General features: G+C 34.9%; 250 protein-coding genes, 4 tRNA genes, 1 pseudogene and 1 CRISPR repeat array (2 of these 256 cut by a window edge). Of the genes and pseudogenes, 121 read left to right on the top strand and 134 right to left on the bottom strand.

Annotated features, from left to right (window positions below; translation table 11 throughout):
* Both gnd and HY04AAS1_RS06455 read right to left on the bottom strand, forming a co-directional pair.
* Positions 1 to 264: the beginning of a phosphogluconate dehydrogenase (NAD(+)-dependent, decarboxylating) gene (gene gnd, locus HY04AAS1_RS06460; RefSeq protein WP_012514322.1), read on the bottom strand. Its footprint begins 639 nt before the window's first position; the window shows 264 of its 903 coding nt (coding positions 1–264); the start codon lies at positions 262 to 264; its stop codon lies beyond the left edge, outside the window.
* 28 nt (positions 265 to 292) lie between these two features.
* Positions 293 to 634 (bottom strand): hypothetical protein, encoded by a 342-nt coding sequence (locus HY04AAS1_RS06455; protein WP_012514321.1) that lies wholly within the window; start codon positions 632 to 634, stop codon positions 293 to 295.
* Positions 635 to 748: 114 nt separating this feature from the next.
* Between HY04AAS1_RS06455 and HY04AAS1_RS06450 the strand changes: the two genes are divergently transcribed.
* Positions 749 to 2,245: an IS200/IS605 family accessory protein TnpB-related protein gene (locus HY04AAS1_RS06450; RefSeq protein ID WP_012514320.1), complete on the top strand. Its 1,497-nt coding sequence runs from the start codon at positions 749 to 751 to the stop codon at positions 2,243 to 2,245.
* A gap of 50 nt (positions 2,246 to 2,295) precedes the next feature.
* On the opposite strand, the gene HY04AAS1_RS06445 is transcribed toward HY04AAS1_RS06450, so the two are convergent.
* The 3 genes from HY04AAS1_RS06445 to HY04AAS1_RS06435 form a co-directional block, all read right to left on the bottom strand.
* Positions 2,296 to 5,415: a glycosyltransferase gene (locus tag HY04AAS1_RS06445; RefSeq protein ID WP_012514319.1), complete on the bottom strand. Its 3,120-nt coding sequence runs from the start codon at positions 5,413 to 5,415 to the stop codon at positions 2,296 to 2,298.
* Between the two features lie 48 nt (positions 5,416 to 5,463).
* Positions 5,464 to 5,937 (bottom strand): prepilin-type N-terminal cleavage/methylation domain-containing protein, encoded by a 474-nt coding sequence (locus HY04AAS1_RS06440; RefSeq protein ID WP_012514318.1) that lies wholly within the window; start codon positions 5,935 to 5,937, stop codon positions 5,464 to 5,466.
* Between the two features lie 421 nt (positions 5,938 to 6,358).
* Positions 6,359 to 6,446: transfer RNA gene (locus HY04AAS1_RS06435), tRNA-Ser, on the bottom strand.
* 132 nt (positions 6,447 to 6,578) lie between these two features.
* On the opposite strand from HY04AAS1_RS06435, the gene rpsB reads away from it, so the two are divergent.
* Genes rpsB through ribF form a run of 4 tightly spaced genes read left to right on the top strand, consistent with a single transcriptional unit; the run spans position 6,579 to position 9,829 of the window.
* Positions 6,579 to 7,394 carry a 30S ribosomal protein S2 gene (rpsB, locus tag HY04AAS1_RS06430; protein WP_012514317.1) on the top strand — a complete coding sequence of 272 codons (816 nt, stop codon included), beginning with the start codon at positions 6,579 to 6,581 and terminating at the stop codon, positions 7,392 to 7,394.
* Between the two features lie 14 nt (positions 7,395 to 7,408).
* Positions 7,409 to 8,230, top strand: a complete 822-nt coding sequence (gene tsf / locus HY04AAS1_RS06425; protein WP_012514316.1) for a translation elongation factor Ts — start codon at positions 7,409 to 7,411, stop codon at positions 8,228 to 8,230.
* Positions 8,227 to 8,946, top strand: coding sequence for a UMP kinase (pyrH, locus tag HY04AAS1_RS06420; protein WP_012514315.1), 720 nt, complete (start codon positions 8,227 to 8,229; stop codon positions 8,944 to 8,946). Before tsf ends, pyrH begins: the two co-directional genes overlap by 4 nt.
* Positions 8,939 to 9,829: a riboflavin biosynthesis protein RibF gene (gene ribF, locus HY04AAS1_RS06415; protein WP_012514314.1), complete on the top strand. Its 891-nt coding sequence runs from the start codon at positions 8,939 to 8,941 to the stop codon at positions 9,827 to 9,829. The genes pyrH and ribF overlap by 8 nt, the downstream gene beginning before the upstream one ends.
* Here the strand turns inward: ribF and HY04AAS1_RS06410 are convergent.
* The 5 genes from HY04AAS1_RS06410 to HY04AAS1_RS06390 form a co-directional block, all read right to left on the bottom strand.
* Positions 9,806 to 10,936 carry a hypothetical protein gene (locus tag HY04AAS1_RS06410; protein WP_012514313.1) on the bottom strand — a complete coding sequence of 377 codons (1,131 nt, stop codon included), beginning with the start codon at positions 10,934 to 10,936 and terminating at the stop codon, positions 9,806 to 9,808. The two genes, ribF and HY04AAS1_RS06410, sit on opposite strands and share 24 nt — an antisense overlap.
* Before the next feature lie 125 nt (positions 10,937 to 11,061).
* The gene (locus HY04AAS1_RS06405) at positions 11,062 to 12,879 is read right to left on the bottom strand and encodes a flagellin (protein WP_012514312.1); all 1,818 of its coding nucleotides are present in this window, start codon (positions 12,877 to 12,879) and stop codon (positions 11,062 to 11,064) included.
* A gap of 60 nt (positions 12,880 to 12,939) precedes the next feature.
* A complete protein-coding gene (locus HY04AAS1_RS06400; RefSeq protein WP_012514311.1) occupies positions 12,940 to 14,388 on the bottom strand; it encodes a menaquinone biosynthesis decarboxylase in 1,449 nt (482 codons plus the stop codon).
* A 22-nt stretch (positions 14,389 to 14,410) separates the two neighbouring features.
* A complete protein-coding gene (gene rimM / locus HY04AAS1_RS06395; protein WP_012514310.1) occupies positions 14,411 to 14,920 on the bottom strand; it encodes a ribosome maturation factor RimM in 510 nt (169 codons plus the stop codon).
* Positions 14,913 to 15,602 carry a response regulator transcription factor gene (locus HY04AAS1_RS06390; protein ID WP_012514309.1) on the bottom strand — a complete coding sequence of 230 codons (690 nt, stop codon included), beginning with the start codon at positions 15,600 to 15,602 and terminating at the stop codon, positions 14,913 to 14,915. Before HY04AAS1_RS06390 ends, rimM begins: the two co-directional genes overlap by 8 nt.
* A 91-nt stretch (positions 15,603 to 15,693) precedes the next feature.
* Between HY04AAS1_RS06390 and HY04AAS1_RS06385 the strand changes: the two genes are divergently transcribed.
* From HY04AAS1_RS06385 to recG, 5 genes are read left to right on the top strand one after another with little or no spacing between them, the layout of a single operon-like run.
* Positions 15,694 to 16,965: a succinate--CoA ligase subunit beta gene (locus HY04AAS1_RS06385; protein WP_012514308.1), complete on the top strand. Its 1,272-nt coding sequence runs from the start codon at positions 15,694 to 15,696 to the stop codon at positions 16,963 to 16,965.
* A 10-nt stretch (positions 16,966 to 16,975) separates the two neighbouring features.
* Positions 16,976 to 17,965, top strand: coding sequence for a succinyl-CoA synthetase subunit alpha (locus HY04AAS1_RS06380; RefSeq protein ID WP_012514307.1), 990 nt, complete (start codon positions 16,976 to 16,978; stop codon positions 17,963 to 17,965).
* 33 nt (positions 17,966 to 17,998) lie between these two features.
* The gene (locus HY04AAS1_RS06375) at positions 17,999 to 18,313 is read left to right on the top strand and encodes an SMR family transporter (RefSeq protein WP_012514306.1); all 315 of its coding nucleotides are present in this window, start codon (positions 17,999 to 18,001) and stop codon (positions 18,311 to 18,313) included.
* A 10-nt stretch (positions 18,314 to 18,323) separates the two neighbouring features.
* Positions 18,324 to 21,821 (top strand): translocation/assembly module TamB domain-containing protein, encoded by a 3,498-nt coding sequence (locus tag HY04AAS1_RS06370; protein WP_012514305.1) that lies wholly within the window; start codon positions 18,324 to 18,326, stop codon positions 21,819 to 21,821.
* Positions 21,821 to 24,214: an ATP-dependent DNA helicase RecG gene (gene recG, locus HY04AAS1_RS06365; protein ID WP_041308073.1), complete on the top strand. Its 2,394-nt coding sequence runs from the start codon at positions 21,821 to 21,823 to the stop codon at positions 24,212 to 24,214. Before HY04AAS1_RS06370 ends, recG begins: the two co-directional genes overlap by 1 nt.
* Here recG and HY04AAS1_RS06360 read toward each other — a convergent pair.
* The 13 genes from HY04AAS1_RS06360 to hfq (HY04AAS1_RS06300) all read right to left on the bottom strand — a co-directional run bounded on the left by HY04AAS1_RS06360 (position 24,201) and on the right by hfq (HY04AAS1_RS06300) (position 34,102).
* Positions 24,201 to 24,587, bottom strand: coding sequence for a thioredoxin family protein (locus HY04AAS1_RS06360; RefSeq protein ID WP_012514303.1), 387 nt, complete (start codon positions 24,585 to 24,587; stop codon positions 24,201 to 24,203). The two genes, recG and HY04AAS1_RS06360, sit on opposite strands and share 14 nt — an antisense overlap.
* Positions 24,587 to 26,107 carry a hypothetical protein gene (locus HY04AAS1_RS06355; protein WP_012514302.1) on the bottom strand — a complete coding sequence of 507 codons (1,521 nt, stop codon included), beginning with the start codon at positions 26,105 to 26,107 and terminating at the stop codon, positions 24,587 to 24,589. The genes HY04AAS1_RS06360 and HY04AAS1_RS06355 overlap by 1 nt, the downstream gene beginning before the upstream one ends.
* Positions 26,108 to 26,115: 8 nt before the next feature.
* The gene (gene leuB, locus HY04AAS1_RS06350; RefSeq protein WP_012514301.1) at positions 26,116 to 27,189 is read right to left on the bottom strand and encodes a 3-isopropylmalate dehydrogenase; all 1,074 of its coding nucleotides are present in this window, start codon (positions 27,187 to 27,189) and stop codon (positions 26,116 to 26,118) included.
* Between the two features lie 55 nt (positions 27,190 to 27,244).
* Positions 27,245 to 27,883, bottom strand: coding sequence for a phosphoribosylglycinamide formyltransferase (gene purN, locus HY04AAS1_RS06345; RefSeq protein WP_012514300.1), 639 nt, complete (start codon positions 27,881 to 27,883; stop codon positions 27,245 to 27,247).
* Positions 27,880 to 28,458: a phosphoribosylanthranilate isomerase gene (locus tag HY04AAS1_RS06340; RefSeq protein ID WP_012514299.1), complete on the bottom strand. Its 579-nt coding sequence runs from the start codon at positions 28,456 to 28,458 to the stop codon at positions 27,880 to 27,882. The genes purN and HY04AAS1_RS06340 overlap by 4 nt, the downstream gene beginning before the upstream one ends.
* A gap of 1 nt (position 28,459) precedes the next feature.
* On the bottom strand, positions 28,460 to 28,942 hold the full coding sequence (gene lspA, locus HY04AAS1_RS06335; protein WP_012514298.1) for a signal peptidase II: 483 nt from the start codon (positions 28,940 to 28,942) through the stop codon (positions 28,460 to 28,462).
* Positions 28,912 to 31,104: a phosphoribosylformylglycinamidine synthase subunit PurL gene (purL, locus tag HY04AAS1_RS06330; protein ID WP_012514297.1), complete on the bottom strand. Its 2,193-nt coding sequence runs from the start codon at positions 31,102 to 31,104 to the stop codon at positions 28,912 to 28,914. The genes lspA and purL overlap by 31 nt, the downstream gene beginning before the upstream one ends.
* A gap of 21 nt (positions 31,105 to 31,125) precedes the next feature.
* The gene (locus tag HY04AAS1_RS06325) at positions 31,126 to 31,335 is read right to left on the bottom strand and encodes a hypothetical protein (RefSeq protein ID WP_337954068.1); all 210 of its coding nucleotides are present in this window, start codon (positions 31,333 to 31,335) and stop codon (positions 31,126 to 31,128) included.
* Between the two features lie 55 nt (positions 31,336 to 31,390).
* The gene (locus HY04AAS1_RS06320) at positions 31,391 to 31,750 is read right to left on the bottom strand and encodes a hypothetical protein (RefSeq protein ID WP_012514295.1); all 360 of its coding nucleotides are present in this window, start codon (positions 31,748 to 31,750) and stop codon (positions 31,391 to 31,393) included.
* The gene (eno, locus tag HY04AAS1_RS06315; protein ID WP_012514294.1) at positions 31,713 to 32,990 is read right to left on the bottom strand and encodes a phosphopyruvate hydratase; all 1,278 of its coding nucleotides are present in this window, start codon (positions 32,988 to 32,990) and stop codon (positions 31,713 to 31,715) included. The genes HY04AAS1_RS06320 and eno overlap by 38 nt, the downstream gene beginning before the upstream one ends.
* A 23-nt stretch (positions 32,991 to 33,013) precedes the next feature.
* Positions 33,014 to 33,086 (bottom strand) — tRNA-Val (locus HY04AAS1_RS06310).
* A gap of 10 nt (positions 33,087 to 33,096) precedes the next feature.
* The gene (uppS, locus tag HY04AAS1_RS06305; protein WP_012514293.1) at positions 33,097 to 33,798 is read right to left on the bottom strand and encodes a polyprenyl diphosphate synthase; all 702 of its coding nucleotides are present in this window, start codon (positions 33,796 to 33,798) and stop codon (positions 33,097 to 33,099) included.
* A 40-nt stretch (positions 33,799 to 33,838) separates the two neighbouring features.
* A complete protein-coding gene (hfq, locus tag HY04AAS1_RS06300) occupies positions 33,839 to 34,102 on the bottom strand; it encodes an RNA chaperone Hfq (RefSeq protein ID WP_012514292.1) in 264 nt (87 codons plus the stop codon).
* An 82-nt stretch (positions 34,103 to 34,184) separates the two neighbouring features.
* Between hfq (HY04AAS1_RS06300) and frr the strand changes: the two genes are divergently transcribed.
* The 12 genes from frr to HY04AAS1_RS06245 all read left to right on the top strand — a co-directional run bounded on the left by frr (position 34,185) and on the right by HY04AAS1_RS06245 (position 45,199).
* On the top strand, positions 34,185 to 34,733 hold the full coding sequence (frr, locus tag HY04AAS1_RS06295; RefSeq protein WP_012514291.1) for a ribosome recycling factor: 549 nt from the start codon (positions 34,185 to 34,187) through the stop codon (positions 34,731 to 34,733).
* Positions 34,730 to 35,518, top strand: a complete 789-nt coding sequence (gene trpA / locus HY04AAS1_RS06290) for a tryptophan synthase subunit alpha (protein ID WP_012514290.1) — start codon at positions 34,730 to 34,732, stop codon at positions 35,516 to 35,518. Before frr ends, trpA begins: the two co-directional genes overlap by 4 nt.
* Complete coding sequence (locus HY04AAS1_RS06285; protein ID WP_012514289.1) at positions 35,515 to 36,183, top strand: response regulator transcription factor; 669 nt, start codon at positions 35,515 to 35,517, stop codon at positions 36,181 to 36,183. Before trpA ends, HY04AAS1_RS06285 begins: the two co-directional genes overlap by 4 nt.
* Positions 36,164 to 37,237, top strand: a complete 1,074-nt coding sequence (locus HY04AAS1_RS06280; protein WP_041308070.1) for a HAMP domain-containing sensor histidine kinase — start codon at positions 36,164 to 36,166, stop codon at positions 37,235 to 37,237. The genes HY04AAS1_RS06285 and HY04AAS1_RS06280 overlap by 20 nt, the downstream gene beginning before the upstream one ends.
* 26 nt (positions 37,238 to 37,263) lie before the next feature.
* Positions 37,264 to 38,961, top strand: a complete 1,698-nt coding sequence (uvrC, locus tag HY04AAS1_RS06275) for an excinuclease ABC subunit UvrC (protein WP_012514287.1) — start codon at positions 37,264 to 37,266, stop codon at positions 38,959 to 38,961.
* Between the two features lie 72 nt (positions 38,962 to 39,033).
* Positions 39,034 to 39,156, top strand: a complete 123-nt coding sequence (locus tag HY04AAS1_RS08550) for a hypothetical protein (RefSeq protein ID WP_012514286.1) — start codon at positions 39,034 to 39,036, stop codon at positions 39,154 to 39,156.
* Positions 39,149 to 40,081, top strand: a complete 933-nt coding sequence (locus tag HY04AAS1_RS06270; RefSeq protein ID WP_012514285.1) for a dihydroorotate dehydrogenase — start codon at positions 39,149 to 39,151, stop codon at positions 40,079 to 40,081. Before HY04AAS1_RS08550 ends, HY04AAS1_RS06270 begins: the two co-directional genes overlap by 8 nt.
* Entirely contained in the window at positions 40,078 to 40,854 is a 777-nt protein-coding gene (locus HY04AAS1_RS06265) for a polyprenyl synthetase family protein (RefSeq protein ID WP_012514284.1), read from the top strand. The genes HY04AAS1_RS06270 and HY04AAS1_RS06265 overlap by 4 nt, the downstream gene beginning before the upstream one ends.
* Positions 40,855 to 40,874: 20 nt before the next feature.
* The gene (locus HY04AAS1_RS06260) at positions 40,875 to 42,023 is read left to right on the top strand and encodes a hypothetical protein (protein WP_012514283.1); all 1,149 of its coding nucleotides are present in this window, start codon (positions 40,875 to 40,877) and stop codon (positions 42,021 to 42,023) included.
* A gap of 16 nt (positions 42,024 to 42,039) precedes the next feature.
* The gene (locus HY04AAS1_RS06255) at positions 42,040 to 42,384 is read left to right on the top strand and encodes a hypothetical protein (RefSeq protein ID WP_012514282.1); all 345 of its coding nucleotides are present in this window, start codon (positions 42,040 to 42,042) and stop codon (positions 42,382 to 42,384) included.
* A gap of 39 nt (positions 42,385 to 42,423) precedes the next feature.
* The gene (locus HY04AAS1_RS06250) at positions 42,424 to 43,782 is read left to right on the top strand and encodes a dihydrolipoyl dehydrogenase (RefSeq protein WP_012514281.1); all 1,359 of its coding nucleotides are present in this window, start codon (positions 42,424 to 42,426) and stop codon (positions 43,780 to 43,782) included.
* A 52-nt stretch (positions 43,783 to 43,834) separates the two neighbouring features.
* On the top strand, positions 43,835 to 45,199 hold the full coding sequence (locus tag HY04AAS1_RS06245) for a YchF/TatD family DNA exonuclease (RefSeq protein WP_012514280.1): 1,365 nt from the start codon (positions 43,835 to 43,837) through the stop codon (positions 45,197 to 45,199).
* Here HY04AAS1_RS06245 and HY04AAS1_RS06240 read toward each other — a convergent pair.
* The 14 genes from HY04AAS1_RS06240 to HY04AAS1_RS06175 form a co-directional block, all read right to left on the bottom strand.
* A complete protein-coding gene (locus HY04AAS1_RS06240; protein ID WP_012514279.1) occupies positions 45,191 to 46,234 on the bottom strand; it encodes a PHP domain-containing protein in 1,044 nt (347 codons plus the stop codon). The two genes, HY04AAS1_RS06245 and HY04AAS1_RS06240, sit on opposite strands and share 9 nt — an antisense overlap.
* A 15-nt stretch (positions 46,235 to 46,249) precedes the next feature.
* Positions 46,250 to 47,107 carry a hydroxymethylbilane synthase gene (gene hemC / locus HY04AAS1_RS06235; protein WP_012514278.1) on the bottom strand — a complete coding sequence of 286 codons (858 nt, stop codon included), beginning with the start codon at positions 47,105 to 47,107 and terminating at the stop codon, positions 46,250 to 46,252.
* Positions 47,097 to 47,513: a M67 family metallopeptidase gene (locus tag HY04AAS1_RS06230; RefSeq protein WP_012514277.1), complete on the bottom strand. Its 417-nt coding sequence runs from the start codon at positions 47,511 to 47,513 to the stop codon at positions 47,097 to 47,099. The genes hemC and HY04AAS1_RS06230 overlap by 11 nt, the downstream gene beginning before the upstream one ends.
* Positions 47,506 to 48,315 (bottom strand): prolipoprotein diacylglyceryl transferase, encoded by an 810-nt coding sequence (gene lgt / locus HY04AAS1_RS06225; RefSeq protein WP_012514276.1) that lies wholly within the window; start codon positions 48,313 to 48,315, stop codon positions 47,506 to 47,508. Before lgt ends, HY04AAS1_RS06230 begins: the two co-directional genes overlap by 8 nt.
* 45 nt (positions 48,316 to 48,360) lie before the next feature.
* Positions 48,361 to 49,440: a type II secretion system F family protein gene (locus HY04AAS1_RS06220; RefSeq protein WP_012514275.1), complete on the bottom strand. Its 1,080-nt coding sequence runs from the start codon at positions 49,438 to 49,440 to the stop codon at positions 48,361 to 48,363.
* Complete coding sequence (locus HY04AAS1_RS06215; protein WP_012514274.1) at positions 49,433 to 50,458, bottom strand: aldo/keto reductase; 1,026 nt, start codon at positions 50,456 to 50,458, stop codon at positions 49,433 to 49,435. The genes HY04AAS1_RS06220 and HY04AAS1_RS06215 overlap by 8 nt, the downstream gene beginning before the upstream one ends.
* Positions 50,459 to 50,465: 7 nt before the next feature.
* Positions 50,466 to 51,281 carry a hypothetical protein gene (locus HY04AAS1_RS06210; protein ID WP_012514273.1) on the bottom strand — a complete coding sequence of 272 codons (816 nt, stop codon included), beginning with the start codon at positions 51,279 to 51,281 and terminating at the stop codon, positions 50,466 to 50,468.
* Positions 51,274 to 52,386: a GTPase HflX gene (gene hflX, locus HY04AAS1_RS06205; protein WP_012514272.1), complete on the bottom strand. Its 1,113-nt coding sequence runs from the start codon at positions 52,384 to 52,386 to the stop codon at positions 51,274 to 51,276. Before hflX ends, HY04AAS1_RS06210 begins: the two co-directional genes overlap by 8 nt.
* Positions 52,383 to 52,592 carry an RNA chaperone Hfq gene (hfq, locus tag HY04AAS1_RS06200; RefSeq protein WP_012514271.1) on the bottom strand — a complete coding sequence of 70 codons (210 nt, stop codon included), beginning with the start codon at positions 52,590 to 52,592 and terminating at the stop codon, positions 52,383 to 52,385. Before hfq (HY04AAS1_RS06200) ends, hflX begins: the two co-directional genes overlap by 4 nt.
* A 2-nt stretch (positions 52,593 to 52,594) precedes the next feature.
* A complete protein-coding gene (gene ispG / locus HY04AAS1_RS06195; RefSeq protein WP_012514270.1) occupies positions 52,595 to 53,659 on the bottom strand; it encodes a flavodoxin-dependent (E)-4-hydroxy-3-methylbut-2-enyl-diphosphate synthase in 1,065 nt (354 codons plus the stop codon).
* 9 nt (positions 53,660 to 53,668) lie between these two features.
* On the bottom strand, positions 53,669 to 54,541 hold the full coding sequence (locus tag HY04AAS1_RS06190) for a hypothetical protein (protein WP_012514269.1): 873 nt from the start codon (positions 54,539 to 54,541) through the stop codon (positions 53,669 to 53,671).
* A 3-nt stretch (positions 54,542 to 54,544) separates the two neighbouring features.
* On the bottom strand, positions 54,545 to 55,504 hold the full coding sequence (locus HY04AAS1_RS06185) for a ribonucleotide-diphosphate reductase subunit beta (protein WP_012514268.1): 960 nt from the start codon (positions 55,502 to 55,504) through the stop codon (positions 54,545 to 54,547).
* An 85-nt stretch (positions 55,505 to 55,589) separates the two neighbouring features.
* Positions 55,590 to 56,603 (bottom strand): polysaccharide deacetylase family protein, encoded by a 1,014-nt coding sequence (locus HY04AAS1_RS06180; RefSeq protein WP_012514267.1) that lies wholly within the window; start codon positions 56,601 to 56,603, stop codon positions 55,590 to 55,592.
* Positions 56,594 to 57,694: a tRNA (guanine(26)-N(2))-dimethyltransferase gene (locus HY04AAS1_RS06175; protein WP_012514266.1), complete on the bottom strand. Its 1,101-nt coding sequence runs from the start codon at positions 57,692 to 57,694 to the stop codon at positions 56,594 to 56,596. The genes HY04AAS1_RS06180 and HY04AAS1_RS06175 overlap by 10 nt, the downstream gene beginning before the upstream one ends.
* A 96-nt stretch (positions 57,695 to 57,790) precedes the next feature.
* Between HY04AAS1_RS06175 and HY04AAS1_RS06170 the strand changes: the two genes are divergently transcribed.
* Entirely contained in the window at positions 57,791 to 58,456 is a 666-nt protein-coding gene (locus tag HY04AAS1_RS06170) for a Bax inhibitor-1/YccA family protein (RefSeq protein WP_012514265.1), read from the top strand.
* Positions 58,457 to 58,494: 38 nt separating this feature from the next.
* Here HY04AAS1_RS06170 and HY04AAS1_RS06165 read toward each other — a convergent pair whose 3' ends face one another.
* The 14 genes from HY04AAS1_RS06165 to HY04AAS1_RS06110 form a co-directional block, all read right to left on the bottom strand.
* Entirely contained in the window at positions 58,495 to 59,316 is an 822-nt protein-coding gene (locus HY04AAS1_RS06165; RefSeq protein ID WP_012514264.1) for a tetratricopeptide repeat protein, read from the bottom strand.
* A gap of 14 nt (positions 59,317 to 59,330) precedes the next feature.
* Complete coding sequence (locus HY04AAS1_RS06160) at positions 59,331 to 60,185, bottom strand: magnesium transporter (protein WP_012514263.1); 855 nt, start codon at positions 60,183 to 60,185, stop codon at positions 59,331 to 59,333.
* A gap of 8 nt (positions 60,186 to 60,193) precedes the next feature.
* Complete coding sequence (locus HY04AAS1_RS06155) at positions 60,194 to 61,516, bottom strand: caspase family protein (protein WP_012514262.1); 1,323 nt, start codon at positions 61,514 to 61,516, stop codon at positions 60,194 to 60,196.
* On the bottom strand, positions 61,513 to 62,202 hold the full coding sequence (locus HY04AAS1_RS06150; RefSeq protein ID WP_012514261.1) for a hypothetical protein: 690 nt from the start codon (positions 62,200 to 62,202) through the stop codon (positions 61,513 to 61,515). Before HY04AAS1_RS06150 ends, HY04AAS1_RS06155 begins: the two co-directional genes overlap by 4 nt.
* A 32-nt stretch (positions 62,203 to 62,234) precedes the next feature.
* Positions 62,235 to 63,068 (bottom strand): DUF4384 domain-containing protein, encoded by an 834-nt coding sequence (locus HY04AAS1_RS06145; protein ID WP_012514260.1) that lies wholly within the window; start codon positions 63,066 to 63,068, stop codon positions 62,235 to 62,237.
* A gap of 62 nt (positions 63,069 to 63,130) precedes the next feature.
* Positions 63,131 to 63,808, bottom strand: a complete 678-nt coding sequence (locus HY04AAS1_RS06140) for a hypothetical protein (protein ID WP_012514259.1) — start codon at positions 63,806 to 63,808, stop codon at positions 63,131 to 63,133.
* Between the two features lie 55 nt (positions 63,809 to 63,863).
* Positions 63,864 to 64,082, bottom strand: a complete 219-nt coding sequence (locus tag HY04AAS1_RS08445) for a hypothetical protein (protein ID WP_012514258.1) — start codon at positions 64,080 to 64,082, stop codon at positions 63,864 to 63,866.
* A 33-nt stretch (positions 64,083 to 64,115) separates the two neighbouring features.
* Positions 64,116 to 64,490 carry a hypothetical protein gene (locus HY04AAS1_RS06135; RefSeq protein WP_012514257.1) on the bottom strand — a complete coding sequence of 125 codons (375 nt, stop codon included), beginning with the start codon at positions 64,488 to 64,490 and terminating at the stop codon, positions 64,116 to 64,118.
* A 43-nt stretch (positions 64,491 to 64,533) separates the two neighbouring features.
* Positions 64,534 to 65,034 (bottom strand): M23 family metallopeptidase, encoded by a 501-nt coding sequence (locus HY04AAS1_RS06130; protein ID WP_337954067.1) that lies wholly within the window; start codon positions 65,032 to 65,034, stop codon positions 64,534 to 64,536.
* Positions 65,035 to 65,036: 2 nt separating this feature from the next.
* Positions 65,037 to 68,009, bottom strand: a complete 2,973-nt coding sequence (locus tag HY04AAS1_RS06125) for a valine--tRNA ligase (RefSeq protein ID WP_012514255.1) — start codon at positions 68,007 to 68,009, stop codon at positions 65,037 to 65,039.
* Between the two features lie 262 nt (positions 68,010 to 68,271).
* On the bottom strand, positions 68,272 to 69,717 hold the full coding sequence (gene merA / locus HY04AAS1_RS06120) for a mercury(II) reductase (protein WP_337954066.1): 1,446 nt from the start codon (positions 69,715 to 69,717) through the stop codon (positions 68,272 to 68,274).
* Positions 69,659 to 69,895, bottom strand: a complete 237-nt coding sequence (locus tag HY04AAS1_RS08545) for a cation transporter (RefSeq protein ID WP_012514253.1) — start codon at positions 69,893 to 69,895, stop codon at positions 69,659 to 69,661. The genes merA and HY04AAS1_RS08545 overlap by 59 nt, the downstream gene beginning before the upstream one ends.
* Before the next feature lie 13 nt (positions 69,896 to 69,908).
* Entirely contained in the window at positions 69,909 to 70,244 is a 336-nt protein-coding gene (locus tag HY04AAS1_RS06115) for a hypothetical protein (protein ID WP_012514252.1), read from the bottom strand.
* 1 nt (position 70,245) lies between these two features.
* A complete protein-coding gene (locus HY04AAS1_RS06110) occupies positions 70,246 to 70,539 on the bottom strand; it encodes a metal-sensitive transcriptional regulator (RefSeq protein ID WP_012514251.1) in 294 nt (97 codons plus the stop codon).
* 95 nt (positions 70,540 to 70,634) lie between these two features.
* On the opposite strand from HY04AAS1_RS06110, the gene HY04AAS1_RS06105 reads away from it, so the two are divergent.
* Positions 70,635 to 71,012: a hypothetical protein gene (locus tag HY04AAS1_RS06105; protein ID WP_012514250.1), complete on the top strand. Its 378-nt coding sequence runs from the start codon at positions 70,635 to 70,637 to the stop codon at positions 71,010 to 71,012.
* 6 nt (positions 71,013 to 71,018) lie between these two features.
* Here HY04AAS1_RS06105 and HY04AAS1_RS06100 read toward each other — a convergent pair whose 3' ends face one another.
* Positions 71,019 to 71,597 carry an L-threonylcarbamoyladenylate synthase gene (locus tag HY04AAS1_RS06100; RefSeq protein ID WP_012514249.1) on the bottom strand — a complete coding sequence of 193 codons (579 nt, stop codon included), beginning with the start codon at positions 71,595 to 71,597 and terminating at the stop codon, positions 71,019 to 71,021.
* A gap of 128 nt (positions 71,598 to 71,725) precedes the next feature.
* On the opposite strand from HY04AAS1_RS06100, the gene gltB reads away from it, so the two are divergent.
* The 24 genes from gltB to aroE all read left to right on the top strand — a co-directional run bounded on the left by gltB (position 71,726) and on the right by aroE (position 98,011).
* Positions 71,726 to 76,135, top strand: coding sequence for a glutamate synthase large subunit (gltB, locus tag HY04AAS1_RS06095; RefSeq protein ID WP_012514248.1), 4,410 nt, complete (start codon positions 71,726 to 71,728; stop codon positions 76,133 to 76,135).
* Entirely contained in the window at positions 76,117 to 77,304 is a 1,188-nt protein-coding gene (locus tag HY04AAS1_RS06090; RefSeq protein WP_012514247.1) for a sigma-54 DNA-binding domain-containing protein, read from the top strand. Before gltB ends, HY04AAS1_RS06090 begins: the two co-directional genes overlap by 19 nt.
* Positions 77,301 to 78,356, top strand: coding sequence for an aminopeptidase P family protein (locus HY04AAS1_RS06085; protein WP_012514246.1), 1,056 nt, complete (start codon positions 77,301 to 77,303; stop codon positions 78,354 to 78,356). The genes HY04AAS1_RS06090 and HY04AAS1_RS06085 overlap by 4 nt, the downstream gene beginning before the upstream one ends.
* Positions 78,357 to 78,400: 44 nt before the next feature.
* The gene (gene cimA / locus HY04AAS1_RS06080; RefSeq protein WP_012514245.1) at positions 78,401 to 79,975 is read left to right on the top strand and encodes a citramalate synthase; all 1,575 of its coding nucleotides are present in this window, start codon (positions 78,401 to 78,403) and stop codon (positions 79,973 to 79,975) included.
* Between the two features lie 52 nt (positions 79,976 to 80,027).
* Positions 80,028 to 81,782: a biosynthetic-type acetolactate synthase large subunit gene (ilvB, locus tag HY04AAS1_RS06075; protein ID WP_012514244.1), complete on the top strand. Its 1,755-nt coding sequence runs from the start codon at positions 80,028 to 80,030 to the stop codon at positions 81,780 to 81,782.
* 10 nt (positions 81,783 to 81,792) lie between these two features.
* Positions 81,793 to 82,344 carry an acetolactate synthase small subunit gene (ilvN, locus tag HY04AAS1_RS06070; RefSeq protein ID WP_012514243.1) on the top strand — a complete coding sequence of 184 codons (552 nt, stop codon included), beginning with the start codon at positions 81,793 to 81,795 and terminating at the stop codon, positions 82,342 to 82,344.
* Positions 82,345 to 82,369: 25 nt separating this feature from the next.
* Positions 82,370 to 83,581, top strand: a complete 1,212-nt coding sequence (locus HY04AAS1_RS06065) for an HDOD domain-containing protein (protein ID WP_337954065.1) — start codon at positions 82,370 to 82,372, stop codon at positions 83,579 to 83,581.
* Positions 83,581 to 84,624: a uroporphyrinogen decarboxylase gene (hemE, locus tag HY04AAS1_RS06060; protein WP_012514241.1), complete on the top strand. Its 1,044-nt coding sequence runs from the start codon at positions 83,581 to 83,583 to the stop codon at positions 84,622 to 84,624. The genes HY04AAS1_RS06065 and hemE overlap by 1 nt, the downstream gene beginning before the upstream one ends.
* On the top strand, positions 84,593 to 85,237 hold the full coding sequence (locus HY04AAS1_RS06055; protein WP_012514240.1) for a dienelactone hydrolase family protein: 645 nt from the start codon (positions 84,593 to 84,595) through the stop codon (positions 85,235 to 85,237). Before hemE ends, HY04AAS1_RS06055 begins: the two co-directional genes overlap by 32 nt.
* Positions 85,237 to 86,004, top strand: coding sequence for an indole-3-glycerol phosphate synthase TrpC (locus HY04AAS1_RS06050; protein ID WP_012514239.1), 768 nt, complete (start codon positions 85,237 to 85,239; stop codon positions 86,002 to 86,004). Before HY04AAS1_RS06055 ends, HY04AAS1_RS06050 begins: the two co-directional genes overlap by 1 nt.
* A complete protein-coding gene (sppA, locus tag HY04AAS1_RS06045) occupies positions 85,998 to 86,846 on the top strand; it encodes a signal peptide peptidase SppA (RefSeq protein ID WP_012514238.1) in 849 nt (282 codons plus the stop codon). The genes HY04AAS1_RS06050 and sppA overlap by 7 nt, the downstream gene beginning before the upstream one ends.
* 33 nt (positions 86,847 to 86,879) lie before the next feature.
* Positions 86,880 to 87,470 carry a nucleotide exchange factor GrpE gene (locus HY04AAS1_RS06040; protein ID WP_012514237.1) on the top strand — a complete coding sequence of 197 codons (591 nt, stop codon included), beginning with the start codon at positions 86,880 to 86,882 and terminating at the stop codon, positions 87,468 to 87,470.
* Entirely contained in the window at positions 87,467 to 87,997 is a 531-nt protein-coding gene (locus HY04AAS1_RS06035) for an NYN domain-containing protein (protein ID WP_012514236.1), read from the top strand. The genes HY04AAS1_RS06040 and HY04AAS1_RS06035 overlap by 4 nt, the downstream gene beginning before the upstream one ends.
* Positions 87,975 to 90,773, top strand: coding sequence for an excinuclease ABC subunit UvrA (uvrA, locus tag HY04AAS1_RS06030; protein ID WP_012514235.1), 2,799 nt, complete (start codon positions 87,975 to 87,977; stop codon positions 90,771 to 90,773). Before HY04AAS1_RS06035 ends, uvrA begins: the two co-directional genes overlap by 23 nt.
* A complete protein-coding gene (locus HY04AAS1_RS06025; RefSeq protein ID WP_012514234.1) occupies positions 90,774 to 91,442 on the top strand; it encodes a PilZ domain-containing protein in 669 nt (222 codons plus the stop codon).
* 17 nt (positions 91,443 to 91,459) lie between these two features.
* Positions 91,460 to 92,125: a PilZ domain-containing protein gene (locus tag HY04AAS1_RS06020; protein ID WP_012514233.1), complete on the top strand. Its 666-nt coding sequence runs from the start codon at positions 91,460 to 91,462 to the stop codon at positions 92,123 to 92,125.
* Between the two features lie 59 nt (positions 92,126 to 92,184).
* Positions 92,185 to 92,802, top strand: a complete 618-nt coding sequence (locus HY04AAS1_RS06015) for an NAD(P)/FAD-dependent oxidoreductase (RefSeq protein ID WP_012514232.1) — start codon at positions 92,185 to 92,187, stop codon at positions 92,800 to 92,802.
* Positions 92,803 to 92,863: 61 nt separating this feature from the next.
* The gene (locus HY04AAS1_RS06010) at positions 92,864 to 93,124 is read left to right on the top strand and encodes a hypothetical protein (protein WP_012514231.1); all 261 of its coding nucleotides are present in this window, start codon (positions 92,864 to 92,866) and stop codon (positions 93,122 to 93,124) included.
* Positions 93,121 to 94,374, top strand: a complete 1,254-nt coding sequence (gene purD, locus HY04AAS1_RS06005) for a phosphoribosylamine--glycine ligase (protein WP_012514230.1) — start codon at positions 93,121 to 93,123, stop codon at positions 94,372 to 94,374. The genes HY04AAS1_RS06010 and purD overlap by 4 nt, the downstream gene beginning before the upstream one ends.
* Positions 94,371 to 94,961 carry a phospholipase D family protein gene (locus HY04AAS1_RS06000; RefSeq protein ID WP_012514229.1) on the top strand — a complete coding sequence of 197 codons (591 nt, stop codon included), beginning with the start codon at positions 94,371 to 94,373 and terminating at the stop codon, positions 94,959 to 94,961. The genes purD and HY04AAS1_RS06000 overlap by 4 nt, the downstream gene beginning before the upstream one ends.
* Position 94,962: 1 nt before the next feature.
* Complete coding sequence (gene plsY, locus HY04AAS1_RS05995) at positions 94,963 to 95,553, top strand: glycerol-3-phosphate 1-O-acyltransferase PlsY (protein WP_012514228.1); 591 nt, start codon at positions 94,963 to 94,965, stop codon at positions 95,551 to 95,553.
* Positions 95,550 to 96,113: an RNA methyltransferase gene (locus HY04AAS1_RS05990; protein ID WP_012514227.1), complete on the top strand. Its 564-nt coding sequence runs from the start codon at positions 95,550 to 95,552 to the stop codon at positions 96,111 to 96,113. Before plsY ends, HY04AAS1_RS05990 begins: the two co-directional genes overlap by 4 nt.
* Complete coding sequence (gene mraY / locus HY04AAS1_RS05985; RefSeq protein ID WP_012514226.1) at positions 96,114 to 97,193, top strand: phospho-N-acetylmuramoyl-pentapeptide-transferase; 1,080 nt, start codon at positions 96,114 to 96,116, stop codon at positions 97,191 to 97,193.
* Positions 97,190 to 98,011 (top strand): shikimate dehydrogenase, encoded by an 822-nt coding sequence (gene aroE / locus HY04AAS1_RS05980; protein ID WP_012514225.1) that lies wholly within the window; start codon positions 97,190 to 97,192, stop codon positions 98,009 to 98,011. Before mraY ends, aroE begins: the two co-directional genes overlap by 4 nt.
* Here aroE and leuA read toward each other — a convergent pair.
* Positions 98,008 to 99,555 carry a 2-isopropylmalate synthase gene (gene leuA, locus HY04AAS1_RS05975; protein ID WP_012514224.1) on the bottom strand — a complete coding sequence of 516 codons (1,548 nt, stop codon included), beginning with the start codon at positions 99,553 to 99,555 and terminating at the stop codon, positions 98,008 to 98,010. The genes aroE and leuA overlap by 4 nt on opposite strands.
* A 99-nt stretch (positions 99,556 to 99,654) precedes the next feature.
* Positions 99,655 to 101,400: an ABC transporter substrate-binding protein gene (locus HY04AAS1_RS05970; protein ID WP_012514223.1), complete on the bottom strand. Its 1,746-nt coding sequence runs from the start codon at positions 101,398 to 101,400 to the stop codon at positions 99,655 to 99,657.
* A gap of 62 nt (positions 101,401 to 101,462) precedes the next feature.
* Here HY04AAS1_RS05970 and queF point away from each other — a divergent pair, with 62 nt between their 5' ends.
* The 4 genes from queF to HY04AAS1_RS05950 are packed head-to-tail and all read left to right on the top strand — an operon-like array spanning position 101,463 to position 104,010.
* Complete coding sequence (queF, locus tag HY04AAS1_RS05965) at positions 101,463 to 101,849, top strand: preQ(1) synthase (RefSeq protein WP_012514222.1); 387 nt, start codon at positions 101,463 to 101,465, stop codon at positions 101,847 to 101,849.
* Complete coding sequence (locus HY04AAS1_RS05960; RefSeq protein ID WP_012514221.1) at positions 101,850 to 102,818, top strand: hypothetical protein; 969 nt, start codon at positions 101,850 to 101,852, stop codon at positions 102,816 to 102,818.
* Complete coding sequence (locus HY04AAS1_RS05955) at positions 102,800 to 103,228, top strand: hypothetical protein (protein ID WP_012514220.1); 429 nt, start codon at positions 102,800 to 102,802, stop codon at positions 103,226 to 103,228. Before HY04AAS1_RS05960 ends, HY04AAS1_RS05955 begins: the two co-directional genes overlap by 19 nt.
* The gene (locus HY04AAS1_RS05950; RefSeq protein WP_012514219.1) at positions 103,225 to 104,010 is read left to right on the top strand and encodes a PDZ domain-containing protein; all 786 of its coding nucleotides are present in this window, start codon (positions 103,225 to 103,227) and stop codon (positions 104,008 to 104,010) included. The genes HY04AAS1_RS05955 and HY04AAS1_RS05950 overlap by 4 nt, the downstream gene beginning before the upstream one ends.
* Positions 104,011 to 104,053: 43 nt before the next feature.
* On the opposite strand, the pseudogene HY04AAS1_RS08585 reads toward HY04AAS1_RS05950, so the two are convergent.
* From HY04AAS1_RS08585 to HY04AAS1_RS05860, 19 genes and pseudogenes are all read right to left on the bottom strand, one after another.
* Positions 104,054 to 104,288: pseudogene (locus HY04AAS1_RS08585) on the bottom strand (type II toxin-antitoxin system HicA family toxin).
* Positions 104,285 to 104,494 carry a type II toxin-antitoxin system HicB family antitoxin gene (locus HY04AAS1_RS05945; RefSeq protein WP_012514218.1) on the bottom strand — a complete coding sequence of 70 codons (210 nt, stop codon included), beginning with the start codon at positions 104,492 to 104,494 and terminating at the stop codon, positions 104,285 to 104,287. The pseudogene HY04AAS1_RS08585 and the gene HY04AAS1_RS05945 overlap by 4 nt, the downstream one beginning before the upstream one ends.
* 259 nt (positions 104,495 to 104,753) lie before the next feature.
* Positions 104,754 to 104,960 (bottom strand): hypothetical protein, encoded by a 207-nt coding sequence (locus HY04AAS1_RS05940; RefSeq protein WP_012514217.1) that lies wholly within the window; start codon positions 104,958 to 104,960, stop codon positions 104,754 to 104,756.
* An 11-nt stretch (positions 104,961 to 104,971) separates the two neighbouring features.
* Entirely contained in the window at positions 104,972 to 106,657 is a 1,686-nt protein-coding gene (locus HY04AAS1_RS05935) for an IS200/IS605 family accessory protein TnpB-related protein (protein WP_012514216.1), read from the bottom strand.
* 98 nt (positions 106,658 to 106,755) lie between these two features.
* The gene (locus HY04AAS1_RS05930) at positions 106,756 to 107,313 is read right to left on the bottom strand and encodes a thiamine phosphate synthase (RefSeq protein WP_012514215.1); all 558 of its coding nucleotides are present in this window, start codon (positions 107,311 to 107,313) and stop codon (positions 106,756 to 106,758) included.
* Positions 107,314 to 107,315: 2 nt separating this feature from the next.
* Entirely contained in the window at positions 107,316 to 107,600 is a 285-nt protein-coding gene (locus HY04AAS1_RS05925) for a hypothetical protein (protein ID WP_012514214.1), read from the bottom strand.
* A 17-nt stretch (positions 107,601 to 107,617) separates the two neighbouring features.
* On the bottom strand, positions 107,618 to 110,368 hold the full coding sequence (locus tag HY04AAS1_RS05920; RefSeq protein ID WP_012514213.1) for a diguanylate cyclase: 2,751 nt from the start codon (positions 110,366 to 110,368) through the stop codon (positions 107,618 to 107,620).
* Positions 110,365 to 110,814 carry a phosphatidylglycerophosphatase A gene (locus tag HY04AAS1_RS05915; RefSeq protein ID WP_012514212.1) on the bottom strand — a complete coding sequence of 150 codons (450 nt, stop codon included), beginning with the start codon at positions 110,812 to 110,814 and terminating at the stop codon, positions 110,365 to 110,367. Before HY04AAS1_RS05915 ends, HY04AAS1_RS05920 begins: the two co-directional genes overlap by 4 nt.
* Positions 110,811 to 111,455: a hypothetical protein gene (locus HY04AAS1_RS05910; RefSeq protein WP_012514211.1), complete on the bottom strand. Its 645-nt coding sequence runs from the start codon at positions 111,453 to 111,455 to the stop codon at positions 110,811 to 110,813. Before HY04AAS1_RS05910 ends, HY04AAS1_RS05915 begins: the two co-directional genes overlap by 4 nt.
* Before the next feature lie 11 nt (positions 111,456 to 111,466).
* Positions 111,467 to 112,309, bottom strand: a complete 843-nt coding sequence (locus HY04AAS1_RS05905; protein WP_012514210.1) for an MqnA/MqnD/SBP family protein — start codon at positions 112,307 to 112,309, stop codon at positions 111,467 to 111,469.
* 84 nt (positions 112,310 to 112,393) lie between these two features.
* Positions 112,394 to 113,608, bottom strand: a complete 1,215-nt coding sequence (locus HY04AAS1_RS05900) for a (Fe-S)-binding protein (protein ID WP_012514209.1) — start codon at positions 113,606 to 113,608, stop codon at positions 112,394 to 112,396.
* A 66-nt stretch (positions 113,609 to 113,674) separates the two neighbouring features.
* Complete coding sequence (locus HY04AAS1_RS05895; RefSeq protein ID WP_012514208.1) at positions 113,675 to 114,091, bottom strand: hypothetical protein; 417 nt, start codon at positions 114,089 to 114,091, stop codon at positions 113,675 to 113,677.
* Complete coding sequence (dapF, locus tag HY04AAS1_RS05890) at positions 114,091 to 114,924, bottom strand: diaminopimelate epimerase (RefSeq protein WP_012514207.1); 834 nt, start codon at positions 114,922 to 114,924, stop codon at positions 114,091 to 114,093. Before dapF ends, HY04AAS1_RS05895 begins: the two co-directional genes overlap by 1 nt.
* 1 nt (position 114,925) lies before the next feature.
* On the bottom strand, positions 114,926 to 116,320 hold the full coding sequence (locus HY04AAS1_RS05885) for a Do family serine endopeptidase (protein WP_012514206.1): 1,395 nt from the start codon (positions 116,318 to 116,320) through the stop codon (positions 114,926 to 114,928).
* A 66-nt stretch (positions 116,321 to 116,386) separates the two neighbouring features.
* Entirely contained in the window at positions 116,387 to 116,980 is a 594-nt protein-coding gene (locus tag HY04AAS1_RS08540) for a c-type cytochrome (RefSeq protein WP_012514205.1), read from the bottom strand.
* Positions 116,981 to 117,092: 112 nt separating this feature from the next.
* On the bottom strand, positions 117,093 to 117,857 hold the full coding sequence (locus HY04AAS1_RS05875) for a patatin-like phospholipase family protein (protein WP_012514204.1): 765 nt from the start codon (positions 117,855 to 117,857) through the stop codon (positions 117,093 to 117,095).
* Positions 117,827 to 118,297: a 2-C-methyl-D-erythritol 2,4-cyclodiphosphate synthase gene (gene ispF / locus HY04AAS1_RS05870; protein ID WP_012514203.1), complete on the bottom strand. Its 471-nt coding sequence runs from the start codon at positions 118,295 to 118,297 to the stop codon at positions 117,827 to 117,829. Before ispF ends, HY04AAS1_RS05875 begins: the two co-directional genes overlap by 31 nt.
* A gap of 100 nt (positions 118,298 to 118,397) precedes the next feature.
* Positions 118,398 to 119,450, bottom strand: coding sequence for a L,D-transpeptidase (locus HY04AAS1_RS05865; RefSeq protein WP_012514202.1), 1,053 nt, complete (start codon positions 119,448 to 119,450; stop codon positions 118,398 to 118,400).
* 38 nt (positions 119,451 to 119,488) lie between these two features.
* Positions 119,489 to 120,121, bottom strand: coding sequence for a C40 family peptidase (locus HY04AAS1_RS05860; RefSeq protein WP_012514201.1), 633 nt, complete (start codon positions 120,119 to 120,121; stop codon positions 119,489 to 119,491).
* 99 nt (positions 120,122 to 120,220) lie between these two features.
* Here HY04AAS1_RS05860 and HY04AAS1_RS05855 point away from each other — a divergent pair, with 99 nt between their 5' ends.
* The 3 genes from HY04AAS1_RS05855 to HY04AAS1_RS05845 are packed head-to-tail and all read left to right on the top strand — an operon-like array spanning position 120,221 to position 124,011.
* Entirely contained in the window at positions 120,221 to 121,156 is a 936-nt protein-coding gene (locus tag HY04AAS1_RS05855; RefSeq protein ID WP_012514200.1) for an NAD(P)H-dependent glycerol-3-phosphate dehydrogenase, read from the top strand.
* Positions 121,149 to 122,657, top strand: a complete 1,509-nt coding sequence (locus HY04AAS1_RS05850; RefSeq protein WP_012514199.1) for a sigma 54-interacting transcriptional regulator — start codon at positions 121,149 to 121,151, stop codon at positions 122,655 to 122,657. The genes HY04AAS1_RS05855 and HY04AAS1_RS05850 overlap by 8 nt, the downstream gene beginning before the upstream one ends.
* Before the next feature lies 1 nt (position 122,658).
* Complete coding sequence (locus HY04AAS1_RS05845; RefSeq protein ID WP_012514198.1) at positions 122,659 to 124,011, top strand: hypothetical protein; 1,353 nt, start codon at positions 122,659 to 122,661, stop codon at positions 124,009 to 124,011.
* Here the strand turns inward: HY04AAS1_RS05845 and HY04AAS1_RS05840 are convergent.
* Genes HY04AAS1_RS05840 through glp form a run of 15 tightly spaced genes read right to left on the bottom strand, consistent with a single transcriptional unit; the run spans position 124,008 to position 137,894 of the window.
* Positions 124,008 to 125,279, bottom strand: a complete 1,272-nt coding sequence (locus tag HY04AAS1_RS05840; RefSeq protein WP_012514197.1) for an NAD(P)/FAD-dependent oxidoreductase — start codon at positions 125,277 to 125,279, stop codon at positions 124,008 to 124,010. The two genes, HY04AAS1_RS05845 and HY04AAS1_RS05840, sit on opposite strands and share 4 nt — an antisense overlap.
* On the bottom strand, positions 125,279 to 126,217 hold the full coding sequence (locus HY04AAS1_RS05835; RefSeq protein ID WP_012514196.1) for an NAD-dependent epimerase/dehydratase family protein: 939 nt from the start codon (positions 126,215 to 126,217) through the stop codon (positions 125,279 to 125,281). The genes HY04AAS1_RS05840 and HY04AAS1_RS05835 overlap by 1 nt, the downstream gene beginning before the upstream one ends.
* Positions 126,218 to 126,229: 12 nt before the next feature.
* The gene (locus HY04AAS1_RS05830) at positions 126,230 to 127,288 is read right to left on the bottom strand and encodes a mechanosensitive ion channel family protein (protein WP_012514195.1); all 1,059 of its coding nucleotides are present in this window, start codon (positions 127,286 to 127,288) and stop codon (positions 126,230 to 126,232) included.
* Position 127,289: 1 nt separating this feature from the next.
* Entirely contained in the window at positions 127,290 to 129,563 is a 2,274-nt protein-coding gene (locus HY04AAS1_RS05825; protein ID WP_012514194.1) for an endonuclease MutS2, read from the bottom strand.
* Between the two features lie 16 nt (positions 129,564 to 129,579).
* Complete coding sequence (locus HY04AAS1_RS05820; protein WP_012514193.1) at positions 129,580 to 130,257, bottom strand: response regulator transcription factor; 678 nt, start codon at positions 130,255 to 130,257, stop codon at positions 129,580 to 129,582.
* Positions 130,254 to 131,357, bottom strand: a complete 1,104-nt coding sequence (locus tag HY04AAS1_RS05815) for a hypothetical protein (protein ID WP_012514192.1) — start codon at positions 131,355 to 131,357, stop codon at positions 130,254 to 130,256. Before HY04AAS1_RS05815 ends, HY04AAS1_RS05820 begins: the two co-directional genes overlap by 4 nt.
* Positions 131,354 to 131,686 (bottom strand): ribosome silencing factor, encoded by a 333-nt coding sequence (gene rsfS, locus HY04AAS1_RS05810; protein ID WP_012514191.1) that lies wholly within the window; start codon positions 131,684 to 131,686, stop codon positions 131,354 to 131,356. The genes HY04AAS1_RS05815 and rsfS overlap by 4 nt, the downstream gene beginning before the upstream one ends.
* Positions 131,679 to 132,605 (bottom strand): outer membrane protein assembly factor BamD, encoded by a 927-nt coding sequence (gene bamD, locus HY04AAS1_RS05805; protein ID WP_012514190.1) that lies wholly within the window; start codon positions 132,603 to 132,605, stop codon positions 131,679 to 131,681. Before bamD ends, rsfS begins: the two co-directional genes overlap by 8 nt.
* Before the next feature lie 37 nt (positions 132,606 to 132,642).
* Entirely contained in the window at positions 132,643 to 132,957 is a 315-nt protein-coding gene (locus tag HY04AAS1_RS05800) for a nucleotidyltransferase domain-containing protein (RefSeq protein WP_012514189.1), read from the bottom strand.
* Positions 132,958 to 132,989: 32 nt separating this feature from the next.
* Positions 132,990 to 133,712 (bottom strand): class III extradiol ring-cleavage dioxygenase, encoded by a 723-nt coding sequence (locus HY04AAS1_RS05795; protein WP_012514188.1) that lies wholly within the window; start codon positions 133,710 to 133,712, stop codon positions 132,990 to 132,992.
* 8 nt (positions 133,713 to 133,720) lie between these two features.
* Positions 133,721 to 134,347 carry a methyltransferase domain-containing protein gene (locus HY04AAS1_RS05790; RefSeq protein ID WP_012514187.1) on the bottom strand — a complete coding sequence of 209 codons (627 nt, stop codon included), beginning with the start codon at positions 134,345 to 134,347 and terminating at the stop codon, positions 133,721 to 133,723.
* Positions 134,334 to 135,659 (bottom strand): protoporphyrinogen oxidase, encoded by a 1,326-nt coding sequence (gene hemG / locus HY04AAS1_RS05785; protein ID WP_012514186.1) that lies wholly within the window; start codon positions 135,657 to 135,659, stop codon positions 134,334 to 134,336. The genes HY04AAS1_RS05790 and hemG overlap by 14 nt, the downstream gene beginning before the upstream one ends.
* Complete coding sequence (locus HY04AAS1_RS05780; RefSeq protein ID WP_012514185.1) at positions 135,656 to 136,447, bottom strand: thiazole synthase; 792 nt, start codon at positions 136,445 to 136,447, stop codon at positions 135,656 to 135,658. The genes hemG and HY04AAS1_RS05780 overlap by 4 nt, the downstream gene beginning before the upstream one ends.
* Positions 136,448 to 136,654 (bottom strand): sulfur carrier protein ThiS, encoded by a 207-nt coding sequence (gene thiS / locus HY04AAS1_RS05775; protein WP_012514184.1) that lies wholly within the window; start codon positions 136,652 to 136,654, stop codon positions 136,448 to 136,450.
* A 22-nt stretch (positions 136,655 to 136,676) separates the two neighbouring features.
* Positions 136,677 to 137,894 (bottom strand): gephyrin-like molybdotransferase Glp, encoded by a 1,218-nt coding sequence (gene glp, locus HY04AAS1_RS05770; protein ID WP_012514183.1) that lies wholly within the window; start codon positions 137,892 to 137,894, stop codon positions 136,677 to 136,679.
* Positions 137,895 to 137,961: 67 nt separating this feature from the next.
* Between glp and lepB the strand changes: the two genes are divergently transcribed.
* The gene (gene lepB, locus HY04AAS1_RS05765; RefSeq protein WP_012514182.1) at positions 137,962 to 138,642 is read left to right on the top strand and encodes a signal peptidase I; all 681 of its coding nucleotides are present in this window, start codon (positions 137,962 to 137,964) and stop codon (positions 138,640 to 138,642) included.
* 2 nt (positions 138,643 to 138,644) lie between these two features.
* Positions 138,645 to 139,379, top strand: coding sequence for an ATP-binding protein (locus HY04AAS1_RS05760; RefSeq protein ID WP_012514181.1), 735 nt, complete (start codon positions 138,645 to 138,647; stop codon positions 139,377 to 139,379).
* Between the two features lie 104 nt (positions 139,380 to 139,483).
* Here HY04AAS1_RS05760 and HY04AAS1_RS05755 read toward each other — a convergent pair whose 3' ends face one another.
* Both HY04AAS1_RS05755 and purE read right to left on the bottom strand, forming a co-directional pair.
* The gene (locus tag HY04AAS1_RS05755) at positions 139,484 to 139,855 is read right to left on the bottom strand and encodes an STAS-like domain-containing protein (RefSeq protein ID WP_012514180.1); all 372 of its coding nucleotides are present in this window, start codon (positions 139,853 to 139,855) and stop codon (positions 139,484 to 139,486) included.
* Between the two features lie 284 nt (positions 139,856 to 140,139).
* Positions 140,140 to 140,604, bottom strand: a complete 465-nt coding sequence (purE, locus tag HY04AAS1_RS05750) for a 5-(carboxyamino)imidazole ribonucleotide mutase (RefSeq protein WP_041308058.1) — start codon at positions 140,602 to 140,604, stop codon at positions 140,140 to 140,142.
* 30 nt (positions 140,605 to 140,634) lie between these two features.
* On the opposite strand from purE, the gene hisC reads away from it, so the two are divergent.
* The 5 genes from hisC (at position 140,635) to HY04AAS1_RS05725 (ending at position 143,809) form a co-directional block, all read left to right on the top strand.
* Complete coding sequence (hisC, locus tag HY04AAS1_RS05745; protein ID WP_012514178.1) at positions 140,635 to 141,684, top strand: histidinol-phosphate transaminase; 1,050 nt, start codon at positions 140,635 to 140,637, stop codon at positions 141,682 to 141,684.
* The gene (locus HY04AAS1_RS05740; protein WP_012514177.1) at positions 141,681 to 142,016 is read left to right on the top strand and encodes a helix-turn-helix domain-containing protein; all 336 of its coding nucleotides are present in this window, start codon (positions 141,681 to 141,683) and stop codon (positions 142,014 to 142,016) included. Before hisC ends, HY04AAS1_RS05740 begins: the two co-directional genes overlap by 4 nt.
* Positions 142,017 to 142,131: 115 nt before the next feature.
* Positions 142,132 to 142,221: transfer RNA gene (locus HY04AAS1_RS05735), tRNA-Ser, on the top strand.
* A 55-nt stretch (positions 142,222 to 142,276) separates the two neighbouring features.
* Entirely contained in the window at positions 142,277 to 143,521 is a 1,245-nt protein-coding gene (locus HY04AAS1_RS05730; RefSeq protein WP_012514176.1) for an adenylosuccinate synthase, read from the top strand.
* Positions 143,522 to 143,608: 87 nt separating this feature from the next.
* Positions 143,609 to 143,809, top strand: coding sequence for a hypothetical protein (locus tag HY04AAS1_RS05725; protein WP_012514175.1), 201 nt, complete (start codon positions 143,609 to 143,611; stop codon positions 143,807 to 143,809).
* 229 nt (positions 143,810 to 144,038) lie between these two features.
* Here the strand turns inward: HY04AAS1_RS05725 and HY04AAS1_RS05720 are convergent, their stop codons facing one another.
* From HY04AAS1_RS05720 to rpsT, 4 genes are all read right to left on the bottom strand, one after another.
* Entirely contained in the window at positions 144,039 to 145,628 is a 1,590-nt protein-coding gene (locus HY04AAS1_RS05720; protein ID WP_012514174.1) for a proton-conducting transporter membrane subunit, read from the bottom strand.
* 347 nt (positions 145,629 to 145,975) lie between these two features.
* Complete coding sequence (purC, locus tag HY04AAS1_RS05715) at positions 145,976 to 146,677, bottom strand: phosphoribosylaminoimidazolesuccinocarboxamide synthase (protein WP_012514173.1); 702 nt, start codon at positions 146,675 to 146,677, stop codon at positions 145,976 to 145,978.
* Positions 146,674 to 147,255 carry a tetratricopeptide repeat protein gene (locus HY04AAS1_RS05710; RefSeq protein ID WP_012514172.1) on the bottom strand — a complete coding sequence of 194 codons (582 nt, stop codon included), beginning with the start codon at positions 147,253 to 147,255 and terminating at the stop codon, positions 146,674 to 146,676. Before HY04AAS1_RS05710 ends, purC begins: the two co-directional genes overlap by 4 nt.
* Positions 147,242 to 147,523, bottom strand: a complete 282-nt coding sequence (rpsT, locus tag HY04AAS1_RS05705) for a 30S ribosomal protein S20 (RefSeq protein ID WP_012514171.1) — start codon at positions 147,521 to 147,523, stop codon at positions 147,242 to 147,244. Before rpsT ends, HY04AAS1_RS05710 begins: the two co-directional genes overlap by 14 nt.
* Positions 147,524 to 147,821: 298 nt before the next feature.
* Here rpsT and HY04AAS1_RS05700 point away from each other — a divergent pair, with 298 nt between their 5' ends.
* On the top strand, positions 147,822 to 148,769 hold the full coding sequence (locus tag HY04AAS1_RS05700; RefSeq protein ID WP_041308055.1) for a flagellar biosynthesis/type III secretory pathway protein: 948 nt from the start codon (positions 147,822 to 147,824) through the stop codon (positions 148,767 to 148,769).
* 273 nt (positions 148,770 to 149,042) lie between these two features.
* Here HY04AAS1_RS05700 and HY04AAS1_RS05695 read toward each other — a convergent pair whose 3' ends face one another.
* The 17 genes from HY04AAS1_RS05695 to cysS form a co-directional block, all read right to left on the bottom strand.
* Positions 149,043 to 149,630 (bottom strand): hypothetical protein, encoded by a 588-nt coding sequence (locus HY04AAS1_RS05695; protein ID WP_012514169.1) that lies wholly within the window; start codon positions 149,628 to 149,630, stop codon positions 149,043 to 149,045.
* A gap of 112 nt (positions 149,631 to 149,742) precedes the next feature.
* Positions 149,743 to 150,774: a tetratricopeptide repeat protein gene (locus tag HY04AAS1_RS05690; protein WP_012514168.1), complete on the bottom strand. Its 1,032-nt coding sequence runs from the start codon at positions 150,772 to 150,774 to the stop codon at positions 149,743 to 149,745.
* Positions 150,775 to 150,820: 46 nt separating this feature from the next.
* Complete coding sequence (locus HY04AAS1_RS05685; RefSeq protein ID WP_012514167.1) at positions 150,821 to 151,297, bottom strand: hypothetical protein; 477 nt, start codon at positions 151,295 to 151,297, stop codon at positions 150,821 to 150,823.
* Positions 151,298 to 151,445: 148 nt separating this feature from the next.
* Positions 151,446 to 152,114, bottom strand: coding sequence for a tetratricopeptide repeat protein (locus HY04AAS1_RS05680; RefSeq protein WP_012514165.1), 669 nt, complete (start codon positions 152,112 to 152,114; stop codon positions 151,446 to 151,448).
* A gap of 625 nt (positions 152,115 to 152,739) precedes the next feature.
* Positions 152,740 to 153,684 (bottom strand): Rpn family recombination-promoting nuclease/putative transposase, encoded by a 945-nt coding sequence (locus HY04AAS1_RS05675; protein WP_012514163.1) that lies wholly within the window; start codon positions 153,682 to 153,684, stop codon positions 152,740 to 152,742.
* A gap of 110 nt (positions 153,685 to 153,794) precedes the next feature.
* Positions 153,795 to 155,750: a CRISPR direct-repeat array (repeat unit 30 nt; unit sequence GTTTCAATCCCCTATAGGTACAAACAAAAC).
* Between the two features lie 392 nt (positions 155,751 to 156,142).
* Entirely contained in the window at positions 156,143 to 157,807 is a 1,665-nt protein-coding gene (gene carB / locus HY04AAS1_RS05670) for a carbamoyl-phosphate synthase large subunit (protein WP_012514162.1), read from the bottom strand.
* Positions 157,808 to 157,877: 70 nt separating this feature from the next.
* On the bottom strand, positions 157,878 to 158,603 hold the full coding sequence (gene tatC, locus HY04AAS1_RS05665; protein ID WP_012514161.1) for a twin-arginine translocase subunit TatC: 726 nt from the start codon (positions 158,601 to 158,603) through the stop codon (positions 157,878 to 157,880).
* Positions 158,566 to 158,844: a twin-arginine translocase TatA/TatE family subunit gene (locus HY04AAS1_RS05660; protein ID WP_012514160.1), complete on the bottom strand. Its 279-nt coding sequence runs from the start codon at positions 158,842 to 158,844 to the stop codon at positions 158,566 to 158,568. The genes tatC and HY04AAS1_RS05660 overlap by 38 nt, the downstream gene beginning before the upstream one ends.
* Positions 158,835 to 159,671, bottom strand: coding sequence for an A24 family peptidase (locus HY04AAS1_RS05655; RefSeq protein WP_012514159.1), 837 nt, complete (start codon positions 159,669 to 159,671; stop codon positions 158,835 to 158,837). The genes HY04AAS1_RS05660 and HY04AAS1_RS05655 overlap by 10 nt, the downstream gene beginning before the upstream one ends.
* Positions 159,668 to 161,170: a protein translocase subunit SecD gene (gene secD / locus HY04AAS1_RS05650; RefSeq protein WP_012514158.1), complete on the bottom strand. Its 1,503-nt coding sequence runs from the start codon at positions 161,168 to 161,170 to the stop codon at positions 159,668 to 159,670. The genes HY04AAS1_RS05655 and secD overlap by 4 nt, the downstream gene beginning before the upstream one ends.
* Positions 161,171 to 161,172: 2 nt before the next feature.
* Entirely contained in the window at positions 161,173 to 161,775 is a 603-nt protein-coding gene (raiA, locus tag HY04AAS1_RS05645; RefSeq protein WP_012514157.1) for a ribosome-associated translation inhibitor RaiA, read from the bottom strand.
* A 3-nt stretch (positions 161,776 to 161,778) separates the two neighbouring features.
* Complete coding sequence (locus HY04AAS1_RS05640; protein ID WP_012514156.1) at positions 161,779 to 162,534, bottom strand: energy transducer TonB; 756 nt, start codon at positions 162,532 to 162,534, stop codon at positions 161,779 to 161,781.
* A 35-nt stretch (positions 162,535 to 162,569) separates the two neighbouring features.
* Entirely contained in the window at positions 162,570 to 163,343 is a 774-nt protein-coding gene (locus HY04AAS1_RS05635; protein WP_012514155.1) for an NUDIX domain-containing protein, read from the bottom strand.
* A gap of 1 nt (position 163,344) precedes the next feature.
* The gene (locus HY04AAS1_RS05630) at positions 163,345 to 163,764 is read right to left on the bottom strand and encodes a hypothetical protein (RefSeq protein ID WP_012514154.1); all 420 of its coding nucleotides are present in this window, start codon (positions 163,762 to 163,764) and stop codon (positions 163,345 to 163,347) included.
* Positions 163,761 to 164,984: a D-alanyl-D-alanine carboxypeptidase gene (locus HY04AAS1_RS05625; protein WP_012514153.1), complete on the bottom strand. Its 1,224-nt coding sequence runs from the start codon at positions 164,982 to 164,984 to the stop codon at positions 163,761 to 163,763. The genes HY04AAS1_RS05630 and HY04AAS1_RS05625 overlap by 4 nt, the downstream gene beginning before the upstream one ends.
* 21 nt (positions 164,985 to 165,005) lie before the next feature.
* Positions 165,006 to 165,806 (bottom strand): prolipoprotein diacylglyceryl transferase family protein, encoded by an 801-nt coding sequence (locus HY04AAS1_RS05620; RefSeq protein ID WP_012514152.1) that lies wholly within the window; start codon positions 165,804 to 165,806, stop codon positions 165,006 to 165,008.
* A complete protein-coding gene (cysS, locus tag HY04AAS1_RS05615) occupies positions 165,806 to 167,272 on the bottom strand; it encodes a cysteine--tRNA ligase (RefSeq protein ID WP_012514151.1) in 1,467 nt (488 codons plus the stop codon). The genes HY04AAS1_RS05620 and cysS overlap by 1 nt, the downstream gene beginning before the upstream one ends.
* 50 nt (positions 167,273 to 167,322) lie before the next feature.
* On the opposite strand from cysS, the gene HY04AAS1_RS05610 reads away from it, so the two are divergent.
* The 10 genes from HY04AAS1_RS05610 (at position 167,323) to HY04AAS1_RS05565 (ending at position 173,681) form a co-directional block, all read left to right on the top strand.
* Entirely contained in the window at positions 167,323 to 168,141 is an 819-nt protein-coding gene (locus tag HY04AAS1_RS05610) for a tetratricopeptide repeat protein (RefSeq protein WP_012514150.1), read from the top strand.
* Positions 168,138 to 168,848: a phosphatidate cytidylyltransferase gene (locus HY04AAS1_RS05605; protein ID WP_012514149.1), complete on the top strand. Its 711-nt coding sequence runs from the start codon at positions 168,138 to 168,140 to the stop codon at positions 168,846 to 168,848. The genes HY04AAS1_RS05610 and HY04AAS1_RS05605 overlap by 4 nt, the downstream gene beginning before the upstream one ends.
* Entirely contained in the window at positions 168,835 to 169,950 is a 1,116-nt protein-coding gene (locus HY04AAS1_RS05600) for an FtsW/RodA/SpoVE family cell cycle protein (protein ID WP_012514148.1), read from the top strand. The genes HY04AAS1_RS05605 and HY04AAS1_RS05600 overlap by 14 nt, the downstream gene beginning before the upstream one ends.
* Positions 169,951 to 170,072: 122 nt before the next feature.
* On the top strand, positions 170,073 to 170,309 hold the full coding sequence (locus tag HY04AAS1_RS05595) for a hypothetical protein (protein WP_012514147.1): 237 nt from the start codon (positions 170,073 to 170,075) through the stop codon (positions 170,307 to 170,309).
* On the top strand, positions 170,302 to 170,589 hold the full coding sequence (locus HY04AAS1_RS05590; protein ID WP_198002724.1) for a CZB domain-containing protein: 288 nt from the start codon (positions 170,302 to 170,304) through the stop codon (positions 170,587 to 170,589). Before HY04AAS1_RS05595 ends, HY04AAS1_RS05590 begins: the two co-directional genes overlap by 8 nt.
* 58 nt (positions 170,590 to 170,647) lie before the next feature.
* Positions 170,648 to 170,725, top strand: a tRNA-Glu gene (locus HY04AAS1_RS05585).
* A gap of 128 nt (positions 170,726 to 170,853) precedes the next feature.
* On the top strand, positions 170,854 to 172,215 hold the full coding sequence (gene thiC, locus HY04AAS1_RS05580) for a phosphomethylpyrimidine synthase ThiC (RefSeq protein ID WP_012514145.1): 1,362 nt from the start codon (positions 170,854 to 170,856) through the stop codon (positions 172,213 to 172,215).
* Positions 172,200 to 173,093, top strand: a complete 894-nt coding sequence (locus HY04AAS1_RS05575; protein WP_012514144.1) for a DUF1732 domain-containing protein — start codon at positions 172,200 to 172,202, stop codon at positions 173,091 to 173,093. The genes thiC and HY04AAS1_RS05575 overlap by 16 nt, the downstream gene beginning before the upstream one ends.
* A 10-nt stretch (positions 173,094 to 173,103) precedes the next feature.
* Complete coding sequence (locus HY04AAS1_RS05570; RefSeq protein ID WP_012514143.1) at positions 173,104 to 173,340, top strand: hypothetical protein; 237 nt, start codon at positions 173,104 to 173,106, stop codon at positions 173,338 to 173,340.
* Complete coding sequence (locus tag HY04AAS1_RS05565; RefSeq protein ID WP_012514142.1) at positions 173,340 to 173,681, top strand: 6-carboxytetrahydropterin synthase; 342 nt, start codon at positions 173,340 to 173,342, stop codon at positions 173,679 to 173,681. Before HY04AAS1_RS05570 ends, HY04AAS1_RS05565 begins: the two co-directional genes overlap by 1 nt.
* Here HY04AAS1_RS05565 and HY04AAS1_RS05560 read toward each other — a convergent pair whose 3' ends face one another.
* The 13 genes from HY04AAS1_RS05560 to dnaN form a co-directional block, all read right to left on the bottom strand.
* Positions 173,682 to 173,984, bottom strand: coding sequence for an MTH1187 family thiamine-binding protein (locus tag HY04AAS1_RS05560; protein WP_012514141.1), 303 nt, complete (start codon positions 173,982 to 173,984; stop codon positions 173,682 to 173,684).
* 72 nt (positions 173,985 to 174,056) lie between these two features.
* Entirely contained in the window at positions 174,057 to 175,382 is a 1,326-nt protein-coding gene (locus HY04AAS1_RS05555) for a hypothetical protein (RefSeq protein WP_012514140.1), read from the bottom strand.
* A gap of 7 nt (positions 175,383 to 175,389) precedes the next feature.
* Positions 175,390 to 176,439, bottom strand: a complete 1,050-nt coding sequence (locus tag HY04AAS1_RS05550; RefSeq protein WP_012514139.1) for a glycosyltransferase — start codon at positions 176,437 to 176,439, stop codon at positions 175,390 to 175,392.
* Entirely contained in the window at positions 176,420 to 176,833 is a 414-nt protein-coding gene (locus tag HY04AAS1_RS05545; RefSeq protein ID WP_012514138.1) for a protein-tyrosine-phosphatase, read from the bottom strand. Before HY04AAS1_RS05545 ends, HY04AAS1_RS05550 begins: the two co-directional genes overlap by 20 nt.
* 21 nt (positions 176,834 to 176,854) lie before the next feature.
* The gene (locus HY04AAS1_RS05540; RefSeq protein WP_012514137.1) at positions 176,855 to 177,313 is read right to left on the bottom strand and encodes an N-acetyltransferase; all 459 of its coding nucleotides are present in this window, start codon (positions 177,311 to 177,313) and stop codon (positions 176,855 to 176,857) included.
* A complete protein-coding gene (locus HY04AAS1_RS05535) occupies positions 177,289 to 177,630 on the bottom strand; it encodes a DUF488 family protein (RefSeq protein ID WP_012514136.1) in 342 nt (113 codons plus the stop codon). The genes HY04AAS1_RS05540 and HY04AAS1_RS05535 overlap by 25 nt, the downstream gene beginning before the upstream one ends.
* Positions 177,627 to 178,340: a dienelactone hydrolase family protein gene (locus HY04AAS1_RS05530; protein WP_012514135.1), complete on the bottom strand. Its 714-nt coding sequence runs from the start codon at positions 178,338 to 178,340 to the stop codon at positions 177,627 to 177,629. Before HY04AAS1_RS05530 ends, HY04AAS1_RS05535 begins: the two co-directional genes overlap by 4 nt.
* Positions 178,341 to 178,371: 31 nt before the next feature.
* Complete coding sequence (locus HY04AAS1_RS05525; protein WP_041308051.1) at positions 178,372 to 178,584, bottom strand: hypothetical protein; 213 nt, start codon at positions 178,582 to 178,584, stop codon at positions 178,372 to 178,374.
* A gap of 24 nt (positions 178,585 to 178,608) precedes the next feature.
* Positions 178,609 to 179,082: an NfeD family protein gene (locus HY04AAS1_RS05520; protein ID WP_012514134.1), complete on the bottom strand. Its 474-nt coding sequence runs from the start codon at positions 179,080 to 179,082 to the stop codon at positions 178,609 to 178,611.
* The gene (locus HY04AAS1_RS05515) at positions 179,079 to 179,927 is read right to left on the bottom strand and encodes an SPFH domain-containing protein (protein WP_012514133.1); all 849 of its coding nucleotides are present in this window, start codon (positions 179,925 to 179,927) and stop codon (positions 179,079 to 179,081) included. Before HY04AAS1_RS05515 ends, HY04AAS1_RS05520 begins: the two co-directional genes overlap by 4 nt.
* Before the next feature lie 67 nt (positions 179,928 to 179,994).
* A complete protein-coding gene (sbcD, locus tag HY04AAS1_RS05510) occupies positions 179,995 to 181,137 on the bottom strand; it encodes an exonuclease subunit SbcD (protein WP_012514132.1) in 1,143 nt (380 codons plus the stop codon).
* Complete coding sequence (locus tag HY04AAS1_RS05505) at positions 181,134 to 181,877, bottom strand: TIGR00730 family Rossman fold protein (RefSeq protein WP_012514131.1); 744 nt, start codon at positions 181,875 to 181,877, stop codon at positions 181,134 to 181,136. Before HY04AAS1_RS05505 ends, sbcD begins: the two co-directional genes overlap by 4 nt.
* A 24-nt stretch (positions 181,878 to 181,901) precedes the next feature.
* Entirely contained in the window at positions 181,902 to 183,098 is a 1,197-nt protein-coding gene (gene dnaN, locus HY04AAS1_RS05500; protein ID WP_012514130.1) for a DNA polymerase III subunit beta, read from the bottom strand.
* A gap of 75 nt (positions 183,099 to 183,173) precedes the next feature.
* Here dnaN and atpC point away from each other — a divergent pair, with 75 nt between their 5' ends.
* The 26 genes from atpC (at position 183,174) to HY04AAS1_RS05370 (ending at position 202,623) form a co-directional block, all read left to right on the top strand.
* Positions 183,174 to 183,584, top strand: coding sequence for an ATP synthase F1 subunit epsilon (gene atpC / locus HY04AAS1_RS05495; protein WP_012514129.1), 411 nt, complete (start codon positions 183,174 to 183,176; stop codon positions 183,582 to 183,584).
* Positions 183,585 to 183,595: 11 nt separating this feature from the next.
* Complete coding sequence (locus HY04AAS1_RS05490) at positions 183,596 to 184,144, top strand: DUF507 family protein (protein ID WP_012514128.1); 549 nt, start codon at positions 183,596 to 183,598, stop codon at positions 184,142 to 184,144.
* A 104-nt stretch (positions 184,145 to 184,248) separates the two neighbouring features.
* Positions 184,249 to 184,482 carry a sulfurtransferase TusA family protein gene (locus HY04AAS1_RS05485; protein WP_012514127.1) on the top strand — a complete coding sequence of 78 codons (234 nt, stop codon included), beginning with the start codon at positions 184,249 to 184,251 and terminating at the stop codon, positions 184,480 to 184,482.
* A gap of 10 nt (positions 184,483 to 184,492) precedes the next feature.
* Positions 184,493 to 185,026, top strand: coding sequence for a DsrE/DsrF/DrsH-like family protein (locus HY04AAS1_RS05480; protein ID WP_012514126.1), 534 nt, complete (start codon positions 184,493 to 184,495; stop codon positions 185,024 to 185,026).
* A 129-nt stretch (positions 185,027 to 185,155) separates the two neighbouring features.
* Positions 185,156 to 185,584 (top strand): DsrE family protein, encoded by a 429-nt coding sequence (locus HY04AAS1_RS05475; RefSeq protein ID WP_012514125.1) that lies wholly within the window; start codon positions 185,156 to 185,158, stop codon positions 185,582 to 185,584.
* A 13-nt stretch (positions 185,585 to 185,597) separates the two neighbouring features.
* Positions 185,598 to 186,320, top strand: a complete 723-nt coding sequence (locus tag HY04AAS1_RS05470) for a 4Fe-4S dicluster domain-containing protein (RefSeq protein ID WP_012514124.1) — start codon at positions 185,598 to 185,600, stop codon at positions 186,318 to 186,320.
* A 50-nt stretch (positions 186,321 to 186,370) separates the two neighbouring features.
* Complete coding sequence (locus HY04AAS1_RS05465) at positions 186,371 to 187,687, top strand: heterodisulfide reductase-related iron-sulfur binding cluster (RefSeq protein WP_012514123.1); 1,317 nt, start codon at positions 186,371 to 186,373, stop codon at positions 187,685 to 187,687.
* A 20-nt stretch (positions 187,688 to 187,707) separates the two neighbouring features.
* Entirely contained in the window at positions 187,708 to 188,766 is a 1,059-nt protein-coding gene (locus HY04AAS1_RS05460; protein WP_012514122.1) for an FAD-dependent oxidoreductase, read from the top strand.
* Positions 188,766 to 189,539, top strand: a complete 774-nt coding sequence (locus HY04AAS1_RS05455; RefSeq protein ID WP_012514121.1) for a hypothetical protein — start codon at positions 188,766 to 188,768, stop codon at positions 189,537 to 189,539. The genes HY04AAS1_RS05460 and HY04AAS1_RS05455 overlap by 1 nt, the downstream gene beginning before the upstream one ends.
* Positions 189,540 to 189,551: 12 nt before the next feature.
* Positions 189,552 to 190,313, top strand: a complete 762-nt coding sequence (locus HY04AAS1_RS05450; protein ID WP_012514120.1) for a 4Fe-4S dicluster domain-containing protein — start codon at positions 189,552 to 189,554, stop codon at positions 190,311 to 190,313.
* A gap of 12 nt (positions 190,314 to 190,325) precedes the next feature.
* Positions 190,326 to 191,288: a CoB--CoM heterodisulfide reductase iron-sulfur subunit B family protein gene (locus tag HY04AAS1_RS05445; RefSeq protein ID WP_012514119.1), complete on the top strand. Its 963-nt coding sequence runs from the start codon at positions 190,326 to 190,328 to the stop codon at positions 191,286 to 191,288.
* Between the two features lie 90 nt (positions 191,289 to 191,378).
* The gene (locus tag HY04AAS1_RS05440; RefSeq protein WP_343122200.1) at positions 191,379 to 191,825 is read left to right on the top strand and encodes a glycine cleavage system protein H; all 447 of its coding nucleotides are present in this window, start codon (positions 191,379 to 191,381) and stop codon (positions 191,823 to 191,825) included.
* Positions 191,822 to 192,082 carry a thioredoxin family protein gene (locus tag HY04AAS1_RS05435; RefSeq protein WP_012514117.1) on the top strand — a complete coding sequence of 87 codons (261 nt, stop codon included), beginning with the start codon at positions 191,822 to 191,824 and terminating at the stop codon, positions 192,080 to 192,082. Before HY04AAS1_RS05440 ends, HY04AAS1_RS05435 begins: the two co-directional genes overlap by 4 nt.
* Positions 192,079 to 192,480 (top strand): DsrE family protein, encoded by a 402-nt coding sequence (locus HY04AAS1_RS05430; protein WP_012514116.1) that lies wholly within the window; start codon positions 192,079 to 192,081, stop codon positions 192,478 to 192,480. The genes HY04AAS1_RS05435 and HY04AAS1_RS05430 overlap by 4 nt, the downstream gene beginning before the upstream one ends.
* 51 nt (positions 192,481 to 192,531) lie before the next feature.
* Positions 192,532 to 192,978 carry a glycine cleavage system protein H gene (locus HY04AAS1_RS05425; protein ID WP_012514115.1) on the top strand — a complete coding sequence of 149 codons (447 nt, stop codon included), beginning with the start codon at positions 192,532 to 192,534 and terminating at the stop codon, positions 192,976 to 192,978.
* A 70-nt stretch (positions 192,979 to 193,048) separates the two neighbouring features.
* Positions 193,049 to 193,396, top strand: a complete 348-nt coding sequence (locus HY04AAS1_RS05420; protein ID WP_012514114.1) for a DsrE family protein — start codon at positions 193,049 to 193,051, stop codon at positions 193,394 to 193,396.
* Positions 193,397 to 193,406: 10 nt separating this feature from the next.
* Positions 193,407 to 194,405, top strand: coding sequence for a radical SAM protein (locus tag HY04AAS1_RS05415; RefSeq protein WP_012514113.1), 999 nt, complete (start codon positions 193,407 to 193,409; stop codon positions 194,403 to 194,405).
* Complete coding sequence (locus tag HY04AAS1_RS05410) at positions 194,398 to 195,165, top strand: 2-polyprenylphenol hydroxylase (RefSeq protein WP_012514112.1); 768 nt, start codon at positions 194,398 to 194,400, stop codon at positions 195,163 to 195,165. Before HY04AAS1_RS05415 ends, HY04AAS1_RS05410 begins: the two co-directional genes overlap by 8 nt.
* Positions 195,166 to 195,168: 3 nt before the next feature.
* Positions 195,169 to 196,566 carry an NADPH-dependent glutamate synthase gene (gene gltA, locus HY04AAS1_RS05405; RefSeq protein WP_012514111.1) on the top strand — a complete coding sequence of 466 codons (1,398 nt, stop codon included), beginning with the start codon at positions 195,169 to 195,171 and terminating at the stop codon, positions 196,564 to 196,566.
* A 1-nt stretch (position 196,567) separates the two neighbouring features.
* Positions 196,568 to 196,996 carry a DUF4878 domain-containing protein gene (locus HY04AAS1_RS05400; protein WP_012514110.1) on the top strand — a complete coding sequence of 143 codons (429 nt, stop codon included), beginning with the start codon at positions 196,568 to 196,570 and terminating at the stop codon, positions 196,994 to 196,996.
* Between the two features lie 10 nt (positions 196,997 to 197,006).
* Positions 197,007 to 197,957: a glycosyltransferase family 9 protein gene (locus tag HY04AAS1_RS05395; protein ID WP_012514109.1), complete on the top strand. Its 951-nt coding sequence runs from the start codon at positions 197,007 to 197,009 to the stop codon at positions 197,955 to 197,957.
* A gap of 38 nt (positions 197,958 to 197,995) precedes the next feature.
* On the top strand, positions 197,996 to 198,781 hold the full coding sequence (locus tag HY04AAS1_RS05390; RefSeq protein ID WP_012514108.1) for a DsbC family protein: 786 nt from the start codon (positions 197,996 to 197,998) through the stop codon (positions 198,779 to 198,781).
* Between the two features lie 5 nt (positions 198,782 to 198,786).
* Positions 198,787 to 200,466, top strand: a complete 1,680-nt coding sequence (gene glgP / locus HY04AAS1_RS05385) for an alpha-glucan family phosphorylase (RefSeq protein WP_012514107.1) — start codon at positions 198,787 to 198,789, stop codon at positions 200,464 to 200,466.
* Positions 200,463 to 201,206 (top strand): tRNA pseudouridine(38-40) synthase TruA, encoded by a 744-nt coding sequence (truA, locus tag HY04AAS1_RS05380; protein WP_012514106.1) that lies wholly within the window; start codon positions 200,463 to 200,465, stop codon positions 201,204 to 201,206. Before glgP ends, truA begins: the two co-directional genes overlap by 4 nt.
* The gene (locus tag HY04AAS1_RS05375; RefSeq protein ID WP_012514105.1) at positions 201,206 to 202,009 is read left to right on the top strand and encodes a serine/threonine-protein kinase; all 804 of its coding nucleotides are present in this window, start codon (positions 201,206 to 201,208) and stop codon (positions 202,007 to 202,009) included. The genes truA and HY04AAS1_RS05375 overlap by 1 nt, the downstream gene beginning before the upstream one ends.
* Positions 202,006 to 202,623 carry a PP2C family serine/threonine-protein phosphatase gene (locus HY04AAS1_RS05370; RefSeq protein ID WP_012514104.1) on the top strand — a complete coding sequence of 206 codons (618 nt, stop codon included), beginning with the start codon at positions 202,006 to 202,008 and terminating at the stop codon, positions 202,621 to 202,623. Before HY04AAS1_RS05375 ends, HY04AAS1_RS05370 begins: the two co-directional genes overlap by 4 nt.
* Here the strand turns inward: HY04AAS1_RS05370 and dxs are convergent.
* Together dxs and HY04AAS1_RS05360 are read right to left on the bottom strand one after the other, a co-directional pair.
* Positions 202,609 to 204,492 (bottom strand): 1-deoxy-D-xylulose-5-phosphate synthase, encoded by a 1,884-nt coding sequence (dxs, locus tag HY04AAS1_RS05365; protein ID WP_012514103.1) that lies wholly within the window; start codon positions 204,490 to 204,492, stop codon positions 202,609 to 202,611. The two genes, HY04AAS1_RS05370 and dxs, sit on opposite strands and share 15 nt — an antisense overlap.
* Before the next feature lie 13 nt (positions 204,493 to 204,505).
* A complete protein-coding gene (locus HY04AAS1_RS05360; RefSeq protein ID WP_012514102.1) occupies positions 204,506 to 204,910 on the bottom strand; it encodes a hypothetical protein in 405 nt (134 codons plus the stop codon).
* A 170-nt stretch (positions 204,911 to 205,080) separates the two neighbouring features.
* Between HY04AAS1_RS05360 and HY04AAS1_RS05355 the strand changes: the two genes are divergently transcribed.
* The 6 genes from HY04AAS1_RS05355 to HY04AAS1_RS05330 all read left to right on the top strand — a co-directional run bounded on the left by HY04AAS1_RS05355 (position 205,081) and on the right by HY04AAS1_RS05330 (position 210,033).
* A complete protein-coding gene (locus tag HY04AAS1_RS05355) occupies positions 205,081 to 205,314 on the top strand; it encodes a ferredoxin oxidoreductase (protein WP_012514101.1) in 234 nt (77 codons plus the stop codon).
* 10 nt (positions 205,315 to 205,324) lie between these two features.
* Positions 205,325 to 205,645, top strand: coding sequence for a hypothetical protein (locus HY04AAS1_RS05350; RefSeq protein ID WP_012514100.1), 321 nt, complete (start codon positions 205,325 to 205,327; stop codon positions 205,643 to 205,645).
* Entirely contained in the window at positions 205,645 to 206,196 is a 552-nt protein-coding gene (locus HY04AAS1_RS05345; protein ID WP_012514099.1) for a DJ-1 family glyoxalase III, read from the top strand. Before HY04AAS1_RS05350 ends, HY04AAS1_RS05345 begins: the two co-directional genes overlap by 1 nt.
* A gap of 1 nt (position 206,197) precedes the next feature.
* A complete protein-coding gene (gene leuS / locus HY04AAS1_RS05340; protein WP_012514098.1) occupies positions 206,198 to 207,997 on the top strand; it encodes a leucine--tRNA ligase in 1,800 nt (599 codons plus the stop codon).
* Positions 207,998 to 208,093: 96 nt separating this feature from the next.
* Positions 208,094 to 209,491, top strand: coding sequence for a hypothetical protein (locus HY04AAS1_RS05335; RefSeq protein WP_012514097.1), 1,398 nt, complete (start codon positions 208,094 to 208,096; stop codon positions 209,489 to 209,491).
* A gap of 98 nt (positions 209,492 to 209,589) precedes the next feature.
* On the top strand, positions 209,590 to 210,033 hold the full coding sequence (locus tag HY04AAS1_RS05330) for an MGMT family protein (protein WP_012514096.1): 444 nt from the start codon (positions 209,590 to 209,592) through the stop codon (positions 210,031 to 210,033).
* Here the strand turns inward: HY04AAS1_RS05330 and rsmA are convergent.
* The 6 genes from rsmA to ispH form a co-directional block, all read right to left on the bottom strand.
* Positions 209,976 to 210,770: a 16S rRNA (adenine(1518)-N(6)/adenine(1519)-N(6))-dimethyltransferase RsmA gene (gene rsmA, locus HY04AAS1_RS05325; protein WP_337954064.1), complete on the bottom strand. Its 795-nt coding sequence runs from the start codon at positions 210,768 to 210,770 to the stop codon at positions 209,976 to 209,978. The two genes, HY04AAS1_RS05330 and rsmA, sit on opposite strands and share 58 nt — an antisense overlap.
* Positions 210,721 to 211,173 carry a hypothetical protein gene (locus HY04AAS1_RS05320; protein WP_012514094.1) on the bottom strand — a complete coding sequence of 151 codons (453 nt, stop codon included), beginning with the start codon at positions 211,171 to 211,173 and terminating at the stop codon, positions 210,721 to 210,723. The genes rsmA and HY04AAS1_RS05320 overlap by 50 nt, the downstream gene beginning before the upstream one ends.
* 58 nt (positions 211,174 to 211,231) lie before the next feature.
* Positions 211,232 to 211,501 (bottom strand): HU family DNA-binding protein, encoded by a 270-nt coding sequence (locus HY04AAS1_RS05315; protein ID WP_012514093.1) that lies wholly within the window; start codon positions 211,499 to 211,501, stop codon positions 211,232 to 211,234.
* A gap of 102 nt (positions 211,502 to 211,603) precedes the next feature.
* Positions 211,604 to 212,437: a carboxylating nicotinate-nucleotide diphosphorylase gene (nadC, locus tag HY04AAS1_RS05310; protein WP_012514092.1), complete on the bottom strand. Its 834-nt coding sequence runs from the start codon at positions 212,435 to 212,437 to the stop codon at positions 211,604 to 211,606.
* Positions 212,438 to 212,446: 9 nt separating this feature from the next.
* Positions 212,447 to 213,379, bottom strand: coding sequence for a c-type cytochrome biogenesis protein CcsB (gene ccsB, locus HY04AAS1_RS05305; RefSeq protein ID WP_012514091.1), 933 nt, complete (start codon positions 213,377 to 213,379; stop codon positions 212,447 to 212,449).
* Between the two features lie 31 nt (positions 213,380 to 213,410).
* Complete coding sequence (gene ispH / locus HY04AAS1_RS05300; protein ID WP_012514090.1) at positions 213,411 to 214,271, bottom strand: 4-hydroxy-3-methylbut-2-enyl diphosphate reductase; 861 nt, start codon at positions 214,269 to 214,271, stop codon at positions 213,411 to 213,413.
* Positions 214,272 to 214,427: 156 nt separating this feature from the next.
* Between ispH and HY04AAS1_RS05295 the strand changes: the two genes are divergently transcribed.
* From HY04AAS1_RS05295 to HY04AAS1_RS05225, 15 genes are all read left to right on the top strand, one after another.
* Positions 214,428 to 215,591: a TDT family transporter gene (locus HY04AAS1_RS05295; protein ID WP_012514089.1), complete on the top strand. Its 1,164-nt coding sequence runs from the start codon at positions 214,428 to 214,430 to the stop codon at positions 215,589 to 215,591.
* Positions 215,592 to 215,638: 47 nt separating this feature from the next.
* Positions 215,639 to 216,043 carry a 50S ribosomal protein L19 gene (rplS, locus tag HY04AAS1_RS05290; RefSeq protein ID WP_012514088.1) on the top strand — a complete coding sequence of 135 codons (405 nt, stop codon included), beginning with the start codon at positions 215,639 to 215,641 and terminating at the stop codon, positions 216,041 to 216,043.
* A complete protein-coding gene (locus HY04AAS1_RS05285) occupies positions 215,986 to 216,627 on the top strand; it encodes a ribonuclease HII (RefSeq protein WP_012514087.1) in 642 nt (213 codons plus the stop codon). The genes rplS and HY04AAS1_RS05285 overlap by 58 nt, the downstream gene beginning before the upstream one ends.
* Before the next feature lie 15 nt (positions 216,628 to 216,642).
* Positions 216,643 to 216,993 carry a 50S ribosomal protein L20 gene (rplT, locus tag HY04AAS1_RS05280; RefSeq protein ID WP_012514086.1) on the top strand — a complete coding sequence of 117 codons (351 nt, stop codon included), beginning with the start codon at positions 216,643 to 216,645 and terminating at the stop codon, positions 216,991 to 216,993.
* On the top strand, positions 216,983 to 218,005 hold the full coding sequence (pheS, locus tag HY04AAS1_RS05275) for a phenylalanine--tRNA ligase subunit alpha (RefSeq protein ID WP_012514085.1): 1,023 nt from the start codon (positions 216,983 to 216,985) through the stop codon (positions 218,003 to 218,005). Before rplT ends, pheS begins: the two co-directional genes overlap by 11 nt.
* A gap of 49 nt (positions 218,006 to 218,054) precedes the next feature.
* Positions 218,055 to 218,669 (top strand): SPOR domain-containing protein, encoded by a 615-nt coding sequence (locus tag HY04AAS1_RS05270; RefSeq protein ID WP_012514084.1) that lies wholly within the window; start codon positions 218,055 to 218,057, stop codon positions 218,667 to 218,669.
* Between the two features lie 23 nt (positions 218,670 to 218,692).
* The gene (locus tag HY04AAS1_RS05265; RefSeq protein WP_012514083.1) at positions 218,693 to 219,418 is read left to right on the top strand and encodes a sulfite exporter TauE/SafE family protein; all 726 of its coding nucleotides are present in this window, start codon (positions 218,693 to 218,695) and stop codon (positions 219,416 to 219,418) included.
* A gap of 67 nt (positions 219,419 to 219,485) precedes the next feature.
* Positions 219,486 to 219,824, top strand: a complete 339-nt coding sequence (locus tag HY04AAS1_RS05260) for a hypothetical protein (RefSeq protein ID WP_012514082.1) — start codon at positions 219,486 to 219,488, stop codon at positions 219,822 to 219,824.
* 30 nt (positions 219,825 to 219,854) lie between these two features.
* Complete coding sequence (locus tag HY04AAS1_RS05255) at positions 219,855 to 220,343, top strand: shikimate kinase (protein WP_012514081.1); 489 nt, start codon at positions 219,855 to 219,857, stop codon at positions 220,341 to 220,343.
* Positions 220,309 to 221,160, top strand: coding sequence for a 4-hydroxybenzoate octaprenyltransferase (locus HY04AAS1_RS05250; protein ID WP_012514080.1), 852 nt, complete (start codon positions 220,309 to 220,311; stop codon positions 221,158 to 221,160). The genes HY04AAS1_RS05255 and HY04AAS1_RS05250 overlap by 35 nt, the downstream gene beginning before the upstream one ends.
* Positions 221,148 to 221,705, top strand: a complete 558-nt coding sequence (locus tag HY04AAS1_RS05245; protein ID WP_012514079.1) for a class II aldolase/adducin family protein — start codon at positions 221,148 to 221,150, stop codon at positions 221,703 to 221,705. Before HY04AAS1_RS05250 ends, HY04AAS1_RS05245 begins: the two co-directional genes overlap by 13 nt.
* A 6-nt stretch (positions 221,706 to 221,711) precedes the next feature.
* Positions 221,712 to 222,521: an inositol monophosphatase family protein gene (locus HY04AAS1_RS05240; RefSeq protein ID WP_012514078.1), complete on the top strand. Its 810-nt coding sequence runs from the start codon at positions 221,712 to 221,714 to the stop codon at positions 222,519 to 222,521.
* Positions 222,499 to 223,380 (top strand): universal stress protein, encoded by an 882-nt coding sequence (locus HY04AAS1_RS05235; RefSeq protein ID WP_012514077.1) that lies wholly within the window; start codon positions 222,499 to 222,501, stop codon positions 223,378 to 223,380. The genes HY04AAS1_RS05240 and HY04AAS1_RS05235 overlap by 23 nt, the downstream gene beginning before the upstream one ends.
* 1 nt (position 223,381) lies before the next feature.
* A complete protein-coding gene (locus HY04AAS1_RS05230; RefSeq protein ID WP_012514076.1) occupies positions 223,382 to 225,028 on the top strand; it encodes a tetratricopeptide repeat protein in 1,647 nt (548 codons plus the stop codon).
* Between the two features lie 4 nt (positions 225,029 to 225,032).
* The gene (locus tag HY04AAS1_RS05225) at positions 225,033 to 225,746 is read left to right on the top strand and encodes a lytic transglycosylase domain-containing protein (RefSeq protein WP_012514075.1); all 714 of its coding nucleotides are present in this window, start codon (positions 225,033 to 225,035) and stop codon (positions 225,744 to 225,746) included.
* A 46-nt stretch (positions 225,747 to 225,792) separates the two neighbouring features.
* Here HY04AAS1_RS05225 and HY04AAS1_RS05220 read toward each other — a convergent pair whose 3' ends face one another.
* Together HY04AAS1_RS05220 and HY04AAS1_RS05215 are read right to left on the bottom strand one after the other, a co-directional pair.
* The gene (locus tag HY04AAS1_RS05220) at positions 225,793 to 226,221 is read right to left on the bottom strand and encodes a glycine zipper 2TM domain-containing protein (RefSeq protein ID WP_012514074.1); all 429 of its coding nucleotides are present in this window, start codon (positions 226,219 to 226,221) and stop codon (positions 225,793 to 225,795) included.
* Between the two features lie 146 nt (positions 226,222 to 226,367).
* A complete protein-coding gene (locus HY04AAS1_RS05215) occupies positions 226,368 to 226,643 on the bottom strand; it encodes a hypothetical protein (protein ID WP_012514073.1) in 276 nt (91 codons plus the stop codon).
* 132 nt (positions 226,644 to 226,775) lie between these two features.
* On the opposite strand from HY04AAS1_RS05215, the gene HY04AAS1_RS05210 reads away from it, so the two are divergent.
* On the top strand, positions 226,776 to 227,650 hold the 5' portion of the coding sequence (locus HY04AAS1_RS05210) for a TldD/PmbA family protein (protein WP_012514072.1). The gene runs 454 nt beyond the window's last position; only the first 875 of its 1,329 coding nucleotides appear in the window; the start codon lies at positions 226,776 to 226,778; the stop codon falls past the right edge of the window.

The raw sequence follows: 227,650 nt of genomic DNA, 5'->3' as shown, positions 1-227,650 counted from the left end.
ATCACCCTCTTTTAAATAAGGTAAAGCTTCGTTTATAACATCATCCACAGCACTTTGAGGGACCATTATCCATAAAACTCTTCTATCACCTTCAAAAGCCTCAAACATCTCTTTGTAAGTGCCAAAACACTTTACCCCATAAGAAGATGCCTCTTTTGTACAGTGCTGGTTTCTATCAAACCCAAAAACTTCATGTCCTTTTTCTTTTAACCTTCTTGAAAGGCCAATACCCATTCTCCCAAGCCCAGAAAACGCTATCTTCATAAAAACCTCCTAAATATACTTATAAAAACTACTTTATGTATAACTTTATAAGTATTAACATCATTGGAAGCAAAAGTCCTCCAAACAATACAAAGAAAAGTTTCTCCAATGTACTAATTCTATCTATTACAGTATCAATTCTATCTTCTACACGTTTAATTTCCACTCTTAAAGTATCTTCTATTCTTTTTGTTTCTGAATAAAATTCTCCTTTCGTTATCAATTCATTTGAAAGCTCTTGTTTTAATTGAGATTTAATAATATCTTTTTCTTGATTTACTAAAATTTCTATTGTGCTAACAATTTTTTTAGCTTTTTCCTTACCAACCTCTTCTTCTAAAAATTCATAAATTTCTAAAGGTAAAACCATAATAAGAATATAAAATTCTTCTTTACTTTGTCAATCTAAACTTAGGCTGTTATAAAAATCAATCTCTAATATGAATCAGAGATAAAAATCAACTTATATGTTATATTGATAACTATGTATATAACATTAAGATTCAAGCTTATTGAAAATAGTAAAGAAGACTTAGAGATATTGAAAAACCTAATGAAACTCCAATCATCAGCTGTTAGATATGCATATAACAGGATAAGAGAAGGCTATACAGATAAAGATATATACCATTTGATTAGAGAGAAATTTCCAAGTTTACCAACAAGGTATATACCTAGTGCAATAAATAAAGCAAAATCAATTAACAAAGAACATGAAACCATTGTATTTGGAAACAGAGAAATATTTGAAAAATTGTGCAAAAGCCATTTACAAGGAAAACAAAGAGAAAAACTAAAAGAACAATGGAGACAAAACAGGAAGTATAATCTAATTAGCATAGGAACTGCTAACAACACAGATAAAGGCAACAGACTATTACGTTTTGAAAAGAAAAATGATGAACTATATTTAAGAGTAAATATACAACCACGTAAATGGATATGGTTAAAAGTTAAAAGGCAAATAAGTAGTAAAAATGATAAATGGGCTGTATTTTTAGCTATGCTAAACGATTTATGGGAAAACAAAAGATACTTTCCTTATACAGTGGAGTTAAAAATAAGAGGAAACGATATATATGGCTATGTTACCTTTGACTTTCCAGTACCAAGTACATATATTACTAAGAATAACGGGGTCATAGGTATAGATACAAATGCAAGTCCTTTGCATTTAGCTTTAGCCGAAATAAGTAAGGATGGTAATTTAATAAGTTATGAAAGACATGAACTACATAACTTTTTATTATATGAGAAAGAAAGAAGAGAATATGAAGAATGGATATTAGCTCATAAAATCGTAAATACAGCTATAGAAAAGCAAAAGGCTATAGCTATAGAAAATCTAAACAAAGTTAATAAAGGCTATAGAGGAGACGGTAAGGCAAAGCTTAGGAAAAGACTAAGTAAGTGGAACTATAAATCTTTATTATCTAAAATAGAAGCTATAGCTCATCAAAAATGTGTTGAAATAATAAAGGTAAATCCTGCTTATACTTCTGTTATAGGAGCCTTAAAATATGCACCTATACTTAACATAGACAAAGATATTGCAGGAGCTTACGTTATTGCTAGAAGGGCTATGGGATTTAAAGAAAGGATACCTGTAAATTATAGGAAGCTATTAGAGGATAAAGAATACATAAACTATGCAATAGAAAAACTAAACAATAAAATACAAGAACTTAAAGAATCCATAAAACAAGAAAAGAATAAGTACAAACAAAAACCGTTAAAACAAGAATTGAGAAAAATAATAGGAGACATTAAATCTATACAAAGCTTTCAAAGCGAGCCAAGTTTCTGTAAGGGAGCCAATGGAAGGAATCTCGAACAGACTAACAAAGCTTGGCAAGTTTTGAGAGTAGCTCTTGTGATCCCGATCCTGGGGAAACCTTTTAATAGGGAGTACTCTTCCTTAAAGACTATACTAGTCTCAGGGAACGTGGAGAGGGTAGCAAGTAGGTTAGTTCCACATTAGGCTGGTGGGACGGACTCTACGTGAGTAGAGTAAATTTAGAACAGCCTTATCTAAACTATATTCTTTAGTATTTTTTTAAGTTCAAACTCTTCTATATTTTTTCTTATATAAGATACAATCTCTTTTGCCTCATCTTTGTTTTCTTTAAAATACCTTGCTTTTTCTACCATATCCTCTATTGAGAATCCACTTATGTACTCCCCATATTTCCCAAACATATCCTCTAATATTGGCTTATAATCTGTTATAAACATCGTTTTTTTGTTAAAAGCCTCAAAAAATCTTTTATTTAAGGTGTTTGATACAATATCGCTTAGACCAAGTATTATATTTTTTCCGTTGAATATATATTTTATATCTTTTGGATGCACTATTATAGGAAAATCTCTTGTTTTTGCAATAGTAGAAAGGGCCACTCTAAAGACCATCTCATCGTCAAACTCCAAAGTACCTATATGTTTAATGGTGCTATCGTTGTATTTACACGCATAAGCCCCCATATAGATATAATCGTAAAAATACTCCCTTATATCCTCTAATGCTATATCTTCTTTCAAAGCTTTTAAAGACGTCCTAAAGTTTGATAGCTTTTTAATAAAAAATTCTGTAATATTATTATCAGCATAGGTTTTATGAATGGAACATTCTGATAAAAATACAATATCAGATGAGTTATTATTTATATCTTTAGTATTATAATCCACAAAATACCCATAAAAATATCTTGCATCTAAAGATCTTTCTTTTAAAAAATCCACTATCCTCTCGTCGTTTGATATATAAACGGTTTTTAATGGGGAAAACTTACCAAATATATCGCTTAATTTATCTAATATATCTTCATTCTTATCTTTTTTATCTTTAAATTGATTTATAAGATCCTCATATGTGGTATCTTTATCTATAAAAACTATTTTAGAACCTATATAGTTTAAATATGATTTTTGTTTTAGGTTTTTAAAATCTGAAAAAACTATATCAATACCTATATTTGAAAGCGTTTGAAGAAGTATATCTTTCTTAGAGGCGTATTCAGTCTCAGGAACAAAAGCCGTATATATAGAAAATCCTAGTTCTTTAAATACGTTGTAAAAATCGTATAAATGTTCTTTTTCAAAGGATAAGAAAACCTTACCTTTATTTCCTTTATAAGCCTTCTCTTTATTTCTTAAATCGTATATGCTGTTTTTGTCTTGCCCCGAAGTAAAATGCGTTGTTAACGCTCTTAGCTCTACAATATCAAAATCAGAAGTTTTTGAGCTTTTGGTATAAAAACTGATTTCTTTATACTTATCTGAGATTAGATAATAATACTGCATCGAACTAAAAACATCAAGATGATGTCTTAGGTTTATATTATCGTTTATAACGGCTATTAAAAAAGCCCCTTGAAGGGAGTTTATGGAATTTCTTAAAAATGTGTTGTGAGCTAGTTGATTATCAAGGGAGTTTGATTTACCAAAAACACTTTCATACTCGTAGTAAGTAGCTGGTGTCTCGTAAACTTGGAAATTATCAAAATAATTTGATAATATAGATACAAGCTCATCTTTTGTATATTCATACACATTTTGCTTAATCACACCCAAATCAAAGATATCAAGACCTTTTTTAACGAAGTTATAAAGCCTATTTTTGTTGGCAAAAACAATGATGGCTTTTTTATTTTTTAAGCTTTTAAAATCTATATTTTTATAAAACCCATCTGTTATTATAATATTTAAAGCATTATCATCTATTGTTATATCTAAATCTTTTAAAACCTCTTCGTAAAGGGCTTTATCGTAGCCTTCTATCTTTACATTTTTATTTTTTCTTGCAAATTCTTGTATAAAATAAAATAAACTATGTCTATATTTATGAAAATAAAGATAAGCTCTTCCTATATAATCGTTTACAAGCTTGGTTTTATAATAATAGCTGTAAAGCTCTTCAAAATTATCAATTTTATCTTCTTTTTCTATATCGGCATTTTTTACAAGGTGTTCCAAAGATTTAAATGTTTCTAAAAGCTCAATTCTATCTATAAATTTAAAACAAGGGGAATAATCGTCGTCTTGTTTTTTTAGGTCTTTTAAAAGTTTTGCCTCGGGGCATGGTTCTGATAAAGCGTGTATCCTACAGGGACTTGAGCATTTTGTACCTACATATCTTGCATTTACTCCCTTTATATAAAATAGCTTGTAATCATAAACAGCCTCAAAAGAACCAGGCCCAAGCACAACAAGAGTAGGCACACCAAGAGCCACCCCTATGTGAGCTACCGATGTTTCAGCGCTTATTAAAATATCTAAAATACTTACATAATGAGAAAGATACTCTATATCTTTTACATAAGATGATACATCTACTATAAAAGGGTATTTTTCAAAATACTCTTTGGCAAGGTCTTTAGCTAAATCTGTATAGGCGCAAACTATAGTGTATTTATCTTTTGCATAGTTTAGTACGATATCCAAAACGTCTGGGGGTATCCTTCTATGGATAGAGCTTGCTTCGAAATGAAGCCCTAAAAGGGGTCTTCCAAGGGATATAAACCTTTTTATTTTATGTATACTTGTTTTAACCTCTGGATCATTAGAAAGTGTAATATCTGGTTTTTTATCCTTTTCATAAAAGCCAAATACTTTTTCATCAAAAAGTGAAGCCAAATAATCTGGCACAAATTGATTGTCAAAACCAACAGTAGCCACATGAGCTGTCAGATCAAATACATAATCAAACCTATCTAATACATCTATATCTATAGGGTTTGGCACAAGCTCATCTATAGTGTGCAAAGCATTTCTTACCTCGTATATGCCTGTCCCTTCGTCAACCCCCGAAGTAAAATGCGATCCCATCGCTCTATATGGATTATCTATTAAAAGCTTATTATCTTTTTTATGTTCATAGCCTATATATACATCTTTGTAAGCTCTTTTTATAGCTTTTAAAACAGGTAAAAAATGTATACTATCCCCAAGTGCAAAAGCTGTTATTATCAACAATTTCTTACCGCTGAGATCAACGCCTTTTTTATATATCTTAGATGGTGGTATTTTTATATTTGCATAAACTATATTTGGCTTATCTATATCAAGATAGGATATATAATATTTATCTTTTTCTAAACCACTATAATCATATTTTTTTATATTTTGTTTTACTAAAGATTTTGATATTTTCATCTATATATTATAAATCCCCCAAGAAGGGGGAGAAAAATAAGAAAATTGTTAAATTGATGTACAACCAGCACCATTAGTATTAGACGTACATATACCAGTACCTGTAGCTATACCTTTTACAACTACACAAGTACAAGCAGTGCTTGATATAGTAGGACAAGCTGCTGATATAGCAGGATCTATAGTGTTGCTTGCTCCAAGAGCAGCTGCTGCTGTACTTTGAGCTGTTACTTCATCAAGACATTGTCTTGCATCTGCTAAAGCAGCACCAGAAGCGGCATTATGCATATATTGAATGTACTGGGGTATTGCTATCGCTGCCAAGATAGCAATGATGGCTATAACCACCAAAAGCTCGATAAGGGTAAAACCAGAGCGGTAGCGTCCGCGTTTTACATATTGCGTGGCAGACTTGTCGTGAGTGGATTTAGATAAAGGCGCACCATCTTGATTAAGGACATCACCCTTACTTAGGCCTCTTTTTTTAGAGAGCTCTTCTCTCAACACAAACACATCTTTCATAACACACCTCCTTAAGGTTGATATTTTTAATTATAAAAAGATGTCAAGTAAAATTGTTAAAATATGATATATATTGTATTACAAATGTAATACAAAAATGAGGTAAGTTGTTAAAAACCATTTACATTTTTCTTGTATATATTTTTGCTATATAGGTAAAAATATTATGTCTATAAAATTTGTCTACAAAAATAACGCTCTTATATAGACATCGTTTTTGGCTTTTAGACAACGTATAAACACATATAAACATAAAATAGAAAATAAATTTAGCCAAAAAAATTATTGATAAATAAGGATTTTTCAAGGATTTAGACAAAATAGAAAGGTATTATTTATATTCTTATTCTTTAAATACTTAAAATATTTATATATACTAAAGGATAAAGAAAAATAGGGATGTCTATAAAAGTATCACATACGGAGAGGGAGGGATTCGAACCCTCGGTGGGCTTTAAACCCACAAGTGATTTCGAGTCACCCGCTTTCGACCACTCAGCCACCTCTCCTAGAAGATATTATACAAAGTTTTTGGGATTTTGATATAATAATAGATTAAACTGCACTCTAATCAAAAAGGGTCGTCAGGTAAAACTGACGCTTGGATTAGAGGAGGTTAAAAACCCTTTTGGAGGTATGTTATGTCAGTAAGTATGAAGGATCTTTTGGAAGCTGGTGTTCATTTTGGACACTCTAAGGGAAGATGGAACCCTAAGATGGCACCGTATTTGTATGGTGTAAGAAACAACATACACATCATAGACCTTGGAAAGACCGTTCTTTATTTGGAAGAGGCTTACAACTTTGTATCAGATGCTGTTTCTAAAGGTGCAGAGATGCTTTTTGTAGGCACAAAAAAACAAGCTAAAGATGTCGTTATGGAAGAAGCACAAAGATGTGAGTCTTTTTATGTAAACGAAAGATGGGTGGGTGGTCTTCTTACAAACTTTAAAACTGTTAGAAAAAGTATAGCCAAGCTCCGTCAGTTAGAACGTATGGAAAAAGAAGGAGTTTTTGAGGTTTTACCAAAAAAAGAAGTAGTAACCATGAAAAGAGAGATGCAAAGACTCCAAAAGCTTTACAAAGGCATCATAGATATGGATAGAATACCAGATATAATATGGGTAGTGGATACCAACAGAGAACATATAGCTGTAACAGAGGCAAGAAGGCTTGGTGTAAAAGTTGTTGCTATAGCAGATTCAAACTGCGATCCAGATGAAATAGATTATCTTATACCTGGAAACGATGACGCTATAAAATCTATTAAGCTTTTAACTTCAAGGATAGCCGATGCGGTTATAGATGGTAAGCAAAGAAGAGAAGCTTCTGCTGTTTCTGAAACATCAAAAAGAAAAGTGGTTGTGGTGGCTGAAGAGGAAAAAGAACTCTTTGAAAGAGCTATGGCTATGTCAGAAAAGTATGAAGATATAGACAAAGACAGTGTAGATTATTAATAGGAGGAGATTTTATGGCAGTTAGTTCTGAAAATGTAAAGCTTTTAAGAGAAATGACCGGCGCTGGGATGCTAGATTGTAAAAAAGCCCTTGAAGAGGCAAACGGCGATATAGACAAAGCCAAAGAGATACTTCGTATAAAAGGTTTGGCAAAAGCTGATAAAAAAGCCTCAAGAGAAACCAAAGAAGGTCTTATAGTGGCAAAATCAACACCTTCAAAAGGTGCAATGGTTGAGCTTGCCTGTGAAACAGATTTTGTGGCAAGAAACGGTTCTTTTAAAGAGCTTGCCAATAAAATCCTTGATTATGTATTGGAAAATGTAGGTGATACAAAAGGTGAATCAAGAGATAGTTCTATACTTCAAGGTAAAATAGACGGTATAACTATAGAAGAGCTTTTAAAAGAAGCTATAGCAAAAATAGGAGAAAACATACAACTAAAACGCTATTGTGTGGTAGAAGGACCAAACTTTTCATATATACATGGTGGTGGAAGAATAGGTGTATTGCTATCTTATGAAGGTGATAACCTTGATGTTGTAAAAGATGTTGCACTTCAAATAGCCGCTATGAGGCCAGAGTTTTTATCCCCTGAGACTGTGCCTCAAGATGTTATAGAAAGAGAAAAAGCCATATATATGGAACAAGCCAAAAAAGAGGGTAAACCTGAAAACATGCTTGAAAAGATAGCAGAAGGAAAGCTCAAAAAATTCTACGAAGAGAAAACGCTTTTACATCAGAAGTTTATAAAAGATGAGAAAAAGACTATTCAGGATTATACAAAAGCTAACAACGTAACTATAAAAGGCTTTTGCAGATTTGAAATAGGTACATGAAGTATAAAAGGGTATTGTTAAAGATATCAGGTGAAGCCTTGGCGGGAAGCCAAGGTTTTGGTATAGATAAAGATGTTATTTTAAGCTTTTCAAATGAAATAAAAGAAGCTTACGATCTTGGTATTCAGATAGCTATCGTAATAGGTGGTGGAAACATATTTAGAGGTCTAAAAGCTCAAGCAAGTGGTATGGATAGAGCCACCGCCGATTATATGGGGATGCTTGCCACCGTTATAAACGCTTTAGCCATGCAAGATACGTTAGAAAGAATACACAACATACCTACTAGGGTTTTATCGGCTATAGAGATGAGACAAGTGGCAGAACCTTACATAAGAAGAAGGGCTGTAAGACACCTTGAAAAAGGAAGAATTGTTATATTTGCCGCTGGCACTGGAAACCCGTTTTTTTCCACAGATACAGCCGCTGCTTTAAGGGCTGCCGAGATAAACGCCGATGTTTTTATGAAAGCCACAAAAGTAGACGGCATATACACAAAAGACCCAGCTATTTATAAAGATGCAGAGCTTATAAAAGAAATATCTTACATAGAGATTATAAGTAAAGACCTAAGGATTATGGACCATACGGCTATCACCCTTTGTAAAGACAACAACATACCTATGGTGGTATTTAATATATATCAAAAAGGGGCTTTGAAGCGTATTTTATCCGGGGAAAATATAGGTACAGTGGTAAAAAGTTATAATGCTTAAAAAGCCCATAGCTTTGGCTGTAGGTAACTTTGACGGCGTTCACCTGGGTCATCAGCATCTTTTAAATACTCTTGTTTCAAAAGCCAAAGAAAAAAACTTGGTACCCTCTGTTTTAATGTTTGATCCACATCCTTTGGAGGTGTTAGAAAAAGAATCCGCTCCTTGTATTATATATACCATAGAAGAAAGAAAAGAATATATATATAAACTTGGTGTTGAAAACATCTTTGTAATAAACTTCACTAAAGAATTTAGTAATATATCTGCAAGGGATTTTATAAAAGACTATGTTTATGAAAAGCTAAATACAAAGCTTTTGATAGTGGGATACGATTGGCGCTATGGAGCCAAAAGAGAAGGGGAGTTTGAACTTGCAAAAGAGATGGGAGAGATGTTTGGGTTTGAAGTAATACCCAGTGAACCTTACAAAGTGGATGGGCATATAGTAAGCAGTACTCTTATAAGAAGGCTTTTAAAAGAGGCAAAGTTTGAAGATGTTAAAAAATACCTTGGAAGAGAATATACTATTAAAAGACGTGTTGTAAGAGGAAAGGGTTTAGGCTCTAAAATAGGCTTTCCTACAGCAAACATATCAAACACGTCAAACATGTGTTTAAAAGAAGGTGTTTATGTTGTAAAAGTAAATGGATATCTTGGTGTGGCAAACTATGGCAAAAGACCCACTGTTGAATATACAAATCAAAATATACTAGAAGTGCATATTATAGATTTTAAAGGTAATTTAACTGATAATATTTTAAGTATAACGTTTTTAGGCTTTTTAAGAGAAGAAAAAAAGTTTAACTCCATAGAAGATCTAAAAGTCCAAATAAAAACTGATATAGAAACCGCTAAAAGTCTATTTTCTAATAAAAGCGTATAAACTATAAGCTGTTAAAAAAGCGTATAATATATCACCTACTGGTTTTAGATAATGATTGCTTTCAAATACTATAAACAAAAACAAACTAAAACCAAGAAAAGGTAAAAGATTTTTTACTACATTTTGATTTATCATGGCATCTATCGGTGGGGTGTTTTGCTCTCCTACTTTGTTGGCATAATACTTGTTCCACAATATCCTTGGCATGAAATGAAATATACCACCAAGCACCGTGATAAGACCAAATCCATATATCATAACATCCGCATGCAAAAACGGCTCTAACTTTGAAGATGCCACCAAAAGCCCAAAACTAACACCTAATAATAAAAATCCTAAACCTAAGAAAAAATATCTTAGTGTGTAAGGTATATTTTTAGGAAATTTTCTATTTTCTATAGTTTTGTATATCAAATAAACAAAAAATCCCAAAACTATGAACTCCAATATACCTGCAAAGTATATGAGTCTCAAATCAAATATATAAAAAGATGCTATAAGAATAGAGGCCGATATTTGGTGAACCCAAAATAGTTTGTTGGCAAGCCCCATATTCAAAGGCTCCATATATAAAAGCGGCACCAAAGCAAACTCTACACCTATAACTGCGTTAATCACAAATCCTATTGTAAAAGTATGTATAAGAAAAAATATGTTTATTTTATTAAAAGCAAAAAACAACATCTCTAAAGCGTTTATTGTAAGAAATATGAGACTGGCCGATAGAAACTTCGCAGTGATGCTGTTTGGTATTTTTAAAGCTGTTGATATATGTATTAGAAAAGTCAATATAAGTATTGTGTTTGATATACAAAAATATATATTTCCTAATATACCAAAATACCAAAGAAACATGATAAATCCGTTTAATACACTTAGACCAAGTGTTATAAACGATAGTTTTGGAAACTTTGGTTTTTTCATAAGAGAGTTTGGTATAAGTTGATACATAGCACCTATTATTACATTTAGGAAAAATCCGTATAAAGCGATTAAAAATACATTTATATTGTTTGTATTTGTAAAAGCTTTTAAAATCAGGTCTATTGTTAGCATTAAAATGCTTAATAAGAAAAATAGTGGTGAAGCCTCCGATATAAAAAACATATAACCTCCTTTCATGTGTTGCAAGTAAATATATATTTATTTAGGAGGTTAATGTATGATATATATTTGGTTATAATTTTTATTGTTTATAAACCCTCCCCAAAAGGGGAGGTATGTGATTGATATTATCTGAAGAGCGTGAGAAGTTGTTGTGGGACTGCGTTTGCTTGAGCTAACATTGCGAGGGCTGATTGTTGTAGTGTATTGTCGTTTTGATATTGGGTCATTGCTTGAGATACATTTAAGTCTCTTATAGCTGCTTCAGCGTTCAATGTGTTAGTTTGACCTGTTTGATCTCCGTTTGCAAGCGTTTGCATTTGTTGCATTACAGAACCTACTTGAGCTCTTATGGTATCAACATAGTTTATAGCGTTTTGGAGTATTATTTGAGCTTGGTTTGCACCTTGGGTGTTGGTGACGTTTATAGCCAATAGATCTTTTACAAAGTAGTTATAACCAGCTGTTTGGACACCGTTTACCGTTGTGGTGTTTGTGGAGCTATATCCGTTTATATAGCTGTTTGACACTTGTGTATTGAACACAAGGTTGTTTATAAGATTGTCGCTTGTACTTGCGCCTTGACCAAATGATGCAACTTGTAGGTTTGATGGGCTTGTAATCTGCAATGAACCCACAGATACTACAGCTCCATATGTAGCTGAAGCTGTACCGTCTAAGCTTGCAGGTGTTACAGCACCAAACTTTGCCAAGTTTAACCCGTATGTGGCTTGTTGTGAGCTTGATGCTCCAAGGGCGTTGTTTACGTTTACATTTATTTGGAATGTAGAACCGTCTGTGGTGTAAAGTTGTAAGTATTGACCTGTAGAGTCTGTGGTGGCGTACACACCAGTATTTGTAGCAACACCATTTATAGCAGATACTATATTTTGTAAGCTGTATGTTTGTCCACCTACTAGGTTTATAGTCTGAGATACAGTACCTACGTATTGACCGTTTGCAAGTTGTTCTGCTTGACCTGATGCGTTTGTAAGTGATGTAAAACCAACACCTACAGTGCTGCTTTGTTCTACTTGTCTTGATATTACTATACTTACTGTAGCAGAAGATGCTACTTGTATAGTACCGAAAGCTTCTGTACCTTGTAGTGTGTTGGAAGCTTGGGCTGTAACTGTACCGTTGAATACAGAGTTTATGTTGCCAGCTATTATATTTGCATCTAAGTATGCGTTTGTGGCTGAGGCGTATGCACTTGCTACAACTTCGTTACCGTTTATAAATAGCTGTTTGTTACCATCAAACAATACATCGGATGTTACTACTGTTTGTGAAGCAGTTGTATTGGCACCATCGTAAGTTGTGGCGCTTGCTGTGGTGCTTACATTTATGGGTCCGGAACCACTGTAGTAAGCCATTATATTTGCGGCGGTAGAACCGTTGTTTACATTGGTAAAATCTCCAGTTTGGGCTATAGCAGCACCCATTCTTTCTATGGATAGGTTGCCTATGGATATGTTTATATACTGACCAGCTTGACCACCAAATTGAATGGCTTGGTTTACAAAATTACCATTGAAAAGTGCTTTGCCGTTAAACGTGGTGGTGTTAACGATTTGTTTGATAGATTGTGCTAAAGCTGATATTTGGTTTTGTAAAGCACCAGCTGAGTTTATGTTGTTGGTGGAGTTACCAGCGTTAACGGCGTAAGTGTACATGGTGTTTAGAGTGTTGTAGATTTGAGATAGTTGTCCATCAGCCACTTGAGCCAAAGAATAGCCTTGCTGGGTATTTAAATAACCCTGTCCTAAAGCTGTACCCAACGTATGTAATTGGTCTGCTATAAATAGACCAGCTGGGTCATCTGCTGCACTCAATATCCTTAAACCTGTGGATATGTGAGTGATGTCGTTGGTAACATTTTGGTTTGCTTGTTGTAAAGCGTTGTTAGCTACAAGCGCACCGTAGTTAAAATTGATTGATAACATAACACACCTCCTAAAACTTGTTATTTAACATATCGGAGGTTTTTAAAGTTTTTTTAGCTTTTAAGATAAAAATCTTGATATGTTTTGCCATATGCTATCAACCTTTCTTTTTGTTTCATCGTCAGTTTTAGCCACCTCTGGCCATATCCTTGTATATCCTTCTTCTTTTAGTTTTTTTGTGGCATCTATTATAATCTTACCACCAAAGCCTACTTCGTTGGTAGAATGATCAAGTACATCTATGGGTCCTTTTGTGATGATTATATCCCTTAATGGGTCCGTGTTGTTGCCCCATATCCAAAGCACTTCGTCTATATCGTGCACGTTTACCCATTCATCAAAAACCACTATGTATTTTTCCAAAGACATTAGCCCAAGCCCAAGCAAAGCGTACGCTACTTTAAAAGCGTGCCCAGGATAGCGCTTTTTTATGGAAACAAAGCAAAAGTTGTGAAATACTCCACTTGCTGGAAGATGATAATCCACTACCTCTGGTAAGTTAAACTTAATAAGGGGTAAGAATATACGCTCTGTAGCATAGCCAAGGTATTTATCCTCTTGGGGTGGTGGTCCTACTATAGTGGATATATATATTGGATTATCTTTAGATAAAATGGCTGTGATGTGCATCGCTGGGTATTTATCTACCGGTGTGTAAAAGCCAGTATGATCTCCAAAAGGCCCTTCATCTATCAGTGGTTCTTCTGGGTCTACATAACCTTCTATTACAAAATCTGCGTATTTTGGATATTCTATATCAACGGTTTTACCTTTTACAAGCTCTGCAGGGTTTTCTCTTACCATACCTACAAACAAATACTCATCCACTTCTGGTGGAAGAGGTGCCGATGCGCTGTAAGTACAAACTGGATCTGCACCTATTGCTATAGCTACTGGTAATTTTTTACCAAGTCTTTTTGCCTTATGAAAGTGTGAGTTTCCGTCTTTGTGTATTTGCCAATGAAGAGCTACTTTTTTTTCTTCTAAAAGCTGTATACGGTACATCCCTACGTTTCTGATACCTGATTCTGGGTCTTTTGTGATAACCTGAGGAAGTGTTATATACCTTCCCCCATCTTTGGGCCAGCACTTTAAAACCGGTATATCAAATACACTTTCACTAAAGGTTTTATATGGGTTTTTAGATTCTACCTTTGGTAGTGCGTCGTTTAGTTTTTTTAATTCTGGGAGTTTTTTAAGCTTTTCTAAAAATGTATTTGGTATCTCTGGTCTTAATACTTTATAAAGCTTCCAGCCTATATCTTCAAGGTTTTCATAACCAAAGATGATTTTTAACCTTTTATAAGAACCAAAGGCATTTGTGAGAACAGGTACATTGTAGCCTTTTACGTTTGTAAAAAGTAGAGCTTTTGGGTCTTTTGTCTTACACATTCTATCTGTTATCTCTGTTATCTCATAATGAATGTCAATGGGGTCTTTTACCTTTATAAGCTCGCCTTCTTTTTCTAAGATATTTACCAACTCTTCTGTGGTTTTAATGCTTCGCATAAGTAAAATATATTTAGTTTTGTTAGCTTTTCAAATCTAAGATATAATCTTTGGAAAGTATTATTTGGTCTTTGTCTAGTTTTACCAAAAACGGTTCTTCCGCTGGTATTATATATTTACCAAAGTCTATTTCAAGATAGTCTTTGTTTGCATATTTAAATACGTTTGTCAGTCTTCCAAGCTCTTCGCCGCTATCTAACTTTACTTTTTTTCCAAAAAGCTCGAAAAGAAATACCGTGTCTTCTTTTCTTGGTAAATCTTTTGCACTTGCAAAGACTGTGGCGTTGCAGAAGCTTTTTGCCATCTCCACTGTGTCTATTCCTTTTATGTGGCATAGTATCTTGTTTTGGTGCTTTTTAAATGTTACGTTAAAAGCTTTAAACTCTTTAGTTTGTTTGTTTTGTAAATATATCTGTTTTAGGTTTTTAATATAAAAATCTATATCTTCCTCAAACTCAAAAACCACTTCCAAATCACCTTTTAATCCAAACGTTGATAAAAATCTTCCTATTGTTACCTTATCTTCACTCATCTTTTAGACTAAACTTGTAACCTACACCTCTTATCGTTCTTATATATTTACCAAAATCCCCAAGTTTATCCCTTAAATGTTTTATATGAACATCCACTGTTCTATCGTTTATGTCTGTGCCATATGACCATAGCATATTTATTATTTTATCCCTTGTCATTATTTTGTCTATATTTTCAAGTAGATATTTTAATATTCTAAATTCTGTTTTTGTAAGATTTATAGGTTTTCCATCCAAAGTTACTTCCATCTTATCTTCATCTAGTTCAAGATTTTCTACTTTTAACTTGTTTGTGGTAATTGTTTTTTTGTATCTGTTTAATACAGCCCTTATCCTTGCTATTAATTCTTTTGAAGAGAATGGTTTTGTGATGTAATCATCGGCCCCTGCATTAAAACCTTCTATCTTGTCTTCTTCTTCTGATTTTGCGGTAAGAAATATAATAGGTATATCTTTGTAGAGGATGTTTTGTCTTAGTATTTTTGCTATCCTTACTCCGTCGTAACCAGGAAGCATTATATCAAGTATTATTATATTTGGAATTGTTTGTTCCATTGTTTTGAAAAATTCGTTGCCGTTTGTAAAGTGTTTTACCTCAAACCCCTCGTTTTCTAAGTTGAAGGTAAGTATCTCAGCTAAATCAATATCATCTTCTACTACGTATACAACATCTTTATCCATATAAGTTATTATAACTTAAAAGCCTTAATTGTTTTTCCAATCATCAAATGTGATATAATATTAGTCAATTTCTAAAGGAGGCAAAAGTCTTATGAACCTCTATGAGTTTGAAGCTTACGATAAGATTTTTAAGAAGTACGGCGTACCTGTTTTAAATTATATGTATGCCGATCATATCAACGATGATTTAAAGGACTTTGCCAATAAACTTGGTGAGTCTGTGGTTAAGTCTCAAGTGCTTGTAGGGAAACGTGGCAAGGCAGGGGCTGTAAAACTTTGCAAAACACCGGAAGAGGCTATAGAAACTGCTAAAGCTCTTTTACAGTATCCAGTTTACGGCGAGATGCCAGTGGGTATTATAATTGCCGAAAAAGCCAAAATACTAAAAGAGTTGTATGCCTCTATCACATATTCTACAGAGACAAGGACTCCGGTGTTAGTGCTTAGCTTAGAAGGTGGTATGGATATAGAAGAAGTCCCACCAGAAAAGGTAAGAACCTTTAAGATAGATCCATTGGTAGGTTTATATCCTTACATGGTAAGAGAATACCTTATGGATATGGGATTTCCTAAGGAGTATATTGGAGTCTTAAGGGAGTTATCAGAAGTTATAGCAAACCTTTATAAGGCTTTTTGGGAAACAGAAGCAAAACTAATAGAGATAAACCCCCTTGCCATATGCGATGTAAATGGAAAGCAAAAGGTGTATGCCCTTGATGCTGTAGTAACTATAGATGATGATGCATCTATACCACCTACTAAGATATACGGTGTTAGAAGTGCTATGAAACGCCCACCTACCCAAAGAGAGATAGAAGCCTCTTTGATAGATAGAGACGATCATAGAGGCAAAGCCGGTTCTTATGTGGAAATGGATGGTGATATAGCCCTCATGACCTTTGGTGGTGGTGGTTCTACGGTTACCATAGAAACTTGCTACAACATAGGCCTAAAGCCTGCAAACTTTACAGATATAGGCGGAAATCCACCGGCTGAGAAGATGTACAAAATAACACATATCATTCTTTCAAAACCAGGTATAAAAGGTGTTTTGGTATGCGGTGGTACCTCAAACAACACTCGTATAGATGTGACGCTTGGTGAAGGCGTGGCAAACGCTATAAGAGATCTGAAAAAAGAAGGTAAACTTGATCCAAATTGGGTATGGGTAGTAAGAAGAAACGGTCCTGAAGCTGAAAAAGGTTTGAGGATGCTTTATGAGGCTTTTAAAGAGTGTGGTGTGAAAGGTGAGATTTACAATTCGTCTTTACCTCTTACTGAAGCACCTGTTAGATTGAAGTATCTCTTGGAGCATCAAGTAAAATCTATAAATGATAACGTTGCTGAAGATTTAGGAGTATAAGGAGCGTGTTATGAAAGGTACTGTTTACTTAAATGAAAATACAAGGTTTGTGGTGATAGGTATTACAGGAAGAGAAGCTTCCCAGGTGGTTACAGAGACAGAAGCTCTTTATCCTGGATTTATAAAAGCTGGTGTTACGCCTGGAAAAGGCGGCGCTAGTGTTGCCAACGTACCAGTTTATAATACTGTCAAAGAAGCCAAAACTCATCATCCTGAGATAAACGCAGGTCTTATATATGTGCCACCTGTATCTGTAAAAGACGCTGTCATTGAGCTTGTAAACAACGGTATAAAACTTATATATATTATCACTGAGCATGTACCAATAAGAGATACAGCTTACTTCTATAACTATGCCAAAGAAAGAGGTGTTATCATAGTAGGTCCTACTTCTCTTGGTGCCATAGTACCTTCTGTGCCTATGAGGGTTGGTGCTATTGGCGGTAAGGATCCTTCCATTGCCTATAAACCTGGTGGTCTTGTGATATTGTCAAAATCTGGTGGTCTTACTACCACCACCGCTGAGATGATGATGAGAAGAGGTTGGGGTGTTTATACCGCTATCGCTCTTGGAGGAGACGTAATATCTTGTACTACATTTGAAGATGTTATAAGAAATATACATAACGATCCGAATGTAAAAGCCATCGTTATCCAAGGCGAAGTTGGTGGTACTTACGAAGAAAACGCAGCTATGGCTATATTGGAACTTTATAAACAGGGTAAGTGGAAAAAGCCAGTGGCTGCTTTTGTGGCAGGAAGATTTCAAGAAAATTTGGAAGGCGTATCCTTTGGTCATGCCGGTGCTATAGTGGAAAGGGGTAAAGGCAAAGCTAGCACCAAGATAAAACTTTTTAACGAAGTGGGTAAAGAAACGGGTCTTGTTAAAGTGGCTGAATTTTATCACGATTTACCTACTTGTTTGGAAGAGCTTGGTGTTCCAAGAGACTTTGAAGATACCACCGGTGCTTCTGTGAAACCCCTTTACTCTACCATATAAAAAATATATCCCCTTCTTTTGGAGGGGGCTTTTATGATATACTGGTTAGCTCTTTTTTTAGCTCTTTTTCTTAATGCTTTTTCAAATATAGCTGTAAAAATAGGTGCTATTAAAAGCTCAAAACTTTTTATACTGGCTGGTCTCTTGGGTTTTGGTATTCAATTTTTGTTTTACGCTTTTGCTCTAAAAAAGATAAATCTAAGTATTGCCTATCCTATCATGGTGGGAAGTGGATTTGTGATTATAAGTTTATTTTCTTATTTCTATCTAAAAGAGCATATGAATATATACGATTTTGTTGGTATGGTTCTTATATTTGTTGGTGTTTTGCTTATAAGTGTAAGATAAAATATTTGTAATGAAGAAATTTTTAAGGGTTTTAGTGTTTGTTTTAGCGCTTTATTTTCTTGTTTTAAACCCGATTTATTTTATATATAAACATCATATAAGCTTTGGTTATAAAAATAGAAGTTTTTATATTAAAAATTTGGCTTTTAAAATAGATGGAAAAGATATAAAAATAAATAAAATTATATTTTACAGGCTGGGCTTAGGTATAAAAGGGCTTTCTTACAGTTCAAAGCCTTTGTTTTTTTATTTAAAAGATGGAGATTTATATCTTTATCGTAAGCATGTATATGCCGACGCCAACCAGTTAAACATCATTCTTGTGGCTCAGAACAATAAACCTTCTAACGTTCCAAATTTTAATCTAAGGCTTTACGAAAGATTTTATAAAATACTCCATGTAAATGTTAAAAATCTTTATATAGCTGGAGCGGATAGATTTTACAACAACGCTTTTGCACTTTTCATACCCCGAGTTAGCCTTGAAGACGGCATTCTTCATACAGAAGATTATGCTCGTTATGTTTATCTTAGCAAAAGCTCAAGACATGAGCTTTTTGTATATGTGCCAAAAGCATACTTAAAAGACGGTTATTTTGTGGCAAAGAATGTAAACGCCGTATCTTATTTATACGATTTTAACATAAACTTTTGGTGGGCTCATAGAATAGGTAAAGCAATAGCTTCTGGTTTTGTAATGCCTATAAAAACACCTGTTTTTGATACTTCCACTTTAAACGGCATTTTAAAAGCTATTATAAAAAACAAAGATATATATTTTAACTCACAGTTAAAACTTAGCTATATAAATATACCTTCGTTAAAACCTATAAAACCAGCTTCTTTTGATATAAAGGGATCTGTTTTAGATCAAGGCGATGTGTCTTTTGATGGTATCTTAAAAAGCCCTTTGGCAGAGCTTTATATAAATTATACGGATACACGCAACGATTTTAATATAAACATAAAAAATCTTCATTTAACCAACAAAGATATAGCTTCAAACATAAAATATTCTATAGATTTATACGCTGGTGGAAAGCTATTTTACAGCATAGACAACAAAATCCTAAACTTAGATTTAAAGCTTTCAAACGTAAGACTTTATAAATATACCTTTGGTATTGGGCTTTTAAAGGGAAAACTTGATTTTAAGAAAAAAGATGCTGGTAGTCTATACTACTCTTTGTATGGAAATCAAAGTGTAAAAGGTTATATAGCTTTTAATAACAAAAACATTTTTACAAAAGCAAACTTGGATAATTTTTATATCTCTTACAACAATGTAAACGCTTCTATAAGTGGCATTTTACAAGCAAATCTTTATCCTAAGTTTTTTGTAGAAGGATATTTAAACGCATCTTCTATAAAAGTCCCTTATGTAAATGTTAGCTCTTTACCTATAATGCTTTCTTATAAAGATAATATTTTTACACTTTCTAGTAATTCATCTTATATGAGTGCTTTATTTACTTATCAGAAAAATATTATAAATGGCTATATAAAACCAAAGCACCTTATGATTTACAAGTATATAAACGGTGCAATTTATACTATCGATTTAACAAATGGTATTATCGTGGTATCAAATAAGAACATATATATAAACAACGTAGGGTTTAGCGCTTCTAATTCAAAAAATCTTTACGCTTTTGGCAATATAAACGGTGCTGGAACTCTTAGAAATATCTCTGGAAACGTTGAGATATCAAATGCAAACTATAGATTTTTGAAAAATATAAAAGGAAATGTATATTTTTCTTATAAAAACAATATGCTCAATTTAAAACCTACACTAAAAGAGCAAAACTTTCTACTTACTTCAGATCTAAATATATCAAAGTCAATAAACTTCAATGCTAAGCTAATAGGTAAAAATAAGATTTTGCATGTGGATTTGGCTTTTAACGGTAGCATTGATAGTAAAGAGAACATAAACGCCGTTGGTTTTGCGGTTTATAAAGGCATAAAATTACCAATAAACTTTTACATAAAAAACACCAACGGTGTATATACTATGTATGGAAACGGTTTTAATATTAAGTATAAAAACCTTTATATAAATGTGGCAAGCGTAAGTGGAAGTTCTCAAAAAGACGGTAATATAGCATGGAAAACAAAGGGATTTAAGGTCTATCTTTACAACCAACCTATTTTGGAAACCTCAGCCATAAGTGGTATACTTGGTTTAAAACCTTTTTATTTAAAATCAAACCAAGCACATATAAATGGTCTTCTTAAGGGAAGTTTTTACTTTGGCTACGATAAGAAGTTTTATACAAGCTCAAACGGTGTTATAGATATAGATGATACTTTGGCCTTCATCAAATCAAAGCTTCCTTTCTTATTAGTTGGTAATATAAACTACGCTCTTAATATAGATGATAAAGATATAAACTTATATCTTAAAAGCCAAAAACCTGTTTTACTTCTTTCAAAATATCTATCTTTACCTTTGTACAGCGATATAAACCTTGATATAAAAACTTCTAAAGATGGTTATTTTACACCTGTTAATTTTGTGTTTTCATCTTCTGATGGTAAACATTCTATAGCTTTTAATATAACAACCTCTAACCATAACATTTATATAGGTTCTTCTTTAAAGAGATTACCAGTTTATTTATACTCAAAAAATGGCTATTATCAAGGATTTGTAGATGGATTTGTGGATACAAGTTATATTTTTAAAAATCTTTCTTCTTTTATAAATATAAAAGGACATCTTTACCCAAATGGACTTATTTATATCAAAAGCTTTTCCACTAGCCCTTCTTATGGAAGCTCTCCTAAACTTCCTAAAAATCTTTATATGGATATGGATATTCAGAGTTTGACACCAATTACTGTAATGTTGCCAGAAGGGAACATATATTCTAATATAGAAGGAAAAATCTTTGCAAGAAATGGAAATCTTGGTTATAATCTAAATTTGAAGGCTTCTGGTGGAGAGCTTACTTATTCAGATAAAATATTTTATGTGATGCATGGTGTGTTAAAACTAAAAGATACCAACAAGTATATAAACGTACTTTTGATGTCGCCCGGAGACTCTTACAACACATACATATCGTTGGTAGGAAATTTAGAAGACCCTGCTTTTGATATATACTCAAATCCTCCTATGCCAAAAAGCGAGCTTTTATCTTCTTTCATATTAAACAAATCCGGTATAGCAGCACTTCCTATCAATGCTATGGCTAGCAAACTAGCAAAATATTCACCTTCTGGTTTGGCGAGCAGTATATTTGGAACAAACGTAAACTTAAACGTGTATCCAAGTCAAAGTGCAAACGGTAGTTTAAATACAAATGTAGAAGTAAACAAAGACATATCAAAGAATATAAAGCTAAAAGCTCATATTAGCACAAGTCAAAACCCTCTTGATACTTATTATGGGGGTTCTATAAAACTAACTCCAAACACCTCAATAGAGTTACAGATGTATGGAAACGGCTCTTCGGAAAGTAATATAAGTTTTGAAAAACATTTTGATTTTGGTAGATGATGGAAGATTTAGAAAAGCCCATATCCCTTATAAAAGATTTACTTTCAAGCGATATTAAATTAGAAAGGGTAAAAGGTTTTGGAGCTTATATTAGCAACGCATTAAAACCATACATATCAGAAAGCCTTTATGAAAGTCTAAATATCATAGATGAGCTTTCAAAAGAAAAGAAAAGAGCCCTTTTAGAACAAATACTTCAAGAGTTAGAAGCTTTTGTAAGGCCAAACTATCAAACTACCACAACCCAAAAGCAAAACCTTAGAAGAATAAGGGATTTAAACATAAAAATAGAGGATATGGATTTTTTAAACAAAAACCAAAAGAAGATACTCCATGCAAGTGGTCTAAATACCCTAATAGATGTGCTTTGGTATTTTCCATACACCTACGAAAACAGGCTTGTATTAAAATCAATTTCCTCATTAGCTTTAGATAGTTATGGCACTGTTTTGGTGAAGATAGAAAATCTCATATACGACGAGAAAGAGAAATTTCCTTTTAGTATAATCGCAGCAGATGGTAAATCTAAGCTGGTTTTAAAGTTTAGAGCAAAAGATAAGTCTGTGATGGGCTGGTACCAGAAGGGACAAAATATAGTAGTCTATGGTATGCTGAAAGAGTTTAGGGGCCAAAAATACATGATACATCCAAAGATATTTAGTGAATCCTCAAAAGAAATAGATATCATAAAACCTGTTTATCCGTTGGAAAGATTTGAAGATCCTCAAAGCATATTGGCTTCCTCTTCTCAAAAAAGAAGAAAGCTTTTAGAATCTTCTATAAAATCAATATTAAACTACTACAAAGATTACTGGCAAAACTTACAAGATATATTACCAGAGGAATTTTTAAAAGACAACGATTTGATACCTCTTTCTACAGCTTTTAAGATAATACATGCTGAAGATTACTTTAAAGACTTCAGAAGTTTTGAGTCCATGCTATCAAAAGCCAAAAAACGGTTTTTGTATGAAGAGATATTTATATTTGAACTTGCTATGTTAAAAAGGCGCTCTTTGGTAAAATCTCTAAACGCCCCTTCTATAAACGCTGATCCAGAGAGTATAATAAAAGAGGTACAATCTCATATAAGCTTTCCTCTTACAAACGCACAAAAAAGAGCTATCACAGAAATAATAAACGATATGAGATCTACAAAACCAATGAGTAGACTACTTCAAGGGGATGTGGGAAGTGGTAAAACCCTTGTAGGTATTTCCAGTGCTTTGGCGGTACTAAAAGATGGTTTTCAAGCGGCGGTGATGGTGCCTACTGAGATATTGGCAAACCAGCATTATAAAAACTTTCATGATTTTTTCTCAAAGTTAGGTTATAGGGTTGGGCTTTTAACATCTTCAACATCAAAAACAGACATTCACAAACTTATATCCATAGGGGAGATAAATATAGTAATAGGTACCCATGCTTTGGTCCAAGAAAAAGTAAAGTTTAAAAATCTTGGTTTTGCCATAGTAGATGAGCAGCATCGCTTTGGCGTAGCTCAAAGACAAATATTGTTAGAAAAAAACAACAACCTCATGCCCCATATGCTTTATATGAGTGCTACTCCCATTCCTAGGACTATAGCTATGGGAATTTTTGGAGATTTAGATATCTCTGTTTTGGATGAAATGCCAGCCATGAGAAAGCCAGTAAAAACCTCTGTTTTATATTCAGACAATCAAAAGGATATGGCGTTTTTGATAGAGCATATTAAAAAGGAGCTATCAAACGGCAATAAAGTATACATAGTTTATCCTCTTATAGAAGAATCTGAAAAACTAGATTTAAAAGCTGCCCAAACCGAATACGAAAAATGGAAAAACATATTTAAAGATTACAAAGTGCTTCTTTTGCACGGTCGCATGAGCGACAAGGAAAAATCAAAGGTTATGGAAGAGTTTAAAGAAAGTGGGCATATATTGGTATCCACCACCGTTATAGAAGTAGGTATAGATGTAAAAGAGGCTAGCACCATCGTTATAGAGGATGCTTATAGGTTTGGTTTGTCTCAGCTTCATCAGTTAAGAGGAAGAGTAGGTAGAGGTGATAAAGAAGGCTATTGTTTTTTATTGGTAAACAGCTCTTTTGTCAAAAGCCAAAAACTCACAGAACAAAATGCCACATTGCAAAGATTACGTATTATGGTAAAAACAAGAAACGGTTTTGAAATATCCTTAGAAGATTTGAAACTAAGGGGGCCTGGTGATGTGCTTGGTCTTTCACAATCTGGTTATTTTGGTTTTAATTTTGCAAATTTAAAAAACGAAGAACATTTAAGATTGATGAGCACCATAAGAGAGGCTATTCCAAAGTACAAAAAGGGTATAAGCGAAGATCTTATGTGGTTTGTAAATAAAAAGTATATGGATGAGAAGGTTATTGTGGCTTAGAAAACATGTTTAGTATATCTTCTTTTTTCTTAACGCTTATAAAAGCGCTCACCACATTGCCTTTTTCTATTAAAACCGTAGCCGGAGTACCCATTATACCTAACTCTTGAACAAGTTTTGCCCCTTCTTTGCTATATACGTCTATCTTCTTAACTTTTATCTCTTTTATAGAGTCTATTATAGGAGCCATCACCTTGCAAGCGCCACAGTTCTCAGAATAAAAGTAAAGTATCAATTTTCTCTCGTTTTTAAACTCGTTTAGTGTGGTCCCTTTTAACTTTTTCATCTTGTATGTGGCCAAAAGTCTTAAGCTTATAATAAAAGCCAAAAACAAAATTAAAAATATGGCAATAAGTGTAATAATAGCGTTCATCAGAGCACCTTAAAACTTATTTTGTAAATGTCAGAGTTGTTTTGGATAGGTATTGTACCTACTTTTCCGGTAATAACAAATATACCATCTTTTGTAGATATTATGCCTTCTATAGCTTCTTCAAAAGAAGCACCTCTTAATTTTTTCATATACACAAGCTCGTTGTTTTTGCCACCTATATCAAGAGCGTAAAGATTGCCATAAGCGTACTTTGTAATGCCAAAAAACTTTTCTATGGAGCTTTCTTTGTTGGCACCGATTAAAAATACCGGTAAACCTTCTAACTTAGAAGGAGCGCCCTTTTCATAAAAAATATACTTCATCGTAGTATCATTTATAAAAGGTATATTTACATAAGCGTAACTTCCACCAAATACCGCTGACGATGAGTATAGTTCTGTATCGTTTTTAAATACCCTAAGCCTATGGGAGCTGTCTATGAATATGGTATCGCCTTTGTATAAAGAAGCCCCGTCTATTCTAAAACCAGCTGGCACATCTACATTCTGAACAGCTTTTACTTCACCATTTTCAAAAGCAAGCTGTTTTACAGCTCCAAACTTGCTATCGGCTGTGAAAGTCTGACCCCAGAAGGTTTTATGTGGATGTTTCTTATCTAAAATAGACATAAAGTAATGAATGTGTTTTGCAACTACTACAGGACTGTCTCCTACCATCTTTACTATAAAAGAAGACATATTTGATCCAGTAAACATATTTACAAGTATATAATCTTCTTTGCCCTGACCTATCCTTCCTACGCTCACAGAGATAGGATGTCCTGCCGGTAGACTCATATCTGCTATTTTTACTATATCATCTCTTAAAAGCTGATAGATTAAAAGGTTATCCCTTGTTAAAAGCACCAGATACTCTTTGCCGTTACCGTACAAATCCCCAACGTCCGCACTTAGCACCAAAGAACCCACAGACTTTATAAATTTTGATGTTACAAGAAGATGCAAGTCTCTAATGGATGCTTTTTTTATGATCACACCCTGAGATGATGCTTCATATATAGATTTTTTGATAAAACCACCTGGGACTCCGGAAAAGGCAATACCATAACCTTTTGGAAACTCTCTTATGGTAAGAGCACAGTTTTCACCAGATTTTACGTTTGGAAATATGGCAGCTATATCGTAGAGTTTTTCATCGGAACCTTTAAAACATATATCTGATGTGTCTATTTTGGCTATATCGCCTACGCTTGGTTTTTTACCAGAAATAATCTTACCTACTGCAAAATTATCATAGGCTTTTTCTACTTTTACTTTTGCAACTTCTTTATAGGAATAACCTAAAAACTGATGGCTAAGTGGATTTATAATACGTCCAGTTTGCTCTTTTATATCAAGCACCTCACCTACGTGTAGGTCTTTTCCTGCTATATATACTTCGTTATTTTTTACATTTATCACTTGATAGGTTTCTTTGTTAAGCTTTTGCAAGAAAGGATCTAAATTACCCCCGTATGAAATGCTACATAAAACAGCTAAACTTAGCAAAAACTTTTTCATAAACCCTCCTAAAGGTTTTCTATAACTTTCTTGGTCATTTCTTTTGTGTTTACCTTAATACCCTCTCCTCTATATATATCTTGGGTTCTATACCCTTGAGCCAATGCTTTGTCAACTGCATCTTCTATAGCTTTTGCCACATCGTCCATCTTAAAAGAATATTTAAACATCATTGCCACAGAAAGTATAGTGGCTATAGGATTTGCTATGCCTTTACCTGCTATATCAGGAGCAGAACCGTGTATTGGTTCGTAAAGAGCATATTTATCTCCTAACGATGCTGAAGGAAGCATACCAAGACTTCCTTGTATAACACCAGCTTCATCAGATAGTATATCTCCAAAGATGTTGCCAGTTACTATGGTATCAAAAGAATAAGGTCTATTTACAAGTTGCATAGCGCAGTTATCCACATAAAGATGCTCTAATTCTACATCCTGATAATTTCCGTGTTCTTCGTTTACTATATCTCTCCAAAGCCCAGAGACTTCCAAAACATTTGCTTTATCAACGCTGGTGAGTTTTTTTCTTCTTTGTCTTGCTATCTCAAAAGCTTTTTTTACCACCCTTCTTATTTCTGATTCTTTATAACCCATTGTGTTAAAGCCGTATCTTTCGCCGTTTTCAAGTGTTGTTATACCTCTTGGCTCTCCGTAATACACATCGGAAGAAAGTTCTCTTACCACCATCAAATCTGTGCCTTTTACCACGGATTCTTTTAAAGGTGAGCTTTCTATGAGAGCGTCAAAAACTTTGGCGGGTCTTAAGTTTGCATAAAGGTCTAAGGCTTTTCTTATGCCAAGAAGTCCTTTTTCTGGTTTTTTGTCTGTTGGCAGATCGTCCCACTTTGGCCCACCTACAGCCCCAAGCAGCACTGCATCCGATTCTTTGCATGTTTGCACAGTTTCTTCTGGAAGAGGATTGCCTGTTTTATCTATAGCTATACCACCTATTAGGCCTTCTTTTGTTTCATATTGGAAGTTATATTTTGAAGCTAAGCTATCTAGTACTTCTAAAGCACTATCCACAATCTCAGGACCTATACCATCACCTTTTAAAACAGCTATTTTTAATGTCTTCATGTTTTTATTTTAGCATATTTCTAAGCACAGCTTTAATATATTATTTTTATAGTGGCTAAATTTCTATCTCTAAACAAGGATTAAAAGGATAGCAGTTGTATTTTGCGTTTTTTACGTAGGCTTTTTTATCTTTTATAAACACCCTACCTTGTTCTATCCATTTTATTACTTGGGGTAATAGCTTATGTTCTAAGCTTAGGACTTTTTGTTCTAATATATATTCAGTGTCTTCTTGGTCTATGGGCGTAACCGCTTGGGCAATTATGCAACCAGCGTCTATATCCTCTGTTACAAAATGCACGGTGGTACCGCTAAACTTAACACCAGATTCTATAACTCTTTTGTGCACATCTATTCCTTTAAAAGCTGGTAGCAAAGAGGGGTGTATGTTTATTATCTTTTGTGGATAGGCTTTTATAAAGCCCTCAGAAAGAATAGCCATAAACCCCGCTAGTACGATAAAGTCTATGTTCTTTTCTTTTAAAAGCTTTAAAGCGTTTTCTTCAAACGCATATTTTGGCTTTGGCTCAAAATAAAATACATCTGTGTTGTAAGACTTTGCTATATCTATGGCTTTTGCGTTTTTGTTGTTTGATATGACGATAAACTCTGAGTTTAAAAACCCTTTGTTTTTGGCTTTTAGTATAGCTTCTAAATTTGATCCTCTTCCAGATACAAAAATTGCCATTTTCATAAAGCTTTAGCCCTTTTTATAAATTTTTCTAATTTATCAGGATTTTTTTTACCTGGTTTTTCTTCAACCCCAGAGGCCACATCAACAGCATAGGGTTTTATATCTTTTAAGTGTTGAACGTTTTCTTCGTTTAGACCCCCAGATACAAAAAAATCCCTTTTCAAAGTTTTTAATATGTTCCAATCAAAGCTTTTACCAGTGCCTCCATATTTATCTGATAACGTATCAAAAAGTATAAGATTTTCATCCCAGCATTTTTCTATATCTGGTAGTCTATCTTTCACTCTAAACACCTTTATAATCCTATTTGATATACTGTAAGTGCAATCCTCATCTCCATGAAGCTGGGCAAAATCAAAATAATTAAGAAGCTCTTTTACTGTGTTTAAAGGCTCATTCACTATTACTCCCACTGCTGGTATTTTTAAATGCTTTTTTATTTTAATAGCCTCTTCTAAATTTATGTATCTTTGGCTTTTAGGATATAGTATAAAACCTAAAAAATCAGCTCCAAGTTCTTGGGCTAAAAGGGCATCTTCTAAGTTTGTAATACCGCATATTTTTACCTTTGCCATATTACCCCTCACGCTCTTTTAAAGAAAGAAGTATAAGCCCTGCTATGGATAAACTCACAGCGCTATCTGCCACGTTAAAAGCTGGCCAGTAGTGGTTTCCTATATGGAAATACAAGAAATCTGTCACCTTCCCATAATACACCCTTTCAAACAAGTTTCCGAAAGCCCCACCTGAGAGCATACCCATTAGTATACTAATTTTTGTATCTTTGCTTTTAAAAGCATAAAAACCACTTACAAATATGGCTATCACCGGAAGGACTTCCAAAAGCAACACTCTAAGCATACCACCCAAACTAGATAGCATACCAAAAGCAATGCCCGTGTTATATATAAGCACTATTTTTAGTATAGGTAGTACATCTATGCTTTCGTTTGGTTTTAGTATACTTTTTATCTCTATTTTTGTTATCTCATCCAAGATAAATACCGTTAAAAATGTGATAAAGTATATTAAAAGAAATCCTTTAGGCTGTTTTTCCATATATATTTTACTGTTTCTAAATCACATCTTATAAGTTCTCTGCCGTTGTATTCTATGGTAAAAGATTTTTCTGATATGACGCTTCCTATGAGCATCCAATCGAGATTGGTTTCTTCCACTACACTCTTAAACTGTTCTTCTAAATCTTGGTCTACGCTTACTACTACCCTTGTGGGATTTTCTGCAAATAAAAACATCGTTGGTTCTTCGTCTACATAAAGGCTTATGTAGGCTCCCAAGCTTGTATCTACTAAACTTTCGAATATATTTACTATAAGACCGCCCATCGATACATCATGAGCTGATAGTATTAGGTCTTTTTGTATTAGGCTTATAAGAAGTTTAGATAAGAGTTTTTCTTTTTCAATATCTACTTTTGTAAGAGCACCTTTTACGCCACCAGTTAAAATTTTCTGCACAAGGGAACCGTTTAGAGTGTATTCTTGGTTTAAATTTCCTATAAGGAACAGACTAGAGGGTTTTTTAAACCCGTGATCCATGTGTTTATGTACATCTTCTAAAACTCCAACCCCCACTACCACAGGTGTTGGCATAATGTTTGTGATGGTGCTTCCTTCAACGGTTTCGTTGTATAAAGATACGTTACCGCTTATTACCGGGATGCCAAACTCTTTCATAGCGGATGCCATACCACTTACGCAAAACTCCATCTTTATTGCCACATCTTCTCTTTTTGGGTTTCCAAAGTTTAGACAATCGCTAAAAGCAAGGGCTTTGGCTCCTACGCAAGATAAGTTTCTAGCGCATTCTGCTATAGTCCATCTTGCCCCTTCGTAAGGGTCTGCTTCCATGTAGTAAGCGTTTCCATCAGCTTTTATGGCTATTCCCTGATCTGATTTTACGGCGGGTCTTAAAGGCCACTTTATCCTTAAAACTGCCGCATCACTTGAAGGTCCTATGACCGTGTTGGTGCCCACTTCAAAATCGTATTGAGTATATATATGCTCTTTTGAAGCTATGTTTGGATTTGATATTACCTTTAAAAATAACTCTTTTAGATCTGTTCTATCTGGCAAAAATTTTTCTTTGGATGGTGTAAATGTCTTAGAAGGTGCTATATAGCAACTTGGCACACCTTCTGTTACTATTTTATAGTCCAAAGATGCTACTTTCTCATTTTTAAAATATACGTTTACCGTGTTTGATGTGGTGGTTTCTCCCAACACACACCAAGAAAGGTGAAATTTGTTTGCTACGTTTATTAGCTCTTGTAAGTTTTCTTTTTCGGCTATAAGAAGCATTCTTTCTTGGCTTTCTGAAAGGAGTATTTCGTAAGCGTTCATATCTTTTTCCCTAAGCGGGACTTCATCTAAGTTTATATCAACACCCATATTTGATTTGTAAGCTACTTCAAAGCAAGCGCCAGCTATTCCCCCAGCTCCTAAATCTTGGATACCCACCACCAATTGGTTTTCTACCACATACATTATAGCTTCTAAAAGTTTTTTGCCGTAAAAAGGATCGCCTATTTGGACGTTGGAACGCTTTTTCAAAGCTTTTTCATCAAACTGAGAACTAGCCATCGTAGCTCCATGTATGCCGTCTCTTCCGGTGGATGAGCCTATGAGGAAAAGTATTTGACCTACTTTATTGGCTCTTGCTTTGTATATTCTATTTTTTGGCATTACGCCTATGCAAAAAGCATTTACAATAGGGTTTTTTTCGTAGCAGTTATCAAAAAATGTCTCACCACCAACGGTGGGTATACCTATACAGTTTCCATAGTGGCTTATGCCCTTTACTATCCCTTTGGTGATCCTTTTGGAGTTCTCTCCAAATCTAAGAGAGTCAAGTATCGCTATAGGCCTTGCACCCATAGACATTATATCTCTTATTATTCCCCCTACTCCTGTAGCAGCCCCGTTGAAGGGGTCTATAAAAGATGGATGATTGTGGCTTTCTATCTTAAAAGCAAGCCAAGCATCTTCTAATTCTATAACACCAGCGTTTTCGCCAGGCCCTTGAACCACATAAGGAGCTTCTGTTGGAAATTTCTTAAGAAGGGGTTTTGAGCTTTTATAAGAACAATGTTCAGACCATAAAACCCCAAATATACCGAGCTCTATATCATTTGGCTCTCTGCCTATGAGGGATTTTATAGTTTCATACTCTTGTTGTGTAAGTCCATGCAAATTATCCATTTTAAATATTTTAGCATAGGTTTAAATTAGGTTTGATAATAAATATGTTATACCTATAAAAGCCAAAGATAAAAGCGCAAACTTGAAAATGCTTATAAAGAACAAACTAAGCATAGTATAGCTCAAAATAGCTGGTTTTCTTAGGTGTATAGCGTCGTATTTGTGAGAGATATATATGATAGCCCATATGGTAGCAAAGTAGATTATTGTGTCTAAAATAATTGCGTACATAATACCTGATAGATTTATATGAAAAGGCAAAAATTCCAACAATTGATTGGATAAACTATTTTGAGGATTCATCTTTTGTATCGTCTTCTGGCTTTTTAAACCATAAGCTTTTTGGAAGTATTACAATTTTTTCGTTGGGCCTTTGCATCTGCATATACTCTGTGGCAAACTTTTTCATAAAGAAGTTGGGGTTTTCATCTATTTGCTGTTTTTTTGCATAAAGATACTGATATCTATCCTCTTCTTTTTTTAAAAGAGCTTCTATAGGGGCATTGGATTTTTCAAGGGCTATAAGTGAGAATATATTGGAAGAGCTTATAAAAATATTCCATATCGTATAAAATATAGCCAGCGAGAAAAATCCAAGCGTTATAAAGTTACTGTAAGAACGGCCAAAATTCTTCTTTTGACGCATACATAGCTCCGTAGCCAAGATACTCCTCTATTCTTAGAAGCTCGTTGTATTTGGCTATTCTTTCAGATCTTGATAAAGAACCTGTTTTTATCTGTCCTGCGTTTGTACCTACGGCCAAATGAGCTATAAAGGTATCTTCTGTTTCTCCGGACCTATGGGATATAATGGTGTTGTAGCCGTATTGTTTTGCTATGGCTATAGTTTCAAGGGTTTCTGTGAGAGTGCCTATTTGGTTTAGCTTTATAAGAATTGCGTTTGCCATGCCTTTACCTATGCCCTCTAAAAAGATTTTTGGGTTTGTAACAAACAAATCATCACCCACAAGCTGTACTCTATCGCTTAGTTCTTCTGTAAGTATTTGCCAACCTTCTTCGTCTTCTTCTGAAGCTGGGTCTTCTAACGATATTATCGGATAGTTTTCTAAAAGCTTTATACAAAAATCAAGAAGACCTTCTTTGTCATACTGATTGCCATCTATCGTATATATACCGTCTTTGTAAAACTCCGATGCTGCAAAATCAAGAGCTATAGCGATATCTTCTCCGGGTGTATATCCTGCTTTTTCTATGGCTTTTAGTATAAACTCTATAGCTTTTTCGGTGGATTCTAAGTTTGGTGCAAAACCACCTTCATCTCCTACACAGGTGGCAAAACCATTTTCTTTTAACAAGCTTTTAAGAGTGTGAAATGTCTCGGCTCCCATCCTAAGGGCATCAGAAAATGTCTCGGCTCCATAAGGCACTATCATAAACTCTTGTATACTAAGAGGGTTGTCTGCATGCACTCCGCCGTTTATTATGTTCATAAGAGGCACAGGTAACTTTTTTGCAAAAATACCCCCTAAATATGCAAAAAGAGGTATACCCAGTTCGTTGGCCATGGCTCTTGCTGTAGCCATGCTTACAGAGAGTATTGCGTTTGCTCCCAAATTTGATTTGTTGTCTGTGTCGTCTAGTTCTATAAGCGTTAAGTCTAACTCCGTTTGGCTAGAAGCATCAAGGCCTATGACGGCTTTTGCTATTTCATTGTTTACGTTTTCTACGGCTTTTAACACACCCTTTCCCATATACCTTTCATCTTTGTCCCTTAGCTCTAAAGCTTCTTTTGAACCGGTGGAAGCTCCGCTTGGTACTATAGCTATCCCGCTAGCTCCTGATTCTAATATAACTTCTGTTTCTACGGTAGGATTCCCCCTTGAATCTAGTACCTCTCTTGCTTTTACGTCTATTATTTTGCTCATGATTCCTCCTTTTTATCTATCAATAGGCACGAGGGGGATCGAACCCCTGACCTCAGGCGTGTCGAGCCTGCGCTCTCCCAACTGAGCTACGCGCCTTATTTTCTTATTATATCATATCTACTGGTTGCACTGCTCCAAAGCGTCTTTTTCTTTTAGAAAAATCCTCCACTATCATACAAAGATCTTCTGGTGTAAAGTCTGGCCAATATTTCTCGCAGAAGAAAATTTCAGCATAAGCTATATCCCAAAGCAAAAAGTTGGAGATTCTTTTTTCGTTGCCAGTTCTTATTAGAAGATCCACCGCCGGTAGAAAATGTGTGTCCAAAGCCTTTTTTATATCCTCTTGAGTTACTTGATTTTTTTGAGATAGCAGTTTGTTAAACGCTCTTGTGATATCGTCTAACCCACCGTAATCTACAGCCAGTGTAAGGGTTATAGCGTCGTTTTTTTCGCTTTTTTGTTCTATGCTATCCATGTATTGAAGAAGTTCTTCTGGTATTCTGTCTTTTCTTCCTATAAATTTCATCTTTATGCCGTTTTTTAATATGCTTTCTTCTTTTCTTATGAGGTATTCTTTGAAAAGCTTAAAAAGAACATCTATTTCCTCTTTTGGTCTTTTCCAGTTTTCTGTTGAAAAAGCAAAGAGCGTTATATAGCTAATTCCCAGCTCTTTGGCTTTTAATGTAACGGGTTCTACTGCATCAGCCCCAGCGTAGTGCCCATAAAACCTATTTTTACCTTTTTCTTGAGCCCATCTTCCGTTGCCATCCATTATTATGGCTATATGTTTTGGCACATTTAAGTCCATTAAATTAGTATAAACTAAAAAAGTGAAATCGAGATGAAATCTATATGTTGTAGTTTTCTTCTTCTTCTTCTATCTCGTTGAAGTTTAAGTCTATCCTTTCGGCAGGTATTATTGTAGTTATAGAGTGTTTGTACACGAGGGTTTGCTGTTTGCCGTCTTCTATGAGAATTGTATAAAGATCAAAAGATCTAACTTTCCCTTGTAACCTTACGCCGTTAAGAAGATATATAGACACTTTTACCTTAGACTTTCTTATTTGGTTTAGCATCAAATCTTGTAATCTTGCTGCGTTTTTGCTACCCATAGCTTTACCTCTCAAAGTTAATAATTTATTATTATATCAAAATTTCATAAAAATTATAGGCTTTTGATTTATAATAGATAATATGATAGAGGATATCTTAGAAGAAGCTGAAGAGAGCATGAAAAAGAGTATAAACCATTTTAAGAGTGAGTTGGCAGGTTTTAGGACAGGAAGAGCTTCTACATCGCTGGTGGAGGACATCAAGATAGAGTATTACGGCTCTAGAGTGCCTATTAAACAAGTGGGTAATGTAAGCGTGCCAGAGCCAAACCAAATACTCATTCAAGTGTGGGACCAAAACGCTATATCACCCATCGAAAAGGCTATAATGGAACAGCTTTCTTTAAACCCGGCAAGACAAGGAAACACCCTTCGCATTACGCTTCCACCCCTTACTCAAGAAAGGCGTAAAGAACTTGTGAAGCTTCTACACAAAACCACCGAAGAAGCAAAAGTGGCTATAAGAAATATAAGAAGAGATGCAAAAGAGATGATAGAGTCTTTAGAAGGTATATCTGAAGATGAGATAAAAAGAGCCCTCGATAAGCTTCAGAAAATCACAGACCATTATATAGATGAGATATCAAACCTATCCTCTTCAAAGGAGAAGGAGATTACGGAGTTAAAATGAATATATCAGAGGTTTTTGGGCTTTTAAAACAAAAAAATAAAATAGCATTGCTTTCTTACATGGTGGCTGGATACCCAGATTTGGAAACTTCTTACAAAGCCTTTGATATACTCTTAGAAAACGGCTCTGATATGATAGAGATAGGTTTTCCTTTTTCAGATCCTGTAGCAGATGGACCCACTATTCAAGAGGCTCACACTATAGCCCTTCGGAACGGTATAACCCATAAAGATATATTTGATCTTTCTAAAAGCTTAAAACAAAAACATCAAGATAAACCTTTTTTACTTATGACATACTTTAACCCTATATATAAGATGGGTCTTGATAAATTTTTTAAAGAGGCAAAAGAGTCTGGTATAGATGGTTTTATAATACCTGATTTACCAGCAGAAGAAGCTCAAGGTGTAAAAGATGCCTTAGAGCAAAGATCTCTTAGTCTTGTGATGCTTTTGGCTCCCACTTCTTTTAAAAACAACAGGATCCAAAGCGTTTGTAAGATGTCCACAGATTTTGTTTACATGGTATCTGTTACAGGTATTACAGGGGCGAGGGATATACTGCCCATAGAAAGCATAAAAGAATATACCACCAACTATAGAAAACATTGTCATAAGCCCATAGTTCTTGGTTTTGGTATATCAAGCAAGGAGCATATCGATAGTTTAAAGCCTTATGTGGATGGTGTGGTGGTGGGTAGTCATTTTGTTAAAAGCCTAAAAAAAGAAGGCTTGGAAGGGTTAAAAGAAGAAGCTAAAAAACTTTCTGAAGCCACTTATCTATGAAAGTCCTTGTGGTAGAAGACGATAAGACGCTTTTAGAGCTTTTGTGCAAAAAGTTAAAAGAAAACGGCTTTTTGTGTGAAGGTGCTGATAACGCTCAAGATGCTCTTTTGTATCTAAAAGCCGAAGAGTTTGATGTGATATGCCTTGATATCATGCTTGGAAAAGATAGCGGTATAAATCTATGTAAAGAAATAAGGGAGTTAAACAAAGAGGCTTCTATTATATTTATAAGTGCCATAGCAGATTTATCCACCAAAACAAAAGGTTTTGAGGAGTGCTTAGCGGACGATTATATCACAAAGCCCTTTAGTGTAGAAGAGCTTATCCTTCGTATTAAAGCTGTAATAAGAAGAAAGCACAACATAAAAGGAAGCGTTGTAAAGCTAAGAGAAAATGTCCTTTACGATATGGATAGAAAAGTTCTTATAGTAGATGGAGAAGAGAAAGAACTTACTAGAAAACTTGCCTGCATATTGGAAACTCTTATATTAAAAGCTGGAAAACTGGTATCTTATGAAATGCTTATGCAAAACTGTTGGGATATGGCGGAAGCTCCCAGTCAAGATTCTATTAGGACCCATCTTAAGCTTTTAAGAAAACTTTTAAAAGAAGAAAATAAGGACCTTATAAGAAACGTGCCAGGACTTGGCTACAGACTTGTTTAGAAATATTTTTATAAACGCCAGATTAAAGTTTGCACTTTTAAATTCTTTCATATTTATCTTTTTGATGGGATTTTTTTACTATATAACTTACAATTTATACGTTGGATACGCCGAGGAAATTATAAAGAACCGTTCTGAAGAACTTGCTAAGATAGCTCTTTTAAAAGCTGTAGAGCATAAGCGTTTTAGCCTACCACCTGGATTTAGTATACTCATAAAATCCCAAAACAAAGTTTATTACAGCGCAGATAACCTTGACAAAGACGACAAAAGAGCCATCAGGCTAAAGGATAGATTTGAATACAACGGCAAAATATACACCGTTTTCTTAAAAGCATCAGTGGAAGACATCGTTGAATCTGAAAAACGTATTATATTTTACGCAAGTTTGGTGTTTTTTGGGCTTACGATGGTGGTTTTTGGGATTTCTTACTGGTTTTCTGGGATTTTCTTAAAACCTATAGAAGATTACACCCAGAAGCTCGATATAGTCCTAAAAGGAAGCATGCACGCCATAAACACACCTCTTAGTATTTTAAAGCTTTCTGATATAAAAGATAAAAGGGCTAAAGAGGCCATATCTCGCATTGAAGATACCATAGGACGTGTGAAGTCTATTTTTATATCAAAACCAAGCCAAGAAACTCTTTTAAATATAAACGCCTTTGTAGAAGATGCGTTGGATGCCCTTGAAGATTCCTTAGAATCAAAAAACATCGCTGTAAATCTTGAAGAGAATACAACCCTTAAAGTATATGGAGACCCTGTGGATATTTCCATGATAATAGAAAACATCTTTGACAACGCTATAAAATACAACAAAGAAAATGGTTTTATAAACGTAAAAATATCCTCTTCTAAGCTTGTGGTGGAAAATCCAAGCGAGCCTATAAAAGATACTTCAAGGCTCTTTGAGCTTTTTTACAGAGAAGATGAGTCAAAAGAAGGTTTGGGTCTTGGGCTTTACATAGTAAAAACGTTGTGTGAGAGAAATGGTATATCTGTAAAAGCCAAATACGAAAACGGCATTTTTAGGATAGTGCTTGAATGGTAAAGTTTATATAACTATATTATAAGATTATGGATATCGTAGCGCTTATAGAAAAAGCCCCGGAAGAACCAGGTGTTTATATCTTTAAAAACCAAAAACATTATATTTATATAGGTAAAGCTATAAATATAAAAAAGAGATTGCTTCAGCATCTAAAAGAAAGAGAGCAATCTAAAAAAGAAGCTAATATATTTAATCATTCTAAGGAGCTTGAATGGATAGTAACAAGAAACGAATACGAAGCTCTTCTTTTGGAGATGGATCTTATAAGGACTCACAAGCCAAAATACAACGTGCTTTTAAAACATGGCAGTGGCTACCCTGTTATACTTCTTACCGATGATGAATATCCCACTGTTAAAATCACCAGAGACACTTCCGAGAAAGGAGAAGCTTTTGGACCGTTTTTAAATATAAACAAAGCTTTAAAGATAAAAAAGCTTATACATGCTACTTTTAGATTAAGAACTTGTGAGGAAATGCCAAAAAGACCTACCCCTTGTATGGATTATCATCTTGGGCTTTGTTCTGGTCCTTGCGCCAACCTAATATCCAAAGAAGACTACGCTATAAGTGTAAAATCTGCAAAAGCGTTTTTGTCTGGCAACGTAAAAGACGTGCTTCCTACTCTTTATGAAAAGATAGAGCAATACGCTTCAAATCTTGCTTTTGAAAAAGCGGCATTTTTAAGAGATCAGGTGCTTGTGCTTCAAAATATAGTGGATGGGCAAGGGGTGTTTTTATACGATATAGAAGAGGTTGATGTGTTTTATTTGGAGGGTTATAGTTTATGGCTTTTTATAATAAGAAACAAACGCCTTGTAGCTCATAAGGAGTTTCGTTTAAACAAAGAACTTATTATAAATTACGAAGAGATGCTTGGTACATATTATATGTCAAATATAGTACCCAAAAAAATTGTGGCAAACTTTGAGCTAACTGAAAATTTTAGGCTTTTTATAAAATCAAAACGAAAAGACGTAGCGTTTTCAAACAACATTCCAAAACCGCTTTTAAAGATAATAGAGAAAAACGTAGTTTTAAAACCAGACACCAAAGAGTTTGAAAGTGAGTTTTACAAGCTTTTTGGAAGAAAGGCCCCAAAATTGATAGAATGCTTTGATATAAGCCACTTTCAAGGTCAATATACCGTAGGCTCTATGGTGGTATGGGAAGATGGCAGTCTAAACAAATCAAAATATAGAAGGTATAGGATAAAAACCGTAGATTACATAGATGATTTTGCATCGTTAAAAGAAGTCCTATCAAGAAGGGCAAAAAGGATAGTATCAAAAGAGGACCAAACTCCTGACATGTGGCTTATAGATGGGGGTAAGGGTCAGCTTTCAATGGGTATTGAGGTAAAGGAAAAGTTTTTATTAAACATATACATTTGTTCTTTGGCCAAAAAAGAAGAAATCATTTATACAGAAGACGGGCTTGAAATCCCAATTAAAAACCACCAAGCTCTTTATAGGGTATTTGGGCTTTTAAGAGATGAAGCACACCGCTTTGCCATCACCTACAATAGAAACCTCCGTTCAAAAGAGTTTATAAAAGATACTCTTTCAAAGATAAAAGGCGTTGGCAAGGTAAAAAAAGAAATTATATATAGACATTTTGACAGCCTTTACGATTTTATAAAATCTGACGATGAAAAGCTTAAGAAACTTGGTATATCAAAATCCATAAAAGAAAGCGTGAAGAAAATACTGGGAGATATGTAGAAATGATGATGCTAATATATTTATTATAGTAGGTGAAATATTTATTTATTTTCTAAAAGCGTTGATATTGATATGTTTGTAAATATAGTTTTGAGAAGTTTAGATATTTTAGAGCTTGAAGATAAAAGCACAAAAACTACTTTAGACGTAATAATAGCAGCAGAGAAAAGTGCTAAAATAAATAAGAATGGATAAGTTAGGGATAGAGCTTTTTGGTATAAAGTTTAAAAACCCTGTATGGGTGGCTTCTGGGACTTTTGGATACGGTGTTGAAGGAGCCGATATATACGATATATCAAAACTGGGGGCAGTGGTAACAAAAGGACTTTCTTTAAGGCCAAGAGAAGGAAACCCAATGCCAAGGATTGCAGAAACCCCTTGCGGTATGCTAAACTCAATAGGACTTCAAAATCCTGGTGTTGAGGCTTTTATTAAAAAAATATATCCAGTTATAAAAGATATAGATACGCATTTTATAGCAAACGTATTTGGAGAAACCGAAGAAGAGTATATAGAGGTAATAAGGATTTTGGAAGATGTGCCAAAGATCTCTGCCTACGAGTTAAATGTATCCTGCCCAAACGTAAAAAAGGGTGGTGTGGTCTTTGGTCAAGACCCAGTAGTTTTAAGATCTTTGATAGAAAAGATAAAATCTTTTGCCAAAAAACCACTTCTTGTAAAGCTCTCTCCAAACGTGACAGATATCACAGAATTTGCAAAAATATGCATAGAGGCAAAAGCCGACGGGATTGTGCTTATAAATACGCTTATAGGCATGAAAATAGATATATACAACGAAAGGCCTTTCCTTGCCACAAAAACCGGTGGGCTTTCTGGTCCTGCCATACTTCCAATAGCCGTTAGGATGATATGGCAAACCTATGAAAAATACGGCAAGGCTATACCTATAATAGGCGTTGGTGGGATTAGTACATATGTAGACGCTTTAGAGCATATATTGGCAGGGGCTAGCGCTGTGCAAATTGGTACTGCAAACTTTTATAAGCCTTTGAGCCCTTTGGATGTGATAGAAGGTATAAAAAATCATTTGGATGCTAAAAACCTAAAACATTTCAAAGAACTAATTGGAAGAGCCCATAGGCTTGATATAAAGCAATGATTTTTGATGATTTAAGACCAAAGATAGAAAAAAGACTAAGAGAGCTTCTAACGCCTTTTGAGCCAAAGGTTTTGTACGATGCGATGGCTTATTATGTATTTCAAGAGGGTAAACGCATAAGACCCGTCTTGTGTGTAATAGGGGGTTATGCTTGTGATTTAGACGAAGAAGATGCTATAACCCTTGGGTGCGCTGTAGAGTTTATCCACAACTACTCCCTTATTCACGATGATATGCCAGAGCTTGACAACGACGATGAAAGAAGAGGCAAACCCACATGCCATAAGATATTTGGTCAAGATATCGCCCTTTTGGCAGGAGATGGTCTTCTTAGCTTAGCTTTTGATATATTATCAAACGAAAGCCTATATAAAAATCCCAAAAACCTCGCTAAGGTGGTAAACTATGTCTCTAAAAATGCAGGTATAGAGGGTATGGTAGCAGGTCAAGTGTATGATATAAAAGGTGAAAAGGATTTTCTCAAAGTGGCCTCTTTAAAAACCGCCGCCCTTATAAAAACCTCTTTGGTCATACCATCGATATTAAAAGGTGTAGATTTTTCTTTATACGAAAAGCTTGGACACAATATAGGCGTATTATTTCAACTAACCGATGATTATTACGATAAAGACGGGGCATACGTTGTTTTAGGTGAAAAACCTCTTTTAAAACTTATACAAGATTATAAAAATACCATTTTCACTCTCATAAACCAAACAAACGTATCTTCTCATCTTAAAGAGTATGTAGACTTTATAAGCTTTGGTATATAGAAAAATGAAGGGTTAGCAACGTGAAAAAGTTTAATTTATCAAAAGAGCTTTTATTAAACGGCATACTTATTGGAGCACTTTCTATTGGCTTAGCCTCTTGTGGCGGAGGAGGTGGAGGTAGTAGCTCATCAACACCTCTACCCTCTTCAATGGCAACATATATTTACGCTGGTACAGATTATTACAACGAGCCTATTATCACAGTTTATATAGATGGGTCTCCTGTTCAACTACTAGCTGATACTGGAGCTTCTGGTCTGATAGTTAATATCTCTGCTATCAATATCCCAAGTTCTGATCTTACATCTTATTCGTTTTCTGGGACGTTTGCTGATGGTTCTACTTACTCAGGGACTATGGCAAGCGCTACTGTGTGTCTAAATCCAAATATAACAAATACTTGTGTAGTGATGCCAATAGGTGTTAGTTTTTCAGGAAATGCCTTTCCTAGCTTTGGGGAAGCCCAAGGGGATTTTGGGTTAGACTCCTCGCTTAATATTATGGCTCTTGGCTCAAACTCTTCTGGTTCTTATCTTGCTGGACTTTCTTACCCTACTTATCTTGAAAGACAGTACGGCATAAACTCTTATACTATAAGTTTCTATCCTCTATCAAACACTTTTTATGCAAACGTTTCTCCAAATACACCGATAGGGCAGATAAGCTTTGGTGTGTACAATGGAAATAGTAGCACTCTTATACCTTATACAATAGATTATTCAGCAGGTTTGCCTTCCGCTACAGCTATATTTCCTTCTTATACTTCATCAAACCCTTCTTTTACAGCAGATGCTTCGTTCTTTGATACAGGTTCTAACTTAAACTTTTTAACCACAGAGGTCTTTACCACAGAAATACCCCGTTTTTCATCATCTGATGAAAACAACTGTTCTATATCTTCTCTTTTAAATGGCGGTTATAATATAAGCTACCAAATCCCCTATCAAAACACTAAGAATCTTTACAATACGGCTTTCACGACAGAGCCTTCTTCTTCAAATCTTTGTAATTTTAACCCTCCTAATCTGATGACAGGTCTGACGTTAGATAGTGGATCTTATCAAACCGTAGGTTATGAAGATTTTGGACTATCTGAGATGCTAAGACACACATACGTTTGGATATTGAACAATCAAGGTTTTGTACAAGATATATCTATCAATCCATAATTAAAGGAGGTGATGTATGTATATATTTATAGGTCAACCTTTACCAACTGAAGCAAATACTAAAATAGTAAATAAAGCTAATATATCTACTCCATATATGAAAATCCAAGGTAAAACATTTACATATTATGTAAAAACAGACCCCAACGGCAACGTTCAAGAGGTAATAGCAAAAGCCCAAAGAAACTTAGCCCCAGCATCTTACTTTATTCAAAATGTAAATGCATGTACTAAGAAGCTTCTTCTTAGAGTACCCCTTAGGATGGCAAAATGGGAATACGATTGTCCCCAGGGGACATTTGAATACACTACTTTTGGCGTGATAGGAAATCTTATAACAAAAGCAAAGATAATTAGATAAATTAACAAAAAATTTATATTTTAAGCATATAATAATATCATGATAGAAGTGGATGTGCTAACAATTGGTGCTGGCGGAGGGGCTTATCCTGGAGCTTTTAGGCTTGCTAAAGCAGGTTTTAGCGTATTAATGGTAGATAAAAAAGGGGTGATGAGTGGCAATTGTCTGGCCGAAGGCTGTGTACCTTCAAAGGCTATAAGGGAACAAATACATACTTACCTTAGGTTTAAGGCTTTTAGTAAAAAAGATATCGATATAGATTATAAAGATATAATAGCTAAAAAAGATGAGGTTCAAAATATAAGGTACAAACTCCACGAAGAAGAATTAAAGGCTTTTAAAAACTTAAAACTTATGAAAGGTGTAGCTCGTTTTAAAGATGAACACACCGTTGTGGTAGAGTCTGACAAAGGAGAGGAAACTATAAAAGCAAAATACATCATAATAGCCTCTGGGGCTGATGTGTTTGTTCCACCTATAAAAGGAAAAGAGTATGCTATAACAAGCACAGATATATATAAACTAAATCCAAACCTCACTTATATGCCTAAAGAGTTTGCTATAGTGGGTGGTGGATACATAGGATTAGAAACGGCCTTTTATTTTGCCAATTTGGGTTCTAACGTTTATATATTTGAAAAGCTTGATAGAGTTTTAGCTGGCATAGATAAATACGCTACTCAAACCCTTTTAAAATACCTTCCTAAAAACATAAAGATATTTACATCGGTGGAGGTCCAAGAGATAGGTTTAAAAGATAAGAAAAAAGTCGTTTATTACAAACAAGATGATACTGTAAAATCTATAGAAGTGGATGAAGTGCTTATGGCGGTGGGTAGAAAACCCATTATACCAGAGGGAGCGGATAAATTTTTGAAAATCTCAAAAGCTATAGAGGTAAATAGAGCTTGCCAGACAAATATACCTCATATATATGCCTCTGGTGATGTGAACGGTAAAATTCCTCTTTTTCATACAGCTACAAGACAATCTATCGTTTGTGCTTACAATATTATGGCAAACAATACACCAATTGATTACGCTGATTTTGAGAACGTTCCGTTTACCGTTTTTACCATACCAGCTATGGCTTTTGTAGGTATTACCAAAGAAAAGGCTGAAAGTCTAAATATGGATATAGTAGAAACGTCTTTTGATTTGAAAGAGGATTCAAGAGCCGAAATATACTCTGAAGAAGGTGAATTAAAGCTATTTTTCGATGCTAAAAGCTTAAAACTTGTAGGTGCATCTATAGTGGGCATAGATGCAGAGCAGTTGGTATCCCATCTTGGGCTTGCTATAAAACTTGGAGCCACCGCAAGAGATTTGGTAGAGTATCAAGATCAGCACCCTATGACTCAAGAGTGTATATCAAAAGCTGCAAGAAAACTATTTTGAAGATATTACAAACTTCATACCCTAATTTTATTTTGTATATAGCTTTTAGTATATGATAGATACGCATTGTCATTTAGATTTGTTGGAGAAAGAGCATTTTGAAGAGGCTATAAACGATGAGTCTTTGGAGTATCTTATAACTATAGGTTTTGATAAAAAAACCTGTGAAAACGCTATAAATATAGCTTCAAAATACGATAAGGTGTATTGTGCTGTGGGTTTTCACCCAAACGATGTAGCTGATATCACAGAAAAAGATATACTTTGGCTTGAAGATCTTGCCAAATCCAATAAAAAAGTAAAAGCTATAGGGGAGATAGGTTTAGATTACTATAGATCAAAAGATCTAAAGAATAAGCAGATAGAGTATTTTAATATTCAGCTTGAGCTTGCTAAAAAACTTGGTCTTCCGGTGGTGATACACTCAAGGGATGCAGAGGAAGATACTATAAAGGTGTTAGAATCTCATCAAAATATAGGTGGGGTGCTTCATTGTTTTAGTGGTTCTTTAGAGTTTATGAGAAAAGGTGTAGAGCTTGGGTTTTATATATCTTATTCAGGCAACATAACCTTTAAAAATGCCCAAAGCTTAAGGGAAGTGATATCCAAAACTCCTACTTATAGGCTTCTTATAGAAACAGATAGTCCTTGGTTAGCGCCGGTGCCTCATAGAGGTGAGAAAAATAAACCTTCTTTTATATGGCATACTGCCAAAGTGATGAGTGAACTTATACCAAACTCTAGCCTTGAAGATATAGATAGAACCACCAGCGCCAACGCTAAGCTTTGCTTTAACTTAGGTTTTGATAAAAACAAAGATACTATAACATATGTCATCAACAACAAGCTTTATATAAATCCCACAAACAAGTGTAACCTTCACTGTAGATTTTGTGAAAGGGAAAGAGATAGAAATTTTATGGTAAAAGGCTATTGGGTATGGACAAGAAGAGATCCTTCGGCTGATGATATAATAAGAGAGATCCCAAACCCAGAAGCTTATGATGAGATTGTATTTTGTGGCTACGGAGAACCAACCCTTAGGATGGATGTTGTAAAAAAAGTATCTTCTTATATAAAATCAAAATCCCCAAACACAAAGGTTAGAGTAGATACAAACGGTTTGTATTTGGCTTTTGGTAAAAAAGAAGATTTAGAAAATTTAAGAGGTTTAGTGGATACTTTTTCTATAAGCCTAAACGCCCCCGATGAAAACACCTACAACGAAGTCTGTAGACCCCCTTATAAAAATGCATTTTCTTTGCTTATAGAGTTTATAAAAACTGTCAAAGAGCTTGGTTTTGAAGTGATAACCACCGCCGTTACATACCCAGGCGTTGATATAGATGCCACAGAAAAACTTGCTTTAGAGCTTGGTACTAAGTTTAGAAAAAGAGAGTGGGAAGTCTTAGGGTAAGATAATATTTGATATTGCTATCGGTTTTACCCCAAAGTATAGGTTTTTTATATTAAACATATAAGAGTAAGCTATTACAAAAGATGGTTTTTTGGGCTTTTTAAAAGAAGCGTAACCTCCTAAAAATGCGCTTTTTGGTATACCTTCTTCGTAGAGTATGGAGAAACTGTTTTCATAAGGAAGATAAGCCAGGATGTGGTTTTCTTTTTCAAAGAAAAAAGAGGGTCTATCTACAAAAGATATAACGGTGTTTCCTTTTTTTATATTTTCTATTATATCTTTTTTCGTTTCTAACTTACTTTTAGAAAAAACAAAGTTTCTAAGCATGCCAAAAGACCATTTGTAAGATGGTATTAAAAGCCTAATACCCACTTCTCTTACATATATTTTTACATGATGATCAAGTCCACCTATTACAGGATTTTTCCAACTTTGCTCAAAGTATTTTTTTATATAAACCTCCGGTGTTAAAGCAGGTGCAAAAAACCTGTATATGCGCTTTTCTAAAAATATCTTTGGTATCAAAGATGCAACATATCTCCAAAGCATTTTGTATTTTGATGCTATGATGGCATCTCTAAGATCTATAAGCTCTACCACAAGATCTTCTTCCTTTGGAAGTCTCCATATGTATTTTTTCTTAAAAGGATGTGCTACTACCTTTAGATCTTCTACACTTATAAGGCTTCCCACTATACCTTTTTCGGTGGTGATCTTTTGTTCTTTACCCACTATGGTGTGATCGTTTTCAAAGCACTTGTAATGTGTGTTTTCATGATCTGTGATGATTGCATAATCTATGGCTTCTTCTTTTCTTGCAGTTTCTATATCTTCTGGTTTTCCCAAAGAATCGTAAGAAAACTCTGTATGTATATGAAACACAAAAGATTTTATGTAAAACTCCGGTGGGTCTATGGGCTTTCCTTTGGAAGGGTTTTTTAGGCTTTTAACAGGAAGTATAAAAAATAAAAGTTCCAATATGCCAAAGGCTATTATAAAAGCGTATATACATATTATTACAAAGATAATCCACACTTATAAAATTATACACTACAAAAGATTTTTTGCTAAGTCTTTTCCTAAGCCTATGGGGTCTTTGCCTTCTAATGTTAGTTCTCGGTAGTTTGTGCCGTCTTCGTTTGCTATAAAGCCTCTTATTTTTATAAGATCTTGTGCAAGAGTTGCATGCGCTCCCATTGGGATTTGACAGCTTCCTTCCACTGTTTCTAAAAATGATCTTTCTGCCAAAGCGCATATGTATGTAGGCTCGTGGTTTATTTGTTTTAAAATGTTTGATAGTTCTTTGTTTGAGGCTTTGTACTCAATAGCTACTATCCCTTGACCTACCGCTGGTATAAAATCAAGGTATGAGCTTATAACACCTTCAAAGCCAAGTCTTTTAAGACCAGCGCTTGCTAAGATAATAGCATCGTAAAGCCCATCTTCTAATTTTTTTAGCCTTGTGTCTACGTTTCCTCTTAAATCTTCTATAGTTAGATCTTTCCTTCTTTGTAAAAGCTGGACTTTTCTTCTTATAGAAGATGTGCCTATTTTTGCGTTTGGTGGAAGCTCATTTAGTGTTTTATAGCTTTTACTAACAAAAGCATCTTTTGGATCTTCTCGCTCTAAAAAAACATCCACCACAAGCCCTTGTGGTATAAAAGCTGGTACATCTTTTAAAGAATGAACGGCAAAATCTATCTCATCTTCCATAAGGGCGTTTTCTATCTCTTTTACAAAAAGCCCTTTGCCCCCTATCTTTGATAGAGGTGTGTCTAATATTTTATCCCCGGTGGTGGTGATAAGTACAAGCTCTATTTCTAAGCCTAAAGCCTCAAGCTTTGATTTTACAAAGTTTGCCTGCCAAAGGGCCAGTTTGCTTTTTCTTGTACCAAGCCTAAGCTTCAACGATTACTTTCTCCTCCACCATTTTTTTATCTAAAAGCTCAAAAGACCTAAAAGAAACGGCTCTTCCTTTTTGCACAGATACTATTATATAAGATAAGTATTCAAAAGCTCTTTCTTCATCGGTTTTTGAAGCCATGTCTGGATGATCTGGATGAGAGTGGTATATACCTACTATCTGCAATCCTTTTTCGTCGGCATAGGCTTCTGCCCTCATGTAATCTTTTGGGTTTATTTCGTATCTGTCGTTTTTTCTTTCTTTGTTGGCATTTTCTACTACTAAAAGCTCATAAACAACCCTTATACCATCTTCTTCTTTTCCTATCATAATACCGCAAGTCTCGTAAGGGTAATCTTTTTCAGCTTGAGATTTTATCTTTTCTAAAAGCTCTTTTTTTATCTTAAGCATGTTTTTCTTGGGGTTTTTTGTGTAATATAAGCCAAAGGACAACAGAGCCTATCATCATACCTATGCAAACGATTTGATTCCAGGTAAGTCCAATACCAGGTATTGGTGGTGTGACTCCTCTATAAAACTCCTCTATAAATCTAAAAAGACCAGCAAAGAAAAGATAAAATACAAACACCTCGCCGTCAAACTTTTTCCTATAAAAAAGCATTATAGCACCTGCAAATATGAAAAGGTTAAATACAAGATCCATAAGCTCTGTGGGATAAAGTGGTACATGTGGAGGTGCAATGGCCCCTTCTGGAAACACCATGTAAAAATATGGAAACTTTGACATAAAATGAACCCCAACGCTTAAATCACTAACCCCAGAAACTTCTTTACCATAACAACAGCCTGCCGATGTACAACCTATTCTTCCTATGGCTTGACCTATGGGAAGTGCTATAGCAGCTATATCAGCTACTTTAAAAGGTTCTAAATTGTAATATCTTATTATGGCAAGTATCGTGATAAGCCCACCTATAAGACCTCCAAACCAATCAAGACCCCCTTGCCATATTTCAAAGGGACTAAAAAAACTTGTCATCTGATTGTGATGCTCTATCACATAAGCAAGCCTTGCCCCAAGTATAGCTCCTATGATGCCAAATAAAAATATATTTTCTATTTTATGGGATTCTATACCTTCTTTTTTTGCAAAAAATATTGCCAAGAGGTATCCCACTATCATGGCAAGTGACGCCGTGACACCGTAGGTATAAACTTTTAATCCAAATAAATCAAACAATATAGGATGCATACAAATATTATAAACCTAACAAATGATTTTTGTATGAAAGAAAATTTAATGCACAGAAGAGGCTATATCTACTATAGGAAGCATAATAGAAAGCACCACAAGGCTAACCAAAATCCCTACAATTAAGGTTGCCATCGGCTCTAAGCTAGATACAAAAATGTTTATGGTTTTATCTAAAAGCTGTTCGTATATTTTATAAGAGGTTTTTAAAGCTTGTTTTAAATCACCTGTGTATTCGCCGTTTTTTATAACAGATAATACGCTTTTTTTAAATAAACCAGTTTTTAAAAGGGCTTGATGAAAGCTTACACCACTTCCTATATCTTGTTCTATGAGAGAAAGCTTTTGTTTTATAAAGTTGTTTTCAACGGTTTGGATAGAGACTCTTATAGAAATAGCTATTGAAGAGTTTGAGCCAAGCATAAGGCTCATAGCGTATAAAAACTTTGAAAGCTCAAGGTATGTTATAAGGCTTCCAAGTATTGGGATTTTAAGATAAAAACTATCTATTTTTTCTTTTGAAAAAAGCTTTTCTTTAAAGATAAACATTAAAAACAAAAGGGGGCTAGCATAGATCAAAAATACCACCATCTTTGCAAAATACATAAGAAATATAGTAATAAAAGGCAATTTGGCGTTAAAGCTCTTCAATACATCTTCTATACGGGGAATGACGTAGTTTACCGATATAAAAACCGCTAATATGCTAAAAAGAGTTACTATACTTGGGTATACGGCTTTTGATATAACTTTTGATTTGTAACTATCCATATTTTCTAAAAAATCTCCAACGGTTTTAAACACGTTTTCGAGGTTTTCAGAGGTCTCAGCAGCATATAGCATGTTTGATAGTATGGGGGGTAGTGGTTTTTTTGCAAAAGCTATATGAAGAGGTTTCCCCATTTCTATATCTTTTTTTATATTTTGATAAAGCTCTTTCAAAATGGGTTTATCTTGAAGGTCTATAGCTATATCAATGGCTGTGTATAGGTTTGCCCCAGCGTTTATAAGCTCGTAAATTTGCTTAAGGGAAAAAGCTATATCTTTTCTTGAAATAAGCTTTGTTTGTACATTTTTCTTAAAAGCCTCAATATCAAGTTTTAGGCTTAAATGTGCCTCAGGCATTCTTTTTATACATGCTGAACAAGTTTATATACTTTTCAAACTCCATAGGAGGTACGTTTTCTATTTCTAAATTTTCCTTAAGATGCTCTTTGTTTTTAGTGCCTACAAGCATCGTGCCTACACCGGGAGCACTTCTTACAAACTGCAAGGCTACGTGGATATCTTTTTCCAATTCAAAGTATTCTTTAAGCTCTTTGGGTATTCTTCCTATCACTTGTCCTTGATAGATAGAGGCGCTTGTATAAACATAAACACCAAGCTCTTTTGCAGCTTCTAATATTGTTTTATATTCGCTTCCTACTATTTGGTTTTTGACGGTAAAAGCTTCAGACATACCTATATTGTAAGGAAGCTGTATAAATCTAAAATGATGATCTTTTGAAATAGAAGAAGCTATATCTAAAATCTCTTTTAAATCAAGGTGCTGTTTGGAGGCTCTTGATATTCTAAAACCACTCCATGTAGCTACTCCGTAGTATTTTAGCTGTCCTTGAGATACTTTTTCTTCTAAAAGCTCAAAACAAGATTTTAGTGTGTTGTAAAACTCATCTTTGTTTTTGTAAAGAAGCTGTTCTTCTACGTTGTGTAAAAAGTATATATCTATATAGTTTGTGTTTAGGTTTTGTAGGCTTTTGTTAAAACACCAATCTATAAATTTTCTATCAAGATAATGCCAGTTTTGAGTTAGTTTCCTTTCGTCTATGATACCAGGATAAACAAATATATCGTAAAAGTAGTCCTTTGGGTCTATGCCGTTTTCTATATCGTAAGGTATGTATCCTCCTTTTGTAGATATTATAAGGTTTTCTCTTTTTATATCTTTTAGCACCCTTCCTATAGCTCTTTCGCTTTTCATGTATCTGTAGTTTATAGCGCTGTCTACTACGTTTATGCCTAGCTCATGGCCATATCTGATGGTTTCTTCGTAAGCCTTGTCGGTTTCTTGGTCAAGCTCTCCCAAATAAGTGCCTATGCCTATTTCTGATAGTTTAAACTCTAAAAATTCTTTGTATACCATTTGGTTATTATACCATTTTATTGAAAAATCCTTTTATTTTGTTTAAAAGCCTTGAAAACATACTGTCTTTCTTTTTATATCTGTTTGTATGTATTCTTGGAATCTCTTTTAATTTTTGTTTTTGCGGCTTTTTAAAGAATAAATCAAGCTGTTTTATAAAGTCTCTTAAATTTAAATCGTAGAAATTTTCTATACTGGATAGTTTATCAGAAGCGCTTTTGGCGTAGTCTTTTGCTCTATTTTGAATGTCCTTTTGATAAAACTCCATTGCAAAACAAGCGTCTATGAGAGCGTCGAAAAACTTTTTCTCGGTGGTGGAAAAGCTCCTTTCTCTTAACATGTTTGCATAGAGTATACATTCTTTAAAAAGCTGTTCGTTGTAAAGAAGTACAACGGTGGATACTTTCTTTTCGGATAAAGATCCATCACCAAAAGAGGATAGTTTGCTTACTATGTTCCAATATTTTGCTATAAGGTTTGAGATGTTGTTAAAATCTGGTTTGTAGATATGTGCTATGCTAACTTGTGCTTGTGCTATATCTTGGACTTTAAATATATCTTTTCCCTCGTAAATTTTATCATCCTCGTTTACGTAGAAGATGTCAAGCTCCATTATTATATCGCGCCAGTCACCTTTTATATGTTTATGGGGCTTTTCAGAGCATCTTATAAGGTCTAAGAGAGGAACTTCAAAGCTATTTTCTCTTCTTACAAGCTGGATATAGCAAAGCACCATAAGAAGCACTTCTTTTTTCGATAGATCATCAAGCACTTCTAAGAATATGCTATCCAAAGAACGCTGTTGAAACTCTAAGTTATGCATATATATAACCTAAGTCAAAATGAGCTTTATAGTATGATTTGATACGCTCCAATAGAACATCTATGTTCCAATCTTTTTCGCTGGATACCAAAACGTAAGGTTTTTCAAAGAAAAACTCTTTTTCAAAACCAACGATATATTCTTTGGAGCTTACCAATCTGTCGATTTTATTAAATACATATAAAATAGGTTTATCTTTAACGCCTATATCTTCCAAAATTTTGTTTACTACATCTATTTTCTTTAACCATCTATGATCTGATATATCTACTACAAAAACAAGTAAATCTGCAAGCGTTACCTCTTCTAAAGTAGTTTTGAAAGATTCCACCAACTCTGGTGGTAATCTATCTATAAAGCCTACGGTATCTGTTATAAATATTTTTTCTCCGTCTATAAAGCTTGTTCCTACTTTTGTATCAAGAGTGGCAAAAAGCATATCGCTTATAAAAACGTTTTTTTTGGTAAGGGCTTTCATCAACGATGATTTCCCGGCGTTTGTGTAGCCTACCAAAGCTACTTTTAAGTAGTTTGTTTTAAGTCTGTTCTTTCTTTGCTCTTTATGATGTTTTTTTATCTGTTCTATCTCTTCTTTTATTTTGTATATGCGTTTTTGTATGGCCCTTCTTTTTATTTCTATAAGTTGTTCACCGGGTCCTCTGGTGCCCATCTTACCGCTTTGTCTTGATAGTTTTGTGCCAACGCCGTAAAGTCTTGGTAGTTCGTAGGTGAGTTTGGCTAGTTCTATCTGAAGTTTTGCTTGTTGGGTTTTGGCTCTTGCCATGAAAATCTCAAAAACTACGTTTGCTCTGTCAAGGACACTCACTCCTAAAAAAGATTCTATATTTCTAACCTGAGATGGGCTTAAAAACTCGTCGAACACCACTGTATTTGAACCAGTGCCCTCCACAAGCTCTTTTATGAGGTTTAAGTATGAGCTTCCCACAAGCGTTGAAGCATCTGGAAAATCTCTTTTCTTTACAAGGTATCCTACGCTTTTACCACCTATAGCCTCAACCAAGCCTTCCAACTCTTCTAAGGATTCTAAAACTTGACTTCTCGTTTGATGTCTTAACTGTAAGGCTACAGATATGGCTTTTATCAATTTTCAGACGCCTCTTCTATAACTATTGTGCTTATTGCATGCTTGTAAATCAAGTTTGTGCCACTGTCGGATTTTAAAAGTACAGTGTATTTGTCCTGGTCAAGCACTTTACCTACCATTCTATTCCCCCTTGTTAGGTATATCACTACCTCGATGCCTTTTTCTTTGGCATCCTCCAAGATTTTGTCCTGTAAATTCTCTGTCATATTTATACCTCCTGATAGTATTTTTCTATTGTTTCTAAAAGCTCTGATACCATATTTTCTTCGGTAACTTTTTTTAAGATTTTACCATTTTTAAACAACAAAGCGCCCCCTTTCATACAAGCTAACCCCACATCTGCGTGGGAAGCCTCACCTATGGCGTTTACCGCACAACCCATTATTGCAACCTTTATAGATAAGTCTTTGTCTTTTAAAGCTTCTTGTACTTGTTTTACAACATTGGGTAAGTTTACTTCTATTCTACCGCACGTAGGACAAGAGACTATATCTATACCCTTTTTCTTTAACCCTAAACTTTTTAAAATTTCGTAAGCTACTTCTACTTCTTTTTCTGGCTCATCTGTTAGGGATACTCTTATGGTATCTCCTATACCTTTGTAAAGTAATATACCAAGCCCTACGGAAGATTTTACTATTCCTTGGGTACCCATTCCTGCCTCTGTTATACCTATATGTAGAGGTGTATCGGTTTTTTCTGCAAATATTTCGTTGGCTAAAGCATTTTGAATTACATCGGAACCTTTTATAGACACTTTAAAGTTGTAAAAGCCTAAAGACTCAAAAAATTCTGACCAGTTAAGGGCGCTTTCTGCAAGAGCTTCGGCGCTTGGATATCCATATTTTTCCAAAAGATGTTTTTCTAAAGAACCAGAGTTAACCCCAAGTCTTACGCAAATATTTCTTTTTTTTGCCTCTAGGACTATATCTCTCACTATTTCTTTTTTGTTTATATTGCCTGGGTTTATTCTGATGCCGTGGGCTCCAGCTTCCATAGATAAAAATGCCATGTAAGGCACAAAATGAATATCTGCTATTATAGGCACTTCAGAGTATTTTACTATCTCTTTGAGAGCCTCGGCATCTTCTTTGGCTGGTACCGCTACTCTTATGGCTTCACACCCAGCTTTTATAAGTCTATCTATTTGAGAAATAGTAGCTTCGATATCGTGAGTTTTCGTAGATGTCATGGACTGGACTACGATGGGATTATTTCCCCCTATTTTTAGAGTACCTAACGTAATTTCTCTAGTTTTACGTCTTTTTATCATGAAATTTTTCTAAGCTACTTCGTGATTTGCCCATACCAAAGTCTCGTGAGAAACTCTTTCCATATAAGAAAAGCTAAATATTCCAGCGACATATTCAAGGATTGATATCAGGTTTTCGTTGTAGAGATCTATATGGTTTGCAAACTCAACGTTAAGAACCATACTATAACCATCTTTTGGCAAACTCACTTGCAAAACATCGTTTTTATAATCTTTTTTTGTTTCGTAAGGCAATATGCTTTCAATTCTTTTGATGCTTATATCTACCAAATCAAATCGTTTTTTCAAAGCCTCAAGAAATTCATCCATGTTTTTTGACTCTAGGGCTTTTTCTAAGATAAACTTAGATTCTTGATGCTTTAGTTGATCTTTTTCCCAAGCATCAAGGTGTTTTAGCATATCTTTGTAAGCTATCCTAAGGTTTGATATTTTGTGATGCTCTTTCTTGAAAGCCGATATTATATCTGGGCACATTGAAGCTACCAACATGCCAAGCTGTAAACTAGCAAGGAACAGCATATAGGGTATATTTTGATGAGCTTTATATATATCAAAAGCCAAAGACTCAGCGGTTATCAAAAAAGAAACGTTAGACTGTCTTGGAGAGAAAAGCCCTATGCTTATGAGGGAAAGAGGGTATGTGTATATGCTGGAGAATGTAAAAAACCCTGCAAAGTATAAAACATCAAGGTATTTGTTTATGTAATGTCCTAACTTTAGTTTATAGTAAGATAGTATGGCTAAACTAAAGTATAAGAACGTAAGCGTTATGATGATTGCCCTTACGTGAAAAGATGGTATAAAAAACGCCGCTGCTACAGCACCTAAACTTACAAGCAATCTAGAGGTTACATATATGTTTGTAAGAAGATTTCTTATCATCTATTAGTAATCCACTTTTGCTTCAAAGAAGTTTGTAAGATCTGGCAAGTCTGTTTGAGTAGTTAGCCATTTCATGGGATTCTTCTGACCGTATATAGCATCAAAACCAAGAGAGCGCATCCTTCTATCCGCCAAATATTTTACATAGGATGTATAGGTTTCAAAAGAAAGTCCTATTATCTTTTCTGGCATAGCTACTCTTGCGTACTCAGTTTCTATATCCACAGCCTCTTCCATAAGAACTCTAAACTTGTCCTTGTAATCGTTTTTGTTTTTATCTTTTAAAAGCTCATTGAGAAGATAAATACCAAAAGCCAAATGTCTTGTCTCATCTTTTAATATCCATCTTACTAAAGCAGCTACATTTTTAAGCACGCCTCTTCTTCCAAAGGCAAGAGGTGTCACAAAACCGCTAAAGAAAAACAACCCTTCTAAAATTGCATAATATACAAATATATCCTCTATAAGGTTTTCCTCGGTAGGTTCTTCGCAAAGAGCCATCGCACGTTTAACTTCAAAATCAGCCTTTCTTTTTATTTCTTTGACGTTTTCATGCATTGCGTATACTTCGTGAGGTTTTAAATCAAGACCATCCATTATGTATCTAAACGTATCTATGTGTTTCATCTCTTCCATTAGCTGATATCCTAAAAACATCCTTGTTTCTGTGTTTCTTATGCGTTTTGAAATCTCTAGTATGTTTTGTCCAACCCAGCCTTCTGCTGAAGAGAAAAACCCAACTGTGTGGAGCATGTAATGACGTTCTATATCGTTTAGCTTTTCATAAAATTCGTGTTTATCGTTCGCAAGGTCGTATTCTTCTGGTATCCAGTAGTTGTTTTTGGCTTTTGTATAAAGGTTTAAAATCTCAGGATACACTACGGAATCTAGTTTATATGTATAGGATTGACAAACCTTACCGTCTTTCTTTATTACCTCATCTACCGCTGTATTATAGCTCATATATACCTCCAAATAAAATCATATACCATAAATATAGTATATCACAAAAGCTTGTCAATGATTTTGTGAGACCAAACAACGTCTTTTATTTGTTAAAATATCTGTACAAGTTTGTAGGATAATATATTATGTTTTTCAAAAATGTAAATATATCTTTTACCGCCGTTATACGGCCTATATCGTATCTATCTTGATGTGGATATACGGGTTTTTTCTTGGTACTAAAAGCCATATAAAAATACTTTGAAGCCTCTTCTTTTAAAATGTCTGACATATCGCCAAAAGGGTAGGCAAAAGAGATAACTTTTATACCAAGGGCTTTTTCTAAACCTTCTTTTGAGGTTTTTAGTTCATATCTCACCCTTTCTCTGTACTCATCTGTTGTTTCAAAAGAAAGTTTTAGGCTTTTAGTATAAATATCAAATAGATTTTTATCTTTATTTTTTTCTAAAAGCTCATAAACTGAGTTTGGTATAAAAGCTTTAGGATGAGATAAATCACTTTTTGAAGGGCATATGGGAAGGCCTTCTTTTAGTGGATTGTAAATAGAAGAAAGTGAATAGTGATAGTTTTTAGTATTGTATATGTCTATTGGTTTTTGGTCTATAAAGGTTTTTGTATGGGTGATCCCGTGAGAGCCCACATCAAACACATCAAGCATAGACCTTAGTTCTTCAAAGCTCAAAAAATCGTAAGATATACCTTTTTCAAAAAACTCTTTGTTGGCCTCACCAGCCCCTAAGGGTTTATAAAGGTCTTTCAGTGAGACTTTTCCCTCCCAATAATCAAAAAGGGTTGGTCTTTTTATATCTTCTTTTAAGAGCCTTGAATATATGGGAAATATGATAGCTCTTTTTTTGTATTTTTTAAGTATAGGATAAGCGTATATATAATTATCTACATAACCATCGTCAAAAGTTAGCACCACAGCTGGTTTTTTAGGTGTATAAAGCCCGTCTATATAGGCTTTTAGTTCTTCTAAACTAAGGACTTCGTAAAATCTATCCAAAATGTTTATATGCTTTTGAAATAAAGATAAATTAACATCGTAAGATTTTTTTGGAAATATCTTGTGATAGCAAAATACCATTACACCCATTTCTCAAAATACTCCTTTATATGCATAAAATCTAAATCTGTTTTAAACCCTTCTGGGCTAAAGTGTGTGGGTTTTGCATCTAAATCTTTTAATATTTGTTTTAACTTTGGCATCGTGCCTTTTCCAAATATATTTGCTTTGTAAAACCAAGGGTTTTTAATCTTAGATTCTTCTAAAATTGTTTTAAAAATCTTTATGGTATCCTTTGTAAAATATGTAAAGTCTTGTTCTTTCATAATATCTAAAAGCTCTTTGTCGTAAATATCTCCTATATAGATAGGACCAGTGTAATCAAAAAAATCATCACAAAGAGGGCAAAATTTTGGTAGATCAAGAACGCATGTGTAAGTATTTCTAAATTTACAACTATGACAATATCCTATGTATCCTATGTTTGCGGATATGTCTATGGCCTTTGATACACCTTTTAATTTTATAAAAAAAGCCCTTAAAAAGTGCCTATAACTAAAACCAAAAACAGGTTTTAAGACCACATCAAGCCTAAAAGAGGCTTCTATTACAGATTTTACAAGTATCCTCAATGCACTTTCGTGATAAAACTCACTATCAAGAGGTTTAGCGCTGTATCTTCTAAAAGCTTTAAACGGGTAAGATCCAGATAAAGATGCCGTATCTGTGGCAGTTATACCTATAAGACCACCGGTTTTTAAAGCGTTTATAGCGCTTTCTAAAAATCCTATAGGGCTTCCATAAGGGTCTATGTCTATATAATCAAAGTCTTTGTTTTCAAGCAAAAATATCCTCGCATCTTTATTGAAGTATTCTACGTTTTGATAACCTTCAAGATTTTTTTGAGCTAATTCTATGGCTTCTTTTTTAATATCGTTTAAAAAAGCTTTTTCTACTACGTTTGTTTCTTTTAAAAGCCTTAAAACCCTGACCCCAGAAGCGCTCATTGGATCAGCTATGAAAAGTTTTTTGGATTTTAGTGTAGAGTAAGCTTTTAAGATAAGCACCGTGAAATCTCTGTTGACAGCCATAAAAGGGTTGTAGAAAACCTCTACTTCTTTTGATAAAACCTCCGGAAGCTCTGGTATAAAAAACTCTACTGCCCCTTCTTTTACAAGCATATTACAATTATAAGAAAAAACTATAAGCTCTTGGCGTTTTTATAAGGTTTGATATATATCATATAATATTTGCTAACTTTTTTTATATTTAAAATTATGGAAAGGTTTAATAGTGTTACAACGAGGGATTACGGGTTACTTAGTAAAGTATATGGGCTTTTGGCTTTTTCTATAGCTTCGGCCGTAGTGGGAAGTGTGGTAGGGCTTTCTCATGTGGTAATGGTGGCAAGCCATTTTTGGTTGTTTGCTATACTTGAGTTTGTGCTTGTATTTGCCACATCCATAGTGGGTCAAAACAAAGATATGGCTTTGCCAGGTTTTATACTTCTAAACGTATTTACCTTCATTACAGGCTTTACGTTAGCTCCTATACTTTCTTTTGCTTTGGCAGTAAACCCTAATGCAATAGTCTATGCTTTGGTTACCACAGCAGCTACGTTTGTAGGTATGAGCTTAGTGCCTATACTTTTTAGGGTAAACGTGCTTGGCATGGGTGGATTTTTGTTTGCTGGTCTTATAGCTATAGTGGTGGCAAGCTTGCTCAATCTATTTTTTCATTCTGGTGTTGCAGCTCTTGTCATATCTATAGTCGCCACAGTGCTATTTAGCTTGTACGTAAGCTACGACACAGCTCGCATTTTAAGCATGGATCCAAACGCCCCGGCAGTGGCTTTGGCATTGGCTTTGTATCTTGATGTGCTTAATCTTTTTGTAAATATCTTATTCTTATTCTTAGAGTTTTCAGGCAATAGAAGAAATTGATATATTTAGTGTGAGCCTCCGACATAGGGGGCTTTAAATTAAACCAAGCAGTATTTTATAGTTATCTTGTATTTGTTGAGAAGCTCGCAGAAATCTTTTTTCTTACCTAATCTTAGGTTTTGTAGATCCGGGTCATGTGCTAGCTTGTTTGGATCGTTAAAACCATCCTTTAAAGCTTTCTTTAAAGCATCTAACGAGTAGTCTAGTTTTTTATCTCTTGAGTAAGCACAAGCTAAAACATACTCTAAATCCTTGTTTTCTCCAGCGTTTTTAAGCCCTTCTTTTGCTACATCTATAGCCTTATCGTAATCTTTCCTATTTATGTAAGCTGATGCTAGATCAATATAGGCTAAAGCACAGCTATTGTCATCTTTTATGGCTTGTTTAAATTGCTTTGAAGCATTTTTTAGATCTCCTGATGCGACAAGCTGTAAACCAAGGTTTATATCAGAGCTAGCTTGAACGTTGCAAGTCCCTGGTTTTTTGTTTTGGGTTTTTTGTGAAGAGGTTTTTTGCAAAGTTAATGTTGGTGATATATATACATCCCAATTGTTTGCTTTTGCTTCTTTATCTAAACCTGGCTTATAGAGCGCATTCACTTTACTAAGTCTTTCTTTCCACAGGCTCATATAATCAGCTCCTGTAATAGTACTTTGCCATGACAAGCTGTAAGCTTTCAAGTTTTTACCATCCCATATTTCTACTTGCAAATCTCCAGGCTTTGCATGCTTTGTGCTTATATATTGCTGAAGTAGATCATAAGCATTACCGCCTTCTAACAAAACAGTTTTTTTAGGGCCCCCACATGAAAACAAAGCCACAGATGCCAAAGCCAAAATAGCTATGGATTTTTTTCTCATATAACTTCCTCCTTTTAAGTTGAAGTTTCTTTGCAGATTTTTTGTATGAGCCTCTTATACTCAGAATCTCCTTGTTCATCTTCTTTAGCAGATTCACAATGGAGCTTGCTAGCGTACTTCCTCAAAGCTTTAACTTGTTGATCTATAGCCCATTTGTTTAACTCTGAAAACTCATAATATACGCCTTCAAAAGCAGCTGCTACAAGGGCTAAAACAAATGTTACTGCAAAAACTATAATCATCTCTTCGAGAGAATAAGCACCTATAGCCCTAACTCCAGAAACGAGAAGTACGACGATTATACCTCCTAAAAGCTCAATAACTCTTTTTCTTGTTGACATAACACGAGATCTGTCAAATTTGTTTAGTCTTCCCAACTCTTCTTCAAAAAAATAATCTCCAAGTACGTTACCTATGAGAAAAGAACCCACAAGTATTAAAAGTCCATAGAAAACAATTATGGGGTTAAACCCTCCGCCCTCACTAAAGCCTATAAATATTAATATGGCCATTTCTAACAATATAATCCCAAAAAACATTACCCTGGCACCTATAATAGCGCTTTTAGAATGGAATTTTCTCTTAAATAAATTATCTTTGATAGCTTCATTTATTATTGTTATATCGTCTTTTTCATAGCCACTACAATAATCATCTTTGATGGTCTGAATAAGCTTTTTCTTTTCTTCCTCGTTGTTGCAAAGCTCATCTGTTCTAGTCCTTATATGTTTTGCTATGGCTTCTTTTTCCAAATCATAAAGAACTCTAGGATTTTCAAATATATATTCTACGTCATACTCGGGTGATATATTTTCTATGTCTGCCCTTTTGCCAAACTTTAACTCTATTCCTTGTGGTTTTTGACTCATATATCCTCCTAAAGTCCAAAATCTGTAAGATTTTTATTTGATATAAAAAGTGGCGTCTGTGGTTTGTCACTTTCACCAGTTCCAATAGATCTACTTACTATATTTTTAGATACGTCTACTATCTTGTTGAACTCGGCATAGTAGGTTTTGTATAGATAATAGTTGTTTCTTGGAAGTCCTGTAAAATAGTAGTATGTAAATACTCCATGCTCTACGCAATCTGGATTTGATTTGTCGCTACAAAGCTCTTCAGTTTTAATGTTTATTCGGCTTTGTTGAGCATGTTGATCTCCAGAAGCCGATGTTAGTAAAATCATGGGATAAGGATCACGGCCTACCAAATTCTCAGCCACTAATTTCGTAGGAGCATATACATCGTTAGTTTTAGCATCTGGTATAACGCCTTTGAAAGAAGCACCGCTGTAACATATGTCTTCTATAGCTACAAGATTTATATTTTTCCCAGACTCTACTATCAATGGCAGGACATCTGTTGCTATGATAAGAGATTTATGTACTATATAACACATTTTTTGAGCAGATATTAGTGCATTTACTACCGTTATATCTCTATAGCCTTCATTGTTTATTTGCTGTGTATTTGTATAGTTACAGTTGTTGCTTTCGTAAGTGCTTATTACAGAGTCGTATAAAACAGAGCCCGTTTCTCCTGAAGGTGTTTTTGGTGAACCGTGGGTGGATGTATATATCACCAAAGTGGAGTTATTTGGCAAAGCGTTTATCGCGCTTCTTATGGCATTCTTTACGTTTTCATATGTGGCGTTTTTGTCAATAAGCTCTTCTACTCTAAAACCTTTTTTTCTTAACTCTTTAGCCACTAATCTAGCATCATTTTCTGGGCCAGGATACAATGTGTTTTGGGGTGGTAGTCCTTCAAATTTCCCCACTGCTATTACTATGGCAAATTTTTTAGACGTTGGATATAATGCTCTTTTATAGCTTATAATATTAGGACATTTGCTGTATTCATTTTTCATAGAATAAGCTACGCATTTTTCTAATGGCCTTTCTATTATGTTTGCATTTATTACGTTAAAAGCAGGATTCACATTTGATACGCCTGCTATAGACTCTGCTATGTAATAGGCTTCCTCAAAATCTTTGTAGGTTTTATAATCTCCTTTTAGGTCTATTTTTCCGTTGGAACCTACTTGTACATAAGCGCCTTTTCCAAAGCTTTGAAGTCCTATATCATGATAAACTGAGTTTATCTCATTTACATAATCATTCATGCTAGCTGCTCTTGAAAGCCCTACACTAAGGATTAACAAAGACAATATTTTAAAAATCCTTGATTTTATGTTAATCATTGCACAGTCCATCCCACCTCTTTTACATCTTCAATACCAGAGCTTACAGCCCTTACATATAATATATAATGGCCTGGGATAACACCATTGCACACAGGTATAGCAAATACATCTGCTACCCCTCCTTGAGGTAATGTTATTGTATCGTAAAAGCTTGATATAGGAAAGTTATTTCTGTACAAAGTAGCGTAGTAACTTACAAGGGCCACCTCGTGTTTTTTAGGTTTTAATATATCAAATCTAAATGTCAAAGGTATATACTGCCCTGGTCTAAAGGTGGGTATATACTGTCCTGGTCTAAAGGTTTTACCTTCTATTATGATATTTTCAAATCTGAAGTAAGGACTTTTATAATCGTAATTGATTTGTTTAGCTAAATCTTCGGGGGAAATCCTAAGCTTATATTGGTTTTTATAGTAAGAGTAAACACCTCCAGCTGCCATACCTGCTAAAGCTCCTAAGAGGGCTCCTTTGATTCTATTTTTTTTATATAATGAGAAACCTGCCAGAGCGCCCATTAGCCCTCCGCCAATTACAGCTTTAGCTGTGCTTTCGACCACAGAATTTTTAGGGCTATGTTCAAGCATGTAACTGCAGCTATCGTTGTTTATCGCAAAAGATATTTGGCTAAATACAGTGGATAAAAGCAAACTAAAATAACAAAATCTTAAAACGTTAGCTCTCATGATATTATCATAACCTTTTGCTGCTTAATAAATTATTTATGTATGAAGTTTAAAACTGCCGTTATTGGTTTTATATTGGCAGTATTTATCCTTGATACGTAGTATGTAGCCTCGCTATCATAAGAGCTGTATTGGGCGTTTGAGTTTGATAAAACTATATTTCTAGACATGTTTGGATCGTTGTATGCTACTACGGTAGAACCTACCTTGAGTCCATTTTGGGTGGGTTCACAGGAAGGCAAAGAGTTTAAGACAGTATAGCTTACTCTACCATAGCTATTGCTATTTGAAGTTAAAATTATGTTTCTTGAAGCTTCATCTCCATAATTCTGGTCAGAGGTTTGTCTGTATTTGCAAGGATATAGTTGAAATACTAGCTTTTCGTTTCCCCTTTCTCCAGTAAACTTAAAATATCCAGAGTGAGGAAGTTGAACTCTCATGAAAGCAGGTACAGCATATGTGCCTAAATAGCTAACGTCACCAGATGGATTTATATTGTATACTCTAACGTATCCTGGTGTGTTTGATTCAAACGATACTGCAAATTCATCGCCGTTTCTAAATCTATAAACTGAAGGATCAATAGGAAAAGCCGATCCGTTTCTACTTACTTTCATTACTTGCACAGATAAACCAGCCGGTATTGTTTCAGACGCTTTTTGATAATATACTTTGTGTTCTTTAGGTTGATAAGCATAAACCTTTTGCGTAATTTCAGTCTTCTTAGTTTCTTTATAAGTTACCTGAGCGCCTGCCGTGCTTAAGAAAAGAGCTCTTGCTTGAGATGCAAAGGCTTGAGAACCAATCCCCAGAGCTATTGTTGTCAATACAGAAATTACTAAACTATTCTTATAAATTTTTTTCATAGCCACCTCCTGGAAATATTCTAAACATAAATATTGCATATTTCAATGTTTTATATCATATCTTACGGCGATTGCACAGTTATAGCGCTGCTAAAAGATGTGCTCATGGTATCACCGTCTGGTAGGGTTACAGTTATATAAAAAGTATAAGGTATTGTAGAAGCTGTTTGATGCGTTGGTACTGTTATGGATGGATTAAAGGTCATATATTCTGATACCACAGCCGATACGCTTGTGCCAGATAAAGGTATGTTTTGAATTTGCATTAGGTATCCATTTGGAGTGTTGGTAATTTGGCAAGTAGATTGAGAGCAAGGTATGGTTGTGCTTCCTACTATTATACTACTGGGTACATAGTACAAAGAATAAACTGCTGTTGCTGGTGGTGGTAAATAAGTATAAAAGGTATTTCCTGTGGTAGAGCCATTTGAAGCGGTGTAATTTATGCCGATGTTTTGATTTAAATATCCATTTGTTAGTGTTTCAAGGCTTGTAGTAGAAGATACTATTATGGTAGTAGAAGATGCAGTAAAAGAGCTGTTTGTAATAGATGAATACGTGCTTGAAACTGTGAGAGTAGAAGGTAAATTTACTGAAAAGCCTGAAATAGTGCCGTTGGTATAATTTATACTACCGCTACAAGTTATATTTAAAGAGCTTGATAAACCATAGGCTTGGGGATAAAAACTTCCATTTCCGTTGTCTATGCAAAGGCCAGAAATGGTGTAAGAAGAAGGCATGGAAGAGCTGCTTGTGCTTGAAACCAAACTAGAAGAACTAACCAAATTGGTACCGCTATATGTATTCGTTACAGATAATGTTGTGATGTTTGCTGTTTGCTGTTTGCACTTGGTACGTGGCTATAAAACTTATCTGCACTGAATTAGGAGATATGTTTGGTGTTAAGGTTATATAACTGCTGTATGGTATAGTTGATGATTGTGTGGATATAAGAGGGAACGTGTTGCTTCCGTTAAGAGCGTTTTGATAAGGATTTGCGATGAGTCCAAGCATGCCATATTTGTAGATGGGAGAAAATGTAATAGATTATTGGATACCGCCGTTTAAAGGTAATATATTTGTGTTAAGGGGCACATTTGAACATTGACTACCTGGTATGGTAGGGTCGCCAAAACATATGGAAGAGGATGTGATGATAGCGTAAGTAGTTGAAAGTGTGGAGGTGTTGCCACTGTAATCAAGGGATACGTTTATATTCCAAGTATCTTGTGGTATAGCGATGCTTGGATTTGTGATTACAGAATATATCGGTGGATTGGCATATGCATTTGCGCTTAGGGTATAATACCCATTTTGAGTAAAGCCATTTCCTGATGACCCTCCTCCGCCACAGGACAAAACAAGGCTTGCACCGGTAAGAACACCCAGACCCAATAAATTTTTAGCATTTATAATCTTCATACATTTTTATTATAACACCGCTTATTTTTTAGCTTTTAAAAGCTTAAAACACCGGATTTACTATATCACCGTTTGTATTTCTGGTCTCATACAAAAGCTTACATACATTGTCTATAGGGTCTACACCCACTTCTCCGATGATGGCGCCTTTTTTAACGTAATCTCCTTTTGCTACAAAAACTTTACCAAGGTATGTATATACATCCACCAGGTTTTGAGGGGTTTTGATAAGGACTATGTAGTTGTAGGCTTTTAGGCTTTTGCCAGAGTATATAATCTGACCTGGTGATATTGCTTGTACCATAGATCCGCATTCTGTGTAAAAGTATACTTTGTTACCAACGTATACGGGTTTTGCATCCACTGGATATATTGATTCTACTTTTGGCTGTGGTGGTTTTTGGGGCTTTTTCTTAGGTATGATGTTTTGAATTGGTTTTGTGAGTTCCTCTAGTCTGTTGGGACCTGTACTTTTTACCTCTACTTGAGCGCAAGAGGTTATTAAAAGCCCAAAACCAAAAACTAATAAAAGCCTTTTTACCATATTCATATTTTACCAGATTTTAATATAGCTATAAGCTTTTGTACGTTTTCTTTTTCTTTATCTAATTTTTCTTTTGTGGTTTTTGCTTTTTCCACTTCTTCGGGCGGAGCTTTTTCTATAAAGTTTTTGTTTTGTAGTTTTGAGTTGTATATAGAAAGTTGCTTTTCTATATCCTTTAGCGTTTTCTCGTAATCTTTTAAAAGAGCATCTCTGTCGAAGTCTTTTTCTGGTATATATAGCATTATATCTTCAAAAGGTATCGATAGCATGTTGGTTTTATCCGTGGGTATTTCAAAGGAGCTTAATTTACAAAGGTTTGTTATGTGGGGTTTAAATTCTTCTAAAAACTCTTTTGAGTTTTGGCTTTCAAAATACATATCTATCTTTGATTCTATCTTAAAATCTGATTTTATCTTTCTTATAAAAGAAATCAATCTTTTTAGTCTTTCTATGGTTTCATAGCTTTTAATATCTATAGCTTCTTTATCAAAAGCTGGAAACTCTTTTAAAGATATATCTTTGTCGTTAAAGATGGTCTTGTCGTGTATGTAGCTTGTAATAAATGGCATAAAAGGGTGTAAAAGTCTTAGAGCTTTTGATAGGACGGTGTTTAGCACTGCCAAAGCGGTAAGTTTTTTCTTTTGGATTTGGTTGTTTATTTGTTCTATCTGTGACTTTTTTTCGTCTGTCATATCTTCTTTTATTTCTATGGGCTTTTCGTATATGCGGATTTTTGAAAACTCTATATACCAATCGCAAAATTCATTCCAGAAAAAGTTGTAGATACTTTGAGCAGCATGGGAAAACTGATAATGTTCAAGGTATTCGGTCACTTGTCCTATGGTAAGGTTTAGGGCGGTGATTATCCAATAATCTTCTTTTTCATACATATCCCCGTATATTATGTCTTGGAGAAAATTCTCAGGGGTGTTTGATATTACAAATTTGGCGGCGTTCCATATCTTGTTGGCAAAAAACTTACTTGCTTCAAACTTTTGTTCAGAAAGTTTTATATCCCTTACAGCAGAGCTTAAAGAAGCCAATGTAAACCTTAAGCTATCCGCTCCGTATTTTTCTATTACATCTATGGGGTCTATGACGTTTCCTTTGGTTTTTGACATCTTTTGGCCTTTTTCATCTCTTATAAGAGCATGTATGTAGACATCTTTGAAGGGTTCTTTGTCGTTTAGCATCTTGCTCATCATGATCATGCGAGCCACCCAGAAAAAGAGTATGTCAAAAGCCGTTACCAAAAGGCTATTTGGATAGCAAGCATCTAAATCGTGATTTGGCTCTGGCCAAGCAAAGACTCCAAAGGGCCATAAAGCGGATGAAAACCATGTATCAAGCACATCTTCTATCTGTTTTATGTTTGTAGAACCACAGTGTTTACATTTTAAGATCATCTCAAAACTTTTTATATCTTTGTAATATTTATATAAGTCTCTTCTGGTGGCCACGTATTGCCATATAGAAAACTCGTTTATGCCCGTAGAATAGTATTTTTTGTAAGCAAAACGTTTGTAAAAATCAAGGCTACTCATATGAGGGTGTACAAAATTCTTACCGTTTAAAACATCGTCTATTTCTTTTGGTGTAAAAACCTTTTTTATCTTACCATCTGCCAAAAGATTAAAAATAAGTTTATCTTGGACGTAGTTAAAATCTTCATCGGTATAGATAGATTCGTTTTTGCAATCCTCACATTCCCATACTGGTATTCTATGTCCCCACCATATTTGGCGCGATATGCACCAATCTTTTATATTCTCCATCCACTCGTTGTAGTTTTTCTCCCAGTTTGGTGGTATAAACCTCGTTTTTTGGCTTTTAGCAACCTCTAAAAACTCATCTTTTTTATCAGAGACTTTTAAAAACCACTGGGTGGATACCATGGGTTCTATAGTGGTTTTACATCTATAGCATTTTCCAACAGCATGGATGTGCTCTTCTTCTTTTTCTAAAAGCCCTAAACTCTTAAGCTCTTCTACTATTTTTTGCCTTGCTTCGTATCTGTCTAAACTTTCAAATCTACCGGCGTTTTTTGTAAGTTTTGCCTTTTCATCCATTATTTTTACTATGGGAAGGTTTTGTCTTAAACCTGCTTCGTAGTCGTTTGGATCGTGGGCTGGTGTGATCTTAACGGCCCCTGTACCAAACTCCATATCCACAAACTCATCTGCTATAACTGGTATTTCGGGGCTTACTTGGTTACCAGACATATCTTCTCTTTGCCAATCTACCAAAGGAAGTTTTAGTTTTTTACCTATAAGGTGTTTGTATCTTTCGTCGTTTGGATTTACAGCCACCGCCACGTCTCCAAGCATCGTTTCTGGTCTTGTAGTGGCTACAATTATATATTCGGTGCTATCTAATACTGGGTATTTTATGTAATAAAGTTTTCCTTTTTCTTCTTCATGTTCTACTTCCAAATCAGAAAGAGCCGTCAGATCTTTTGGACACCAGTTTATAATGTATGTGTCTTTTTTTATAAGGCCTTCTTCGTAGAGTTTTTTAAAAGCATGTCTTACGGCTCTTGAAAAGCCTTCGTCCATCGTAAAGCGTTCTCTTGACCAATCTACAGAAGCCCCTAATCTTTTTACTTGGTTTTTGATGTTGTCTCTTGATTTATAAACCCATTGCCATACTCTTTTTAAAAATTCTTCTCTTCCTATTTCAAGTCTTGATTTATTTTCTTTTGAAAGCTCTCTTTCCACCACAAACTGAGTGGCTATACCAGCATGATCAAATCCTGGCACCCATACTACATCGTAGCCTTGCATTCTTTTAAACCTTGCCATTATGTCTTGGATGGTGATGTTTAAAGCGTGTCCTATGTGAAGAGAACCAGTGACGTTTGGTGGTGGTATCACCATACTAAAAGCCTTTTTCGGGCTTTTAACAGTATATATATTTGACTTAATCCAGTTTTCCAAAACTTCTTGTTCAATATCTTTTGGTATATAATCCTTCATAAACTACTATTTTACCAAAAACTGTCTTTTTTATTTTTATAAATCGCCTCTTATGTGTATTTTCCCTCTTTTTAATTCTAAAAGTCCTTGTTTTTCTAATTCTTTTAAAAGCCTAGATTAGCAAACGCTTTTAGTTCCGCTGCCATGATAAGCTTTTTCATAAAGCTACCTCATATAGGTTGATGCTTTTAAGATAAACTTTAGAACTCTTTAGTTCAGTGATAAAATTACATAATATATATGATATATATCATAGGCAAATCTATTCAGCGCAACATGAAAGCTTAGATATGTCCTTTTTAAAGGATTGAGCGCAAAGTTTTATCGCTTCTGAGAGAGTAGGGTATACATCAATGCTTTGTATGATATCTTCTATAGTAAACCCATATTTTATTGACAATACAGCTTTATGTATTACCTCAGCTCCATGAGGGGCAAGTATATGGACCCCAATAATTTTTCTAGTATTTTTCTCTACTATCATCTTTATTAAACCTTCTGTTTGTAAGCTAAGAGCTGCTCTGGGTACTTTAGAAAGATCAAGTGTTCTGACCTCAACCTCTAATCCTTGCTTTCTAGCTTCTAACTCACCCATACCTACTCTAGCGACTTCTGGATACGTAAATATTGCATTTGGGACTGAAAGATAATCTGCTTTTTTCTTGTTTCCTAATAAGGCGTTTTCAGCTGCTATCCCTCCTTCCATAGCCGCTACTGTTACAAGCATCATCTTTCCAACACAATCTCCTGCCGCATAGATATTTTCGTTGGTAGTTTGCATAAATTCGTTAGCTTGTATAAAACCTCTTGTGCTTGTCATTACACTTGTTGCTTCTAAGCCTATATCTTTTGTATTTGGTTCTCTGCCCGTTGCTATTAGCAAATCTGTACCATGAATTGTTGTTTTGTTTTCTTCATGTTTTAGCTCCAGCGTTATTTGTCCATCTTCTTCCCATATGTTGGTAATCTCTGCATTTGTCAATATGCTAATACCCTCTTTTTCCAAAACCTCTTTAAGTTTAGTTCTTATCTCAGGCTCTTGCGCCATGGCTATTTCTTGAAAATATTCTACAATGGTTACTTTGCTGCCAAATCTAAGAAACGCTTGCCCTAGTTCAAGCCCTATGGCCCCTCCACCTATAATTATTAGGTGTTTAGGTAAATGGTCTATGTTAAATATGTTATCGCTGGTGTAGTATCTAACTTTTTCAATTCCTTTTATAGAAGGTATCAGCGGTTTTGAACCGGTAGCTATTATAGCTTTATAGAAGCTTACTTTATCTTCTCCCACCAAAGCCGTACCTTCATCCACAAACTTTCCCCTAAGATTTCTATATTCTATTTGTGGGTAGGCTTCCAAAACATTCCAATATTTTTCTTTCCTTAACTCTTTTAAAAGCTCTTCTTTCTTTTCTATAATATTTCTTATGTTTAAATTACCAGTTGCTAACTCAACCCCAGGAAATGGATTTCTATTTGGAGTATAAAATGTATTGGCAACTTCTATTAAATATTTAGAAGGTATGCAGCCTCTATTTAAGCACGTGCCTCCTATTATATTGTTTTCCGCGACCAAAACCCTAGCTCCTATATCAGAGGCTTTTATAGCAGCGGCAAATGCTGCAGAGCCACCACCCAATATAAATATATCATGCATATCTTTTTTTTGGAATAAAAACCTCAAAAGATGCAACTTCTTCAGCTCCATAACCTGCTTTTTTAACTGCTTCTATAAGGTTTGTTATTGAGGCGCGACCATCTATCTCTGCATAACCTTGAGGGAAATATACCTCTGCTTTCTTTACATTTTCTACGCTTTCTAGCGCTTTTTTTACAGTTTGAGCACAGTGCTCACATGTCATGCCGGTTATCTTTAGTCTAATCATAAACAACACCTCCTTAAAAATGCATTTTCCTAAACAGCGGATAGAATGTGACAAACACAAGAAATACAATAGATACCCACGTTGCATAGACGCTAAATTTATCAGCCCATGACTTCTCACAAGCACAGTCTATTTTTCTTTTCTTAAGATAAAGTCTATAAATAGAATAGGCAGCTCCAACATAACCAATTACGAGTAAATACCATCTATAGGGGTCAAAAACGTGAATAGAGCTTATAAGCGAAGAAGAGGTGCTAACGCCGATGGATAAAAGTATTGGAATAAAACAACAAAGGGACGCTGTGATTGCAGCAAACATACTTAATGCGCTTGAGACAAATTCTTTCATTTTAACAGCCTCCTTTTACCAAGTGTTTTATTGCTTTTATAAAGTTTTCGACAGCTTGCATGTCTCCAGCTTCTATGCTTGGTTTTACACAAGAGTTAAAATGTCCTTCGAGAAGTAAAATGGCTACGCTATTTAACGCTGATTTTGCAGCAGATAATTGAACAAGTATTTCGTTGCAATCCCTTTTTTCTTCTATCATTTTCTGAAGCCCTCTAACTTGACCCTCTATCTTTGAAAGTCTACTTAACAACTCTTGGCCTATCTCTTGAGACAAATATACTTTGCAGGTTTCCATACCTATACCTCCTATGGGTATAAAATGAAACTTTTTATAAATAGTGCCATGATATCTATCATATTATACAGGTAGATATTAATTATATTAAATATATGATGCAAGAGGCTGAAAATATGTCTTTGGAGCTTGATAAGGTTCTTATAAGCAGCGTGAGGAAGATGATTCAAGAGAAAGTAAATGAACTTAAAGATAAGGATCTTGATGAGGATGCTACAAGGGCAATAGATCATATAGAAAGGGTGGCAAGGTATACAGCAAAGCTTGAGGAGTTGGAAAAGAAGACAAAAAATAGCACATTTAACGGATATTTTACCAACGCCGAGATGGTTATAATGAATATTGTGGAAAATGTGTTGAAAGATTTAGAAAACATGGATAAACTTGATAGTATACATCTAAACTATCTAAAACTTTCCATATATGAAAGATTAAACGAAATAGCAGCTATAATAGAAAAATATTTAGATTAACGTTTTCTAGTACTTCTCTATAAGCTCTTTTACTTTATCTATAGACATGCCTTCTCTTACTATTTTTATGGTGTTTTGTTCTATTTCTACTATTGTTGAAGGTGGGCTTTCTATAAAACCGCTATCTATGTATAAGGATATTTCATCTTTGAAATAGCTTATAGCCTCTTCTATGGATTTTGCAGGAGGTTCTCCTTCTTTGTTGCAAGAGGGTGCTAAAATAGGTTTTTGAAGTTTGTCTAAAAGCTCTTTTATAAAACCCTTTTGCGGTATTCTAAAACCTAAGCTTTTGTCTTGGGCTTTTATTATGATACTAACACCTTCTAACTTAGATAACTCAAAAACTTTATCGTTTGGTTTAAATCCATACATTTCTAAAAAAGCTATATCTGGTAAAAGCCTAAGAAACGGTTTTTTTGAGGGTCTTCTTATTTTGTAAAGAAGCTCAAGAGCTTCTTCGTTGTCTAAAGCCAGTACTCCATAAATAGTATCTGTGGGAGAGCATATGGGCATGTTTTTGTTTAGTATATATACAGCGCTATCTATAACGCCTTCTTCGTTTATTTTTTTAACATCAAAAGCCATGAAGAGATACTAAAAAGTTTTTTAGGCTTTTTCAATGATAAAAGATAGTTTTAGTTTTGTGATTTTGTTTAGTACATTTTTTTTCAATAGAGTTATAATATTTGTCTACAATGTTTGGAGGTAAGCTAATGCAAGAAAAAGACTCTTGCGGTGTCGGTTTTATTTGCGATGTAAACGGTAAAAAATCCAATAAGATTGTAAAATATGGTATTGAAGCTGTCAAGAATCTAACTCATAGAGGAGCGGTTGGTGCTGATGGTAAAACCGGAGACGGTGCTGGCATACTAATACAAATACCTCATAAATTTTTCAAAAAAGAGATAGATAGGCTTGGTTTTGAGATATCTTCTATAGAAAACCTTGGAGTAGGTGTTTTATTTTTGAAAAACAACGATACATCAAAAGTAGAAGACATAGCCAAAAAAATGGGCTTTAAACTGATAGGTTTTAGAGATGTGCCCATAGATAAATCTGCCCTTGGTAAAAGTGCCCTTGAGACGATGCCTGTTATAAAACAAATACTTCTTGATTTGGAAGGCATAGAACACAAAGAGCTTGCTTTGTATTTTCTTCGTAAAAGCCTAAAAAAAGAGCTTAAAATATACATACCTTCTTTGTCTTCTAAAACGATGGTTTATAAAGGTATGTTTGTGGCTTATCAGATAGATCATTTTTACAAAGATTTGGAAGATGAAGATATAGAATCTTCCATATGCCTATTTCATCAAAGGTATTCTACAAACACGTTTCCAAACTGGAATCTGGCACAGCCTTTTAGATATTTAGCTCACAACGGCGAGATAAACACCATAAACGGCAATAGAAACTGGATGATGGCTATTCAATCTGAGCTTTACCATAAGCTTTTGGAAGACAACATAAAACTCATAAAACCTATAGTAGAGTATGATGAAAGTGATTCTGCTTCTTTGGATAAAGTTTTTGAGCTTTTAGTATTAACAGAGTACCCAGTAGAACACGCTATCAATATGCTAATACCACCTGCTTGGGAAAACGATGATACGCTAAAAGATGATATAAGGGCATTCTTTGAATACAAATCTTTACTTATGAAACCTTGGGATGGACCAGCTGCTATCGTATTTACAGACGGTGTGAAAGTAGGTGCTCACTTAGATAGAAATGGACTAAGACCCTCAAGATACATAATCACAAAAGACAACATAGTAATACTTGGTTCTGAAGTGGGCATGGTAAATATAGACCCCAAAGATATAAAAGAAAGCTCAAGACTTTCTCCTGGTGATACCATCCTCATAGATACTCATTCTAAAAGCCTAAAAACCACCCAAGAAATACTAGAAGGTATATCAAAGAAAAATCCATACAAAAAATGGATAGAAGAAAATCTGGTAAGGCTTGAGGATATCATAAAAGATAGAACATTAGAAGATGAGCATGTAGACAAAGATATACTTACACGCTTACAAGCTTATTTTGGATATACTACAGAAGAGCTTAAAAATCAAATAGACTACATGGCAAAGGAAGGTAAAGAATATACATTCTCAATGGGGGACGATACACCGCTACCTCCTTTAAACGAAAAGCCGGTGCTCATATTTAGATACTTTAAGCAAAGGTTTGCTCAAGTTACGAACCCTCCTGTAGATTCTATAAGAGAACGCTTTGTTATGAGCTTGAAGATGAATTTAGGGCATAAGAGAAACTTTCTCATAGAAACTCCGGAGCATGCCAGAAGATTTCAAATAGACTCTCCGGTGCTTTTGCCATATCACATAAAAGCCATAGAAAACCAGAAAAATTTTAAAGTAAAGCGCATATCCTTATGCTATCCAAAACATAGAAGCGATAATATACAGGCCCTTCAAGATTTAAAAGGTTTCGAAAGGGTTTCAGATATATTGATGGACGCTGTTTATGAAGGTATACCTATTGTAGACTTAAAAATAGGTTTAGAGGTTCTTGCTCATTTAGTAGAGCAAGCTGTAAAAGAAGGTGCAGATATAATAATTCTTTCCGATAAAGGTGTTGATGAAAAAAATGTAGCTATACCAAGTCTTTTGGGCGTTAGCGCATCTGTTAGACATCTTGCTAAGCTCGGTTTATCGCAAAAGGTAAGCTTTATAGTAGAAACCGCTGAAGTAAGAGATACACATTCTCTTGCATGTCTTATAGGATACGGAGCATCTGCGGTTTATCCATATCTTCTTTACGAAACCTTGTATCACACTTATCCTGAAAACTACGAACAGATGTTGAAAAATTATAAAAAAGCCCTTGAAGATGGTATTCTCAAGATAATGGCTAAGATGGGTATAGCTACTTTAAACTCTTATCAAGGGGCTGAGATATTTGACTCCGTATGTCTTAACAAGGATTTTGTGGATGAGTATTTTACGGGCACTCCCGTTACGTTAGAAGCGGATGGTATAGAGCAAATAGAAGAATCTATTATAAAAAGACATGATTTTGCTTTTAACAGCGAAAAACCAACCCTTGATTATGGGGGTGATTTGAAGTTTAGAAAAGGCGGTGTTTACCACGCTTGGTCTCCTCATGTGGTAAGAGCTCTTCATAAGTATTTGGAAACCCTTGATTATAAAGATTATCTTGAATTTTCTAAGATCGCCAACGAAGAGCATCCAACGTTTATACATCATCTTTTGGATTATAAAAAAGCTAAAAGCCCAATACCTATAGAAGAGGTAGAACCCGAAGAAGAGATACTAAAGCGTTTTGTTACAGGTGCTATGTCTTTGGGAGCGCTTTCTCCAGAAGCTCATGAAGTACTTGCAATGGCTACCAATATGCTTGGTATGAAATCAAACAGCGGTGAAGGTGGAGAAGACCCAGAAAGGTATTTTACCGAGAAAAACAGCGCTATAAAACAAGTGGCTTCTGGTAGGTTTGGCGTGACACCTACTTATCTTGCTTCTGCCACCGATATAGAGATAAAAATAGCACAAGGGGCAAAACCCGGTGAAGGTGGTCAACTTCCTGGTAAAAAGGTAAGTCCCTACATAGCTAAGATAAGATATGCCCAAGAAGGGATAACCCTCATATCACCACCACCTCATCACGATATATACTCTATAGAGGATTTGGCACAGCTTATAAACGATCTTAAAAAAACAAATCCAAAGGCTCGTATATCTGTAAAGCTTGTTAGTGAATCTGGCATTGGCACCATTGCCTCTGGTGTTGCAAAAGCTTATGCTGATATCGTACAAGTGAGTGGTACCGAAGGAGGTACTGGAGCATCTCCTCTTAGCTCTATAAAAAATGCTGGTAACTATTGGGAAATAGGTCTTTACGATACCGTAAAAACCCTTATGGAAAACGGTTTAAGGGATAGGGTTAGCGTAAGGGTAGATGGTGGTTTTAGAACTGGTAAGGATGTGATAATAGGTGCTTTGTTGGGTGCAGAAGAGTTTGGTTTTGGTACCGCTGCCATGATAGCAGAAGGCTGCGTGATGGCCCGTCAATGCCACCTAAACACATGTCCTACAGGTGTGACTACCCAAGATGCAAAGTTAAGAGCTAAGTTTAGTGGAACAAAAGAGGGAGTGGCTGCTTATTTTAGGGCTTTGGCTAAGGAAGTAAGAGAGATACTCTCATCTATGGGATATAGAAGTCTAAACGATATAATAGGTCGTCTTGAGCTTTTACAACCAAAAGAATCTCGTTTAAAATTAGATGTGTTTACAAAAGGCTATCCAAAAGATGCTCCAAGGTTTAGGACCTTTGAAAGAAACGACAACCCTGAAAAAACTTTAAACGATTTTATAGCCGAAGAATTAGAAGAATTTATTAAAAGCCAAACACCAGTTGAAAGGTATTACAAAATCACAAACATAGATAGAAGCGTAGGGGCTACCATAAGTTATTATACGGCTATTTATCATAGGGATAAGGGCTTGCCACCGACCACATTGAACCTTTATTTTGAAGGTGTTGCAGGTCAAAGTTTTGGAGCTTTTAACCACAAAGGTATAAACTTATTTTTAAAAGGTATGGCAAACGATTATGTAGGAAAGGGAATGCACGGGGGCATCATATCTATAAAGCCGTTTTATTATGCTGATAAACCTTTTGTTTTGGCTGGAAACACGATCCTTTACGGAGCCACCGGTGGTGAGCTTTACATAGCTGGGTCTGTGGGTGAACGTTTTGCCGTTAGAAACAGTGGTGCAAAAGCGGTGGTAGAAGGAGTGGGTCATCATGCACTTGAGTATATGACCGGCGGCGTTGTCGTAAATATAGGGAATTTTGGCTACAACGTAGGTGCTGGTATGACTGGCGGCATGGCCTATTTCTACGACAAAGAAGGGGTTTTGGAAAAGCATATAAACACATCTTACGTACTGGTGCAAGATATAACCGAAGAAGATATAGAGCTTATAAGGTCTATGCTTGAATCCCATGTAAAATATACAGATAGCCCTAAAGCTAAAGAGATATTAGAAGGTGGATTTGATGCTTTTAAAAAGATTATGCCGATAGAGCTTTGTGTGAGGTCAGAGAGTTCAGACGAATGTGTCCAGAAGGTATAAACCTAGATCAAAAGCTTGAAAATAAGATAGGTTTAAACCTATTTCTGGTACTAAGTCAAAATGTTGAACTTCTACAAGATACTGCAACAGATTTAGAGCAAGAGCTTAAAGTAGAAGAGGAGCTAAATCCTTTCTTAAAACTAAAAGTACTAAAACCGCCGAAAAAGTTTTTTATAAACAAAGAAGACTACACCCAAAATATAGCTTACTCTTACTCTTATAAGGAACATCTCATAAAGGCTATAAATGAAGAGCTAGAGGGCATAGAGAAAGAGATAGCCAAAGAAATAGTTTATTCTCTTGATAGTAGCGGTTTCATATCTCTTGAGACGTTAGAGGATATAAAAAATCATTTTGGCGTAGATTGGGATATCGTAGATGATGCCAGGGCTTTTGTGATGGAGATAGAGCCCATAGGGCACGGGGCTTTGAATCCTTTTGAGTACATGGAACTTCAGATAAGGACTTATTACAAAGACAAAAAAGAGTATATAAAATATTTAAAAGATTTAGAAGAAAGGAAAAAAATACCTAAAGAGGCTATGGAGTTTTTCTCGAGTCTCAAAAAAACGCCCATTCAGATAGATAAAACAAACCTTTTACCCTCTAAAGTGGATATTGTAATAGAAATAGATCAAGGGGAGATTTTATACGATATATTTGATAACTATGTAGAGATTTCTCAAGAAAATATAGAAGAAAGCTTAGAGGACAAGGAGCTTGAAAGATATTTAAAACAAAGGGCTAGAAGGTTTGTAGAGGCTATAAACTTAAGAAGGAAGTTTATGAAAGAGCTCACAAAGATTGTTGTAGAAAGACAGCAGGACTTTTTTTTAAAAGATAAACCTCTTAAAAGCTTGATGCTAAAAGATGTGGCAGGTGAGTTTGGTATTTCTATATCCACTGTGTCAAGGCTTGTAAATTCAAAGTATGTAAAAACGCCAAAAGGAGTGTTTAAGTTGAGGTCTTTTTTTGTAAGAGAGAGCGTATCCTCAAAAAGTCAAGAGGAGATACTAAACATGATAAAAAAACTTATTCAAAACGAAGAAACTGTATACACCGATAAAGATATAGAAGAGATTTTAAGAAATTACGGCATAAATATATCAAGGCGCACAGTGGCAAAGTATAGGGCAAAGCTTGGTATCGGGAGTTCTAGAAAAAGATGAAAGATATTTTAGAAAAGTTTTATGGGCTTTTAAAAGAAAAACATATAAATAGCTTTTTAGTAACCTACAAACCAAATGTTTTATACCTATCTAAGTTTAAATCTTCAAACGCTTATGTACTTTGCTTGGAAGGTGAATTTTTCTTTTTTACAGACTCAAGGTATGTACAAGGGGCTAAAGAAAAGATAAAACATATGGAAGTGATAAATATAGAGGGAGATTTTATAGAGTTTATCTCAAAGTTTTTAAAAGCCAAAAACATAGATTCTATACACATAGATAAATCCATTTCTTACGCTTTTTACGAAGAGCTTTCAAAATATCTAAACGTATCTTTTGAAAAAGACCCTACTTTTTTACTTAGAAAGGTAAAGTCAAAAGAAGAGATAAACACCATGAAAGAAGGTGTTAAAAAATCCGATGCTGTTTATAAAAGGCTTCTTGATTTTGTAAAACCTGGTATGAGCGAGAAAGAGATAAGAGATTTTATAATCTGTGAGTTTTTAAAAGAAAAAGCCCAAGAAGAGAGTTTTGATGCCATAGTGGCCAGCGGCAAAAACTCAGCTGTGCCTCATCATGAGACTTCTTTTGATGTTGTAGAAAAGGATAAGCCTCTTTTAGTGGATATGGGGCTTATGTGGGGCCATTATGCCACTGATTTTACAAGGACTTTTCACATAGGTAAGCCCTCAGATGAGTTTTTAAAAGTTTACAACATCGTAAAAGATGCTCATCTTTTTGCCATAGAAAAAGCTAAATCTGGTAATATTCTAAAAGATGTGGATTTGGCGGCAAGGGATTACATAGCATCAAAAGGATATGGGGATTATTTTACACATTCTACTGGGCACGGGGTTGGTCTTGAAATACATGAAGATCCAAGAGTTTACAAAACATCAGAGGATGTTATAGAAGAGGGATATGTATTTACCATAGAACCGGGTATATATTTACCAAACCACTTTGGTGTAAGGCTTGAAAACATTGTCTATATAGAAAATGGATATCCAAAGGTTATGTCTTCTATAAGCCTTGATTTGGTGGTTTTATGATTTATATTTTAAAATCTTGAAAACTAATATATATAATATATTTTATGGAGAAAGTTTACATTTACGATACGACGCTAAGAGATGGTTCACAATCGGAAGGGGTAAATTTTAGCATAGAAGATAAACTACTTATAACAAAACACTTAGATGATTTTGGTATAGATTATATAGAAGCTGGCTGGCCTGGTTCAAATCCAAAAGATACATTTTACTTTGAAAAGATTAAAAATGTATCTTTAAAACATGCCAAGATAGTGGCTTTTGGTTCTACAAGAAAAAAAGCTCTAACAGCCTCTTCAGATCCTCAAGTTTTATCGCTTTTAAAAGCTCAAACACCAGCTATTACCATATTTGGTAAATCTTGGGATTATCATGTACTAGATGCTATAAACACCACCTTAGAAGAAAATCTAAATATGATATACGATACTATATCTTTTTTGAAAAAAGAAGGAAAAGAAGTTATATTTGATGCGGAGCATTTTTTTGATGGTTTTAAATCAAATAAGGATTATGCTTTAAAAACGATAGAAGTAGCTTTTGATGCAGGGGCTGATTGGGTGGTGCTTTGCGATACCAACGGCGGTACGCTTCCTTTTGAAATGATAGAAATATTTAAAGAGGTGTTTGATAGGTTTAAAAATGCAAACATAGGTATACATGCTCACAACGATGCAGAGTGTGCAGTGGCCAGCTCTCTTATAGCTATAAAGATGGGCTGTAGACAAGTGCATGGGACTATAAACGGCATAGGTGAAAGAACAGGCAATGCAAACCTATGCTCTATAATACCAGCGCTTTCTTTAAAGATGGGATTTCAAACTGTGCCAGAGGAATCTTTGAGAAATCTCACAGAGCTTGCAAGGTTTGTATCAGAGGTATCAAACGTACCGCTTCCAAAAAATATGCCTTATGTTGGAGCAAGCGCTTTTGCTCATAAAGCTGGTGTGCATGCTTCAGCTGTTAGTAAAAAAACTGATATGTATGAGCATATAAGACCAGAGCTTGTGGGAAACGCACGTAAGATTACCATATCTGATATGGCTGGTAAAAGCAACATACTTTATAAACTAAAAGAGTTTGGTCTCAGTGTAGATGAAAACTCTCCGGATGTTATAAAGCTTGTGGAGCATATTAAAAACCTTGAAAAAGAAGGATATGTGTTTGAAGCTGCCGATGCCTCTTTAGAACTTCTTCTTAAAAAGCATTTTGGTATTGCAAAAGATTATTTTGAGTTAGATTTTTATAAAGTGGAAGTTTTTAGTAAAAATCACGAGGAGCTCTCAGAAGCTACCGTGAGGATAAAAATAGGAGATACTTACCAACATACCGCAGCTTTAGGAAATGGTCCTGTAAACGCGTTGGATAACGCCCTTAGAAAAGCTTTGATAGATATCTATCCGAACCTTGAGTCTTTAGAGCTAATAGATTATAAGGTTAGGATAGTAAATGAAACTGAAGGGACATCTGCAAAGGTTAGGGTGCTTATAGAATCCACTGATGGGGTCAGAACTTGGGGTACCGTAGGAGTCTCTTACAACGTTATAGATGCCTCTTGGAAAGCCCTGGTGGATAGTATTAGTTTTAAGCTTCTGAAAGATGAAGAAGAAAATTTATAGTTTTTTAAAAAAAGCGTATTATATTTAAGAAATATTGTTGGAGGTTTTGGCTATGGAAATGCGTAAAGGAGCCGATGTTGTTATTGAGACGCTTTTAAAAGAAGGCGTTGATGTTATATTTGGTATACCTGGTGGTGCAAATATGGAAATATACGATGCTTTATACAGGATAAATAAAATAAAACACATATTGGCAAGACATGAGCAAGGTGCTGGACATATGGCAGAAGGATATGCCAAAGCATCTGGAAAAGTAGGTGTAGCTTTAGCTACATCAGGGCCCGGTGCTACAAACCTTATAACTGCAATAGCGGATGCCTATATGGATTCTGTGCCAGTGGTATTTTTAACGGGCCAAGTACCTACGTTTTTGATAGGAAACGATGCTTTTCAAGAGGTGGATATAGTAGGGATGACAAGACCAGTAACAAAGCATAACTTCTTGGTAAAAAGAGTAGAAGATTTACCTCTTATTATAAGACAGGCTTTTTACATAGCAAAAACCGGAAGGCCTGGGCCTGTTTTGGTGGATATCCCAAAAGATATAACCCAAACTATGACAGACGTAGAGATACCTTCTGATGAAGAAGTTATAAACTCTTTGCCAGGTTATAAGCCTCACATAGAAGGAAATCCTCAGCAAATAAAAAGAGCTGCTCAACTCATATTAGAAGCCAAAAGACCAGTGCTTTACGTAGGTGGCGGGGCGGTAGCAGCAGAAGCGAACGCAGAAATCGCAGAACTTGCGGAGCTTATGAAAATACCAGTTACCACCACAAATATGGGTAAAGGAGCTTTCGACGAAAGGCATCCGCTTTCTTTAAGGATGCTAGGTATGCACGGCACATATTATGCCAACATGGCAGTTTACCACTCAGACCTTCTTATTGCTGTAGGCTCTCGCTTCGATGATAGGGTCACTGGTAAAGTGGATGAGTTTGCTCCGTTTGCCAAGATAATACATATAGACATAGACCCAGCCTCTATATCGAAGAATATTACTGTGGATGTACCTATAGTAGGTGATATAAGAAGCGTTTTGGTAAGACTTATAGAGGAGATTAAAGGTAAAAATTCTAAGATAGTGCACGAAGAAGAAAGAAAAACATGGCTTGAACAAATAGATGCTTGGAAAAAAGCTTACCCGTTGTCTTACAAGCCTTCTGATAAGGTTGTAAAACCACAGTTTCTCATAGAAACTATATACGATGTGACCGAGGGAAACGCTATAATTACTACAGGAGTAGGACAGCATCAAATGTGGAGCGCTATGTTTTATAAGTACTCTTTCCCAAGGCAGTTTATAAACTCTGGTGGACTTGGTACAATGGGCTTTGGTTTGCCAGCCGGTATAGGTGCAAAAGTTGCGAAGCCAGATAAGGATGTTTTTATAATAGATGGAGATGGTTCGTTTTTGATGACGATGCAGGAGCTTATAACTGCAGCTCACTACAACATACCTATAAAGGTAATAATATTAAATAACGCTTATTACGGCATGGTACGTCAATGGCAAGAACTTTTCTACAACAAAAGATACTCTGAAGTTGATTTGTCTTTCCAACCAGATTTTGGAAAACTCGCAGAAGCCTGCGGTGCTGTAGGCATGAGAACTGACAATCCGAAAGAGCTAAAAGATGTATTGTTAAAAGCAAAAAACGTAAACGATAAACCTGTGTTGGTGGAAGTGATAGTAGATAGAGAGGAAAACTGCTTACCTATGGTACCTGCCGGAAAAAGCTATAAGGATATGTTATTGTCCGATGGCAAGAATGTAGAAGCTGAAACAATGTATTTAGTAGGATAAAGGAGAAGAAATGGAGGCAATAAACGGAGGACCTAAAAGAGAGATTAAAAAGGGCGAGACCAGAAGGCACATCATAAGCATATTAGTAAACAATGAATTTGGGGTTTTGGCTCGCATAGCAACTTTGATTGCTGGTAAAGGCTATAATATAGAAAGCCTTAGCGTAGGCGAGACCTCGGAAGCAAATCTATCACGCATAACGATAGAGGTAAAAGGTGATGATATAGTTATAGACCAGATGATAAAGCAGCTAAGAAGATTGATAGATACGGTAAAGGTAAGGGATTTGACAGATATGCCGAGGGTTGAGAGGGAACTTATGCTTATAAAATTACATGCTCCTTCTCATAAAGAAAGAGACGAGATACTTAGGATAGCCCAGATTTTTAGAGGCAAAGTGGTGGATATTTCTCAGGACAGCATAATGATAGAGCTAACAGGAGATAGTGAAAAGATAAAAGCTTTTTTAAACTTAGTAAGACCTTTTGGTATAAAGGAGATGGCCACCACTGGAAAGATCACGTTAAAAAGAGAGTCTGTTTTAGAAGAAATACAAGATTAAAGCCGAATATATTATAATGTTATACATGTTGGCTACTAAATTAAAAAGAGAGTCTATTGTAAAGAGGGATTTTTCTACCTTTGGCTATAAGTTTTCTTTAGAAAGTGAAGATGAGTTTGTTCAAAACGATGCTGCTGTTATTCTTAGTTCTCTTATAGAGTTTGATTTTAGAAAGTTAACCCATGGATTTAGCACTTTTATAGACGTAGGAATAGATGTTGATTTTATATACAACGATTTCCTTCCACGCGTTGAGAAAGACATGAAGCTTGTTTGTATCCTTGACTATAGAAAACTTTCTTTTTCTTATACGTTAAGCTATATAGAAGATGTCTTTGAAAAATTAAGTGTAGAGAATATAAGCACATGTGTTTTCAATTTTAACCCTGGGGAATCAGAAATATCCGATAATATTTTAAAGAGAATATCTTTCATAATGGTGCCAGTATCGGTAAATCCAGAGGTTTATGCTCCTTATGTAAACATGGGTATTAGCCTCATATGTAAAGATATTAACTCTATGGAGGAAATGGACATAGCTTTAAAGAATGAACTATTTTCCTACTATATGGGTTATTATATAGAATCTCCTAAAAATTTAAATATAAACAGGATTGAAAAACCATCTTCTATGATAACGGAGCTCTTTATAAAGTTAAGAACACCAGAAGATTTAAAGGAGGCTATAGATATAATAAAAAGATCACCAGAGCTTACTTTTAGCATATTGAAATTTATAAACTCCGCTTTTTTTCCGATACCCTCAAGGGTTTCATCTGTGGAAGCGGCTGTGACTCTTCTTGGATTTAACAATTTAAAGAAATGGGTAAACTTGGTATTTTTGTCTTCTTCGGTGCCAAATCCAGCTAAAAATGTATATGTGGAAAAAGCTGTAGCTAGGGCCTATTTTATGGAAAAAGTTTGTAAGCTTATAGATAGCACAAAAGCACCCACAGCTTACATGGCGGGTATTTTATCTTTCATGGATGTGCTTTTGGGGAAAAGCTTTCAAGAGATATTTGAAGATATACCTGTTTCTCCGGATGTGGCGGAAGCCCTTATAGAAGGAAAGAGCATATTTGCAGAGCTTCTTGATTTGGTGAGAGCTTTTGAGTTTCAAGACAAAGAGAAGATAGATTTTTATGTGTCAAAATACAATTTAAATAAAGATAGGGTTGAGAGAATTTACTTAGAAGCCCTTTACGAGTACGATAGATTTATAGAAGCTATACGTTAATGAAAAATGATATTTTTCTTAAAAGCCTAAAAAAAGAGCCTATAGCAAGGTATCCGGTTTGGCTAATGCGTCAAGCGGGTAGATATTTACCAGAGTATAGAGCTATAAGGCAAAAATACAAAAGTTTTTTGGATTTTTGTAAAAATGTAGAAGATGCAGCTATTGTATCCCTTCAGCCGGTGGATATACTGGGTGTGGATGCTGTAATCATGTTCTCAGATATCCTTGTATTGTTAGAACCAATGGGTATAAAAGTCTCCTTTGAGGCTGGGGAAGGCCCTGTTTTGGACCACAATTTTGATTTTAAAAACCTAAAATCTCAGGGTATATCTGGTGATCTATCTTATGTTTTTGAGCTTTTAAAAGTATTAAAAGAAAAATCTCCGGTGCCTGTGATAGGTTTTTGCGGAGCGCCTTTTACGTTGGCCTCTTATGTGATAGAAAAAGAAAGCTCAAGGGATTTTACCAAAACAAAGGTATTTATGTATGAAAACCAAAAAGATTTTCACATCTTGATGGAAAAGCTATCAGAAGCTCTTGTAGAGTATATAGATCATCAAATTAAATCTGGGGCTGATGTAATCCAAATTTTTGATTCTTGGAGTATGAGTTTATCGAGATTTGCTTACAAAGAATACGTGTATGATTATAATGCTTTTATTATAAAATCTATAAAACAAAAACATCCCAACACCCCTATCATATACTTTTTTAGAGGTTCTTCTTCTCATATAGAGGATGCTGTTGATTTAGGCGCTGACGCTTTGAGCGTGGATTGGAGTGTTTGCATAAACGATGTCTGTAAACGCTATCCGGATTTGGTTTTCCAAGGCAATTTAGAACCTCAGATACTTTTGTTAGACAAAGAAAATATAAGAAAGCATGTGGAAGAATTTGTGATGTGCATACCAAGGGATACTGCTTTTGTGGTAAATCTAGGGCATGGTATAACCCCAGATGTATCTAAAGATAATGTAAAATATTTTGTAGAATGTGTGAAGGAGGTGTCTTATGGGAAAAGAAATCTCTTTAAAAAATGCTAAAGCTTATTTGTCTGGAGAAGGTAATAAAGCTATTATAGTCCTTCATGAATGGTGGGGACTTGTGCCACATATAAAAGATATAACAAATAGGTTTGCAAAAGAAGGTTTTTTAGCTATAGCCCCCGATCTTTACGATGGTAAAACCGCCGATAACCCAAACGATGCGGGAGCTCTCATGCAACATCTATTTTCAGATTTATCAAAAGCAGAAGATACAATGAAAGAAACGATAGATTATCTAAAATCCCAAGGGGCTAAAAAGATAGGTCTTACAGGTTTTTGCTGTGGTGGGACCCTGACATGGTATTTTGGCAAATACGCCGATGCTTTGGTGCCTTTTTATGCTCTTTATCAACTTGCTCCCATTGATTTTTCTTCTATAAAAGCACCTGTTTTAGCTATACACGCTGAGAAAGATGAGTTTGTGCCCCTTTCTGATGTAGAAAAAGCCAAAGAAGAGTGTAAGAAGCATGGTATAAAAGCTGAGTTTATCGTATATCCAGGTGTAAATCACGCTTTTCTAAACGATACAAGGCCAGAGGTTTACAACGAAAAAGCTGCAAAAGACGCCTGGGAAAAGGCTGTGAACTTTTTCAAAAAACATCTTAGCTGATGGGCTTTTTAGAAGAGATAGTAGAGTATAAAAAGAAAAGCTTAAACAAGTCCTATAGTTATTTTGATGAGCTTTTGGGCAGGATAAAAGAGGCAAAGCCTGTCTTGTCTTTAAAAGAGAGTATACTATCATCAAAAGCTATAAAAACCCCTATCATAGCCGAGATAAAACAAGCATCCCCTTCTATGGGTCGTATAAAAAATGTTGATATAAAAGATCAAGCTTACATATATCAAGAAGCTGGGGCTTGCGCTATATCGGTCCTTACAGAAGAGAAATTTTTCAATGGAAAACTTAGTTTTCTTGAAGATGTAAAAAGTGTTGTAAATATACCTGTTATGAGAAAGGATTTTATAATAGATCCTCTTCAAGTATATGAGGCAAGGGCTTATAAAGCCGATGCCATACTTCTTATAGCAAGGATTTTAGACAAATATCAGATTGAAGATATATCTTATGAGGCAAAAAAGCTTGGTTTAGAAATATTGATGGAAATTTTTGAAGAGCATGAGATAGAAAAGGTAAAAGAGTTTGAGATAATTGGCTTAAACAACAGAGATTTGGATACTCTTGATATAGATATCAACAAAAGCAAAGAGATGCTTCCTATTTTAAAAGATTATACAAAAGCTGTTTTGATAGCAGAAAGCGGGATATCTTCAAAAGAAGATATTGAGTTTTTAAAAGGATATGACGGATTTTTGGTGGGTACATCCATTATGAAAGAAGATGATCCAGCCAAAAAACTGAAGGAGCTTGTATGGTAAAAAGAGTGCTTATATTTTTAGGTGTTATATTTGTCTTTTCGCTTGTTTTTGCGTTTTTAAATAGAAGATCTCCAAATATAGCGATAATAAGAGTAAGAGGTGTTATCTTAAACCCACTTCCTATAGAAAAACAGATAGAAAAAGCCCAGAAAGACCCAAATATAAAAGCTCTTGTGCTAAGAGTGGATAGCCCGGGTGGGGCTGTGGGAGCAGCTCAGGAAATCTATAGAGCCTTAGAGATATTTAGAGCCCATAAAAAGCCCATCGTAGTTTCAATGGGAAGCTTGGCAGCCTCTGGCGGGTATTATATATCTGCCCCTGCAAACTACATATACGCAAACCCTGGCACTCTTACAGCCAGCATAGGCGTTATCATAGATTATCTAAACTACAAAGACCTACTTAAAAAAATAGGTGTAGAACAAGGGGATATAAAAACCGGCCAATACAAAGATATCTTGGTGCCTTGGAAAAAGCTTTCAAAAGACGATAAGGCCTATCTTCAATATCTTATAGATAACACCTATGAGCAGTTTATAAATGCAATACTGGCTTATAGGTCCAATAAAATCTCAAAACAAGAGCTTTTATCCATAGCAGACGGTAGAGTTCTAACGGGTGTTCAGGCAAAAGAAGTGGGTCTTGTGGATGGTATAGGAAACTTAGAAGATGCTATAAAAAAAGCAGCAGAGCTTGCCCATATAAAACATCCTGTGGTAGTGTTTTATAAAAAGGAAAAACCTTTCTTGAAAGAGCTTATGGAAAGCTCCTTTGGCGGGACTTTGGATAAGTTTGAGCTTATGGCACCGATCCACACCATGTATATGTTTCAAGGCTTTTGATATAATATATAATTTAAGGAGGTGAAAACACCTATGGAAGAAGAAATCAAGCAAGGAAATGAGAATATTCAAGAAGAACAAGAGCTTACCAAAGAACAGCTTATAGAAAAACTTTCTTATTTAGAAAAAGAATACGAAGTCCAGAAAGAAAGATGTTCAAAGTTAGAGGCTCTTGTCAGAGCTTCAAATGAAAAACTTATTTCTTTAAATAGGGAGTTAGAGCAGCTAAAAGAGCATTATAGAAAAGAGCGTGAGCAACTTAAAAAATACGCTTATGAGGGCATAGTAAAAGATATGCTTGATGTAATTGATAATTTTGAAAGGGCGATAGCTCAATTTGGCAACATGGAATCTTTGGACCAAAATACAAAAAATATACTTATAGGTATAGATATGATATATAAAGATTTAAAGAACATACTTAAAAAGCATGGAGTAGAAGAACTTGAGCTAAAAGGTCAGATATTTGATCCTACCTTAGCGGAAGCTGTAGATACTATACAAGATGATAACTTTGGACCAGATGAAATAGTTGAAGTAATTACAAAAGGCTATAGATTGCACGATAAGGTTATAAGGGCGGCAAGAGTGGTGGTAAACGTTGCAAGAGAAGAAATCACATGATGCTGGTGCCAAACTCTAGAAAAATAGCTGGTATATTTATAGATGGGACAAACCTTTACTTTGTCCAAAAACAGTTTTTGGATTTTAAAGTAGATATATTAAAGCTCGTTAGGTATTTTGCAAACTACTTTGCCATATACAATACATTTTTTTATCTGGCTTATAAAGAAGAGGAAGAAAAACAAAATAAGTTTTACAGAATGCTTACCTTTGGTGGGGTCACCGTCATCAAGAAAGCAGTAAAGCAACTAAAAGACGGTAGCATGAAGGGAAACCTGGATGTGGATCTTGCGATGGATTGCCTTCTTACCAAAGACAACTACGATGTGGCGATACTTGTAACTGGAGATAGCGATTTTGAAAAGCTTATAAACATTTTAAGGACCTTTGGCAAACAGATAATAGTGGTTTCCACAAAAGATAGTTCTTCCATAGAGCTTGTAAACATATGTGATCTTTTTGTGGAGTTAAAAGATTTGGCACCTTTTATAAAATTAGAAGAGCATGAAAAACAAAACAATACATAACTATATAATAGTAAAAGGAGCAAGGCAACACAATCTTAAGAATATAGATGTAGATATTCCAAAAAATAAACTTGTAGTAATAACGGGACCTTCTGGTAGCGGTAAATCTTCTTTGGCTTTCGATACAATATATGCGGAAGGTCAAAGAAGGTATGTGGAATCTCTGTCTTCTTATGCAAGACAGTTTTTAAATGTTATGGATAAACCAGAAGTAGACAGCATAGAAGGGCTTTCTCCTGCCATTGCCATAGACCAAAAAACTACCTCTCACAACCCACGTTCTACAGTGGGCACCATCACAGAAATATACGATTATATAAGGGTTTTTTGGGCAAACCTTGGAAAACCAAGATGTCCTATATGCGGAAGGGTTTTGGAAGGGCTTTCAGCTCACGAGATATTAGAACACGTTTACAAAAAATATAAAGATAAAAAAATAAACATACTATCTCCCATAGTAAGAGGAAAGAAAGGCGAGTTTAAAGATGTTTTTAAAAGCATAGAAAAACAAGGATTTTCAAGGGTAAAAGTAGATGGCGATATATATAGAATATCAGAAGTGCCTTCTCTTAACAAAAACCAAAAACACGACATAGACATTATAATAGATAGACTTACTTTGATTGAAGAAGAAAGACCAAGGGCTTTACTTGCCATAGAAAAAGCTTTAGAACACGCTGAGGGGCTTGTGAAAATAGAAAATGTTGAAGATGGTTCTTTTGAGCTCTTTAGTGAAAATATGGTTTGTCCAGAGCATGGATTTTCTATTCAAGAGTTAAGCCCAAGGCTTTTTAGCTTCAACTCTCCATACGGTGCTTGTCCTGTCTGCAAAGGTATAGGTGTAAAATGGGAAATAGAACACGAGGCTTTAATAGATGAAAACCAAAGTGCTATCAACGCTATAAGGATATTCAACGAATATCAGTTTTTTGATTATTTAAAGTATCCAGTTTTAGAGATTTTAAGAAAGTTTAAAATAAACCCAAATACAGCTTTTAAAAATATACCTAAAGAAATAAGAGAGCTTATACTGTATGGCTCGAGAGGCAACTACAGTTTCTATTTTGAAGGTATCATACCGCACTTAGAACAAAGGTATATGAACGCTGAAGAATCAGATCGTGTTAAAGATATGCTTGAAGGTTTTATAAGAGAAAACCCATGTCCTGTCTGCGAAGGTTCAAGATTAAAACAAGAGGCTTTGTCTGTTTTTGTACTTGATAAAAATATATGGGATGTGATTAAGGTTTCTGTGGATAAAACCCATGAGTTTTTTGATATTATAGAAGATAAGCTAACTGACAAAGAAAAAGAGATAGCAAAACCACTTTTAAAAGAAATAAAAAATCGTATAAAATTTTTACTAGATGTAGGGCTTGACTACATATCTTTGGGAAGGAGTGCAAATACGCTATCTGGTGGCGAGATGCAACGTATAAGGCTTGCTACACAAGTAGGCTCTAAGCTCACCGGTGTTTTGTATGTGTTGGATGAACCCTCCATTGGCCTTCATCCAAGAGACACTGGAAAGCTTATAAACACATTAAAGGAGTTAAGGGATCTTGGAAACACCGTTATAGTGGTAGAGCATGATCACGGAACTATAGAATCAGCTGACTACATATTGGAGCTTGGGCCCGGTGCTGGTAAAAACGGCGGTTATATAGTATCTAAAGGTAGCGTAGAGCAGATTAAAAAAGATAAGAAATCCTTAACCGGTGGATATCTTTCAGGTAGGCTTTTTATAGAGATACCAAAAGAAAGAAGAAAACCAGAAAAAGGTTTTCTTACCATAGTAGGGGCCAAAGAAAACAACTTAAAAAATATAACGGTGCATTTTCCAGCGGGGCTTTTTATATGTGTTACAGGGGTTTCTGGTAGCGGAAAATCAAGTTTAGTTTACGATATACTATGGCAATACGCCAAAAGGCATTTTTACAGCTCTTACGAGTATATAGGTAAGTTTGATAAAATAGAAGGTATTGAGCTTTTTGATAAAGCTATAAACATAGATCAATCCCCCATAGGAAGGACTCCCAGAAGCAACCCAGCCACCTATGTAAAAGTCTTTGATGCTATAAGAGAGCTTTTTAGCCAAACCCCCGAGGCAAAAGCAAGGGGATATACACCGGGTAGATTTTCTTTTAACGTAGAAGGTGGGCGTTGTGAGGCTTGTCAAGGAGAAGGTGTTATAAAGGTGGAGATGCACTTTTTACCGCCTGTCTATGTAACTTGCGATGTTTGTAAAGGTGCAAGATACAACAAAGAGACGCTTGACATAAGATATAACGGTAAGAATATATCGGATGTTTTAAATATGACTGTAGATGAGGCTTACGAATTTTTTAAGAATATACCTTCTATATCAAGGAAACTAAAACTCCTTCAAGAGGTGGGACTTGGTTATATGTCTCTTGGGCAAAACGCTACTACCTTGTCTGGTGGTGAAGCTCAAAGGATAAAGCTTTCAAAAGAACTTTCCAAAAAAGATACTGGCAATACACTTTATCTTCTTGATGAACCTACTACAGGTCTTCATACTGACGATATAAAAAAGCTAATCTCTATACTTCAAAGGCTTGTGGACAAAGGAAATACTGTGGTGGTAATAGAGCATAACTTAGATGTTATAAAATGTGCAGATTGGATAATAGATATAGGGCCAGAAAGCGGTGATAAAGGGGGATATCTTCTTTTTGAAGGCCCACCGGAAGAGCTTATCCATCATCCGCACTCCTACACTGCAAAAGCTCTAAAGCCTATTTTGGAGGCGTAGATGCTTGAAAAAGATTATGCAATAAAGATACTATCTTTTTTAAAAGCCAAAAACAAACATGTATTTTTAGTTTGGCAAGAGGACACTGGCTTAAATGGGGATTTAGCCAAGGTAGTGGATATACTTGATGATAGCGCTCTATTTTCTCTTGAACATCAAGATGCTATGTCAACACTATCTTCTGGCAAATACATATTCCTAAGAACAAGCATGCTTTTGAGGCCCATACTCTTTAGTTTTAAATCTAAAGAAAAAGACGGAGTTTTACTTAAGTACATGGGTATAGCACCTGCAGAAAAAGAAAGAAGAAGATTTTTAAGAGTTTATCTTGAAGAACCCATTGAGGGCATTTTGTTTGTTGGTGATAAGTTCTTTCCAACATGGATAATGGATATATCAGAAGGCGGTGCTGCTGGTATTACAATAAACGCCAATGTGCCTTTGGATACACTTTATAGCAAAAATGCCGAATTGCAGTTTAGTATATTTGACACTATCATAAAAAGTAGAGTGCGTTTTGTTTGGATTAGCAAGACAAGCTCTGGGCAGTTTTTTGCAGGCGTTGAGTTTCATTTGGATGATGCTCAAAAGGACAAGGTAAAGAGGTTTATCACAGAACACATATACAGTACAGAAGACCAGATATTCGATTTACTCAAATTTTTGTAAAATTTTTGGAGGTATAAATGCTTGAAAAAGATTATATTTTCAAAATTTTAATGTTTTTAAAAGCTAGAAACAAAAATGTGTTTGTAACATGGCAAGAAGAATCGGTATTAAACGGTAGTATAGCAACTATAGTAAATGTATCAAACGAATCTATATCTTTAGCTTTTGAGCATCAAGAAACGCTTTATTCTATATCTCCTGGCAAAAATGTGTTGGTTAGGACTGGCATACTTTTGAGGCCTCTTCTTTGTAATGTGGTGTCTAAAGAAAAATCTATAGCTAATCTTAATTATATCAACATAGTAGCTGTAGATAGAGAAAAAAGAAGATTCTTAAGGATAAATCTCGAGGACCCAATAGATGCCACCGTGATAATTAGCAACTTGTTCTTCCAGGCAAGAATAATAGATATATCTGAGGCTGGAGCCGGTATTATAATAAACACAAATAAACCTTTAGACGCATTTTCCAATAAATATGCAGATATACAATTTACTCTTTTAAATACTATAATTAGAATGAAAATACGTTTTGCTTGGATAAGTAAAACAAACCTTGAGCAGTTTTTTGCTGGTGTTGAGTTTTTAGCGGATAGTTTTTATAAAAATAAAATCCAAAAATTTATGATAGACAATATGTATAACATAGAACAAGAAATGATTGAGTTTCTTAGTTTCTTGTGAGACCTGCTTGTGATAAAAACCATTGAAAGATCTTGCTCTGGTGGGTTAAAATCTTTTTCATGAGATACGATATTCTAATCGTTGGCGGTGGACCTGCTGGGCTTTCTTGTGCTATTACAGTAGGTTCTGCGGTAGAACACGAAATGGAGTTTGCCAAAGGCAAAAAAGTGCTTGTTATAGATAATGGGAATTCTGATCTTAAAAGCGCAAAACTAAACAACGTACCCGGTATAAAAAGAGGTACCATCGGAAAAGAACTATTAGAACAGATAAAAGACCAAGCCAAAGAGTATCCTTGTGTAGAGATAGTAGAAGGTACTGTTCAAAAGATTTCAAAAAATGGCATCTTTTCAGTGCAAACTGATTCTGGTGATACTTTTGAGGCAGATGTATTGGTTTTGGCTACTGGTTTTAAGGCTTTTGATATAGAAGGGTTAGAAATAGATGTTGTAGAAAACCCTCTTTCTCCAAAACCAGGAAGGGTTATGATAAAAACAAACAAAAACTATGAGGCTTTTGATAAAAACGGCGATGCTATAGAAAATCTTTATGTAGCAGGGCTTTTAGCAGGTTTTAGTTCTATGTTTACTTGTGCGGCTGGTTCTGGTGTACAGGTGGGGATAAATATATTAAACAAATACGCTGGAAAACCAATAGTAATTCACGACGTCCCGTAATATTTGCTAGACTTTTTATTTTTAAGCTTATTTTAGGCTTTTATGATAAAATAATATCGTTATGTTAAAAGCTTTAAAACAAGGGATTATTTTAATTTTAGGACTGATTTCTTTATCTTTGGCATGGCATAGAAAATATGAGCCTATGTCAAACTGCGACGTTAATTCTATAACTGCAGATGCTAGCTCTTATGTGGGGGATATAAAAGATATAAAAGTATCTCATACCAAAAAAGGCTGTCTTTACACTGTGAAAGGGAGTAACGGTATAGCAAAATTTGATGATGATGGTGATCTTTTATACTACAATAAAAAAAGATGAAAGTAGCAGTACTTGGTTCTGGGGCTAGAGAGCACGCTATAGTTTGGAAATTAAAACAAGACCCACGCATAAAAGAAATATTTGTTTTCCCAGGAAATGCCGGTACCACCCAAATAGCCACCAATGTGGATCTAAATGCCAATCAGATAGAAGATATAGCAGATTTTATAATAAAAAATAACATCAACGTAGTAATACCTGGCCAAGAGATATATCTGGTAAAAGGCATAAAAGATTTACTAAAAGATAAAGCTTTGGTGTTTGGACCGTCTCAAAAAGCATCAAACCTTGAAAGCTCCAAAGATTTTGCCAAAAGCTTCATGTCAAAATATGAAATACCTACCGCTAACTATGGTAGTTTTACAGATCCTAAAAAAGCGCTAAACTTTATAGAAGACATAGGTTATCCTGCTGTTATAAAAGCCGATGGTCTTGCTTCTGGTAAAGGGGTAGTCATAGTGTCTTCAAGACAAGAGGCTTCTCAAGTTTTAGAAGATTTTATGATAAAGAATAAACTTGGTGAATCTGGTAAAAAAGTAGTGATAGAAGAATTTCTACGAGGAGAGGAAGCTTCTTACATAATAGCTATAAAAGATGGTAAGTTTGGGGTTCTACCCACATCTCAAGATCATAAAAGGTTAAAAGACAACGACGAGGGACCCAACACCGGTGGCATGGGCGCTTATTCACCGGCTCCTATTATTGATAAAGAACTAGATAAGAAGATAATAGAAAAGATTGTGAAGCCTGTAATGTATGGCTTAGAACAAGAAGGTTTAAACTATACGGGGTTTTTGTATATAGGGCTTATGATATCTGAAGGTGAACCTTACGTTTTAGAATTTAACGTGAGGCTTGGAGACCCAGAAGCTCAAGTGCTTATGATGAGGCTTAAAAGGGACCTTTTAGATATAGTGAATAACCCACAAACATTGGAAGATGCTATATCCGATGAGTTTGCAGTGGGAGTTGTTATGGCTTGTAAAAACTACCCTTATTCAAACTGCGAGCCAACACCTATAAGAAATTTGGAAAAAGCCCAGCAAAAAGGTGTTTTAGTGTTTCAAGCCAACACAAAGCTAATAAATGGCGAGATCTACTCTTCAGGCGGGAGGGCTTTGACCGTTTGTGCCAAATCAAAAGATCTACAAAAAGCTATCGATGATATATACGATGCAATATCCCTTATAGATTTTAAAGATGCTGTTTATAGAAAAGACATAGCTAAGAAAGCCTTTAAATACCTATGAGATTAAAAATTTATCTTACACCTATACTAATTGCCATTTTTAGCATATTTATATTTTCTTGCTCTTCTAAACCCTCTGGTGCTAAAACTATAAATATAAACAACACCCAAGTTTCCGTGTACTTTTCACCCAACGGCGGAGCATCGGATGCTATTATAAGAGAGATCAATCATGCACATTCTTTTATAGATATAGCAATGTATGCTTTTACATCAAGACCCATTGGCCAGGCGGTTATAGATGCTTACAAAAGAGGTGTAAAAGTTAGACTTGTAATGGATGTAAGAGAAGCCAATACAAGGTTTTCAAGATCAAGATTTTTCTACAGAGCCGGTATTCCTATAAAGACCCTACCCGTTGAGGAAACAAGGTTTGTAAAAGGTCTTATGCACAACAAATTTGCTGTTATAGATGGTAAAGAGATAATCACTGGTTCTTACAACTGGACTGCATCTGCTGAAAAACTAAACTATGAAAACCTTCTTATTATTAAAAGCCAAAAACTAGCAGATATTTATGAAAAATATTTTAATTGGATGTTTTCTATAGGAAACGATTTTAAGCCTAAGGAAGAGAGCGGTTATTGATATGGGGTTTATAATAGGTTTTCTTTTAAGCGTTTTTGGTTATCTTCTTGGTTCTATATTGTTTGCTAAGATAGTAGCCTCTTACAAAGGTATAGATATCACATCTGTTGGTAGTAAAAGTGCAGGGGCCACAAACGTCACCAGAACCCTTGGTAAAAAATACGGTGCTTTGGTGTTTTTGCTGGATGCTTTTAAAGGATTTTTGATAGCTATTTTAGATAGATTTTATATAGACCCAAGCTCTCTTTGGTTTGGGATTGTGATGGTATCACCGGTGATTGGTCATATATACTCTTATAGATCTGATTTTAAAGGTGGAAAAGGGGTAGCTACAGCTTTTGGAGTGGTGTTTGGGATATCGCCTTTACTTGCTTTAAAGATGTTTTTGGTTTGGGCTTTTGTGTTTTACCTTTTTAGATATGTATCTTTAGCTTCTATAACATCTGTGTTAGTAGGGTATTTTTTGTTTTTGGAAGGAGATTTTAGCACATCTCAAAAACTTGGGGCTACAATGATAGCTTTTCTTATACTTTATAAGCACAAAGACAACGTTTTTAGGCTTTTAAGAAAAGAGGAACACAAGTTTAAATGAGCGTTTTTATAGGAGTTTTGCATTGGCCCGCTACAGATAGATACGGCAATAGAATTATCACATCTTTTACTACCCTTGATCTTCATGATATAGCAAGACCTGCAAAAACCTACGGTGTAGAGACTTACTATATAGCTCATCCGGTGGATGCTCAAAGGGAGATTATCCAAAGACAGATAGAGTATTGGACTTCCCAAGAAAACAAAGATAAACAATTTACAAGGTATGAAAGCGTATCTTTGGTAAAACTTGTTTATAACTATGAAGAGATTATAGAAGATATTATCTCTAAAAAAGGCAAAAAACCCATAACGGTGGGTACCGACGCGAGGACTTATCCAAATACGATATCTTACAAAGAGCTTTCTAAGGCTATAAAATCTAATGATAATGATTATCTTATAATATTTGGTACAGGATATGGTATACCAAAATCTTTGATGGAAACCTTTGATCTTATATTAGAACCCATCTACGGGGTTTCCGATTGGAATCATCTTTCGGTTAGAAACGCCGCCGCCATAATCTTAGATAGGCTTCTTAGTAGAAACAGGTGCTAAATGTTATATTGGCTTGGGTTAGTCCTTAAAAGTCATATATTTTTATTCAACGTATTAAGATATATCACCTTTAGGGCTTTGATAGCTGTTATCGTAAGTTTTCTTATTACGCTTGTTTTATCTCCTATTTTTATGAGAAAAGTAACAGCCCTAAATAGATTATACGGGGGCTATGTAAGGGAAGATACCCCAGAGACTCATTCTAAGAAAAAGTTTGTGCCTTCAATGGGCGGGCTTATAATAATACTTAGCCTTGAATTATCCTCAATTTTGCTCATGAGGCTTGATATAGCCCAAACATGGATAATGGCTTTTACGGTTTTTGGTTTTGCCATTGTTGGTTTTATAGATGATTTTGTAAAGTTAAAAAATAAAAAAGGTATATCCGCAAGGTCTAAGATGCTCGGTCAGATAATAGTGAGCTTTGTAAGTGCGTCGCTTCTTTACTTTGTTATGCACATAGATACTCATATATATTTCCCTTTTTTTAAAAGCCTAAAATTAGATTTGGGATATTTTTATATAGTTTTTGTAATGCTTATACTAATAGCCACTTCAAATGCTGTAAACCTTACAGACGGACTTGATGGACTTGCTATAGTCCCAGCTATGACTACTGCTTTTGCTCTTGGGATCATCTCTTACGTGGCTGGTAATAGCATATTAGCAAGGTATTTGGAGATTCATTATGTTGAAAACGCCGGAGAACTTGCTATATTTGGCATGGCTGTAGTAGGGGCTGGTCTTGGGTTTTTGTGGTTTAACTCTTTTCCCGCTCAAATGTTTATGGGGGATGTGGGATCTCTTGGGCTTGGAGCAGCCCTTGGTATGCTTGCTATCATGTCAAAGCAAGAACTAACCCTTATAATAGCTGGTGGGGTGTTTGTGGTGGAAGCCCTTAGTGTAATAATTCAAGTAAGCGTTTTTAAGATTACAAAAGGAAAACGGGTTTTTAAAATGGCACCCATTCATCATCATTTTGAATTAAACGGCACTCCAGAACCAAAGATTGTTGTAAGAATCTGGATAATATCTATACTTCTTGCAATTTTTACCATAGCTACGTTAAAATTAAGATGATGAGCTTACCAAACGGTAAAACCCTTTGCTATGGTATCTTTGGGTATCCAGTTAAACATAGTTTATCCCCTGTTTTTCAGTCTTTTGCTTTTAGTAAAAAGAATATAAACGCTATATATATGCCTTTTGAAGTTAAACCAGAAGACTTGGAAATTGCTATAAAAGGCGCAAAAGCAATGTCTATAAAAGGCCTAAATATTACAATACCCCATAAAGAAAACGTGTTGGAATTTGTAGATGTGATCTCTGATGATGTAAAGAAAATAGGTTCTTGCAATACACTTTTTTTTGAAGAAAACATTATAAAAGCCTACAACACAGATTATATAGGTTTTAAAAGGGCTTTGGAAGAAAAAACTTCTTTAAATGGCAAAAAAGCTCTTGTGCTTGGAGCTGGTGGGACTTCAAAAGCTATAATATACGCTCTTACAAGCTCTGGTGTAAAAGTTTACCTTCACAATAGAACCATAGAAAAAGCCCTAAAACTAAAAGAGATTTTTGATTTAGAAGTGGTAGGACACATAGAAGATATACTTCAATACGTAGATATCATAGTAAATACCACATCTGTGGGATTAAAAGATGATGATAAAGCTCTTTTTGATTACGATAAGATATCAGCTCATCATATAGTTTTTGATGTGATATACAAAGATACAGCTCTTATAAAAAAAGCAAAAGAGAAAGGAGCCGTTGCTGTAAACGGCCTTCCCATGCTCGTTTATCAGGGCTTAGAGAGCTTTAGAATATGGACAGGTGTTGATGCTTTTGATATAGCGCCTCAGATTTTTGAGCTTTTAAAATCATATAAAACTTAAACTCCTTCTATAGCTTTTTCTTTTACTTGTTTTTTGAAAAGCGCTTTGTTTACAGCATCCAAGAAGGCATTTGCACTGGCTTTTACTATATCTGTATCTGTGGAACTGCCAGAGGATTTTATATCGTTTAGCTCTATCAAAACCCTTGCTTCTGCCTGGGCATCGGTGTTTGGTGTAAGGGCTTTTATGGAGTAATCCAAGAATTTAGGTTCTTGAGGTAGAGCTTTTTCTATAGCTTTTATAACAGCATCTACAGGACCATCGCCGGTGGCTGTAAAAATTTTCTTTTCGCCGTTTATCTCTAAACTAACTGTGGCAGTGGGAAGTAAATTGTCTCCAGTTTGGACTTGAAAGCTTATTAGTTTTAAAGACTTGTTGTCTTGTTTTAATACATCTTTGTAAATGAGGGCTTCTATGTCTTCGTCGTATATGTATTTTTTCTTATCAGAAAGAGCTTTAAACTCCTCAAAAAGCTTTTCAAACTCTTCTTCTGGGAGTTCTATGCCAAGCTCTTGCAAACGAGATTTTAAAGCGTGTCTTCCGGAGTGCTTACCAAGTACAACTCTGTTTGATGGAAATCCTACATCTTCTGGTTTCATGATCTCGTAGGTCATAGGATTTGACAACACACCGTGCTGATGAATGCCAGACTCATGGGCAAAGGCGTTGTCTCCTACCACAGCTTTATTTGGTTGTACGAAGCTGCTGGTGATTCTACATAAAAGCCTACTGGTTTTGTATATCTCTTTTGTGTTGATATTGGTATAAAGATTATCAAAGTATTCTTTTCTTACTACCAAAGCCATCGCCACTTCTTCAAGTCCTGCGTTTCCAGCCCTTTCTCCTATGGCGTTTATAGTGCATTCTATCTGTCTTGCCCCAGCTTTTAAAGCCATAAGTGAGTTTGCTGTAGCCATGCCAAGATCGTTGTGGCAATGCACACTTATAATGGCTTTGTCTATATTTGGAACATTTTCTTTTATGCTTTTTATAAGCTCATAAAACTCCAAAGGCGTAGCGTATCCAACGGTGTCTGGAATATTTATAGTGGTGGCACCTTCTTTTATAGCCTCTTCTATGATTTTGTAAAGAAAGTCTTTTGAGCTTCTGGTGGCATCTTCACAGGAAAACTCTACATCGTCTGTAAAGTTTCTTGCAAACCTTACCGCTTTTTTAGCAAGTTCTAACACTTCTTCTTTGGTTTTTTTGAGTTTGTACTGCATGTGTATATCGGATGTGGCTATAAAAGTGTGTATGCGTTTTCTTTCGGCTGATTTTAAAGCCTCGGCAGCTCTTTCTATATCAGCTTCGTTTGCCCTTGCCAAAGAGCATATGGTAGGTCCTTTTACTTCCTCAGAGATTAGTTTTATAGCTTCGAAATCTCCTTTAGAAGCTATGGCAAAACCAGCTTCTATGATATCAACCCCAAGTCTTGCCAGCTGATGAGCCATTTGGAGCTTTTCGTCTATGGTCATTGAAAAACCAGGGGCTTGCTCACCGTCTCTTAACGTCGTATCAAATATATATACTCTTTTATCATCCATAAAAATAATATCTAATTCTTATCATTAAAAACTATGAAACTAATCAGTTTGTGTCTTTATTATATCGTGTTATAACAGAAACTTCTATCTAATAGCCTTTCACCTTTTAATATACATATAATCTTTTTTATAAAAGCCCCAGACTGTAGGATAAAAATTTTTCATATAAACTTTTGAGGTCATTAGGCTTTTAGGCGTGACTATGAAAACCATAGGCTCGTAATGCTGAATTAAATAAAAAGCGGCTCTATATATATCTATACGCTTTTTGGGATTTATAGTTTTTGACCCTTCGTCAAACAACGTATCGAGCTCTTTTTCCCAAAGTGTGGCTGGTTTTTTCTCCATAGGATGCCATATATGTAAAGAACCCTTTGAATACCAAACGTTTTTACCATCGTTTGGGTCAATGGAACCAGTTAGCCCTATCAAAACGCTTTCCCATTGATAAGGAGGTGTTGTAAGTTTAGATACCAAAGAGTTAAAGTCTATTGGTTGAAATATCACTTTTATACCTATTTTTTCCAAGTCTTCTTTTACAATGGCTCCTATATATTTTCTATCTTGGGCATCTGAGTTTGTGATAAGACTAAACTCTACTCTATGACCATCTTTATCGTAGAGCTTACCTTTTTTGTAATAAAAACCAGCTTTTATAAAAAGTTTTTTGGCTTTTGATAGATTAAAAGGATAACGTTTAAATAAACCTTTTTTATAGTAGGGTCTGTTGGCGGGGGTTATCGGTCCATAGAGCGGGCTTGCCATGTTGTTGTAAACCATAGAAGCTATAGCTTTTCTATCTATGGCGTAAGATATAGCCACTCTAAAAAATCTGTTTTGAAACCATTTTAGTTTGTATTTTGGTATATCTGCATGAGGATTTTGATTGAATGTGATAAACGTGGTGGTTGGAGTCTCCCCTAAGTCATATACTATAGCCGGGGTTTTTGGTTTGTTTAAAGCAAAGTAAGATAGATCTTCTGGGGATAGTCCAATGTAAGATATATCTCCTTCTAAAAACTGAATGAGGGCTATATTTTTATCTTGTATAATAAAAGCTTTGATACGTTTTATATAAGGGAGGTTTTTCGGGCTTTTATAATAATATGGATTTGCCTCATATTCTACATATTGGCCTTTTACATATTTGACGAGCTTATAAGGACCAGAGCCTACTATTAAAGAAGGCTTTTGAGATACACTCCAAAATGTGTTAAAGGTATTTTGTTTTACAGCGTTTTCTAAAATATGCTTTGGTAGTATGGGAGCGCTTATAGATTGTAGAAAGGGGGCAAACCGGTGAGGCAAATCAAACTCTACAGTGTATTTGTTTAACGCTTTTACCTTGAAAGGTTTACCATCCACTGATAACGTATCTTTTATAGAATTTGGAATATGAGGGTTATAATATATATCGTTGTAGGTAAACTCTACATCGTAAGCGGTTAGGGGTTTTCCATCGGACCATTTTAAACCTTTTCTAAGATATATTATGTAGGTTTTTCCGTTATTTAGTATTTTCCAAGAAGAGGCGAGTTCTGGTTTTATGCTCATAGTTTTTAAGTCAATCTTTGTAAGGCCGTTAAAAAGAGGGGCGATTACATCGGTGGAAGATGTCTCTTGAGCTAGTACTGGGTTTAGGGTTTTGGGATCTGAAGCTAAAACGATATAAGCGATGTTAGATGTTTTGCCAATGGATATATGAGCTTTTCTTAGGTCTACAGTTTTTATAGATATGTTGGAGACTTTTGGGCTTTTGGAAAAATATATAGGCAAAAAACATATGAGCGTAAATAAAATACCGTTAATGTAGGGATTTTTGAGTATTTTAAAAGCAAAATACATAAGATAATTATAATACTCTGTAATTGACAAAACATCTTATTTGTATTATCATTATACCCATTATGCAACAAGAGAAAAAGTACGGTGAAATTGAAATAGAAAAAGCAGCTTTAGAACCATGGGAAAACCCAGCCAAAGAAAACGACTATATAATAGAAATGTCTTTTCCAGAGTTTAGCTGTCTTTGCCCTAGGTCTGGTTATCCTGATTACGCCACCATAAAGATAAGGTATATACCAAACGAATACATTGTAGAATTAAAATCTTTAAAACTATGGCTAAACTCTTTTAGAAATCAATATATATCTCATGAAGCAGCTACAAACACCATATACAACAAACTTTTTGAGCTTTTAAAACCAAAATTTTTAGAGGTAATAGGGGATTTTCATCCAAGGGGAAATCTTCACACCGTAGTAAGAGTAAGGTCTGATAAAAAATATGATTAAATGCTCATAAGGAGTATATATTTAGACACTTCGGTAGTTCTAAGAAAAATAAAAAATTCTTTTGAAATAGTAGAAAATAAAGGTAAAGAAGATGTAACAATTAGAGTACTACCTGTAAAGGATGCTCTTTTGATAAAAGATACTTCAAGTATTGATCCTACATCAAGTATATTGGATATATCTGGATATAAATTTTTAACCAAAAAGCCTATAGACTTTGACACAGAAGATATATGGGCTTTGGCTCTTTTAAGGGCTCTTGATATCATGGGCTATGACAACCTTTACGTGGTTTTTAAAGATGTTTATGCTTATGTGCTTTGTAGAGTAGAGAATAAGGATATAGTTTACTATGAGGTAATATTTGACAAAGATGAACTTATAGACAAACTAAACACAATTGAAGGTGATATACTTTACGATATAGAAGATATAAAAGCTCCTAACTTAAGAGCATTACCTATGCTATATATTAAAAAGGGTCAACTTATAGCTTTTGGTGGTGCTTTAAAAAAAGTCAAAGATAGATTTAACCAAATTCAAAGGATATCTTTTCAAAAGCTAAAAAAAGAATTTGTAAGTATAGGTATATTTGTTTTGGGGATTTTAATAAGCTACTTGGTGTTTCTTTTATCAGTACATTATCAAATAAAAATAGTAAAAGAAAAAGAAAAACATATTTTTGAAAAAGCTTTTCCAAATATCCCGATAGTGGATATAAAAGAGCAAACTAAAGCTTCTATAATACCAAAAGACAGCTTTAAACTCTCTAAACTCCTTTTAAAAGCCTATAAAAACTTACCACCAGATGCCAAAGTATATGAGCTTTTTTACAAAGATAACGCTATAAGTGTAAAATCAGAGATTAGCTCGTATGAATTAAGCTCGTTAGAAAATGTGGTTTCTTCAAGAAATCTAAGTGAGGGAAACAAACAAGAGGTAGTTCAAAAATGGATTTTAGGAAGATAAATATATCACCAAGGTATGTTTATTTTTTATATAGAATAAGGTATATTTTATATGTTGTAATTTTTGTAGCTATTTTTCTTGAGGCTTTTAATAGTGTAAAAAAAGAAAAAGAAGCACTTTACAATAAAATAGCCCAGTATGAATATATAAGTTTTCTTATCAAAAATGGTAAATCCAAAACAAAAACTTTAAACGAAAATTATGTTAGAAATTTATTTTCACATACAAAAGTAGATTATATAAAATATGAAAACGGTTTTTACAACGTAAAAGCATCAAACGTTGATATTAAAACACTTGCTAATATAGTTTATCAGATAGAAAACGATGGTTTTAAGATAAATTTTTTAAAAGCTACAGACTACACTGGAGAACAAAACTTTGATCTTCTTATGGAGATAAGCCCTTGAAAAAGTCTTATGCAACATACAGCCTAATAGTTAGTATTTTGCTTATACTTACAAGTATTTTATCTTCTTATTACAATATTAAAAGCCTAAAAATTGTATTGAATCAAGAAATGCCAACGATACCATCTTCTTTTAATGAAAATGATCTAATGGAAGCTATAAGTAAATTTGCACACCAAAAAATAACTCCTCAAACCACTAGCCCAAGCTCAAACATGGAAGTACTTGCTATAGCCTACAGTGAAAATCCCGCTTATTCTATGGTGCTTGTAAGCTCTAATTGTGGTAAAAAAGTGCTTATGGTAGGAGATAGTTTTTGCGGTTTTACAATAGAAGAGATAAAACCTTTTTATATAATAGCAAGCAACGACGGCAAAACCCTTACTCTAAAACTTTCAAAAGGTGCTAAGATAAACAGTGCCAATACACCAAGTGGTCTTCCTTCTTTGAAAGAACTTTTAAACGGTAGCTTAAATCAAAATACTTATACAGTAAATAGAAACGAGCTTCTTGAAATTACATCAAACCCCTATAAGATGTTTAGCGATATAGACCTTGTACCCACTCCAAAGGGTTTTATGTTTAAAAGCGTAAAACCAGGATCGCTTTTTGCCCAGATGGGTATAAGACCAGGTGATATACTTCTTTCTATAAACAATGAAAGTCTAAACTCTCCAGAAGATGCTTTTAGAATATTAGGTACATTAAGAAACAGCCAAAGCTTCAGCGTAAAAATCATAAGGGACAACAAAGAGATAACCCTTTATTACAAAGTAGAATGAAACTTTCAACTCCACACGGTTAATTAGAAACCTCAATATTTTTTTATTTTTTATTTCTCATTAAATTATAAAACTCTTCTTTTGTAAGCCCTATATCTTTAAGGATTTTAGAAAATAATCCTGGTCCAACAGTTTCTCCTGAATGCAATGGAACAACCGGTTATTCTTCCGTCTGGATGCTTTAAAAATACATGGCTTCCTCTTTGTCTAATCTCTTCAAAACCTATTTTCTTTAAGATTTCTACTATCTCTTTACCTGTCAGAGAAGGAAATTTCACGTTAGAGCCGCTTGGGTCTCTATAATCTTAATCTCTTCTGGGATTTGACCTTCTACAACATCTAAATAAAGCTCAATAGCTTCTTTTATTCTTTCCATTAACTCATCGTGAGACTTTGCTTGAGTATGACAACCAGACAACTCAGATACTTCAGCCACAAAATAACCTTCTTCATCTTGAGTAACTACTACATGAAATTCTCTCATAACAAATACCTCACTATATAAAGTATAAAAAATTTATACGAAGTCAATAATATATCACATTATAGACTTCTACTAATAAATCTAAATCAATAAGTGTCTTAAGCTTAGTATACTTTACCCAACCCCTCAAACCCCATCACAGCACCTCATTACCAGACAAAGCTTCCCAGCCACCAAAGATAACTACCTCTACCCATAAAACCTAATATCCCAAAAACACTGCCTCTATACCCACCATCTTTCAACTCCAAACGGTTAATTAGAAACCATCCAACAATTTCCATCCCTTCTCTTCTCTACCTTTCCTCTTTATATCATACTTTAGCGCTTTGTCCGACACATAGGTGAGCTGAGAGCTGTCCCCTAGGGAAAGTTTCTTAAGAATTGATACATTGCCTATGTTCTCCCCGTAATTAAGGCTTGTGGCCCTTTGGGTTATGACTGTTAATGTCAATATTCCTATCATTTTTAACCTGGTCAACCAAACTGTACAAAACTGTATTGCTCTGTACAGCTTGAGTTGGGGTATTTGTATTCCGCCATTTCAGACACTTCCAACCCCAACAGGCGGTATTTTGGAAGTATCATAAACCGTGGCATACTTGTAGTCCCTGCACCAAGCACAGGAGCTAACCTATTTGCCACTGCTATCCAATCTTTTGAAACTATTAATTGCTTCAAAGGAGAAAAATCTCTGTATGATTTTTCAAGATAGCAGAAGGCAAAGGCTGTGAAAAGAACTTGCCAGTTTTTGTATCCCGCATAAGCGGAACTTCTCACCTGTTCCTTCCGTTGGTTGACAGGTTGTTGAGAAACTGACTTACTCTTTTCACTTTGTATAATAAACGACAAATGTTTTTGTAGTGCTTTAAGTTCTTTTCTTAATTTTGCTAACATACTTTTTAATCTATTTCTAATATATGGATTCTTTTCATCTTTTATATTTTCCTTTACCCTTTTAATATCATCCTCAATTCTTGCAATACTATATGATAGAAAGTCAATATCATTCAATACCTCTCTATAATTCTTTGGTAGTTTTTCCTTATATCCTAATCCTCTTCTTGCTATTACAAATGCTGCTGCAATATCCTTATCTATGTTAAATTGTGGTGCGTATTTTAATTTGCCTATTAAAGATGTATACGCTGGATTTACTTTTCTAATTTCTATTCCATTTCTTCTTGCTGTAATCTCTATTTTATTTAATAATCTCTTGTATATCCACTTTTGCAATTTCTGTCTTAGTTTAGCAAATCCATTTCCTCTTTTACCTTTTGGTAGTTTATCTAAGTTTTCTATTGCAATAGCTTTGTTTTCCTTCTTGGCAATTTCTATTATTTGATGTGCTATCCGCCATTCTAAATATTGTCTTTTCTCTGAGCTAACATCCAATAACTCATGCAAGCTTATTGCTTGATAGTTTTCCAGATTTCCATCTTTTGATGCGGTTGCTAATGCTAAATGAAATGGATAAGCGTTTATGTCTATACCTATAACTCCACTATCTTTTTTAATTGTAACAGGTGGTAATTTTTCTTCAACAGATATGAAAGCATAAACTTTACCGTTTTTCAATGCTAGCCTAACACTATATGGAAACCAACTACCAGATTCTTTAGCTTTCAATAGCATTAACATAAAATCTATCCATTTATCATTCTTCCTGCTTACAGTTCTAATTACTTTTGCATAAATATACTGTCTATCTCCTATATTTATTCTCAAGTAAAGTTTATCATCTATCCACTGCAGTCTTAAATTTAGATTTCCTTGTTTAGATTTATCGCCTCTTGAATAAAGATTACCTTGCCTTTTTTCTCTCCACTTTTTTATAAGACTCTTTCTTGATTCTCCAGTTAAGTGTTTCTTGTTTAGCTTATCAAATAACATTCTTGAGCCAAATATAACCTTTTTTGGATTTTTATTATGCGATTTGTATGTCTCTATCGTTTGCTTAGCTAGCAGTATTGCATCATCTGAATATCTTGTATTTATGTTAAATGTTTTAGATAAATGCTTTTTTAAGTCCTTTCTTTTTTCACTTTCTAACAACCTTTTATATGCATATCTCATTGCAGATGAAAACCTACGCATTAAATCTAATACAACTTCTTTATCTTTCTCATTTTTAAATTCAAGTATACATTGAAGTGTTAACATTTCCCGCCCATAGTTTAATATTATACACTTTCTTACAGAAAATCGCAAATGTTGTATACCTCCTTAAATTAGATATACTTCACTTATGATATTTCAATTTATAGGAAAAATCTTATAGAAGCTATACCGTAAACTCCAGTTTTAAAAACATCATCTATATTTTCTTTTGTGATACCTCCAAGGGCAAATATGGGTTTTTTGGAGGACTTGACCACATCTTCTAAATATTCTAAACCAAGGGGTGTTGCGTTTTCATGGCTTTTAGTAGGAAAAATAGGGCTAAGCGTGACGTAATCTGCACCTTTTTGAAAAGCCTCAAGCGCATCTTCTTTTGAATGAGCCGAATATCCTATGGTCATATCTTTACATATATTTTTTACAACAGATACATCTAAAGCGTTCGATGGAAGATGTACCCCGTTTGCCCCTACAGCCAGTGCTATATCAAAGCGCTCATTTACAAAAAATAAAACACCGTAATTTAGTGTGATATCTCTTATAGCTTTTGCATATTCATAAAAATATTTTCCTTTTAGGTTTTTGGCCCTTAGCATAATGCTTGGTTTGTAAGTTTCTACAATCTTCTTTGTTTTTTCTGTTATATCATCTTTAAATACATCAACATCAACTATCGTAAGATATTTTGAAAGTTTCATAATTAAACTAAAGTCATCAATATACCAGCTGTAAAAACTCCAAAATATATAAGCATAAGTGCGTTGAAAAGCCCTACGTCTTTTATATCTTTATCGTAAGCTTTTGGGAATTCTTTATCTCCTTTTGCTCCTAAAATCACGAAAACTTGGAAAAGAAGGAGCATAAACATAAAAAGACTTCCAAATATGAAGTTTCTGTCTGCTAGAAAACCCATAGCCATAACTGATAATCCAACAGAGGTCACATAAATCACCAGTTCAATGATATATTTTTTGAATAGTTCCATATAAACCTCCTATATCTTTAATTATATACCACTCTATTTTTACCTAATTCTTTTGCTTTATATAGCCTCATATCAGCTACTTTTATCAATTCTTCTAAATTTTTGGCATCATCATCAAAAGTAGCTACACCAAAAGACGCGGTTATATAATACTTTGTATAAATATCATCTATATTTAATGTGCTTATGTCTTTAGATTCCAAAGAGTTTGCATAAAACATTTTGCTTGATAGAGCGTCCTTTATTCTATTTGCTATTTCGGTTGCATATTCTTTAGATGTTTCTGGAAGCACTATCGTAAACTCCTCACCACCATATCTAGCAAATATATCTGTAACTCTTATGCTTTCTTGAACTACTTTAGATAGATGTTGTAAAGCCATATCCCCTGCCCTATGGCCGTATGTATCGTTAAATTTTTTAAAGTTATCTACGTCTAGCATAACAATCGATAATTTGGTTTGATATCTTAGAGCTTTTTGAAATTCCTTTTGCAATATCTCATCCAAAAACCGCCTATTGTAAGCATTTGTGAGAGGATCTCTTATAGAAAGCTCTTTATTTATTTCTATGAGTCTTAAATTGCTAACTACAGGTATAAAAGCCTCTATAAATTTATTTACTTTATTCTTTGTATCTTCGGTGAAAAAATTTTCTTTAGAAGACATTAGGGTTAAGATAGCTGTGGCGTTTGTTATGTAAATACCGCCTATAAAAATAGGTACGCACATATAAGATTTTATAGAAGATCCTAAAGCAATCCTAGGACAGCCATAATCTATAGTGATATTGGGAATAGCTAAAGTAGTTCCAGATTTTATAACTTTACACAAAGACGGATTGTCTTCTAAACAATCATTTACCCACACGTTGCTCTCATCATGTGGTTGATATATGCTTTTTGTCTTTAGCAAATAAGAGGACACGATTTTGTTTAGGGATGGATTTAGTTTGTACATATGCACGTATTCTATTCCTAGCCTCTTTAAGTAATGAATAAGAATATCATAAGCTTCATCTTCTTGATGCGCTTTAGAAAGATCTGTAATAAAAGAATAAAGTATATTTAGATCTTTGTTTGTATTTTTTAGTTTTTCTTCTATGATTAACTCTTTTGATATATCTCTTGCTACCACAAGTATATGTTCTTTGCTAGTGTGATTTTCAAATTCTACTTTTGTTGCTACTACATGCACTGGTAAAAAGTCTCCATTCTTTTTGATATACACTCGTCTTCCTACCACTTTTCTGTTTTCTTTTACAATGCGTTCTATGAAATGTTTTATTACATTTTCTGGATTTAGTATGATATCGAAGAAATTTTTGTTTGTAAGCTCTTCTTCTGTATATCCCAAGTGTTCTAAAGTAGATTTATTAACAAATTTGATTTTATAATCATAGGCATCGTAGATTATAACCATATCGTTCATTGCGTCTAAAATATTTTTATATTGCTTATTTATCTTTTTTAGCTCTAACTCAGATTTATAGGCTTTTGTTATGTCTTTAAACAAAATTTTGATTCTACCGTCTATTATTTTTTGTTCATCCTCAATATACACACAGGATATATGATATATATAATCTTTTATAAATATAGGCTCATAGTTTACATTTTTTTCATTTTTAAGCTTTTCGTATATATATTTCCATGTATAATGATCTATAATTTCTTCTATATTTTTCCCTAAAAAGTTTCCAAATATGCTCTTTGCACTATCATTTTGCCATATTATCACGCCAGAGGAAGAATCAAAAACACCAGCATCCACAATCTCTAACACTGGATCTTGCATTATATTTAGCATAGATCTTAAGTGTTTTAACTTTTTCTCTATATATTCTTCATATTTTTCCTCAAGATTTCTTATTATATCTCCTTGGGTTACTATGCCTATGGGATTGTCTTTTTCATCTACCACTACGAGTCTTCTTATATTAAAGCTTGCCATCATCTTTGAAGCTTCTATAAGAGGCGTGTCCATTCTGCAAGTTATTACAGGGGATTTCATATAATCTTTAATCAAAGCTTTATCTAAATCAACACCGACAGATATGAGCTTAGTCAAATCTTTTTGAGTTATTATACCTACAAGTCTACCACGATCCACAAGTCTACCACGGCTTACAAGTCTACCACGATCCACAAGTCTACCACGGCTTACAAGTCTACCACGATCAACAAGTTTGCCATCGTTTGTATCTTGCTCGTTTTCGTCAAATTCACTACTATTTGTCTTGTTGGGTTCTAATATTACTACTGCTCTTATTTTGTTTTCTACGAGGGTTTTAAGAGCTAGACTAAGAGTATCCGTGGGGGATAAACTTATCAAATCTCTTTGTCTTAATATATCTTTAACATGTTTGTGTCTTTTTAACATCTCCTGGTCTATTGTTTTTATAAGAGTTCTTTGAGTAAGCACACCTATTGGTGTATCTTCATCATCAACTACAATAAGCTTTGATATATCGTTTTCTATCATTAAATTAATGGCCTCAAAGAGGTTGAAAGAGCTTCTAACGGTTATTGCTGGTTTTGAGGCATACTCTAATACGTTTTTATCAAGATTTTCGTTGGCGTATTTTAACTTTAAAACATCAGACTCGGACAAAATACCCACCGTTTTATTGTTCTCAACAACAACTACGTAGTCCTTATCAAAATTAGCCATCAGCTGTATAGCATATTTTGTAGGCGTACTGGCTTCAACCTTTAGAAAATTTACAACTTCCTCATTTTTTAAAGCCAAATAAACGGTATAGCTCATATAATCATTTTAAAAATAAACAATAAAATAGCCCCTAATAAACCAGCGGCAATATCATCTAGCATAACACCAATTCCATTTGGAGTTTCTAATTTTCTTATGCCAAAAGGTTTTGTTATATCTAAAAGCCTAAAAACAAGAAAACCTAAAACCATCCACCAAAAGGTATGTGGTATAAACATCATTGTTATAAAGTATCCTACAAGCTCATCTACTACAACTTCATCTGGGTCTTTGTTTCCCGTAATATCTATTACATATTGAGAGGCTACAACACCAATAGGAATAAACACTATAAAGAATAAGAGCTTTTCAAATAAATTATTACCCAACAAATATATAAAAGGTATCGCACTTAAAGTGCCTACAGTACCAGGAGCCACAGGAGCTTTCCCGAGCCCAAAGCCAGTGGCTACAATTTTTAAAAATGAGTCTTTGTAATTCATAAAGGTATATCTATAGGCGGGGGTTCTTTGTCTTTGCAAAGACCTTTTGGGTCTTGAAGAAGCTTTTCTATAAATCTTATTTCATCTTCTTTTGTATTTAAAGAAACGCCGTATATTTTTGCTAAGTCTGATAAATCAGGCGTTTGACAACCTATGTTTGAAAGTTTGTGCGGTATTACATAAGCTATGTTGTCTATAGCTGGGTATATGTCTTTTAAATAAGTTAAAACAGCGCTTTGATATATCACCACTCTTTGATAATTTGGAAGTTCTTTGGTAAGCTTTTCTACACTAAGTTGGTCAAATTGTTTTATATTATCGTCGTTTTTGGCTTTTAAAAAAAGAAAAAGTTTATCACCATCAAACCCAGCATGTAAAAATGCTATGTTTGTAGGATAATCTTCAAACCCAAGCTCATAGGCAAAACTTCTAAAAGCGCCCATTGCCTCTTCTTTGGATTCAAACACTCCCACAGATTTCTCAAAGCCCTCATCGTTTGCCTCTATATAAACCACGTTTATAGATTCATCCCCTACTTTTACTGGTTTTATACTAACCTTGTAAGAGATTTCTGGCCAGGCCTCAAAAAGATTTTTTATATCGTTTTCTACGTTCTCGTCGTATATTTTTTGTAAAATCATAACACTCTCCTTTAAAGTTCGTCTGTGAAGATAATATCTGGTATCTTTGCTTTTATGATACCTTTTTCTTTGCCAAGTTTATATAAAAGCTTTACCGCTTCTTTTCCATCCGGCCCATAGTCTATAGTTCTTTCGTTCACATACATGCTTACAAACTTTGAAGCCCTTGCCTCGTCGTTTTCTAAGTCCCTTGCATAATTTATAGCGTAATTTAAGGCCTCTTTTCTTATCTCTAGGGCTTTTTTAACACTTTCTCTCATTATGTTTTCAAGTTTTTTTATGATATCTAAACCAAGATCTTTTCTTACTATGTTGCATCCTAATGGAAGTGGTAGGTTGTATTTTTTCTTCCAATCTTCCCCAAGGTCTACAAACTTGTATAGTCCTTTGTCTTTGTATGTAAGTTGCCCTTCGTGTATAATAAGACCAGCATCTACACTGCCCTTCTCCACCTCATCCAATATCTTATCAAAAGGCATAACAACTGGTTCAAAATCCTCTTCGAATAGCCTTAAAACAAGGTAAGCCGTTGTTAGTTCTCCTGGTATCCCTATTCTTTTTCCTTTTATGGTGTTTGTGGGTTCTTTTGTGACAACGATAGGACCATATCCTTCTCCTACGCTTCCACCGCTTGGTAAAACGTAGTACTTATCTGCTACGTATGGGTATGCATGAAAAGAAATTGCAGATAGTTCGTATGTACCCTTTTTAGCGTCTTCGTTAAGGCTTTCTATATCTTTTAAAATGTGTTCTATCTTAAATCCATAGGTGTCTATAAGACCTTTAACCATAGGATAAAACATAAAAGCATCGTCTGAGTCTGGGCTGTGAGCCACTCTAATAATTTGCTCCATAATTTCTCCTTAAAAATTTACTAATATAAACATTATAAACCAAACAAAAATGAGCTAAAGCAAGTTTTTAAAAACCAAAAAACTTCAATCTTCTAACTTGTTTGCCACAAAATCTGCTATATGCATGATCTTTTGATTATTTTTAAACTTAAGGTTGCCATCTTGAAGCTGTAAAACACATCCAGGACAAGCGCTTAGTATATATTCTGCGTTTGTGGATTTGAAGTCTTCCATTTTCTCTTTTTGAATAGCTGTAGAAAGCTCCGGGTTTTTCATGGAAAAAAGCCCAGCAAAACCACAACAGCTTTGAGCTTTAGAAGCTTTATTGTACTCTACATTTTCTATTTTCTTTATGGTGTTTTCAAAATCGGATACCGGTGTTTTCATAGCGCTGTAAGAGTGGCAGGGTACATGGAAAGTGACAGATTCTTTTGATTTTGACTTTAAAACAAGATCGTTTGAAGACGCTACAATGCTTGCAAAATCTAAAACATTTTTATATCCATAATCTTCCAACAGTGCACCACCGCAGGTGGGACAAACTACCACTATAGCATCAAAGTTGTATTTTGAAATCTCCTCTTGGTTTTTGGCTTTTAGTATATTAAAAGCCTCAATATTCCCAGAGTAAAGATGAGGAGCACCGCAACACTTTATATCCTTTGGTACAATTACATCATAACCTGCTTTGTTCAAGACTTTTATGGCATTTTTACCAGTGGTAGTGTAAAAAGCATCTACCATGCAACCGGTAAAGAAAAGAAGTGTGCCTTTGGAAGGGGTTTTATCGGTTTTAAAGGTTTGTCCTCTTATACCAAAAGCGTCTTTGGAGGGTTTTGGCATGAACTTTACAGCACCGTTTATACCAGAAGGTATGTAAGTTTTTAGTTCTTTTTTGGGGATTAAAGATAATAAAGAACCAGCCATTTTTACGACAGTTCTACCAACGTTTGTTTGCATTAGCTCAAGAGCGCTTAGAGCGGTGTATTTGAATGGATCTTTGCCAAGGGTGTTTGATTGAAGCTCTTTGGCTTTTGACATAATCTCTTTGTACTCTACGTTGTTTGGACAGATCCACTCACATCTTCTACACATGGCGCATTCGTCCCACTGTCTTGCCACATCTTTGGTAAGAGGCAGTTCTCCAGATAGGACCATCTGAGCCAAAGCTAGTCTTCCTCTTGCAAAGCTTCTTTCTTCTTCATTTACCCTATATGTAGGGCATACCGATTTACAAAGACCACATCTAACGCACTTTTGTAGCAAATCTATGGGTATTTCAAAATGTTTTTCTTCCATAATTAAAATATAGATTTTATTTGGTATATGGCTTTTAGTAAAATCATAAAACTTTTATATTTTAGGTTAGGTGAATAGTATTTGGTCTAAAAACTCATCAAGACTTTGCCTAAAGAGCATGTCTTCAAATAAATTTGGGTAAAGCTTTTTTAATAAAAATAACGGTGGATAGCCTACTCCAATCATAGGCCTTGGTTTTAAAACATTTGTAGAAGATTTCGCTATTTCAAAAATAATATCGTACCCTGTCTTAATGGCTTCTTCTATGTTGTAAAACCTCTGAATGGGATCACCGTATTCAAGAAGGTATATGTTTCCTACGGAGCTAGAGAAAGCGTCCCAATCTAATATATTTGATATTAGTTTCGAACCGTAAAAATCGGTAATCTCTACCGAGTCTAGATCAAGAAGTTTAAAAGATACCATGTAAAAATTTATCAGGTATTCACCTACATAAGTATCGAGATAAAAGTATAAATCCATTAGAAGATCTCGTAAGAGAGCATGCCTTCAAATACTTTTGTAGTGGGACCTTCTAAAAATACCTTATCATTCTCTATGGTTATTTTTAAGAGCTCACCGGATTTGGTGATGATGTCTACTATGTTAGAAGCCGATAAACCAAGAAGATATGCGTTTATACCACAAGCTGCGCTACCGGTCCCACAGGCAAGGGTTTCACCTTCAACGCCCCTTTCGTAAGTTCTTATTCTAAAACTGCCGTTTTTTGTTTTTGCCACAAAATTTACATTTGTTCCTTTTGGAGCAAAATACTCATGATATCTTATGGCTCTACCTACTTTTTCCACATCTAAGTTATCAAGTTCATCTTCATCCACAAATATAACAAAATGTGGCACCCCAGTATTGACAAAATGACCTTTGAAAGTGCCATACTCAGTTTTGATTTCTATATTCTTTTGATGTGAATGATAAGGGGTAAGTTGCACTTTTACCCTTTTTGAATCCATTATGTGAGCTTCTATCTCGCCAGCTATTGTTTCAAAGACAATATCCTTTGGAGCAATATCTTTCTCGTAGGCAAATCTTGCAGCGCAACGAGAACCGTTGCCACACATCTCAGCTGCCGAACCATCGGCGTTGAAAAACGCCCAGCTAAAATGATTTTTAGTATTTCTGGCTTTTTCTATAAGTATAACACCGTCTGCACCCACTGATGTATGCTGTTCACAAAGTTTTCTAACAAATTCGTTTATACTTAAACCTAACTTTTCTATCTCTTTATAAACAAAATTATCCCTATTATCTATGATAATAAAATCGTTGCCAGAACCTTGATATTTTGTTATAAGCATATTATTTTAATCTCACTGTAACAAAGATGTTTTGACCGTTTCTATCTACTAGGAAAGTAGCAGTATCTTTATGTTCAGATATTAAGCGTTCTAATATATTGTCCATCTCGGCTTTTGTATAGATTCTATGAAGGTTTATGCTAAGAATGATATCACCGGCTCTTATACCGGCTTCGTAAGCAGGAGAACCCATCAGTACATCTTCCACCAAAAGGCCGCCTTTTACTTCGTAACGTCTTTGCTCTTGAGGATTTAGAGGTCTTACCATAAGGCCCAAATCTTTAGCTTCCGATACAACACCTATATTGCTAGTGTTGCTTGGCATTTTTGCAGTTTTCACTTTAATCGTAATAAGCTTATGATTTCTTATAACACCCAAAGTCAAGACAGTGCCAGGTGGAGATTCCATGGTTTTAAATTGGAGCTCGTCTATGCTTTCAAGGGGTTTTCCATCCACTGATACTATTATATCCCCTACTTTAAGACCGTACTTTTGAGCAGGTGAGCCTGGAAATACTTGAGCGACGATAGCGCCGTAGTTTACACCTAAAGAGGAGGCCATCTGAGGTGTTATCTGCTGTATAGATACACCAAGCCAGCCTCTTATAACTTTACCATACTCCATTATTTGATGATAAACCCATTTAGCTAAATTTATAGGTATGGCAAAACTAAGCCCTTGACCCCCTTTCACCATTGCAGTATTTATACCTATCACTTTGCCTTCTATATTTATGAGAGGACCACCGCTGTTGCCTGGGTTTATAGCAGCATCCGTTTGTATATAATCTTCATATTGAGAAAGGCCAAGCCTTCTGTTTAAAGCAGATATTACTCCCATTGTAACAGTTCTACTAAAACCGTATGGATTCCCTATAGCTATGACAAGTTGTCCTATTCTTACATGAGAAGAATCCCCAAGAGTAGCCACTCTAGAACTAGGGTTATCTATGCCCTCAGCGCTAACTTCTAGCACTGCTAAATCTGTTTTAGGGTCCCTACCTAAAACCTTAGCTTTTCTTTCAATAGTTCTAGATAATTTTACCATTACATCTTTTGAATTTCCTACAACATGATTGTTTGTTAAAATTATAAAGGCATTTTTAGATTGAATGTATTTAATTATAATACCAGAACCCAAATCTTTTTCTTTCTCTGGGATTTCTGGAGTTGGAATACCTGGCATCATAAACGGTGGAAATCCTGGAAATATTTGAGTGTTTAAAGGAGCTTTCACTATCTGAGTAGCGTAAATTGTTACTACTGAAGGTGAGACTTTATCTACTATTTGTTCTACTTCTTTTTGAAATTGCTCTAAAATTGGACCAGATACTGCACTAACGTTTGACCCTAGGATAGATAAAGCTAAACCCAAAGCGAAAAAATTCTTTTTCATAAAAACCCTCACATTTTAAGAAAAACAAAAACCCTCCCATATTGGGAAGGTGTCATAAAACTTGTATTAACCTTTCTTTTCAGTTTTCTTTTCTTCTTTCTTAGAGCTTTTCTCTTTGTTGTTGCTTGATGATGAAGATGAGCTGGAAGAATTTTTGTTGTAAAGAGCTAATACCATCTGAGCCAATTGTTTAGCGTCAGCATCGCTCAAAGATGTTTGCGCTGGCATTGGTACAGCACCCCATATACCTTGATTACCGTTCTTTATACCTTTTGCCAGTGTTTCTACAGCGTTTGGTTTACCAGCGTATTTTTTAGCAACGTCTATCCAAGCTGGCCCTACCACTTGCTTGTCTACAGCGTGACAAGCCAAACATCCTTTTGTACCAGCCATAGCTACCAACTTCTTAGCATCGTCTTGGTTTATAGAAGATGCGCTAGCACATACTTGTTGAGCGCCGGTACCAGAACATATTTGAGCTGATGAAGAAGATGAGGTTGTGGTTGTAGATGTAGAAGTTGTAGACGGAGATGATGGCGTAGAAGTAGTTGCAGCTGCTGGTTGTTCTGAGCTTGCAGATGATGACTCGCTTGATTGTTGGTGGCTACATGCCACAAGGCCTAGGGCTAAAACTGCAGCACCTAAAAGTGTCTTCTTCATTTTTAAAACCTCCTAAAAATAAAAATTATCTTATATAATAACCTATTATATATTAAAAAAGCTATGATATAAAACATTTTAATACAATGAAAATCCATAAAAAATAAAAACTTTATAAATTTTTGTCTATAACGGATTTTGTATAAGAATATCCTATATTATAAAGCTCATCAAATTTTTTGTAATTTATAAAACTAATGTGATGCACTGGAAGCTCCAGATATATATCACAAAGTTTTTTGCTAAGATCCATATTTCTTCTTGCTATTAAGAATGTCGATCTTAATAAGTTTCCAAAAGCACCTAAGTTTTCTTTTATCAAAACATTTGGCATTATATCAGAACATACAACCTTTAGATTGGGATACTTAATTTTTATTGGATTAACAGGCAAATTTTCTGTTAATCCACCATCTACTAAAAGCATATCCTTATAAGCTACCGGTTCAAAAATAAACGGCAAAGCGCAAGCCCCAATGGCTATAGAAGCTGGGTCACCTTCATCTAAATAAAGGGTTTCACCAGAAAACAAATCTAACACGCTGGCGTTGTAATAAATAGGCAAATCTTTTATATTATCATATGGTATGTAGCTTCTAATGATTCTAAAAGCCTTTTTAAACCCAAGTATTCCCCCTTTTCCTACTGTAAAAGTAGTAAACCAGTTTATAGATTTTAATATAGAAAGCATCTCATGAGGCTTATAACCTGCTGCGAAAAACAATCCCACCAAAGCACCAGCACTTGCCCCAGATACAGCTTTTACATTAAAACCCCTTTCTAAAAGAGCCTGTAAAACTCCAATGTGGGCTGCACCTCTTGCTACACCTCCAGAAAGACATACTCCTATATCATTTTCTGCAAAAGCGCTATGCATACTACCTCTAAGCTATCTTCTTTGTTGTAACCTTCTTTAGTTTTGGCTTTTATAGATATATTATCTTTTGGTATACTTAAAAGCCTCGATAGACTTTCTATTATTTTATCTCTAACGCTTGATATGTTTGGTTTATCTGCTATTATGTTGCAGTCTAAATTAACTATTGAATAATCCATGTCGTACATAATCTCTAAAGCTTTATTTAGAAAGTCTACGCTGTTTCTATTTTTGTTTTCTTTGCTTTTATCGGGAAAAAGAGTGCCTATATCGGTTTTTGCCAACGCCCCTAAAATAGCATCTGTTATTGCATGCAAAAGAGCATCACCATCCGAATGCCCTTTTAAGCCATATCCTATATCAAACTCTTCACCCCCTAAATATAGCTTTTTCCCTTTTTCAAAATAATGAGCGTCTTGACCTATGCCTATCCTATACATGAAAAAATTATACCATGCTCTACAACTCTACCACGGTTTACAAGTATGCCACGATCCACAAGTTTGCCACGATTTACAAGTCTACCACGATTTACAGTTATTACCAGCTTTCAAAAGTAAATTTTATAGGATTTAAAGGCTTAAAAGTTTTGGTTTTCTTGACATTTATATAAGGATGTGTGGCAAGATATCTCTTATCGTAGTTTGATAGGGTTACTACAGCGTATTTATACAAGATTTTGTACAACTCTTTGGCTTTTGGTATTGGAAGCTCAACGCATCCTGCAGATTGTGGATAACCGTAACTTTTTCTTGGAAAACCGTGTAGCGCTTCCCCTTTGTAAAAATAATTTACCCAAGGCACATCAGGATCATCATACTTTACACCAGAGCCAGGGAAGATGCCTTTCATTTCAGTTTTTTTAAAACGAAGATAAACCATATATGTGCCCGTGTTGGTTGTACCCATCACTCCTGTATTTGTTGGGCTTTCAAATATGTATTTTCCATTTTCCCACACATATACTTTTTGAGGTATATGTTGATCCACATAAACCCATACAAATGGTTTCTTAGCTTTAAAACCCGTCTTATAGGCTTGTTGTAAAATAATGCTGGCTAAAGCTGTATTATCCGGATTAAACTTTATTTTGTAATCTTTCATAAACCTTAAAATGGCACTTTTATAAAGAATACTATTTTTGCTTGTGATGCTTAGTTTTACAAGTTTTGGCGGTACATCTTCTGCGTCCCATTCATAAGTAATCTTATAACCTTTCTTATGTGGTGACAAGTCTGCCACGGTCAAGGAGTCTGCCACGGTTTTATAACTTATAACCTTAAAAGGCAAATAACCTATGTTGTATAAATAGTTGATATCTTTTATGAGGTATTTATCTGTTATAAAAATAGAATTTTTAAACTTTAACGGTTTTATTTCGGATGGTGTTGACTTTGTGATGGTTTTAGGTGGTGAATAATTTATGGAAGATCCTGATGTATAAGAAACATTTTTAATTTTTACATTTACACTATATACTTTAGGTTTTATTTCCTCGTAGGCTTGTATGGGAATTGGTTTAAAAATAGATTCCGCATAGGCTAAGCTTAAGCAAGAAAAAAATAAGGTTACTACAAGCCTTTTGCTATCCATTATAATAAATATATTTATGAAAGCCTATAAAACAAACACTAAAATAAACTTTTTGCAAATAAAAAGTGTTTTCTAAAGTAAGGTTGATTTATAGGCTCTATAACTACTTTACCGTAAGCAGAGGATGCATCTATCATAAGACCGTGACCTATATATATTCCCACATGTCCCGGATGATTTTTCCTATAGGTTTTGAAAAATAATAGATCCCCAGGTTTTAAGTTTATAGCCAATTTCCCAACATGAGCTTGTTCTGAAGCGGTTCTTGGAAGCTTTATCCCTAGCTTATCGAAAACTTTCATAGTAAAACCAGAGCAGTCTATGCCGTATCTGGATGTGCCACCAAATCTATACGGAGTACCCAAGTATTGCTTTGCTATTTCAATAAGCTTTTGTACCAATTTTTTGTCAAACTTATCTGAGGCTATTTTCTTAGGAATAGGAGGTTTGCCTATGCTGTATCTTACGAGTTCTGAAATAGTTTGAGGCTCTTTTAATTCTACTTTAGACTTTTCTATTATATTTAGTATAGGGTCTTTATAAACGTCCTGTCCATATTTGTGATAGTTTATTATTTGCCTTATGGGACTTACAAATTCGCTTCCGTAAGCGACATTAAAAGCCAACACCAAGCTTGCTAAAACCACCCCTACATATTTTACCTTCTTCATAGTTTTTTCATTTTATTATATGCATCATTAACATTTCCATGATATATATCATTTCTTGTTAAGAAAATATGCAATAGGTGTTCTGATATAATATTAAATATGATTTTTATATTTGGAGCCGGTAAATGGGGCTATGCTCTGTCTTATGCTTTTAGCAAAAAAAGAATACCGATAACCATATACGATATAAAAAAAGAAGCACTAAAAAATATACCAAAACATCCTTATATAAAAACCACTACAGATATTGAGGATGTATTAAAAAACAAGATTGTAATTATAGCAACACCAACCCAAAGCATCAAACATATAATAGAAAATTGTAAAGATAAAGATACAATAATAGCTTCAAAAGGTATAGATATATCCACACATAAGGATGTTATAGACTTAGCCTTGGAGTACAATATAGAAAAGTCAAACATCTTTGTTTTATCTGGGCCATCTTTTGCTGAAGATGTCCTAAAAGATTTGCCAGTGGCTCTAACGCTTGGATATTTTAACAAGGAAAAAGCTTTAAAGCTTCAAAACTTACTGTCATCACAGCTTTTTAGAATATACACTTCTAGTGATATAAAAGGTGTGGCATTGGGGGGTGCCATCAAAAACGTGATGGCTATAGCATCTGGTATAGTGGAAGGAGCAGGTTTGGGTGAAAGTGCTCAAGCGGCTTTGGTAACAAGAGGGCTAAAAGAGATGATTAAAATAGGAAAATTGATGGGCGCTAGAGAAAAAACCTTCTATGGACTCTCAGGAGTTGGAGATTTGTTCTTAACGGCAAGCTCAAATAAATCTAGGAATAAGCGTTTTGGGCTTTTGATAGGAAAAAAGAAATCCCCAAAGGAAGCGTTAGAAGAAATAAAAGAAGTAGTAGAAGGTTATTATACCGTAAAAGCACTATACGACATAGCAATAGAAAGACATTTAGACCTTCCTATAACCAAAGCTGTTTATAAAGTACTTTATGAAAATATGTCCATTGAGGAAAGTATGAATGCACTTTTATCAAGAGAACTAAAAGAAGAAGATGAGTAATAAGATAAAGCTTGAAAATATAGATGTATCGCTTTTGACCTCTGTAAGCAAAGCTCTTTCTCAAAAAGATTTCGACAAGGCTTTAAGGGATATTTTAAAAATATTTTACTCTTTTTGGGGTGTGGAATACTCTTACATAGCTTTTTATGATAAAAGCACAAAAACTATAAAAATAAGAGAAGCCTTTGGTTTTAATCAAAGTGTAAAGAAGATACTTTTTGAATCCGGAAAGGGGATAGTAGGAAATATATTTAAAAATAGTATACCTGTTGTAATAAAAGATCCAAAACACGACAAGGCTTTTTTGAACAAAACAAAAATCTTAGACAAGATAAAAAATGAAGCTTTTATAGGGGTTCCCATAAGATCAGAGGATAGAACCATAGGGGTTTTTTGTCTTTTTAAAGACCTAAACAAACACGAAGAACTAACGCGTATTGTGGATATTATGCTTGTAGTAAGTGCTATGATAGGTATGTCTTACAAACTTTTTGGGATTTTACAAGAAGAAAAAGCCTCTTGGGAAGAGCAAAGGCAACTTTTGGCAAAAGAGTTTTCAGATACTTTTAGCATAGAAGGATTTGTTGGAAAATCAGAAGCTATAATTACATTAAAAGATACTATCCAAAAAATAGCGATGACAGATAGCACAGTACTTTTGTTGGGAGAAAGCGGAGTGGGTAAAACGCTCATAGCAAAGGCGATACACACTTTGAGTGAAAGAAAAGATAAACCTTTTATATCTGTAAACTGCGCAGCAATACCAGAAACGCTTCTTGAAGCAGAGTTGTTTGGGTATGAAAAAGGGGCTTTTACAGGGGCTGTTCATTCTAAAAAAGGTAAATTTGAGCTGGCAAACGGAGGTACAATTTTTTTAGATGAGATAGGTGAGCTCCCTCTTCAATCTCAATCAAAACTGTTAAGGGTTATACAGGAAAAGGAATTAGAAAAACTTGGGGCTGAAAAGAGTATATTTGTAAATGTGAGAGTAATAGCATCCACCAACAAAGATTTAGCATCTATGGTGGCAAGAGGAGAGTTTAGAGAGGATTTGTATTACAGGTTAAACGTAATACCTATAAGAGTACCGGCTCTAAGAGAAAGAAAAGAAGATATACCCCTTTTGGTAAAACATTTCTTAGATAAATTTAACAAGCATTATAAAAAACATATAAATATAGAAAAAGAAGCTATGGAGGCTCTTGTGAATTACAATTGGCCTGGCAACATAAGAGAGCTTGAAAACCTTATAGAGCGTCTTGTGGTTATAAACAACAAAGACATTACAAAAGAAGACGTTTTGCTGGCTACCAAGATAAATTCTAATAAACTACAAACTGACATACCAAGCATTATAGAATCTACCGAAAAAGAGGCTATCAAAAAAGCTTTGGAAAAATGTGGTTATGTGAAGTCAAAAGCTGCAAAAATCCTAGGCCTCACATTAAGACAGTTAGACTACAGAATAAAAAAATACAACATACCTATAGAAAGGCTTTGATATGAAGCTTTTAAAAGATTATAGGGTCTTGTTTTTACTTTTAATAGTACCATACCTTTTTGTATTAAACCTTCCTTACGTGGGAGAAGAGGCAAACTGGGTTATACCATCTTTTGAGATGAGCTATTTCAAAGAATACGTACTTCAAACAATATACAAAGTACCTTATTATAGACCTCCTCTTTTTAACTATCCCACTATCGTATTTTCAAAGCTTTTTGGATGGGAATACGCCAAAGCTATCCAAAGGCTTCAGACTATAGCAATGACTATACTTACAGCTCTAAGCATAAGGTATGTGCTAAAAAGAGTTTACAAAGATGAAAAGCTTGGATGGTTTGGAGCTCTTATATATCTAAGCCTTGGGGATGTAATGATTCACGATGGATGGCTTGGATACGAAGATGGGGTTTACATAGGCTTTTCTTCTATGTCTATGCTGTTTACGATGTTTGGGGTGTATGAAGGGTCTTATATGTTTATATTTTTTGGATCAGCGCTTGCCACTGGGGCATTTTTGACCAAAGCCCTCACTTCTTTTGTTTATTTTTATGCTACTCTTATAATATCTTTTTACATACTAAAACCCAAAAAACTAAATATATATAAAACCGCTTTTATAAGCTCTATAGTGCCTTTGTTTTTCTTGATTCTTTGGTATGGTTTTGCTCCAAAATCAAACGTTAGCGAACATGGGATGCTATGGGATATAATAAACAAATTCAGATTTAAAGGTATAATACCTTATTTAAAGCAATTTTTTGGTTATCCTGTTCAATTTTGGTTAAATATGTCTTTAAACTCTTTGGTGTTTTTGTATTTGGCTTTTAAAAGAAAAGTAGATTTAGATATTTTAAAAACCGATAAGTTTTTATTAAACGCTTGGATAGTGGGGATTGTAAATTTTATACCCTATTGGCTTCCACCTTTTAGCGGTATAAGATACGCTGCTCCTTTGTACAGCATCTTTGCACTTTGCTTTAGTGTTATGCTGTATCCAAAGTTTAAGGATTTGATGTTAAAGTTTATATACTTTGCTATAGTGTTTAAGTTTGTAGCCCTTGGTATAGTCTTTCCCATATACTATGGACACATAAGAGAAAATACCAACAAGATAGCAAGAGAAGTTTACAACCTCACCATAAAAAAAGGCATACCTTTGTACTGTGATGATGATGGCTGGGTGGGTTTTTCGGTGATAGCAAATATAGATGTAAAAATACATAAACCTATCTTATATCCGCCAAAGGATCTAACGTATGGGTGTGTGTTTACAGCAAACTTATCAAAGTATAAGGATTTTAAGATAGTAAGAAATTATCAAAACTCAGACTATCTTGTATGTAAATTCTAAAGGTATCTATCCACCACATACTTTGCTATTCTAACACTTTCTGAAAAACCCCTATCCTCTGGATAATAGTATGTGGTATCAAGAGCGTATAAGTTGTTTGCTATGTTTATAGGCGGGAGTTTGTAAAGATAAAGCGGTTCATACACTCCTTGGGCATTTTTATATATGTTTATACTAAAAGCCAAAAAATCTTCGTCTTTTAGATCTTTGTTTATCTTTTTAAGATAACTTTTACAAAGCTCTTTTATATAAGCTTCATCTTTTTTAAGAAGTTCATGGTCTTTTGGAAGATAAAAAGGTATGTAGACTATGTTTGATTTTATATCTTTTCTTAAAGCGCTGTAGTTTATTATTCCTGGTATTTTTATATCCTCATCATTTATATTTATCCAAAAATGCTTTGAAAATGGTTTTCTTAGTTTTATAACCACACACATCACATCAAGGTATGTAAAATCTTTATACTTAGAGGCTATTTTTTCATCTGTTATAAGATGCTGAAGTATGTTGATAGGTATCGTGCTTATCACCTTGTCGTAGTTAAGCACTATATCTTTTATCTTTATACCTTTTAGAGTGTTATTTTCTATAAGGATTTTGTCAACGGGGCTGTTTAGATATATATTTGCTCCTTTTTCAAGAAGCGCTTTCCCTAAGCCATCTATTATCGTTTTTACTCCTCCTTCCACATATCCAAGGGATTCTTTGAATATATTATCCCTTGAAAGTCCCACTCTTTTTATCCTGTTCCATATCCAAGCTGCTGATATTTTGGTTTGATACTTATAAAACTTTAAAGAAAAAAGCTTATCCCACAAAACGCTGTAGGCTTTTTCTCCTATTATTGATTTTACCCAATCTATAGCGTATTTTTTGTCTAAACTACTCCAATCGTTAATTTTTGTGCTATAAAAAGCCAAAAAACCATACCTTAGTTTAGATATTATATCAAGCCCGTCAAACTTTAAAAGGCTTATAGGATCCCCAAAAGGCTGGAGTTTTTGCTTGTAATAAAATCCCATTGTGGTGTTTTTCCATTTTAAAAGATGATATATGTTTAGTTCTTTTAAAAGCTCAAAAAGTGCTAAATCTGTTTTACAAAAAAAGTGATAGTATTTTTCTATAATATCCCCATCAAAGTTAAAGGATGCGCTCATACCTCCCAATACGTTATCTTTTTCATATATATCAACACTGTAGCCTTTTTTAAGGGCATAATAACCAGCTGCAAGACCCATGGGTCCACCGCCTATTATGGCTATTTTCATTAAAACTCCAAAACCACTTTAGAATATATAGGGTGAGTAAAAGTCTCTTCAATGGCTTTTCCAAAAGGAGTGGGTTTTACATTGAAAATATTTGGCCAGTCTATAACCTCAAATATATCACCTGCTACAAGAGCCTTTAGTTGGTCTACGGTAAAAGGCGGATCTGGGTCAAAAATCCCCCATATGTATAAAAGCGTATAAAAAAGCCAGTACGGGATGTTTAAAATAAGAGTTTTTGATTTTGTATATTTTTTAATGGCTTTTATTATATCTGTATAATATACCTTTTCAATGCCAGTAATATCGTATATACCTTCTTTTCTTGTTTGAATGCAGTCTATTATGATGTTGCAAAAATCTTTTACATAAAGGGGCTGTCTTATATACTTTCCGTCTCCTGGTATTGGAAATATAGGAACTCTTTTCATAAATCTTGAAAGCCATCCAAGATGTTTTCTATCAAACCATCCAAACATAAGGGTCGGTCTTAAGACAACATTTTTTATACCAGATTCTAATACCATTTTCTCTTGGTCTTTTTTGGTTTGTGTATAAAAATCATCGGCCACAGAGTTTACCACCGAAGAGCTTATATGTACTATATATTCTATGTTGTACTTCTTACAGGCTTTTAAAACATTTTCTGTAGATTTTATGGTATTTTTGTAAAATGGTTCATAGGTTTTTGCTCCTATCTGAGCTTGGAGCATCACTACCACATCTGCCCCTTCTATAGATCTTTCCCAATCTCCTTCTTCTGATAAATCCCCATAAACTGCCACCACATCTTTATGAAGGGATTTTAATATATCTAAATTCTTCTTATGTTTATCTATAACCACTATATTTGAATACCCTGCTTCTTTAAGAAAGGCTACAAGATTTTGGCCTACAAGCCCAGCGCCACCTGGAAGGACTATCTTTTTATCTTTTTCCATATGAAAATTATATCAACTTTCGTTTTTTATTATTACATTTATCGTCTGATATGGTATTTCTATGTTTTCTTCCTCAAATCGCTTTTTTATGGCTTTTATAAGCTCATGAATTATAAGGTATTGGTTTAGGAATTCTTTTGCTTTTACAACTAGGCTTAAATCTATGCCAGAACTACCAAAAGACCTGTATCTTACGACTGGCTCATAGGTTTTGTCTGCACCCTCTACTTTGTTTACAACCTCTTTTGCTGTTTCTATAAGAAGCTTTTCTACTCTTTCAAGATCTTCTTTATAACCTACAGAAAAAGAAAACACCACTGCCATGTTCTCATATGGAAGGTGATAGTTTGTAATTACAGAAGATGTGAGTTTTGAGTTTGGTACCACTATAACGTTTCCAGAAAGAGTTCTTATGTGGGTGGTACGCCAATATATATCTTCTACATATCCCTCGTACACATCAAACTTTATGTAATCCCCTACTCTTATATTTTTACTAACTAGTATATAAAACCCAGATAAGAAGTTTGATAGGGTATCTTGAAGAGCAAGACCTATTACTACGGTGCCAACTCCTAAGGTTGTAATGAGTGGGGTTATGGAAAGCCCTATACTTTGAAAAGCTATAAAAAGCCCGATAATGGAAACAAATGCCACTATTGAAGCTTTTAACATAGAAAAAGGTACTTCATTGGTTTTAGACTTTATGTATAAGGCTATTATCTCTCCTATAATGTTTGAAAGTATATAAAAACCGATAAAAATAAGACCAAATAGTATAGTCCTATCTATTACATGATGAGCTTTTTTTGTGATGTAAAGATAATCAGAAGATAGATAAGCTCCTAAGAAAGTGCTCCAAAGTCCTATGAGAAACGGGCTTATGCTTATTTTGTTGGTGGTTTTAAAGCTTTTAAAAACGGTATTTAGAAATACTCCTATTAAAAACCCTATACCAAAGAATAAAATACTGTAAAAACCAAACACCACTAAACCGTATTCTTCTCTACTTTTAAAAATGTGACCCAGGAACTCTAACCTTAGATGTCTGGTGATTGTTATTTTGTCCATACTAAAAATATACTATGGTGGTACCAGGTCCACCTTCTTTTGGATAGGCATCTCTGTAGAATACAACGTAAGAAGATGACGAAAGATAGTCTGATACAGCTTTCTTAAGTACCCCAACACCGTGTATTACTTTTGCCATTTTAACTCCACTTGCAAAAGCGCTATCTAAAAATTTATCAAGTTTACTTATAGCTTCTTCTACTGAAAGCCCGGTTAAATTTATCTCTGGCATACCGGCTTTTTTGTTTTCAAACCTTTCTATGCTTATATTTGTAGTGTGAGTTCTTGGTATTTTGGTGGTTTTTGAAAGATCTTTTAGCTTTATCCAAGCCTTTATATCCCCAAACATCACTTGAGCTTTGTCTTGCCTTATTTCTAAAACCCTACCTTTTCCACCCATAAACTCTACCCAATCTCCTACTTCTATTTGCTGCTCTTCTTCTTTTTCAAACTTTTTTAACTCTTCTTGCTTTTGTTTTATAAAATCTTTTAAACTAGCTTTTTCTTTAAGACCAACCAAAAATTCCTGAGCTTCTTTCTTAAGTTGTTCCAAATAGTTTTGAGCCTCTTTTGCGGCATTTTTCCATGCATCTTCTTTGGCTTTTTCCATCTCTTCTACGAGAGATTCGTATTTTCTTTTTAAAAGTTCAAGCTCCTCTCTATGTTTTTCCAATATTTCCATTTTGTCTTGGTATTCTCTGACAAGTCTATTTAAGTTTTCCATAACACCTTGGTATTCCAAAGTATTCTCTCCAAGAAGTTTTTGGGCTTCTAAAATAACTTCCTTTGGTATCCCAAACCTTTTAGCCACTTCTATACCCATGCTTTCTCCAATGGTGCCGTAAAGCACTTTGTAAAGAGGTCTTAAGGTATCCCTATCAAACATCAACGTAGCCGGTTCGTAATAATCAGAGTTTACAGCCCAAAGCTTTATGGGTGTGTGATGAGTGGAAACCACTACAAAAGCGTTTAACTTCTTTATATAATCAAGGATTGCTATACCAAGAGCAGAACCCTCCAGTGGGTCTGTGCCAGCTCCTAATTCGTCTATCAATATCAGCGTTTTTTCTGTGGATCTTTGTAAAATCTCCGAGATATTTTTTATATGAGAAGAAAAAGTCGATAAAGACTGTGATATGTCTTGTTCATCTCCTATATCCACAAAAATATTGTCAAAAATAGGCAGTTTGCTATTAGGTGAGGCAGGTATAGGTATAGCGTGTAAAAACATGATATAACTAAGTCCAAGGGTTTTTAGGAAAACGGTTTTTCCGCCAGTGTTTGGCCCTGTAAGCACAAGCCCTTTTTTGTCTTTTAAAATTATATCCACTGGAATAGGATTTTGAGATAAAATTGTCATAATTGGATTTCTTGCTTCTAAAAGCTCTATACAATCGCCAATAGAAGGTAATGAGCACTCGTATTCTATGCCAAAGGATGCTTTTGCCATCAGAATATCTATTTTAACAAGCGTATTGAAAGATTCTAAAAGTCTATTTGCCCTTTCTCTTATAAATGAAGTGAGTTTTTTTAATACAAGATGTATCTCTTTTTCTTCCTCTATTCTTAAAACTGCAAGCTTGTTGTTTAAATCCACCACTATCTGGGGCTCTAAATATGTGGTAAAACCAGAAGAAGAAACACCGTGCACTATCCCCACTATCCTTTTGACGCTTTGGGTTTTTACAGGCACCACATATCTATTTTGTCTTACTGTGATAAGCTTTTCAGAAAATAAAATATCGCTATCGGGTCTTTGGAAAAGAGCTTCTAGTTTCTCCGTGATAGTTTTTTCTACTTGCTTTATCTCTTTTCTTATCTCAAAAAGATCCCTAGAGGCTTCTGATTTTACAACACCAGAATTGTCTATGGCTCTTTCTATTTCAGCTTCTAAGGTTTGAAACGTACCTAAATCTTTTAGTATTTTATTGAATAAATCGCACCTATCTAAGGCATCCACTAAAAATTTTCTTACATCTTTTATAATTTTTAAAACTTTGTATATGCTAAGTATTTCGTCTATTCCTAAAACACTTTCTTCTATCATTGCTTTTTTTAGGCTTTTAGAAATATCATCAAAGCTATATAATATGTTTTCTCTTTGTCTTAAAAGCCTCATAAAACATTCAACAAGCTTTTGTTCTTGTAAAAGTTCCTCTTTTGGGATAGGTTTTATATTTTCTATATACTCTAAACTTGCTACAGAATGGGTCCTTATCTTAAGGTTTTCTTTTATCTTGTGAAACTCTAACTTCTTAAGCTCATATTCTCTCATATTTAATATAATAACATCAACTTTGCTCTGTGCTTAACATATAACCTCTTCCTCTTATGGTGAGGATAAGCTTTGGGGGTTTATCTTCTAGTTTGTTACGGATATTTTTTATATAGACATCTACGATGTTTGAATCGTAATCGGAGGCTATGCCCCATACTTTGTTTAAAAGCACTTCTCTTCTTATGGTTTTGTTTGGGTTTTGAGCTAAAACTTTTAAAAGCTCAAACTCTTTTGGTGTAAGGTTTATAGCTTTTCCTTTATAAAATACCTTAAAATCTTTTAAATCCATTGTGAGGTCTTTTAAAACTATCTTTTCTTCTTGCACTTTGTTATAACGTCTTAAAACGGTTTTTACCCTCATTATGAGTTCTTTAAAAGAAAAGGGCTTTGTGATGTAATCGTCTGCTCCTGCTTCAAGGCCCTCTAGCTTATCCTCTAGCTGAGATTTTGCCGTTAGCATAATAATGGGGATTTCACTTTGAAGTCTTAACTGTTTACATACTTTTACACCGTCTATTTTGGGAATTACAACATCGAGAATTATGATATCGTAGCTGTTTGTTTTTGCCTTTTGAAGAGCCTGAAAGCCGTCTTTTGCTATATCTACTTCAAATCCTTCGTGTCTAAACCCCTTTTCTAACGTTTCTAGTAAAAGCTCATCATCTTCTACTATAAGAGCTTTAAGGCTCATAAGCTTATATGAGGTTCTAGACTAAACCAACTATCGCAAGAGCACTTTGGAGAATAATTTTTAAAAGTATTACCACAATCTTTACATTTCCATAGTTTTAGGTTTTTAAAAACAATATCAAACCCCTCTTTTTGGGATTGGTCTTGATAAGCTTTTAGGAGAAAATCTACAACTTCGTTGCTGGTATCTGCTAAAACCTTTATCTTTTGAGGAGCCCCTATATGTATAAAAAATATACTAAGCACATCTTTTGAAGCGCTTTTTTCTATGTTTGTACTCATCAAGTAAACGGCTCTTTCTGGCAATGAGCATCCCACCAACAAAATCTTATCTTGCAAGTTTAACTGGCTTAAGCTGTCTATTGTCTTTGAGGCATCTTTTGTTTTTTCTTGGGCTAAAAGCTCTGATACATATAAAAATCCTGTTATTTCGTTTTTTGTATCATCAAAGGCATCTTCTAGCTCATTTAGGCATTTTGTTTTATCTTCTATGTTTAAAGCGTTTAAACTCTTTATGGTGTTTAATATATCTTTTTGATAGGGTTTTTCAGATCTAGGTGTTAGTTTTAAAACTTGGTTTTGAGCATCGTATGCCCCTTGGTAATCTTTTATATCAAAAAGTATATCTCTTTTTAGCTGAAAAGCCGGATACTTTTCTTCAATATTATCTAAAATTCTTATAGCTTCTTGAGGGTTTTCAATCCTTAGAGATTTTGCCTTTTCAAATTCACTGTACATATCTGTATCGTAGTTGGGTGTTTGTTTTAATATATTTGCTAGTATAAAGTAAAGGGGTTTGATATCTTTTATGATGTCTAAGTTTGTTTTTGGCTTTTGATATTTTGAAAAAAATGCAGCTTTTGATATGTTAAAAATATTTGATAGCTTTGAACTTAGGTTTCTCTCTCTAAAAGAAAATATCAAAGTAGGTATTATAAAACCTATGAAAGTAAAGCTAAGCACCAACACAAACAAAGGTACTTTAAACGTATAGGTTAGGAAGTATACATTCACATCGTACATGTGTTGGGCTATAAATACAATGAAAAATATTATTAAAAGCCCCAAAAATAAAATTTTTAGAATGTTTACAAACTTCATAAGCTTACCCTCTCTGCATTTGACCAAAGCCAGTCAAGGTTGTAATACTCTCTAGCCTCTTTGGTTTGTATATGCACTATAATATCTAGCAAATCTATCAATATCCATTGAGCATGTTCGTTTAAACCTTCTACGTGGTCTATGTTAATGTCTCTATTTTTTAGCTCTTTTTCCAAATGTTCTGCTAAAGCTTTTGCATGAACGCTTGAATTGGCAGTAGCTATTATAAAATAATCGGCTATATTCGTGTGTTTTCTAACGTCTAAAACCGATATATCTTCTGCTTTTTTATCTTCCAACAACGTTTTTATAAGTTTAAGCTTATCCATTTGTTTCTTTTATTATTCTCTCCAGTTTTGATACGTAAGGTGTATTGCCAAATATTTTTTTATACTTTTCAAAGTATTCTAAACCTTCTTTTCTTGATTTTTTTGCTAAATCTTCCCATCTTTTTATCTGAAGTTTCCAGAATTTTATACGTTTTTCTATAAATGGTTTGTCTTGGGCTTTTGCATGACGAAGCTTGTCTTCATCTTTTTTTAGCATATCCTTATACTTATCTTCATACCTTTTAGCTTGTTTTGGTACTAGTAAAAGATTTTTTATTAGCCTGTAGTAGGTTTTTGTTTTGGATATATACTGCGTGTCGTTTATTAGCATGTCTTTGTAGCGTTCGGCAGCCGGATAGTAAAAACCGTAATCTTCGTAAAATTTTGCTATAAGCTCATCGTGTTTTGCTATTTTTTGTCTGGCTTTATCTATAAGGGCTCTTACATCCGAGTCGTAAGGATTGTTTGGGTATTTGCTCAGAAATTCCTTTGCCAAGTCTATAGCTTTGTAAGTGTAGGTTTGGTCTCTGTAAGCGTCCGGAGCTATTTTATAATAGCTTTTTATAAGCATGTATGTGGCCTGAGGGGCTTCTGGAGAGTTTGGATAATAGTATAAAAAGCTTTCAAGGTATATGATGGCATTTGTATAATCATGGTCAAGATAATAGCTTTTGGCCAGCATAAACCTAGCTCTTTCTATTTGCTCTGGGGTAAGGTTTTCAAGGTATTTTAAAGCTCTTTTTAGGTTTTCTTCCGCAGAAGAGTAATCTCCGTTTGTAAAAGCTTCCGAGCCTTTGATATATCCGTTTATAGCCCTTTGCTCCCTTTCTTTCTGGGTTACCTTAGCACATGAGCTAACCATCAAAGAAGCTCCCAAAATCACCATAGAAAGAGTAAACACTTTAAAGTATTTTTTCATATAGATATTATACCACTCCAAAGCATTTTTTAAAAATCTAAAAGCTTTCTATCAAAACGCCTGTTCTTTTTGCCTCTTCAAAGATTGGTTTATTATCTCTGTTTTTGGCTTTTATTAAAACATCAACGCTCCTTTCTATACCTTTTAACTCAAGCTTTGCCAAAAAATCAATCTCTTGATTAAGAGAAACCTCCTTTTGGGTTTCTATGAAAATATCTATATCACCACCTTTTTTTGTTAAGTCTACCCTGCTACCAAATATATAAACCTTTGCATCTTCCCCAAATATCTCAATTGCCACTTCTTTTATAATCTCTATCTCTTCATCTTTAAGCCTTATTCGTCTATCCATATATTTATTTTATAGTTTTTAAAAGCAAAAAACTAATTTATACACCCAAAACTAAGAAGGGAGAGATTACCCAACTCAAAACCATCGTAGAGTAGCGTTGGTCTTTGGCAAGCACCTATAAAGTAAAAAAGCGGTATAAAATGCTCTATAGTAGGGTGGGCGATATTGGCGTATCTATGATGTTTGAAGTTTTTTAGGCTTTTGATATCATGGTTTAAAACTGCGTTTTTTATAAAATCGTGAAACTCGTAAGCCCAATCTTCTGTAGTATCTTTTATAAGCATTAGATTGTGTATGGCACCCCCACTAAACAAAATGCTTGCTTCATCTTTAAAGTGCGATAATTTCTCACCAAAATCTATATAAAAATCGAGATCTTTACCAATGGGTATGCTAATTTGTACTATAGGTAAAGAGGCGTCTTTTAGCATGTGATAGAGCAAAGCCCATGCTCCATGGTCTAAACCTCTTTTGGTTTTTGCCAAGTGAAGCTTAGAAGATATACTATCTACGATGTTTTTATCGGTAAAAGCCTTGTAATCTATAGAATAAAGCTCTTTTGGAAAGCCGTAAAAATCATACATTATAGGATAAGGGTTTTCGCTTATCATAGGTTCTTCTGTAAGCCAATGAGAAGATAGTACTATGATGTATTTTGAAGATTTTATCCGTTTTTCTTGGTTTTTTAACATCTTTGTAAAATCGTTGTTTTCCAATAAAAGCATGGGAGACCCATGCGATATAAAATATATCATATAAAGTTTTATAAGCTTGGGGGTATCTTTATGGGGTTGTTCATCTTCTTTTCTAACTCTGGGTCTGGTGCCATAGCGTAAACCCCGTAGCAGTATTTACCAAGATCCACCATACGCCCTACTTTTACACCAACGTCTTCTAACGCAAGGCCAAGCTCCCATTCGGAAGGTACTTCTTCTTTTGGTGGACCTTTATCTCTATCCTCTTTTTTCCATTCTACAATACCTATCAAACCACCTGGTTTTAATACTCTTAAAAGCTCGGATAAAAACTCACCGGGATTCGTAAGCTCATGAAATACAAAAGCCATATATGCAAAATCTATTATTTGATCGGGAAGTGGAATTTTATTTTCTTCAGATTGAAGCACTACTACGTTTTGAAGACAAAGCTTTTCTACCTTGTTTTTTGCATACTCCACCGCCGCCGGCTGAGAGTCTATGGCATAAACTTTTCCCTCTGGGCCTACCATCTTGCTAAGGTAAGGAAGATAAAAACCAGCTCCTGTGCCCACATCGAGCACTTTATAACCTGGTTTAAGGCCAAACTGTTTTAGAGTTTTCTCTGGGTCAAAAAGCTCAAGACGCTCTTCGTTGTCAAGACGATGTAAATGTTCTGGATTAAACTTGTGCATGAGCCACTCCTTTTTTAAGAAATAAAATTTGTTCGTTTGCTTTTTTCATGGCGTATCTTAAAGAGTCGTTAAAAGAATTACCTTCAATATAGTTTCCTGCTATAAAAACACCTTTGTTCATATTCTCTATATCCTTTACGGTGTTTATAAATTTCTCGTAGCCTATGTTGTATTGAGGTATGGCTTTTTTCCATTTTTTGAAATAATATTTTTCAAAATCCTCTATACCAAGTATTTGCTTTAACTCCTTCTTTACTTGTGAAATGATCTTTTCCTCTGGCCAATCTGCTACATCTTTTCTTCTTTCACCGCCTACATATATAGTGATAATGTTTTCATCTTCTTTGCAGATTTTAAATAGATTGCTTGAAAAAAGTGCTCCAAGCATGATGGTATTTTCTTTTCTTGGTATTAAAAACCCAAAACCCTTTGGAAGAGGATGTTTTACGATAGCGCTTATCACTATAACAGGTGCATACTCTATCTGGTCTAACTCCGCAGACATGCTCCAAGTGAGATTTCTAAGAAGATAAGATGCACTGTAGGCTGGTGTGGCTATGAGTATAGATTTTGTTTGAATTTTACCGCTTTTAGTATCTATAGTATATATATCGTCTTTTTTAGTGATTTTAAGTGCCACATTTTCCAAAGATATATCTATGCCAGAGGCCATTTTTTCTAAAAATGTTAAAAGCCCACCTTCAAAAGATGTGATCTCACCTTGAGGGCCAAGGGCTTTTTTCTTCATAGAACCTTTTATGATAGACCCATATTCATCTTCTAAGGCTTTTACCCTTCTAACGGCGTATTTGGCAGACAATTTGTCTGGGTCTCCAGCGTATATACCGCATACAAAGGGTTCTACTATCTTATCCAAAAACTCTTTGCCAAGACGCCTTGTTACAAAATCGCTTATACTTTCTTTGGGATCGTCTTTTGGTGGTATAAATGGTTCTCTTAAAAGCCTGATTTTACCAAATATAGAAAAAAAATCAGAGGTTAAAAACTCAATCGGGTTTGATGGCATTTTCTTAAGCTGACCGTTTAAATATACGTACCTTGTGTTGGCGTGCTCTTTTAGTGGATGTAGAGGCTTTAAATTTAGTTCTTTGGCAAAAGCCATAAATTCTTCTTGACCAAGCACAGATTGCACGCCAAGCTCTATGATACGTCCATCTTCTCTCAAAGTATGGGTAGAACCACCTATGTGAGGCTCTTTTTCTATAACAAGAGGATCAAAACCAGCTTTTTTAAGCGTATAAGCTGCTACTATTCCACTAACGCCTGCACCTATTACAACGGCATCTTTCATTTAAAAGGTACTCCCGTTAAAGGAGATGATGGGACTGCATATGTTCTTTTTGGCATTCTACCGGCTAAATAAGACATTCTACCGGCTATCCAGGCGTGTTTCATAGCTTTTGCCATCAAAATAGGATTTTGAGCTTCTGCCAAGGCTGTGTTTGTTAGTACCGCATCTGCTCCAAGCTCAAAAACGATAGGAATATCGGCAGCACTTCCTATACCAGCATCTACTATTACAGGCACAGATACAGCCTCTTTTATAAACATAATGTTGTATCTGTTTTGAACACCAAGACCAGAACCTATAGGGCTTGCCAGTGGCATAACCGCTACACATCCAATATCTTCAAGCTTTTTAGCAGCTATAGGATCGTCAAATATGTATGGTAGCACCTTGAATCCTTCTTTTACAAGCACTTTAGCTGCTTCTAGAGTTTGTTCCATATCTGGGTATAGGGTTTTTTGATCTCCTATCACCTCTAATTTTATCCAATCTATACCAGTGGCTTCTCTTGCAAGCATAGCTGTGTTTATAGCATCTTTTGCCGTATAACAACCAGCGGTGTTTGGAAGTATGAGGTATTTGTTTGGGTCTATGTAATCAAGGAGATTTTCTTTTGTCCTGTCTGTGATATTTACCCTTCTTACAGCTACCGTTATTACTTCAGCACCAGATGCTTCTAATACTTCTTTGTTTTCTTGAAAGCTTTTAAACTTACCAGAACCTATAAACAGCCTAGATTTAAACTCTCTTCCAGCTATTACCAAAGGATCAAAAGACATGAGATCTTCCATTTAACCGCCTCCTACCAACTCTATAATCTCAACACAATCGCCATCTTTTATGAAGACTTCTTGATACTTGGATTTTGGTACGATGTCTTCGTTGACGGCAACAGCAAGACCAACAGGCCTTAGTTTTACTCCAAAAGTTTCTATAAGCTCCAAAATGTTTATGGGCTTTTCAAAATCAAAATATTCACCGTTAACCTTGATACGCACATTAAAAATTTAATTAAAAAACTTATCTTATGTATGATGAAAACATTATTACATCCACAAACTCCCCAGCAGGTATTTCGTTTACACCCTTTGGTACCAATATATAACAATTGGCGCTTCTAAACTCTGTAAGCATGTGAGAACCTTGCTTAGGAAGAGCCTCCACCAAAAGCTCTTGTTCTAAATTTAATATACCTCTTAAGAACTCAAGTCTATCTGAAGATTTTCTTTTTATTGGGGCTATTAGTTTCGCTCTCATGAAAGGTTTTATAATATCTTTGTATCCCATCATCTTTTTGATAGAAGGTCTTACAAATATATCAAAGTTTATAACACAAGATACTGGGTTTCCCGGAAGTCCAAAAAACAGCTTATCGCCTTTTGTAGCAAACACAATAGGTTTTCCAGGCTTTATAGCTACTTTGTGAAATTTTACATCAAAACCTAACTCTTTTACCGCTTCTTTCGTAAAATCTTTATCGCTTACAGATACTCCACCAGTGGATATAAGAATATCAAACTCCTCTATGCGGTTTAAGGCGTTTTTTATTGATTCTTTGTCATCTTTTATTATACCTAAAAATGTTGGTTTTACACCCATGCTTTCCAAAAGTCCCATTATGCTTATATGGTTTGAGCTTCTTATTTGAGCATCGCTTGTTTTTTCTTGTCCTACATCTAAGACCTCATCCCCGGTGACAAAAATACCAACCCTTGGCATTCTAAACACATCAAATGTAACTATATTCTGAGAAGCCAAAATACCAAGCTCGTATCCTCTTAGTACTTTGCCAGATTCAAGCAATAAATCGCCTTTTTTGATATCTTCACCTATTCTTCTTATGTTTGATCCTTTTTCTTTATAAGCTAAAATCTCTACCTCATCGGCGTTTACTTTTGTGAGTTCAAGCTCTATCACAGTATCCGCCCCTTGTGGTATAGGAGCACCTGTGTATATCTTAACAGCTTCTCCTTTTTTAATAGGTATTGGTTTTGCTCCAGCTGATACTTCCCCAGCTATCTTTAGCTTTACCGGCAGTGCGTTTTTCAAAGGCAATAAATCTTCATTTAAAAGCGCAAAACCATCCATCGCCGCATTATCAAAGCTTGGTATGTTTTCTTTGGCGTAGATGTCTTTAAAAAGCACTCTATTTAGTGCTTGATCTAAAAATATGCGCTCATCATCCAAAGTTTTTGTATTGTTTAAAATAATCCTTAAAGCCTCTTCAAAATCTATCATAATTTTATTTTAGCATTGTTTTACCCTTTTCATGCAAATTTTATAGGCTTTTAGTATAATATACCAAATGAACTTTTTAAAAGAGATAAAAGAATTAATAATCATCGTAATAGTGGTGATTTTTTTAAGGGCTTTTGTGGTGGAGGCTTTCAATATACCATCTGGTTCTATGAAGCCAACCCTTGATGTGGGGGATTTTGTGCTTGTAAATAGATTGGCTTATGAGATATCACAGCCAAAAAGAGGGGATATAGTGGTTTTCAAGTGGCCTGTTAATCCAAATATAGATTTTATAAAAAGGATAATAGGTGTTCCAGGAGATCACATAGTAGTAAAAGGTCAAACCCTTTATATAAACGGCAAAGAGATAAAATGGCAATTTGTAAAACAAACTGATAGAAAACTCATTTACTATGAATATCTTCCAATAGGTGATGGGAAGTTTAGAAAACATCTTATAGCTATTTACAAACATCCTTTTGTGCCAAGAAGAAACGTAGATGTAGTGGTCCCGCCTGGAGATTATTTTGTAATGGGAGACAACAGAGACAACTCAGAAGACAGCAGGTATTGGGGCTTTGTACCAAGGAAAGACCTAATAGGCGATGCTTTTGTTATATACTTCTCTGGTCATGTCCCATCTCTTACCACCGCCGAAAATAGCCCCCTCATTGGTCTAAGACAGCTATTTTTAGCCCTTATAAGCCCTAGGATAGATAGAATAGGTATGCAACTAATGAGGAGATAATCATGAGAAGAGAACTAATTTTTGACAACTTACACAACAATATATGTGATTTTACAAAGATAGAAAATGGTACTATTGATGTTTCAAGTTATGATTACGTAGAGCCTGTTGGTATAGCTATGCTAAAAGCTATAAAACAAGAGATAGAAGATGTTGAGATTAAATCAGATCCAAATTCACGCTTTTATTCGTATTTTAAAACGTTAAATGAAGCTCATTACGATGAAAGTAGAACTTACATTCCTTTAGAGGTTGTAAAGAGTGGTAATCTAGATATTAGTAGAGATAGATTGGCAAAAAAGATAATGAGTGATTTTAAAGACTTGAGAAATGAAGACAAAAAAGATTTGAAGAGTTATTTAGATTACATGGTAGGAGAGATATTACACAATGCCATTCAACACTCACTTAGTCCTATTGGAGCTATAATTACTGGTCAATACTTCCCAGCCCAGAGAAGATTGCAAATAGTTGTAGTAGATAGAGGAGTAGGATTTTTACACAATATACAAAGGCGATATCAAGTAAATACGGAACAAGATGCGATTTTAAAAGCTCTTGAAAAAGGTGTTAGTAGCCCACTGGCAAAAATAAATACTTATTATTCTCAAAATAATAATGTTGGATACGGACTTTATGCTCTAAAAACGATAATAGAAAAGACAAACGGAAAACTAATGATAATTTCCAACAACGGCATGGTAAGATTGGACAGAGATAACCATTTAACTGTATAAGAGTTTCAAAATACAAACTGGAAAGGATCAATAGTAGCTTTTGAATTTTTTGAAGATGAAATAGAATTCTCTAAAGATGAGTTTTTCAAAATATATATATGGGATCAGGATGAAGAAGTGCTTTGAGCCATTTTCTTACTGTAAGATATCACCCAATTTAGGGTACCACGGATAAAATCTTTGGCGTTTATAAGTTTAATATTTTGTTTTATGAAATCTACCCCATTTTTTCTAACGAATACCCCTACTATTTCGTCCCCAAACCCTTGTGTAATAAGTTCAACGCCCTCAAAATCCAAAATAATTTTCACATTTTTTTCTAAGAGCTCTTCCATCATTTTCCTTACTATAACTCCGGTTTCTCTTGCAGTCAAAGAGTCCAGTTCAGGAAATAACTCTTTAAGTTTTATAACAGCCGTATCATGTATTTCATCATTTCTAATCTCTTGCTCTGTAGTCTCAACATCACTCTTCATAATCTCTCCTAAAAAAAACACTATAATAATTTATTATATATATTTTTGAAAAATTTACAACTATAGAGCGATAACATCGCATTTCAGAGCTAAAGAACAGACAAAGCCACCCAAAACTATGAGAAATGCTAAAGCACACTATAGAGCGATAACATCGCATTTTACTATTGCGTGGCATACTTGTTTTGCGTGGTAGACTTGTCGGGAATTGACGAGGGAACAGGCACTGGTAGTGTAAGAAATGCTTACAGCACACTACGATGTAAGAAATGCCGTTGACACACTTAAATAACCATATTATAAACCTTTTGCTCTAAAGATTTTTTGTAGTCTTCGAGCTTTTTAGAAAGAGATTCGTATTTTATAGATAAAATCCTAATGGCTAAAAGAGCGGCATTGTAGGCGTTTCCAATGGCTACTGTGGCTACTGGTATACCTTTTGGCATCTGGACTATGGAGTACAAAGAATCAACACCGTTTAGATGCTTTGTTGGTATCGGGACGCCTATAACTGGAAGTGTAGTGATGGATGCCACCATACCAGGCAAATGAGCAGCACCTCCAGCCCCTGCTATTATCAGTTCTATGCCCCTTTCTTTTGCGCTTTTGGCATATTCATACATCAAATCTGGGGTTCTATGAGCGGATACCACCTTTTTCTCGTAAGGGACTTCAAACTCCTCAAGCAAATCCGCCGCTTCTTTCATATATTCCCAATCCGATGAGCTTCCCATTATTATACCTATCATTCTAAATATTATAAATGCTATAATAAAAAGATGTTTAGCAAGAGAATTAAGCTTTTAAAAGCCTACAAAACCGAGACAACACCTTGTCATATAAAACTCTCTTCCAACGAAAACCCTTTTGATTTGGAGGAGTCTGTAAAGTTAGAGCTTTTAGAGGTTATAAAAAATATAGAGTTTAACAGATATCCAGATCCTCATGCTACAAAACTAAGGCAAACTCTATCCAAGCTTTATGAGGTAGAACCAGAAAACATAATGGTTTGCAACGGCTCAGATGAAGCCATCCAATATCTTATGCTTGGTATAGGAGAACTTGATGAAGGAGTATTGATACCGCGTCCTACGTTTCCCATGTATGAGGTTATAGCAAACGCTTTGGGAAAGCCCATATACGATGTTGATTTGGATGAAAATTTTCAAATGAACAAACAAACACTTCAAAAAGCCCTTGAGAAAAAACCCTCTATCGCTTTCATATCAAATCCAAACAACCCCACCGGAAACTTGTTTAGGGATGAAGATATAGCACTTATAAGAAAACATACTTTTACCGTCGTAGATGAAGCTTATTATGATTTTTGTGGTAAAACTTATATAAAAGATGCTATAAAAGATGACAACATGGCGGTTATGAGAACTTTATCCAAAATAGGCCTTGCATCTTTGAGAGTTGGGGCTTTGATAGGCACAAAAGAGTTTATAAGAGAAATATCCAAACTAAAGATGCCTTTTAACGTATCCTACACATCCCAAGCTATGGCAGATTATATTATTTCAAACCACATAGATAACATCAAAAACCAAATAAAAGTTTTAATAGATGAAAGACATAGACTAAAAGAAGCCCTTTCTGATATAAAAGGTATAAAAGTGTATGATTCTTGTGCAAACTTTTTCCTAATAAAAGTAAACGATGCAGATTTTATTCATAAAAGCCTAATACAAAAAGGTATTTTGACAAGAAACATATCTTACCTTCCAAACCTTGAAAATCATATAAGGATAAGTATCGGTAAAAAAGAAGAAAACGACGCTCTTATAAACGCTTTAAAAGAAATAGCTCAACAAGTCTACCTATGAGTGAAGAATGCCCGGTTAGTATAACGTTAAATATATTAAACGGCAAATGGAAACTTCTTATTATAAAGGAACTGCTTACAGGTAAAAAGCGCTTTTCGGAACTAAAAAAGTCTATGCCAGAAGTAACTCAAAAAATGCTTACCAAACAACTAAGAGAGTTAGAATATTATGGTCTCATAGAGAGAAAAATATATCCTGAAATCCCCCCAAAAGTAGAGTACTTTCTTACACCTCTTGGAGAGAGTTTAAAACCTGTCTTAGATGTATTGCATCAATGGGGTGAAGAGTATAGAGCGACAACTTCGCATTTCAAAGCTAACGAACAGGCATAGGCTTTCAGAAGTGCAGAGAACGGCCCTAGAGAACGGCCCTAGAGAACGGCCCTTTGGCACACTATTAAAAACTATAAAAACTTCTTCAAACTTCTGGTAAAATAATATAACTTCAGGAGAGGTGGCTGAGTGGCCGAAAGCGGGTGATTTGAAATCATCAGTGGGTTCACGCCCACCGGGGGTTCGAATCCCTCCCTCTCCGCCATAAAATCCTGCTTAATATATCAACATAAAGCTTTTTCTGATATAATGAATAGGTTATGGAAAAACTGGTTATAGTTGGTGCTCAATGGGGTGATGAAGGTAAAGGCAAGATAGTGGATTTGCTATCCAAAGACTATGAAACGGCTGTGAGATATCAAGGTGGAAACAACGCAGGTCATACTGTTATAGTAGAAGGCAAAAAATATATCCTTCATCTTGTGCCCACTAGCATACTTCATAAGCATACAAAAGGCATAATAGCCCAAGGTATGGTTATAGACCTTGAAGTGTTAAGTAAAGAGATAAAAGATCTTGAGGTTTTGGATATTGAGAATAGACTTTTTATAAGCGATAGAGCACATATAATCCTTCCTTATCATAAAATTTTAGATAGGCTTTTTGAAAAAAAATCAAACATAGGCACAACTTTAAAAGGTATAGGCCCTACATATATGATGAAATACGCCAGAAAAGGCATAAGGATGGTAGATTTAAAAGATGAAGATATATTTTTCAATAGGCTTGAAGAAAATCTTGAATTCACAAAAGAACTATGTGAAAAGGTATATAACGAAAGGTTTGAGCTAAACAAAGATGAAGTTGCAGAAGATATTTTTAGGCTTTTTAAACCTATAGAAAAAAATATTAAAAATACTTTTAAAATTATACAAACCTCAAAAAGCGTAATATTTGAAGGGGCTCAAGGAGTTATGCTTGATATAGACATAGGTACATACCCTTATGTAACTTCTTCCAACTCATCAACGCTTGGTCTTTCAAACGGCACAGGACTTCATCCAAAATATTTCACCGATGCTAAGTTTGTGGGTGTTTCAAAAGCTTACACTACAAGGGTAGGAGCCGGTCCTTTTCCTACAGAGCTAAAAGATGAGATAGGAGATGCTTTAAGAGATTTTGGGCATGAGTATGGTTCTACCACCGGAAGGCCAAGAAGATGTGGGTGGCTTGATTTGGTGGCCTTGAAATACGCTTGCGATACCAACGGCTTTGATGAAATAATACTTACAAAACTAGATGTCTTAGACATTTTTGATGAGATAAAAGTTTGCATAGCTTATGAAAACTTTGAAGATTTTCCGTCTTCTTTGAAAGATATGGAAAACGCAAGGCCTATTTATAAGACATTAAAAGGCTGGAAAGCCACCACAAAGGCGGCAAGAGATAAAAGCAAACTTCCAAAAGAGGCTTTAGATTATATAATGTTTATAGAGGATTATCTAAATACGAAGGTATCGATGCTTTCTACTGGCCCAGCCAGAGAAGATTACTTATACTTGTAATATAAAATATTTTTGGTTTTCATCAAATTTTCATCTTTTTTTTATTATATTAAAAACTATCAAAACTTTTATAGGAGGTTAAGAGCTATGAAGAAGTTCTTATCAATGCTTTTAGCAGGTATGTTTGCAGTATCACCAATGGTGATGGCAGCAGAAAAGAAAATGGAACACAAACCAGTGCACAAGAAGATGGTGCACAAAAAATGGCACAAAAGAGTAGTGCACAAAAAATGGCACAAGAAGTGGCACAAAAAAGTAGCCCACAAAAAAGTAGAGCACAAAAAGTGATATAAATCTCTCATTTTCGAGCCCCGATTTCGGGGCTTTTAAGATAATTAAAAATTTACCTTTTAGGTTTTCGTAGTAAAGACTCATGGTATATATTACAATTTAAAGAAGAGATGCCCCTTGGATTTCTATATAGTTTAAATACTCTTCAAATATTTTCTATAAGCTCAAGAGCTTTGTTTAAAATACCCATCATAGCCAATGCTAAGTAGTACATAAGCATACCTCCTTATAAAAGCTTAAAATACCTTATTAAAATGTCTGGCAAGAAAAATCCTCTGGAGAAGATTTTATAAAAAGTCCATTTTAGCTTTTCATACCTTGTGCCAGAAGCATCTTTGTAGGATTGATAGTATATGATAGCCCAACCAAAGACTATAACACCTATGAGTAAAGCAAGCAAAATAAGAAGGTAAGGTATAGACAGATTGGCCGCTTTGTAAAACTCTACGTATTTTGGCCCATAGAGGTATTCTTCAAAGGTGGTACCCATAAACTCGTAGGTTAAAACTATAAATACAAAAGATACTATAAGACCCAATATGGTTTTTAAAGATGTATTTTTAGAAACCTTAAAAAACGATAGGAAAAGCTGGGCACTGGTGAGCCAACCAAAAGCTAAGAATATAATACCAGCTTGGAATTGAAATTGAACTCTATTTATCAAAAACTCTATAAGTGTAAAAAGCACTATAGGTATTATGGTAAATATAGCTACAATCTCACCTATGGTTTTTCTGTTTTCCTCAGTTTCTTCTGAGAAAAGCTTGTAAGAGAGATTTTTTGGTATGTTTGGATCTTTTCTGGCAAGGTGTATGACGTTACCAGACTCTAAAAACAAAGAGGCTTTAAATATACCGTGTACTATGAGGTGATAGATTGCTACACTAAAAGCTCCTATACCAGCTTCCATTATCATATATCCCATTTGTCCTACTGTAGAATAACCCAAAGAGCGTTTTATATCTGGTTTAGAGAGCATCACCACAGAAGCGGCTATAGCGGTTAATATGCCAAAGAAAAACGCGGTATTCAAAGCAATTGAGGAAGATAGATAAAGGTAAGCTATTTTGTTCAAGAGTATACCACCAGCGTTTACTATACCAGCATGCATTAGGGCTGAAACTGGAGTTGGAGCTTCCGATGTGTAAGGAAGCCAAAAGTAAAAAGGTATAATAGCTGATTTTGCCATTGCAGAAGCCACAAACAAGAGGGCTATTGCATTTACAATAGTGCTATGCTCTATGTTGGTTTGCCATATGTGATATAGCGTTTGAAGGTTTAGCGTATGGTATACTTTGTATGTTAGTATCGTCCCTAACAAGAAAAAGAAATCTCCTATTCTATGCACCGTGATAGCCCAAGAGCCAAACCTTACTGCATCTTTTGACTCTACTCTAAAAGATATCAAGAAGTAAAGACTAAGGCTTAGTATCTGCCAAGTTATAAACATTACAATGAGGTTGTTTGCCATTATCATAAAGTATATGGAGCTAAAAATAAAGTTTAGTATTATAAAAAACCTCTTATAACCTTTTTCGTCCCACATGTAGTTTGAAGCGTACTTTCTTATAACAAGCCCTATGATGGCCACATAAGGCACCAGTATAGAAGCCAAATGATCAAACACCAAGGTGTTGTAAAACCCCACTATCACTTTATGAAACATAAACTCATAAGCCGTACCTATCAAACTTATAATGGCTATAAGCCCTGAAAAGAACATACTGATTCTTGGTATCGCCCTCTTATCATCCACAAAGGATATCAAAGCGGCAATAACAAGTGGAATAAATGGTATGGATACCACTATTTCCATAGACTTCGCCTCCTTTTTGGTTTGTAAAAATCTATACTTATAAGATCTTTTGTCAATAGTTTAAATATGATTTGACACATTGTCATAACCTCTTTTTGCCTTTAAAATTAAGCAGCCCGCTTTTGATATAAAACATTCTTTATGATATAAATCGTATTATAATTGTAAAATCCAAAAACTTATTTTACAAAATATTTAACCTTTTTAAGTTAAACTGCCTTTGAATTAAATAAATTAACATCAAAAATAAAAACCAAAATGCGGAAAATTAAAAATATTTTTAAACAAAATGGAAATTTTTATTATAAAATCAGCAAGAGATTTATGTTTTAAAACGCTTTGTATTTTTATGAATGTGTTTTTATGCGCTCTAAGATTTTAAGATAGCCCTCTTTTAGATCCCCAAGGTCAAACCTAAACCTATCTTTGTCTAATTTTTCGCCGGTTTTTTTGTCCCAAAGTCTGCAGCTATCTGGAGATATTTCATCTATTAATATTATCTCGCCGTCTTTTGTTTTACCAAATTCAAGTTTGAAATCCACAAGTATTATATCAAGCTGATCAAAGAACTCTTTTAAAACATCGTTTACTTTCAAAGCGGCTTGTTTCATAAATGTTATGTCTTCTTCGGTGGCAAGGTTGAGAAGTTTAACGTGTTCTATACATATAAGAGGGTCGTGAAGCTCATCGGATTTGTAAAAAAGTTCTACCAGCGGTGGGTTTAAAGATGTACCTTCTTTTATGCCGAGTCTTTTGGTTAGGCTTCCAGCAGCTATGTTTCTTACCACCACTTCTACATCTATGCGGGTTGCTTTTAAAACAAGCATCGAGTCTTCAGATAGCTTTTTTATAAAATGTGTTTTTATGTTTTTGGCTTTTAAAAGCTCAAAAATAAAAGATGTTATTTCTAAATTTATATGTCCTTTACCAGATATGTTGTCTTTTTTTATGGCGTCAAAAGCGGTAACATCATCTTTAAATGTTATTATGTAAGTGTCTTGGTCGTTTTCATAGACTATTTTAGCCTTACCTTCATAGAGTTTGTTCATGATTCTAACATCGATATTCTAAGAGAGGCTACGTTTGCATAATAGCTTTTTGGAAACGCTTTTATTATATCGTTGTAAACTGTTATAGCTTTTACTTTGTCGTTTAACTTTTCGTAAGCTTCGGCTTCCAATAGTAAGGCAGAAGCTTTGTTGAAAGCGTTGTTTGGGATGGTGTTTAGTATGCTTATGGCTTGTTGATATTTACCTTCTTTGTAAAGTCCGTAGGCTGCCCTTTCTTCGTATAAAAATTTAGCAGGCAATGTTTTTGCCTTAGATGAAATATCTTGAGACAAAGCAACGTCGTTCACAGGCAGGTTTGCCAACGTGGATATGCCTATTTCATAAGACATTGCCAAAAGCGCCATTGGGCTTTTCTTATAATGGGTTGCCACAAATTGAGCTTGGTTTAAAGCTCCTTGATAATTTTTTTGTTGTAAAAGCTCATCTACTTTTGACAGTTGATAACTTGCAGCTTCGTTGTACTCTTTTTCATGCTTTTTAAGAAAATAAAAACCTATGGCCACAAATATAGCTGTGATGCTAAGCGATAAAATAGTGTATATCTTATTTTTGCTCATTGGATGCCAAAGCCTTGTTTAAAAGTTGTGTAACTCTTGAGACTCTTCTGGCCGCTTCGTTTTTGTGTATAGAACCCTTAGCGGCTGCGTGCTGTATCATGCTTACCACAAAAGGAAGTTTGGCTTTGGCGGTTTCTAAATCTTTGGCTTGTATGAGTTTCTTAAAATTTCTTATGGCAGTTTTCATCCTTGATACATGCAACGCATTTATCTCTCTTCTTCTTTCATCTCTTCTAGCTCTTTTAGCAGCCTGTCTTTTGTTGGGCATCTAAAACCTCCTTTAAAAATTAATATTATATTATAACAAACAATTTATACAAATGCACAAGTTCAATACATCTTAAACACATAAACCGTGGCATACTTGTTTATCGTGGCATACTTGTTTATCGTGGCATACTTGGCGGGGCGTGGCATACTTGTGGATCGTGGCAGACTTGTAGGGCGCGGTATACTTGTCTTGATATTATTGTCTTTTAAGAAAACACTTATCTCAAATATAACAAACCTCTCTTTCTATGCCCTATATGGACTTATACAAAGAGCGATATAATTTTACTTATGTTATGGATCAAGAGAATAAACATCCTCAGAAGATAGATATCACAATAAGAGATATCATCCCATCTTTTTCAGAAAGTGCATTTATAAGAATGATAACAGGTAAAAACTACAAACGTGTTTTGAACTCAGTGTTTCCAAGCACAAAAGAAAGAAGAGTGGATTTACTTTTAGAGCTTGAAGATAACTCAATACTACATATAGAATTTCAAACAAGTAATGACAAAGACATGCTTTACAGAATGCTTGAGTATTATAGCCTTATAAAGTCGCATTTTAAAGACAGGTCTCTTTATCAAAAGCTTATTTATCTTGGTGAAGATGAATGCAATATGGAAAATTCTTTTGAAGATATTGGTATTTCTTACAAATACGAGATAATAGATATAAAGTATATTCAATGCGATAGTCTGATAGAGTCTAACAACATAGCAGATATAACTTTTGCATTTCTATGCAATGTAAAAGATAGAGGAAAGCTATTCAAAAAAGCTTTAGCTAAATTAAAAGAGCTGCCAAGCAAAGAAAGGTTTGATTGGTTTAAGAAGATATTGACGCTTTTAAGTATAAGACCTAAATTAAGTAAAGAGATTATAGATTTTTACGAGGAGGCACCTATGCTTGAAATAAGCTTAACTATAGACGACATAAAAGAGTGGCCTGTGGTGGGAAAGCTTGTTAAAGAATTAGAACAAGAAGCCATCTTAAAAGGAATGCTTGAAGGTGAGTTAAAAGGTAAATTAGAAGGAAAGCTTGAGGGAAAGCTTGAAGAGAAATTAGAGGATATAAAACGTGTGATATTGACAAGATTTGGGATATTGCCAGAAGATATTGAAAATAGGCTATCTAAGATAGAGGACCTTGAAAAGCTAAATGTTATATTTGATAAATCTATTACTGCCAATAGCATTGATGAGATAGGAAAGCTGATATCTGAAACTACCAAGCGATAATACTTTAGTACAGGTTAAATACATCATAAATAACATAAATCTTGCTATACTTGGGAGAGTGGCAGACTTGTTTATCGTGGTATACTTGTTTGTCGTGGCAGACTTGTGGGGCATGGCAGACTTGTAAACTATCTTAGCAAGCGTTCTATAACCTAAAAAGCTCTTTTCAGTCTCTTGTAGGTACATAAAAAACCTAAATCAAAAAAGCGCAAAGGTCATACCATTAGAAAATGAAAACCAAAATTCAGATAGCTTTCTTATAGTTGGGCTCCTTTATGGTCCGTATTTATTCCCTAAAGCTTGGCAAAGCTTTGTAGGTAACCATTCATCTTTAAACTCTTGATCAACAGGAATAGGTTTGGACGAAAAATATTCAGTTTGGTAATCACAAGCATAACCACCAGGTCCTCTATCTTGATCCATATGTCTTATCCAATTAATTTCTAAAGCTTTAACCCAAAATCCATCTTTGTAAAATCCTAACTTTATTGGATATTTTGGAAGATTAACAACTCTCGTTGCTGGTATATTTGAATTCATGAAAGCCGTTTGTTCTACATCCTTTGTAACTGGTTTTCCGTTCATGCATTCAGTATATACTACAAAATACTCGCCTGCACCTCTCATTAGCATTAAAGCTTTGTTGCCCTTTACGGCATATTTTACAAGCTTTATCCTTGTATATTTATCAAGTTGCATTTTACCATTGCGAAGTATAATTATTTTGTTGTAATAATCTAAATTACCATCATGCAGTTTTTTTGTGCTAACCCCATAATCATGGTTATACGGGTCAAAACACAACCCACTGCCAAAAGCCAAACTTGTTAAAGCTAATACTGAAACTAACTTCTTTAACATGCCTAATACCTCCTTTTGTCTGCCTTATTTATTTGAATTAAGCCTACTCCTAAGCCATATTAGTACATCATTCCAAGATTATTTCTTTCCATTTCATACACTTGTTTTTGATTCAATAACCACCAAATAGGTGCATTAATGCAAGTTTTGTTTTTATATATTCAAGGTTGATTTTAGCTTGTGCAAGTCCTTGTTCAGCAGCTTTCTGTAACCAATATACGGCTTCGTTGTAATCCTGTGGTACTCCTAAACCTTCTGCATACATATATCCAAGATTATTTTCTGCTTGTGCAAGTCCTTGTTTAGCAGCTTTTTTAAACCAATATAAAGCTTTGCTATAATCCTGTGGTACTCCTAAACCTTCTGCATACATATGTCCAAGAGTAGCTTCTCCTAAAGCATCACCTTGATGTGCAGCTTTCTTAATCCAATATAAAGCTTTTTGATAATCTTTTGATACTCCGCCTTTGCCAAACAAATACATATATCCAAGATTATCTTCTGCTGCTGCAAGTCCTTGTTCAGCAGCTTTTTTATACCAATATACAGCTTTGCTATAATCCTGTGGTACTCCTAAACCATATTCATACATATATCCAAGACTATCTTCTGCTGCTGCAAGTCCTTGTTCAGCAGCTTTTTTATACCAATATACAGCTTTGCTATAATCCTGTGGTACTCCTAAACCATATTCATACATATATCCAAGGTTATTTTCTCCTCGAGCATCACCTTGTTTAACTGCTTTCTTAATCCAATATAAAGCTTTTTGATAATCTTTTGATACTCCGCCTTTGCCAAACAAATACATATAACCAAGACCAACTTCTCCTCTAGCATTACCTTGGTGTGCAGCTTTTTTAAACCAATAAGCAGCCTTATCGTCATCTCTTGACACTCCTAAACCACGTAAATACATATACCCAAGTTTAGCTTCTGCTGGTGCATACCCCTGCTTTGCTGATTCTTTAAATAAAGGTAATGCTTTTTGGTAGTTTTTATCTTTATAATAATGAAGACCTTTTTGGTATTTTGCTTCTGGACCATATTCATGTTCATAAACAAAAAAGCCACCAATCACAACTAATAGGATCACTGCTCCTATAATGTAAGACTTCTTTATATTAGCTATTATATTATTCATTTATCACCCCCTATCCATCTTGTAATTTAAGTTTTCATAAATCAGTTTACTTTGTATCATGTACCTGTCGTTTCAGAGAATAAACACCTATAAGAAAGGCAGCAATGAACGATAACATGGTCAAATAAAGTCCGTATCGAAAGTGTAGCTTGACACCTGGGAAAATATTTCCTTGTTCTTGTTCTATTAGAAAGGCATTGTAAAGCTGTCCTTTAAATCTATAAAGTAATAAAAATCCTATAGCACCTACTACAGCAGTACCTATGGAGACTAGCTTGGTGTTAGCAAATTTGCCTCTAGCAAAAGTTATAGCAATTCCAGCTAAAGCTAATAAGAATGCAAAGACAACTTCGAGCATTGGATGTATATGTCTTCCATTGCTAAGCGTTTTTCCTGTAACGAAGTTCATCCCATTCAAATCTACGTGGTGGCTTCCGCAGGAGAACTGAACCCACGGCAAAAAGAAACATATAATAGCTATTATAAAAGTGGCTCTTGAGATCTTAATGAAATCAAAGTTCATTTTATATACCTCCTATCTATGGTTTCCAAGCTTGATTTACTAAAACGTTGCATTCTCTACCTAATATGCTTTTGTTTCTAAAAAATTCAGGTTCATTGGTACATCCTTCCAAGATTATTTCTTTCCATTTCATACACTTTTTTTTGATTCAATAACCACCTAATAGGTGCTTTAATTTACGAAGTTCATCAAGATAATATTTTCTTTTTGCATGTCCTTGTTTTTTTGCTTTCTTAATCCAATATGAAGCTTTTTTATGATCTTTTGGTACCCCTAAACCATGTTGGTACATACGACCAAGAAGATATTCTCCTAAAGCATCACCTTGATGTGCAGCTTTTTTAAACCAATATGCAGCTTTTTTATAATCGTGTGGTACTCCTGAACCACCTAGGTAAATCATTCCAAGAAAATCTTCTGCTTCTGCATCTCCTTGTTCAGCAGATTTTTTTAACCAATATACACCTTTATTGGGATCATGTGCTACTTCTAAACCAGCTAGGTACATCGTTCCAAGATAAAATTCTCCTTTTGCATATCCTTGTTTAGCAGATTTTTTAAACCAATGTACAGCTTCATAGTAATCCTGTGGTACACCCCGACCGCGTCCATACATATATCCAAGCTTCTCTTCTGCTGGCGCATATCCTTGATTCGCAGCGTATTTAAATAAAGGTAATGCTTTTTGGTAGTTTTTATTTTTATAATAAGAAAGACCTTTTTTATATTCTATTTTACTATACACGTATCTGTTAAAAACAAAACCACCAATTAAAACTAATAATATTGTTCCTCCTATAATGTAAGGCTTCTTCATTTATTACCTCCTATTGTATTTTATCTAAATGCTATTAAAACCCCTATAAGCAGACAGATTTTAATATCTATTTTTATTTTTGCAATGATATTGATCAGTTTCAATCCCCTATAGGTACACAAAAGACCATGTTTTAAATTAAGCTGCCTTTCAAGCATTGTAAATCAACGATGTTGCTATGATTGCAATTATACTTATGTCTTTTTAATATCCAAGAGCTTCAGATGAAATAAAACAAAGCCTTTACCTAAAAAGTTAAAAATGCCATGCTGGGATTTACTAAGTATAAAAAACTCTATACACTTATTCAGTTATTAAAGTACGACCTGCTCTTAATAAAACTTAAGAAGCCTAATAAGCCATAATGGCTATATAGATAGAATCCGAAGATGTATAAGTTTAGATAGAATATGGACAGAGTGGTTTACCACATTTCAAATTCCAGTCTTCTTAACAAATATTTTACTCACGATGTAAAAAATGCCGTTGGCACACTAGAAAGATATAATCGCGTTTCAGGATTTGGTGAAGTTGTTAGAACCTACCCGCTTCAGATGAAGCTTAAATCTCATTAGGATAACAATTTTAGTAAATTTTAGAAGTCATTACTAAATCGGCTAACTTATTAAATTTCTTCAATTTTAGTGGCCAGTATAACTTTCTTGAAGATATCGTCTAAAGTCTGTATATCATCTGTAATTTCTATTTTCTCTTCAAGCTCTTTTGGTAGTATCCCAAACTTTATAAGAATGGCACTCTTAATGTCATCTTTTTTAGCTTTAATTAATCCTTTTTGTAATCCTTCTTGTAATCCTTCTTGTTTGCCTTCCATTTTCCACTTTTCTGTTAGTGTCATAACCTTCTCATCACCTCCTGTTAGTTCTTTTAAAATATTTTCAACCTCTTCAGCACTGTCTTTCACATATACAATATAATCAAGCGTTAAAAATATGCAATGAGTCGTTTCTATATAATCATGGGTTTTGATATAATCTGCTATAAGCTCAAATACTTTTATAAAGCTTTCTATGCTATCAAATATATGTTTCATTGTAAGCATAGCCCATAGCATGCAAAGATCTTGATGTGTCTTACTTATAATATCTTCATCAGATACTCGATTTAGATCTATAAGTATATAGTTAAGTTTGGATGTGTATTTTTCTAATTTGATATTTTTAACAACTGGCAAAGATTTAGGTATATTCCATTCACCTTTTCCATGATAAAAAACAATGTTGATAATAGGAGGGTAATACTCTTTTTCTTTTATAGCTTCTTCCCAGATAGCGGCGTTGTAGTATAGAAGCTGAGTAGGTAGTTCTTTATCAAGATAAGATTTGTGCTCAAGTACTACCCGTATATATGCATCTTGATCTTCTACTTTGCAGCTAAAAAGTAAATCAAGCATAAACTTTTGAGATTTAGAAGAAAACTTTTCTGTATTAACAGGTGTTATAGAGTGTATATCTTGTGCTATATCCTCTGCAAAGATATCAAGAAGTATCTTTACTCTTTTGGGATCTGAAAATATCTGCTTGAAAAATGTATCGTGAGGTTGTATATCCATAGATCTATTTTACTACAAATCAAAAGTATTTAAAGGATATGATTTCACAGCTTCTTAACCCAGACGGCTCAGATGAAACCAGAAATTGCTACTACTAACATTATTTACAAAAGTAAATCCCCTATAGGTACAAACAAAAGTATAGTCTCAAGTTTGAAATAAACAGAAATAACTTGTTTCAATCCCCTATAGGTACAAACAAAACCTCAAACTCTTAGTTGAGCCAGCAAACAACTTCTGGTGTTTCAATCCCCTATAGGTACAAACAAAACGCTATGTATTGTTACTGTTATCACTAGTAACGTTGTAGTTTCAATCCCCTATAGGTACAAACAAAACAAGAATTGAAAAATACAATATGTTCTAAATCATTATCGTTTCAATCCCCTATAGGTACAAACAAAACGGCTTTTTCATCATCTTTACCTTCGTGTAATACTTCGTTTCAATCCCCTATAGGTACAAACAAAACTTTGCTACTATTGAGCCTGATTGAGTAGTCCCTATATCGTTTCAATCCCCTATAGGTACAAACAAAACGCTATTCTTATACCGCCTATTCCTGCAAACAAATCAAGTTTCAATCCCCTATAGGTACAAACAAAACATTATGTATGTTATAGTTCATATTTGGACGAATATTGTTTCAATCCCCTATAGGTACAAACAAAACTCTGTTTTGGTGATCCAACCATTCCAGGTGGTGAATGTGTTTCAATCCCCTATAGGTACAAACAAAACCAGGCTCCATAGGGAATGGATACGTCGCTGGACAGAGTTTCAATCCCCTATAGGTACAAACAAAACTAAAAACTACAGGCTTTGAAAATATGACCCTAAAGTGTTTCAATCCCCTATAGGTACAAACAAAACCTGTCTGATTTGCCTTTGAGATTCGGGAGATAATTCCGTTTCAATCCCCTATAGGTACAAACAAAACGCCACATATGGCATGACGTGTCCATACCAAATTTGTTGTTTCAATCCCCTATAGGTACAAACAAAACGCACCTCTATGGCTGGTACTTTGTCTTTGTATTGTCTGTTTCAATCCCCTATAGGTACAAACAAAACTGGTGGACAATTAAATACATCTTCGTACAGAACGAGTTTCAATCCCCTATAGGTACAAACAAAACCCAGTTGTTAGCAGTCCAAATTGGTTTTGTGATTTTTAGTTTCAATCCCCTATAGGTACAAACAAAACATTTTGTCTGATAAATTGCAAGAGCTTTCGCTCGTAAGTTTCAATCCCCTATAGGTACAAACAAAACCAAATATATCACCACGAGAGCGTGGCGTTGATATTAGTTTCAATCCCCTATAGGTACAAACAAAACGCTGGTATTACGACGTTAAAATTCAACGGTTGGTTTAGTTTCAATCCCCTATAGGTACAAACAAAACGAGTAGGTAGACAGTTTTATAGTGTGTTTAATGTTTGTTTCAATCCCCTATAGGTACAAACAAAACTCACAGTATGGTTGAAAAACAACGAATACTGGCTGAGTTTCAATCCCCTATAGGTACAAACAAAACTTTGTATCTGGATTTCCATGTCTATCCAGTATTTGAGTTTCAATCCCCTATAGGTACAAACAAAACTCCTCGTTCTCCCAGACAGAGATCGTGCTTTGATCTGTTTCAATCCCCTATAGGTACAAACAAAACCAGATTTAATTGTGTCTGGCAATGATGTAGAAGCGTTTCAATCCCCTATAGGTACAAACAAAACACATATCTGCCGTTTGCTTTGAAAATCAAGCGATAAAGTTTCAATCCCCTATAGGTACAAACAAAACACTGCAGCCAGGACAAGTAGCGTATATAAGCTTTACGTTTCAATCCCCTATAGGTACAAACAAAACTTACTATATACTGTATCATCACTATCCCTAAGTAAAGTTTCAATCCCCTATAGGTACAAACAAAACTTACTATATACTGTATCATCACTATCCCTAAGTAAAGTTTCAATCCCCTATAGGTACAAACAAAACTTACTATATACTGTATCATCACTATCCCTAAGTAAAGTTTCAATCCCCTATAGGTACAAACAAAACCCCAAAATGAAAAAATTGTGAAATACCCTAAAACCCTTTGCCGGCAAGGTTTTTGAGGTATCTCATCAACCTATCAACAGCTTATAATATAACATATTTCCCGTCGATCGTCAATAGGAGCAAAATCATAGGAGATCGACAATTCTTTATCAGATATAGCTAAAGTGGCAAAAATGAGGTATTTTTTTGTTTGAAAACAAGGCGTTTTTTAATAATTTTTTGCCGATCGACAGATCTTTGATAGACAATGATTTTAGAGATTTTGATGTTAACAATTCAGAAATTATATTAACATTTTTAGGCTTTTAGAAAATAAAATTAGAAGATAAAATCTTCGTGAGATGGTTTATTTATGTCTATCTTTGGCAGTAGTTTTTGGACTTATGCAAAATTTAGTCGTTGTCAAAAATAGCTTCTTCTTGCCCGATTTTATAGTATGGATATTCCCAAGAGGAGTAATAATAAGGCGTATAAGCCCTAAACTCCCCCGCGCAGGTGTCCACCGCTTTAAAAGTAGGCATAAGACCTTCCAAAAGCTCTTCTATCTCTTTTTCTGTCTTGTTAAACTTTTTAGCTATTTCTTTATTTGAAAAGCCCAATATTTTTAGCTCAAATATATAATCTTTATCAAAAGGTATATCTTGTTTGTAAGCCTCTACAAGCTCTTTTATCTGATGTAAAAACCATTTGTCTATGTGGCTTACTTCATTCACTTTTTCTATGCTTATACCCCTCATAAACGCTTCTTTTATATAAAAAATACGTTCTGGTGTTGGTATCCTTATGTTTGTAAGAAGCTCATCGTAAGAAAGCGCTTCGTAATCTTTCATAAAGAGATATGGATTATCGGTTTCTAAACTTCTTATGGCTTTCATGAAAGCTTCTTTAAAAGTTCTTCCTATAGCCATCACTTCGCCCACAGATTTCATGGTGGTACCAAGAATTTTGCTTGATTCTTTAAACTTTGCAAAATCAAATCTTGGTATTTTTACTACAACATAATCTATGCTTGGCTCAAAGCTTATAGGCGTATTTTTTGTAATGTCGTTTTTTATCTCATCAAGGGTATATCCAATCGCCAGAAGGGCAGCTACTTTTGCTATGGGAAAACCAGTGGCCTTAGAAGCCAAGGCTGAGCTTCTTGAAACCCTTGGGTTCATCTCTATCACGTAAAAATTGTCGCTGTTTGGGTCTACTGCAAACTGGATATTTGAGCCTCCGGTATCAACACCTATTTTTCTTATAATGGCAAGGCTTGCATCTCTTAACATCTGATATTGTTTATCGGTTAGGGTTTGGGCTGGTGCTACTGTTATAGAGTCTCCAGTATGAACACCCATAGGATCAAAGTTTTCTATAGAACAAACTATAACGACGTTGTCTTTTGTGTCTCTTATGACTTCAAGCTCAAACTCCTTCCATCCTATAAGAGATTTGTCTATAAGCACCTGATGTATAGGAGAGGCTTCTAAAGCAGCATTTAGCTTAGCTGGAAACTCTTCTAAGTTGTAAACGATAGAACCCCCTGTCCCGCCAAGTGTAAAAGCTGGCCTTAATATAGCTGGAAATCCTATATCTTTTATAGAGGCCATACCTTCTGAGATAGAATTTACTATGGCATTTGGTGGAACTTTTAGACCTATCTCCTCCATAGCTTTTGCAAAAAGAGCCCTGTCTTCACCTTTTTTGATAGCCTCGTAGTTGGCACCTATTATTCCTACACCATATCTTTCTAATATGCCCGATTCATATAAATCCTTTGCTAAGTTTAAAGCCGTTTGCCCTCCTAAGGTAGGTAGTAAGACATCTGGGCGTTCTTTTTTTATAATCTCCTCAAGCACTTCAACGCTCAATGGTTCTATGTAAGTCTTAGTGGCAAGCTGTTCATCTGTCATTATGGTGGCTGGGTTTGAATTTACCAGCACTACTTCATAACCTTCTCTCATAAGGGCTTTGCAAGCCTGAGTACCAGAATAATCAAATTCTGCCGCTTGGCCTATGATAATAGGACCTGCTCCTACGATGAGTATTTTCTTTATATTGGTATTTTTTGGCATAGAATTATTATACTATAAACTAACTGATTGAAATATTTGATAATATTGTTTAAAACAAGAAACCAAACGTTTATTGGGCTTTTTGTATATCTTTTGAAGTATTTTGCTTTTTAACGGCAAATCTACCTATAAATATAGATATTTCATAAAGGGCAATGAGGGGGAAAGCCATAAGGATTTGAGTGGAAACATCTGGGGCTATCAAAGCACCTATAAAAAACGCTACTACTATAAAGTATTTTCTAAAAGATTTTAATTGTTTTGTAGATATTATGCCGGCCCTTTGTAGCATGAAAAGAAAAATGGGCATCTCAAAAGCTGCGCCAAAACCAAGAAGCATTTTAAGTAAGAAGTTTATGTAAAGCTCCGCAGATAGCATAGGTTTAGCTTGAAGCTGGCTAAAGCCTATACCTATTAGAAATTTTAGTGCCATAGGAAGTACTAAAAAGTAGGCGAATGTTGCACCTGTTATAAAAAGTATCAAAGAGAAAAACACCAAAGGAAAAACAAGCTTTTTTTCTTCAGGATAAAGGGCTGGTTCCATAAATTTCCATATTTGATAAAGTATTATTGGTATTGACAGGGCGATGCCCACTATTACAGATATCTCCATCATGATAAAAAGGGGCTCTGTGGGAGATAGCGTTATAAGTTTCATACCAGGATAGTATATATCTATAGGGTATTTTAAAATCTCAAAAACATACTTAGCGTAAAAAAAGCTTATGGTAGAAAATATAAGTACGGCTGCTATAGATTTAAGTATTCTCTGTCTTAGTTCCTGAAGATGCTCCATCAGGGGAGCTTTCGGAAGTTCCTTCTCCATCTTTCTTTTCCTCGGTATTAGTTTGTTCTTTCTCAAGCTCTAACACTTTTTTATTTACATTTTCTATATAAGCTTGCATTTTTATCTCATCTATGAACTCTCTGGCTTTTCTTGTAAACTCTCCAAGCTTTGTAGCCACATCCATCATCTTCTCAGGCCCAAGCACTATATACGCTATAACCAGTATTATGATTATCTGACCTAAGTCCATAACACTCTCTCTATAAATTTACCAACAAGTATGCCACGGTCTACAAGGATGCCACGGTCTAAAAACATCCAAAGTATTGCACCAATAGACAAAAATGGCCCAAAGGGTATATAGTATTGCATATTTTTATTTTTTATAATAGTAGGTATACTTACCAAAAGCCCTATTAAAGAACCAAAAAACATAGCCCCAAGCACCATCCAGATACCACCAAAGGCCCCTATCATGGTCAAAAGTTTTATATCACCTATGCCAAGACCTTCCATCTTCCTAACCTTAAGATAAATATAGTATATTAAAAATGGAATTAAACCCCCAAACAAAATCCCAAGTATTGAGCTTTTAATATCAACAAAACCATAATTACTAAGAGAAAATAAAAGTCCAAACACTATGCCAGCGTAATTAAAACTATCAAGGAGTATAAACCAATCTAAATCTATAAAAGATTGTACTATAAGTATTGACCCAAAAAGTAAAGCTTCTAATGTTTTTACAGCATCAGGGATATTTAACACATATAAATTTTCATTGTTTTTTATATAAAAAGCATAAACACAAAGGGCAAAATAAAACCCGGTAAGGGCTTCTACTATAGGATATCTCATAGATATTTTATTTTTGCAAGCACTGCATCTACCTCTCAAGAAAATGTAAGATAATATGGGTATGTTTTCATAAGGTTTTATCTTATGTCCACAATGAGGGCACTTGGAATTTGGATAAACGACAGACTCTCCCCTTGGAAGTCTATATATTAGAACGTTGTAAAGGCTTCCAAAGATAGTACCAAGCAAAAAGAATATAAGTAAGATTAGGATTGTCATATCTTAAGCATTCTTAGTTTCGCTAAGATGTCTATCATCACTTTTGAATAATAAACATTTGACAAAAACGATGCTATGGTACCAATAGTAAGTGTGGTGGCAAAGCCCTTCACTGGACCGCTACTAAATTGAAAAAGTATCAAAGCTGCCACCAGAAGTGTGGCGTGTGTATCGTAAACGGCACTAAGCACTCTCTTATAACCGTATTCTACGGCTTTCCTTAGGGTGTTGCCCCTTGCTATTTCTTCTTTTATACGCTCAAAAATAAGAACGTTTGAGTCTACCGCTATACCCATATTTAGTATGATACCTGCAATACCTGGCAATGTAAGTGTAGCTCCTAAAAGCACAAGACCAGCCCAAAGAAGAAGCCCATTCATTATTATAGCTATAGTGGCTGTGACCCCTGCTGTCTTATACCTTGTTATTATCAAAAACACCACAAACAAAAACGACGCTAAACCAGCATAGATACTCTGTTTTATAGCCGCTTTTCCCAAAGTGGGCCCTACCACAGCATCTTGGAGTATGTGAAGCGTTGTAGGCAATGCACCGGCTCTTAAAATAGCGGCCAAGTCCCTTACTTGATCTGGTGTAAAATTACCAGTTATCTGACCTTGATCTGATATTCTTGAACGAATAACTGGAGCAGACATAACTCTGTTGTCAAGGACTATAGCAAGCCTTTTATCTATATGGCTCTGGGTAAAATTACCAAATATTTCAGCTCCTTTTGAATTTAGTTCAAAGCTAACAGCAGGGTTGTTAAAGCTATCGGTGCTCTCGTAAGCGGTTTTTAAATCAGCCCCTGTTATTATAGGTTTTTTCTTAACTAAATACCATTCATGTCCATCTTTTGATGGCAATATCTTTTCATCTGGTTTTAATTCTTTTTGTAAAGCATCTAAAGAAGCTGATGCGTCCACCACTTCCATGAGCTCAAGCTGAGCGGTTTTCCCAAGGACTTTTTTAGCCCTTTCTAAATCCATAACACCGGGTAGCTCCACCATAACTTTAGAATTGCCAAGCCTTGTAATTACAGGTTGCACTACGCCAAGTTGGTCTACTCTTCTTCTTAGGACTTCCACCGTTTGAGTGATAACGTTTTCTTTTATCTGACTAAGATAAATAGAGCTAAATCTAACTTTAACTTTAAGAGGTGATACTTTGGAAATATCTATTCTATTTTTGTAGTATTTTGTCAAAAGCTCATAAACTTTGCTGTAATCTGAAGCGTTTAATAAATCTATGTATATACCATCTTGAGAAGGTGTTACATCTAAGACGTTTATATGATTTTTCAAAAAAAGTTTTGATATATCAGAGGCTGTGTTTTCATACTCTTCTTTTATAACTTTGTCTATATCGGGAGCCAAGACCATGCTTATGCCCCCTTTCAAGTCAAGACCAAGGTTTACTGGCTTAAAAGCCACCACCAGCAAAGAACCTATTATGATAAAAGTCCCTATAAGAATATTGATAAAAATATTCTTTGGCATACTTATCTTTTACACCCTAAGTCGATAACGCCAAAACTGTCTGAACGTTTTCTATATAAAATTTTTATCTTACCGTCTTTTGTATCCATAAAAGGTAAAAATACCATGTGGTTTTCGGTTAGTTCTAAAATAGCATCTTCAACGCTCATAGGCTTTTCCACTGAAAAGGTTTCTTCTATTACAAATGCTTTAGTCTCTTGCTCTTCTTCAAGTGGTTCTAGTGGTATTTCTCTTGTTTCCTCTTTTGTTTTTGAGCTTTTACGACGATAGTTAAGCCTTCTTTCTTTTAGTTTTAAAAGTTGACGCTCTACTTCATCCAAAACTTTATCTATAGCTGTATAGACATCTTTGTCCTCTTCCCAAGCGTGCACCGCACCACCGCCGTTGCTTTTTATATAGATATCTATATCTACTCTGTAGATGGATGTTTTGTTGATGTTGTCGTCGGTATGTTTTGCTCTGGCGCTTGATATTGTTACTACTATTTCTGTTTGGTCTTCACCTGTTTCTCTTAAAAGCCTTTTAAACTTTGATAGTTTTGATTCCACAAAAGCCCTTAAGTGTTCTGTGATTTCAAAGTGTTTGCCGATAAACTCAATCTGCATAGTTTAACCTCCTTTAAAGTTAATAGTAATTGTACCACTTTCTACTGGTCCATTTATAGGTTCAAATCTAAACCTTCTTACGTAGTTTACCACTTCCCTATCCACATATGCTATACCACTTCTTCTTAAAATAATAATCCTTGTTACATATCCAGAGGGTGATACAAAAATCCTTAAAACCATAGGTGCCGGGAACTCACCAGCTCTTATAACAGGAGCGGGCGGTGCGTATATAAGCTTTCTAGAACCCTCATGAAGGTAAGACCCTCTTGAGCTTATAGTAGCACTTAGATTTCCCACTTGTTTTATGGCTCCTTCTATGTCTGTTTGGGCTTGCCTTCTTTGGGCTTCAATTTCTTTTTCCAAAGATGACAATACGCTGATGTTTTTTGGCGGTGCTTTTGGTGGATGGTGTACCACCGGGATTTTTATATCCCCTTTTTTGAATACCTGTCTTTGTCTTAAAGCGCTTGTTTGCAAGGGTTTATGGACGCCTCTTGATGGTTTATAGCCTTTTGCTGGGCTTAAAGGTTTAGAGTAAGCTTTTTTCGTATGAAATTTTTGAAGTTTTATAGGTTTTGGCGGGGTTGGTACTTCTTTTGGTGGATTTATTAGCTGTACGTTGACAGGTGGATTTTGATATTGGCTTAAAAGTGGTCTCATGGTAAAAAGCATAGCCAAACCAGAAAACAAGAATATGTTTATCAGTATAGATACCAAAAAAAACGGTAATTCTTGCGTTTCTTGCTTTAAATCCATACTAAATATATTAGCATATGATAAGCATCTAAGTTTTATTTATATAAGTTCACAATAAAATCTTCAAAACTTGTAAAATTAGATTGTTTGAATTCTAAGTATTTGGTTTTTAACCAAAGCTGTATTATAAAGCTTTTGGCGTCTATGTAATCTCTATTCAAGACGTTTTCTATACCTTTTATGCATGAAACTTTTGTATATTCGTTTTCTTCTTTGTTGCCAGCCTCTTTTTTACAAAGATGTTTCAATTCTTCTTTTGGGGCTTTTAAAAACAAAACATACAAAAATACTTCTTCAGAAGAATCTCCTATGGTTGGATAAAGAGATTTTATAAAAATAGGCTTAGATTCCATTAGGCTTTTGTATATATTTGATGTTGGTTCTATGCCAAGTTCTTCTGTAACCTCTTTTTTTATAGTTTCTTCTATGGATTTTTCTAAATCGCTGTTTTTTATAGCATCTATAAGACCTGCCACTATTTCTTCTGCTTCATCCAAAATGGGATATCTAAACTGTTTTACGTTTAATTGATATATATCATCGGAAAATACAAATACGCCGATTGCCACAGCTTTTTTGCGAAGGGTTATTATGCCCCTATATAGGTTTTCAAGTTTTACAAACACTTGAACCCTTCCAAACTCTTTTCCAAAATATACGGCATCTTTCCCATATATTTTTATATATTGAAGTTTGTCTTTAGCTTTTAATCTATTTATCCAATCCCAAAAAATGTAGTTTGATTTGTCCAAAAATTTTTTTAACTTTTTATCCGAAAATCCTATAAACTTTATATTATCCAAATCCATTTTATTGTTTTATCCTTGCATCGGCTCCAAGATAACCTGGTAGACCAAAGGTTTGGTAAATAATTTTATATGTTGGAGTATCGTATTCCCATACGGCCATTCTTAAAGGTATTTTAAATAAAAGCTTTGGTTTTATCTTAGAAGCATCTTTTATAAATAAATTTGGCGATGGGAGTGTTTTATTTTTTAACGTGTATTCCTCGTAGCAAATATCTTTTTTATCAAAAAGAGCGTATACCTTAAAACTATATGCCTCTATCTCAAGAGCTCTTTTGGCATGCGGCGTAATACTTTTATCTATGCTCAAAATCTTTACATGTTTGTATTCTTTTAAAAATGTTTCGTATGAATCACCTATGTAACCAAAAGCCATTCTAAGCCCCATCCCTAAGACAACCCCTATAAAAAGAAAATTTTTCACAATACCCTCCTTAATTTGTCTAAAAAGCTAGGCTCTTTTATTTCTTGAGAAACTATTACTGGCATGCTGTAGCTAGAATCTCCATAATTTATAACAAGAGTACCGATTACTTCGTTAGATTTTATTGGAAATTTCATATCCTTTATAGGATAAAGAGAGTAAGTTATCTTCATGCCAGGATAAACTACGGTGCTAAAATCCTGAGATGCCAACATGGGAATCTCTTTTTTCATCCAAGATACTTTGATAAAGCCTATCTGTTGATTTTTAGATATAAGTTTTTCGGTAGATATCTGAGTTTTTGTTGTGTCTATGAGGATTATGGCGTCTTTTAAAGCTGTCATAAGAGAAGATTTGCCAGATGCACCAAAGATTACACCTAGTATATCTATGTTACCTTGTTTTGAGTCAAAGACAAAGTTTGCGCCTGCTGGTAAAGAAGAACCAGTTTTTACACCTACTATGTTGTCTTTCCCAAGGTCATAGTTAACATTGTACTGTATACCTGCTATCGGTAAATTTACCTGAGGCATAGCTACCATGTGTCTAAAAGTTGGGATTTGCATGGCAAGCTGGGTGAGTTTAAATTGATCTTTTGGTGTGCTTACAGTCCCAGCGCTAGCACCTGATGGGTCCTCGTAACGTGTATCTTTTAGACCAAGGCTTTGAGCGGTTTTATTCATTTTATCCACAAAAGCTTTTACGCTACCTGCATCCCATCTAGCCAATATATATGCAAAGTTGTTGGCAGACGGTATCATTAGACCTTCTAAAAGTTGTCTTTCTGTAAGTTTTTCGCCCAAGGCTACTTTTACTACGGATTGGCCATCTTTTTTAAAAGCTTCATATTCGTTTACCTCTTTTTGGGTGACAGTAATTGTAGGTCCATCTTGCCCTATTGGAAGAGGGTGATCTTTTAAAATTATATAAGCTGTCATTATTTTAGCTACGCTGGCTAATGGCCATTGACCTTGATTTGGATTTTTTGATATGATACCGCTTTGAAGTGTACCAATTACCCCATACCTTATATCAGTGGGCCAGGAGATGTTAAAAGAACCTGATATCTGTTGATCTTTCAAAGAAAGTTCTAACTCGGGCTTTGGAAAACCTTTAAAAAGTTGAAAACCAACGTAAAATATGAATCCAAGCACCAACAACACAAGAAACCTTTTTAGATTCTTGTGCTTAGTATATCTATCTTCTTCGTTGTAGTACATATGAAGTATTATAGCAAATCTTTATATGTTGGTTTTTTCTGATTTTAAAAGCATCAAAATAACAAACCCAGATATAAAACTTAACAGCCCAAACAACTGTTCTAGTGTAATGTGATTAAATACAACACGGCTTATTGTGTAATATCCTACTATAATATTTGAAATTCCATAAAGCATGAGAAAAATAGAAAATACTTCTCCCGTAAACCTATTTTGTTTTTTTATCACATAAAATATTAGGCTTATGCCAAACAGCAAAAACAATGTACCGTAAATAAACTGTACTGGATAAAAGGGAATAGAAGGAGGAGCTATATCACCAAACTTATAAACCACATAAAAAAACGGAAACGCTTTCAAAAGGTGAAACCCAGGTGTAACATCCACTGCCAAAGGTACAGGTCTTCCAAAACCAAAACCTACAAGACCTGCCGATATATAACCAAATCCAAGCATAAGAGAACCTATTATAGAGGTTATATCCAAGGCTTTTAAAATAGGTATGTTGTAAAACCAAGCCACGGAAACAACTCCTAGTATAACACCTATTATAGTTCCGTAATAATCGATACCACCGTTCCATATTTGAAATACGCTTACGAAGTTTGGTATCTGGTCGTGATTTTTGATAATATAAGAAAGTCTTCCAAATAAAATACCAGAAAGCGCTCCCGTCAAAAAGATATTTTCTGTCTGGGATCTTAATATACCTATATATTTAGAGATTTGCAAAGACACAACGTAAGAGATAAAAAGGGATATAGTTATCATTAGGCCCAATGTCGATACAGCAAATTTGCCTATTCTTATGTAAAATGGCATCAGGGCTTTTTCCAGATGGTACCAGCCTTTGTATCTTCGAGCTTTATACCATAGTTTAGAAGCTCATCCCTTATGAAATCCGCTACTTTAAAATCTTTGTTTTCTTTTGCCAAGTTTCTAGCTTTTATCAAAATTTCTAAAAATTCTGTGGATATATTGACGCTTGAAGCTGGTTCCAACGTCTTTAGAGTGTTTTGTAAGGTGTTTTCTTCTAAAAGCCCAAAAATATCTTTTAACGTCTGTTTTAAGCTGTTTGCCAAAAATAGATATCCTTCAAGCTCTTTAGGTGTAATATAGCCTATTTTAAAGCTCTCTGTTTTTGCTTTGTTTAACTCGGCTACAGCGTTAAAAATGTGAGCAATAGCTAACGATGTGTTGAAATCTTCTGATAGGGCTTTGTAAAATTGCTCTTGGGTGCTTTTTTCAAGACTATAAAAATCTATGTCTACAACAGGTTTCCCTTCTTTTGCTATAGCTTTTAAAGGTTCTATGTCTTCTATAGCGCTTTTTAATCTTTCGTAAGCTTTTTTTGTTTCTTCCATCTTTTCAAAGGAAAAATCTAAAGGGCTTCTATAATGTGTAAACAATACTAAAAGCCTTAAAACGTCTGGATGGTACTTTGTGTATATCTCTTTTAAAGTGACAAAGTTTCCAAGGGATTTTGACATTTTTTTACCGCCAACGGTGACAAGACCATTGTGCATCCAATATCTGGCAAAAGGTTTACCGGTAATACTTTCTGCTTGAGCAATTTCATTTTCATGATGGGGAAATACGAGGTCTATACCGCCTGCATGTATATCTATAGTTTCTCCAAGATGTTTAAATATCATAGCCACACATTCGGTGTGCCAGCCTGGTCTTCCGTAAGACCAAGGGGATTCCCAGCCAGGTTCGTGAGATTTTGATGCTTTCCACAATGCAAAGTCAAGGGGATTTCTTTTTTTTAAAGAAGGTTCAATTCTAGCTCCTGCTTCTAATTCTTCTGGGCTTCTTTTTGAAAGTTTGCCGTAATCTTTAAAACTATCTATTGAAAAATATATATCGCCATCGCTTTCGTAAGCTTTTCCAAGCTCTATTAGCTTTGATATAAGGGATATTATCTCTTCCATGTGTTCTGTAACTCTTGGTTCTACGTTAGCGGGTTTTACGTTTATGGCTTCCATATCTAAGTAGTATCTAGCTATGTATCTGTTGGCAATGCTCATGAAGTCTTTGTTTTCTTCGTTGGCTTTGTTTATAATCTTATCGTCTATATCTGTAAAATTTCTAACAAACTTTACCCTGTATCCGAGCTTTTCTAAGTATCTTCTAAAAACATCAAATACTATAAGACTTCTCCCATGCCCTACGTGAGAATCATCGTATACGGTGACACCACAGGTGTATATGTTTACTTGAGGAGGGTTTATAGGTACAAACTCTTCCAACTCAGCACTAAGCGTATTATAAAGCACAAATCCCATATATCTATTTTAACCTAAAATTAAAACCTTAACTATGTTAAAATAAAAGTATGAAAAAAAAGAAATTGTTTTTTGCAATAAGCGGGTTGGCGATTCTTCTTAGCTCTTGTGCAGAGCCGACACAGCAAGGGCCAAATCCAATAACTATGCTTCAGCAACAGTATCAATATCAACAACAAGAAATCAACGAAATAAATAGAAGGCTAGATTCTTTGGATGAGTCTTTGGCAAAATTGAGGGTAAAGCTTGGGCTTTCTACATACAACAATATTACAAAAAACCTTGGAGAATCTGAGTCTCAAACCCCACCAGAATCTTCTGAAACACCGCCATCACCTTCAAACCTTAGCTCTTTACCAGCTATAACCCCTTCAAAAGGCATAAAAAATCTATCAAGCACCGTTACTATAATAAATTCTACAGCTCCTTCTGAAACTCAAAGTTCATCTTCCAATTTGCAAGCCCTCATCTCAAACACGCCTCAAAGCCCTCAAGAACTATACGGAATGGCTTACACAGCTTATCAATCTGGAGATTATCAAAAAGCTAAGAGACTTTTCAAAGAGTTTATATTGAAAAACCCACATTCAAAACTTACAAACAACGCATACTACTGGTTAGGAATGGCTGAAAAAGCCATGCATCATAACAATGAAGCGTTGGCGATACTGCTATCTTTGATAGATAAGTGTAAAAAAGGTGAATTACCCTCTTGTGATAAAGCGCCTTCGGCGTATTTTTCTGCGGCGAACATATATAGAGAAATGGGACAAAAATCAGCGGCTATAAACTTATACAAGGAGCTTATAAAACTTTACCCAAATAGTATAGAAGCGGCTTTAGCAAGATCCGAATTAGAGATTAAATGAATAGAGAATATTATGGTATAATTGTAGGTCTTGGCACGCTATTTTTCTTGCTATCTTTTAAGTTTATAACGCTTTTAGGAGTGTTTGTCTTAAGTTTTTTTGTAGCAAAGGAACTAAAAGATGTATTAGGTTCAAAAACAGTGATATTTTTAGCACCTTTTATTATGTTGTTAAGTCTTTACAATATAACTTATGGGTTTTTGGCAATTTTCTTAGTGGTTTTTTTAGAGCTTTTAACTAAAAAGGATTTAGAATCTTTTTATAAAAGCTTTTTTATACTAACCTTTAGCACAACGCTTCCAGAATATATATATAAGGTTAAAACGCTTGGCAATTATTACATTTTGGGGCTTTTGTTGGGGGTTTGGATACTTGATACAATGAGCTATTATGTAGGTAAGAATTTTGGCAAACGTAAATTGGCACCTGAGATTTCTCCAAATAAAACTATAGAAGGATTTATTGGTGGTTCTTTGTCATGTATTATATTTAATATATTTTATTTTGGTTTTTCGAGAGGTCTTATCATAGGTATAGCTGTAAGTATCGTTGGGGTATTTGGTGATCTTTTTAAAAGCCTAATAAAAAGACAATACAATGTTAAGGATTTTTCAAATGTGTTTGGTCCGCACGGTGGTTTTTTAGATAGGTTTGACGCTCTTATGTTTAGCTCATTGGTGTTTTATACAATAAATGCGCCCCGTTGATTTAGCACTCACTATATTTTTTATCCAGATAATAGGTTTGGTGGGAGTTTATAGTTCTACATACACCACTTACGGTGTTCAATATGGGCTTTTCATAAAACAACTTTTATATATTATCCTAAGCTGGGTTATCATGTATGGTATAAGTAGGGTTAGGTTCTCTTCAGTTCTTTCTTTAGCTCCTTTGATATATGGTGTAAATCTTTTTCTTTTAATAGCGGTAATGTTTGTTGGAAAAACTATATACGGTGCAAAAAGATGGATAGGTATAGGTCCTTTTGGCATACAACCATCGGAGTTTATGAAGGCCTCCGTAATACTTATAGTAGATTATATAATTTATATGAGCCCTTATTTAAAAGCCCAAAAAATAGCTTATATACTCCTTAGCATCGGTATCCCCTTTCTTATAATATATAAGCAACCAGATTTGGGTTCTGCGGTGATAATGACATTACCTGTAATGTCTTTGGTATTCTTTGCAAAGTTTCCAAAAAATTTTTTCAGATACGCAATACCTATAGCAACGGTAATTCCTATAGTAGCGTGGCATTTTATGAAGCAATACCAAAAAGAGCGAATATTGACGGTTTTAAACCCCAAAGCCTATTACTCCAAAGGTGGTTACCAGCTTATCCAATCCATAATATCAATAGGCTCTGGTAGAATTTTTGGTAAAGGTTTTTTAAAAGGTACCCAATCTCACCTTCTATTTCTACCAGAAAGACATACCGACTTTATTTTTTCTGTTATAGCGGAAGAGTTTGGGTTTGTGATATCTGTGGTTATAATAATATTGTATTTGTATTTGGTTTTGAGGCTTTTAAGTATATCTTACTATTTGAGATTGTATACAGAAAAAATATACGTGGTGATGGTGGCAGCTTTTATATTTTTTCATTCTACGATAAATTTGGCTATGGCTATGGGTCTTGTGCCGGTGGTGGGTATACCGCTTCCTTTTATTTCTTATGGAGGAAGCAACATAATGGTTAGCGCTATACTTCTTGGGCTTTGCTTTTCAATAGTAAATAGTCATAGGGAAACCAAGTTTAGTCTTTTGTCTCACGATAGCATTATAAAGTATGACACTGGGGATTAAAATGGCAAATAAAAAATGGCAAATAAAATATAATTAATTTTTAACGCCTTATAAAGAAAATTTAACTAAAATATATTGGTATATATCATATTATATTACTATTCTTTTTAGAAAGGTGTAAAATGGAAAGCAAACAGACATTAAGCGGTGGCGGCAACCACGATAAACTTGTGGAAGCTATTGCAAAGATTGGTAATCAGCTTGTGGAGACCATCGACAAAGAATTGAAAGAAATTAACCTGTTGCGAGAAGCAGAGTATAAAAACAAAATTAAAGACAAAAATTTTACGGACACTTTAATAGATATGGTAGAAAGCCATGAGTTGTATGTTAAAAATTTTTTTTTCGGTATTGGTTAATAACACTGACTGGAGGCCAACATCTCATACTGAATGTAAATTTGGTAAGTGGTATTATAGTATAAATGAAGAAGATATTAAATCAAAATATGGGGATAAGGCGTTAAAACTTTTCAAACAAATAGGTCAATCTCACAAAGAATTTCATGAAATAGGTGCAAAAATAATAGATTATTATAGAGATAATGAGCTGAAGAAAGTTATAAGTAGCTTGACAGAACTATCAGATAAGAGTATAGATATTGTATACGGTTGTATAGCTTTAGCTCAATCAATATAACTAAAATCATTTACAATGAGAGAAGATTTTGCTATAATAAGAAAGCTATTTGATGGTAGTCCCCATCGTCTAGCCTGGCCTAGGACACCGGCCTTTCACGCCGGCGACGCGGGTTCGAATCCCGCTGGGGATGCCATTTTTAATCAAATATATTCGAAAAAGCAATTAAATTTACATCTTGAAATCTATAAAACAATGATAAAATGCCATTGACTTTTGAACTTTTAGTTAAATATTTTATGTATCTTATTTTTGGAGGCTTTTATGAGAGAAGATTGGAGCCTAAGAAGTAACTGGACCAATAAAACACAAATGCACCTTGCAAGGCAGGATATTATAAGCGAGGAAATGCGTTATGTGGCAAAGGTGGAAGGCCTTCACCCAGAATTTGTGCGTCAAGAGGTGGCAAGAGGCCGTATGATAATGCCTGCCAACATAAACCACAAACACTTAAAACCTATGTGTATAGGCATAAATTCAAGAGTTAAAGTAAATGCAAATATAGGAAACTCAAAACTTGCATCAGATATACCCCAAGAGATAGAGAAAGCAAAAATCTCCATCAAATATGGCGCAGATACCATCATGGATCTATCCACTGGTGAAGCTATAAAAGAAACTAGAGAAGCTATTATAAATGCAGTTGATGTGCCAATAGGTACAGTGCCAATATATGAAGCTTTTAAGATAGCAAAAAATAGAATAAAGGATATTACCGAAGATCTTATTTTAGATGTAATAGAAGAACAAGCAAGGCAAGGTGTTTCTTATATGACTATTCACGCTGGCGTGTTAAAGGAGTTTATACCCCTTACTACTCATAGAGTTATGGGTATAGTATCAAGAGGCGGTGCTCTCATGGCACAGTGGATGCTGGAGCATGGAAAGCAAAACCCTCTTTATACGAACTTTGATAAAATATGTGAAATATTTAAAAAATACGATGTATCTTTTTCTTTAGGAGATGGGCTAAGACCTGGAGCCATAGCAGATGCATCAGATGAAGCTCAACTTTCAGAGCTTATGGTGCTTGGAGAACTCACAAAGAAAGCATGGGAGCACGATGTGCAGGTAATGGTGGAAGGGCCTGGGCATGTGCCAATGAATCAAATAGAATTTAATATGAAAATCCAACAAAAATATTGTTATGAAGCACCATTTTACGTGCTTGGTCCTTTGGTGATAGATGTGGCACCAGGTTATGATCATATGGCTTCTGCTATAGGTGCTGCAATGGCTGGTTGGTATGGGGCCGCTATGCTTTGTTATGTGACTCCAAAAGAACATCTTGGTTTACCTAATCTAGAAGATGTAAAACAAGGTCTTATAGCTTACAAAATAGCTGCTCACGCTGCAGATGTGGCAAAAGGTTTACCAGGAGCCAGAGAATGGGACTTAGAAATGTCAAAAGCAAGATACGCTTTTGATTGGAATCGCCAATTTGAACTTGCTATAGACCCAGAAACCGCAAAAGCTTATCACGATGAAACGCTTCCACAAGAGGGATACAAGACTGCAAAATTCTGTTCTATGTGTGGGCCTGAGTTTTGTTCTTACCGTATATCCCAAAACGTGCAAACAAACTTTGAAGAGCAACTAGCTGAAGGTACATGGCAAACTCCTTGAGTATAGAGCTTTTCGCAAGGAGCATGACCGGGTTTGCCCAGAAAACTGCGGAGGTAGACGGCTTTAGTGTTGTATTAACCTTAAAATCTGTAAACGGGAAGGGTTTTGACATATCTGTCAAGATACCTTCTCAGGACTTTCAAACCCTGGAAACCTATATAAAAGATAGGATAAAAAGCTCTTTGGCAAGAGGTACTATTTCGGTGTTCATAGATGTAAGACAAACAAAAGATATTAAGAATGTGGATGTTGGATTTTTGGAAAACATAATAAAAGATTTAAAAGAAACCTGTCAAAGGCTAAACATAAGCCTAACGGACGATAAAATCTTTGATATTGCTATGGAAACTTACAAAACATCCCAAGAAAAAGATGAAGAGAAAAAAGAGCGTATGAAAGATACTATCATAATGCTTTTCGAACAAGCGTTAAAGGAGTTTATGGAGTCTAAAGAAAAAGAGGGAGAATTTCTTATAAAAGATATAAAATCCCGTGTAGGGCTTTTAGAAGAATACTTATTAAAAGCAAGGGAAAGTTTTAAAGAATATGAAAACGCATCAAAGGAAAAAATCATAGAAAAAGCCAAGAGTTTAAGTTTAGAAGAGCAAAATCCTATAGTGGTAAACGAACTTATGCTTTTACTTCAAAAGCTTGATATATCTGAAGAAATATCTCGTATAGAAAATCATCTTAATCATATGCTCGATATAATATCCTCAGAGCAAATAGAAAAGGGGAAGAAGATAGAATTTGTGGCTCAGGAACTTCATAGGGAGATTACCACGATGTCCAACAAAGTGCCAGAACTATCTCGTATAGCGGTGAACATGAAGTATGAAACCGATAAAATAAAGCAACAGTCCGCAAATTTAGAATAAAGGAGAAAATATGGAAAAATTAGAACTGCCAAAAGATATAAAAGATAAGATATTAGCTACATGCATAAATAAAGTGCTTTGTCTTGAGGCTATGAAATACGTTTATCTTGTAAAAAAAGACGATGGAACTCTTGATGTGGCTGAAGAATTTGACAATATAGACTATCATGCCCTTTGGTTTGTGGTGCTTTCTGTGGTAAACAAAGTAAGAAGGCTTTTAAAAGGAGAATCCATAGAGGATATTTGATGCCTTATACAATAAGGGTTAAGAAGAAGTTTAACGCCGCTCATTTTCTTACATATTACAAAGGGGCTCCAGAACCCATTCATGGTCATACTTTTGGCATAGAGGTTTTTATAGAGGTAAAGAAGCTGGACAAAGGTGGCATAGGTGTTGATTTTGTAGAAATAGACCAATATCTTGATGAAATATTGCCAGACTATAAGCTCTTAAACGATGTGTTTGATTTTTCACCAAGCGCCGAAAATTTAGCTAAATATTTCTTTGATACATTAAAAGCAAAATACAACGTTAAAAGGGTAGTAGTTTGGGAAACAGAAAACTGCGGTGCCGAATATTACGAGTAATTAACCAACCTTTGATTTCAAAGACTCTACCTTCTGTTTTAGCCTTCCGGTCTTATCTCCTTTCCTATAGTCTATAGCCATATTAACGTATATTCTGTTAGAATCTTGTTGCATTGTCTCAAGCCCTTTCTTTATTATTTCAAGAAGTGGTTCTATCTCCGTACTTTCTATAATAGTGGCCATAGGTGTTATTACATACTCAAGACCCGACTCGTGAATAATCTTAGATACCTTTGACACGTATTGACTTAGGGATTCACCTTTATCCACTGGAAACATACTTATGGAAAGTATATAGCTCATCTTTACCTCCTTTGTTTTTTGTGATTTTAGAATTTAAAAAAAGCTCATCTTAAAAGCTATGATACAAAGCATTTATACCATGTAGTCTTTGAAGTCAAAATAGAAAAATCTCACCAGCTCACTCATATCTTTTTGCATAGGATAAAGAATTCTTTTGAGTTTCTCATGCATGTCAAATAGTATGTCTTGGTTTTTGTTTGCTTTTACCCATCTTGGTAATACCACGTATATGTAATAAAAAGCTATCTCCACCTCTATGAAAGTGTTCATAAGGTCTTTTACTAAAGTTCTGCAATATTCAAATAAGTCTATATTCTGACAAACATTTAGAAGGTTAGGTATTGCATAAGCCACATAATTTATAAGAAGGCTTTCAGTGGTATAAATATCTTTTTTTATCTTCTTAGAGGCGTAAAAGAACATTTTATTCTCTTTCAACCTTTCTTTTACCTGTTCAGATTTTGCCACCTCTATAAAATCTACTATATAGTTGTCCACGCTTTGAACATATAACGTAACATCGTTTAAAGAGCTTGAAAGCTTTAAAATGTTGTATAAAGTTATAAAAACTGCTTGTAAAAGCGCTTCGTCCTGCTCATACCTTTGTTTTAAATTTTGTAAAAGTACATCAAAATACTGTTTAACTTCTTCTGAGTATTCTTTGTAGTTGTTTATATGAAATAGCAAGTAAGAAGATGCTACATACTTGATAAAAGTTCTTATGGTTTCCTTATCACCATCTTTATAAATATCTATAAAAGAATTAAAATCTTGGATGGTGCTCATAGCAAAAACTTCTATATCGTTTTTATATTTTATGTATATATCTAAATATATGCCGAATATATTTTCTAAAAATATGAGTATCTCTTGATTAACAACGTTTCTATAAAATGCAATTATATTGGCAAATTTCACAAGGTCGTTTTTTACGTTTAACTTTGTTAAGTTATCTAGCATTACAGGTATCAAAAATCTTATTACGACAGAAGGAATAACATTGTCTATCACCTCTTGTCTATCTATAGCCTCCAAAATTTTCTCAAAATTACCCTTTGTTTTTGCTTTTGATAAAACAAATTCAAGCAATTTGATGATAGATTTTTTATTTTTTTGGGCTTCGCTTACATCAGGATCCAACGATTTTAAAGAATTTGGTTCTGCTTTTAAAAGCTTGGCAAAAACTACGTATGCTTCGCTCAAAAGCTCGTATAGGTTTTTCATGCCATTTTTTGTTTTTCCCCATTCTAAAAAAATCACATAAAAAAACTCAATATTTTCTTTATCGTTTGTAGTTAACCCAAATTGCTTTATGAAACTAAGCGTTAATTTATAGGCGTATTCTTGCTTTGACTCTATTTTAAATAGTTTTTTTATAAAGTTTATAAGCCAGTTCATAGGTATATCATATCAGATTTAATATATCCTCTTCAAACTTATTTAAAATGGCCTCTTCTGAGAACTTTCTTTTATATATCTCGTAAGAGCATTTTTGAGCTTCTGAAAGCTTATTCTTATCTCTAAAAGGAAGAATGGCATCTTTGATGGCTTTTATATCTGTTGGATTTACCAAAAAACCATTCTTGCCTTCTTCTATTGCTTCTTTTATACCACCGACGATTGAACCTACAACGGCGCAACCGTTTGCCAAAGCTTCTATGACAACTCTTGTCATGGCCTCGTCGTACTTTGATAGTATCAAAACAACATCCGCAATCTGATAATAAGGGTAAACATCTTCTTGAAAGCCTGCAAAATTTACGTTTAAACTATTTTCTTCTGAAAAAGCTTTCGCTTTGTTGAGCTCTTCACCATCTCCCACCACATAAAATTCAAACTCTTGATAGGTTTTTAACTCTTTGGCAAGATGCAAAAACTCCCAAATACCTTTAGCCTCTATGACTTTCCCTACAAAAAGAATCCTTATCTTATCTTTACTTTGCTTTTTAGGGTTTCCTTCTTCTACTAAGTTGTAAAGCACTCTTAGTTTGTCTTCTTTAACTCCTTTTGATAAAAGCTCTTGCCTTAGTTTTTCGCTTACGGTATAGACTATATCCATATTTGATAATATTAGCCTTGCCACCAAAGGGTTTTTCAGATTCTCCATATGTCTAAAAGCTATAACCTTTTTTCTTAAAAACTTTGATACAACAAGAGCTATCTCATACTCTTTGGCGTTGTTGGCTACTATTACATCTGGGTTTATTTTTTTTGTAAATTCGTATATCTTTCTAAAAGTTTTTAAATCAAAAGAATAGCGCGTGGTTGCGTAACATTTTTCAATCTCATGTGTGTTTTTGTCTACATAGTTGTCTTTAGATAAGCACAAGCTTACGTTAAAACCCCTTTGTTTTATAGCTTTTACAAAAGTTACGCTGTGAAGCTCTATTCCACCAAAATTTGGGTTTTCATTGGTGGCTAACCATAGTATTTTTTCATTTGGATAATTTGTCATATCTAAACAAATCCTTCAAAAATCTTTCTATTTTGTCTATAGTTCTTTTTAGCTCTTCCCTTGTCAATGGGTAGGGCTCTTCCACAAGCCAAGTTTCTCGTCTTTTGTGGGATATTATATAGGGACAGGTTTTATCTAGTTTATCGCATATCATTATAAGCACATCTAACTCTTCATAAGGTATATCTTCTAACGCGTTGTTTTTAATGTTAGCTACGTTGAATTCTTTTTCTTCTAAAAGCTTTAAGACGGTAGTTTCTATCTCTTTATCAGGTTCAAGGCTTGCTGAATACACCTCTGCCTTTAGTCCAAGTTCTTTTAACATCTTCAAAGCCAAGGCTTCTGCTATAATACTCCTGTTGGAATGTTTATCGCACACAAAACCTATCTTCATATTATTATATTATATCGTTTTTTAGGCTTTTAAAAGTTTTGACATAGCTATTTCATCACAAGAAGGAAATTTTGAGCAATTTATACATTCTCCCCATATTTTGTGGGGCAACGTTTCTTTTTTTATAAGCTCAAAACCTATTTTTTTAAAGAAATCCACTTGATACGTTAAAACAAATACAGTTTTTACATCGTATTCCTTAGCTTCTTTTAAACAAGTTTCCACTAGCGCTTTTCCTATTCCCTTTTTTGTATAGTTTGTTGCTACCGCTAAAGACTTTATCTCTGCCAAATCTTCCCATACTATATGAAGAGCGCAAACACCTATGATGTTATCATCTTTTGTGGCCACAAAAAAATCCCTTATATTTTCATATATAGAACTAAGGCTTCTTGGTAGCAAAACACTGGTCTTAGCGTGCTCGTTTATAAGCTCATGTATGTAAGGGGCATCTTTTATTTTTGCTTTTCTAATATCCAATCTAGATACTCCTTTAAGACAACGGCGTTGTTTTTAGGTTCTTTTGAGGCGTATAGAAGCGTTATAGTGTTTTGTTCGGCTAATTCTAAAAGTTCTTTTATGTCTTTTTTCTTGAGCTCTTCTATATATTTTTTCTCAAAAGCCTCAAAATCTTTGCTTTCGTGATAAAACTTCCTAATTTCATCAGAAGGAGCTATGTCTTTTAGCCATAAATCTATCTTATCTTTTTTTATACCTCGTGGCCAAAGTCTATCCACTAATATTCTTAAACCATCAGTCTCTTCTTTTGGTTCGTATACTCTTTTTAGTTTTATCATCTAAATATCTCTTGAAAGAATAAAAGCATGTGGTTCCAAGATCTTTTATCGGCAAGCTCATTGTAGGCGGTTCCTTTTGATTTATCGTTACCAGCAGCTTTTTCTGTAAAAGAATGTACTGCATCAGCATACATAATAATTTGATAATCAGCTTTTCTTGCATTCATCTCTTTAATAAAAGCCTCTATTTGAGACATAGGTACAAAAGGATCATCTACTCCATGACAAACCAATATTTTTGCTTTTATGGGATTTCTATTAATATCTAACGTAGTAAGACCACCATGAAAGCTTACTACGCCTTTTATATCTTCGTTTGACCTTGCAAGCTCAAGAACAGCACTACCACCAAAACAATAGCCAATAGCCCCTATGTAATCATCTTTCACAAGATCTATAGTTTTTATAGCATTTAGTGCATCTTTAAGTCTTTTTCTCAAAAGAAGGTAATTTTCTTTGTAATAAGAAGAGAGTTTAGCGGCTTCGTCTGTATCTTTTGGTCTTACGCCTTTGCCGTAAACATCTACAGCAAGAGCTACATAGCCAAGGTAAGCAAGCTTCTCGCACTTTTCTTTCACAAAATCACCTACACCCATCCAATTTGGTACTACTAAAACCCCAGGCCTTTTGATATTGGAGCTTTCTTCGTAAGCCAAATACCCTTCACAGGTTATATCTTCCGATCTATAATCAAAATTTTTAGCTATCATACTATAAATATAAATCTTTTAAAAGCTTTTGTTAAGGGGTAGGATAACAGGCGTTAAGACAGTTTGTCTCACAGCTTTGAGCTAAGCCTTGGCACTGTTGTTTGCAGTAATCTTTGCATGAAATTGAAGGTGGTGGTGCTTGAGAGGTGTTCTGAGCGCTAGTGTTTTCTTTGTTTTGTTGCTTTGAAGAGCATCCTATCATTGTAAAAGCAAAAATACCCAAAAGAAAAATTTTCTTCTTCATAGATAATATATGATAGCACATTTCCTAATCAGAGGAGGCTTTTTTACAAACCAATATACCTCCCTCGTGACCAACCACTATAAGCTTATCGCCCGCTTTTACATCATCTAAAACTTTTGCATGCCATAAGTTTACACCGAGGATTGGAGAAGGGGATTCCACCTTTATCATGGTTTTTGCTTTGGCGTCTTCTTTTGCGTAAACTTCATGCCCTAGTATAGCGTTTTCTGGCTGAGAAGATTTTGGTGTTTTTATGCTTATCCACTCTTTTGAGATTTTACGAAGAAGATATATATTTATGGCACTTACAACAAAAAAGGTAATAAGCTGGGTTATGAGCATTCTTTCGTAAGGTATTTTTGTAAAATATTCTATCAAAAGCCCAAAAATTCCAGTTGCAATAGCGCTAAGTCCTATGGGGAAAAATATCATTACAGGATGTGCTAGTTCTAATAAAGAAAGCAATATACCAAGTAGTATCCAAAGAAACGGGCTCATTTGTCTATAAGATTTTTTACGGCATCTATTATGCTGTTTGGGAATATTATCAGCTTAGAGCTGTTTGAAGAAGCCAAATCTTTTATAGCCTCTATATAACGCTCTCCCAACTGCAATAAACCAGCGGTTTCCCCTGATTCTTTTAGAGATTGCCCTATCATTGCTATGACGTCTGCTTGGGCTTGCCCTACCCTTTTTATAGCTTCTGCTCTATTGGTTTGTGCTATGAGATAACCTTCAGACTCTAAGCGTTGTTTTTCTCTGCTGGCTTCTGCTTGAAGGATGATAGCTCTTTTTTCTCTGTCAGCTTGTATTTGTTTTTCCATCGCTTTTACTATTGTTTCTGGTGGAAGTATATCTTTTATTTCAACTCTTGTTATCACTATGCCCCATTCGCTTTCTATACCAGATAAGTTGTTTCTAAGCTTTGCGTTTATCTCATCTCTATTGGATAGGGCATGCTCTAGCTCCATGGAGCCTATTATGGCTCTTAGGTTTGTTTTGGCTAATTGTATCAACGATGCATTTATGTTTGTAATGTTGTAAGTGGCGTTGTAACTATCCACAACCCTGTAGAAAAAAACGGCGTCTATTTGGACTATAGCGTTATCTCTTGTTATGACAGCTTGAGAAGGTACATCTAAAAATTGCTCTCTTACGTTTACTTTGTTTCTAATGTAATCTAGGAAAGGTATTACAAAAGCAAGACCTGGTTTTAAAGTCCTATGGTACCTGCCAAGCCTTTCTATGATCCACTCTTCTCCTTGGGACACTGTCCTTATAGAAAATCTTACAACAATAACTGTAATTGTTACAATTGTAACTACTATTATCAAATTTATCAAACTTTTTACCCTCCTATACTTTAAAGTATATAAAAGTTTGTGAAAAAGTCAACTTTTATCTATTGATCTAGTCTTCTGTATGCTCTACTTTGTATTGAAGTTCTACGAATGCTTTCTTTAAATCCTCTGGCAAATCTTCGCGGTATTTTGCCTTGTAATATTCTTCGTAAAAATCCACAAGGTTATTTCTTATTTTGTTTAAATCTACTTCTATGTCTGGTTTTTCAAAAACGTTTCTTCTTATTTCTAAGATTTTGCCCGCTATATGTTCTGATGTTAATTTTGATTCTAAAAGCCTAGTATTTTCGATGGTATCGTCTATGATTACCCTTACGTATCCTTTTACGTTTTCTATATCTTTTATATTTAAGCTTTTGGCATTAACTTTTAGAGTTTTAAGCTGGTTTTTTATATCTAATTTTATCTTTTCTACTTTGTTGGTGGATTGTTGTTCTAAAATTACAAAGTTGAAGTATTTTTCTTGCCCTTCTTCGTTAAAATCTATTTGAAAACAAGAACCTGTGTAATAGGTATCTGTAGTGGTGGGTATTTTTTGATATTTATGCACATGCCCTAAGGCAACGTAGTCCAAGTTTTTAAGATTGTTTATGTTGTCTAAATTTATTGCATAATACTCCCCTATGGAAGCTTCTCTTTCTGATTTTGTTGGTTTTGCACTTTTTACCATCATATGGGAAAGCAATATATTAAAGGTATTTCTTGGGGCTTTTGAAATGAGTGCATTTATAAAATTTTCTACTTTATGAGCATATTCTGAGGCAGCGTTATCTTCCCAGGTTTTATCTAAGATCTTAGTAAAAACATAAGGTACACATATTATGTTGGTATCTTTTATTGTAATAATGTAATCTTTTGTAGAAGGTTTTACAAACAAATGCATGTTGGCGTATTTGGCAAGAGTCTTGTAACCTTCAAAAAAACTATGTCCATCGTGGTTTCCGGTGATCATGACTACTGGAATCTTTAAAGCGTTTAACTCACTTACCATAAAATCAAATATGATTTTTGTGGCTTCTGCATCCGGAGTGTATTGATCAAAGATATCGCCTGCCATAAGTATGAAATCTACAGGCTCTTTTTTTACAAAATCTATCACTTGAGATATGGCGTATTCTGCATCATCGTTTCTTGATCTGCTGTGAAGCGTTTTGCCAGCATGTATATCTCCTATGTGTAAAAACTTGATCATCTAAGACCTCTTACCCTTGCGGTGTTTTTATACCTTTCTAACTTTGAATTATCTTCTTTTTCCTCTTCCATGAGTTTGATTTTTTCTAAGAGATGTTTATCCACTATAGCTATAGCCTCGTCTATATCATCGGTAAGATGAACAAGAGATAAGTCTTCCTCGTCGATGGTACCATGTTTTATAAGGGTATTTTTGTAAAAATCCATAAGACCTTCCCAAAATTCTTTACCGAAGAGAATAAGCGGAAATTTTGGACTCTTTTTAGTTTGTATTAGGGTAAGAGCTTCAGATAGTTCGTCCATAGTGCCAAATCCACCTGGAAAAACAAGGTAAGCTGTAGAGTATCTTATAAGCATAACTTTCCTTACAAAGAAGTATTCAAAGCTCATGGAAAGCGTATGATATGGGTTTGGTTTTTGCTCTTTAGGAAGCTTTATATTTAAGCCCACCGATATAACACCAGCATCCTTAGCACCCCTATTAGCCGCTTCCATAATACCAGGTCCGCCACCTGTTATAACGTTGTAACCACCTTTCCCAAACTCGTAGCTAAGCTGATAAGCTTTTTTATAGTAAAAGTTGTTTTCATCAAATCTGGCGCTTCCAAAGAACGTTACCGCTGGACTTACGTGGGATAGTGTATCAAATCCACTCACAAATTCGCTAAGGATTTTAAAGATACGCCACGTGTCTCCTTCTTTTAACCTTAGCTCTTCCAATATTTGGTTGTTTTCAGTCATAACTTAAGTTTTAAGATTTTAAAATCATCCAAAAGGCATTATTAAAGAAGCGTAATAAAAACCTTCTTCTTCAAGATTTCCACAAGAAACTAACATACCGTTCATGGGGTCGTCGGTAGATATATTTATATAGTCGCAGGGAGCGTAGTCTACGGATTCTTTTAGATATCTTGCATTTAGGTCTACGCTAAAAGCTTCTCCTACGTAATCTATATCGATCTCATCCCTTCCTTCTGTTGATTCTCTGTCTGAGGTTTCTCCTATCAAAATGTTATCGGCAAAGGTAAGCTTTATAGGTATAACAGTGCCATCTGCACTAAAAGAAAGCCTTCTTATCAAATCTCTCAAATCTTTACGCTGTATTTTGGCGTTTAAAGGTCTATCTATGTTTTCTATATAAGTCTTGTAATCTGGAAACTCTCCTTCTAAAAGCCTGCTAAACAACGTACATCCCATTGCCTTATCTTCAAAAATCAAAAACGAGCTACCGCTTTTGTAGTAAATATTTACGAAAGATGCTTTGTTTGTTATAGATTTTAGGATTTTTACCGTTTTTCTTGGTATTGTGAAGGACATGTTGCTTAAGGTTATGTTTTCGTTAGATTCATCTTTAGGGTAGTATTTTTTGAAAACCGTAAGCCTATTACCATCTGTGGCGGCAAACTCTACAAAAGATTTTCCATCGTTGTTGTCAAATATCATGTTTACGCCTGTAAGGGTAGGATTCATCGCATCTTCTTTTGCTACAGCGTAATCTGTTCTCTCTAAGCCCTCTAAAAGCATAAAACCCGGTATGTTGTTTGATATCATGTCGTTTTCTATCTCTGGAAAAGCGGGAAACTCAGAAGCTTCAGCCAACGTTAGCTTAAACTTACTTCTACCGCTTTGTATTTGCACGTAAGAGCTTTGTGCTGAAGGGTCGTTTACAAGCGTTAGCGTGAATGTAGCAGAAGAAAGACTTTTTACTATATCGCTTAGTTTCTTAGAATTTATGCACAAGGTGCAGCTAACTTCCGATTGTTCTGGTCTGCCTTCTATCTTTATATAGTTTTCTAAGTCTGTGGCTTTTACAAAATACTTAGAATTTTCTATCTCTATAAGGAAATTTGACAGTATCGGGAGTATGGATTTCGATTCTGTGGTATTTTTAGCTTTGGATATGATATCGTCAAATTCTTTTTTATCGAAGACTACGCTACATTGGTTTTTTTCTAAATCCATACCATAATTATAGCATATTTAATTTTTTTACAAAAAATATTTTGGTATAATATTATCTTATGATATGGAGGCTTTATGTTAAAAGTTGATATAGTCACACCAAAGGGCATTGTATACACTGAAGAAGTAGAATCTGTAAATATACCAGCCTACGATGGTGAAATGGGGATATTGGAAAACCATATGTTGCTTTTAACTCAAATAAAACCAGGTTTGGTTTACTTCAACAAAGATGACAAAAACGGTATAGCTGTAGGATATGGATTTGCCGATATAACACCGGACAAAGTTATAATACTAACAGAAGAAGCTGTTCCAGTAGGAAATATAGACCTTGAGGAATACAAAAAAGTCTTTGAAGAAGCTACAAGGAAATTATCTGATGCAAGAACTGCTGAAGAAATATCAGAATGGCAGAAAAAAAGAGAGATGGCGGAAACGTTTATAAACATAGCAAAGCATTTTAGTCCTAAAATAAAAGCTTAAGGAGCATAAGTGTGAGATTACCAGAAAGGTTGGTGGAAAGAATAATAAATAAGTTAGTATCTGAGCTTTTAACAAAAAAATATATAGAAGTAGAAGATGTAGATTATTTTAAAAAACAGTTGCTGGCAATATTTAAAGAAGCCGATGAAGAAGAAAAAAACTTGGATGAAAGGGCAAAAGAAATATTAAAAGACCAGTTATCTTATATAGAAAAAGAAAATATAGACTACAGGACAGCTTATAGAACCATAAGAATGAAACTGGCTGAAGAAATGAAGATAGAAACAAGACCTAGAGAACGCATGAACCAAATAACCAACAAGATAAGAGATCTCATTAAAAACGATCCAAACATAGAAATTTATGAAGATATACCGATGATAAGAAAAGTTATATCGTCTATCCTTATAGAAGCTGCTAAAGAAGAAGAAGAAATAGAGAAAGAAGTACGTATGCGTATAAAAAACTATTCCAAGAGGATTGTAGAAGGCACGTCGGAGTGGAACATTCTATATAAAAGGATATATCAAGACACTCTAAAACAAAGAGGCCTTGCTTAACAATAATTATAAAAAAAATTAATTTTTTTTTAATAAAATCTTAATACATAAAATATAAAATAAAGATTAAAATAATAGCATAACTTGTTTAGGAGGTATTTTACATGGCTGTGAAAGCAGACAGAACTTTAGATGCATCTGGTCTCAATTGTCCTTTACCGGTACTTAAAACCAAAAAAGAAATGGCAGAAATGTCATCTGGTCAAATTTTGGAACTTATCACCACAGACCCTGGAGCAAAAGCAGACATACCAGCTTATTGTAAAAGAACTGGTGATGAGCTACTAGAAACTGTAGAAGAAGGTGGAAAAATTATATTCTATCTAAAGAAAAAGTAAGGAGTTTGCTATGGAAAGATTGGCCATAATAGCCACAAAAGGTACGTTAGATATGGCATATCCGCCATTGATACTAGCATCAGTAGGTGCTTCGATGGGTTTAGAAACAGCCATATTCTTTACGTTTTACGGCTTAAATATAGTACATAAGGAAAAGGTAAACCAGTTAAAGTTGGCTCCCGTTGGAAACCCGGCTATGCCCATGGCCTTCCCACCTTCTATGGAAGAAAAGTTTCCTTTTCTTAAAAGTGTGTCAAACTTTATACCAGGTCCTCCTCAGCTAATGGGTGTAATACCAGGAATGACGGATTTAATGACTGAAATGATGAAAAAATCTATAAAAGAACATGGTGTTGCCTCTATCCCAGAACTTCTTAAACTATGTAAAGAAGCCGATGTGAAAATGATACCTTGCCAAATGACTATGGATCTTTTCGGATATAAATACGAAGATTTAATAGATGGTTTGGAGCCTCCGGGCGGTGCTATGACGCTTTTTGATTTTATATTGGAAGCTGATAAACCTATAACAATTTTTGTATAGGATAAAGTATGGCACTGGTTATAGCGTGTAATTGTAGTGAAAAGCTTATAAGATTTTTATTATATTCTTATAAGCAAATCTTAATTGATTTTTTAAATTTTAGGATTAAACTTATTAAAGGAGAGATTTATGGCGGTACCAAATGGATTTGATAAGATTATTTTCTATATTTTAACTGTCCCATTTTTTGAAAGAGCCGATGCGGTGACTGGTGAGCTTATAAACCCTCAAGCGGGTGCACCTTTTTTCTTAGCTACTGCGGCTACAACAATGGACTTTGAAGTAGAGATGGTTATTACTTCAGAGGCTGGATTCTTGTTGATGAAAGACAATGCAAAAAAGGTTAAAGTAAGACCTGGTGTAGAACAAACTGTATATGATTTCATAAAAATGGCAAAAGAAGCAGGAGTAAAGGTATATCTTTGTGTACCATCTTTAGATTTGACGGAAGAATACAAGAGAGAGGATGTCAATACTGAGCTTTGCGACGGTATAATAGGTGGTGCGGCATTCTTAGACAAAGTAATGAGTGGCGAGTACGCCGTTATAACCCTTTAAGGAGGTAATTGTTATGGATGGTCACGCTTATGGATACAATCTTCCCATATCACAGAAAACAAAAGATGTGCCATGGGAAGAGAAGGTTAGAATTGTAGAGGAAGTCAAGTCAGACTTTCGCTATCACGAATATATATTTGGGTGCTTAAACTGCGGTGTTTGCACTGCATCATGCCCATCCAACAGATTTTTTGATTATTCACCCAGAGAGATAGTGCAAAGATTTTTGGAAGATGATGTGGAAGTGCTTTATGATATGATGCACGAATATATATGGGCTTGTTCTCAATGCTTCACCTGTTGGATAAGGTGTCCATTCGTAAACAACCCAGGTGGTCTTGTGGCTATAATGAGAGAAGTAGCCGTTAGAAACGCCTTTGACGCAACCAAAGATCTTCTCAAACCATACGGTCGTGTGTTGCTTAAGGTTATGACCACTGGTAACCAGCTCTCAGCGGATATGCTTCAACCGGACTTTTTCCCAGACTGGGGTCCAAAGATGGCTGACAATATGGAAAATCTGAGAGCAAAACGTATGGCTATACCCTTTGATGTAGGTAAAGCTGTAAAAACAGCTTGGGAAGTGTCTCTTCAAACTGCCATAGAGCTTTACAGTATTTGGAGAGAAACAGGTATATTTGATATGCTTGAAAAGATAGACCCCAACCTTTACAACGTTATTATGGATATGGTAGAAGAAAACGAAGAGCGCTGGGAAGACATGCAAGAAGAATGATTTGTGCAATTTTTGGCATAGTGCCAAAAAAATTTTAGGAGGTTAGTTTTATGAGTTTACTTAGATATGACAAGACCAAATTTCCAATTCAAAACAACCATGCTCATTACGATGAAATATTTGAGCGCATGGAAGAATTGGAAGCAAAGGGCGAGATCCTTATACATAGAATCACCGAAGAACATAAACCTGTAGAGGTTTATACAAGAACAGGTCGTATAAAGACTGTGCCTACCAACAAACTATGGCATCATAAATCTTGTGGACAATGTGGTAATATACCCGGTTATCCAGCATCTATATTCTGGTTTATGAACAAGTTTGGATATGATTATCTAAATGAACCACACCAAACTTCTTGTACCGCATGGAACTATCACGGTTCTGGTACGTCAAATCCAGTGGCTTTGGCAGCTGTATGGCTAAGAAACATGCACCAAGCTTGGAAGACTGGTTATTATCCTTTAATTCACTGTGGTACTTCATTTGGTTCTTACAAGGAAACTAGAGAACAACTCATAATGAATAAAGAACTTAGAGATGCTGTAAGACCTATATTGAAGAAGTTGGGTAGATTAGGACCAAATGGTGAATTGGTGATACCTCAAGAGGTAGTACATTATTCAGAATGGACACATGCAAACAGATATAAAATAAAAGAATTATACGAAAAAGAAGGTAAACCAAGAGGTATAGATGTGTCAAATGTAAGAGTTGCTATACACAACGCTTGCCACGTTTGGAAAATGATAGCTGACGATTACGTATATGACCCAGAAATATATGGAGGCCAAAGACCAGCAGCATCTACGGCTGTTATAAAAGAATTGGGAGCTATAGTTGCTGACTATTACACATGGTATGATTGCTGTGGTTTTGGATTTAGGCATATATTGACAGAAAGAGAGTTTACTAGGTCTTTTGCTATAAATAGAAAGTTGAAGGTAATATATGAGGATGCTAAGGCAGACCTCATCGTAACTCACGATACTGGTTGTACCACAACTTTCGAAAAGAATCAATGGATAGGCAAAGCTCATGATATGTACTATCCGGTAGCTGTTATGTCAGATGTTATGTTCTCAGCTTTAGCCTGCGGTGCACATCCGTACAAGATAGTCCAGCTGTACTGGAACTGCTCAAGTTATGAACCTCTTTTGGAAAAAATGGGTATAACCAACTGGAAAGAGCTAAAAAAAGAGTGGGAAGACACCGTAAAATATATAAATGAGCTTGATAAAGCAGGCAAACACGACGAACTTCAAGAATTCTTTAAAACCTATGACTTGTATGAACCATACAGCAGAACATCCGACGGCAAACCAAGAGCAAGTGCAACGGCTGATAAGGTATTGTTTAGATCTTAATAAACCTTAGGAGGTTATATATGTCTAAGAACGTGTTAGTAATAGGTGGCGGGCCTGCTGGTGTATCCGCAGCTAAAACTCTTGGCAAATTAGGTATATCTACCATCTTAGTGGAGAAGGAACAAAAACTAGGTGGTAGACCGGTATTGGAAGATTACCATACTCTTATTCCAAGAAAGTTAAAACCATCACAAGTTTTAGGCCCCGTTATTGATGAAGTAACTAAGAACCCAAACGTTAAAGTCAAATTAGGTACAGAAGTAGAAGCTTGTGAAGGCGTGCCAGGTAATTACAAAGTAAAACTGTCAAATGGCGAAACTGTAGAAGCTGGAGCTATAGTAGTGGCTACAGGTTTCCAACACTTTAATCCAAGAAGAAAGGGTGAACTCGGTTATGGGCTTTTCCCAGATGTAATAACCAACCTTGAGTTAGAGCAAATGTTTTCCCGTCAAGGCAAGCTCTATAGACCATCCAACGGCCAACTTCCTAAGCGTGTAGCATTTGTATTTTGTGTTGGTTCAAGAGATAGGCAATTAGGTGTATCAAATGTACACTGTTGTAGATACGGATGTGCTCTCTCTGGTTTACAAGGTACAGAGATAAGAGAACATTATCCAGATGTAGATGTATTTTGCTATTATATGGACGTTAGAACATATGGTACTTGGGAATACCCATTCTATTGGGCTCCTCAAGAAAAAGCTGGCGTTAGATATGTAAGAGGAAGAATAGCTGAAATAACCTTTAGACCGTCAGATGGAAGACTTGTGGTAAAGCACGAAGACACTATAGTTCAAAGGCCATCAGAAGTGCCAATGGACTTAGTAGTTTTGGTGCTTGGAATGGAACCATCCGAAGGCACTAAGAAGGTTGCTAAGATACTAGGTTTAAACCAAGATCAAGATAGTAAATTCCTAATACCTTCTGACAATTCAGGTTCAAATATAATATCTAACAAAGAAGGTATATTTATAGCAGGCGCTTGTAAAGGCCCGGTAGATATAGAGTCCTCTATGTCTGAAGGTGAAGCAGCTGCTGCAGAGGCAATAGCTTTTATAGGAGCTAAGGTAAGTGTATAATGAGCAACATTAAACCAAACGAGGGGTTCAAAGCGGCCCCTCTTGATGACTTTTTAGTAAGGGATTATTTAATAAAAATATTAGGAGATGGAGAAGAGCTAGCGCAAGAGTTCTATTCTAGGGTTCTTGAGAAATCAAATCTTTTTAGAGAGACATTCTCAAAGGAGCGATTAGCTTCTATAGACAAGGACAAATTGCTTGATGTATTTTACAGAATGTACCCAGCTAGAAGATTCAGAAACAAGATAGTGGAAGAGACCGGTGTTAACAACCTCAAAAAAGCTATAAGCGATCTTTTATATTCTAAAGCAGATTCTTGGGAACAAAAGGTTAACGCTTTTACGGATGTAATAAGAGGCATAAGCAAGAAAAACGCTAGGGATATTGCGGCAGAGATACTACATTTTACGTTTCCAGAAGATTACATACTTTTTACCTCTTGGATATGGGACCCGGAATCCGAAAGTGGAGCTATTGTGTTCTTAAAAGAAGAAGCCCCAGTAAATGGGCATGGCAGAGAGATGTATGGCTCTACGTATGAAGACTTTTATCAAACCTATGTTCAGGTTTACGAAAAGCTTCTGGAGTTCGGTATAAGAGTGAGAGGATTTTTGTTTGTAGATATCTTTTTGGCTATGATTTATGGTACTTACGTTGATTACATGACCTTATCTACAATGCATAGTGCTAAAGGGTTTTTCCCGCCTGCAGATTTTATCGCTAAACGTCTGTTAGGTGTTTTAAGAGATGATGAAGTAACTTTTACCTATTAATAGGAGGTTGTTATGGCTATTCATGAACGTGGCCTTGTAGAGCAAGAACGTATAATAAAGAAAGACAGAATAGTTATAGACGGTGTTGATGCATCTGGAGACTGGAACCTTATAATACTTCCTCGCGTAATAGATGATTACGATTTGGATTTTGCCAAAGACATCATCAACCACCCCCAAGGAAAAACGATAAACCAGTGTTATCAGTGCTCATACTGTACAGCTAGCTGTCCTGTGCATAACTATTGGGATGAGAAATACAACCCAAGACACTTCATATATTTAGCAAGGTTAGGTATGCTAGATGAGTTGCAGAAAAGAGCAGATGTAATATGGAGATGCGTATCTTGTCACAAATGTACGCATAGATGTCCAAAAGGCGTTTTGGTAGAGGAAGTATTAAAGGTAATAGTAAATCAAATGTCAAAAAGAGGCCTTATAGAAGAGTACCCATCTAAAAAGTTTGACAAGTTCTTTACTGAAAGTGTCATAGAATACGGACGTATAGAAGATGGAGAGCTTTTGTTTGGATGGATGGAAAAACAAGGTTTTAATGTAATGAAGGATCCAATCCTCAAGAAACCAATACCTTTTGCAGGTGGTTTGCCAGATTGGTTAAAAAGCTTAGCTATCAAACCGTTGAAAGGTATGAACATAGATTTCTTGATATTAAATGCCAAACATATGTTGATACATCCAAGAACTCAAAACTGGAATAGATTCAAACAAGTTCTTGAAAGAGTTATAAGAGAAGAAGGCATAATGACTCATTAAAGGAGGTTTTACATGGGTGTTATAGGTAAACGTGTGGCTTACTACCCAGGTTGCTCATTAGAAGGTGCAGCTAGAGCTTACGATGTATCTTTAAGACTGGTAGCTAAAGATTTGGAGTTACAGTTTGATTATTTAGAAGATTACAACTGTTGCGGAGCAATGGAATCAAAAAATGTAACGTTCTGGGGCACCATTTTAATGAACGCTAGAAATATGTCTTTGGCTAGAAAACAAGGACATGAAGTAATAGTGGCTCCTTGTAACGGTTGTTCTTTTTCACTCCAAAGGGCTTGGTACTTTCTAACCACCGATAATTCTGTGCTTACTAAAACAAATGCTCTTTTAAGAGAAGGCGGTGTGGATCCTTTGGATGTAATACCTGAGACATATCATGCTTTAGAGTGGCTTTACGAAGAAGCTGGCCCAGAAAAAATAAAAGAAAAGACCAAGAAACCTTTAAAAGGTTTAAAGGTAGCCAACTACTACGGTTGTCTATATACAAGACCGCACTTCTATGCTAGGACATATTCGCACTCTGGTGGTCAGGACTTAGATAAAGATAGACCCATGAGAAGAGCAACGGCTGATGATGATGAACATCCATTTTTCCAAAACAAACTCTTAGAAGCAGCCGGAGCTACTAGTGTAGATTTTGAACCTATGCATACCCAATGTTGCGGTGGTCCTCACTCCTTGTCGGATGAGTCAGTGTCAGAAAAATTTGTTATGATGATATTGCAAAACGCTAAAAGAAATGGCGCCGATGTTATAGCTACCGAATGTCCACTTTGCCATGCTTCTTTGGAAATGTATAGGCATAGATTAATGTTAAAAGGTGTTCCAGATGTTGATGTACCAGCCGTTTATTTTACTCAACTCTTAGGTCTTGCATTGGGAAGAAGCGCCTCTGAAGTAAAGCTAAAAGACAATTTATCTGATCCATTACCAGTATTGAAAAGATACGGTTTGGCATGATATACTAAGTTGCCCCCTATATTTCTTGGGGGCGATTTAGAGATCTAGAGGTGTATAAGCATGGATTTACATGGTAATGTAGATGAAAATATAGTTGATCATAACGGTTGTTTGATACCAAAAGATTTGTATTACGATATAGAAAATCAAGTGTGGATTAGATTAGAACCAGACGGTAATGTAACGTACGGTCTTACAGATGTAGGTCAAACCAGATCTGGTAAGCTTCTACATATACGCATAAAAGATGTCGGTAAGAAAATACCTAAAGGTAAACCAGTGGCATCGTTAGAGAGTGGTAAATGGGCTGGTCCTATACCTTGTATCGTAGAGGGTGAAGTAGTAAGAAGAAACGAAGAGTTGCTAGAGCAAGCTGATATAATAAATTACGATCCATATGGTAGAGGTTGGATAGTAACTTTAAAACCTGTAAATTTAGAAAGAGATTTAAAAGATTTGGTAACTGGTGAAGAAGCTATTAGAAAAATGAAAGAGTATATAGATAGAGAAGATATTATTTGTATGAGGTGTACATGATGGCAGCTTCTGATAAACATGTTATACTTTTAGTATCTCAGTGGTGTGCTACATGTCCAGATGCAGATGCTCTTTATCAGAAATTACAAGCTGAGCTTGGATTTAAATACGAAGTGCTTGATGTGGCTCAACCAGAAGGTAGGGCTTGGGCTAAAAAATTAATAGTTAGAAGTGTTCCATCCACTATTATAAATGGCAAACTAACATTTGTAGGAGTACCCTCAGAAGAAGAGGTAAGGAAGGTGCTTAACTCATGATGGAAGTAGAAGGCCAAAAAGTTTTAATACTTATGACCAGTGGGCCAAAAACACCTCATAGATGCGCTACACCGTTTTTTATAGGGGCTTTGATGGCTTCAAACGATGCAATAGTAGAGATATTTTTTAATATGGATGGCACAAATCTAATACGAAAGGGTGTTCCAGAGTCTATATACCCTGGTGGGGATTCTTGTGTAGCAAGTCAAAAACCAAAATCAGTATATGAATTTATGAAAGATGCTAAAGCTGCCGGTGTTAAACTTTATTCTTGCAAGCAGGCTATAGACTCGTCGGGTTTAAAGGAAGATGAGTTAATACCGTTGTTAGATGGTGTAGTTCCGGCTGGGGAATTTGCTCAAAAATCTTTGGAAGCTGATAAGGTAATAATCTTTTAAGCTTTTAGAAGGAAACATTAATTTAGAAAATAATTTATTAAGGAGGTATATATGGCAGTAGTAAACGGGTGCAATATCCCAGAGGATTTACTTTACGACGTTGACGCAGAGGCCAACGCCTTTACATGGGCAAAAGACAACGGTGATGGCACCTTCACAGTGGGCCTCACTTCTGTAGCTGCAGCTATGGCTGGTAGATTGGTGGCCTATACACCGAAAAAACCAGGTAAGACTGTGGAAAGAAGAAAGTCCGTCGCTACCATAGAAAGCGGAAAATGGGTTGGTCCAGTGCCGTCTCCGTTAAGTGGTGAGGTAGTAGAGATAAACGATACAGTAAAGGCAAATCCTGCTTTAGCTAACGACGATCCATACGGTGCTGGTTGGATAGCAAAAATAAAACCTACAAATCCATCAGAAGTATCAACTCTTCTTAAAGGTTCAGAAGCCGTAGAAAAGTTAGGTGCTATAGCAAAAGAAAAAGGTATTTCCTGCGGTTAATATAATCTATGCCCTACTCTTTTGGAGTAGGGCTACTAAATTTAAAAATTAATTGTATATGGTGTTTTAAATGAAGAAACTAGCTATTGTGTTGATGTCTGATGTAAATACAAGTGAATTGAAAGTAGAGATGAGTATGAGGTTTGCTTTAAGAGCCTCCGAGGATCCAAGATTTGATGTTAGATTTTTCTTTTGGGCAGACGGAGTGAAGGTACCAAGGCAAATAGAGGATATACCTCATTTAAAAGATTTGTTTTATAAGCTTTTAGAAAAAGGCATTACTACAATGGCCTGTATAAACAACTCTACAAAGCTAGGGGAAAAGGAGTACAACGAAGAAAAAGGTATCAATGTTTTGGCTATTGGTCCAGAGCTTTTAGAACTTATAGATCAAGGTGCTAAAGTAATAACATTTTGAGGTAGAATTTATGATAGATATAGAAGTAGATGAAGCTTTTTTAGAAAAGCTCAAAACAGGTCTTAAAACAAAAGAGGAGCATTTTGGAAACAATATATTTTTTTATGGGCCAGGTTTTAAGCATTACGAGGTAGAGGATTTTAAAACTGTTTCCAAACCAAGGTTTGTAGATATATCTATAACTGGAAAAAAGTGCGAATTGATGTGCGATCACTGCGCTTCTAAAATATTGCATCATATGATACCTGCCACTTCACCTGAAGAACTTATAAGGGTTTGTGAGGACTTAAAAGAAGCAGGCGTTGGAGGTATATTGATATCTGGAGGTTCAAACAAAGATAACGTTGTGGAACTATATGACTATAAAGATGCCATGATATATGCCAAAAAAGAGCTGGGACTTATAGTAACATGTCATGTTGGCCTTGTGGATGAAAGATTAGCTAAGACGCTGAAAGAAGCTGAGGTGGATGCTGTTCTTTTAGATATTATAGGTGAAGATGAAACAATTCATAAGGTTTATAAACTTCCTCACAAAAGCACCAAAGACTACGACGAATCCTTAAGACTTTTAAAAGATCATGGCCTTAAAATAGTGCCGCATATTATCATAGGCCTACATTACGGCAAGATCATAGGTGAGTTTAACGCGGTGGACATAATATCAAAGTATGATCCCGATGCTTTGGTGCTTGTAGTGGTTATGCCTTACTACGGTAACGCAAGATATCAGCTTATAAAACCTCCAAGTGCTGAAGAAGCTGCAGAGGTGATACTTTACGCTAGGCAAAAAATGCCAAAAAACCCTATAATAATAGGATGTGCAAGACCAGCGGGAGAGTATCGTTTGGCTTTTGATACATACGCTATGTTAGCAGGGGCAAATGGTATAGCTTTTCCAGCAGAGGGCATAGTATCTCAAAGCATGGAATTTGGCATGAAACCTTATATATCTCCAAACTGCTGTTCTACGGTGATATTTGACATTAGGGATTTTGTGAATGGCTGAAGTATTAGAAGTTTTAGATATCTCTAAAAGCCTAAAACTAATAACACTAAAGAGTTTGTATCTTTCAAAAGCAAAGCCTGGTCAGTTTTTTATCATGCAATATCAAGAAAAGCCAGAAAGAATACCCATTTTTATCATGAGTGCAGATGCAGAACACAGTACGGTTTCTTTTTTATTGCAAAAATCTGATGATATGGTGGTGACTGAGGCTTTTGAAAATGTAAAGCCAGGGCAAAAGTTGCATTACGTGGAAGGTCCAGCGGGAAAGCCTTTTCCTCAGCTAGAATATAAAAATATACTATTTGTCAGTATAAATTGGGGTTTTGCAGGTATATACAATGTTGCAAAACATCTAAAATCAAAAAACAAAGTAGAACTTGCTTTCATAAATTCTGATGCTGTGCGTTTAGATGATTTGAAAAACTATACAGATATATTTGATCATGTTTATGAGTTTGATAGTATAGAGGCTTTTAGTAAGATCGAGAAACCATATGATGTTGTTATAAGTGCTGGTTCTAACGAGTTAGCTAAAGAGTTAGTTAGTGTTTATGAAGATAAAGATGTTCTGTGTGCAGTTATCACAAGGATGCTTTGTACGGTAGGGCTCTGTTTGGCTTGCAGGATTCAATATGATGGCAAACTTAAACTCCCTTGCGTAGAAGGGCCTTGGCTTGAAGCCAACAAGATAGATTTTGATGATTTAAACAGAAGGCACCTAATTTTAAAAGAAGTGTTGGTGCGTTCTAGGAAGAGTTGAGTCATGAAAAAAATTAGGTATTACGATAGAAACCAAGAAGTCTTAATGCCAGTGGAGAAGCGTACAAAAACCTTTGAAGAGTATGCCCTTGGCTATACAATAAATTTAGCTATAGATGAGGCAAGGCGTTGTATACTTTGCAAAGATGCAGATAAAAGATGTATTAAAGGTTGTCCTATAAATGTAGACATACCTGGTTTTATATCGAAGATAGCGGAAGGTAACATATTGGAAGCTTACAAGATAATCACTCAAACGGATATATTTCCCTCAATATGTGGAAGGGTATGTCCTCAAGAAAGGCAATGCGAAGGTGCTTGCATATTGTACTTTGATACGGTAAGAAACAAGAGAAACAAGGGCCTTCCTGTTAACATAGGGGCTTTAGAAAAGTTTGTAGGAGATTTTGTAAGGATATCTGGCATAGAACCTTCAGTAGATATAGAAGAAAAGAAAGGATACAAAGTTGCGATTGTGGGCTCAGGTCCAGCATCATTAGGATGTGCTTATGAACTTGCTAGAAAAGGTATAGATGTTGAGGTTTACGAAGCGCTTCCTAAGCTTGGTGGTGTGATGTTTTACGGTATTCCAAATGCAAGGCTTGATAAATCCATACTAGAATACGAAATAAACAAACTCAAAAAAATGGGCGTAACATTCCATACTGGCATAGTAGTAGGAAGAAGTATGTCCTTCAAAGAATTAAAAGAAAACTTTGATGCGGTGTTTATAGGTGTAGGTGCTGGTAGGGGAAATCTTGGTATAAAAGGAGACAACCTTATAAATGTATATTCTGCAATAGAATTTCTCATGAATATAGCTTTAGGTTGTCAAATGGCCGATATAAAAAAAGTAGCCATAATAGGTGGTGGATTTACCGCTGTGGATTGTGCTATAAGTGCCATAAGGTTTGGTATAGAAACCCATGTGGTTTATAGAAGAACCAGAGAAACCTCATCAGCTAGAGACGAAGAGTGGGATCACATTCAAGAAGAAGGTGCCATAATACATTGGCTTACACAACCAAAAGAAATAATAGGAGATGAAAACGGTTATACAAGAGGTCTTCTTTGTGTAAGAATGGAGCTTGGCGAGCCAGACGAGTCAGGAAGACCTAGACCAGTTGAGATACCAAACTCAGAGTTTGTTATAGACTGTGATGCTGTGGTGTTGGCTATAGGTCAAAAACCGAACCCTATAGCCTTTGAAGAACTAAACTTAAAGACTACAAAATGGGGTACTCTTGAAGTGGACCAAAATTATATGTGTTCTATTGATGGTATATTTGCATCTGGGGATGTGGTAAACGGCGGTGATACTGTAGTAAGAGCTTTGAAAGAGGGGAAAGAAGCGGCTAAGCATATTTACGATTATCTTATTAATAAATCCAGGAGGTCATAGCATGTCAAAGAAGAAAATTATTATAGGAATAGTAGCCTTAGGGGCTGTATTTTTGCTTTTTAGAGCTTGCGGGTCTTCACCTCAAGGAATATCTAGAGATTTAGTATCGGATTTTGTTGCTAATCTAAAAGACCATCATCCTATGAAAGCTATAAGAAAGCTTGATCCAAGCCTAAGGGAAAGCTTAGAAAGCCAATTAAAATTACCACTTGCTTTAGTGGAGATGAAGCCGTACGAAGCTTTGGGGGCTTCTTTGGAGGGTCAGATGTCTTTTGTAAAATCTTTTAAGATTAAAAACGTATCAAAAATTTCAGACTCTGAGGTAAAGGTTGTGCTAGAAACCAAAGACAACGAGCATATGGAACGTGATATTACCTTTACTGTATCAAAAGAGAACGACTCTTGGAAGATAACCAACATAAGTTTTTAGTGCTTGTTTATTGAAAGTACTTGTTTGGCAAACAGCTTACTTAGGGGATGTGGTGCTGGCTACATCCCTTTTGCAAAATGCTGTTGAGATTTTCGGAGAACACAACGTAGGTTTTGTAGGAAGGCCTTTCATAAAAGATATTTTCTATGGTTACCCTATAGAGCTTTACCCTTACGATAGGTCGTTGAAAGACTCTTTTGATATCATAAAAGCCATAAAAGGTTACGATGCTGTTTTGTCTTTACATGTATCTTTTAGAAGCGCCTTGATATTATATTTATCTGGTATTAAAAAGCGGATAGGTTTTGATAGATCAGAAGGAAAATTTTTATATACAGACCTTATACCTTACCAAGAAAAAGGTATTCACGAGATAGAAAGAAATATAAAACTTTTGGAGCTTTTGATATCAAAAAAACTAAACCCAAAACCACCAAAGCTATATATAGAAGAAGATCTAAAAGAAGCTGTGAAAAGAAAGTTCAATTTACCACTTTCTTTTATAGCAATATCTCCTACGTCAAATTTTTTCTTAAAAACCTGGAAACAAGAGCACTTTGTAAAGCTCTCAAAATCTCTTGATAAACCTGTAGTTATATTATCTGATAAACGTTTAGAGGCTTTTGACAATATAAAAAATGTTTTAAACTTATCAGGTTTAACTTCTTTGAAAGAGTTTTTAGCTACTTCGAGTCTTTCTTCTCTTATGATTGCAAACGATTCTTCTTCTGTTCATATAGCAAACGCCTTTGGTATAAAAGCTATTTCAATATATTGTGCTACTTCAGCCTCTTATGGGTTTTATCCTATAAATGGGTTTTATTTAGAACCTAAGTTATATTGTCACCCTTGTTCTATAAATCCTAAAAGCTGTAAAACAAAAACCTATCAATGTCTTGATTTTGTAAAACCAGAGGATGTGTTAGAGAAAGTGAAGACTATTCATGATTTATTCATTTAGCTGTGGTATAATGGCATTTAATATTTAGGAGGATTTTTATGTATAAAAAATTGTTGCTATCTATTGTTGCTTTTGGTATGATGATAAGTAGTGCTTATGCAAAGGACGCTTGTCCATCAAAAACAGATGTTAAAAGCATATTGAAAAATTTTAATCTACCGCCTACTCTAAAAATAGAGGATGTATCTCCATCCAAAAGGCTTAAAGGTTTTTGTGAAGTGGTGTTTAAGGTATCTCCTCTAAACGCTCAATACTTTTTTATAAGCAAAGATGGAAACTATATAATACAAGGTCAAGTGATAGATATAAAGCATAAGTCTTTGGTGGCCCCAGATCTATCTAAGTATGAAAAGCTGTCAAAACATCAACTAAAAAAGTTAGAAAGTCATGTTGATTTTGTATACAACGGTAAAAGCGCTAAAAACTTTGTATATTTCATAACAGATCCTCAATGTCCGTTTTGTCACGAAGCGGAAAACCCTCTTAAAGAATGGGCTAAGAAAAACCATATAGCAATAAAAGTAATTTTATATCCTGTACAAACACCAACAGGTTCTTTGCATCCTGGTTCTGTTAAGAAATCCGCTGAGCTTTTATGTGACAACAACGCTAGTTATAGCATGCTGGAGTTTATGTATAGCGCTCCGGTACCAAAAAGCCCTTGTAAAAAAGGTTTAGAAAAAGTAAAGGAAAATATATCATATTTGCAAGGTTTAGGAGTAGATGGAACGCCTACATTTGTGGGTCCTACTGGAAAAGTGGAAACTGGTATTGCAAACTCAAAAGAAGCAATGTACAAAGAGTTTGACAATCTGATAAAATAATCGTTATGATAGCTTATTTTGTAATGGAATGCGGCGTAGAGCCATATATACCCACTTACAGTGGGGGTTTGGGAGTATTGGCTGGTGATACGCTTCAAAGCCTTGCGGATTTAAAAGTGCCCTCTGTAGGTGTTACTATACTCTGGAGAAAGGGTTATATATCTCAGCATCTTACAGCTCATGGAGCTCAAACAGATTTCCCGCAAGCTTGGGACCCATCAAAATATTTAAAGCCTTTAGATATTAAAATCAAAATACCTATTAACGGTCAAGATATATATGTGACAGCTTGGAAATACGATATGATGGGTATAAATGGTCATATAGTACCAGTACTATTTTTAGATACAAACTTGAAAGAAAACCAACCAGATATAAGACAAATATTTGACAGGCTTTATCTTGCCCAAGGGAAAGATAGGATGCTTCAAGAGATTATATTTGGTATAGGGGGTTATGAGCTTTTAAAAGCTTTGAGTTATAAAATAATGGTATACCACATAAACGAAAGTCACTCAGCATTTCTAACGGTGGGTCTTTTGAGAGATTTGCAAGACATAGAAAAAGTTAGGGATAGGGTAGTTTTTGTAACTCATACACCTGTGGCAGCTGCTTTTGACAAGTTTCCAATAGAAGATGTGAAAACCTATTTAAAAGATTATATCAAAGATGCAAATATGGAAGATCTTTTTGATCACGATCAAGAGTTTAACCTATCTTGGGTATCTTTAAAAGCTTCAAGAACTGTGGCTGCTGTATCAAAAAAACACAAATACGTATCTGAAAGTATTTTTGAAGGGCATAAGCTAGAATATGTGACAAACGGTGTGCATCATATGAGATGGGTATCACCTCATCATAAAAAGCTTTACACAGAATTTATAAGAGGTTGGGAAGAAGACCCTTCCTTACTAAGACAGATAGTAAATGTACCAGATCAGATATTTATACAAGCCCATCAAAAGGCAAAAGACGATCTTATAGATTTGGTAAACTCTCAAACGGATGCTTCATTTTCTAGAGATTGGTTTACTATAGGGGGAGCAAGGCGTATAACTGCCTATAAAAGAAATCATATTATATTAAAAGATATTGACTGGCTCATAGATATAGCTAACGATTTTAACGGTCTTCAAATAGTATTTTCTGGTAAAGCTCATCCACTTGACGGAGAAGGCAAAGCTATCATAAAAGAGATATTTGATGCAAAAGATTATGCAAAATCCAAAACCAACAAGCTAAAAATAGCTTTTATAGAAAATTACGACATGTATAAAGCTAAGATTATTATATCCGGCGTAGATATATGGTTAAACACTCCACAAAGACCTTTAGAGGCTTCTGGTACAAGTGGAATGAAAGCAGCTTTAAATGGTGTTCCCAATTTCTCTGTATTGGATGGATGGTGGATAGAAGGCTGTATGGAAAACATAAACGGCTGGTCCATAGGTAAAAAAACCTCTTGGGAAGATATAGCTTTAGAACCAGAATGGGATAAAGAAGAGATACACGATCTTTACAACAAGCTTAGATATATAATATTGCCCACTTACTACAACAGCTTTGGGAAATATATAAACGTTATGAAAATGGCTGTAGCCACAAGTGGGACATATTTTAATACAAATAGGATGGTAATGGAATATATAACAAAGCTTTATCTAAAGAACACGTTGGCGGTGTGAAGAACTATAAATTTACTATATCCTTTGTAGGCACAAATTACAGCGGATGGCAATACCAACCAAACGTACCTACCATACAAAACGAAGTAGAAGAAAAACTGTATTACATAGTAAATAAGAAAAAACCTATAAAGCAAAAAATAAGGGCTATAGGTTGTTCTAGGACAGACAAAGGCGTTCATGCTATTGAGTTTGTATTCAACGTCAAGATGGAATTTGATAAAGATTTAAATTTTTTAAGGAAAGCCCTAAATAGCGCTCTACCAAAGGATATAAAAATCCACAACATAGAAGAGGTGCCTTTGGAGTTTAACTCCCGTTTTGATGCTTTAAAAAAAACCTATATATATAAACTGTTTTTTGATGAGAAAAACTCACCGTTTTTCCAGGATAGGGCAATGCTTGTGTATAAGCCTACAGATTTAGGCAAAATGATGGAAATATCGCACTTATTTTTAGGTTATAAGGATTTTAGGGGATTTACCAAAGAGCTTGAAGACGAAAACGGCTATTGCTCTGTAGAAAATATAACTTTTAAAGTGGATTACCCTTTGGTAGAAATATCAATTACTGCCAATAGATTTTTGAGGTATATGGTAAGGCGTATGGTAGGGACGATGTTATCTTACGCTCAAGGGCTTATATCAATAGACGATGTAAATGATTTTTTAAAAGCAAAGAGAGTTTCAAACCACACGGCAAAAGCTCATGGTTTATACTTAAAAAAGGTATATTACTGATGGAAATAGGCGATATAGTTTTAGATATGTATAGGATAGTGGGTATTCTTGGGGAAGGTGAGTTTGGTAAAGTATACAAAGTTGAGGGCTTAAAAGGCAAATACAAGTGGAAGGAGTTTGCATTAAAAATAGCAAAAGATGAATATGCTATAGAATATCTTTGGAAAGAAGTCCAATCCCTTATACTTTTAAGACATCCAAACATTATATCTTTGATAAGCTATCTTTATAAAAAAGATGAAAAGAGACTATATGTTATATACGAGCTTATGGATACTGGAAATTTAAAAGAATATATATCTCATCAAGATCTTAACAAAGAGGTTGTATTGAAGATTTTTACGGATATAACCAACGGCCTTGCTTTTTTACATCAAATGGGCTATATACACAGCGATATAAAACCAGATAACGTGTTTGGTAAAAAGATATTGAAAGGGCTTGTGTGGAAATTGGGAGATTTTGGGCTTTTAAAAACAAAAAAAGGGCAATCTCTTATATCTGTAAAAGGCACTGTAGGCTATATAGCCCCTGAGATATTTAGAAACGAAATATATCCAGCCAGTGATATCTTTTCTATGGGGGCGTTGCTTCACTATATCCTTACAAAAAAAGACCCTTTTGACGTGGAAAGCGATATACCAAAGTTAAAAAGAAACAAAAACTGCGATTACAAGATGTCTGAAGACATACCTCAAAAAACGAGGGAGTTTATAAAGATGCTTTTAGAGTGCGATTACAACAAAAGATTTCAAAATGCCATAGAACTAAGAGAATATCTAAAGACTCACGAGATTTTATGAATATAGTCTACGAGTGCGGGCAGATAATGGGAGAGAAGAATTACCAAAGCGATGAAATATTTGTGCAAGATAGCGTGTTTGCAGTGGCAGATGGTATGGGAGATAAAAACTCTGGAAAGCTTGCCTCAAAAATAGCGATACAGGTGTTAGAACAATATCTTGATAATATAGAAAAGGCTTTTTATAAAATAAACAAAGAGATTATAAATAGGTTAAGTAAATATGCAGATGGGCTTATATGTGGTACCACGCTTAGTGTATTAAAATGCGATTTAGATAGCATGATGTACTATGTATATCATGTTGGAGATTCTAAAATATTTCTTATTCGTGATAAAAGCCTAATGCAACTTACTAAAGACCAAAGCAAACTAGAAAACCATAAAAAATACGTGAAAGCCCTTGGTACAAATTGGAGTATAGATTTATATAAAACAATAGGAAACATTGAGAAAAACGATATTTTTTTCATATCTACAGACGGCATATGCGATATAAAAGATGTATTGGAAGATATAGTAGAAAAAGATCCTAAATCTATAAAAGAGCATATCTTATCAAAAGAGCGTCATATAAAAGATAACCTATCTTTTATAGTGTTAAAAGTTTTCTAACTTTTGAGATGCAACTATATGCTCTAATATAAACTTTTTAATACCGTCTTTTGTAAGGTTAAACATCTCTCTTAGCTCTTTCTGAGAAGCATGTTCTACAAACTTGTCTGGAATACCTATCCTATACATTTTTACGTCTAACATATTGTCATTAAAAAACTCTAAAATAGAGGCTCCAAAACCTCCTTTTAATACCCCGTCCTCGATACTAAGAACAGCGTTAAACCTTTTTGCTATATCAAATAGCATATCTTCGTCTAAAGGTTTTATAAACCTTGCATTTACCACTTCTATGTTTATACCATGCTCTAAAAGCTCATAAGATGCTTCTAAAGCTTCTTTTAAAAGATAACTGTTTGTAAGTATAGCTATATCTGTACCGGGCTTTAACACTTCCCATTTACCTATTTTTATAAGCTTTGGTGCTCTTTCTTCTTTGGATAAAACCGCTTCTCCTCTTGGATATCTTATTGCAAACGGTTTGTTGGAATTTATGGCGGTGTAAAGAAGGTCTAAAAGCTCAAGATTGTCTTTGGGAGATGATATAACGATGTTTGGTATACAATTTAAAAACGATATATCAAAAACTCCGTGGTGTGTAGGCCCATCTTCTCCTACTAAACCAGCTCTATCCACTGCAAAAACAACGTTTAGATTTTGAAGAGCTATATCGTGTATTATTTGGTCGTAGGCTCTTTGCATAAAAGTAGAATAATAAGCCAAAACCGGCTTTAAGCCACCTGCAGCAAGCCCAGCAGAAAAAGTAGCGGCGTGCTGTTCGGCTATGCCAACGTCAAAAAACCTATCTGGATATTTTTTAGCAAAATCCACGAGACCAGAACCCTCTTTCATGGCTGGGGTTATGGCTACCACTCTTTCATCAAGCTCTGCTATTTTAAGAAGCGCTTCGGAAAAGCATTGGGTCCAGGATTTACCACCAGACATTTTTGAAGCTTCACCGGATTCCTTTTTGTAAGGGGCAACACCGTGCCATTTGACGGGGTTTTCTTCCGCTGGTTCGTAGCCCTTTCCTTTCTTTGTGACAATGTGTATTAACACGGGTCCATCTATAGATTTTGCGTTTTTTAACGTTGTTTCAAGGGCTTCCTCGTTGTGACCATCTATTATACCTATGTAATTTAGACCAAGCTCTTCAAACAAAATACCAGGGGTGGCAAAACCCTTTACAAACTCTTCTGTAAGTTTTGCAAATCTTCTTGGTACAAACCCAGCTTTATCTAAAATATTTTTTATTTTGTTTCTTGTATCTTGTATGTGCCTGCCGGTGATTAGTTTGTTTAAATATGTGGATATTGCACCTATGTTTTTTGATATAGACATTTCGTTGTCGTTTAATATTATTATAAGTTTGTTATGATGAAGATGTCCTATGTTGTTTAAAGCTTCATATACCATGCCTGCGGTCATGGCACCGTCCCCTATAACGGCTACTACATAAGAATCGTCTTTTAATAGGTCTTTTGCCACTCTAAAACCTTCCGCTGCCGATATGGAAGTAGAGCTATGCCCAGCCCCAAAAGCATCGTATAAGCTCTCTTCTATTCTTAAGAACCCAGATATACCACCTTTTTTTCTAAGTGTATGAAATACCTCTTTCCTATCTGTTAGTATTTTCCAAGGGTAAGCTTGATGCCCTATATCCCAAACCACAACATCTTTTGGAACATCAAAAACCCTCAAAAGTGCTATGGTAAGTTCTACAGTACCAAGACCAGGAGCCACATGACCTCCGTTTTTGGATGTTACATCTATGATAAACTCTCTGATTTCTTCGGCTAAAAGCTTTAGTTCTTCTTTTGAAAGCTCTTTTAAATCCAATACGCTGTTTATATGTTCTAATATACTCATTTAATTTAATATATTATCTTGCTACAAAATCAAATATGATATCAAGCCCTAAAAATACCGTAAAAAGACAGAAAAATAAACCTGTTACAGCTATAGCTATACCTTTTAATTTACCGGCATCTTCTTGTTTTACCCAAAGATATATGAAAGTACCTATTATGTAAAGAGCTGTAAATATGGCAATCCATTTGTGTAAAAATACAAAAAGCGCCGGGGCTTTCACCATCACATAGGATATTCTCTCGGCACCAAAACCAGTAAGCACCGCCAAGATACCAAAAATCACCGATAAACCATGATTTGTAAGACCAAACATCATAACTGGTTTTTTCTTAAGGATTGTAAACACAAGAAGATAAGTTGTAAAAGCCGTTAGAGCGTAAACGCCGGTAAACATTGCAAAAAATGCATGCAGCATAGACTATACCTCCATAAGTATTAGAATATAATTATAAACCATAAATAAAGGCACAACGCAAAAATATTCTTATAAAAAGCTCAAAAAAAGCTTATACTATCAAAAGACATATTGACACACCAAACAAATGTTATAATATATAACTATCTCATTTTCAAAGGAGGCTTGATATGTATTATGTAGCTAAGGTTATAAATGACGAATGCAGCAAATACAACTGCAAACAATGCACGCTTTTTTGTCCAGAACCAAACACCCTTATGTACTCTGATGATGAACATCACGCTTATGTGATTACAAATAGATGCAAAGGATGTGCTCTTTGCGTATACGTATGCTCTGATATGCTAAAAAGAAACGCCATAAAAATGGTGATGGCGGAAGCCCACGAAGAAGTGGCTTAATATAGCGTTTATGGAATTTTCAAAAGAGCAATTGGAGTTTTTATCAAATATATTTGAGCAAGATGTTACCAACGATAATTTTGATGAGATACTAAAAGCCAAAAACTATAAACTATACCAGTGTAAAAACTGCGGTAAACTTATACTTCACGATAACTACGAATTCTGGAACATAACCGAATGCTGTGATGATAACTCTAAGATAATGGATGACGGGACTTTGATGTGTGAGGTTTGCTATTCAAGGTCTTTGGAAAATATGATGAGTTGGTTAAACAGAAGACCTGAGTGGGCAAAAGAAGTGAAGTTTGATATAAAAAGGAGGGAATGATGGCAAAAGTAGCTGTGTTGTTGGCACCTGGTTTTGAAGAAGTAGAAGCTATAGCCCCCATAGATATATTAAGAAGAGGCGGTGTAGAAGTCTTGATAGTAGGTGTAAAAGATAAAGTCATACCAAGTGCCAGAAATGTAAAAATTGAAGTTGATGTAACCATAGATGAGCTAAAGGATGTAGATAACCTCGATATGATCATAATCCCTGGTGGTATGATAGGTGTTGAAAATCTCAAAAAAAGTGAAGAAGTAAAAAACCTTATAAATCAAATGAATGCTAAGAAAAAATATGTTAGCGCTATATGCGCAGGTCCTTTGGTGCTAAAAAATGCTGGTGTGGTGGAAAATAAGCATATTACCTCTCATCCATCTGTGAAGCTTGAGTTTAACGAACATCTATACAAAGAAGAATCTGTGGTAGAAGATGAAAATATTATAAGCAGTAGAGGTCCAGCTACGGCTATGGTTTTTGGTTTTAGGCTTTTAGAAAAATTAACTTCAAAAGAAAAGGCAAAAGAAGTGGCAAAAGCGATGCTTTTTGATTATTAATATGGATTTTAAAAGCATAGAAAAAAAGTGGCAAGAACGCTGGGAAAAAGAATCTAAAACCCAAGAACCCATAAACAAATTTTACGTACTTGAGATGTTTCCATATCCATCTGGAAAAATACACATGGGGCATGTAAGAAACTACACAATAGGAGATGCTATAGCCCGTATCAAAAGAATGGAAGGACATAACGTGCTTCATCCGATGGGATGGGATGCTTTTGGACTGCCCGCCGAAAACGCCGCTATAAAAAACAACTTAAGACCTGATATCTGGACTTATCAAAACATAGATTATATGAGGGCTCAGTTAAAATCTCTTGGTTTTTCTTACGATTGGGATAGAGAAATTGCCACTTGCAATCCAGATTATTATAAATGGAATCAGTGGATTTTTTTAAAGATGTATGAAAAAGGCGTAGTTTATAGGAAAACCGCCACTGTGAACTGGTGTCCTCACGATCAAACGGTGCTTGCCAACGAGCAGGTAATAGATGGTAAATGCTGGCGATGTGGTACTCTTATTGTCCAAAAAGAAATTCCCTCTTGGTATATAAAGGTTACAGATTACGCTGAAAGGCTTTTAAAAGATTTGGAGCTTTTAGAAGGAAAATGGCCTCAAAAAGTAATTATGCAGCAAAGAAACTGGATAGGAAAAAGCGAAGGGGCTTTGGTAAAGTTTCCATTGGAAACAAAGCTAAAAGATTTTGAATATTTGGAAATTTTTACCACACGTATAGATACGATATTTGGGGTTAGTTTTATGGCTATAGCCCCAGAACATCCACTGGCTAAAGAGGTATCCAAAGAAAACCAAGCCGTAAAAGATTTCTTACAAAAAATGTCTCATATATCTACAAGAGAAAGGGGTACCGCATCTGTTAAAGAAGGAGTTTTTACAGGCCTATACGCCATAAATCCTGCCAACGGCAAGAAAATACCCATATACGTGGCAAATTATATCCTCTTTGAATATGGAACAGGTGCCATAATGGCAGTGCCCGCTCACGATCAAAGGGACTTTGATTTTGCCAAAGCTTACAAGCTTGATATAATACCTGTTGTTAAACCCCAAAACGACAACCATGATTTTGATGAAAAAGCTTACGAAGAAAAGGGTATTCTTATAAACTCTGGAGATTTTGATGGACTTTCTTCCGATGAGGCAAAAGAAAAAATTTTAGAGTTTTTAAAAGCCAAAAACTTAGCCACCAAAAAAATCTCTTACAAGATAAAAGATTGGAATGTATCAAGACAGCGCTACTGGGGAACCCCTATACCTATGATACACTGTCAAAACTGCGGTATAGTGCCTGTGCCTTACGAAGATTTGCCGGTGCTTCTTCCAAAGGATGTAAACTTCACAGGATACGGAAACCCTTTAGAACAATCTGAGAGCTTTGTAAATACTACATGTCCAAAATGCGGTGCCAAAGCAAGAAGAGAAACAGACACTATGGATACGTTTTTTGATTCCTCTTGGTATTTTTTGAGGTTCACAGATCCAAAAAACCACAAGCTTCCCTTTGATAAAGATATAGCCAATAGATGGATGAATGTGGATATATATATAGGCGGTATAGAGCATGCGGTGCTTCATCTTCTTTATTCGAGGTTTTTTGAAAAGTTTTTATACGATATAGGCCTTATAGACCATATAGAGCCTTTTGATAGGCTTATCACCCAAGGTATGGTCCTAAAAAAATGGGTAAGTATAGGAAAACTCTTAGAACATCTTGGGCTTTCCGAAGAAGATGATATAGAGCTTCTTAAAGAAAAGTTAGAGCATCTAAATATATAAACAAATTAATATACCTTATAAAAGAAAAATGAAATCTTAATGAAAAATTAACAATTCTTTTTTATAATAAAAGCATCAAAACTTAAGGAGGTTTGTATGAAAAAGAAGCTATTACTAGCTCTATCGGTTTTTGGTATGGCTATGATACCCCTTCATAGCGCCGATGCTATCTTATTAAAAGCAAACGACAACGAGTTTGCAAACGTAGGTCTTAAGCTTGCTATCTGGGCTCAAAACAACGGTGCCGTTACCACCAACGACCACAGCAGCACCAACTTCTCGGTGGAAAACGCAAGGCTTTATTTTTCAGGCCAAATAAACCCAATAGTCCAATTTGGCGCAAACATTGATTTTGCAGACAACACAGCTTTAGCTCCAGATGGTTCTGCAAGAGCTCATACTGGTGGTATAGGTACTTCAAGTTCTAAGGCTTTTTCTGGTATAAAAGATGCTTTTATAAACTTTAAGTTTATGCCACAAGCTCAAGTTATGGCTGGTCTTTTCTTAGACCCATGGTCAAGGGTAGCTCTTGGTGATTTGTACTCTTTCATAGTACCACTTGAGAACTATAACCCAGGTATATCTGAGATAAACACTGATGGTGGGAATTTGTTGGGGAGCACTGACATTTTAAACAGTAAACCTTTCATAAACCCTCTTGTTCCATTTACGCTTGGTTCTGATGTGGGTAACTCTTTTCGGGATGCTGGTATAGCCCTTTGGGGTGATATAGGTAAAGATGCCATGATAAAGTACTACCTCATGGCTGGTAATGGTAAATACGATTATGAAGCTGGTAAAAACGGTAACAGCAATCTAAAATATGGTTTTAGAATAGAGTTTACACCTACAATGCTTGGATACAAAGGTACACCTGGTTATGTAGATGAAGATACGTTCCTTGGCAAACAAAACACATTGACATTTGCTTTTGCCTATCAACAACAAAAGATAGAATGTGGAACAAACGCTACTACAGGTGCTACAAACACTTGTTCTTTTTCTGGATTAAATTTACCTGGTGCTTCATCTTCCACCACAGCAAAAGCCTATACGTTTGATGTATTGTGGGAACAAAAGTTTGGGGATTTTGTGCCAAACTTCCAAGCTGCATGGCTTGACCAAAAGGATTTAGGATATGCAGAAGACAATAACGGTGATGTAGCTCAACCAGAAGCCCAAGGGTATTATTTACAAACACAGCTTTTATACGATAGATATGTAGGTATAGGAAAACCAGCTTTGGTTTTAAGATATGAACAAGATGAAAATAAAAATTACTATGCCAACCCCAACGGTAGTGGTTTTGTAGATGCTAAAGTATCTATGACAGATATATTCTTTAACTACTATATAGATGGTGAAAATGCAAACATATCTTTGGGTGCTCAAATAGTAAATCCAAATGGTGATTTGAAGACTGCTACCGCAAATAGCAATAATCAGCTCAAAAACTTCACAGACTGGACACTTGCTTTAAGAACCGTATTTTAAGTTTTTAATCCCCGCCACGATAAAGTGGACGGGGGATTTTATGCTTTTCATAGCTTTGTCCTTTGGCGGGTCTAAAAGCCCGCTTTATTTTATAAATTATGTTTGTTTACAAGTATCAGAACTTTAACCTATACATATATATAAAAAACGGTAAGATTTTTTATATAAAACCTTTTATATCCGATGAAAAAGAGCATATACCAAAGGATATAAAAGATATATTTGATATATACTTCATAGAAAAAAAAGATATAGAAAATAAAGATATCTTTTATATACCAGATAGATACAAAGATATTTATATGTATCTTAAAAATAATATAACTTTTGGAAATGTTGTAAGCTACAAAGAGCTTGGTGCTAAGCTAAACCTTCATCAAAGGACTATAGCCACCGCTATGAAATTAAACCCTCTTCCTATATTTATACCTTGTCATAGGGTAGTGTTTAACGGCTTTTATAAAGATAAAAATTACATAGGTGGTTACAACGCCGGTGTGGATGTAAAGATGTTTTTGTTAAAACACGAAAGCGTATTGTAAATATATTTTATATCTTCTAAAGAAAGCTCTTCTACTCTTTTTAGAGCGTATTTATCTTCGATATTATTTAATTTGTGTTTTAGCATCTTTCTTCTGTTGGAAAACATCTTTTTTAAAAAATCCATATAATTTTGTTTTTCAAAAGAAGGAGTATCTTCTTTTTTATCAAAAACCAAAACACAAGAGGTCACTTTTGGCACAGGCTCAAAGAACCTCCCTGGTACACTAAAAGCGTAATGTATATTAAAGTAAGTGTTGGCATATGCCCAAAGCCAAGATTTATCTTTGGAATCTGTTATAAGTCTTTCTCCCACTTCTTTTTGAAGCATAAAAACCATCTTTGATATATGCTTTTCTTGATTTATCATATTTATAAGTATGCTTGCATACATGTTGTAAGGAAGGTTTCCTATGATCTTGAGATTTTTATAGCTTGATAGATCTACCAAAGAAGCGTCTTCGTTTAAAAGCGTAGCATTTTTATACTTCTTTTCTAAAAGCCCAAAAATATCTTTGTCAAGTTCTACCAATATAAGCTCTTTTTTTGGCTTTTGATATAAAAACTCTGTCAATGCCCCAAGCCCAGGACCTATTTCTATGACTGTATCATCTTCTTTTACATCTAAAAGCTCTACTATGGAGTGTGCTATATTTTTTGATTTTAAGAAGTTTTGACCGAATGTTTTTTTAGGTTTTAACATCAAAGATTTGGCATAGATACTTAAACGGTTCTTCAAAGAGTTGGTATTCTTGATGTTTTTGATATTTTACGATGATTTCAAGGGATTTTTTTATAAGCTCATAAGGTTTGAAGTCTTTAGAAAGCAAGTTTATAGATTGAAAGCCGTTTATTGTGTGTATCACATCTTCTGTGATACCTTCCATTACCATGTCAAACTTGTTCTCTTGATAAAACATACTCCTTTGCATGTTGTTTTGTAGGCTTTTAGCTAAAGCTATTATTTTTAACCATGTTTTTAACGTTTTTTCCCAATGTTCTTTTGGTAGGTTTTGAAGTTCTATGGTTATATAGCTTATAAGGTATTTTGCCACATAATTAGCAGCTGTTCTTTCGCTTAAGAAATCATTGGACTGGTAGAGATCTTCGCTTTTTATAAGGTTTGTTAAATCTTTTTTCACTGTTTTTGCTCTTGTCCTTTATAAGGAAGCGGTGCATAAAGCACCGCCCCTAATTTAGTTAACCTAATTTCTTTAGCTCTTTAGAGGGTCTCCAAACGGCGGTAGTTCTGGCTGGTATTTTTATCTCTTGGCCAGTTTTTGGGTTTCTGCCGGTTCTGGCTTTTCTGGTGCTTACTGTAAAAGTACCAAAGCCCGGTATTGTGGTTCTCTCTTTCTTCTTTAGGCTTTCTGCCAATGCAGAAAATACAGCGTTAACACATTTTTCAGCCTTTGCCTTTGTTATGTCAGCTTGCTGAGCCACATAACTAACTAATTCTGTTTTTGTCATGGTAAACCTCCTTTACATGTTTTCAAATTACTATTATATCACTAAAGATGCGTATGTCAAGATATATGTAAGAAGAAAATAAAATATTTTTATAAGAGATAATTATATTGTTATATCCATACTGGCGTTTAGCCATTTAGAGGAGTGTATGATAGCTCCAGAGGATATATAATCAGGTCTTGTCTTGGCATAGGTTTCTATATTGTCTTTGTTTATTTCACCTGAGAGCTCTATCTTTATAGAAGATCTTTTCCTTATAAGCTCTATTGCTTTTTTGGCATCTTCTACGCCAAAATTATCAAGCAGTATCATATCTATATCTAAGTTGAGGGCTTCTTCAAGTTGCTCAAAGTTGCTTACCTCCACCTCTACTTTGTAAGCCATAGATAAGTTTTTTCTTATTTCTTGTACCGCTTTTGATATGCTACCGTATAGGTTTATATGGTTATCTTTTATGAGCACCATATCGTAAAGGGCAAACCTATGGTTAGTGCCAGCTCCTGTCCTAACGGCGTATTTTTCAAAAAACCTATATCCTGGTGTGGTTTTTCTGGTATCAAGAAGCTTAACTTCATAATCTTTTATCTTATCAAGCATAAACTTTGTCTCTGTGGCAATACCAGATAAAGACTGTATAAGGTTTAAAGCCACCCTTTCACCCATAAGAAGGGCTTTTGCGTTTCCTTGAAGTTCCATTGTGATGTCTTTTTTATTTACTAAATCCCCGTCTTTGGCTTTTAATATGATCTCTTTTATGCCTAAAAGCTCAAAAACCCTTTTTGCAAAAAATAAACCACTTACAACGCCAGATTCTTTTATCTTTATAAAACCTTTGGCATTTAAATCATCAGGTAGGCCTGAGGAGGTTATATCCCCCCAGCCTATATCTTCTTCTAAAAAGCTTTTTATAGCCTCATCTATTTTAAGCCAATTCATCAAAAGGTTTTAAGATTTTGCGTAGCTGTGTAAACCTGGGAAGTATAAGTTTATTGCAAAAAAGCATATCAATATCGCTATAAAACCTATAACTACCATCCAAGCTACTTTAGGACCTTTCCAACCCATCATATAACGAGCGTGTAAGTAAGCCCCGAAGAAAAGAAGCACTATCAAAGCCCAAACTTCTTTTGGATCCCAAGACCAATAACCACCCCAAGCTTCATCAGCCCAAGCGGCGCCAAGTATGATAGATGCAGTCCATATTGGAAATACAATAGCCACAGATTTATAAGCTATTTCATCTAAAACATCTTCTGGCGGTAGCTTAGCTTTTACATGGTTAGGGGCATAATATTTTATAAGATAAAACACGGCTGCTGCAAAAGCCACTGTAAAACCTGCATAACCTAAAAATGCCGTTAAAACGTGTATATAAAGCCAATAGCTTCTTAAAGACGGCATAAGAGGTTCTATGTTGGGATCGGCTTTTAGCATGGCAAAAAGGTATATACCGCTTATGAAAAAGGCAACTACGCTACCCATTAACTTGTAGCCATACTTTTGCTCTATGTAAAGATAAACAACGCCCACTATAAAAGACCAAAAGGTGAGAGCTTCAAAAAGGTCTGTCCAAGGAGGATGAAAAAGCCCAATCTTGTAGCTATCAAGCATCCTTGCTATCATGGCGGATAAATTAAGCATCACCGCTAAGCTCAAACTTCCAGTAGATAGCTTAGAAAATAAATTGTTTCTTAAAATAACAAAAGCAAAATAAACAAAAAACGATATGGCGTATCCAAAAAAAGCAATCTTGTAAAGAAATAGATTGTTAAGCCCAGATAAGCCCAACATCAAAGATATGCCAATGCCTGCCAAAGCATACCATACATAGGACGGTATATGAAAACTCTTTGAAGATTCAAGTTTAAGTTCTCTCATAAAAGCTCCTTAAATGTAGGATAAGCTTATTTTAAAGCTTTTCTGTGAAGTTTTCATGATTTTCTAAAAAGTATCTTACATCTTCTATAATCCAATCTGGAGTTGATGCACCTGCGCTTATACCTATGGTTTTTGCACCTTCTAACCAGCTTGGGTCAATCTCGTCTTTTGTCTCTATGTGATAAGACCGTGGGTTCAAAGATTTACTTATCTCAAAAAGCCTTTTGGTATTACCGCTATTTTTACCACCTATTATTATCATCACATCCACTATGGGGGCGAGCTCGTATATATCTGATTGTCTCTCTTCTGTGGCGTTGCAAATGGTGTTTATTACCTTTATTTCTTTTACCTTTTTTAAAAGCTTTAAAACTACATTTTCAAAAAATATTTCATTTTGAGTGGTTTGAGCTACTATTCCAACTTTATCTTCTTTTATATCTTCCAAATCTTCAAGAGAATCTATAACCTTGTATCGTCCTTTTGCTTCTTCTAAATATCCTACTGTTCCTTGAACTTCTGGATGATCTTTTTCCCCTACTATTACTACGAAGTAACCTTCTTTTGCAAGCGATACAACAGCCTCATGAACAGCCTTAACGTAAGGGCAAGTGGCGTCTACAACCTTAACAAACGTATTTCTTAAAAGCCTTTCTTTTTCTGGAGATATACCGTGAGAGCGTACTATCACCGTGGCATCTTTATCTATGTTTGTATCGGTGGCGGTTTTTATACCCATGTTGGAAAGCCTGTTTACTTCTTGGGGGTTATGGATAAGAGGGCCCAACGTATATATTTTTTCTTGCTCTTTGGCTGCTCTTTCGGCAAGTGTAATAGCTCTTTTAACCCCATAACAAAATCCTGCATTTTTAGCAATTAAAACTTTTGGCATAGTATAATGGTATTTCAAAAATGATACTATTACAATGAAATTACTCATTATAAATTATATCATATCTAAAATATAATCTTGTAAATGTAGCGTTTACTTATTGCTTATAAGTGTGTTTGTGTTGCTTGGAAACATAAAAAACATTAAAATATTTGCATGGAAACTAAGAAATTTTATAAACCTCTACAAGCTTTAAGCCATCCTTTGGACATAGTGAAAAATTTCACACCTAACTGGTTCACCCTTACGATGGGTACAGGTATAGTGGCCATAGACCTTCACAACTCCCCCTATCACTTTCCTTTTATGATACCTATAACAAAGTTTTTATGGGAGCTAAATATAGTATTTTTTGCTGTAATTTCGCTTCTTTTTATAGCAAGATGGATATTCTTTTTTGAAGGTGCTAAAAAAATGCTTCATCATCCAGTCCAGTCTATGTTTATAGGCGCTATACCTATGGGCTTTGCCACCATAGTAAACGGTTTTATACTATTTGATGGCAATCTTTATGCCCATTTAGACTACTATCTTTGGTGGATAGATGCGTTACTAGCTATAATAAGTGGATTTTTAGTGCCATTTTATATGTTTATATCACATGATCACAGCTTGGACAAGATGACAGGCGTATGGCTTTTACCAATTGTTCCATCAGAGGTTACAGCTGCTTCTGGTGGTATTGTGGCACCTCATGTTCCCCAAATGTACGGTCAATATATTGTTTATACAAGCTACATACTATGGTCTTTGTCTGTCCCTCTTGCTATGAGTATACTGGTTATACTATTTTTTAGATTGGCAGTACACGGTTTGCCACCAAAAGATATGGCAGTTTCCATATGGCTTACTCTTGGTCCTATAGGGACAGGAGCTTTGGCAATGTTTTTGCTAGGTCAGGCATCTTCTGGAATTTTTTACGGTACTGAGTTTGAGCTTTTTTCAAGGCTTTTCTTCAGAGTAGGTTTTATGATAGGTATGCTTTTGTGGGCGTACGGGCTATGGTGGTTTGTGATGGCTATAATGACTACCTTAAAGTATCTAAGAGAAGGATTGCCCTTCAACATGGGATGGTGGGGATTTACGTTCCCATTGGGTGTTTTTACAGCAGCTACTATTCAAATATGGATTTTCACAGGTTATATATTTGTTAAAATACTATCTGGTATAGAGATACTTATGCTCACCGTTTTCTATGCAATAGTTATGGTAAGGACTCTTCAGGGCGTATGGCATGGTTCACTCTTTAGAGCCCCTTGTCTTTCCACTGAAACGGGCTTACCTATAGATAAAGATAAAATGTTAAATCCAAAGATCTAATTTATGGTATAATACTTGTTTAAAACGATTTTTGGAGGTCAAAAGCCATGAATATTCAAGAGTTAGAAAAGTTATATACCCCTAAGAAAGAGTATCCAAAGTTTAAAGTAGGTGATACCATAAGGGTAAATTACAAAATAAAAGAAGGTGATAAAGAAAGGATACAGGGTTTTGAAGGTATAGTCATAAGGATAAAAAATAAAGGCCTAAATAAGATGTTTACAGTAAGAAAAGAATCTTACGGAGTGGGCATAGAAAGAACATTCCCATACTATAGCCCTAACATAGACAGCATACAGCTAGTAAAATACGGTAAGGTAAGAAGAGCCAAACTTTACTTCTTAAGACAGCTAAAGGGTAAAACTGCAGCGCGTAAGATAAAAGAGATTAAACCATGGGAAAAAGAGGCTCACGACAAGCTCAAACAAGAAGCCAAATCCAAGAAATCCTAATATACGAACATCAATTTTTGAAAAGAGGCTTAACGTTGGCTTGTGTGGATGAGGCCGGTAGAGGTGCTTTGGCCGGTCCTTTAGTGGTTGGTGCTATTTTGGTGGATAATCTGGATATCTTCTTTGAAGAAGAATATACCCTTATAAAAGGAGATTCCAAAAAGCTAAAAGAGGCCGATAGGTTTTGGGCTTTTGATACGATAAAAAAATATTTTAAATATAGTGTAGGTATTGCCACGCATCAAGAGATAGATGATTTTGGTATTACGAAAGCCACAAAGATGGCTATGAAAAGAGCACTTGAGGCTTTGAAGGGTTTTGACATAGTTTTGTCAGATTTTATAAATTTAGAAGATTACGATTGTATACCAATAGTAAAAGGTGATGAGAAGAGCTTTTCTATAAGGCTTGCATCTTTGGTGGCCAAGGCCACCCGTGATAAAATGATGATAGATTACGCTTCTTCTTTTAAACCTTTTAGTTTTGATAAGCACAAAGGATACGGCACAAAAGAGCATATAAAAGAGATAAAGGATTTTGGACTTTCTTCTATACATAGAAGAAGTTTTTGTTATAATATTTAGTTTAAGGAGGTTTTTATGAGAGTAAAAGGTCGCTCTTCCAAAAAGTTTAGGAAGAAAGTTTTAAAATTAGCAAAGGGATATAGAGGCCAAAAGAGTAGAGTTTACAGAAAAGCTAAGGAAGCTGTTATAAGAGCACTGAAATATCAATACAGGGATAGACGCCAGCGCAAAAGACAGTTTAGAGCGCTTTGGATAGCTCGTATAAATGCCGCTTGCAGAGCCAACGGCATGACATACAGCAAGTTTATAAACGGTCTTAAAAAAGCTGGTATAAATCTAAATAGAAAATCTCTATCCCAAATAGCAATCCTTGACCCTCAGGCTTTTAAAGAGCTTATAGAAAAAGCAAGACAGCATGTTGCTTGATAAAGATGCTATACTAAGGGAGCTAAACGAAGAGTTAGCTTCCGTTTCTTCTTTACAAGACTTAGAAAAATTAAAAAGCAAGTATTTAGGTAAAACAGGTGTTGTAAAAGAGCTTTCAAAAGCTATAAAAGATATTCCACCAGAAGAGAGAAAAACCTATGGAAGCCTTTTAAACGAGCTAAAAGAAAATGTAGAAGAGCTATTTTCTCAAAAGTTTTTATATTTTAAAAGCCTAGAAGAAAGAAAAAACTTATCAAAAGAATTTGTGGATCCTACGCTTCCTCCTACAAACCAGATAGGTAGTCTTCATCCTATAACGCTTACCCTAGATAGAATACTTTCTATACTAAAGTCTATGGGGTTTTTAGAACAGCAAGGGCCAGAGCTTGAAAAAGAAGAATACAACTTCGATATGCTAAATATACCAAAATATCACCCATCCAGGGATATGCAAGATACTTTTTACGTAAATAAAGAAGGCTATGTCTTGAGAACCCATACTTCTCCGATACAGATAAGAACTATGCTTTCTAACAAGCCACCTATATATATAACAGCACCCGGTAAAGTTTATAGGAAAGATGACGATCCTACTCACTCACCGATGTTTTTTCAAGTGGAAGGTCTGGCGGTGGATAAGCATATAAATTTAAGACACCTAAAGTATGTTTTAGATACTTTTTTGCAGTTATTTTTTAACAAAAGCCTAAAAACCAGATATAGAAGTTCTTATTTTCCATTTACAGAACCATCCTTTGAAGTAGATATCCAATGCGTGATATGTGAAGGAAGTGGTTGTAGGGTTTGTAAACAAACTGGCTGGCTTGAGGTGATGGGATGCGGTATGGTGCATCCAAACGTCTTAAGAAACTGCAATATAGATCCATCTTTATACACAGGTTTTGCTTTCGGAATGGGTGTAGAACGACTTGCAATGCTTTATTATGGTATAGACAACATAAAGTTATTTTACGAAAACGATATAAGGTTTTTAGCTCAGTTTGAACAATAATTAGATAATAAAAATTTAGTTTTTAACTTTTTGATGGTAAAATATTTGTATGAAGTTAAAAAGAACGGCACTTTTATCTCTGGGAGCGTTCATAGGTTTTACGCTTTTTTATATAGGTTTAAACCAGTGGCAACATGAAAAAGAATCCACAGGCAAGATAAATATAGTTACAGCCTCTTCCACACCCAATCAAAATACATCTTCTGTGGCATCAAATCCTCAAACTCAAACACCTCAAATGCCTTCTACAAACAATCAACAACCTCAAAATCAACCTGTGCAAACCCCTCAAAACCAAGCTATTTCTCAGCCTAGCTCTCCCACTCCCAGCCCATCAGCTAAACCCCCTCAAACATCAACACCAAAACCATCTACTAAACCCCAAAAAATAGCTCAAAAACCAAAACCAAATGCTCCAAAAACTATTACACAGATAATAAGAAATAGTCAAAAAAAGGAAAATAGTGGTAATATTTTATTCCAAATTGGAGCTTTCAAATCCCCAACTGCTTTGCAAAGGGCTATATCAAAGGCAAGAGCTTTAGGCTTTGAACCGATGGTAAAGCAAGAAAAAGGTTTTTATATAGTAAGAGTCATGCTAACAAATTCAAATGAAGGTATAAAGCTTTTAACTGCATTTCCGAGTGCTTTTAGAGTCCGTTGAATCTTCTTTTTATCACAAGTTTAATGATATTTGCAAGTTGGATAGTCCAAGGTATATCTGGCTTTGGCGGTGGGGTTTTTATGCTGACACTTTTAAGTCTTGTGATGAATATAAAATCTGCTGTGCTTACATTTTCTTTTATTCAAGCTTTAGGACCTTTTAGTATTCTTTTGGTTAGTAAAAGCTATAAACCAAATATAAAGATGATATTTTATCTGATAAGCGGTTCTTTTGTTGGTATATTTTTGGGTGCCCATATTTTAAAAATCATAAGCGTTCCTTATATGGAGATCTTCAGTGGGTTGTTTTTTATAAGCATAGGAATGTTTGATGGTTTAGCCATATTTAAAAATGAGCTTTTAAACTTAACTTCAAAAATAGAGATAAAGCATGGATTTTTGGTGGGAGTTGTGTCTGGGGTGTTTTCTGGTATAGTAGGTATTGGAGGGCCGCCGGCGGCTATATATTTGAGAAATATAGTAAAAGAGTTTGATGAGTATAGATATCTCATATCTATTTACTTTGTTTTGCTAGTAGGTATTAGGCTTTTTATATACTATATGCTTCATGCTTTTTCAAATGTAAGATACGATTATATACTGTACTGGGGGATTGCATCTGTAGCGGGGCTCTGGACAGGTAGATTTGTAAGTAGATTTATAAACAAACGCTATCTTAACTTGAGTGTACCGTTTTTAACGATAATATGCGGTATAATTTTGATAGCAAAAGGTGTAAAGAGTTTTTAAAAGTTTATGCTTAATAATTTATGCCTAATGTTATTGTTTTAAGAATTTAATATGATATAATATTTGTATGAACAAGAAATCTTCTTTGGAGCTCCAATGGTTAGAAGAATTGTCCAAGTTGGACAGCTTTGTCATCAAAACCCCAGTCCATAAACAGGAGTTTTGGACCGAGTGGCAGGAAAAATATTCCAAAGCAAGAATGGGACGTATAGCCTCTATGAGGATGTTGAGAAAAAAAGGGTTAGATGGTGATCAAATAAGGAACTTAAGAGACACTATCAACTTTTACGACAGCGTCCTTGAATATCTAAATGAATTTAAGAACATAGCTTTAAACGTAAGGGGTTTTTTCTTTACCACAGATACATTTGAAATAGACGACGAAGATATAGACTTAGACTTTTAAGTGGATATTCCTATATTCTTAGTGGGTTTCATGTGTAGTGGCAAAACATCTGTAGGCAATATATTGTCTTCAATGTTAAACTTTGCCTTTATAGATGTAGATAAGGAGATAGAAAACCGCCTTAATATGACGATAGAAGAGATTTTTACCAAGAAAGGAAAATCTTTTTTTAGAGATTTTGAGATAAAGACATTAAAAGATGTTTCGAAGCCAAAAAGTGTAATATCTACAGGTGGTGGTCTTGGGGCTAATGAAGAGGCTATGGAGTTTATGAAAAAAAATGGTTTTGTAGCTTTCTTGGATGTATCTTTTGAAGAATTTTACAACCGTTGCAAAGGTTTACCAAATAGACCACTGCTTAGAAAATCTTTAGAGGAGCTTAGAAGCTTGCATAATAAAAGATACTACGTTTACAGTATGGCACATCAACGTTTTGATGTTACCAAAAGCCCAGAAACCATAGCAGAGGATATAATAAAACACTATGAGCAATTTAAAAGAGATATCAGAGCTTGTTAAGTTTGAGCATACTATATTTGCTCTTCCTTTTGGTATAAGTGCATTTTTATTGCTTGCTCATGGTTTTGACCTATGGAAGTTTACACTTATCATAATAGCTATGGTGCTTGTAAGAACAGACGCCATGACTATGAATAGACTATCAGATATTGATCTTGATAAGCTAAACCCTCGTACAAAAAACTGGCCCCATGCTAAAGGTACTGTTTCGGAACTTGAACTAAAACTTATCATTTTCGTTACCTCTTATCTGTTTTTAATAGTAAGCCTTATGTTAAATAAACTTGCTTTTTTTCTTTCTCCTATAGTGCTTTTATCTATCTATATATATCCAAAAGCCAAAAGGTTTACCTACATGCCACACATTTTTCTTGGTTTGGTTTATTTTCTTATACCAATAGGAGTGGATGTTGCCCTAAATAGCCATGTATCAGAAGAAGCTATAATGCTTGGTCTTGCAATGGGATTTTGGGTGAGTGGGTTTGATATGCTTTACGCTCTTCAAGATTATGAGTTTGATTTAGAGCATGGTGTAAAATCAATAGCTGTTTGGCTTGGAAAAGATAAGGCTATATATACGGCAAGGGTATTTCATGTCATAACGTTTTTGTGTCTTTTGTGGCTTCATTTTATAGATAGTAGGCTTGGAGTTCTTTATCTAATTGGTCTTGTTGGAATAGCTGGGTTTTTGGTCTATGAACACAAGCTTATAAAACCAAACGACCTATCAAAGCTAAACAAAGCTTTTTTTACTGTAAACGGTTATATAAGCATCGTTTTTATGCTTTTAATAATGCTATCTTTATGGATTTCATAAAAGCTGAGATACTAAAAGTTGCAAAGTTAAGTTTTAAAGAGGGCTTGGTAAATGCTTTTGCTGGAAATATAAGCTATTCGTATAAAAATTATATGTATATTACCAAAAGAGGTTCTTTTTTTGGAGATCTCACAGAAAAAGATATAATAAAAATAGATCTAAAAAAAGATAAAATATCAGAAAAAGCCTCTTCTGAAGCATCGGTCCATAAAGCCATATATCTAAACACAGGTAAAAAAGCTATACTCCATACTCATCCAAAGTATACTGTCCTTGCATCGTTTTTATACGATAAGATCTTACCGATAGACTCCGAAGGAAAGCTTATATTTGGACAAGCACCGGTTTTGGATGTGAATCCACCATCCGCATCAAAAGCTTTGGAAGAAGCCCTTTGTTTGGCTCTAAAAGAATATGATATAGTGATAGTAAAAACCCATGGGGTTTTCGCCGCTTCAAGGAATCTTATGAAAGCTTACGCTTATACTGGGGCTTTGGAGCATTCTTGTTTTATGCTTTTAAAAGCCAAAAACATGATAAAATGAATCAATATGGATGATATAAGTAGATTTTTAGATGTGGCAAAAAACGCAAGCCTAATAGGTGGGGAAGTATTAAAAGAGTACTTTGGTAGTGTTAAAGTATCAGATATAGAGGAAAAAGCTGAAAAAGATGTTGTTAGTTTTGTTGATAAAACATCTGAATCAAAGATAGTAGAGTATATAAACTCAGTGTTTAAAGACCATCAGATAGTTGGTGAAGAAGGATCCTCTATAAATAATAGTCCTTACAAGTGGTATATAGATCCTCTTGATGGTACAAAAAATTATCTTATGGGTTTTCCAATATTTGCATGTTCAGTAGGGCTTGCTTATGAAGATGAGCCTATAGCTGGAGCTGTTTATTTGCCTTATTTTGATAAACTTTACTTTGCAGCCAAAGGTTTGGGAGCTTTTAAGAACGGAAAACCTATAAAAGTTAGCAATAGGCATATACTAAAGCATTGCAACGTGTGTTATGGATTTCCCTCTCGCTCAAAAAGAGATTTAAATAGTTATCTTCAAGCTTCAAAAGAGCTTTTTATAGAAGTGGCGTCTATGAGGCGCCCCGGTGCTGCGGCGGTTGATATATGCTTTTTGGCAGAGGGTATATTTGATGGGCTTATGGAATTTGAACTTCATCCATGGGATATATCGGGGGCTTTGATAGTACTTTTAGAAGCAGGTGGGACTTACTCTTTAACCAACGGCCTCAAAAGCCCTACCGATATAGTGGCTTCTAACGGTTTAATACACGATTGGATGCTAAGTGTTGTGCAAAAAAACGTGGGGGTTAGTTATGAAGTATCTTGTAAGCGTTGATTTTTCAGATATCACAAACTTGGTGGTAAGAAGTGCAAAAGTCTTTGCTACAAAACTAAATGTAGAGTTAGAGCTTCTTCATATAATAGCTCCTTTTACATACCTTCCATACCCAGAAGGTCTTTCTATAGATATAGTAGACATGGATATTATCAAAAAAGCCGAAGAAAACGCAAAAAATTTAGCTTTGGAAAAACTAAGCGCCTTAGCAGAGTATTTAGATCCGGTGAAAACCACTTACAAAGTACTAATAGATACGCCGTTTGCTGAAATAGTATCTCAAGAAGCCGAAAACAACAATATGGACGGTATATTTTTAGGTGGGCATAGTAAGAACCTTATAGAAAAGATATTGGTGGGAAGCACTACTGAAGATGTTGTTAAGAACTCTAAAGTTAGCTTGGTAGTGATAAAAGCTAAGGAAATAGAAAAACTAGACCATATTCTTGTGGCTTACGATTTTACCAGCATATGCGATAAGATGCTAGATTTTATATTTGATACTTTTAAAAGCATAAAACCAAAGATTATACTACTACACGTGGATAAAGGTATAAATATTCAAATTTCTCCAGAGGTATCTCAAACATTAGAGCAAAGTATAAACGATGTAAAACTAAAAAAACTAAACGATATAAAAAATAAATTTTCTGAATTTTACAGCTTTTCATATGAGATAATAAACGATAACGATATAGCTAAAACGTTGGAAAGATTTGCCAACAACATAAACCCAGATATTATATTTGTAGCTTCAAAAAGGCCTAAGCTTTTAGAAAGGATATTTGGCGGTGTAGAAACTGTAAGAATATTAAGAAACAGTACGCATCCTTTGTACATATTTAAAGCTGAGGGTTAATATGTTTAGAAAAATTTTGTTATCACTTTTGTTTGCAAGCTCTTTAGGTTTGGCAAACCCGTATTTTGACTATGCAATGTGTCATTATTATATAGATAACCCTCAAAAAGCTTATCCTTATTGCTCAAAAGCCCTTAAGGAACTTCCAACCCCAAGTGTGTTTGAAGATGTTATAAGTATGTATGTAAGAGCCCATTATTTAGAAGGTGCTATTTACGTTGCAAAGCTTTACAAAGATAGATATCCAAATCTAAAAGAACCTTATATAGATCTATACACTCTTTATACTATGGATAAAGACTATGAAAATGCAAAAAAGACATTGGAAGAAGCGCTAAGTAAATTTCCTCAGGACAATTTCTTTGCTCTAAATCTTATAACCACGTATATACATGATGGAGAAATTAAAAAAGCCGAAGATATTATAAACAGGTTTTTGGCTTTTAAAAACGAAAACGGAAAAGAGATTTTTTACTATATTAGAGCACGTATAGAACTTGCACAGCAAAACAAAGAAAAGGCAATAGAAGATCTTAAAAAGGCTATAGAGTTAAAACCAAACTTTGATGAGGCCGTAGATACTTTGGCAAGTATATACGATCAAGAAAGTAAATATCAAGATGAGGAAAAACTTTATGAAGATATACTAAAAAAAGATTCTTCTAATATAAGCGCCTTGGAGCGGTTGGGTAACCTGTTTTTTAAATTAGGCCTTAGCTACAAGGCTTCGGATATATATAAAAAACTTGCAGAACTAAACAAAAACAATCTAAACTATCAGTATCAGTATGCATTATCTTTGCTCCAAAGCATGAGATACGATAAGGCTTTATCAGTTTTAGCCCCTTTGTATAAGAAGCATCCAAACAACAAACCCATTGCTTACCTTTACGGACTGACGTTGGAAGCTGCTCACAAACCGGTAAAAGCTCTTGAAGTATATAAAAAGCTTCTTCAAATAGATAAGAAAAACCCAAAGCTATACGAAAGAATAGCAAGTATTTTGATAGACGAAGGTAAATATAACGAGGCTATGCCTTATATAGAAAAAGGCTTAAAACTCAACCCCTTGAGCTCAAAGCTTTACATATTTAAAGCTATAATAGCGGCTAGTCATCGTCATTACATAATGGCAAAAGTATATGCGGATCAATCTATAAAGCTAAATCATCATGATTATAGAAGCTATTTTATAAGAGCTATGATTGAAGATAAGCTTCATCAGATAGACAATGAAATAAAGGATTTAAAAAAAGTAGTAGAGTTAAAGCCAAATGATGCAGATATGCTAAATTACTTAGGTTATACTATGCTTATTTACAATAAAGATATAAAAGAGGGAATGAAGTATATAGAAAAAGCAGTGAAACTTTCTCCTAAAAACCCCTCTTACCTTGATAGCTTAGCTTATGGATACTTTCTTTTGCATGATTATAAAAAGGCTTTAAAATACGAAGAAGAGGCTTACAAGCTAAATTCAAAAGATTCCGTAATTATACAACATCTTGGCATGATAAAACTTATGCTGGGACAACCAAAAGAAGCCAAAAGTTTGTTACTAAAAGCCCTATACATAGTAAATAAAAGAGGAGAAGAAGAGCCTGATCAAAAGAAAAAGATTTTAGAATTTTTAAAAGAGATAAAATAATATTATGAGGATTGAGGATTTAACAAATTTTATAAAAGGTGGTAATGAAGAGAAAATTGTTAAAAAGATAAAAGAAGATGTGCCTTCTTTTGAAGATACGTTAAAATCTGAAAACTCTAAAAAAACCGAATCAAAGTTTATTCCCTTTACAAAAGACGGTTTTATGTCAGACAATTCCTCTTTGGTGGAAATGTTTAAGTTTTTTGATATTGTTGACACTACCCAAGATCCTCCTACAGACAATGAAAACCATAACAACTTAACAAATCTTATCACAGATAACACAAAAGAAGCTATAGAATATAGTTTTGATAGCTTGCCAAAAGACCTAAAAAATCAAATAGGACAAGCCGCAGATAAAGCTTCTTTCAAATACCATATTCCCAAAGAACTTATATATGCTATTATAGATCAAGAATCTTCTTTTAATCCTTATTCTGTAAATCACAACAAAGATGGTACCACAGATAGGGGACTAATGCAGGTAAACTACGATCACAATATAGATATAATGAAAGAGCTAAATATAAAAGATAAAAACCAACTGTTTGATATAGACACCAATATAGAAGCTGGCACAGCCATACTGGCTAGAGATTTTCAAAAGTATGGAAATTGGCCTACCGCTATAAAAGCTTACAATGGTATAAACTCAGATAACTGGGGCTATGTCAAATCTGTGTTGTCAAAAATTAAGAAATACCAAAACGTTACATAAAAGTTGTTAAAGGCATAGCGGGTAAAACCCGCTTTAAAGTTAAATTTTACTGTTGACTTGGGCACACTTCTCTTGTCTCTGTTTTTACAAGTTGTCCGTTTTGATAGTATTTTGTGGTTACAGTTTGACAGCCATTTTGAGCTTGTCCTTGTGGAATAGCTTGGATTGTTTGATTGCCATTTGAATATTGGACTGGCTGATTTTGTGTAGCTGCTTGCTGAGCAGCTTCGTTTGCTATCTGACCTAAGGTTCCACCAAGTAGAGCACCCATAACACCACCTATAACTCCACCGCGCCATCTGTTACTATTGTCTAACATCGTACCAGCAGTGGCACCTAGGATACCGCCAACAGCTGCTCCTTGCTGGCCAGCTGGAGATAAACTATATTGGCCAGTTTGTGCACAGGAAAAAAGCACAGCCGATAGACCAACTATACTAATTATTTTTGCAAATCTAACATTTACAACATTCATCTTTTACCTCCTTTATATGAAATTTAATATGTTTAAGTCTTTTTTTTATGATGTTTATGATGCGGGTAAACCGCGGCATACTTGTTTAACCGCGGCAGACTTGTTAATCGTGGCATACTTGTTTAGCGTGGCATACTTGTGATAATTTACTTTTGCTCCATCTTTTTCATGGGTTTATGCCACATTTTTCTATGTGGTCTGCAAGCTCTTAGCTCTTTCCAGTTTTGAGCTTTTTCCACGCAAGCTTTGTGTTTTGCTAAAAAGTCCATTCTCTTGTCAATCATATGAAGAATACGAGCCTTCACATGTTCAAATTTCTCCTGAGATTTGGTTTCATGTGTCGTGGCAGGCTTTGTTGGTTGTGCCAACACAACTCCAGATAAAAGTGCAACTCCTAATACTGCCTTTGCTATTTTTCTCATATCAATACCTCCTTAAGGTTGATGTTATAAATATAAAACCAAAATGATGAATATTTGATGAAAATATTGACCACATAATCATGTCTATAACTCTTGCTTATTTTTTGATGAAAATTAGTTTATAATAAAACTATGGAAGATATAAAGGCTATTGTAAAGAATGTCATAAAAGAAGGGTTTGAGTTTGAGATATATGTAAGTCAATCTAACAAAGTAAAGATTGACATTGAGGATAAAGCTATAGATAGAGTTGAAGCCTCAAAAGAACAAGGTTTGGGTATAAGGGTTATAAAAGATGGAAAAGTGGGATTTTCTTATACTACGAAGCTTACAAAAAAAGACATAGAAGATTGTACGAAAATAGCAATGGACATAGATCTATCTCAAGAGAAAGAGGATGTTTTTGAGCTTTTAAAAGAACAAAAAGAAAATAAAAATCAAATAGAGCTCTTTGATAAAGAAGGTCTTTCTAAGGATAGACAACTAAAGATAAATAAACTCTTAGAGACAGAAGATAAAATAAAGGCTTACGATCCTCGTATAGCTTTGGTTAGGGACTTATCTTACGCAGAGTCCACATATTCTTATTTTATGGAAAACTCCTACGGAGTAAAAATAGAAGAAACGTTGAGCGGTTTCTTTGTAATGGGGTGTGCTATAGCAAAAGATGGTGAAGATACATCCTCCGGATGCTCTTATATAGCTAGTAGATTTTATGAGGATTTGGATTTTGACTTACTTTCGAAGGAAATAGCTATAAATACGGTAAATCTTCTTAATCCTAAAAGCTTTGAAACAAAGTCATTACCGGTGGTTTTCTCACCGGATAGCATGGTATCTTTGCTAAGGGCATTTTCCAGTGTATTTTTAGGAGACTCTCTTATAAAAAATAAAACTATGCTAAAAGATAAACTACAAGAGCAGATAGCCAGTGAAGAGGTAACTATAATAGATGATGGCACTATAAATAGAGCTTTGGGAAGTTCTCGCTTTGATGCCGATGGAAA

The sequence above is a fragment of the Hydrogenobaculum sp. Y04AAS1 genome (assembly GCF_000020785.1).
Classification (GTDB): domain Bacteria; phylum Aquificota; class Aquificia; order Aquificales; family Aquificaceae; genus Hydrogenobaculum.
Note: the sequence above shows the minus strand (reverse complement) of the source record. Positions and strands in the feature narration are given on the sequence as shown.

Bases quoted from the DNA above. Each gene is read 5' to 3' on its own strand.
- HY04AAS1_RS06455 (WP_012514321.1), bottom strand. From the start codon at position 634: ATGGTTTTACCTTTAGAAATTTATGAATTTTTAGAAGAAGAGGTTGGT.
- HY04AAS1_RS06450 (WP_012514320.1), top strand. From the start codon at position 749: ATGTATATAACATTAAGATTCAAGCTTATTGAAAATAGTAAAGAAGAC.
- HY04AAS1_RS06445 (WP_012514319.1), bottom strand. From the start codon at position 5,415: ATGAAAATATCAAAATCTTTAGTAAAACAAAATATAAAAAAATATGAT.
- HY04AAS1_RS06440 (WP_012514318.1), bottom strand. From the start codon at position 5,937: ATGAAAGATGTGTTTGTGTTGAGAGAAGAGCTCTCTAAAAAAAGAGGC.
- rpsB (WP_012514317.1), top strand. From the start codon at position 6,579: ATGTCAGTAAGTATGAAGGATCTTTTGGAAGCTGGTGTTCATTTTGGA.
- tsf (WP_012514316.1), top strand. From the start codon at position 7,409: ATGGCAGTTAGTTCTGAAAATGTAAAGCTTTTAAGAGAAATGACCGGC.
- pyrH (WP_012514315.1), top strand. From the start codon at position 8,227: ATGAAGTATAAAAGGGTATTGTTAAAGATATCAGGTGAAGCCTTGGCG.
- ribF (WP_012514314.1), top strand. From the start codon at position 8,939: ATGCTTAAAAAGCCCATAGCTTTGGCTGTAGGTAACTTTGACGGCGTT.
- HY04AAS1_RS06410 (WP_012514313.1), bottom strand. From the start codon at position 10,936: ATGTTTTTTATATCGGAGGCTTCACCACTATTTTTCTTATTAAGCATT.
- HY04AAS1_RS06405 (WP_012514312.1), bottom strand. From the start codon at position 12,879: ATGTTATCAATCAATTTTAACTACGGTGCGCTTGTAGCTAACAACGCT.
- HY04AAS1_RS06400 (WP_012514311.1), bottom strand. From the start codon at position 14,388: ATGCGAAGCATTAAAACCACAGAAGAGTTGGTAAATATCTTAGAAAAA.
- rimM (WP_012514310.1), bottom strand. From the start codon at position 14,920: ATGAGTGAAGATAAGGTAACAATAGGAAGATTTTTATCAACGTTTGGA.
- HY04AAS1_RS06390 (WP_012514309.1), bottom strand. From the start codon at position 15,602: ATGGATAAAGATGTTGTATACGTAGTAGAAGATGATATTGATTTAGCT.
- HY04AAS1_RS06385 (WP_012514308.1), top strand. From the start codon at position 15,694: ATGAACCTCTATGAGTTTGAAGCTTACGATAAGATTTTTAAGAAGTAC.
- HY04AAS1_RS06380 (WP_012514307.1), top strand. From the start codon at position 16,976: ATGAAAGGTACTGTTTACTTAAATGAAAATACAAGGTTTGTGGTGATA.
- HY04AAS1_RS06375 (WP_012514306.1), top strand. From the start codon at position 17,999: ATGATATACTGGTTAGCTCTTTTTTTAGCTCTTTTTCTTAATGCTTTT.
- HY04AAS1_RS06370 (WP_012514305.1), top strand. From the start codon at position 18,324: ATGAAGAAATTTTTAAGGGTTTTAGTGTTTGTTTTAGCGCTTTATTTT.
- recG (WP_041308073.1), top strand. From the start codon at position 21,821: ATGGAAGATTTAGAAAAGCCCATATCCCTTATAAAAGATTTACTTTCA.
- HY04AAS1_RS06360 (WP_012514303.1), bottom strand. From the start codon at position 24,587: ATGAACGCTATTATTACACTTATTGCCATATTTTTAATTTTGTTTTTG.
- HY04AAS1_RS06355 (WP_012514302.1), bottom strand. From the start codon at position 26,107: ATGAAAAAGTTTTTGCTAAGTTTAGCTGTTTTATGTAGCATTTCATAC.
- leuB (WP_012514301.1), bottom strand. From the start codon at position 27,189: ATGAAGACATTAAAAATAGCTGTTTTAAAAGGTGATGGTATAGGTCCT.
- purN (WP_012514300.1), bottom strand. From the start codon at position 27,883: ATGAAAATGGCAATTTTTGTATCTGGAAGAGGATCAAATTTAGAAGCT.
- HY04AAS1_RS06340 (WP_012514299.1), bottom strand. From the start codon at position 28,458: ATGGCAAAGGTAAAAATATGCGGTATTACAAACTTAGAAGATGCCCTT.
- lspA (WP_012514298.1), bottom strand. From the start codon at position 28,942: ATGGAAAAACAGCCTAAAGGATTTCTTTTAATATACTTTATCACATTT.
- purL (WP_012514297.1), bottom strand. From the start codon at position 31,104: ATGGATAATTTGCATGGACTTACACAACAAGAGTATGAAACTATAAAA.
- HY04AAS1_RS06325 (WP_337954068.1), bottom strand. From the start codon at position 31,335: ATGTACGCAATTATTTTAGACACAATAATCTACTTTGCTACCATATGG.
- HY04AAS1_RS06320 (WP_012514295.1), bottom strand. From the start codon at position 31,750: ATGCGTCAAAAGAAGAATTTTGGCCGTTCTTACAGTAACTTTATAACG.
- eno (WP_012514294.1), bottom strand. From the start codon at position 32,990: ATGAGCAAAATAATAGACGTAAAAGCAAGAGAGGTACTAGATTCAAGG.
- uppS (WP_012514293.1), bottom strand. From the start codon at position 33,798: ATGGACTTAAATGTGCCAAAACATATAGCCATAATAATGGATGGCAAC.
- hfq (WP_012514292.1), bottom strand. From the start codon at position 34,102: ATGGGTAGCAAAAACGCAGCAAGATTACAAGATTTGATGCTAAACCAA.
- frr (WP_012514291.1), top strand. From the start codon at position 34,185: ATGATAGAGGATATCTTAGAAGAAGCTGAAGAGAGCATGAAAAAGAGT.
- trpA (WP_012514290.1), top strand. From the start codon at position 34,730: ATGAATATATCAGAGGTTTTTGGGCTTTTAAAACAAAAAAATAAAATA.
- HY04AAS1_RS06285 (WP_012514289.1), top strand. From the start codon at position 35,515: ATGAAAGTCCTTGTGGTAGAAGACGATAAGACGCTTTTAGAGCTTTTG.
- uvrC (WP_012514287.1), top strand. From the start codon at position 37,264: ATGGATATCGTAGCGCTTATAGAAAAAGCCCCGGAAGAACCAGGTGTT.
- HY04AAS1_RS08550 (WP_012514286.1), top strand. From the start codon at position 39,034: ATGTTTGTAAATATAGTTTTGAGAAGTTTAGATATTTTAGAGCTTGAA.
- HY04AAS1_RS06270 (WP_012514285.1), top strand. From the start codon at position 39,149: ATGGATAAGTTAGGGATAGAGCTTTTTGGTATAAAGTTTAAAAACCCT.
- HY04AAS1_RS06265 (WP_012514284.1), top strand. From the start codon at position 40,078: ATGATTTTTGATGATTTAAGACCAAAGATAGAAAAAAGACTAAGAGAG.
- HY04AAS1_RS06255 (WP_012514282.1), top strand. From the start codon at position 42,040: ATGTATATATTTATAGGTCAACCTTTACCAACTGAAGCAAATACTAAA.
- HY04AAS1_RS06250 (WP_012514281.1), top strand. From the start codon at position 42,424: ATGATAGAAGTGGATGTGCTAACAATTGGTGCTGGCGGAGGGGCTTAT.
- HY04AAS1_RS06245 (WP_012514280.1), top strand. From the start codon at position 43,835: ATGATAGATACGCATTGTCATTTAGATTTGTTGGAGAAAGAGCATTTT.
- HY04AAS1_RS06230 (WP_012514277.1), bottom strand. From the start codon at position 47,513: ATGCTTAAGATAAAAAAAGAGCTTTTAGAAAAGATAAAATCTCAAGCT.
- lgt (WP_012514276.1), bottom strand. From the start codon at position 48,315: ATGCATCCTATATTGTTTGATTTATTTGGATTAAAAGTTTATACCTAC.
- HY04AAS1_RS06220 (WP_012514275.1), bottom strand. From the start codon at position 49,440: ATGCCTGAGGCACATTTAAGCCTAAAACTTGATATTGAGGCTTTTAAG.
- HY04AAS1_RS06215 (WP_012514274.1), bottom strand. From the start codon at position 50,458: ATGGTATACAAAGAATTTTTAGAGTTTAAACTATCAGAAATAGGCATA.
- HY04AAS1_RS06210 (WP_012514273.1), bottom strand. From the start codon at position 51,281: ATGCATAACTTAGAGTTTCAACAGCGTTCTTTGGATAGCATATTCTTA.
- hfq (WP_012514271.1), bottom strand. From the start codon at position 52,592: ATGACAGAGAATTTACAGGACAAAATCTTGGAGGATGCCAAAGAAAAA.
- ispG (WP_012514270.1), bottom strand. From the start codon at position 53,659: ATGATAAAAAGACGTAAAACTAGAGAAATTACGTTAGGTACTCTAAAA.
- HY04AAS1_RS06190 (WP_012514269.1), bottom strand. From the start codon at position 54,541: ATGATAAGAAATCTTCTTACAAACATATATGTAACCTCTAGATTGCTT.
- HY04AAS1_RS06185 (WP_012514268.1), bottom strand. From the start codon at position 55,504: ATGAGCTATAATACAGCGGTAGATGAGGTAATAAAGAAAGACGGTAAG.
- HY04AAS1_RS06180 (WP_012514267.1), bottom strand. From the start codon at position 56,603: ATGGGTGTAATGGTATTTTGCTATCACAAGATATTTCCAAAAAAATCT.
- HY04AAS1_RS06175 (WP_012514266.1), bottom strand. From the start codon at position 57,694: ATGCTTGTAAAAGAAGGGGCAGTAGAGTTTTTTATACCAGAGCTTCCG.
- HY04AAS1_RS06170 (WP_012514265.1), top strand. From the start codon at position 57,791: ATGGAAAGGTTTAATAGTGTTACAACGAGGGATTACGGGTTACTTAGT.
- HY04AAS1_RS06165 (WP_012514264.1), bottom strand. From the start codon at position 59,316: ATGAGAAAAAAATCCATAGCTATTTTGGCTTTGGCATCTGTGGCTTTG.
- HY04AAS1_RS06160 (WP_012514263.1), bottom strand. From the start codon at position 60,185: ATGAGTCAAAAACCACAAGGAATAGAGTTAAAGTTTGGCAAAAGGGCA.
- HY04AAS1_RS06155 (WP_012514262.1), bottom strand. From the start codon at position 61,516: ATGATTAACATAAAATCAAGGATTTTTAAAATATTGTCTTTGTTAATC.
- HY04AAS1_RS06150 (WP_012514261.1), bottom strand. From the start codon at position 62,202: ATGAGAGCTAACGTTTTAAGATTTTGTTATTTTAGTTTGCTTTTATCC.
- HY04AAS1_RS06145 (WP_012514260.1), bottom strand. From the start codon at position 63,068: ATGAAAAAAATTTATAAGAATAGTTTAGTAATTTCTGTATTGACAACA.
- HY04AAS1_RS06140 (WP_012514259.1), bottom strand. From the start codon at position 63,808: ATGCCTTCTTCTTACACCATTTCTGGCCTTTGCATAGACAACGGAAAT.
- HY04AAS1_RS08445 (WP_012514258.1), bottom strand. From the start codon at position 64,082: ATGCTTGGACTCATCGCAAATCCTTATCAAAACGCTCTTAACGGAAGC.
- HY04AAS1_RS06135 (WP_012514257.1), bottom strand. From the start codon at position 64,490: ATGAAGATTATAAATGCTAAAAATTTATTGGGTCTGGGTGTTCTTACC.
- HY04AAS1_RS06130 (WP_337954067.1), bottom strand. From the start codon at position 65,034: ATGGTAAAAAGGCTTTTATTAGTTTTTGGTTTTGGGCTTTTAATAACC.
- HY04AAS1_RS06125 (WP_012514255.1), bottom strand. From the start codon at position 68,009: ATGAAGGATTATATACCAAAAGATATTGAACAAGAAGTTTTGGAAAAC.
- merA (WP_337954066.1), bottom strand. From the start codon at position 69,717: ATGGAGCTGAAGAAGTTGCATCTTTTGAGGTTTTTATTCCAAAAAAAA.
- HY04AAS1_RS08545 (WP_012514253.1), bottom strand. From the start codon at position 69,895: ATGATTAGACTAAAGATAACCGGCATGACATGTGAGCACTGTGCTCAA.
- HY04AAS1_RS06115 (WP_012514252.1), bottom strand. From the start codon at position 70,244: ATGAAAGAATTTGTCTCAAGCGCATTAAGTATGTTTGCTGCAATCACA.
- HY04AAS1_RS06110 (WP_012514251.1), bottom strand. From the start codon at position 70,539: ATGGAAACCTGCAAAGTATATTTGTCTCAAGAGATAGGCCAAGAGTTG.
- HY04AAS1_RS06105 (WP_012514250.1), top strand. From the start codon at position 70,635: ATGATGCAAGAGGCTGAAAATATGTCTTTGGAGCTTGATAAGGTTCTT.
- HY04AAS1_RS06100 (WP_012514249.1), bottom strand. From the start codon at position 71,597: ATGGCTTTTGATGTTAAAAAAATAAACGAAGAAGGCGTTATAGATAGC.
- gltB (WP_012514248.1), top strand. From the start codon at position 71,726: ATGCAAGAAAAAGACTCTTGCGGTGTCGGTTTTATTTGCGATGTAAAC.
- HY04AAS1_RS06090 (WP_012514247.1), top strand. From the start codon at position 76,117: ATGTGTCCAGAAGGTATAAACCTAGATCAAAAGCTTGAAAATAAGATA.
- HY04AAS1_RS06085 (WP_012514246.1), top strand. From the start codon at position 77,301: ATGAAAGATATTTTAGAAAAGTTTTATGGGCTTTTAAAAGAAAAACAT.
- cimA (WP_012514245.1), top strand. From the start codon at position 78,401: ATGGAGAAAGTTTACATTTACGATACGACGCTAAGAGATGGTTCACAA.
- ilvB (WP_012514244.1), top strand. From the start codon at position 80,028: ATGGAAATGCGTAAAGGAGCCGATGTTGTTATTGAGACGCTTTTAAAA.
- ilvN (WP_012514243.1), top strand. From the start codon at position 81,793: ATGGAGGCAATAAACGGAGGACCTAAAAGAGAGATTAAAAAGGGCGAG.
- HY04AAS1_RS06065 (WP_337954065.1), top strand. From the start codon at position 82,370: ATGTTGGCTACTAAATTAAAAAGAGAGTCTATTGTAAAGAGGGATTTT.
- hemE (WP_012514241.1), top strand. From the start codon at position 83,581: ATGAAAAATGATATTTTTCTTAAAAGCCTAAAAAAAGAGCCTATAGCA.
- HY04AAS1_RS06055 (WP_012514240.1), top strand. From the start codon at position 84,593: ATGGGAAAAGAAATCTCTTTAAAAAATGCTAAAGCTTATTTGTCTGGA.
- HY04AAS1_RS06050 (WP_012514239.1), top strand. From the start codon at position 85,237: ATGGGCTTTTTAGAAGAGATAGTAGAGTATAAAAAGAAAAGCTTAAAC.
- sppA (WP_012514238.1), top strand. From the start codon at position 85,998: ATGGTAAAAAGAGTGCTTATATTTTTAGGTGTTATATTTGTCTTTTCG.
- HY04AAS1_RS06040 (WP_012514237.1), top strand. From the start codon at position 86,880: ATGGAAGAAGAAATCAAGCAAGGAAATGAGAATATTCAAGAAGAACAA.
- HY04AAS1_RS06035 (WP_012514236.1), top strand. From the start codon at position 87,467: ATGATGCTGGTGCCAAACTCTAGAAAAATAGCTGGTATATTTATAGAT.
- uvrA (WP_012514235.1), top strand. From the start codon at position 87,975: ATGAAAAACAAAACAATACATAACTATATAATAGTAAAAGGAGCAAGG.
- HY04AAS1_RS06025 (WP_012514234.1), top strand. From the start codon at position 90,774: ATGCTTGAAAAAGATTATGCAATAAAGATACTATCTTTTTTAAAAGCC.
- HY04AAS1_RS06020 (WP_012514233.1), top strand. From the start codon at position 91,460: ATGCTTGAAAAAGATTATATTTTCAAAATTTTAATGTTTTTAAAAGCT.
- HY04AAS1_RS06015 (WP_012514232.1), top strand. From the start codon at position 92,185: ATGAGATACGATATTCTAATCGTTGGCGGTGGACCTGCTGGGCTTTCT.
- HY04AAS1_RS06010 (WP_012514231.1), top strand. From the start codon at position 92,864: ATGTTAAAAGCTTTAAAACAAGGGATTATTTTAATTTTAGGACTGATT.
- purD (WP_012514230.1), top strand. From the start codon at position 93,121: ATGAAAGTAGCAGTACTTGGTTCTGGGGCTAGAGAGCACGCTATAGTT.
- HY04AAS1_RS06000 (WP_012514229.1), top strand. From the start codon at position 94,371: ATGAGATTAAAAATTTATCTTACACCTATACTAATTGCCATTTTTAGC.
- plsY (WP_012514228.1), top strand. From the start codon at position 94,963: ATGGGGTTTATAATAGGTTTTCTTTTAAGCGTTTTTGGTTATCTTCTT.
- HY04AAS1_RS05990 (WP_012514227.1), top strand. From the start codon at position 95,550: ATGAGCGTTTTTATAGGAGTTTTGCATTGGCCCGCTACAGATAGATAC.
- mraY (WP_012514226.1), top strand. From the start codon at position 96,114: ATGTTATATTGGCTTGGGTTAGTCCTTAAAAGTCATATATTTTTATTC.
- aroE (WP_012514225.1), top strand. From the start codon at position 97,190: ATGATGAGCTTACCAAACGGTAAAACCCTTTGCTATGGTATCTTTGGG.
- leuA (WP_012514224.1), bottom strand. From the start codon at position 99,555: ATGGATGATAAAAGAGTATATATATTTGATACGACGTTAAGAGACGGT.
- HY04AAS1_RS05970 (WP_012514223.1), bottom strand. From the start codon at position 101,400: ATGTATTTTGCTTTTAAAATACTCAAAAATCCCTACATTAACGGTATT.
- queF (WP_012514222.1), top strand. From the start codon at position 101,463: ATGCAACAAGAGAAAAAGTACGGTGAAATTGAAATAGAAAAAGCAGCT.
- HY04AAS1_RS05960 (WP_012514221.1), top strand. From the start codon at position 101,850: ATGCTCATAAGGAGTATATATTTAGACACTTCGGTAGTTCTAAGAAAA.
- HY04AAS1_RS05955 (WP_012514220.1), top strand. From the start codon at position 102,800: ATGGATTTTAGGAAGATAAATATATCACCAAGGTATGTTTATTTTTTA.
- HY04AAS1_RS05945 (WP_012514218.1), bottom strand. From the start codon at position 104,494: ATGAGAGAATTTCATGTAGTAGTTACTCAAGATGAAGAAGGTTATTTT.
- HY04AAS1_RS05940 (WP_012514217.1), bottom strand. From the start codon at position 104,960: ATGATAGGAATATTGACATTAACAGTCATAACCCAAAGGGCCACAAGC.
- HY04AAS1_RS05935 (WP_012514216.1), bottom strand. From the start codon at position 106,657: ATGTTAACACTTCAATGTATACTTGAATTTAAAAATGAGAAAGATAAA.
- HY04AAS1_RS05930 (WP_012514215.1), bottom strand. From the start codon at position 107,313: ATGAAACTTTCAAAATATCTTACGATAGTTGATGTTGATGTATTTAAA.
- HY04AAS1_RS05925 (WP_012514214.1), bottom strand. From the start codon at position 107,600: ATGGAACTATTCAAAAAATATATCATTGAACTGGTGATTTATGTGACC.
- HY04AAS1_RS05920 (WP_012514213.1), bottom strand. From the start codon at position 110,368: ATGAGCTATACCGTTTATTTGGCTTTAAAAAATGAGGAAGTTGTAAAT.
- HY04AAS1_RS05915 (WP_012514212.1), bottom strand. From the start codon at position 110,814: ATGAATTACAAAGACTCATTTTTAAAAATTGTAGCCACTGGCTTTGGG.
- HY04AAS1_RS05910 (WP_012514211.1), bottom strand. From the start codon at position 111,455: ATGATTTTACAAAAAATATACGACGAGAACGTAGAAAACGATATAAAA.
- HY04AAS1_RS05905 (WP_012514210.1), bottom strand. From the start codon at position 112,309: ATGGAGCAAATTATTAGAGTGGCTCACAGCCCAGACTCAGACGATGCT.
- HY04AAS1_RS05900 (WP_012514209.1), bottom strand. From the start codon at position 113,608: ATGGAAGAAAAACATTTTGAAATACCCATAGATTTGCTACAAAAGTGC.
- HY04AAS1_RS05895 (WP_012514208.1), bottom strand. From the start codon at position 114,091: ATGGATTTATACTTTTATCTCGATACTTATGTAGGTGAATACCTGATA.
- dapF (WP_012514207.1), bottom strand. From the start codon at position 114,924: ATGCTTATAACAAAATATCAAGGTTCTGGCAACGATTTTATTATCATA.
- HY04AAS1_RS05885 (WP_012514206.1), bottom strand. From the start codon at position 116,320: ATGAAAAAGAATTTTTTCGCTTTGGGTTTAGCTTTATCTATCCTAGGG.
- HY04AAS1_RS08540 (WP_012514205.1), bottom strand. From the start codon at position 116,980: ATGAAGAAGACACTTTTAGGTGCTGCAGTTTTAGCCCTAGGCCTTGTG.
- HY04AAS1_RS05875 (WP_012514204.1), bottom strand. From the start codon at position 117,857: ATGCATAGCGCTTTTGCAGAAAATGATATAGGAGTATGTCTTTCTGGA.
- ispF (WP_012514203.1), bottom strand. From the start codon at position 118,297: ATGTATAGGATAGGCATAGGTCAAGACGCTCATTATTTTGAAAAAGGG.
- HY04AAS1_RS05865 (WP_012514202.1), bottom strand. From the start codon at position 119,450: ATGGATAGCAAAAGGCTTGTAGTAACCTTATTTTTTTCTTGCTTAAGC.
- HY04AAS1_RS05860 (WP_012514201.1), bottom strand. From the start codon at position 120,121: ATGAAGAAGGTAAAATATGTAGGGGTGGTTTTAGCAAGCTTGGTGTTG.
- HY04AAS1_RS05855 (WP_012514200.1), top strand. From the start codon at position 120,221: ATGATTTTTATATTTGGAGCCGGTAAATGGGGCTATGCTCTGTCTTAT.
- HY04AAS1_RS05850 (WP_012514199.1), top strand. From the start codon at position 121,149: ATGAGTAATAAGATAAAGCTTGAAAATATAGATGTATCGCTTTTGACC.
- HY04AAS1_RS05845 (WP_012514198.1), top strand. From the start codon at position 122,659: ATGAAGCTTTTAAAAGATTATAGGGTCTTGTTTTTACTTTTAATAGTA.
- HY04AAS1_RS05840 (WP_012514197.1), bottom strand. From the start codon at position 125,279: ATGAAAATAGCCATAATAGGCGGTGGACCCATGGGTCTTGCAGCTGGT.
- HY04AAS1_RS05835 (WP_012514196.1), bottom strand. From the start codon at position 126,217: ATGGAAAAAGATAAAAAGATAGTCCTTCCAGGTGGCGCTGGGCTTGTA.
- HY04AAS1_RS05830 (WP_012514195.1), bottom strand. From the start codon at position 127,288: ATGGACAAAATAACAATCACCAGACATCTAAGGTTAGAGTTCCTGGGT.
- HY04AAS1_RS05825 (WP_012514194.1), bottom strand. From the start codon at position 129,563: ATGAGAGAATATGAGCTTAAGAAGTTAGAGTTTCACAAGATAAAAGAA.
- HY04AAS1_RS05820 (WP_012514193.1), bottom strand. From the start codon at position 130,257: ATGAGCCTTAAAGCTCTTATAGTAGAAGATGATGAGCTTTTACTAGAA.
- HY04AAS1_RS05815 (WP_012514192.1), bottom strand. From the start codon at position 131,357: ATGAAGTTTGTAAACATTCTAAAAATTTTATTTTTGGGGCTTTTAATA.
- rsfS (WP_012514191.1), bottom strand. From the start codon at position 131,686: ATGGATAAGCTTAAACTTATAAAAACGTTGTTGGAAGATAAAAAAGCA.
- bamD (WP_012514190.1), bottom strand. From the start codon at position 132,605: ATGAAAAAATACTTTAAAGTGTTTACTCTTTCTATGGTGATTTTGGGA.
- HY04AAS1_RS05800 (WP_012514189.1), bottom strand. From the start codon at position 132,957: ATGGATAGACGAATAAGGCTTAAAGATGAAGAGATAGAGATTATAAAA.
- HY04AAS1_RS05795 (WP_012514188.1), bottom strand. From the start codon at position 133,712: ATGATATATTTTATATCGCATGGGTCTCCCATGCTTTTATTGGAAAAC.
- HY04AAS1_RS05790 (WP_012514187.1), bottom strand. From the start codon at position 134,347: ATGCACAAGTTTAATCCAGAACATTTACATCGTCTTGACAACGAAGAG.
- hemG (WP_012514186.1), bottom strand. From the start codon at position 135,659: ATGAAAGATGCCGTTGTAATAGGTGCAGGCGTTAGTGGAATAGTAGCA.
- HY04AAS1_RS05780 (WP_012514185.1), bottom strand. From the start codon at position 136,447: ATGGAAGATCTCATGTCTTTTGATCCTTTGGTAATAGCTGGAAGAGAG.
- glp (WP_012514183.1), bottom strand. From the start codon at position 137,894: ATGATAGATTTTGAAGAGGCTTTAAGGATTATTTTAAACAATACAAAA.
- lepB (WP_012514182.1), top strand. From the start codon at position 137,962: ATGAACTTTTTAAAAGAGATAAAAGAATTAATAATCATCGTAATAGTG.
- HY04AAS1_RS05760 (WP_012514181.1), top strand. From the start codon at position 138,645: ATGAGAAGAGAACTAATTTTTGACAACTTACACAACAATATATGTGAT.
- HY04AAS1_RS05755 (WP_012514180.1), bottom strand. From the start codon at position 139,855: ATGAAGAGTGATGTTGAGACTACAGAGCAAGAGATTAGAAATGATGAA.
- purE (WP_041308058.1), bottom strand. From the start codon at position 140,604: ATGATAGGTATAATAATGGGAAGCTCATCGGATTGGGAATATATGAAA.
- hisC (WP_012514178.1), top strand. From the start codon at position 140,635: ATGTTTAGCAAGAGAATTAAGCTTTTAAAAGCCTACAAAACCGAGACA.
- HY04AAS1_RS05740 (WP_012514177.1), top strand. From the start codon at position 141,681: ATGAGTGAAGAATGCCCGGTTAGTATAACGTTAAATATATTAAACGGC.
- HY04AAS1_RS05730 (WP_012514176.1), top strand. From the start codon at position 142,277: ATGGAAAAACTGGTTATAGTTGGTGCTCAATGGGGTGATGAAGGTAAA.
- HY04AAS1_RS05725 (WP_012514175.1), top strand. From the start codon at position 143,609: ATGAAGAAGTTCTTATCAATGCTTTTAGCAGGTATGTTTGCAGTATCA.
- HY04AAS1_RS05720 (WP_012514174.1), bottom strand. From the start codon at position 145,628: ATGGAAATAGTGGTATCCATACCATTTATTCCACTTGTTATTGCCGCT.
- purC (WP_012514173.1), bottom strand. From the start codon at position 146,677: ATGAACAAACTCTATGAAGGTAAGGCTAAAATAGTCTATGAAAACGAC.
- HY04AAS1_RS05710 (WP_012514172.1), bottom strand. From the start codon at position 147,255: ATGAGCAAAAATAAGATATACACTATTTTATCGCTTAGCATCACAGCT.
- rpsT (WP_012514171.1), bottom strand. From the start codon at position 147,523: ATGCCCAACAAAAGACAGGCTGCTAAAAGAGCTAGAAGAGATGAAAGA.
- HY04AAS1_RS05700 (WP_041308055.1), top strand. From the start codon at position 147,822: ATGGATCAAGAGAATAAACATCCTCAGAAGATAGATATCACAATAAGA.
- HY04AAS1_RS05695 (WP_012514169.1), bottom strand. From the start codon at position 149,630: ATGTTAAAGAAGTTAGTTTCAGTATTAGCTTTAACAAGTTTGGCTTTT.
- HY04AAS1_RS05690 (WP_012514168.1), bottom strand. From the start codon at position 150,774: ATGAATAATATAATAGCTAATATAAAGAAGTCTTACATTATAGGAGCA.
- HY04AAS1_RS05685 (WP_012514167.1), bottom strand. From the start codon at position 151,297: ATGAACTTTGATTTCATTAAGATCTCAAGAGCCACTTTTATAATAGCT.
- HY04AAS1_RS05680 (WP_012514165.1), bottom strand. From the start codon at position 152,114: ATGAAGAAGCCTTACATTATAGGAGGAACAATATTATTAGTTTTAATT.
- HY04AAS1_RS05675 (WP_012514163.1), bottom strand. From the start codon at position 153,684: ATGGATATACAACCTCACGATACATTTTTCAAGCAGATATTTTCAGAT.
- carB (WP_012514162.1), bottom strand. From the start codon at position 157,807: ATGCCAAAAAATACCAATATAAAGAAAATACTCATCGTAGGAGCAGGT.
- tatC (WP_012514161.1), bottom strand. From the start codon at position 158,603: ATGGAGCATCTTCAGGAACTAAGACAGAGAATACTTAAATCTATAGCA.
- HY04AAS1_RS05660 (WP_012514160.1), bottom strand. From the start codon at position 158,844: ATGGACTTAGGTCAGATAATCATAATACTGGTTATAGCGTATATAGTG.
- HY04AAS1_RS05655 (WP_012514159.1), bottom strand. From the start codon at position 159,671: ATGACAATCCTAATCTTACTTATATTCTTTTTGCTTGGTACTATCTTT.
- secD (WP_012514158.1), bottom strand. From the start codon at position 161,170: ATGCCAAAGAATATTTTTATCAATATTCTTATAGGGACTTTTATCATA.
- raiA (WP_012514157.1), bottom strand. From the start codon at position 161,775: ATGCAGATTGAGTTTATCGGCAAACACTTTGAAATCACAGAACACTTA.
- HY04AAS1_RS05640 (WP_012514156.1), bottom strand. From the start codon at position 162,534: ATGGATTTAAAGCAAGAAACGCAAGAATTACCGTTTTTTTTGGTATCT.
- HY04AAS1_RS05635 (WP_012514155.1), bottom strand. From the start codon at position 163,343: ATGGATTTGGATAATATAAAGTTTATAGGATTTTCGGATAAAAAGTTA.
- HY04AAS1_RS05625 (WP_012514153.1), bottom strand. From the start codon at position 164,984: ATGTACTACAACGAAGAAGATAGATATACTAAGCACAAGAATCTAAAA.
- HY04AAS1_RS05620 (WP_012514152.1), bottom strand. From the start codon at position 165,806: ATGCCATTTTACATAAGAATAGGCAAATTTGCTGTATCGACATTGGGC.
- cysS (WP_012514151.1), bottom strand. From the start codon at position 167,272: ATGGGATTTGTGCTTTATAATACGCTTAGTGCTGAGTTGGAAGAGTTT.
- HY04AAS1_RS05610 (WP_012514150.1), top strand. From the start codon at position 167,323: ATGAAAAAAAAGAAATTGTTTTTTGCAATAAGCGGGTTGGCGATTCTT.
- HY04AAS1_RS05605 (WP_012514149.1), top strand. From the start codon at position 168,138: ATGAATAGAGAATATTATGGTATAATTGTAGGTCTTGGCACGCTATTT.
- HY04AAS1_RS05600 (WP_012514148.1), top strand. From the start codon at position 168,835: ATGCGCCCCGTTGATTTAGCACTCACTATATTTTTTATCCAGATAATA.
- HY04AAS1_RS05595 (WP_012514147.1), top strand. From the start codon at position 170,073: ATGGAAAGCAAACAGACATTAAGCGGTGGCGGCAACCACGATAAACTT.
- thiC (WP_012514145.1), top strand. From the start codon at position 170,854: ATGAGAGAAGATTGGAGCCTAAGAAGTAACTGGACCAATAAAACACAA.
- HY04AAS1_RS05575 (WP_012514144.1), top strand. From the start codon at position 172,200: ATGGCAAACTCCTTGAGTATAGAGCTTTTCGCAAGGAGCATGACCGGG.
- HY04AAS1_RS05570 (WP_012514143.1), top strand. From the start codon at position 173,104: ATGGAAAAATTAGAACTGCCAAAAGATATAAAAGATAAGATATTAGCT.
- HY04AAS1_RS05565 (WP_012514142.1), top strand. From the start codon at position 173,340: ATGCCTTATACAATAAGGGTTAAGAAGAAGTTTAACGCCGCTCATTTT.
- HY04AAS1_RS05560 (WP_012514141.1), bottom strand. From the start codon at position 173,984: ATGAGCTATATACTTTCCATAAGTATGTTTCCAGTGGATAAAGGTGAA.
- HY04AAS1_RS05555 (WP_012514140.1), bottom strand. From the start codon at position 175,382: ATGAACTGGCTTATAAACTTTATAAAAAAACTATTTAAAATAGAGTCA.
- HY04AAS1_RS05550 (WP_012514139.1), bottom strand. From the start codon at position 176,439: ATGACAAATTATCCAAATGAAAAAATACTATGGTTAGCCACCAATGAA.
- HY04AAS1_RS05545 (WP_012514138.1), bottom strand. From the start codon at position 176,833: ATGAAGATAGGTTTTGTGTGCGATAAACATTCCAACAGGAGTATTATA.
- HY04AAS1_RS05535 (WP_012514136.1), bottom strand. From the start codon at position 177,630: ATGATAAAACTAAAAAGAGTATACGAACCAAAAGAAGAGACTGATGGT.
- HY04AAS1_RS05530 (WP_012514135.1), bottom strand. From the start codon at position 178,340: ATGATAGCTAAAAATTTTGATTATAGATCGGAAGATATAACCTGTGAA.
- HY04AAS1_RS05525 (WP_041308051.1), bottom strand. From the start codon at position 178,584: ATGAAGAAGAAAATTTTTCTTTTGGGTATTTTTGCTTTTACAATGATA.
- HY04AAS1_RS05520 (WP_012514134.1), bottom strand. From the start codon at position 179,082: ATGAGCCCGTTTCTTTGGATACTACTTGGTATATTGCTTTCTTTATTA.
- sbcD (WP_012514132.1), bottom strand. From the start codon at position 181,137: ATGATCAAGTTTTTACACATAGGAGATATACATGCTGGCAAAACGCTT.
- HY04AAS1_RS05505 (WP_012514131.1), bottom strand. From the start codon at position 181,877: ATGACTGAAAACAACCAAATATTGGAAGAGCTAAGGTTAAAAGAAGGA.
- dnaN (WP_012514130.1), bottom strand. From the start codon at position 183,098: ATGGATTTAGAAAAAAACCAATGTAGCGTAGTCTTCGATAAAAAAGAA.
- atpC (WP_012514129.1), top strand. From the start codon at position 183,174: ATGTTAAAAGTTGATATAGTCACACCAAAGGGCATTGTATACACTGAA.
- HY04AAS1_RS05485 (WP_012514127.1), top strand. From the start codon at position 184,249: ATGGCTGTGAAAGCAGACAGAACTTTAGATGCATCTGGTCTCAATTGT.
- HY04AAS1_RS05480 (WP_012514126.1), top strand. From the start codon at position 184,493: ATGGAAAGATTGGCCATAATAGCCACAAAAGGTACGTTAGATATGGCA.
- HY04AAS1_RS05475 (WP_012514125.1), top strand. From the start codon at position 185,156: ATGGCGGTACCAAATGGATTTGATAAGATTATTTTCTATATTTTAACT.
- HY04AAS1_RS05470 (WP_012514124.1), top strand. From the start codon at position 185,598: ATGGATGGTCACGCTTATGGATACAATCTTCCCATATCACAGAAAACA.
- HY04AAS1_RS05465 (WP_012514123.1), top strand. From the start codon at position 186,371: ATGAGTTTACTTAGATATGACAAGACCAAATTTCCAATTCAAAACAAC.
- HY04AAS1_RS05460 (WP_012514122.1), top strand. From the start codon at position 187,708: ATGTCTAAGAACGTGTTAGTAATAGGTGGCGGGCCTGCTGGTGTATCC.
- HY04AAS1_RS05455 (WP_012514121.1), top strand. From the start codon at position 188,766: ATGAGCAACATTAAACCAAACGAGGGGTTCAAAGCGGCCCCTCTTGAT.
- HY04AAS1_RS05450 (WP_012514120.1), top strand. From the start codon at position 189,552: ATGGCTATTCATGAACGTGGCCTTGTAGAGCAAGAACGTATAATAAAG.
- HY04AAS1_RS05445 (WP_012514119.1), top strand. From the start codon at position 190,326: ATGGGTGTTATAGGTAAACGTGTGGCTTACTACCCAGGTTGCTCATTA.
- HY04AAS1_RS05435 (WP_012514117.1), top strand. From the start codon at position 191,822: ATGATGGCAGCTTCTGATAAACATGTTATACTTTTAGTATCTCAGTGG.
- HY04AAS1_RS05430 (WP_012514116.1), top strand. From the start codon at position 192,079: ATGATGGAAGTAGAAGGCCAAAAAGTTTTAATACTTATGACCAGTGGG.
- HY04AAS1_RS05425 (WP_012514115.1), top strand. From the start codon at position 192,532: ATGGCAGTAGTAAACGGGTGCAATATCCCAGAGGATTTACTTTACGAC.
- HY04AAS1_RS05420 (WP_012514114.1), top strand. From the start codon at position 193,049: ATGAAGAAACTAGCTATTGTGTTGATGTCTGATGTAAATACAAGTGAA.
- HY04AAS1_RS05415 (WP_012514113.1), top strand. From the start codon at position 193,407: ATGATAGATATAGAAGTAGATGAAGCTTTTTTAGAAAAGCTCAAAACA.
- HY04AAS1_RS05410 (WP_012514112.1), top strand. From the start codon at position 194,398: ATGGCTGAAGTATTAGAAGTTTTAGATATCTCTAAAAGCCTAAAACTA.
- gltA (WP_012514111.1), top strand. From the start codon at position 195,169: ATGAAAAAAATTAGGTATTACGATAGAAACCAAGAAGTCTTAATGCCA.
- HY04AAS1_RS05400 (WP_012514110.1), top strand. From the start codon at position 196,568: ATGTCAAAGAAGAAAATTATTATAGGAATAGTAGCCTTAGGGGCTGTA.
- HY04AAS1_RS05390 (WP_012514108.1), top strand. From the start codon at position 197,996: ATGTATAAAAAATTGTTGCTATCTATTGTTGCTTTTGGTATGATGATA.
- glgP (WP_012514107.1), top strand. From the start codon at position 198,787: ATGATAGCTTATTTTGTAATGGAATGCGGCGTAGAGCCATATATACCC.
- HY04AAS1_RS05375 (WP_012514105.1), top strand. From the start codon at position 201,206: ATGGAAATAGGCGATATAGTTTTAGATATGTATAGGATAGTGGGTATT.
- HY04AAS1_RS05370 (WP_012514104.1), top strand. From the start codon at position 202,006: ATGAATATAGTCTACGAGTGCGGGCAGATAATGGGAGAGAAGAATTAC.
- dxs (WP_012514103.1), bottom strand. From the start codon at position 204,492: ATGAGTATATTAGAACATATAAACAGCGTATTGGATTTAAAAGAGCTT.
- HY04AAS1_RS05360 (WP_012514102.1), bottom strand. From the start codon at position 204,910: ATGCTGCATGCATTTTTTGCAATGTTTACCGGCGTTTACGCTCTAACG.
- HY04AAS1_RS05355 (WP_012514101.1), top strand. From the start codon at position 205,081: ATGTATTATGTAGCTAAGGTTATAAATGACGAATGCAGCAAATACAAC.
- HY04AAS1_RS05350 (WP_012514100.1), top strand. From the start codon at position 205,325: ATGGAATTTTCAAAAGAGCAATTGGAGTTTTTATCAAATATATTTGAG.
- HY04AAS1_RS05345 (WP_012514099.1), top strand. From the start codon at position 205,645: ATGGCAAAAGTAGCTGTGTTGTTGGCACCTGGTTTTGAAGAAGTAGAA.
- leuS (WP_012514098.1), top strand. From the start codon at position 206,198: ATGGATTTTAAAAGCATAGAAAAAAAGTGGCAAGAACGCTGGGAAAAA.
- HY04AAS1_RS05335 (WP_012514097.1), top strand. From the start codon at position 208,094: ATGAAAAAGAAGCTATTACTAGCTCTATCGGTTTTTGGTATGGCTATG.
- HY04AAS1_RS05330 (WP_012514096.1), top strand. From the start codon at position 209,590: ATGTTTGTTTACAAGTATCAGAACTTTAACCTATACATATATATAAAA.
- HY04AAS1_RS05315 (WP_012514093.1), bottom strand. From the start codon at position 211,501: ATGACAAAAACAGAATTAGTTAGTTATGTGGCTCAGCAAGCTGACATA.
- nadC (WP_012514092.1), bottom strand. From the start codon at position 212,437: ATGAATTGGCTTAAAATAGATGAGGCTATAAAAAGCTTTTTAGAAGAA.
- ccsB (WP_012514091.1), bottom strand. From the start codon at position 213,379: ATGAGAGAACTTAAACTTGAATCTTCAAAGAGTTTTCATATACCGTCC.
- ispH (WP_012514090.1), bottom strand. From the start codon at position 214,271: ATGCCAAAAGTTTTAATTGCTAAAAATGCAGGATTTTGTTATGGGGTT.
- HY04AAS1_RS05295 (WP_012514089.1), top strand. From the start codon at position 214,428: ATGGAAACTAAGAAATTTTATAAACCTCTACAAGCTTTAAGCCATCCT.
- rplS (WP_012514088.1), top strand. From the start codon at position 215,639: ATGAATATTCAAGAGTTAGAAAAGTTATATACCCCTAAGAAAGAGTAT.
- HY04AAS1_RS05285 (WP_012514087.1), top strand. From the start codon at position 215,986: ATGGGAAAAAGAGGCTCACGACAAGCTCAAACAAGAAGCCAAATCCAA.
- rplT (WP_012514086.1), top strand. From the start codon at position 216,643: ATGAGAGTAAAAGGTCGCTCTTCCAAAAAGTTTAGGAAGAAAGTTTTA.
- pheS (WP_012514085.1), top strand. From the start codon at position 216,983: ATGTTGCTTGATAAAGATGCTATACTAAGGGAGCTAAACGAAGAGTTA.
- HY04AAS1_RS05270 (WP_012514084.1), top strand. From the start codon at position 218,055: ATGAAGTTAAAAAGAACGGCACTTTTATCTCTGGGAGCGTTCATAGGT.
- HY04AAS1_RS05265 (WP_012514083.1), top strand. From the start codon at position 218,693: ATGATATTTGCAAGTTGGATAGTCCAAGGTATATCTGGCTTTGGCGGT.
- HY04AAS1_RS05260 (WP_012514082.1), top strand. From the start codon at position 219,486: ATGAACAAGAAATCTTCTTTGGAGCTCCAATGGTTAGAAGAATTGTCC.
- HY04AAS1_RS05255 (WP_012514081.1), top strand. From the start codon at position 219,855: ATGTGTAGTGGCAAAACATCTGTAGGCAATATATTGTCTTCAATGTTA.
- HY04AAS1_RS05250 (WP_012514080.1), top strand. From the start codon at position 220,309: ATGAGCAATTTAAAAGAGATATCAGAGCTTGTTAAGTTTGAGCATACT.
- HY04AAS1_RS05245 (WP_012514079.1), top strand. From the start codon at position 221,148: ATGGATTTCATAAAAGCTGAGATACTAAAAGTTGCAAAGTTAAGTTTT.
- HY04AAS1_RS05240 (WP_012514078.1), top strand. From the start codon at position 221,712: ATGGATGATATAAGTAGATTTTTAGATGTGGCAAAAAACGCAAGCCTA.
- HY04AAS1_RS05235 (WP_012514077.1), top strand. From the start codon at position 222,499: ATGAAGTATCTTGTAAGCGTTGATTTTTCAGATATCACAAACTTGGTG.
- HY04AAS1_RS05230 (WP_012514076.1), top strand. From the start codon at position 223,382: ATGTTTAGAAAAATTTTGTTATCACTTTTGTTTGCAAGCTCTTTAGGT.
- HY04AAS1_RS05225 (WP_012514075.1), top strand. From the start codon at position 225,033: ATGAGGATTGAGGATTTAACAAATTTTATAAAAGGTGGTAATGAAGAG.
- HY04AAS1_RS05220 (WP_012514074.1), bottom strand. From the start codon at position 226,221: ATGAATGTTGTAAATGTTAGATTTGCAAAAATAATTAGTATAGTTGGT.
- HY04AAS1_RS05215 (WP_012514073.1), bottom strand. From the start codon at position 226,643: ATGAGAAAAATAGCAAAGGCAGTATTAGGAGTTGCACTTTTATCTGGA.